This is a genomic window from Pseudomonas sp. 8209, assembly GCF_028682105.1.
Classification (GTDB): Bacteria; Pseudomonadota; Gammaproteobacteria; order Pseudomonadales; family Pseudomonadaceae; genus Aquipseudomonas; species Aquipseudomonas palmensis.
The window spans coordinates 1-176621 of record NZ_JANIAH010000013.1 but is presented as its reverse complement, the minus strand read 5'-3'; the positions used below and the strand labels follow the sequence as shown (position 1 = coordinate 176621).

Annotated in this window: 150 protein-coding genes, 1 tRNA gene and 2 pseudogenes; 72 read left to right on the top strand and 81 right to left on the bottom strand. The window is 64.3% G+C overall.

All coding sequences use genetic code 11. From position 1 onward, the window contains the following. Positions 1–129: 129 nt before the first annotated feature. A complete protein-coding gene (gene tyrS, locus NP552_RS24565; protein ID WP_054915947.1) occupies positions 130–1329 on the bottom strand; it encodes a tyrosine--tRNA ligase in 1200 nt (399 codons plus the stop codon). 210 nt (positions 1330–1539) lie between these two features. Between tyrS and NP552_RS24560 the strand changes: the two genes are divergently transcribed. Further along, positions 1540–2952, top strand: coding sequence for a peptidoglycan DD-metalloendopeptidase family protein (locus NP552_RS24560; RefSeq protein WP_043859836.1), 1413 nt, complete (start codon positions 1540–1542; stop codon positions 2950–2952). 3 nt (positions 2953–2955) lie between these two features. Further along, complete coding sequence (locus tag NP552_RS24555; RefSeq protein WP_274097241.1) at positions 2956–4047, top strand: anhydro-N-acetylmuramic acid kinase; 1092 nt, start codon at positions 2956–2958, stop codon at positions 4045–4047. Positions 4048–4102: 55 nt separating this feature from the next. Here the strand turns inward: NP552_RS24555 and erpA are convergent, their stop codons facing one another. Beyond that, positions 4103–4453, bottom strand: coding sequence for an iron-sulfur cluster insertion protein ErpA (erpA, locus tag NP552_RS24550; RefSeq protein WP_043859834.1), 351 nt, complete (start codon positions 4451–4453; stop codon positions 4103–4105). A gap of 156 nt (positions 4454–4609) precedes the next feature. Then, on the bottom strand, positions 4610–5644 hold the full coding sequence (gene argC, locus NP552_RS24545; protein WP_043859833.1) for an N-acetyl-gamma-glutamyl-phosphate reductase: 1035 nt from the start codon (positions 5642–5644) through the stop codon (positions 4610–4612). Positions 5645–5783: 139 nt separating this feature from the next. Between argC and hemJ the strand changes: the two genes are divergently transcribed. From hemJ to NP552_RS24505, 8 genes are all read left to right on the top strand, one after another. Further along, a complete protein-coding gene (gene hemJ, locus NP552_RS24540) occupies positions 5784–6209 on the top strand; it encodes a protoporphyrinogen oxidase HemJ (RefSeq protein WP_043859832.1) in 426 nt (141 codons plus the stop codon). Positions 6210–6231: 22 nt separating this feature from the next. Continuing rightward, entirely contained in the window at positions 6232–7188 is a 957-nt protein-coding gene (locus NP552_RS24535) for an NAD(P)H-dependent flavin oxidoreductase (protein WP_054915948.1), read from the top strand. A 27-nt stretch (positions 7189–7215) separates the two neighbouring features. Continuing rightward, positions 7216–7677 carry a DUF805 domain-containing protein gene (locus NP552_RS24530; protein ID WP_052504188.1) on the top strand — a complete coding sequence of 154 codons (462 nt, stop codon included), beginning with the start codon at positions 7216–7218 and terminating at the stop codon, positions 7675–7677. A 72-nt stretch (positions 7678–7749) separates the two neighbouring features. Then, positions 7750–8523, top strand: coding sequence for an SDR family NAD(P)-dependent oxidoreductase (locus NP552_RS24525; protein ID WP_043859830.1), 774 nt, complete (start codon positions 7750–7752; stop codon positions 8521–8523). 73 nt (positions 8524–8596) lie between these two features. After that, on the top strand, positions 8597–8935 hold the full coding sequence (locus NP552_RS24520; RefSeq protein WP_058541844.1) for a histidine triad nucleotide-binding protein: 339 nt from the start codon (positions 8597–8599) through the stop codon (positions 8933–8935). A 65-nt stretch (positions 8936–9000) separates the two neighbouring features. Beyond that, on the top strand, positions 9001–9648 hold the full coding sequence (gene coq7, locus NP552_RS24515) for a 2-polyprenyl-3-methyl-6-methoxy-1,4-benzoquinone monooxygenase (protein WP_054915949.1): 648 nt from the start codon (positions 9001–9003) through the stop codon (positions 9646–9648). Further along, positions 9645–10685: a DUF2157 domain-containing protein gene (locus NP552_RS24510; RefSeq protein ID WP_078480909.1), complete on the top strand. Its 1041-nt coding sequence runs from the start codon at positions 9645–9647 to the stop codon at positions 10683–10685. Before coq7 ends, NP552_RS24510 begins: the two co-directional genes overlap by 4 nt. Next, positions 10682–11137, top strand: a complete 456-nt coding sequence (locus NP552_RS24505) for a hypothetical protein (RefSeq protein WP_088514308.1) — start codon at positions 10682–10684, stop codon at positions 11135–11137. Before NP552_RS24510 ends, NP552_RS24505 begins: the two co-directional genes overlap by 4 nt. Positions 11138–11171: 34 nt before the next feature. Here NP552_RS24505 and NP552_RS24500 read toward each other — a convergent pair whose 3' ends face one another. Next, complete coding sequence (locus tag NP552_RS24500) at positions 11172–11594, bottom strand: OsmC family protein (protein WP_043859826.1); 423 nt, start codon at positions 11592–11594, stop codon at positions 11172–11174. Between the two features lie 190 nt (positions 11595–11784). Here NP552_RS24500 and crp point away from each other — a divergent pair, with 190 nt between their 5' ends. Further along, the gene (crp, locus tag NP552_RS24495; RefSeq protein ID WP_043859825.1) at positions 11785–12429 is read left to right on the top strand and encodes a cAMP-activated global transcriptional regulator CRP; all 645 of its coding nucleotides are present in this window, start codon (positions 11785–11787) and stop codon (positions 12427–12429) included. Here the strand turns inward: crp and NP552_RS24490 are convergent. From NP552_RS24490 to NP552_RS24430, 13 genes are all read right to left on the bottom strand, one after another. Further along, positions 12426–13130 (bottom strand): lipoate--protein ligase family protein, encoded by a 705-nt coding sequence (locus tag NP552_RS24490; RefSeq protein ID WP_058541841.1) that lies wholly within the window; start codon positions 13128–13130, stop codon positions 12426–12428. The genes crp and NP552_RS24490 overlap by 4 nt on opposite strands. Positions 13131–13182: 52 nt before the next feature. Continuing rightward, entirely contained in the window at positions 13183–14019 is an 837-nt protein-coding gene (trpC, locus tag NP552_RS24485; RefSeq protein WP_054915953.1) for an indole-3-glycerol phosphate synthase TrpC, read from the bottom strand. Beyond that, complete coding sequence (gene trpD / locus NP552_RS24480) at positions 14016–15065, bottom strand: anthranilate phosphoribosyltransferase (protein ID WP_043863772.1); 1050 nt, start codon at positions 15063–15065, stop codon at positions 14016–14018. Before trpD ends, trpC begins: the two co-directional genes overlap by 4 nt. Positions 15066–15077: 12 nt before the next feature. Beyond that, positions 15078–15671: an aminodeoxychorismate/anthranilate synthase component II gene (locus tag NP552_RS24475; RefSeq protein ID WP_043863771.1), complete on the bottom strand. Its 594-nt coding sequence runs from the start codon at positions 15669–15671 to the stop codon at positions 15078–15080. A 62-nt stretch (positions 15672–15733) separates the two neighbouring features. After that, positions 15734–17215 carry an anthranilate synthase component I gene (trpE, locus tag NP552_RS24470; RefSeq protein WP_043863770.1) on the bottom strand — a complete coding sequence of 494 codons (1482 nt, stop codon included), beginning with the start codon at positions 17213–17215 and terminating at the stop codon, positions 15734–15736. A 70-nt stretch (positions 17216–17285) separates the two neighbouring features. Next, positions 17286–18101 carry a phosphoglycolate phosphatase gene (locus tag NP552_RS24465; protein ID WP_043863769.1) on the bottom strand — a complete coding sequence of 272 codons (816 nt, stop codon included), beginning with the start codon at positions 18099–18101 and terminating at the stop codon, positions 17286–17288. Beyond that, complete coding sequence (rpe, locus tag NP552_RS24460) at positions 18098–18772, bottom strand: ribulose-phosphate 3-epimerase (protein WP_043863783.1); 675 nt, start codon at positions 18770–18772, stop codon at positions 18098–18100. Before rpe ends, NP552_RS24465 begins: the two co-directional genes overlap by 4 nt. A 160-nt stretch (positions 18773–18932) precedes the next feature. Next, positions 18933–19760 carry an ABC transporter permease gene (locus NP552_RS24455; protein WP_043863768.1) on the bottom strand — a complete coding sequence of 276 codons (828 nt, stop codon included), beginning with the start codon at positions 19758–19760 and terminating at the stop codon, positions 18933–18935. An 11-nt stretch (positions 19761–19771) separates the two neighbouring features. Next, positions 19772–21019, bottom strand: coding sequence for an ABC transporter permease (locus NP552_RS24450; protein WP_043863767.1), 1248 nt, complete (start codon positions 21017–21019; stop codon positions 19772–19774). A gap of 65 nt (positions 21020–21084) precedes the next feature. Further along, positions 21085–22116 (bottom strand): ABC transporter substrate-binding protein, encoded by a 1032-nt coding sequence (locus NP552_RS24445; RefSeq protein WP_054915954.1) that lies wholly within the window; start codon positions 22114–22116, stop codon positions 21085–21087. 40 nt (positions 22117–22156) lie between these two features. Beyond that, positions 22157–23281 (bottom strand): ABC transporter ATP-binding protein, encoded by a 1125-nt coding sequence (locus NP552_RS24440; protein ID WP_043863765.1) that lies wholly within the window; start codon positions 23279–23281, stop codon positions 22157–22159. 270 nt (positions 23282–23551) lie between these two features. Beyond that, positions 23552–24181, bottom strand: coding sequence for a response regulator (locus tag NP552_RS24435; RefSeq protein WP_043863764.1), 630 nt, complete (start codon positions 24179–24181; stop codon positions 23552–23554). Between the two features lie 2 nt (positions 24182–24183). Further along, positions 24184–26586: a PAS domain-containing sensor histidine kinase gene (locus NP552_RS24430; protein ID WP_210014435.1), complete on the bottom strand. Its 2403-nt coding sequence runs from the start codon at positions 26584–26586 to the stop codon at positions 24184–24186. Positions 26587–26680: 94 nt separating this feature from the next. On the opposite strand from NP552_RS24430, the gene NP552_RS24425 reads away from it, so the two are divergent. Beyond that, a complete protein-coding gene (locus tag NP552_RS24425; protein WP_058541837.1) occupies positions 26681–27685 on the top strand; it encodes an alpha/beta hydrolase family protein in 1005 nt (334 codons plus the stop codon). On the opposite strand, the gene NP552_RS24420 is transcribed toward NP552_RS24425, so the two are convergent. The 3 genes from NP552_RS24420 to NP552_RS24410 are packed head-to-tail and all read right to left on the bottom strand — an operon-like array spanning position 27682 to position 30141. Further along, positions 27682–28446, bottom strand: a complete 765-nt coding sequence (locus NP552_RS24420) for a TerB family tellurite resistance protein (RefSeq protein WP_043863761.1) — start codon at positions 28444–28446, stop codon at positions 27682–27684. The genes NP552_RS24425 and NP552_RS24420 overlap by 4 nt on opposite strands. Position 28447: 1 nt before the next feature. Then, complete coding sequence (gene murU / locus NP552_RS24415) at positions 28448–29119, bottom strand: N-acetylmuramate alpha-1-phosphate uridylyltransferase MurU (protein ID WP_274097240.1); 672 nt, start codon at positions 29117–29119, stop codon at positions 28448–28450. After that, positions 29116–30141, bottom strand: coding sequence for an aminoglycoside phosphotransferase family protein (locus NP552_RS24410; RefSeq protein ID WP_274097239.1), 1026 nt, complete (start codon positions 30139–30141; stop codon positions 29116–29118). The genes murU and NP552_RS24410 overlap by 4 nt, the downstream gene beginning before the upstream one ends. Positions 30142–30271: 130 nt before the next feature. Between NP552_RS24410 and NP552_RS24405 the strand changes: the two genes are divergently transcribed. The 11 genes from NP552_RS24405 to NP552_RS24355 all read left to right on the top strand — a co-directional run bounded on the left by NP552_RS24405 (position 30272) and on the right by NP552_RS24355 (position 44279). Beyond that, positions 30272–33052 carry an LPS-assembly protein LptD gene (locus NP552_RS24405; protein WP_258660239.1) on the top strand — a complete coding sequence of 927 codons (2781 nt, stop codon included), beginning with the start codon at positions 30272–30274 and terminating at the stop codon, positions 33050–33052. Next, positions 33033–34349, top strand: a complete 1317-nt coding sequence (locus NP552_RS24400; protein ID WP_043863757.1) for a peptidylprolyl isomerase — start codon at positions 33033–33035, stop codon at positions 34347–34349. The genes NP552_RS24405 and NP552_RS24400 overlap by 20 nt, the downstream gene beginning before the upstream one ends. Then, the gene (gene pdxA / locus NP552_RS24395) at positions 34346–35335 is read left to right on the top strand and encodes a 4-hydroxythreonine-4-phosphate dehydrogenase PdxA (RefSeq protein WP_274097238.1); all 990 of its coding nucleotides are present in this window, start codon (positions 34346–34348) and stop codon (positions 35333–35335) included. The genes NP552_RS24400 and pdxA overlap by 4 nt, the downstream gene beginning before the upstream one ends. After that, positions 35332–36132 carry a 16S rRNA (adenine(1518)-N(6)/adenine(1519)-N(6))-dimethyltransferase RsmA gene (gene rsmA, locus NP552_RS24390; protein WP_253086206.1) on the top strand — a complete coding sequence of 267 codons (801 nt, stop codon included), beginning with the start codon at positions 35332–35334 and terminating at the stop codon, positions 36130–36132. Before pdxA ends, rsmA begins: the two co-directional genes overlap by 4 nt. A gap of 105 nt (positions 36133–36237) precedes the next feature. Further along, positions 36238–36618 carry a Co2+/Mg2+ efflux protein ApaG gene (gene apaG / locus NP552_RS24385; RefSeq protein ID WP_043863754.1) on the top strand — a complete coding sequence of 127 codons (381 nt, stop codon included), beginning with the start codon at positions 36238–36240 and terminating at the stop codon, positions 36616–36618. Then, a complete protein-coding gene (locus tag NP552_RS24380) occupies positions 36618–37493 on the top strand; it encodes a symmetrical bis(5'-nucleosyl)-tetraphosphatase (RefSeq protein WP_054915960.1) in 876 nt (291 codons plus the stop codon). Before apaG ends, NP552_RS24380 begins: the two co-directional genes overlap by 1 nt. Before the next feature lie 11 nt (positions 37494–37504). After that, positions 37505–37834, top strand: a complete 330-nt coding sequence (glpE, locus tag NP552_RS24375; protein ID WP_043863752.1) for a thiosulfate sulfurtransferase GlpE — start codon at positions 37505–37507, stop codon at positions 37832–37834. Between the two features lie 281 nt (positions 37835–38115). Continuing rightward, positions 38116–40038 (top strand): PrkA family serine protein kinase, encoded by a 1923-nt coding sequence (locus tag NP552_RS24370; RefSeq protein ID WP_043863751.1) that lies wholly within the window; start codon positions 38116–38118, stop codon positions 40036–40038. Between the two features lie 116 nt (positions 40039–40154). Then, the gene (locus tag NP552_RS24365; protein WP_043863750.1) at positions 40155–41426 is read left to right on the top strand and encodes a YeaH/YhbH family protein; all 1272 of its coding nucleotides are present in this window, start codon (positions 40155–40157) and stop codon (positions 41424–41426) included. Next, complete coding sequence (locus NP552_RS24360; protein WP_043863749.1) at positions 41423–42985, top strand: SpoVR family protein; 1563 nt, start codon at positions 41423–41425, stop codon at positions 42983–42985. The genes NP552_RS24365 and NP552_RS24360 overlap by 4 nt, the downstream gene beginning before the upstream one ends. A 64-nt stretch (positions 42986–43049) precedes the next feature. Continuing rightward, a complete protein-coding gene (locus tag NP552_RS24355; protein ID WP_236177190.1) occupies positions 43050–44279 on the top strand; it encodes a multifunctional CCA addition/repair protein in 1230 nt (409 codons plus the stop codon). Between the two features lie 48 nt (positions 44280–44327). Here the strand turns inward: NP552_RS24355 and folK are convergent, their stop codons facing one another. Together folK and folB are read right to left on the bottom strand one after the other, a co-directional pair. Next, positions 44328–44837, bottom strand: coding sequence for a 2-amino-4-hydroxy-6-hydroxymethyldihydropteridine diphosphokinase (folK, locus tag NP552_RS24350; protein ID WP_274097237.1), 510 nt, complete (start codon positions 44835–44837; stop codon positions 44328–44330). Further along, positions 44828–45181, bottom strand: coding sequence for a dihydroneopterin aldolase (gene folB / locus NP552_RS24345; protein WP_043863746.1), 354 nt, complete (start codon positions 45179–45181; stop codon positions 44828–44830). Before folB ends, folK begins: the two co-directional genes overlap by 10 nt. Positions 45182–45255: 74 nt before the next feature. Between folB and plsY the strand changes: the two genes are divergently transcribed. After that, positions 45256–45825 (top strand): glycerol-3-phosphate 1-O-acyltransferase PlsY, encoded by a 570-nt coding sequence (plsY, locus tag NP552_RS24340; protein WP_043863745.1) that lies wholly within the window; start codon positions 45256–45258, stop codon positions 45823–45825. Positions 45826–45851: 26 nt separating this feature from the next. Here plsY and tsaD read toward each other — a convergent pair whose 3' ends face one another. Then, a complete protein-coding gene (gene tsaD, locus NP552_RS24335; RefSeq protein ID WP_274097236.1) occupies positions 45852–46877 on the bottom strand; it encodes a tRNA (adenosine(37)-N6)-threonylcarbamoyltransferase complex transferase subunit TsaD in 1026 nt (341 codons plus the stop codon). A gap of 202 nt (positions 46878–47079) precedes the next feature. Between tsaD and rpsU the strand changes: the two genes are divergently transcribed. The 6 genes from rpsU to NP552_RS24305 all read left to right on the top strand — a co-directional run bounded on the left by rpsU (position 47080) and on the right by NP552_RS24305 (position 57925). Continuing rightward, complete coding sequence (gene rpsU, locus NP552_RS24330) at positions 47080–47295, top strand: 30S ribosomal protein S21 (RefSeq protein ID WP_002551877.1); 216 nt, start codon at positions 47080–47082, stop codon at positions 47293–47295. 320 nt (positions 47296–47615) lie between these two features. Beyond that, positions 47616–49595 (top strand): DNA primase, encoded by a 1980-nt coding sequence (gene dnaG, locus NP552_RS24325; RefSeq protein ID WP_043863743.1) that lies wholly within the window; start codon positions 47616–47618, stop codon positions 49593–49595. A gap of 67 nt (positions 49596–49662) precedes the next feature. Then, on the top strand, positions 49663–51516 hold the full coding sequence (rpoD, locus tag NP552_RS24320) for an RNA polymerase sigma factor RpoD (RefSeq protein ID WP_043863742.1): 1854 nt from the start codon (positions 49663–49665) through the stop codon (positions 51514–51516). A gap of 127 nt (positions 51517–51643) precedes the next feature. Beyond that, positions 51644–55384: a bifunctional diguanylate cyclase/phosphodiesterase gene (locus NP552_RS24315; protein ID WP_078480887.1), complete on the top strand. Its 3741-nt coding sequence runs from the start codon at positions 51644–51646 to the stop codon at positions 55382–55384. Positions 55385–55874: 490 nt separating this feature from the next. Further along, positions 55875–55950 (top strand) — tRNA-Ile (locus NP552_RS24310). Between the two features lie 124 nt (positions 55951–56074). Beyond that, positions 56075–57925: a reverse transcriptase/maturase family protein gene (locus NP552_RS24305; protein ID WP_274097235.1), complete on the top strand. Its 1851-nt coding sequence runs from the start codon at positions 56075–56077 to the stop codon at positions 57923–57925. Between the two features lie 341 nt (positions 57926–58266). On the opposite strand, the gene prfH is transcribed toward NP552_RS24305, so the two are convergent. The 3 genes from prfH to NP552_RS24290 form a co-directional block, all read right to left on the bottom strand. Further along, the gene (gene prfH, locus NP552_RS24300; RefSeq protein ID WP_123753467.1) at positions 58267–58887 is read right to left on the bottom strand and encodes a peptide chain release factor H; all 621 of its coding nucleotides are present in this window, start codon (positions 58885–58887) and stop codon (positions 58267–58269) included. Next, positions 58887–60023 carry an RNA ligase RtcB family protein gene (locus NP552_RS24295; RefSeq protein WP_274097234.1) on the bottom strand — a complete coding sequence of 379 codons (1137 nt, stop codon included), beginning with the start codon at positions 60021–60023 and terminating at the stop codon, positions 58887–58889. The genes prfH and NP552_RS24295 overlap by 1 nt, the downstream gene beginning before the upstream one ends. 399 nt (positions 60024–60422) lie before the next feature. Continuing rightward, a complete protein-coding gene (locus NP552_RS24290; RefSeq protein ID WP_088514296.1) occupies positions 60423–61214 on the bottom strand; it encodes an AraC family transcriptional regulator in 792 nt (263 codons plus the stop codon). Between the two features lie 87 nt (positions 61215–61301). Between NP552_RS24290 and panB the strand changes: the two genes are divergently transcribed. The 11 genes from panB to NP552_RS24235 all read left to right on the top strand — a co-directional run bounded on the left by panB (position 61302) and on the right by NP552_RS24235 (position 72921). Continuing rightward, positions 61302–62123, top strand: a complete 822-nt coding sequence (panB, locus tag NP552_RS24285) for a 3-methyl-2-oxobutanoate hydroxymethyltransferase (protein ID WP_043863699.1) — start codon at positions 61302–61304, stop codon at positions 62121–62123. 77 nt (positions 62124–62200) lie between these two features. Next, entirely contained in the window at positions 62201–62659 is a 459-nt protein-coding gene (locus NP552_RS24280; protein ID WP_054915967.1) for an Lrp/AsnC family transcriptional regulator, read from the top strand. A 247-nt stretch (positions 62660–62906) separates the two neighbouring features. Beyond that, the gene (locus NP552_RS24275) at positions 62907–64589 is read left to right on the top strand and encodes a flavin monoamine oxidase family protein (RefSeq protein WP_043863697.1); all 1683 of its coding nucleotides are present in this window, start codon (positions 62907–62909) and stop codon (positions 64587–64589) included. A 12-nt stretch (positions 64590–64601) separates the two neighbouring features. After that, complete coding sequence (locus NP552_RS24270) at positions 64602–65402, top strand: carbon-nitrogen hydrolase family protein (RefSeq protein ID WP_274097233.1); 801 nt, start codon at positions 64602–64604, stop codon at positions 65400–65402. Between the two features lie 42 nt (positions 65403–65444). Further along, positions 65445–67781 carry a pyrroloquinoline quinone biosynthesis protein PqqF gene (gene pqqF, locus NP552_RS24265; RefSeq protein WP_274097232.1) on the top strand — a complete coding sequence of 779 codons (2337 nt, stop codon included), beginning with the start codon at positions 65445–65447 and terminating at the stop codon, positions 67779–67781. 120 nt (positions 67782–67901) lie between these two features. Continuing rightward, complete coding sequence (gene pqqA / locus NP552_RS24260) at positions 67902–67973, top strand: pyrroloquinoline quinone precursor peptide PqqA (protein ID WP_008365141.1); 72 nt, start codon at positions 67902–67904, stop codon at positions 67971–67973. Between the two features lie 67 nt (positions 67974–68040). Beyond that, a complete protein-coding gene (gene pqqB, locus NP552_RS24255) occupies positions 68041–68952 on the top strand; it encodes a pyrroloquinoline quinone biosynthesis protein PqqB (protein ID WP_054915970.1) in 912 nt (303 codons plus the stop codon). A gap of 8 nt (positions 68953–68960) precedes the next feature. Then, a complete protein-coding gene (gene pqqC / locus NP552_RS24250; RefSeq protein ID WP_054915971.1) occupies positions 68961–69716 on the top strand; it encodes a pyrroloquinoline-quinone synthase PqqC in 756 nt (251 codons plus the stop codon). Beyond that, positions 69713–69988, top strand: a complete 276-nt coding sequence (gene pqqD, locus NP552_RS24245; RefSeq protein WP_043863692.1) for a pyrroloquinoline quinone biosynthesis peptide chaperone PqqD — start codon at positions 69713–69715, stop codon at positions 69986–69988. Before pqqC ends, pqqD begins: the two co-directional genes overlap by 4 nt. Continuing rightward, positions 69960–71120: a pyrroloquinoline quinone biosynthesis protein PqqE gene (pqqE, locus tag NP552_RS24240; RefSeq protein ID WP_274097231.1), complete on the top strand. Its 1161-nt coding sequence runs from the start codon at positions 69960–69962 to the stop codon at positions 71118–71120. The genes pqqD and pqqE overlap by 29 nt, the downstream gene beginning before the upstream one ends. Next, complete coding sequence (locus NP552_RS24235) at positions 71086–72921, top strand: S9 family peptidase (RefSeq protein WP_274097230.1); 1836 nt, start codon at positions 71086–71088, stop codon at positions 72919–72921. The genes pqqE and NP552_RS24235 overlap by 35 nt, the downstream gene beginning before the upstream one ends. Positions 72922–73018: 97 nt before the next feature. On the opposite strand, the gene NP552_RS24230 is transcribed toward NP552_RS24235, so the two are convergent. The 3 genes from NP552_RS24230 to NP552_RS24220 form a co-directional block, all read right to left on the bottom strand. Further along, positions 73019–73177 (bottom strand): YqaE/Pmp3 family membrane protein, encoded by a 159-nt coding sequence (locus NP552_RS24230; protein ID WP_011063854.1) that lies wholly within the window; start codon positions 73175–73177, stop codon positions 73019–73021. Between the two features lie 163 nt (positions 73178–73340). Continuing rightward, positions 73341–74612 (bottom strand): aspartate aminotransferase family protein, encoded by a 1272-nt coding sequence (locus NP552_RS24225; protein ID WP_043863689.1) that lies wholly within the window; start codon positions 74610–74612, stop codon positions 73341–73343. Further along, positions 74609–75307 carry an MOSC domain-containing protein gene (locus NP552_RS24220; RefSeq protein WP_058541823.1) on the bottom strand — a complete coding sequence of 233 codons (699 nt, stop codon included), beginning with the start codon at positions 75305–75307 and terminating at the stop codon, positions 74609–74611. The genes NP552_RS24225 and NP552_RS24220 overlap by 4 nt, the downstream gene beginning before the upstream one ends. Before the next feature lie 102 nt (positions 75308–75409). Between NP552_RS24220 and NP552_RS24215 the strand changes: the two genes are divergently transcribed. Beyond that, positions 75410–76330: a LysR family transcriptional regulator gene (locus NP552_RS24215; RefSeq protein WP_043863687.1), complete on the top strand. Its 921-nt coding sequence runs from the start codon at positions 75410–75412 to the stop codon at positions 76328–76330. 229 nt (positions 76331–76559) lie between these two features. Here NP552_RS24215 and NP552_RS24210 read toward each other — a convergent pair whose 3' ends face one another. The 9 genes from NP552_RS24210 to bioB form a co-directional block, all read right to left on the bottom strand. Next, entirely contained in the window at positions 76560–78338 is a 1779-nt protein-coding gene (locus NP552_RS24210) for an acyl-CoA dehydrogenase C-terminal domain-containing protein (protein ID WP_054915975.1), read from the bottom strand. A gap of 122 nt (positions 78339–78460) precedes the next feature. Beyond that, complete coding sequence (locus NP552_RS24205) at positions 78461–79744, bottom strand: GGDEF domain-containing protein (RefSeq protein ID WP_043863685.1); 1284 nt, start codon at positions 79742–79744, stop codon at positions 78461–78463. Between the two features lie 198 nt (positions 79745–79942). Then, on the bottom strand, positions 79943–81748 hold the full coding sequence (locus NP552_RS24200; RefSeq protein ID WP_043863684.1) for a phenylacyl-CoA dehydrogenase: 1806 nt from the start codon (positions 81746–81748) through the stop codon (positions 79943–79945). Positions 81749–82016: 268 nt separating this feature from the next. Next, entirely contained in the window at positions 82017–82313 is a 297-nt protein-coding gene (locus tag NP552_RS24195) for a hypothetical protein (protein WP_043863683.1), read from the bottom strand. A gap of 119 nt (positions 82314–82432) precedes the next feature. After that, on the bottom strand, positions 82433–83113 hold the full coding sequence (gene bioD / locus NP552_RS24190; protein WP_043863682.1) for a dethiobiotin synthase: 681 nt from the start codon (positions 83111–83113) through the stop codon (positions 82433–82435). A gap of 1 nt (position 83114) precedes the next feature. Continuing rightward, a complete protein-coding gene (gene bioC, locus NP552_RS24185) occupies positions 83115–83939 on the bottom strand; it encodes a malonyl-ACP O-methyltransferase BioC (RefSeq protein ID WP_274097229.1) in 825 nt (274 codons plus the stop codon). After that, the gene (locus NP552_RS24180; protein WP_196931977.1) at positions 83932–84663 is read right to left on the bottom strand and encodes an alpha/beta fold hydrolase; all 732 of its coding nucleotides are present in this window, start codon (positions 84661–84663) and stop codon (positions 83932–83934) included. Before NP552_RS24180 ends, bioC begins: the two co-directional genes overlap by 8 nt. Further along, entirely contained in the window at positions 84656–85828 is a 1173-nt protein-coding gene (gene bioF, locus NP552_RS24175; protein WP_274097228.1) for an 8-amino-7-oxononanoate synthase, read from the bottom strand. The genes NP552_RS24180 and bioF overlap by 8 nt, the downstream gene beginning before the upstream one ends. A gap of 7 nt (positions 85829–85835) precedes the next feature. Beyond that, positions 85836–86894, bottom strand: a complete 1059-nt coding sequence (gene bioB / locus NP552_RS24170; protein ID WP_043863678.1) for a biotin synthase BioB — start codon at positions 86892–86894, stop codon at positions 85836–85838. 89 nt (positions 86895–86983) lie between these two features. Here bioB and NP552_RS24165 point away from each other — a divergent pair, with 89 nt between their 5' ends. From NP552_RS24165 to rarD, 4 genes are all read left to right on the top strand, one after another. Further along, entirely contained in the window at positions 86984–87721 is a 738-nt protein-coding gene (locus NP552_RS24165) for a ComF family protein (RefSeq protein ID WP_274097227.1), read from the top strand. Positions 87722–87780: 59 nt separating this feature from the next. Continuing rightward, the gene (locus NP552_RS24160; RefSeq protein ID WP_274097226.1) at positions 87781–88536 is read left to right on the top strand and encodes a TOBE domain-containing protein; all 756 of its coding nucleotides are present in this window, start codon (positions 87781–87783) and stop codon (positions 88534–88536) included. A 166-nt stretch (positions 88537–88702) separates the two neighbouring features. Further along, complete coding sequence (locus NP552_RS24155; protein WP_274097225.1) at positions 88703–89677, top strand: serine/threonine protein kinase; 975 nt, start codon at positions 88703–88705, stop codon at positions 89675–89677. A gap of 63 nt (positions 89678–89740) precedes the next feature. After that, positions 89741–90628, top strand: coding sequence for an EamA family transporter RarD (rarD, locus tag NP552_RS24150; RefSeq protein ID WP_054915981.1), 888 nt, complete (start codon positions 89741–89743; stop codon positions 90626–90628). Between the two features lie 15 nt (positions 90629–90643). Here rarD and NP552_RS24145 read toward each other — a convergent pair whose 3' ends face one another. Further along, positions 90644–91168, bottom strand: a complete 525-nt coding sequence (locus NP552_RS24145; RefSeq protein ID WP_058541817.1) for a glycine cleavage system protein R — start codon at positions 91166–91168, stop codon at positions 90644–90646. A 302-nt stretch (positions 91169–91470) separates the two neighbouring features. Here NP552_RS24145 and NP552_RS24140 point away from each other — a divergent pair, with 302 nt between their 5' ends. Further along, positions 91471–93648 (top strand): malate synthase G, encoded by a 2178-nt coding sequence (locus NP552_RS24140; RefSeq protein WP_274097224.1) that lies wholly within the window; start codon positions 91471–91473, stop codon positions 93646–93648. 54 nt (positions 93649–93702) lie between these two features. On the opposite strand, the gene NP552_RS24135 is transcribed toward NP552_RS24140, so the two are convergent. Then, positions 93703–94155: a response regulator gene (locus tag NP552_RS24135; protein ID WP_274097223.1), complete on the bottom strand. Its 453-nt coding sequence runs from the start codon at positions 94153–94155 to the stop codon at positions 93703–93705. A 202-nt stretch (positions 94156–94357) separates the two neighbouring features. Here NP552_RS24135 and NP552_RS24130 point away from each other — a divergent pair, with 202 nt between their 5' ends. The 7 genes from NP552_RS24130 to NP552_RS24100 all read left to right on the top strand — a co-directional run bounded on the left by NP552_RS24130 (position 94358) and on the right by NP552_RS24100 (position 102465). Continuing rightward, positions 94358–96292 carry a DUF294 nucleotidyltransferase-like domain-containing protein gene (locus NP552_RS24130; protein ID WP_274097222.1) on the top strand — a complete coding sequence of 645 codons (1935 nt, stop codon included), beginning with the start codon at positions 94358–94360 and terminating at the stop codon, positions 96290–96292. Between the two features lie 10 nt (positions 96293–96302). Continuing rightward, on the top strand, positions 96303–97013 hold the full coding sequence (locus NP552_RS24125; protein WP_043863669.1) for a 3'-5' exonuclease: 711 nt from the start codon (positions 96303–96305) through the stop codon (positions 97011–97013). Between the two features lie 107 nt (positions 97014–97120). Next, the gene (locus tag NP552_RS24120) at positions 97121–97639 is read left to right on the top strand and encodes an RNA polymerase sigma factor (protein ID WP_043863668.1); all 519 of its coding nucleotides are present in this window, start codon (positions 97121–97123) and stop codon (positions 97637–97639) included. Beyond that, on the top strand, positions 97636–98604 hold the full coding sequence (locus tag NP552_RS24115) for a FecR domain-containing protein (RefSeq protein ID WP_274097221.1): 969 nt from the start codon (positions 97636–97638) through the stop codon (positions 98602–98604). Before NP552_RS24120 ends, NP552_RS24115 begins: the two co-directional genes overlap by 4 nt. A 144-nt stretch (positions 98605–98748) precedes the next feature. Continuing rightward, entirely contained in the window at positions 98749–101184 is a 2436-nt protein-coding gene (locus NP552_RS24110) for a TonB-dependent siderophore receptor (protein WP_274097220.1), read from the top strand. Positions 101185–101192: 8 nt separating this feature from the next. Continuing rightward, a complete protein-coding gene (locus NP552_RS24105) occupies positions 101193–102296 on the top strand; it encodes a PepSY-associated TM helix domain-containing protein (protein ID WP_274097219.1) in 1104 nt (367 codons plus the stop codon). Beyond that, on the top strand, positions 102286–102465 hold the full coding sequence (locus tag NP552_RS24100) for a hypothetical protein (RefSeq protein ID WP_043863664.1): 180 nt from the start codon (positions 102286–102288) through the stop codon (positions 102463–102465). Before NP552_RS24105 ends, NP552_RS24100 begins: the two co-directional genes overlap by 11 nt. A 75-nt stretch (positions 102466–102540) precedes the next feature. On the opposite strand, the gene NP552_RS24095 is transcribed toward NP552_RS24100, so the two are convergent. The 8 genes from NP552_RS24095 to glnE form a co-directional block, all read right to left on the bottom strand. After that, positions 102541–103983: a lipopolysaccharide kinase InaA family protein gene (locus NP552_RS24095; RefSeq protein WP_100634795.1), complete on the bottom strand. Its 1443-nt coding sequence runs from the start codon at positions 103981–103983 to the stop codon at positions 102541–102543. Continuing rightward, positions 103983–104735 (bottom strand): lipopolysaccharide kinase InaA family protein, encoded by a 753-nt coding sequence (locus NP552_RS24090; protein ID WP_054915989.1) that lies wholly within the window; start codon positions 104733–104735, stop codon positions 103983–103985. The genes NP552_RS24095 and NP552_RS24090 overlap by 1 nt, the downstream gene beginning before the upstream one ends. Further along, positions 104732–105466, bottom strand: a complete 735-nt coding sequence (locus tag NP552_RS24085) for a lipopolysaccharide kinase InaA family protein (protein WP_043863661.1) — start codon at positions 105464–105466, stop codon at positions 104732–104734. Before NP552_RS24085 ends, NP552_RS24090 begins: the two co-directional genes overlap by 4 nt. Beyond that, positions 105466–106272, bottom strand: coding sequence for a lipopolysaccharide core heptose(I) kinase RfaP (gene rfaP / locus NP552_RS24080; RefSeq protein ID WP_058541815.1), 807 nt, complete (start codon positions 106270–106272; stop codon positions 105466–105468). The genes NP552_RS24085 and rfaP overlap by 1 nt, the downstream gene beginning before the upstream one ends. Next, a complete protein-coding gene (locus tag NP552_RS24075; protein WP_058541814.1) occupies positions 106269–107393 on the bottom strand; it encodes a glycosyltransferase family 4 protein in 1125 nt (374 codons plus the stop codon). Before NP552_RS24075 ends, rfaP begins: the two co-directional genes overlap by 4 nt. Next, complete coding sequence (waaC, locus tag NP552_RS24070) at positions 107393–108451, bottom strand: lipopolysaccharide heptosyltransferase I (RefSeq protein WP_054915991.1); 1059 nt, start codon at positions 108449–108451, stop codon at positions 107393–107395. Before waaC ends, NP552_RS24075 begins: the two co-directional genes overlap by 1 nt. 1 nt (position 108452) lies before the next feature. Beyond that, on the bottom strand, positions 108453–109502 hold the full coding sequence (waaF, locus tag NP552_RS24065) for a lipopolysaccharide heptosyltransferase II (RefSeq protein WP_043863657.1): 1050 nt from the start codon (positions 109500–109502) through the stop codon (positions 108453–108455). Between the two features lie 163 nt (positions 109503–109665). Then, entirely contained in the window at positions 109666–112602 is a 2937-nt protein-coding gene (glnE, locus tag NP552_RS24060) for a bifunctional [glutamate--ammonia ligase]-adenylyl-L-tyrosine phosphorylase/[glutamate--ammonia-ligase] adenylyltransferase (protein ID WP_088514276.1), read from the bottom strand. A 382-nt stretch (positions 112603–112984) separates the two neighbouring features. On the opposite strand from glnE, the gene aceE reads away from it, so the two are divergent. From aceE to NP552_RS24035, 5 genes are all read left to right on the top strand, one after another. Next, positions 112985–115630, top strand: coding sequence for a pyruvate dehydrogenase (acetyl-transferring), homodimeric type (aceE, locus tag NP552_RS24055; protein WP_043863655.1), 2646 nt, complete (start codon positions 112985–112987; stop codon positions 115628–115630). 13 nt (positions 115631–115643) lie between these two features. Next, entirely contained in the window at positions 115644–117281 is a 1638-nt protein-coding gene (gene aceF / locus NP552_RS24050) for a dihydrolipoyllysine-residue acetyltransferase (protein WP_213606437.1), read from the top strand. Positions 117282–117598: 317 nt separating this feature from the next. After that, on the top strand, positions 117599–120292 hold the full coding sequence (locus tag NP552_RS24045; RefSeq protein WP_043863653.1) for a sensor domain-containing phosphodiesterase: 2694 nt from the start codon (positions 117599–117601) through the stop codon (positions 120290–120292). Positions 120293–120361: 69 nt separating this feature from the next. Further along, positions 120362–121027, top strand: a complete 666-nt coding sequence (msrA, locus tag NP552_RS24040; RefSeq protein ID WP_043863652.1) for a peptide-methionine (S)-S-oxide reductase MsrA — start codon at positions 120362–120364, stop codon at positions 121025–121027. A gap of 9 nt (positions 121028–121036) precedes the next feature. After that, complete coding sequence (locus NP552_RS24035; RefSeq protein WP_054915994.1) at positions 121037–121669, top strand: glutathione S-transferase; 633 nt, start codon at positions 121037–121039, stop codon at positions 121667–121669. A 179-nt stretch (positions 121670–121848) separates the two neighbouring features. On the opposite strand, the gene creD is transcribed toward NP552_RS24035, so the two are convergent. The 4 genes from creD to rloA2 form a co-directional block, all read right to left on the bottom strand. After that, positions 121849–123183: a cell envelope integrity protein CreD gene (gene creD, locus NP552_RS24030; protein ID WP_054915995.1), complete on the bottom strand. Its 1335-nt coding sequence runs from the start codon at positions 123181–123183 to the stop codon at positions 121849–121851. 94 nt (positions 123184–123277) lie between these two features. Beyond that, complete coding sequence (creC, locus tag NP552_RS24025; protein ID WP_043863649.1) at positions 123278–124711, bottom strand: two-component system sensor histidine kinase CreC; 1434 nt, start codon at positions 124709–124711, stop codon at positions 123278–123280. Then, the gene (gene creB, locus NP552_RS24020; RefSeq protein WP_229588950.1) at positions 124711–125391 is read right to left on the bottom strand and encodes a two-component system response regulator CreB; all 681 of its coding nucleotides are present in this window, start codon (positions 125389–125391) and stop codon (positions 124711–124713) included. The genes creC and creB overlap by 1 nt, the downstream gene beginning before the upstream one ends. Before the next feature lie 141 nt (positions 125392–125532). Next, the gene (rloA2, locus tag NP552_RS24015; RefSeq protein ID WP_043863647.1) at positions 125533–126033 is read right to left on the bottom strand and encodes a retropepsin-like aspartic peptidase RloA2; all 501 of its coding nucleotides are present in this window, start codon (positions 126031–126033) and stop codon (positions 125533–125535) included. Positions 126034–126213: 180 nt separating this feature from the next. On the opposite strand from rloA2, the gene NP552_RS24010 reads away from it, so the two are divergent. Continuing rightward, the gene (locus NP552_RS24010) at positions 126214–127104 is read left to right on the top strand and encodes an acyltransferase (RefSeq protein WP_043863646.1); all 891 of its coding nucleotides are present in this window, start codon (positions 126214–126216) and stop codon (positions 127102–127104) included. On the opposite strand, the gene NP552_RS24005 is transcribed toward NP552_RS24010, so the two are convergent. From NP552_RS24005 to glyA, 12 genes are all read right to left on the bottom strand, one after another. Continuing rightward, on the bottom strand, positions 127101–128258 hold the full coding sequence (locus NP552_RS24005; RefSeq protein ID WP_043863645.1) for a glutathionylspermidine synthase family protein: 1158 nt from the start codon (positions 128256–128258) through the stop codon (positions 127101–127103). The genes NP552_RS24010 and NP552_RS24005 overlap by 4 nt on opposite strands. A gap of 9 nt (positions 128259–128267) precedes the next feature. Next, a complete protein-coding gene (locus tag NP552_RS24000) occupies positions 128268–128963 on the bottom strand; it encodes a DUF1190 domain-containing protein (protein WP_058541810.1) in 696 nt (231 codons plus the stop codon). 15 nt (positions 128964–128978) lie between these two features. Continuing rightward, positions 128979–129407: a DUF350 domain-containing protein gene (locus NP552_RS23995; protein ID WP_043863643.1), complete on the bottom strand. Its 429-nt coding sequence runs from the start codon at positions 129405–129407 to the stop codon at positions 128979–128981. 71 nt (positions 129408–129478) lie between these two features. Beyond that, positions 129479–130045: a DUF2780 domain-containing protein gene (locus tag NP552_RS23990; protein WP_043863642.1), complete on the bottom strand. Its 567-nt coding sequence runs from the start codon at positions 130043–130045 to the stop codon at positions 129479–129481. A 172-nt stretch (positions 130046–130217) separates the two neighbouring features. Next, a complete protein-coding gene (locus NP552_RS23985) occupies positions 130218–132572 on the bottom strand; it encodes a glucose/quinate/shikimate family membrane-bound PQQ-dependent dehydrogenase (RefSeq protein WP_058541809.1) in 2355 nt (784 codons plus the stop codon). Between the two features lie 195 nt (positions 132573–132767). Continuing rightward, a complete protein-coding gene (gene fdhA / locus NP552_RS23980; RefSeq protein WP_043863640.1) occupies positions 132768–133967 on the bottom strand; it encodes a formaldehyde dehydrogenase, glutathione-independent in 1200 nt (399 codons plus the stop codon). Positions 133968–134091: 124 nt separating this feature from the next. Next, positions 134092–134949 (bottom strand): formyltetrahydrofolate deformylase, encoded by an 858-nt coding sequence (gene purU / locus NP552_RS23975; protein ID WP_043863639.1) that lies wholly within the window; start codon positions 134947–134949, stop codon positions 134092–134094. Further along, positions 134946–135578 carry a sarcosine oxidase subunit gamma gene (locus NP552_RS23970; protein WP_043863638.1) on the bottom strand — a complete coding sequence of 211 codons (633 nt, stop codon included), beginning with the start codon at positions 135576–135578 and terminating at the stop codon, positions 134946–134948. The genes purU and NP552_RS23970 overlap by 4 nt, the downstream gene beginning before the upstream one ends. Before the next feature lie 130 nt (positions 135579–135708). Then, complete coding sequence (locus NP552_RS23965; RefSeq protein ID WP_274097218.1) at positions 135709–138726, bottom strand: sarcosine oxidase subunit alpha; 3018 nt, start codon at positions 138724–138726, stop codon at positions 135709–135711. After that, positions 138723–139052 (bottom strand): sarcosine oxidase subunit delta, encoded by a 330-nt coding sequence (locus NP552_RS23960; protein ID WP_043863636.1) that lies wholly within the window; start codon positions 139050–139052, stop codon positions 138723–138725. The genes NP552_RS23965 and NP552_RS23960 overlap by 4 nt, the downstream gene beginning before the upstream one ends. A 13-nt stretch (positions 139053–139065) precedes the next feature. Further along, entirely contained in the window at positions 139066–140316 is a 1251-nt protein-coding gene (locus tag NP552_RS23955) for a sarcosine oxidase subunit beta family protein (RefSeq protein WP_043863635.1), read from the bottom strand. A 15-nt stretch (positions 140317–140331) separates the two neighbouring features. Further along, positions 140332–141585 (bottom strand): serine hydroxymethyltransferase, encoded by a 1254-nt coding sequence (gene glyA, locus NP552_RS23950; protein ID WP_054916001.1) that lies wholly within the window; start codon positions 141583–141585, stop codon positions 140332–140334. Between the two features lie 177 nt (positions 141586–141762). Here glyA and NP552_RS23945 point away from each other — a divergent pair, with 177 nt between their 5' ends. After that, positions 141763–142806 (top strand): threonine aldolase family protein, encoded by a 1044-nt coding sequence (locus NP552_RS23945; protein WP_213606444.1) that lies wholly within the window; start codon positions 141763–141765, stop codon positions 142804–142806. Between the two features lie 84 nt (positions 142807–142890). On the opposite strand, the gene NP552_RS26195 is transcribed toward NP552_RS23945, so the two are convergent. The 4 genes and pseudogenes from NP552_RS26195 to NP552_RS23930 form a co-directional block, all read right to left on the bottom strand. Beyond that, positions 142891–143619: a methyl-accepting chemotaxis protein gene (locus NP552_RS26195; protein ID WP_371917280.1), complete on the bottom strand. Its 729-nt coding sequence runs from the start codon at positions 143617–143619 to the stop codon at positions 142891–142893. A gap of 132 nt (positions 143620–143751) precedes the next feature. After that, a pseudogene (locus NP552_RS26190) lies at positions 143752–144783 on the bottom strand (HAMP domain-containing protein); the annotation flags it as partial. A gap of 204 nt (positions 144784–144987) precedes the next feature. Then, a complete protein-coding gene (locus tag NP552_RS23935) occupies positions 144988–145290 on the bottom strand; it encodes a cell division protein ZapA (RefSeq protein ID WP_043863631.1) in 303 nt (100 codons plus the stop codon). Further along, on the bottom strand, positions 145287–145517 hold the full coding sequence (locus NP552_RS23930) for a hypothetical protein (RefSeq protein WP_043863630.1): 231 nt from the start codon (positions 145515–145517) through the stop codon (positions 145287–145289). Before NP552_RS23930 ends, NP552_RS23935 begins: the two co-directional genes overlap by 4 nt. 239 nt (positions 145518–145756) lie before the next feature. Here NP552_RS23930 and NP552_RS26185 point away from each other — a divergent pair. The 4 genes and pseudogenes from NP552_RS26185 to NP552_RS23915 all read left to right on the top strand — a co-directional run. Then, a pseudogene (locus tag NP552_RS26185) lies at positions 145757–146566 on the top strand (MCP four helix bundle domain-containing protein); the annotation flags it as partial. Next, positions 146549–147421, top strand: a complete 873-nt coding sequence (locus tag NP552_RS26180; protein WP_404940729.1) for a methyl-accepting chemotaxis protein — start codon at positions 146549–146551, stop codon at positions 147419–147421. The pseudogene NP552_RS26185 and the gene NP552_RS26180, both read left to right, overlap by 18 nt. Before the next feature lie 382 nt (positions 147422–147803). Then, positions 147804–149225, top strand: coding sequence for a purine-cytosine permease family protein (locus NP552_RS23920; protein WP_274097217.1), 1422 nt, complete (start codon positions 147804–147806; stop codon positions 149223–149225). Further along, the gene (locus NP552_RS23915; protein WP_274097216.1) at positions 149222–150067 is read left to right on the top strand and encodes a nitrilase-related carbon-nitrogen hydrolase; all 846 of its coding nucleotides are present in this window, start codon (positions 149222–149224) and stop codon (positions 150065–150067) included. Before NP552_RS23920 ends, NP552_RS23915 begins: the two co-directional genes overlap by 4 nt. Here the strand turns inward: NP552_RS23915 and gbcB are convergent. Beyond that, the gene (gene gbcB, locus NP552_RS23910) at positions 150064–151164 is read right to left on the bottom strand and encodes a glycine-betaine demethylase subunit GbcB (protein WP_043863626.1); all 1101 of its coding nucleotides are present in this window, start codon (positions 151162–151164) and stop codon (positions 150064–150066) included. The genes NP552_RS23915 and gbcB overlap by 4 nt on opposite strands. A 282-nt stretch (positions 151165–151446) precedes the next feature. Between gbcB and gbcA the strand changes: the two genes are divergently transcribed. Continuing rightward, on the top strand, positions 151447–152739 hold the full coding sequence (gbcA, locus tag NP552_RS23905; RefSeq protein ID WP_043863625.1) for a glycine-betaine demethylase subunit GbcA: 1293 nt from the start codon (positions 151447–151449) through the stop codon (positions 152737–152739). Between the two features lie 712 nt (positions 152740–153451). Here the strand turns inward: gbcA and etfB are convergent. The 6 genes from etfB to NP552_RS23875 form a co-directional block, all read right to left on the bottom strand. Next, entirely contained in the window at positions 153452–154222 is a 771-nt protein-coding gene (etfB, locus tag NP552_RS23900) for an electron transfer flavoprotein subunit beta (RefSeq protein WP_043860354.1), read from the bottom strand. 10 nt (positions 154223–154232) lie between these two features. Then, complete coding sequence (gene etfA / locus NP552_RS23895; protein ID WP_043860355.1) at positions 154233–155453, bottom strand: electron transfer flavoprotein subunit alpha; 1221 nt, start codon at positions 155451–155453, stop codon at positions 154233–154235. Then, entirely contained in the window at positions 155450–157399 is a 1950-nt protein-coding gene (gene dgcB / locus NP552_RS23890) for a dimethylglycine demethylation protein DgcB (RefSeq protein ID WP_043860356.1), read from the bottom strand. The genes etfA and dgcB overlap by 4 nt, the downstream gene beginning before the upstream one ends. Positions 157400–157557: 158 nt before the next feature. Further along, positions 157558–159618 (bottom strand): dimethylglycine demethylation protein DgcA, encoded by a 2061-nt coding sequence (gene dgcA / locus NP552_RS23885; RefSeq protein WP_274097215.1) that lies wholly within the window; start codon positions 159616–159618, stop codon positions 157558–157560. Positions 159619–159633: 15 nt separating this feature from the next. Then, the gene (locus tag NP552_RS23880; protein ID WP_054916693.1) at positions 159634–160164 is read right to left on the bottom strand and encodes a 4-vinyl reductase; all 531 of its coding nucleotides are present in this window, start codon (positions 160162–160164) and stop codon (positions 159634–159636) included. 51 nt (positions 160165–160215) lie between these two features. Next, positions 160216–161193, bottom strand: coding sequence for a dipeptidase (locus NP552_RS23875; protein WP_274097214.1), 978 nt, complete (start codon positions 161191–161193; stop codon positions 160216–160218). A gap of 266 nt (positions 161194–161459) precedes the next feature. Between NP552_RS23875 and NP552_RS23870 the strand changes: the two genes are divergently transcribed. The 3 genes from NP552_RS23870 to NP552_RS23860 all read left to right on the top strand — a co-directional run bounded on the left by NP552_RS23870 (position 161460) and on the right by NP552_RS23860 (position 162689). Further along, a complete protein-coding gene (locus NP552_RS23870) occupies positions 161460–161870 on the top strand; it encodes a lysozyme inhibitor LprI family protein (RefSeq protein WP_043860359.1) in 411 nt (136 codons plus the stop codon). Positions 161871–161878: 8 nt separating this feature from the next. Next, the gene (locus NP552_RS23865) at positions 161879–162298 is read left to right on the top strand and encodes a DUF3010 family protein (RefSeq protein WP_043860360.1); all 420 of its coding nucleotides are present in this window, start codon (positions 161879–161881) and stop codon (positions 162296–162298) included. A gap of 130 nt (positions 162299–162428) precedes the next feature. Beyond that, positions 162429–162689 carry a hypothetical protein gene (locus NP552_RS23860; RefSeq protein ID WP_043860361.1) on the top strand — a complete coding sequence of 87 codons (261 nt, stop codon included), beginning with the start codon at positions 162429–162431 and terminating at the stop codon, positions 162687–162689. A 102-nt stretch (positions 162690–162791) separates the two neighbouring features. Here NP552_RS23860 and NP552_RS23855 read toward each other — a convergent pair whose 3' ends face one another. Further along, positions 162792–163895, bottom strand: a complete 1104-nt coding sequence (locus tag NP552_RS23855) for a GlxA family transcriptional regulator (protein ID WP_043860362.1) — start codon at positions 163893–163895, stop codon at positions 162792–162794. 393 nt (positions 163896–164288) lie between these two features. Further along, complete coding sequence (locus tag NP552_RS23850; protein ID WP_054916697.1) at positions 164289–165665, bottom strand: L-serine ammonia-lyase; 1377 nt, start codon at positions 165663–165665, stop codon at positions 164289–164291. A 350-nt stretch (positions 165666–166015) separates the two neighbouring features. Here NP552_RS23850 and NP552_RS23845 point away from each other — a divergent pair, with 350 nt between their 5' ends. The 3 genes from NP552_RS23845 to choV all read left to right on the top strand — a co-directional run bounded on the left by NP552_RS23845 (position 166016) and on the right by choV (position 169057). Next, entirely contained in the window at positions 166016–166963 is a 948-nt protein-coding gene (locus NP552_RS23845) for a choline ABC transporter substrate-binding protein (RefSeq protein ID WP_043860364.1), read from the top strand. A gap of 70 nt (positions 166964–167033) precedes the next feature. Continuing rightward, positions 167034–167882 (top strand): choline ABC transporter permease subunit, encoded by an 849-nt coding sequence (choW, locus tag NP552_RS23840; RefSeq protein ID WP_173925098.1) that lies wholly within the window; start codon positions 167034–167036, stop codon positions 167880–167882. Continuing rightward, positions 167879–169057 carry a choline ABC transporter ATP-binding protein gene (choV, locus tag NP552_RS23835; RefSeq protein WP_043860366.1) on the top strand — a complete coding sequence of 393 codons (1179 nt, stop codon included), beginning with the start codon at positions 167879–167881 and terminating at the stop codon, positions 169055–169057. Before choW ends, choV begins: the two co-directional genes overlap by 4 nt. Positions 169058–169756: 699 nt before the next feature. Here the strand turns inward: choV and NP552_RS23830 are convergent. The 4 genes from NP552_RS23830 to NP552_RS23815 form a co-directional block, all read right to left on the bottom strand. Further along, entirely contained in the window at positions 169757–170347 is a 591-nt protein-coding gene (locus NP552_RS23830; RefSeq protein ID WP_156326268.1) for a hypothetical protein, read from the bottom strand. A gap of 275 nt (positions 170348–170622) precedes the next feature. Beyond that, positions 170623–171243, bottom strand: coding sequence for a hypothetical protein (locus tag NP552_RS23825; protein WP_274097213.1), 621 nt, complete (start codon positions 171241–171243; stop codon positions 170623–170625). After that, positions 171240–175916, bottom strand: coding sequence for an RHS repeat-associated core domain-containing protein (locus tag NP552_RS23820; protein WP_274097212.1), 4677 nt, complete (start codon positions 175914–175916; stop codon positions 171240–171242). Before NP552_RS23820 ends, NP552_RS23825 begins: the two co-directional genes overlap by 4 nt. Then, a partial coding sequence (locus NP552_RS23815; RefSeq protein ID WP_274097211.1) for a DUF2345 domain-containing protein occupies positions 175913–176621 on the bottom strand: 709 nt, incomplete at its 5' end. The genes NP552_RS23815 and NP552_RS23820, both read right to left, overlap by 4 nt.

The window sequence follows — 176621 nt, the reverse complement described above, 5'->3', positions numbered from 1 at the left end:
TGCTACGCTGGAAGTGGGGCGAATTATAGAGAGATTAAATCGTGCGTCAAGGGCTAATTTGAAACTTTCGCAAAACAAAGCAAACCAGACCTTCTCTATATAGGAAGGGCGGCTTACGCCGCCCTCTCTTTATTCAGCCTTCAGACTGATACGTGCAAACGCCTTCTTGCCCGCCTGACACACATGGGTGGAGCCCAGCTCGAAGACGAAGCCACGATCAACGACCTCACCATCGACCTTCACGCTTCCTGCCGCCAGCAGATCACGGGCTGCCGCCGAGTTCTTGACCAGGCCCGCCTTGTTCAGCACAGCAGAAATCGGCATGGCCTCGGCAGCCAGCACGTCGATCTGCGGCAGGTCCTCCGGCAGCTCGCCATCCTTCATGCGATTACCCGCTGCGCGGTGGGCATTGGCCGCAGCCTCCTCACCATGGAAGCGTGCCACGATCTCTTCAGCCAGCTTGATCTTGATATCCCGCGGGTTGGCACCAGCAGCCACTTCAGCACGGAACCCATCGATCTCTTCCATGGAGCGAAAGCTCAGCAGCTCGAAGTAACGCCACATCAACGTATCAGGGATCGACACCAGCTTGCTGTACATCACCCCTGGTGCTTCCTGGATACCTACATAGTTACCCAGCGACTTGGACATCTTCTTCACGCCATCCAGCCCTTCGAGCAATGGCATGGTGACGATGTTCTGCGCCTCCTGGCCGTAGCCACGCTGCAGCTCGCGCCCCATCAGCAGGTTGAACTTCTGGTCGGTACCGCCCAGCTCGACATCGGCCTTCAGCGCCACCGAGTCATAGCCCTGCACAAGCGGATAGAGGAACTCGTGAATCGCGATCGGCTGGTTGCTGGTATAGCGCTTGTCGAAGTCGTCGCGCTCGAGCATGCGCGCCACGGTGTACTGTGAAGCCAGGCGAATGAAGTCGGCCGGGGTCAGCGCGTCCATCCAGGTAGAGTTGAACGCGACCTCGGTCTTGGCCGGATCAAGAATCTTGAACACCTGCTGCTTGTAGGTCTCGGCGTTCTCCAGCACCTGCTCGCGGGTCAGCGGCGGGCGTGTGGCGCTCTTGCCGCTCGGGTCACCGATCATGCCTGTGAAGTCGCCGATCAGGAAGATCACCTGATGCCCCAGTTCCTGGAACTGGCGCAGCTTGTTAATAAGGACGGTGTGCCCCAGGTGCAGATCCGGCGCAGTCGGGTCGAAACCCGCCTTGATCCGCAGCGGTTGCCCGCGCTTGAGCTTCTCGACCAGTTCGGCCTCGACCAGTACCTCTTCCGCACCACGCTTGATCAGCGCTAGCTGCTCTTCAACCGACTTCATAACAGACCCGCAAGGCTCAGATTCAAAGGGCCCCAACCATACAAGATCAGCCATCAAATACAAGTTTTTGCCCCGGATGTGACCGCACACCCGACTGATGACGTCTGCGCGCTTGCGCTGAAGGGGATTTGGTTATATTTTATACAGTTATTTCATCTTCATCATGTCATTCATCTTTTCCAATCCATCTTTTTCAAAGTCAATCTACCTATGACCAACGAACCGACTAAAGCGCCTCCGCTTTATCCGAAGAGCCACCTGTTGGCCGCCAGCGGTATCGCCGCCCTGCTCAGCCTGGCCTTGCTGGTGTTCCCCTCCAGCGAGGTCGAAGCCAAGAAAACCACCCTTAACCTCGAGCTGGAATCCCCTGCCGAGCAGCTGAAGCAACAGGAAACCACCCAGGCCGACGTCCGCGAAGAAACCACCGCCTCGCCGTTCGCCCAGATTGACACTGCCCCCGCGCCCACCGAAGAAACCGCCAAGACCGAACCCACCCCAACTGCCGAACCCGCCAAGGATCCAAGCCACCGCGAAGTCACCGTGGCCCGTGGCGACACCCTGTCGACACTGTTCGCCAAGGTCGGCCTGCCGGCCAATGTGGTGCACGAGGTGCTTGCCAGCAACAAGCAGGCCAAGCAATTCAGCCAGCTCAAGCATGGCCAGGTACTGGAAATCGAACTGGACAAGGACGGCCAACTGGCCAGCCTGCACAGCAAGGTCAGCGATCTCGAGACCATCCGCCTGACCAAGGGCGACAAGGGCTATGCCTTCAACCGTGAAATCACCAAGCCTGTGGTTCGCTCGGCCTACGTGCACGGCGTCATCAAGAGTTCGCTGTCGGCTTCCGCGCAGCGTGCCGGCCTGAACCATTCGCTGACCATGGACATGGCCCGCATCTTCGGCTACGACATCGACTTCGCCCAGGACATCCGCCAGGGTGACGAATTCGACGTGATCTACGAACAGAAAGTGGTCAATGGCAAGGTGGTCGGCAACGGCAACATCCTGTCGGCACGCTTCACCAACCGCGGCAAGAGCTTCACTGCGGTGCGCTATACCAACAAGCAGGGCAACACCAGCTACTACACCGCCGACGGCAATAGCATGCGCAAGGCGTTCATTCGTACCCCGGTGGACTTCGCCCGCATCAGCTCGCGCTTCTCGGCAGGTCGCAAGCACCCTATCCTGAACAAGATCCGCGCCCACAAGGGCGTCGACTATGCAGCGCCGCGCGGCACGCCGATCAAGGCCGCCGGTGACGGCAAGGTACTGCTGGCCGGTCGTCGTGGAGGCTACGGCAACACCGTGATCATCAAGCACGGCAATACCTACCAGACCCTGTACGGGCACATGCAGGGCTTCGCCAAGGGCATCAAGACCGGCGGCACGGTCAAGCAGGGCCAGGTGATCGGCTACATCGGCACCACGGGGCTGTCCACCGGGCCGCACCTGCACTACGAGTTCCAGGTCAATGGCGTGCACGTCGACCCGCTCGGACAGAAGCTGCCAATGGCCGATCCGATCGCCAAGGCTGAACGCCAGCGCTTCCTGCAGCAAAGCCAGCCGCTGATGGCGCGCATGGAACAAGAGAAGGCCACCATGCTGGCCTCGGCCAAGCGCTAAGCCATGGCCCTGTATCTGGGAGTGATGTCCGGCACCAGCCTCGATGGCCTGGACATCGCCTTGATCAGACAGGAGCAGCGTCTCACGCTGCTCGCTACCCATTACATTCCGATGCCCCAGGCGCTGCGCGACGACTTGCTCGCGCTGTGCGCCAGCGGCCCCGACGAAATTGCCCGCGCCGCCCTGGCCGAGGCTGTCTGGGTGAGACTGGCCGCCGAAGGCATTCAGCAATTGCTGGCCGAACAGCACCTGCAGCCTGCAGATATCCGCGCTATTGGCAGCCACGGACAGACCATTCGCCACGAGCCTGCCCAGGGCTTCACCGTTCAGATCGGCAACCCGGCGCTGCTGGCAGAGCTGACCGGGATTACAGTGGTCAGCGATTTTCGCCGCCGCGACGTGGCTGCCGGCGGCCAGGGGGCCCCCTTGGTGCCGGCCTTTCATGAAGCGCTGTTCGACAATCAGGGCGAGCGCCTGGCAGTACTCAACGTCGGCGGCTTCAGCAACCTGAGCCTGATCGAGACCGGCAAGCCGGTCAGCGGCTTCGACTGTGGCCCGGGCAACGTACTGCTGGATGCCTGGATCAACGAGAAACAAGGTCACGGCTATGATGCCGACGGCGCCTGGGCGGCCACAGGCCACGTCATCCCCGGGCTGCTCGCCAGCCTGCTCAGCGATCCGTTCTTTGCCGGCACCGGTCCCAAGAGTACCGGCCGCGAGGTGTTCAACCTGACATGGCTGCGCAAGCACCTGGCCGGCCAGCCCCCCGGCAGCGATGCCGACGTGCAGGCCACCCTGCTCGAACTTACCGCCCATAGCATCGTCAGCTCGCTGCAGGCGGCGCAGACAGCCACCCAGGCGCTGCTGGTCTGTGGCGGCGGCGCCCACAACGGCACACTGATGAAGCGTCTGGCCTGCCTGCTGCCCAACGCCCGGGTCAGCAGCACTGCCATCAACGGCGTCGATCCAGACTGGGTGGAAGCCATGGCCTTCGCCTGGCTGGCACACTGCTGCCTGGAGGGCATCGCCGCCAACCGCCCCAGTGTTACTGGCGCCAAGGGCCTGCGCGTTCTGGGCGCGATCTACCCCGCCTGAACGCACACAGCAAAACGCCGCGCAGAGGCGCGGCGTCAGCAGTACTGCCTGTAACTCAGATCGAGAACGAAGAGCCGCAACCGCAGGTGGTGGTGGCGTTCGGGTTCTTGATGACGAAACGCGAACCTTCCAGACCTTCCTGGTAGTCCACTTCCGCGCCCGCCAGGTACTGGAAGCTCATCGGGTCGACCACCAGGGCAACACCCTCGCGCTCGACGATGGTGTCGTCTTCAGCCACATCTTCGTCGAAGGTGAAGCCGTACTGGAAGCCCGAGCAACCGCCACCGGTCACGAACACGCGCAATTTGAGGCGATCATTGCCCTCTTCATCGACCAGGGTCTTCACCTTGTGCGCGGCACCCTGCGTGAATTGCAAAATCGTGGGGGTGAAGGATTCGACGCTCATGCTGACTTTCTCCCGGCGCTGTTGCCGCCTTAATGCGTGATGACGCGCATTATCCGCTTCTCCGAGAAAATCGGTCAACAATAGAAGCAGCGGCAGGCCGCAAGCGACAAGCGGCAAATGCCGCCCTATGTCCGCTTGCAGCCTGCCGGTTGCGCCTTAAGGCAGCAGCCCGGCGTGGGACAGGCCCATACGCTCGTCCAGACCGAACAGAATGTTCAGGTTCTGTACCGCCTGGCCCGAGGCCCCCTTCACGAGGTTGTCGATTACCGACAACACCACCACCAGATCACCCCCTTGCGGGCGATGCACGGCAATGCGGCATACGTTGGCCCCGCGCACGCTGCGGGTTTCCGGGTGGCTGCCGGCTGGCATCACGTCGACGAACGGCTCATTGGCGTAGCGTTTTTCGAACAGCGCCTGCAGGTCGACCGAGGTGTCGGCGACGGTGGCATACAACGTCGAATGAATACCGCGGATCATCGGCGTCAGGTGAGGCACGAACGTCAGGCCGACATCACCACCGGCTGCCCGGCGCAGGCCCTGACGGATCTCGGGCAGATGACGGTGGCCTTTCACCGCGTAGGCCTTCATGCTTTCACCGGCTTCACAGAACAGCGAGCCAACGCTGGCACCGCGGCCTGCACCACTGACCCCAGACTTGCAGTCGGCAATCAGGCGCGAGGCATCAGCAATGCCCGCTTCCAGCAACGGCAGGAACCCCAGCTGGGTCGCGGTGGGGTAGCAACCCGGCACGGCGATCAGGCGGGCGCTGCGGATCTGCTCGCGGTTCACTTCCGGCAGGCCATACACCGCATCCTTGAGCAGCTCTGGCGCGCCGTGGGGCTGGCCGTACCACTGCGCCCACTCATCGGCGTCCTGCAGTCGGAAGTCGGCCGACAGGTCGATGACCTTGGTGCCGGCTGCCAGCAACTCGCCGGCCAGGGCATGGGCCACGCCGTGCGGGGTGGCGAAGAACACCACGTCACAGGCCGCCAGGGTCTTGGTGTCCGGCACGCTGAAAGCCAGGTTGTCGTAGTGGCCACGCAGGTTCGGGTACATTTCGGCCACCGGCAGGCCCGCTTCGGAACGCGAGGTGATGACTGCCACTTCAGCCTGTGGATGCTGTGCCAACAGACGCAGCAGCTCGACACCGGTGTAACCCGTGCCGCCGACGATACCGACCTTGACCATATACCTGCCCCTTTCAACGAACCGACTGGAAAACCACGGATAATATGGGCCCACAGCCTTGGTAACAACCGTTCGGGTGACGCCTGCACACACAAGCCACTACTATCTGACGACCGTGAACCTGAAGGACTACCTAAAAATGCTGTTTCTCTGGATCAAAGCCCTGCACATCGTCAGTGTCGTCTGCTGGTTTGCCGGCCTGTTCTACCTCCCTCGCCTGTTCGTCTATCACGCCCAGAGCCAGGACACCATCAGCCAGGAACGCTTCGTCACCATGGAGCGCAAGCTGTACCGCGGCATCATGGGCCCGGCAATGATCGCGACTTTCGTGTTCGGCATCTGGCTGCTCAGCCTCAACCCCGACTTCCTCAAGCAGGGCTGGATGCACGCCAAGCTGACCCTGATCATTCTGCTGACCGGCTACCATCACATGTGCGGCGCCAACGTGAAGCGCTTCGCGCGCGGCGAAAACACCCGCAGCCATGTGTACTTCCGCTGGTTCAATGAAGTGCCTGTGGTCATCCTGTTGCTCATCGTCATCCTGGTCGTGGTCAAACCGTTCTGATCCTCCACTCCGAGAGCCCGCCATGTCATTGCCCGCCCTGCTTGAACAACGCCTGCGCCTGCCCGTGGTGGTAGCGCCGATGTTCCTGATTTCCAATCCACAGCTGGTCCTGGCCTGCTGCAGCAATGGCGTGGTGGGCAGCTTCCCGGCGCTCAACCAGCGTGACAGTGCCGGCTTCAGGGCCTGGCTGGAGCAGATAGAGGCGGGCCTGGCCGGGCTCGACAACCCCGCGCCCTATGCGGTGAACCTCATCGTGCACCCCAGCAACCCGCGCCTGCAGGCCGATCTTGCGATCTGTATCGAGCACCGCGTGCCCATCGTCATCACCAGCCTGGGTGCGGCAAAGGAAGTGGTCGATGCCGTCCACGGCTATGGCGGCCTGGTGTTCCATGACGTGACCACCCGGCGCCATGCCGAGAAAGCCGCCGAGGCCGGCGTGGACGGCCTGATCGCCGTGGCGGCGGGCGCCGGTGGTCACGCCGGTACGTGGAGCCCTTTTGCCCTGATTGCCGAAATTCGCCAGTTCTTCGACAAGACGCTGCTGCTGGCAGGCTGCCTGAACCGCGGCCACGAAGTTCTGGCCGCGCAACTGCTGGGCGCGGATCTCGCGTACATGGGCACCCACTTCATTGGCAGTACCGAAAGCCAGGCGCCTGACGCCTACAAACAAATGCTGCTGGATGCCAAGGCAGCCGATATCATCCACACCGCCGCAGTGTCCGGGGTGCCGGCCAGCTTCATGCGTCAGAGCCTGGAAAACGCCGGGTTCGACCTCAACGCTCTGGGCAAGTCGGGCGAAAGCCGGCTCAAGCCACTGGATGACGAGGCCAAGGCCTGGAAGACCGTATGGTCCGCCGGCCAGGGCGTCGGCGCCATCGACAGCCTGGGCACGGTTGATCAACTGATCGCTCGACTCGACCACGAATACCGCCAGGCCCAGGCCGCGGCGATCCAGCTGGGCCAGCACCGGCCTGGCTGAACCACTCTCAACGGCAAAGGAAGCCCGATGCGCGACACCTACATCAACCCCCTTCAACTGAACAACGAAAAGCTCAGGGTCATGAGCGTGCGCGGCCGCATTGGCAGGGTGCGGCTACTGGCCTGGAGCCTGGTGCTGATTGGCGCAGTGTTCGGGACGGTGCTACTGGTCGCACTGATGTCCTCGCTCTCCAAAGACCTGGCCGCCGCCATCGTGCCGATGTTGCTGGCCGCCAAGATCTTCAGCCTGGTGTTCATCGCCCGGCGCATGAACGACCTGGGCTTCAATGGCTGGTACAGCCTGTTGACCCTGATCCCCTACTACATCGGCAACCTGGTTTTCCTGGCCCTGCTGTTGATTCCCGGCAACCCCGCCAGTAATCGTTACGGGCCGCCACCGCCCCCCAACACCAAGGCGGTTATCGTGGTGGCCTCGCTGTGGATACCGTTCATGGCGTGGGGTATCTACATGACTGCCCTCAACGGCTGACCGCAGCCTTTACCTGCTCCAGTCTGTAAACTAGGCGCCAGCCGCACCGCCCCCTGCCGATTGGAGAACTGCATGACCCGTTACGCCATGATCACCGGCGCCTCCAGTGGCCTGGGCCTGGCATTGGCCGAGGCCCTCGCGCGCCGGGGGCGCAACCTGATACTGGTGGCCCGGCAGCGCGACCTGCTGGAAAGCATCGCCCTGGAACTGACCCAGCGCTTCGGCGTGGAAGTGCTGCTGCGCGCCTGCGACCTGGGCGAGCCATTGCGCCTGTCCGGCTTTCTGCTGGAGCTCGAGGAAGGCGATAGACAGATCGACCTGCTGGTCAACTGCGCCGGCATCCGCACCTACGGGCACTTCCTGGCCCAGGAATGGGGCGACGAGCAGGACATCATCGAGGTCAACATCCTCGCCCTCACCCGCCTGTGCCATGCGCTGGGCAACGCGATGGCGGTGCAGGGTGGCGGGCAGATCCTCAATGTCGCGTCGCTGGCCGCCTTCGCCCCCGGCCCCTGGATGACCACCTATGCGGCGAGCAAGGCTTATGTGCTGCATTTTTCCGAAGGCCTGCGCGAGGAACTCAAGCAGACCGGCATCAAGGTTTCGGTGTTATGCCCCGGCCCGGTTCGATCGCCGCTGCGGCGCATCCCCCGGCTGGACAACGGCAACCGCTGCATGAGCCCCGAGGAAGTGGCCCTGTACACCGTGCGCGCACTGGAAAAGAACCGCGCACTGATCATCCCCGGTCGGCGCAACCGCTGGCTGGCCGCCAGCCCGCGTTGGCTGTCGCGCTGGCTTGCGCGCAAGCTGGCCGGCGCAATCAACCGGGCCTACTGCCCACGCTGAAGCGAATCGGCACTGGGCGAGCAAGCGGCGCCTGAGTACACTCAAGCCCGAACCCCACCATGGAGCAAGCGTTGTGGAAACTCTGTTCACCAAGATCATCAACCGGGAGATTCCGGCCAGGATCATCTACGAGGACGACCAGGTTCTGGCCTTCCACGATATCGCCCCCCAGGCGCCGGTGCACTTTCTGGTCATCCCGAAAAAGCCGATCCGCACCCTCAACGACCTCACCGAAGAAGACAAGGGTCTGGCCGGTCATATCCTGTTCACCGCCCAGCGACTGGCCAAGGAACTGGGTTGCGAGGAAGGTTTCCGCGTGGTGATGAACTGCAACGAGCAGGGTGGACAGACCGTCTACCACATCCACATGCACGTGCTCGGCCAGCGCCAGATGACCTGGCCGCCGGGCTGATCCAACGCAAGCCCTGTCATCTGGATTGGGTTAGACTGTCGGGCACATTCTTGCGGAGGTGCCCGATGGCTACCGAACGTCACTATTCGCCGCTCGACCGCTTGTTGCTGCAGGCCGATACCGCCATGCGCACCTTGCTCCCCTTCAGCGGCCAACCGTCCCGCCCGTCGCCTGCGATCATCCAGCCAGACGCCGACCTGAGCGACGACCAGACCCGCCACGTCGCCGGCCTGATGCGCATCAACCACACCGGTGAAGTCTGTGCCCAGGCGCTGTACCAGGGCCAGGCCCTGACTGCCAAGCTGCCGCAGGTACGCAAGGCGATGGAACATGCCGCCGAGGAAGAAATCGACCACCTGGCCTGGTGCGAGCAACGCATCCGCCAACTGGGCAGCCACCCGAGCGTTCTCAACCCGCTGTTCTATGGCATGTCGTTCGGCATCGGCGCTGTCGCCGGCCTGATCAGCGACAAGGTCAGCCTCGGTTTCGTCGCGGCCACCGAGCACCAGGTGTGCAAGCACCTGGACGAGCACCTGGAACAGATCCCGGCCGAGGACGAAAAGTCCCGCGCAATCCTCGAACAGATGCGCGTTGATGAAGAGCAGCACGCCGAGTCGGCACTGGATGCCGGCGGCTTTCGCTTCCCCGCACCGGTCAAGTTCGGCATGAGTCTGATGGCCAAGGTCATGACCAAGAGCACCTATCGAATCTGATGGAACACTTCGATGCCAGGGATCTGGCCCGCGCCGTCGATGCCGGCGTACTGAACCCGGGCCAGGACAAGGCCCTGCTTGAATTCCTCAAGCGCCAGCCCGCACAACGGCCCAGCTTCCAGCTGGCCCATGTCGCGTTCTACTTCGGCGCCCTGCTGATCATGGGGGCCATGGGCTGGCTGCTGAGCGAGGCCTGGATGCGCATCGGCGACAGCGCACTGCTGCTGATCGCGCTGGCCTACATGGCTGTGTTGACCGGCGGTGGCCTGGCACTTCAGCGACGCGGCCAGCGTATTCCTGCCGGTCTGCTGGCAGCGGTGGCGGTCAGCATCGTACCGCTGGCGGTGTTCGCCCTCGAGCGCCTTACCGGCTTCTGGCCCCTGGACGATACCCAGACTCACTACCACAGCTACTACACCTACGTGCAGGGCGGCTGGCTGCTGATGGAAGCGGCCACCGTGATCGCCGGCCTGCTGATGCTGCGCCTGATCCCCTTCCCGTTCATCGTGATGCCGATCGCCGTGGCGCTGTGGTTCATGTCGATGGACCTGACCGAGTGGATCTACGGCGAGCCGTTCAACTGGGCGCAACGCCAGAAGGTTTCGCTTTGGTTCGGCCTCGGTCTGCTGCTGGTGTTCCTCGGCATCGATGGCCGAACCCGCGAGGACTATGCGTTCTGGGGTTATCTGGCCGGGCTGCTGGCCTTCTGGGGCGGGCTGACCTCGATGGACAGTGACAGCGAGTTCGGCAAGGCGCTGTACTGCCTGATCAACCTGGGGCTGATGGCGGTCGCCGTGCTGCTGCGCCGGCCATTGTTCATGGTGTTCGGGGCCATGGGCGTTTCGGCCTACCTTGGCTACCTGTCGTATGACGTATTCGCCGACTCGCTGCTGTTCCCGGTAGTGCTGAGCATGATCGGCCTGGGGGTCATCGGCCTTGGCCTGCTCTACCAGAAGCATCGCGAACGCCTGAGTACAAACCTTCGCGCACTGCTGCCGAACGGCCTGCTCGACCTGTTGCCGGGGCTTCGTCGATGAGGGTGCGCCTGCTGCTGATTCGAGCGCTGCAAAGCATGGGGTTGGTGCTGGTGGGCTACCTGTTCATCTTGGCGATGACCGCAAGCCTGCGCGAAACGCCCTTCAGCATGTCGCTGCCCTATCTGGGCGATTCCGACAACAGCGCGCTGGATCTGGCGCTGTTCTGTGTACCCGGAATGCTGCTGTTCGTGTTGCTGGGCAGCATCATCCGCCGGCGCCGCGTATTGGGCGGCGTGTTTGCTGCCATTGCGGCCGTCAGTGCCTGGCTGCTGTGCGAGCTGTTCTCCACCGCGTTCGGCAATACCTGGAGCACAAGCGAAGTACTCGGGCTGCTGGTGCTGAACCTGCACTGGTGGTTGCTGGCGCTGGTACCGGGGCTGATGCTGCTGTTTGCGCTGGAGCGCTTCGCCAGCAAGGCTGGCTCCTACAAGGGAAGCGGCATCCGCCTGTAGGAGCCGGCGTTACCGGCGAATGGCCACGCAACGATCAACCCAGCTCGACAATCTCGTAGGCGTGGGTGATCTCGACCCCGGCGCGCCCCAGCATGATCGATGCCGAGCAGTACTTCTCGGCCGACAACTCCACCGCGCGCTTGACCTGGGCCTCCTTCAGGCCGCGGCCCTTGACCACAAAGCGCAGATGAATCTTTGTGAACACCTTGGGGTCCTCGTCGGCCCGCTCGGCCTCGAGAAACGCCTCGCAGCTCTCTACCGCCTGGCGCGATTTCTTCAGAATGCTCACCACGTCGAAATTGCTGCAGCCACCCAGGCCCAGCAGGAGCATCTCCATCGGCCGCACGCCCAGGTTGCGCCCACCACTCTCGGGTGGACCATCCATGACCACTACATGGCCACTGCCCGATTCGCCAAGAAACATGGCTTCGCCTGCCCACTGGATACGCGCCTTCATCACCCGGATTCCCTTGCTTTGAAAAAAGGCTGTCAGCTTAGACCTTGCGCGCACGTGCGAAAAGGCTAAGCGTTCGAGTAAATATGCCGATACACCTACAGGCGTCTGATAAGCTGGCGCCAAACTGCTGGCACCCGCGCCCAGCGGTCGACAAGAATGCCCACGCGTCGCGTCTTTCCAGGATTCAGCCATGGTTGCAACAACCCTTCCAGCCAAGATCAAGAACATCGACAAGTTGCTCGCCCACTGCCAGCGTCGCCGCTTTGCAGCCAAGAACAACATCATCTGCGCTGGTGATCGGGCCGATACCCTGTCGTTCATCGTCAAGGGCTCGGTGACCATCCTGATCGAGGACGAGGAAGGCCGCGAGATGATCATCGCCTACCTCAACAGTGGCGATTTTTTCGGTGAGCTGGGCCTGTTCGAACCCATCGGCAAGGAACACCAGCGCAGCGCCTGGGTACGCGCCAAGACCGAATGCGAAGTGGCTGAAATCAGCTACGAGAAATTCCGTGAACTGGCCCGCCAGGACCAGGACATCCTTTACGCCCTGGGCAGCCAGATGGCCCAGCGCCTGCGCAACACCACGCAGAAGGTGGGCGACCTGGCGTTTTTCGACGTGACCGGTCGGGTGGCCCGCTGCCTGCTGGAGCTGTGCAAGCAGCCCGATGCCATGACCCACCCCGACGGCATGCAGATCAAGATCACCCGCCAGGAAATCGGCCGCATCGTCGGCTGCTCGCGAGAGATGGTCGGCCGCGTGCTCAAGGACCTCGAAGAACGTAACCTGGTGCATGTCAAAGGCAAGACCATGGTGGTCTTCGGCACCCGTTAATCGCGCTCGATCGCCGCGATCACCTGCGAGTAGGCCTGCTCCAGGCGCGCCAGCAGCGGTGCCTGGGGCACCACTTCATGCAGGGCGATATGACTGTCGGCGCGGCAGCGCTGCTCAAGCTCGCAGCATTCATTGAAGCGATTGACTGCCGCCACCATCGACTCGCGCTCGTTGTCCAGCAGCAAGGCGCCATGCACCAGCACCACCGGGCGCTTGCCGCCCAGGCCCTGACGCCAGCGCTGCGCCGTGCCGACCAGCTTGCGACCATTGAGGTTGACGTTGTAGCGCCCATCGCAGAACGCCCCCTCGATCTCCCCCACCGACGCCAGCCCGCCCCATTCGCGCAACACCTCGCATAGCGGCAGGCACAGGCGCTCGTAGGCCTTCTCGATACGACCGTGATCACCCTCGCTGCGCGGCGCCACATACACCAACGCGATATTGATTGTCGCAGCCGACTGCGGCACTGGCTCACCGCCGGTCTCGCGCAGCAGCACCGGCCAGCCGGCAACGGCCAATTCGGTGCAGGCGGCCTCGAAACCTTCCAGCCGGCTCATGCGCCGCGGCATCACCAGCGCGCGGTCCGTCGGCTGCCAGAACAGCAGGCCATGTTGCTTTTCGCCCTTGCACACAGCCGCCAGCAGGTCCTGCTCGGCCTGCAAGCCCGCCTCCACCGTCACCGCAACAGCTTGTTCAGTCATCACACCCACCTTGTCGATACAAAAAAGCCGGCAACGCCGGCTTCAGTGTGGATCAGTCCAGGCCTTGCGCCGGGTTGTGCACCACGCGCTCGGGGAAGAACAGGCGCTGCAGTTCCAACCCCGGGTGCTCGGCACGCATGAACGCTTCGCCCACCAGGAACGAGTAGACCTCGTTGATCTCCATCAGCTCGACGTCTGCCCGATTGAAAATGCCACTTTCGGTGATTGCCAGGCGATCACGCGGGATGCGCGGCAGCAGGTCGAGGGTGGTTTCCAGGCTCACCTCGAAGGTGTGCAGGTTGCGGTTGTTCACGCCCACCAGCGGTGTATCCAGGGTTTTCAGCGCACGCTCCAGCTCGTCGCCGTCGTGCACTTCGACCAATACATCCAGCCCTACGCTCTTCGCCGTGGCCGCCAGCTCGGCCATCTTCACGTCATCCAGCGCCGAGACGATCAGCAGCACGCAATCGGCACCCAGCGCACGGGCCTCGACGATCTGATAAGGATCGATCATGAAGTCCTTGCGGATCACCGGCAACGTGCACGCGGCGCGCGCCTGCTGCAGGTATGCATCGGCGCCCTGGAAGTAATCGATATCGGTAAGCACCGACAGGCAGGTGGCCCCGCCCTTTTCATAACTGACGGCAATGTCGGCCGGCACGAAGTCTTCGCGAATCACGCCCTTGCTCGGCGATGCCTTCTTGATCTCGGCGATCACTGCCGGCTGCTTGCGCTTTGCCTGCTCGATCAGCGCATTGGCGAACCCGCGCGGCGCATCGGCGACGGCCGCCAGGCGCTCGAGTTCAGCCAGGCTGACGCGGGCACTGCGCTCGGCCACTTCCTGAACCTTGCGCGCCAGGATGTTTTCCAGAACCGTCGGTACGCTCACTCTTCATTCTCCTGCTTGAATACCGCGGTAAAGGCGCCCAGCTCTTCGAGCTTTTCTCGCGCCAGCCCGGTGTGCAGTGCATCATGGGCCAGCTCGACGCCTTGCTTGAGGCTCATGGCATGGTCGGCGGCATACAGCGCAGCGCCGGCATTGAGCACGATCATTTCTGCCGCCTTCTGACCGTTTTCGGTCTTGCGGCGCCCCAGGGCATCGCGAATCAACTCCAGCGACGCGGCCGGGCTGTCTACCGCCAGGCCGTGCAGGCTCTGGCTCTTCATGCCCAGGTCTTCGGGCTCTACCCAGTACTCGGTGATTTCGCCGTTCTTCAGTTCCGCAACGAAGGTCGGCGCGGCCAGGCTGAATTCGTCCAGGCCGTCCTTGGAGTGCACCACCAGCACATGCTTGCTGCCCAGGCGTTGCAGCACCTCGGCCAGCGGCCGACACAATGCCTGGGTGAACACGCCGACCACCTGGTGCCTGACCCCGGCCGGATTCGTAAGCGGGCCGAGCATGTTGAACAGCGTGCGCAGCCCCAGGTCACGACGCGGGGCGGCGGCATATTTCATCGCCTTGTGGTGGGTCTGGGCGAACATGAAGCCGATACCGACGCTGTCGATGCAACGCGCGACCTGCACTGGCGTCAGGTTCAGGTAGATACCGGCGGCCTCGAGCAGGTCGGCGCTGCCGCTCTTGCCCGATACCGCACGGTTGCCGTGCTTGGCCACGGTGCAGCCGGCAGCGGCCACGACAAATGCCGAGGCGGTGGAAACGTTGAAGATATTGGCGCCGTCGCCACCGGTACCTACCACATCGACCACCTGGTCCAGGGTCTGCAGTTGTACCTGGTCGGCGAGCTCGCGCATCACCGATACCGCACCGACGATCTCGTCGATGCTTTCGCTCTTCATGCGCATGCCCATCATGAAGGCGCCGATCTGTGCCTCGCTGCACTGGCCGGTCATGATCTCGCGCATCACATCGCGCATTTCCTCGGTGCTCAGGTCCAGGTGACCGACGATGCGGCCCAGCGCGCTCTTGATATCCATGGTGTCAAATCCTTAGCGGCGGCCGCCGGTCTGCTTGAGGAAGTTGGCGAACAGCTCGTGGCCCTGCTCGGTGAGGATCGACTCGGGGTGGAACTGCACCCCTTCGATGTTCAGTGTCTTGTGACGCAGGCCCATGATCTCGTCGACCGAGCCGTCGTCCAGAGTGGTCCAGGCAGTCACTTCCAGGCACTCGGGCAGCGTTTCGCGCTTGACCACCAGGGAATGGTAGCGGGTCACCGTCAACGGGTTGTTCAAGCCTGCGAACACACCCTGGTCGATGTGCGACACGGGGCTGGTCTTGCCGTGCATCACCTGGCGCGCGCGTACCACATCACCGCCAAAGGCCTGGCCGATGGACTGGTGGCCCAGGCACACGCCCAGGATCGGCAGCTTGCCGGCAAAGTGCAGGATGGCTTGGAGCGATACACCGGCCTCGGTCGGGGTGCACGGGCCAGGGGACACCACAATGCGCTCGGGCTGCAGTGCCTCGATCTGGGCGATGGTCAGTTCGTCATTGCGAATGACCTTGACCTCTGCACCCAGCTCGCCGAAGTACTGCACGACGTTGTAGGTGAAGGAGTCGTAGTTGTCGATCATCAGTAACATCTGGGTCAACCTCTTGAGTCTGGCGACTCTGAATTCTGTGTTGCGCCGCAGCGGCGCCCTTCTCAGCTGAGCGGTGTCTGTTCAGCCAAGGCTACCGCGCGGAACATCGCCCGACGCTTGTTGATGGTTTCTTCCCACTCCAGCGCCGGCACCGAGTCGGCGACGATGCCGCCACCGGCCTGCACATGCAGCTCACCGTCCTTGATCACGGCGGTGCGGATGGCAATGGCGGTATCCATGTTGCCGTTCCAGGCCAGGTAGCCGACGGCGCCGCCGTACACGCCACGCTTGACCGGCTCCAGCTCGTCGATGATTTCCATGGCGCGGATCTTCGGCGCCCCCGACAGGGTACCGGCGGGCAGAATGGCGCGCAGCGCGTCCATCGCGCTCAGGCCCTGCTTGAGCTGGCCGGTGACGTTGGACACGATGTGCATCACGTTGGAGTAACGCTCGATCACCATCTTCTCGGTGACCTTGACCGAGCCGGTTTCGGAAACGCGACCGGTGTCGTTGCGGCCCAGGTCGATCAGCATCAGGTGCTCGGCGATCTCCTTGGCGTCCGACAGCAGGTCCTGCTCCAGCGCTCGGTCGGCCTCCTCGTTGGCACCACGCGGCCGGGTGCCGGCAATCGGGCGCACGGTGACCAGGTTGTCTTCGACCCGCACCAGCACTTCCGGCGAGCTGCCCACCACATGGAAGTCGCCGAAGTTGAAGAAGTACATGTACGGCGTGGGGTTGAAGCAGCGCAACGCGCGGTACAGGTCGATGGGCGCGGCCTTGAAGTCGATGGACATGCGCTGCGAGGGCACCACCTGCATGCAGTCGCCGGCCAGGATGTACTCCTTGACGGTATCGACGGCGCGTTCGTAGTCGGCCTGGGTGAAGCTTGAGCGAAACTCCGGCTCAGCAGCCAGAGGGCCGCCCAGGGCCAGGCCGCGACGCGGGGCGATCGGCTGGCGCAGTTGTTCGAGCAGTTCTTCAAGACGCGCCAGGCCATTTTCGTAGGCGTTGTCCTGAGCGGGGTCGGCCAGCACGATGGCGTGCATCTTGCCGGCCAGGTTGTCGAACACCACCACGGCGTCCGACACCATCAGCAGGATGTCCGGCACGCCCAGCGGATCGGGATTCGGGCACTTGCCCAGGCGCTTCTCTACATAGCGCACGCAGTCGTAGCCGAAATACCCCACCAGGCCACCGTTGAAGCGCGGCAGGCCGTCGATGGTCGGTACGTTGTAGCGTTCCTTGAACGTCTCGACGAAGGCCAGCGGGTCTTCGACTTCATGCTGTTCGATCTCGACACCGTCATGGGTGATGCGCACCTGATGGTCATGTACGCGCAACACGGTGCGACATGGCAGGCCGATGATCGAATAACGCCCCCACTTCTCGCCGCCCTGCACCGATTCGAGCAGGTAGGAGTTGGGCTGGTCGGCCAGTTTCAGGTAGATCGACAGCGGCGTGTCGAAGTCGGCCAGGGTTTCGCAGGCCAGGGGAATGCGGTTGTAGCCGGCAGCGGCCAGGCGCAGGAATTCTTCGCGGGTCATGATAGCCTCGTGGCAATGGGGCAATAGGTCGTACAGGCAAACGCGCCGGATCAGGCCGGCCAGAAAAAAGTCAGGCGCGCCAACGCCAACGGGCCAGGGCCTTGATGACTTTCATCCAGAGTTTGCCGGGTGCCACCACGATGGAATCTCTATCAGGGGGGGATTGATCGTCCGACATTAGCTCAGTGGCCGAATCTAAGCAACCAGGCAGCAGCGCGCGCAGGTCATCGATCACCAGCGCGGGCGACTCCTCGCTGATCGGGCGGCCATGGTTGTAGCCGTAGCTGAGCGCCACGCATTGCACCCCTGCCGCCCGGGACGCCAGCACATCACTGCGCGAGTCGCCCACGAACAGCGCCTGGGCCGGCGCCACGTTGGCCATCTGCATCACGAACAGCAATGCGGCGGGGTCGGGTTTCTTCTGCGGCAGGGTGTCGCCGCCGATGATCCAGCGAAAGTATCGCCCGATCTTCATCTGGTCCAGCAAGGGAGCGACGAAGCGCTCCGGCTTGTTGGTGATCAGGGCCATTTCCACGCCCTGCTTGTGCAGCCACTTGAGGGTGTCACGCACGCCGGGGTAGACCACCGTCAATTCATGGTTGTCGGCATAGGCCTGCATGAACAGCTCGAGCCCGCGCGCGGCCTCATCGTCGTCCACCCCGGCATGCTCGATGCTGCCGGCCAGGGCGCGGCGCACCAGCACCTGCACGCCATTACCGACCCATTCGCGCACGGCGGCGACACCGGCGGGCTGGCGCCCCATTTCGAGCAGCATGTGATCCACGGCGGCCGCCAGGTCCGGCACCGAATCGATCAGGGTGCCATCCAGGTCGAACATCACCAGCTTGGGCAGGCCCCCGGGGAACAGCTGCTCGAAGCCGCTCATGGGCGGGCCAGGGCCAGTTCGGCGTGCATCCTGGCGATCACCTCTTTGTAGTCCGGGGCATTGAAGATCGCCGAGCCGGCCACGAAGGTGTCGGCGCCAGCAGCGGCGATTTCACGGATATTGTTGACGTTGACCCCACCGTCGATCTCCAGGCGGATATCACGCCCGCTGGCATCGATCAGCGCGCGGGCTTCGCGCAGCTTGTCGAGGGTGGCCGGAATGAACTTCTGGCCGCCAAAGCCCGGGTTGACGCTCATGAGCAGGATCATGTCGACCTTGTCCATCACGTACTTGAGCGCATCCAGCGAGGCAGCCGGGTTGAACACAAGGCCCGCCTTGCAGCCGCCGTCACGGATCAGCTGCAGCGAGCGATCGACGTGCAGGGTGGCGTCGGGGTGGAAGGTGATGTAGGTGGCGCCGGCTTCGATGAAGTCGCCGATGATGCGGTCCACCGGGGTGACCATCAGGTGTGCGTCGATCGGCGCGGTCACGCCGTACTTGCGCAGGGCGCTGCACACCATCGGACCGATGGTCAGGTTGGGAACGTAGTGGTTGTCCATCACGTCGAAGTGGACGATGTCGGCGCCGGCTTCGAGCACCTTGTCGACTTCTTCGCCCAGGCGGGCAAAGTCGGCTGAGAGGATGGAGGGGGCAATAGCGTAGGGCTGCATGGCGCACCTGTTGGGCAGAATCACGGTGGCGCGCATTGTACCTCAGGCAAACCGTCAGGGGCTGACTGGCATCAAGCCTGGATCAGGATCGGTGGTGCCCACCTCGCCGGCAAGGCCGGCTCCTACAGGAGCCAGCCCTGCCGGCGAAGGGTCGTCTGTTTCAGCCCGGCTGTTGGGTACGCAGCTTCTCGCCACGCCCGCGCAGCCATTCCAGGGTCAGCAACAGCACCACCGAGAACGCGATCAGCAAGGTCGCCGCTGCAGCAATGGTCGGGCTCAGGTTCTCGCGGATACCGCTGAACATCTGGCGTGGCAGCGTGGCCTGCTCCGGCCCGGCGAGGAACAGCGTCACCACCACCTCGTCGAACGATGTCGCGAAGGCGAACAGGGCCCCCGAGATCACACCCGGGGCGATCAGCGGCAGGGTCACCCGGCGGAACGTGGTGACCGGCGAGGCGCCCAGGCTGGCCGCAGCCCGTACCAGGTTGTGGTTGAAGCCTTGCAGGGTGGCCGACACCGTGATGATCACGAACGGTACACCCAGCACCGCATGCACCAGAATCAGCGAGGTGAAGCTGTTGCCCAGGCCCAGCGGGGCGAAGAACAGGTAGCTGGCCACACCGATGATCACCACCGGTACTACCATCGGCGAGATCACCAGCGCCATCACCAGCGATTTGCCGGGAAAGTCGCCACGGGTCAGGCCGATCGAGGCCAGGGTGCCGAACACCATCGCCAGCAGCGTCGCCGCCGGGGCCACGATGATGCTGTTCTTGAGGGCGCGCATCCACTCGGCCGAACCGAAGAAGTCTTGGTACCACTGCAGCGAGAAGCCTTGCAGCGGATACACCAGGAAGCTCCCCGAGTTGAACGACAACGGGATGATCACCAGTACCGGCAACACCAGGAACAGCAGCACCAGCCCGCAAAGGATGCGCAAACTGTAGTACCAGACCCGTTCGACGGGCGACATGTAAGGGCTCAGCATGACAACGCTCCTCAGCTCAGACGCAGGCGGCTTGCGCCAACCAGCCAGCTATAGATCAGGTACAACAGCACGGTGGCCAGCAACAGCAACCCGCCCAGCGCGGTGGCCATGCCCCAGTTGATGCTGGTGTTGGTGTAGAAGGCAACAAAGTAGCTGACCATCTGGTCGTTCGGGCTGCCCAGCAGTGCCGGGGTGATGTAATAGCCGATCGCCAGGATGAACACCAGCAGGCACCCTGCGCCGACGCCGGCATAGGTCTGCGGCAGGTACACCCGCCAGAAGCTGGCGAACGGATGGCAACCCAGGGAGATCGCCGCACGCATGTAGGTCGGGGAAATGCCCTTCATCACGCTGTAGATCGGCAAAATCATGAACGGCAGCAGAATGTGGACCATCGAGATGTACACGCCGGTACGGTTGAACACCAGTTCCATCGGCTTGTCGATCAGCCCCAGCGCCATCAGGCCGCTGTTGATCAGCCCCCCGGACTGGAGCAGCACGATCCACGCCGCCACCCGCACCAGGATCGAGGTCCAGAACGGCAGCAACACCAGGATCATCAGCAGGTTGCTCTGCCGGGTCGGCAGGTTGGCCAGCAGGTAGGCCAGCGGGTACGCCAACGCCAGGCAGATGACGGTGATCACCAGGCCCATCCACAGGGTGCGGGCAAAGATGTCGAGGTAGATGGCCTGGTCCGGGGTGGTCGGCGCCAGCTCGCCCAGATCATCGATACGGTGGTCCACCGAGGCCAGCAGGTAGAACGGCGTCACGCTGCTGGTGTTGCGGCGGATCGCCTGCCAGTAGGCCGGGTCGCCCCAACGCTCGTCCAGCTCCTGCAACGCATCCTTGTAGGATTGCGGCTCGGTCTTGAACGGCAGGGCCCTGGCAGTCTTGGCCAGCAGGCTGCGGTAGCCGGCCAGCTCCATGTTCAGACGCTTGGAAACATCGCCCAGGGTCTGGTTCTTGCGCGATTCGGCGAGGTCTTCGCTGAGGGCCTTGTACACGTCCTCGCCAGGCAGGCTCTTGCCGTCCCATTCAGCCACCGCGGCGACGGTGCGCGGCAAGCCGCCAACCACCTCGGGGTTGCCGACGCTCTTGTACAGCAGCGCGGCGATCGGCACGATGAAAACCAGCAGCAGAAACACTGCCAGCGGTGCGATCAATGCTTTTGCCTTCCAGCGGTTGACGCGTTCAGCACGCGCCAGGCGCTTCTTGAGGTTGGAACCTGCGCCTTCGTTCAGGGGCACTGCGATGGCCATAGCGAACTCCGAAAATCTTGGAAACAAGAGGCGTCAGCACGATGCCGACGCCCCATTGGCACGGCTTACTTGGCCGCCCAGGCGTTGAAGCGTTGTTCCAGCTGCTCGCTGTTGTCAGCCCAGAACACCACGTCGATCTGCACCTGATTGGCGATGTTCTCCGGCGTGGTCGGCATGTCCTTCTTGACCTCGTCCGTCAGCAACGCCACGGCCTTGCTGTTGGCCGGACCGTAGGCGATGTTCGAGGAGAACACCTTCTGCTGCTCGGGCTGGATCGAGAAGGCGATGAACTTCTTGGCGTCCTCGAGGTTTTTCGCGCCCTTCGGAATGGCCCAGGCATCGAAGTCGTAGATACCGCCGTTCCATACCACCTTCAGGTTGCTTTCCTTCTGCACCGCAGCGATGCGACCGTTGTAGGCCGAGCTCATCACCACGTCGCCCGAGGCCAGGTACTGCGGCGGCTGTGCACCTGCTTCCCACCACTGGATGTTTGGCTTGAGGGCGTCGAGCTTCTTGAAGGCGCGGTCCTGGCCTTCCTTGGTGCCCAGCACCTTGTAGACGTCTTTAGGTGCCACACCGTCGGCCATCAGCGCGAATTCCAGGGTGTACTTGGCACCCTTGCGCAGGCCGCGCTTGCCCGGGAATTTCTGGGTATCCCAGAAATCCGCCCAGCTGGTGGGCGCAGTCTTGAGTTTGTCGGCGTTGTAGGCCATGACGGTCGACCACACGAAGAAGCCCACGCCACACGGCTGGATGGCGCCGGCCACATAGTCGGACTCATCGCCGAACAGGGCCGGGTCGAGCTGCTCGAACATGCCTTCGTCACAACCGCGAGCCAGTTCCGGCGACTCCACTTCCACCAGGTTCCAGCTCACGCTCTTGGTGTCGACCATGGCCTTGACCTTGGCCATTTCACCGTTGTAGTCGGCGGGGATGATCTTGCCGTTGCCGGCCTTTTCCCACGGCTCGTAGAACGCCTTGACCTGGGCGGCCTTGTTGGCCCCCCCGAATGCGACCACGGTCAGGTCGGCGGCGATGGCCTGGCTTGCTGCGAACAGGCCCAGGGTCAGAGCGGTCAGCTTCAAGTGTTTGTTCATTATTGTTCTCTCCGCGTTGCTGGGATGGGTGAGGCGATCCTCACTGGGCTTCCAGAATAGGATCGAGTGCGCGACCGTGCTCGACCTCCCAGCCCAGTGGCACCACATCGCCCACGGCCAGAGCCGGGTCGAGTTCGGCGATAGGTTGCTTCACGAAGAAGTCCGCCTTGCCGCACACTTCCAGACGCACCCGCACGTGGTCGCCCAGGTAGATGAATTCGGCCACCCGCCCAGAGAAGCGGTTGACGCAGCTTTCGCTGTGACCGTTCAGACGCACGCGCTCCGGACGGATCGACAGGGTGACCGGCTCGCCCGGCTGGCCGACGTTGACGGCCAGTGCCTCGACCTTCTCGCCACGGGGCAGCGCCACCAGGCAGCGATCGCCGGTCTGGCTGAGCAGACGCCCGTTGATACGGTTGTTCTCGCCGATGAAGTTGGCCACGAAGGTATTCTTCGGCTCTTCATACAGGGTGCGCGGGTCGGCAATCTGCTGGATCTCGCCCTGGTGGAACACGGCCACACGGTCGGACATGGTCAGCGCTTCGCCCTGGTCGTGGGTCACGTAGACCACGGTCACGCCCAGACGCTGGTGCAGGTGCTTGATTTCCATCTGCATGTGTTCGCGCAGCTGCTTGTCGAGGGCGCCGAGGGGTTCGTCCATCAGTACCAGTTGCGGTTCGAACACCAGGGCGCGAGCCAGCGCAACACGCTGCTGCTGGCCGCCGGAAAGCTGGCCGGGGTAGCGCTGGGCGAAGGTTTCGAGCTGCACCATGTTCAGCACGCGCTTGACCCGCTCGCTGATGTCGGTCTTGCTCAGGTTGCGCACGCTCAGCGGGAAGGCCAGGTTCTCGGCCACGGTCATGTGCGGGAACAACGCATAGTTCTGGAACACCATGCCGATGTCGCGCTTGTGCGGCGGCACGTTGTTGATCGAACGCCCGTCCAGCAGGATCTCGCCGGCGGTAGGGGTTTCGAACCCTGCCAGCATCATCAGGCTGGTGGTCTTGCCCGAGCCCGAGGGGCCGAGCAGGGTCAGGAACTCGCCTTTGCGAATATCCAGATTCAGGTCTTTGACGATCAGCGACTCGCCGTCGTAGCTCTTCTGCACACCACGGAAGCTGACCAGCACTTCGCCGGTTGCAGCGTTCGAATTCACCTCACTCATACCTGCACCTTCTTGTTGGATGACTGCTGTGACCCAAGACTAGAGAAGGCAGAAGGTGGCGCAAATCGGGGGTGCTGAGAGAATGCCATCAGCCGGATGGAAACTTGCGGGTAGGGATTGCCCTACAAGGGTGGCGTTTTCAGACACGTTGATAGCCGTGCTGCCCCCTTCGCTGGCAAGCCAGCCCCCACAAGGTTTGTCGGTACACGCCGAACCTGTGGCGGCTGGCTTGCCAGCGAAGGGATCAACCCGATGTCGTTTTTGGAACACTCACACCAGCTTGTGCTCCATCGCATACTTCACCAGCTCGGCCAGCGAAGTCACATTCAGCTTCTGCATCAGGCGCGCCTTGTGGGTGCTGATGGTCTTGTTGCTCAGCGCCAGCTGCTGGGCAATGTCGTTGACATTCGCCCCCTGGGCCAACCGTTCGAACACCGAGAACTCGCGCTCCGACAGCATCGAGTGCAGGGGGCGCGAATCCGTCAGCCCCACCTCGAACACCATGCGGTCGGCCAGGTCCGGATCGATGTAGCGCCCGCCCCCCGCCACCCGGCGAATCGCGGTCAGCAGCAGCGCCGGATCACTGTCCTTGGTCGCGTACCCCGCCGCGCCGATCTTCAGCGCCCGCGCCGCCATCTGCGCTTCGTCATGCATCGACAGCACCAGGATCGCCGGCGGCGCGCTCAACGCGCGAATTCGCGGTATCGCCTCCAGCCCGTTCACCCCCGGCATCGAGATATCCAGCAACACCACCTCGCATTCGGTGTGGCGCAAGGCTTCGAGCAACTGCTCGCCATTGCCGGCCTCGCCCACCACCTGCATGTCCTTGGCCAGGCCGATCAACTGCTTGATGCCCTCGCGCACGATGGTGTGGTCTTCGGCAACCAATACTCGAATCACTGTCAGCTCCTGTCGTTGTTCAGGGGGATGCGTACGCTCAACGTGGTGCCCTCGCCCGGTTCGCTGTCCAGGCGCATGCTGCCGCCCAGCATCAGCACGCGCTCGCGCATGCCCACCAGGCCGAACGAGGTCGGGCGCTGGTCACTCTGCACGAAACCCACGCCGTCGTCGCTGATGGTCAGGCACAGCATCGCACCGTCCAGGCCCAGGTTGATCTGCACAGTATGCGCGTGGGCGTGGCGCATGACGTTGGTCAGGGCCTCCTGCAGAATGCGGAACAGGCTGGTGGCCTTGGCGTCGCTGAGCGGCGGCAGGTTGTCCGGTACCTCGACCAGGCACGGGATCTGCGTGCGGGCCTCGAAACGTCGGGCCTGCCACTCGATGGCCGAGGCAATGCCGGCATCCAGAATCGGCGGGCGCAAGGCCGTGGCGACGTCGCGCACCAGCTGGAACAGCTGCGCGATCAGGCGCTTCATGCTGCCCAGGCGCTCGTTCAGGCCCGGGTCCAGCCCGGCATAGGCCAGCTCGCACATCGAGGTTTCCAGCTTGAGCACGGTCAGCATCTGCCCGAGCTCATCATGCACCTCGCGGGCGATCCGCGCTTTCTCTTCCTCGCGTACGCTCTCCAGGTGCGCCGACAGTTCGCGCAGCTGCTCCTGGGAGCGCGCCAGTTCCAGCTCGGCGCGCTTGCTCTGGCTGATGTCCCATACCACCCCGTCCCACACCACGCGGCCGTCGCGCAGATTGCGGGTACTGGCCTTGATGTCGGCCCAGCGCTGCTCACCCTGGCGCGTGACGATGCGGCCCTGCCACGACCAGTCCTGGTCGGTGGCCAGCGCCTGGTCCTGCACGCGGTGATAGTCGGCGCGGTCTTCGCTGTGCACCAGGTTGCGCAAGCCCATGTCCGGGTGCTGCAGTTCGATGGGCGAGTAGCCGACCAGGGCCTCGCTGCCTTCGCTGATATAGGGGAACTCCAGGTCGCCGATCGCCGGGTTGCGCTCCAGCCGGAACACCAGCCCCGGCACGTTGCCGGCAATGCCCTTGAGCCGCGCCTCGCTCTCGCGCAGCGCCGCCAGGGCACGGCGGCGCTCGGTGACGTCATTGATGAACACCACCAGGTATTCGGCATCGCGAAAGCGCAAGAAGCTCAACGACACATCCACCGGTACCAGGCTGCCATCGGCGCGCAGGCACTGGGTCTCGAAGCGCTGCGCCGCCTCGTCGCTGGCCCGTGCGCGCTTCCACAGGTCCAGCCAGCGGTCCATGTGCAGGTTGGGCTCGATATCGATCAGCGGGCGATCGTTCAGCGCCCCCGAGGTATAGCCGAGCATGCTTTCGACCGCGCGGTTGGCGTAGCGCACATGGCTGTCCCAATGCACCCACAGGATGCCCACGGTGCTCTGGTCGAGGGAGAACTGGCTCAGGCGCAGCGCCTCTTCGCGGGCCAGGCGCTTGGCGATGTTTTCCCGCGCAGCCAGCAGATTAAGTTCCAACTGCTGTTGCTGGCGCCGCTGCCAGATCACGATGAAGACGCAACTGAAGAACAGCGCCGCGAACAGCAACGCCAGGTTCTGCCAGAACCCCGGTGACTCGCTCAGGCGCGGGTAGCGGGGTTGCAGCCAGCGGTTGTGCAACTGCTCCAGGTCCTTGGCCGGGATGGCCTGCAGGCCGACCTCGATGATGTCGGCCAGTATCGGCCAGTCACGCCGCGAGCCCACCCGCAGCAACTGCGGCAAACCGATGTCGCCCACCACCACCAGATCGCTGAATTCGTTCTCGCGCGACAACCGGCTCAACTGCGCTTCATCCAGCACCGCGTAGCGCACCTGCTCGCTGAGCAACAGCTGCAAGGCCTGGCGCTCGGCCGGCACGCCTTGAAGATTCAGGTTGGAATAGGTCGCGCGCAGATAGTCGGCCAGCGAACTGGGCATGCGCACCGCCACTCGCTCGTTTTCGGCGAGCCGCTCCAGGTCCACTGCCATCGAGCCGTTGCGCGGGCCCACGATCAACTGCGGTACGCGCATGTAGGGGTCGCTGAACAACCAGCGACGCAGGCTGGCCGGGGTCTGGGTCAGCCCTGGCGCCAGGTCGATCTCGCCGCCGGCCAGGGCATGCTCGAGCGCGGCCTGGTCGGGGAAGTTGCGCCACGTCAGGTCCAGGTCCAATGCCCTGCCCAGCCAGTTCATCAGCTCGACGTTGACACCTGACAGCTGCTGCAGGCGCCGGTCGAACTGCGCGAACGGAGCCTGCAACACCAGGCCCACCCGCAAGCTGCGATGCTGGTCGAGCCATTGCTGTTGCGCCGGGTCCAGGCGTACCGCAGCCGGTACGGATGCCTGCTCCGCGTTCGCCATAAAGGGCCAGCACAAGCAGCCGATAAACAACAGGCAGCGCAAACGCATCATCTTGAATCTCGTCAATGAAGGGACCGCCATCGAACATGGCCGTCGTCGACAAATACCATTAGGCTGCCGGTATCACTCTGGCCTGGATCGATCAATGTTCGTACTCAAACGCACGGCGCTTTCGGCGCTATGCCTGTCCTTGATACTACCTTGTACCGCACAAGTTCTGGCGCAGGAAACGCCGGCCGCCGACGCCGATGCCGCGCCGGCCACGCGCCAGGCGCTGCCCGAGCGCAGCCAGGAAGACGCCCAGGCCCTGGAGCGGCAAGTGCCCAAGGACGAGCAGCAAACCCTGCAGGCCGGCAGCGACAGCTTCCTGGCCCTGTGGAAACCTGCCAACACCCCGGCACCCGAAGGCGTGGTGATCATCGTCCCGGGTGCCGGCGAGAGCGCCGACTGGCCACGCACCGTCGGCCCCCTGCGGCGCAAGTTCCCCGATGCAAAGTGGGCCAGTCTGAGCCTGAGCCTGCCGGATCTGCTGGCCGAGAGCCCGGTGGCCCGCAAGGAAACCCCGGCACCGCCCCCGCAACCGGACAAGGACGTGAAGGGCGCACCGGCCAAGGCCACGCCGGCCGATGCCAATGCCAACATCGCCCAGGCCACCGCAGCAGAAACCGAAAACAGCGAAAGCGCCGAAGCGCCCGCCAGTACCGATCCGGCGGCCAGTGAAAAGGCCGACGCCGAGCGCATCTTCGCCCGCCTGGATGCCGCCGTCGCCTACGCACAGCAGCAGAACGCACGCAGCGTGGTGCTGCTGGGCAGCGGCAGCGGTGCCTACTGGTCAGCCCGTTACATCAGCGAACGGCAACCGCCGCAGGTGCAAAAGCTGGTGATGGTCGCTGCGCAGAACCCGGCCCGCGTCGAACACAGCCTCGACAGCCTGGCCGCCACGCTCAAGCTGCCGACCGCCGACTTCTACTATGCCAACCAGGCCGGCGCCAGGCAGGCGGCCGTGAACCGCCTGCAGGCCAGCAAGCGACTCAAGGACAGCAGCTACCACCAGGTCGCCCTGACGGCCATGCCCGGCAACCAGGCTGCCGAGCAGGAGCAACTGTTCCGCCGCATTCGCGGCTGGCTGAGCCCGCAAGCGGTCGACTAGAAGCCGCGCCGCTTGCGTACCACCGCGTAGGCCTGATGCAGGTCCCGGGTACGCTCGGTGGCGTCGCGCACCTGCGCCGGACTCGCGCCGCTACCCACCAGCTTGTCCGGATGATGCCGGCTGAGCAGGCGCCGGTAGGCCTGCTTGACCTGTACAGGCTCGGTCTCGGGTAACACCCCCAGCAAGCGCAGGGCCTCGGGATAGCTGATGCCCTGATTGCCCAGGGCCGCCCGGTGCGGCTCGTAGTCGCTGGCCAATGCCTGCACCCGGGTCGTCGACCAGCCCAGCTGCTGCCCCCACTGCATCAGCAGTTCGCGCTCGTGACGCCCTACCCGGCCATCGGCCCAGACCATGCGCCAGCAGGCACGCAGCAAGCCTTCGGCAGCATGGGGTTGCTGCTTGAGGCGACGCAGGTGCGGATGCAGGCGCTCGCTGCCGCTCTTGCCCCGGTTGAATGCGGCAATCGCGCGCAGACGTGCCGGTTCGCTCATCTCCAGGCGCTGCATTTCCTGACGCGCCTGCTGGATATGTCCGTCGACCACCCGCCCTTCACTCTTGGCCAGGCGCCCAAGCAGCACGAACAGCACTTCGTCGTCGCGCAGCACCGCGCGCCCGCCCAGACGCTCGCGCAGGTGCGCCCAACTGTGCAGTTGCAGACGGCGGTCCATCGCCTGACCGAGCAATGCCCCCAGCAACGCCCCTGGAATGCTGGCGATGGCAAAACCCGCTCCGGCACCAATCACTGTGCTCGGCCACAACATGTCAGCGGCGCTCGGCGAGCAGGCGCTCGACTTCGGCAAGGCGTTCAAGGGTACCGACATCCAACCACTGGCCAGTGAAATGCTCCCCACTGACCAGGCCCTTGGCCATCGCCTGGCGAAACAGCGGTGCCAGCTTGAAGGCGCCGGCCTGGCAACCGTCGAACAGTTCCGGGTGCAGCACGGCGATCCCGCTGTAGGTCAAGGTCGGCGAAACCGCGTCGGCATCCTTGACCTGCCCGGCCTGCAGGCGGAAATCACCTTTGCCGTGATGGCCCGGGTTGTCCACCAGCACCAGGTGCGCCAGCCCGGACAGCGACGCAGGCAGGCGGCTGAAGTCGTACTCGGTCCAGATGTCGCCGTTGATCAGCGCAAAAGGCGCGTCGCCAAGCAGCGGCAGCGCCTTGTAGATCCCGCCACCGGTTTCCAGTGGTTCGCCTTCGGCGGAATAGCGGATGCTCAGGCCCAGTTGCGCGCCATCGCCCAGGTGCTCTTCGATCTGCTGCCCCAGCCAGGCATGATTGATCACCACCTCGGTGAAGCCCGCCCTCGCCAGGGCGCGCAGGTGATACTCGATCAACGGCACGCCGGCCACCGGCACCAGTGGCTTGGGTGTATGCAGGGTCAGCGGGCGCATGCGCTCGCCCTTGCCTGCGGCCAGAATCATCGCCTTCATGCGCGCGCCCCGCCTGCGGCCTGCAGGCTGTCGATCAGTTCATCCAGCTCGGCCAGCTCAGGGCGGCGGGCGATCACTTCATCTATATAAGCAAAGAACCGCGGCACATCGGCCAGGTAGCGCGGCTTGCCGTCACGGTGGCAGATGCGCGCGAAGATGCCGATCACCTTGAGGTGGCGCTGCACGCCCATCAGGTCGCTGGCACGCTGGAAGTCCTCGAAATCGGCCTGCACCGGTACGCCCAGAGCCTGCGCCCGCTGCCAGTAGTCCTTGAGCCAGCCCTCTACCCGTGCCTGCGGCCAACTGAGGAAGGCGTCCTTGAACAGACAGGTGATGTCGTAGGTCACCGGGCCGTACACCGCATCCTGGAAATCCAGCAAGCCCGGGTTGGGCACACTCTGCATCAGGTTGCGCGGCATGTAGTCACGGTGCACCAGCACCTTGGGCTGGGCCAGGGCGCTGTCGATCAGCAGGCTGCTGATGCGTTGCCAGGCCGCCTGCTGCTCATTATTCATCTGCAGGCCCAGTTCACGGCCCACGTACCACTCTGGGAACAGCTCCAGCTCGCGGCGCAGCAGGGCCACGCCATAACTGGGCAACGGCGCCTGCATCGGCAGTTGCTGGAAGGCCAGCAGCGCCTGGATGGCATCGTCGAACAGGCCATCGGCGTTGTCGCTGGTGATCACATCGAGGTAGGTGTGGTTGCCCAGATCACTCAGCAGCAGGAAGCCGCGCTCGAGATCCTGAGCGTGAATTTGCGGCACATTGACCTCGGCGCTGGCCAATAAATGAGCAATTTCCACAAAAGGCCGGCAGTTTTCCTGCGGCGGCGGGGCATCCATCACAATAAAACTGCGTCCTTCGGCGGCCCAGCGGAAGTAGCGGCGAAAGCTCGCGTCGCTGCTGGCAGCGGTCAGGCAGCCCGCTGGAACCGGACCCCAGCCCTGTTTATGGAAAAGATTTGCCAGCTGTTCGGCCAGCCATACATTCAGGTGTTGCAGGCGTACATCATGTTCGGGCATTACATGGGTCTCCGACGGCCCTAGCCGTCAAGCGGGTCATGCTTTATTATCCAGCATCTTTTTCAGACCATCGAGAGGCGTGCGGCCCCACACGCGGGCAGATGGCACGCAGGAAGCCCGGACTAATAAGATGGCATTGAAATCCCCCGCGTTTCGTAAAAAATTCCCGTTGCTCGTCACCGGCGGTCTGCTGGCGATGCAACCCCTGGCCACGTCGTACGTGGTGGCTGCCGAGCAGTTCGACTGCCAAGTTTCCGCTGCCGGAGGTTGGGACTGCAAGCCCAAGACCAGCACCGCGAACCTGCCACCACGCCCTGTGCATGACGGTGCGGCGGTCAGCTCGACCGGCGAAACGCCTGCCCAGAGCGCCGACGGCAGTGCCGAAGCGGCGGGCAAGGGCCCAGCACTCGTCACCGAAACCAAGGGGCGCGGCCTGAAGGCACGCAGCGCCGACTACAGCCATCTGGACTGGGTACCACGCGATCAGCTGACCCCTGCCCAGCTCGCCGAAGCCGGCCCGTATTGCTCCGGTGCCTACATCGAGCCAACCCGTCCGGGCATGGATGACACCACGCCCAAGGACGAGGCGCCGACCTTCATCGGTGCCAAGGTATCGCGCTACCAGCAGGAGCAGCAGATCGCCACCCTCGCCGGTGACGTGGTGATGCGCCAGGGCAGCATGCAGGTCGAGGCCGACGAGGCCAATCTGTATCAGGCCGAGAACCGTGGCGAACTGAGCGGCAACGTGAAGATCCGCGACAATGGTTCGCTGGTGGTTGGCGATCACGCCGACATCCAGCTCGACACCGGTGAAGCCAAGGTCGACAACGCCGAGTACGTGATGCACAAGTCGCGTATCCGCGGTAACGCGCTGTACGCCAAGCGTGCCGAAAACGCGATCATTCGCCTCAAGGACGGTACCTACACCACCTGCGAGCCGAACAGCAACGCCTGGCAGCTCAAGGGCAACAACATCACACTGAACCCGGCCACCGGCTTCGGTACCGCGACCAACGTCACCCTGCGGGTCAAGGATGTACCGGTGTTCTACACCCCGTACATCTACTTCCCGATCGATGACCGTCGCCAGTCCGGCTTCCTGCCGCCATCGTTCAGTACCAGCAGCGACACCGGCTTCATGCTGGTCACGCCGTACTACTTCAACCTGGCACCGAACTACGACGCCACCTTGTATCCACGCTACATGGCCAAGCGCGGCCTGTTGATGGAAGGCGAGTTCCGCTACCTGACCAAGTCCAGCGAAGGGCAGTTCGGTGGTGCGTGGCTGAATGACGAGGAGGACGAGCGCAAGCGCCAGTCCGACTACAAAGAAAAGCGCTGGATGATCAACTGGCAGCACAAGGGTGGCCTGGACGAGCGCCTGATGACCGAGGTCGATTACACCAACATCAGCGATCCCTACTACTTCCAGGACCTGGAAACGGATCAGCTCGGCGTAGAAAGTACCGACTATATCAACCAGCAGGGTGCGTTGACATATCGGGGAGACAGTTATACTGCGCGGCTGAATATGCAGGACTACAAACTGGCGACTATCAGCCAGATCACTCCGTATGGCCGTCTGCCCCAGGTTACTTTTGGCGGCAGGCTACCCTACCATCCCGGGGGCTTGGACTTTGCCTACAGTACCGAGTTCGTACGTTTCGATCGCGACTTGCGCGAGGGTAACTTCGTAGACAAGGACGACCGCTCCACGCCGTGGTATGACACTCGAGTATCCGGTCTGGCGCGTGCCAACGGTGACCGGATCAATCTCGCTCCCAACATGAGCTTGCCGCTGAACGCCTCTTATGGCTACGTCAGACCTTCGCTGACATATGTCTACACCAATTACCAGCTGGATCTGGACCAACGCGGCAAACAGACACTCGCAGCAGATGAACAATTCAATAGTTCGCAAGACCGAAGCGTGCCCATTTTCAGCGTCGACAGCGGTCTGTACTTCGACCGCGACACGCAGTGGTTCGGCAAGGACTACCGCCAGACACTGGAACCGCGCCTGTTCTATCTGTACGTCCCATACAAGGACCAGACGGACATTCCGGTTTTCGATACCGGCGAATCGACTTTCAGCTATGCATCATTGTTCCGCGAAAACCGCTTCAGTGGGACAGACCGTATCGGCGACGAAAACAAGCTGTCGTTGGGTTTGACAAACCGCTGGATCGAAGACAACGGTTTCGAACGTCAACGTTTGAGCGTTGGCCAAGCGCTGTACTTCAAGGATCGCAAGGTTCAGCTGCCGCGTATCGATTACCGCACACGCAACGACTCGCAATCCGACGTCTCGCCCTACGCGCTGGAATACCAGTTCCGCTTCAACCGCGACTGGCGCGTGAATTCCGACTTCAACTGGGACCCGGATACCCGCAGTACGCGTTCCGGCAGCGCCATGTTCCACTACCAACCGGAAGACAACGTCAACAAGATCGTCAACCTGGGTTATCGCTATCGCAACGACGGGGTTCGCTACGATCAAAGCACCGGTCGCTGGCAGGTGGGTGGTGGCGACTACGGCACCCCGGGACAACCTGGCTATGTGAAGGACTACTACAAGATCCAGCAACATGACTTCTCCGTCATGTGGCCAATCGTTCCGCAGTGGACTGCAATCGCCCGCTGGCAGCACGACTACAACCGCAACCGCACCCTGGAAGCCATGGGCGGTTTCGAGTACGACAACTGCTGCTGGAAGCTGCGTCTGATCAACCGCTACTGGATCGATTACGACGAATACAGCCAGGACGCACCCTCCAACGAAAAAGGCGACCATGGGATCTTCCTGCAGATCGTGCTGAAAGGCCTCGGTGGTGTAGTAGGTAAAAAGGTCGAAACTTTCCTCGATCAAGGCATTCAAGGTTACCGTGCACGTGAAGACCAAGCTTATTGATTGTCTGCGCCCGCTGATGCTGGGCGCTGTACTACTGAGCAGCACCGCGCACGCCGCGGTGCAGACCCTGGACAAGGTGGTGGCCATCGTCGACAACGACGTGGTCATGCAAAGCCAGCTGGACCAGCGCGTGCGCGAGGTCGAACAGACCATCGCCAAGCGCGGCGGCGCCACACCTCCGCCCGGCGTGCTCGACCAGCAGGTGCTGGAGCGCCTGATCGTGGAAAACCTGCAACTGCAGATTGGCGATCGTTCCGGCATCCGCATCACCGACGAAGAACTCAATCAGGCCATGGACACCATTGCCCAGCGCAACGGCATGAACATGAGCCAGTTCCGTGCGGCCCTGGCCCATGACGGCCTGTCGTTCGATGACGCCCGCGAGCAGGTCCGTCGCGAGATGATCATCAGCCGCGTGCGCCAGCGCCGGGTAGCCGAACGCATCCAGGTTTCGGAACAGGAAGTGAAGAACTTCCTCGCCTCGGACCTGGGCAAGATGCAGTTGTCCGAAGAGTTCCGCCTGGCCAACATCCTGATCCCGACCCCGGAAAGCGCCAACTCGGCGGCTATCCAGGCGGCTGGCCAGCAAGCGGCCGCGATCTACCAGCAGCTCAAGCAAGGCGCCGACTTCGCCCAGCTGGCGACTGCCCGTTCGGCCAGCGAGAACGCACTGGAAGGTGGCGAGATGGGCTGGCGCAAGGCCGCCCAGTTGCCACCTCCTTTCGATCGCCTGCTCAGCACCATGGCTGTGGGTGACGTCACCGAGCCTGTACGCACACCGGGTGGCTTCATCATCCTGAAGCTGCAGGAAAAGCGCGGCGGCCAGACACAGCTGCGCGACGAAGTGCATGTTCGCCACATCCTGATCAAGCCAAGCGAAGTGCGCAGCGAAGCCGCCACCCAGCAACTGGCGGAAAAGCTCTATGAACGCATCAGCGCCGGCGAAGATTTCGCCGAGCTGGCGAAGAGCTTCTCCGAAGATCCGGGTTCGGCACTCAATGGCGGCGACCTCAACTGGGTCGATCCGAACGCACTGGTACCCGAGTTCCGCGAAGTCATGGCCAGCACCCCTCAGGGTCAGCTGTCCAAGCCGTTCCAGACCCAGTACGGCTGGCACGTACTGGAAGTCCTGGGTCGTCGCTCCACCGACAGCACCGAACAGGCACGCGAACAGCAAGCCATGAACGTGCTGCGCAACCGCAAGTACGACGAAGAGCTGCAAAGCTGGCTGCGTCAGATCCGCGACGAAGCCTATGTTGAAATCAAGCTTCCTGGCGCCGACCAGGCAGCCCAGTGAAACACCAGCGCTTCGCCCTGACACCCGGCGAGCCGGCCGGCATAGGACCTGACCTGTGCCTGCTGCTCGCCGAGCACGCCCAGCCCCACCCCCTGATCGCCATTACCAGTCGTGACCTGCTCGTCGAGCGGGCCGCGCAACTGGGCGTGGCCGTCACGCTGCTGCCTGTCAGCCCCGACGCCTTCCCGGATGCGCCTGCCCCTGCGGGCAGCCTGTACGTGTGGGACACGCCGCTGGCAAGCCGGGTAGTCGCCGGGCAGCTGGACAAACGCAACGCCGCCTTCGTACTGCAAACCCTGACCCGTGCGGGCCAGGGCTGCCTTGACGGGCACTTTGCCGGGATGATCACCGCGCCCGTGCACAAGGGCGTGATCAACGAAAGCGGCATTGCGTTTTCCGGGCATACCGAATTCCTCGCCGAGCTGACCCACACCACGCAAGTGGTGATGATGCTTGCCACCCGCGGGCTGCGCGTGGCCCTGGTGACCACGCACCTGCCGCTGCGCGCAGTGGCCGACGCCATCACCGCCGAACGCCTGGAGCGGGTCACGCGGATCCTGCATGCCGACCTGCAGAGCAAGTTCGGCATCACCCAGCCACGCATCCTGGTGTGCGGGCTCAACCCGCATGCGGGTGAAGGCGGCCACCTGGGCAGCGAAGAAATAGACATCATCGAACCGACATTGGCGCGCCTGCGCAGCGAAGGCATGGACCTGCGCGGCCCGTTGCCTGCCGACACCCTGTTTACCCCCAAATATCTGGAGCACTGCGACGCAGTGCTGGCGATGTACCACGACCAGGGCCTGCCGGTGCTCAAGTACAAGGGCTTCGGCGCCGCCTTGAACGTTACCCTGGGCCTGCCGATCATTCGCACATCGGTGGACCACGGCACTGCCCTGGACCTTGCCGGCACCGGCAGGATCGACACCGGCAGCCTGCAGGTAGCACTGGAAACCGCCTACCAGATGGCCGAGACCCATTTATGACCGAGCAATACCAACACAAGGCGCGCAAGCGCTTCGGCCAGAACTTTCTGCACGACGCCGGCGTCATCGACCGCATCCTGCGCTCGATCAGCGCCAAGGCAGGTGAGCGCCTGCTGGAAATCGGTCCGGGCCAGGGCGCCCTGACCCAGGGCCTGCTCAACAGCGGCGGCCAGCTGGATGTGGTGGAACTGGACAAGGACCTGGTACCGATCCTCAACCAGCAGTTCGCCGGCCGTGACAACTTCCGCCTGCACCAGGGCGATGCGCTCAAGTTCGACTTCACCAGCCTGGGCGCCGCGCCGCGCAGCCTGCGGGTGGTCGGCAACCTGCCGTACAACATCTCCACCCCACTGATCTTTCACCTGCTGGCCAACGCTGGGCTGATCCGCGACATGCACTTCATGCTGCAGAAGGAAGTGGTCGAGCGCCTGGCCGCCGGCCCGGGCGGTGGCGACTGGGGCCGCCTGTCGATCATGGTGCAGTACCACTGCCGCGTGGAACACCTGTTCAACGTCGGCCCGGGGGCGTTCAACCCACCGCCCAAGGTCGATTCGGCCATCGTGCGCCTGGTACCCCACACCACCCTGCCGCACCCGGCAAAGGATCATCGCCTGCTCGAGCGCATCGTGCGCGAAGCGTTCAACCAGCGCCGCAAGACACTGCGCAACACCTTGAAGGCCCTGCTCAGCAGCGACGAGATCGCCGCCGCCGGTGTCGATGGCAGCCTGCGCCCCGAGCAACTGGACCTGGCCGCCTTCGTGCGCCTGGCCGACAAGCTGGCCGAACAGCCGCAGTAACACCTGATAACGGCCGGTCATGCCCGCATGACTGGCCGGCAACCCCGCCGATAGCCTAGACTGATGCCATTGCCGTATTCGCGTCTGTTGCCAAGGCCCTCTTGAATGTCCGATCCCCGCTATCAGGTCGACGTCGACGTCGTCACCCGCTTCCTCAAAGAACATTCCGATCCCGAAAACGACCGCTTTGCCTTTGCCTACACCATTACCGTGCACAACAACGGTTCGGTGGCGGCCAAGCTGATGTCGCGTCACTGGCTCATCACCAATGGCGATGGCCAGGTGGAAGAGGTCAAGGGCGCCGGGGTGATCGGTCAGCAGCCGCTGATCGAGCCTGGCCAGAGCCACACCTACAGCAGTGGTGCCGTGCTCAGCACCCAGGTGGGCACCATGGAAGGCAGCTATCAGATGTTCGCCGAGGATGGCATCCGTTTCGAGGCCCCGATCAAGGCGTTCCGCCTGGCCGTACCCGGGTCGCTGCACTGATGGCGGTGTATGCCGTCGGCGATCTCCAGGGCTGCCTGCAACCGCTCAAATGCCTGCTCGAGCGGGTCAACTTCAACCCGTCGGTCGACCGCCTGTGGCTGGTCGGCGACCTGGTCAACCGCGGCCCCGAGTCGCTGGAAACCCTGCGCTATCTGTACGCCATGCGCGACTCGCTGGTGTGCGTGCTGGGCAACCACGACCTGCACCTGCTGGCCGCCTGGCACAACATCGAGCGCCTGAAGAAAAGCGACACCCTGCGCGAGATTCTCGACGCCCCGGATGCCGACGAACTGCTCGACTGGCTGCGCCGGCAAAAGCTGCTGCATTACGACGAGCAGCGCGGCGTGGCGATGGTGCATGCCGGCATTCCACCGCAGTGGACCCTGGGCAAGGCGCTGGAGCTGGCTGGCGAGGTCGAAGAAGTGCTACGCGATGACAATCGGCTCAAGCTCTATCTGGACGGCATGTACGGCAACGAGCCGAACAAGTGGAGCAAGAACCTGGGCGGGGTCGAACGCCTGCGGGTCATCACCAATTATTTCACCCGCATGCGCTTCTGCACCGCCGAGGGCAAACTGGACCTCAAGGGCAAGGAAGGCGCCGACACCGCCCCACCCGGCTACAAACCGTGGTTCGCCCACAAGGGCCGTCGCTCGCGTCACGTGAAGATCATCTTTGGACACTGGGCAGCGCTCGAGGGCCGCTGCACCGAGCCAGGCGTGTACGCACTGGATACCGGCTGCGTGTGGGGCGGTGCGATGACCCTGTTCAATGTCGATACCGGCCAGTACCACCGCTGCGAGTGCACCGAAGAAGGCACCGTACGCCCGCTGGCCAGCCCCGTGCAACCGGCTAGAATAGCCGATCAATCCTGAAGGACCCGCCCATGAGCGAATTCAAACGTATCCCTCCAGAGCAGGCTCAGGCGCTGCGTGCGCAAGGCGCCGTGGTGGTCGATATCCGCGACCAGCCCACCTTTGCCAACGGCCACATCACCGGCGCCCGCCACCTGGACAACCAGTCGGTCGCCGATTTCATCCGCGGCGCCGACCTCGACGCCCCTACCGTGGTGGTCTGCTACCACGGCAACTCCAGCCAGAGCGCGGCCGCGTATCTGGTCAGCCAGGGTTTTTCCGACGTCTACAGCCTCGACGGCGGCTTCGAGCTGTGGCGCGCCACCTTCCCGGCAGAAACCGCCCAGGGCTCCGCCGAATAATTTTTTTGTTGGCCTGCAGCCCGCGCCCTGCGCGGGCTCGCGCCAGACCAGACGAACGGTCGTGGCGAACTAATCGCCCAACCGCCCTTGACCTCGCCGATTACCAACTATCCTTAAGCCCAGGCCATCCAAAAAGGGGAGAGCCGGTACACCGGCGTGCGGGTCATCGGTAAGGTTCCAAGGGTGTTCTGGGGGGTATACAGCAGGCGGCAGTGCCGTCTGCATGCCAGCATCAACTGATCGATCCGACGTCGGCTCCACGTATCGAGCGAGGTGACGTCATGAGTATTTTTAGCCACTTCCAACAACGTTTCGAGTCCACCCGTCAGGAAGAGCTCTCGCTGCAGGAGTATCTTGAGCTCTGCAAGCAGGACCGTAGTGCCTATGCGTCGGCGGCCGAACGCCTGTTGATGGCTATTGGTGAGCCGGAACTGGTCGACACGTCGAACAACTCGCGGCTGTCGCGGATCTTCTCCAACAAGGTGATCCGGCGCTACCCCGCCTTCGAAGACTTCCATGGGATGGAAGAATGCATCGACCAGATCGTTTCCTACTTCCGCCATGCCGCACAGGGCCTGGAGGAAAAGAAACAGATCCTCTACCTGCTCGGCCCGGTGGGTGGCGGCAAGTCGTCCCTGGCTGAAAAACTCAAGCAACTGATGGAAAAGGTGCCCTTCTACGCCATCAAGGGCTCGCCGGTGTTCGAGTCCCCGCTGGGGCTGTTCAACGCCACCGAGGACGGCGCCATCCTCGAAGAGGACTTCGGCATCCCGCGCCGCTACCTGAACACCATCATGTCGCCCTGGGCGACCAAGCGCCTGGCCGAGTTCGGCGGCGACATCAGCCAGTTCAAGGTGGTCAAGCTCTACCCCTCGATCCTCAACCAGATCGCCGTGGCCAAGACCGAGCCGGGCGACGAGAACAACCAGGACATCTCGGCGCTGGTGGGCAAGGTCGATATCCGCAAGCTCGAGGAATTCCCGCAGAACGACGCCGACGCCTACAGCTATTCGGGCGCACTGTGCCGGGCCAACCAGGGCCTGATGGAATTCGTCGAGATGTTCAAGGCACCGATCAAGGTCCTGCACCCGCTGCTCACCGCCACCCAGGAGGGCAACTACAACAGCACCGAGGGCCTCGGCGCCATCCCCTACTCCGGGATTCTGCTGGCCCACTCCAACGAATCGGAATGGCACAGCTTTCGCAACAACAAGAACAACGAGGCGTTCATCGACCGGATCTACATCGTCAAGGTGCCGTACTGCCTGCGCGTGAGCGACGAGATCAAGATCTACGACAAGCTGCTGTTCAACAGCTCCCTGGCCAAGGCCCACTGCGCACCCGACACCCTGAAGATGCTGGCCCAGTTCACGGTGCTGTCGCGCCTCAAGGAGCCGGAGAACTCGAACATCTACTCCAAGATGCGCGTGTATGACGGCGAGAACCTCAAGGACACCGATCCGAAGGCCAAGTCGATCCAGGAGTACCGCGACTCGGCCGGTGTCGACGAAGGCATGAACGGTCTGTCAACCCGCTTCGCCTTCAAGATCCTGTCCAAGGTGTTCAACTTCGACCCCCATGAAATCGCGGCCAACCCGGTGCACCTGCTGTACGTGCTGGAGCAGCAGATCGAACAGGAACAGTTCCCGGCCGAGGTGCGCGAGCGCTACCTGCGCTACCTCAAGGAATACCTGGCACCGCGCTACATCGAGTTCATCGGCAAGGAAATCCAGACCGCCTACCTGGAGTCCTACAGCGAATACGGGCAGAACATCTTCGACCGTTATGTGCTGTACGCCGACTTCTGGATTCAGGACCAGGAGTACCGCGACCCCGAAACCGGCGAGATCCTCAACCGCATCGCCCTCAACGAGGAGCTGGAGAAGATCGAGAAACCGGCTGGCATCAGCAATCCGAAGGATTTCCGCAACGAGATCGTCAACTTCGTGCTGCGCGCCCGGGCCAACAACAACGGCAAGAACCCGACCTGGCTGAGCTACGAAAAACTGCGGGTGGTGATCGAGAAGAAAATGTTCTCCAACACCGAAGACCTGCTGCCGGTCATCAGCTTCAACGCCAAGGCGAGCAAGGAGGACCAGCAGAAGCACAATGACTTCGTTACGCGAATGGTCGAACGCGGCTACACGGACAAACAGGTCCGGCTGCTCTCGGAATGGTACCTGCGGGTCAGGAAATCGCAATAAGCGGCAAGCGTCAGGCTGTCAGCGGCAAGCCCGGAGTACGCGCCGGGCCTGCAGCGACAGCGCTGCCCATCTTGAAGCTAGAAGCTTGCAGCTACTGCCTACTCCCGGAGGGGCCTATGAGCTATGTGATCGACCGACGCCTGAACGGCAAGAACAAGAGCACGGTCAACCGCCAGCGCTTTCTGCGGCGTTACCGTGACCACATCAAGAAGGCCGTCGAAGAGGCCGTGAGCCGTCGCTCCATCACCGACATGGAGCATGGCGAGCAGATCAGCATTCCTGGCCGGGATATCGACGAACCGGTACTGCACCATGGACGCGGCGGCAAGCAGACCGTCGTACACCCGGGCAACAAGGAGTTCACCGCCGGCGAGCATATCGCGCGCCCGCAGGGCGGCGGTGGAGGCGGCGGCAAGGGCAAGGCCGGTAATTCCGGCGAAGGCATGGACGAGTTCGTCTTCCAGATCACCCAGGAAGAATTCCTCGAGTTCATGTTCGAAGACCTCGAGCTGCCCAACCTGGTCAAGCGTCACCTGACCGGCACCGACACCTTCAAGACCGTGCGCGCGGGCATCAGCAACGAAGGCAACCCGTCGCGCATCAATATCATCCGCACCCTGCGCTCAGCCCATGCGCGGCGCATTGCGCTGTCGGGCAGCAGCCGCGCCAAACTGCGCGCGGCCCAGGAAGAGCTGGCACGCCTGAAGCGCGAAGAGCCGGACAACTTCGGCGATATCCAGGAAATCGAAGGGGAAATAGAACGTCTGAGTGCACGTATCCACCGCGTACCCTTTCTCGACACCTTCGACCTCAAGTACAACCTGCTGGTCAAGCAGCCCAACCCCAGTTCCAAGGCCGTGATGTTCTGTCTGATGGACGTGTCCGGCTCCATGACCCAGGCCACGAAGGACATCGCCAAGCGCTTCTTCATACTGCTGTACCTGTTCCTGAAGCGAAACTACGACAAGATCGAGGTGGTGTTCATCCGCCATCACACCAGCGCGCGCGAAGTGGATGAGGAAGAGTTCTTCTATTCCCGCGAGACGGGCGGCACCATCGTCTCCAGCGCCCTGAAACTGATGCAGGAAATCATGGCCGAGCGCTATCAGGCCAGCGAATGGAACATCTACGCGGCCCAGGCTTCGGACGGTGACAACTGGAACGACGACTCGCCCATCTGCCGCGAGATCCTCACCAAGCAGATCATGCCGTTCGTGCAGTACTACACTTATGTCGAGATCACCCCTCGCGAGCACCAGGCCTTGTGGTTCGAATACGAACGCATCGGCGAAGCCTTCGCCGATACCTTCGCCCAGCAGCAGCTGGTGTCGGCCGGCGATATCTACCCGGTCTTCCGTGAACTCTTCCAGCGCAGGTTAGCCACATGACCGCCAGAGAGCAGAAGCGCCAACCCCTTTCCACCGGGTCCGAGTGGACGTTCGAGCTGATCCAGGCCTACGACCGCGAAATCAGTCGCCTGGCCGAGCGCTACGCCCTGGACACCTACCCCAACCAGATCGAGGTGATTACCGCCGAGCAGATGATGGACGCCTATGCGTCGGTCGGCATGCCGCTGGGCTATCACCACTGGTCATACGGCAAGCATTTCCTGAGCACAGAAAAATCGTACAGTCGCGGCCAGATGGGCCTGGCCTACGAAATCGTGATCAATTCCGACCCCTGCATCGCCTACCTGATGGAGGAGAACACCATCTGCATGCAGGCGCTGGTGGTAGCGCACGCGTGCTACGGGCACAACAGCTTCTTCAAGGGCAACTACCTGTTCCGCACCTGGACCGACGCCAGCTCGATCATCGACTACCTGGTGTTCGCCAAGCAGTACATCACCCAGTGCGAGGAGCGCCACGGCATCGACGCGGTGGAAGACCTGCTGGACTCCTGCCATGCCCTGATGAACTACGGCGTCGACCGCTACAAGCGGCCCTACCCGATCTCCGCCGAAGAAGAGCGTCGCCGCCAGAAGGACCGCGAAGAACACCTGCAAAAGCAGATCAACGACCTGTGGCGCACCATTCCCAAGGGCACCGACAAGTACAACGAGAAAGACAACGCGCGCTTCCCGGCCGAACCGCAGGAAAACATCCTGTACTTCATCGAGAAGCACGCCCCGCTGCTCGAACCCTGGCAACGCGAGATCGTGCGCATCGTGCGCAAGATCGCACAGTACTTCTACCCGCAACGCCAGACCCAGGTGATGAACGAAGGCTGGGCGACCTTCTGGCACTACACCCTGATGAACGACCTGTACGACGAGGGCCTCGTGACCGAGGGCTTCATGATGGAGTTTCTGCAGTCGCACACCAGCGTGGTGTTCCAGCCAGGCTTCGACAGCCCCTATTACAGCGGCATCAACCCCTATGCCCTGGGTTTTGCCATGTACCGCGACATCCGGCGCATGTGCGAGCACCCCACAGAGGAAGACCGCCGGTGGTTCCCCGAGATTGCCGGCAGCGACTGGCTGTCGACCATCAAGTTCGCCATGAGCAGCTTCAAGGACGAGAGCTTCATCCTGCAGTACCTGTCGCCCACGGTGATTCGCGACCTCAAGCTGTTCAGCATCCTGGACGACGACCAGAAGGACGACCTGCTGGTACCGGCCATCCACGACGAAGCAGGCTACCGCACCATCCGCGAGATCCTGGCCGCGCAATACAACCTGGGCAACCGCGAACCCAACGTGCAGATCTGGAGCATAGACCGGCGTGGCGACCGCTCGCTGACGCTGCGTCACCAGCAACATGACCGCAAACCGCTGGGCGACTCCACCGACGAGGTGCTCAAGCACCTGCACCGCCTGTGGGGCTTCGACATCCATCTGGAGACCCTGCAAGGCGACCAGGTGATGAAGACCCACCACGTCCCCCCAAAGGGCGAACACGGCGAAGGTGACTACGGACGGCTGGACCTGGCTGTCGTCCACCTGTAGCCGCCCGCGCCAACCTCCGTTGTGGCCAGACAGGGTATCCTGTGGCCTCAACGGAGGTTTTTTCATGCAGATCTATAAAGTCGGTGGTGCCGTGCGCGACCGCCTGCTAGGCAGGCCGGTCACCGATATCGACTGGGTGGTGGTGGGTGCGACGGTCGAGCAGATGCAGGCCCAGGGCTACCGTCCGGTGGGGGCCGACTTCCCCGTCTTCCTTCACCCTCACAGCGGTGAAGAATATGCACTGGCGCGTACGGAGCGCAAAAGCGGGCGCGGCTATGGCGGCTTCACCTTCCATGCCAGCCCCGAGGTCACACTGGAAGAAGACCTGGTGCGGCGCGACCTGACCATCAATGCAATGGCCGAGGACGAACAGGGCCGGATCACCGACCCGTACAAGGGCCAGCAGGATCTCCAAGACCGGATTTTACGCCACGTTTCCCCCGCGTTCGCCGAAGATCCCCTGCGTGTGCTGCGCGTAGCGCGTTTCGCCGCGCGCTATGCCGGGCTGGGTTTCCAGGTAGCCCCCGAAACCCTCGCACTGATGCGCGAGCTGAGCGAGTCGGGTGAACTGCAGGCCCTTACCGCCGAGCGCAGCTGGAAGGAAATCGCCCGCGCCCTGATGGAAGAGCAACCCCAGGTGTTCATTCAGGTGCTGCGTGATTGCGGGGCGCTGAAGCAGTTGATGCCCGAACTCGACGTGCTGTTCGGCGTTCCGCAACCTGCGGCGCATCATCCTGAAATCGACACCGGCGTGCATACCCTGTCGGTGCTGGAGCAGGCGGCCCGTCACAACCAGCCGCTGACGGTACGCTGGGCCTGCCTGCTGCATGACCTGGGCAAAGGCCTGACCCCCGAAGAGGAGTGGCCGCGGCATATCGCCCATGAGCACCGCGGGCTGAAGGCGATCAAGGCGGTCAACCAGCGCTTCAAGGTACCGCGCGACTGCCAGGAACTGGCCTTGCTGGTGGGCGAGTACCATACCCATGGCCACCGGGCCCTGGAGCTGAAGGCATCGACCTTGCTGGAGTTGCTGCAGCGCTTCGACGTGTACCGGCGCCCGCAACGCTTTGAAGAGTTCATCGCCGCGTGCGAGATGGACGCGCGCGGGCGACTGGGGTTGGAGGAACGTGATTATCCACAGGCCACCTACCTGCGTGGCGCAGCAGACGCCGCGCGGGCAGTGGCGGTGCAGCCACTGGTAGAGAAGGGCTTTGCCGGCCAGGGCCTGGGCGAGGCGATCAAGCGCGAGCGGCTGAATGCGCTCAAGGCCTACAAGGAAAGCGCCAAACCCTGAATCGTTAGGCCGGCAAGGGCGGCGATTCCTGATTGCCGCCCCTGACCGTCAGTCCAGCGGCAGCGCCTTGCCATTCCAGGTGAATGGCACCGGTTCGAGCACCTGGTCGATCTGCGCCTGCTGCCACAACTGGGCCATGCTCTTGCCTGCTCCAGGGTGCACCAGTTCCGGCGCGATCAACGACAATGGCCACAAGACGAACGCATTCTTGAGAATTTCGGCCCTTGGCAACAGCAGGCCGTCGAAACTGCCGTGCAGGTCACCATACATCAGCACGTCGATATCCAGCGGCAGCCCCTTGCGATCCGGAGCATAACGGCCGTTGTCGGCCTCGATGAACTTCAGGCGACGGTCCAGTTCAAGCAATGGCAGGTCGGTCAGGCCGGTGACCACCAGATTGAAAAACGGCCCGCTCTTGATGCCCACCGCCTGGCTTTCGAACACCGTCGAGCAGCGCATGTCCCTGAGCATCGCAGCCAGCGCATCGAGCCCGGCGCCGAGGTGCCGCTCGCGCTCGATGTTGCTGCCAAGGCCTAGGTATACCGGGGTCAGAGACATCCGCGCTCGATCTCCACGCCCACCCCGCTTGCCGCCGCGATGGCGCCAGGCTTGGTCAGCTTCAGTTGCAGCCAGGGAATCTGGAACTCGTCCATCAGCACCTTGGCCAGGCGTTCGGCGAACGTCTCGACCAGCTCATAGCTGGCCTGTTCGGCAAATGCCTGGATACGTGCCGTGACGCTGGCATAGTCCAGGGCCAGGCTCAGGTCGTCGCCGGCCGCCGCCGGGCGATTGTCCCAGGCGAACCGCAGGTCCAGGCGCAGGCACTGGCGAATACCGCGTTCCCAGTCATAGGCGCCGATCACGGTGTCGACTTCCAGCCCTTCGATGAACACTCTGTCCAAGCACTTCTCTCCACAGCACGACAAGGGCGCCTTGCGCCGCTAGAATCAGGGCGTCCTCGCCCGGAATAGTTAGCATGTTTTGGTTACTGGCGTCGCTCGCCTACCTGCTCGGCTCGCTGTCCTTCGCCATCGTTCTCAGCCGCCTGAGCGGCAGCCCCGACCCGCGTGCCTGCGGCTCAGGCAATGCCGGCGCCACCAACATGCTGCGTCTGGCAGGCCGCAAGCTGGCGATCCTGACCCTGCTTGGCGACCTGTGCAAGGGCCTGTTGCCCGTGCTGATCGCCAGCCTGGTCGGCCTCAACGAGCAGCAGCAGGCCTGGATAGGCCTGTGCGCGGTGGTCGGCCACCTGTTTCCGCTGTACTTCCGCTTTCGCGGCGGCAAGGGCGTGGCCACTGCCGCCGGCGTGCTGCTGGGGCTCTACCCCCCGGCCGCCCTGCTGGCCATCAGCGCATGGCTGCTGACCTTCTACCTGACCCGCACCAGCTCGCTGGCCGCCCTGATCGCAACGCCCCTGGCCCTGCCCCTGCTGGCCTGGCGCGAGCCCGAGGCGTTGCTGCCGATGAGCGTGCTGACCGTGCTCATCGTATGGCGCCATCGCGGCAATCTACGCGACCTTTTTGCCGGGCGCGAACGGCATTTCTGAGGCGTTCACATGAGCGGCGCTCATGCTCACAGCCCCTGCAACTGCTCCATCGGCCAGCGTGCCTGCACGCTGATCGCCAGGGTTTCCCGCTGCCCGGCCGCCAGACGCTGGCACCCGGCATAGGCGATCATCGCGCCGTTGTCGGTGCAGAACTCGGGTCGCGCGTAGTACACATTGCCCTTGAGCCCGGTCAGCATCTCCTCCAGCGAGGCACGCAGGGCCTTGTTGGCACTCACCCCACCTGCGATCACCAGGCGCTTGAGCCCGGCCTGCTTGAGGGCGCGCTTGCACTTGATGGTCAAAGTCTCCACCACCGCCTGCTGGAACGCCAGAGCGATGTCGCAACGGGTCTGCTCGGTGTCGTCCCCGGTACGCTGGCACTGCTGCCAGGTGTTCAGGGCAAAGGTCTTCAGGCCGCTGAAGCTGAAATCCAGGCCCGGACGATCGGTCATCGGCCGCGGGAACACGAACCGACCCGGCACGCCCTGCAGCGCCAGGCGCGCGATCTCCGGGCCACCGGGATAGTTCAGGCCCATCATCTTGGCCGTCTTGTCAAACGCTTCGCCGGCCGCATCGTCGAGGGACTCGCCAAGCAGTTCGTACTGGCCGATGCCATCCACACGTACCAACTGTGTATGGCCGCCCGACACCAGCAAGGCGACGAACGGAAACTCCGGCGGTTGTGCCTCGAGCATCGGTGCCAGCAGGTGGCCCTCCATGTGGTGCACGCCCAGGGCCGGGATGCCCCAGGCAAAGGCCAGCGCCTGGGCGCACGAAGCCCCCACCAGCAGCGCCCCGACCAGGCCAGGGCCTGCCGTGTAGGCGATGGCGTCGATCTCGGTGGCCACGCAGTCGGCCTCGGCCAGCACCTGGCGGATCAACGGCAGCATGCGCTTGACGTGATCACGCGAGGCCAGCTCCGGCACAACCCCGCCATACGCGCGGTGCAGGTCGATCTGACTGAACAGTGCATCGGCCAGCAGGCCGCGTTCGCTGTCGTATAATGCGACACCAGTTTCGTCGCAGGATGTTTCCAATCCCAGTACTAGCATGGGTTTGCGCCTTGTTGGGGCTGAATTCGAAGGCGCGCATGATAGTCCTCGCTCCCGGTGCCGACCAGCGGTTTTCGATCAGAGGCTTTGCATTCAGGCCAGCTAAGGGTTAACATCCGCAACCCTTAAAAACCGACGTTCTCCAGTGCACATATTTGCCACGAGTTCGTTGACCCCCGGTAATGAATGAAGGTAGCTCTGGATGCCAGCCGTCAAAGTTAAAGAGAACGAACCCTTCGACGTAGCTCTGCGTCGTTTCAAGCGCTCCTGCGAAAAAGCCGGTGTACTGGCTGAAGTTCGTAGCCGCGAATTTTACGAGAAGCCAACTTCCGAGCGTAAGCGCAAGGCAGCAGCCGCTGTCAAACGCCACGCCAAGAAAGTTCAGCGCGAACAGCGCCGCGCCGTTCGTCTGTACTGATACAGACGTTCGTCGCCAGCTTCTGCCATGCCCGGTGCAAGCCGGGCTGTCGGCAGTTGATGCTGTTTCCTCTGGCCTGGACCTTCGGGTCGAGCGCCTGAGATGCCCAAACTGCTATGCAGCAAGGGCAAGCCTGCCTCACACGTCAGACCTGGCCTAACCGCCAGCAGTGCACGTCACCCCTGACGAGCCTTCACCGGCTGCAGACGAGCACACCCCTTTCCTTTTTTGTGTCACGTCATTCGAGCTTGCATCGAATGCGTCGCTGTTCCCGCAGCATTAGCGATTACACTTGATTGTCGCCTGATGACGAGAGTGCCATGGCCGGGCTGATTCCCCAGAGTTTTATTGACGACCTCCTCAACCGCACCGACATCGTCGACGTGGTGAGTTCGCGTGTAAACCTGAAAAAGTCCGGCAAGAACCACACGGCCTGCTGCCCGTTCCACAAGGAGAAGACCCCCTCCTTCAGCGTCAGCCCCGACAAGCAGTTCTACTACTGCTTCGGTTGCGGCGCCGGCGGCAACGCCCTGGGCTTCATCATGGACCACGACAACCTGGACTTCCCCCAGGCTGTCGAAGAGCTGGCCAAGGCCGCCGGCATGGAAGTGCCGCGCGAAGAGAGCAGCCGCGGGCAAAAGCCCCGCCAGCCCACCGATTCGCCGCTGTACCCGCTGCTCGAAGCCGCTGCCGAGTTCTATCGCCAGGCCCTGAAGAACCACCCGACACGCCGCTCGGCCGTCGAATACCTCAAGGGCCGCGGCCTGTCCGGCGAAATCGCCCGCGACTTCGGCCTGGGCTTCGCGCCGCCGGGCTGGGACAACCTGTTCAAGCACCTGAGCAGCGACGCCCTGCAGCAAAAGGCCATGGTCGACGCCGGCCTGCTGATCGAGAATGCCGAGACCGGCAAGCGCTATGACCGCTTCCGCGACCGCGTGATGTTCCCCATCCGCGACAGCCGTGGCCGGGTCATCGCCTTCGGCGGGCGGGTGCTGGGCGACGACAAGCCCAAGTACCTGAACTCCCCCGAAACCCCTGTGTTCCACAAGGGCCAGGAGCTCTACGGGCTGTACGAGGCACGCAAGTTCAACCGCAACCTCGACGAGATCATCGTGGTCGAGGGCTACATGGACGTCATCGCCCTGGCCCAGCAAGGTTTGCGCAATGCCGTGGCCACCCTTGGCACCGCCACCAGCGAAGACCACCTCAAGCGCCTGTTCCGCGTGGTGCCCAGCGTGCTGTTCTGCTTCGACGGCGACCAGGCCGGCCGCAATGCCGCCTGGCGTGCCCTGGAAGCCACGCTGTCGAGCCTGCAGGACGGGCGCAAGGCGCGCTTTCTGTTCCTGCCAGAAGGCGAAGACCCGGACACCCTGGTGCGTGCCGAGGGCACCGACGCCTTCCGTGCGCGCATCAACCAGCATGCTCAGCCGCTGGCCGATTACTTCTTCCAGCAACTGACCGAAGAAGCCGACCCGCGGTCGCTCGAAGGCAAGGCGCACATGGTGACCCTGGCCGCGCCCTTGATCGACAAAGTGCCCGGTGCCAACCTCAAGGCCCTGATGCGCAACCGCCTGCGCGAAATAACCGGCCTGGACCTGCACCAGGTCGAACAGCTGGCCCACAGCGCCCCCAGCGAGGCGCCACCGGCGTACGACCCGGGCATCGACTACGATGCGATTCCCGACTACAGCCCGGATTACAGCGACTTCCACCAGCCCGAGCATTTCCAGCCGCAGCAGCAACAATGGACACCAAGCCAGGGCGGACAGAAGAAGAAGTGGGAAGGCAAGCCGTGGGACAAGAAGGGCAAGCCGTGGGACAAGAACGGCAAACGCGACTTCCAGCCACCGCCGCGGGTGCCGACGTCGGTGGAACCGCCGACCTTGAGCGCCCTGCGCACCCTCATGCACCATCCGCAACTGGCCAAGAAGGTCGAGGATGCCAGCCATTTCGCCGCTGAAGAGCATGTGTATGCCCAGTTGCTGGTGGCGTTGCTCGAAGCCTTGCAAAAGAATCCTGAGCTACGCTCCTTACAGCTGATCGCGCGTTGGCACGGCACCGAACAGGGCCGATTGTTGCGCGCATTGGCAGAAAAGGAATGGCTGATCGATGCCGACAACCTTGAACAACAGTTTTTCGACACCATAACTAGCTTGTCCGCTCGCCAACGCGAGCGCAGCCTGGAACATCTGCTCAGGAAAGCACGTCAAAGTGAGTTGAGCGCAGACGAGAAAAATCAGCTGCGTGACCTGTTAAGCCGGAATGTTCCCGCACAAACCCCGACCTCAACTGGCGCGTGAGGTCCTAGCTCGGGTATAATCCTCGGCTTGTTTTTTGCCCGCCAAGACCTTCAGTGGATAGGGTGTTATGTCCGGAAAAGCGCAACAGCAGTCTCGCATCAAAGAGTTGATCACCCGCGGTCGTGAGCAGGGCTACCTGACTTACGCGGAGGTCAACGACCACCTGCCAGAGGATATTTCAGATCCGGAGCAGGTGGAAGACATCATCCGCATGATCAACGACATGGGGATCAACGTATTCGAGAGTGCTCCGGATGCGGATGCCCTTTTGTTGGCCGAGGCCGATACCGACGAAGCCGCCGCCGAAGAAGCTGCCGCAGCGTTGGCGGCCGTGGAGACCGATATCGGTCGCACGACAGACCCGGTGCGCATGTACATGCGTGAAATGGGTACCGTCGAGCTTCTGACCCGCGAAGGCGAAATCGAAATCGCCAAGCGTATCGAAGAAGGTATCCGTGAAGTGATGGGCGCCATTGCGCACTTCCCGGGCACCGTCGACTACATCCTCGGCGAATACGACCGCGTCACCACCGAAGGTGGCCGTCTGTCCGACGTGCTCAGTGGCTACATCGACCCGGATGACGGCATCGCGCCGCCGGCCGAAGTACCGCCGCCCGTCGATCCGAAAGCCCCGGCCAAGGCCGATGCGGACGACGACGAGGAAGAAGAGAAGGAAGGCGCCAGCGATGAAGAGGACGAGGTCGAAAGCGGCCCCGATCCGGTCGTCGCCCAGCAGCGTTTCGGCGCTGTCGCCGACCAGCTGGAAGCAACCGCCAAGGTCCTGAAGAAGCACGGTCGCCACAGCAAGCAAGGCATTGCCGAGCTGCTGCAACTGGCCGAGCTGTTCATGCCGATCAAGCTGGTACCCAAGCAGTTCGAAGTACTGGTGGAGCGCGTGCGCAGCGCCCTGGAGCGCCTGCGCGCCCAGGAACGCGCCATCATGCAACTGTGTGTGCGTGATGCCCGCATGCCACGTGCCGACTTCCTGCGTCTGTTCCCGAGCAACGAAGTGGACACCACCTGGAGCGGCGATCTGTCCAAGCGCAGCGCCAAGTGGGCCGAAGCACTGGGCCGCCTGGACGCCGATATCGTGCGTTGCCAGCAAAAGCTGATCGACCTGCAGGAAGAGACCGGCCTGACGATCGCCGAGATCAAGGACATCAACCGTCGCATGTCGATCGGTGAGGCCAAGGCCCGCCGCGCGAAGAAAGAGATGGTCGAAGCCAACTTGCGTCTGGTGATCTCCATCGCCAAGAAGTACACCAACCGTGGCCTGCAATTCCTCGACCTGATCCAGGAAGGCAACATCGGCTTGATGAAAGCGGTGGACAAGTTCGAATACCGTCGTGGCTACAAGTTCTCGACCTATGCCACCTGGTGGATCCGTCAGGCGATCACTCGCTCGATCGCCGACCAGGCCCGCACCATCCGTATTCCGGTGCACATGATCGAGACGATCAACAAGCTCAACCGCATTTCCCGGCAGATGCTGCAGGAAATGGGTCGCGAACCGACCCCGGAAGAGCTGGGTGAGCGCATGGAGATGCCTGAGGACAAGATCCGCAAGGTACTCAAGATCGCCAAAGAGCCGATCTCCATGGAAACCCCGATCGGTGACGACGAAGATTCGCACCTGGGTGACTTCATCGAGGACTCGACCATGCAGTCGCCAATCGATGTGGCCACGGTCGAAAGCCTGAAGGAAGCGACCCGGGACGTGCTCTCCGGCCTGACCGCACGTGAAGCCAAGGTGCTGCGCATGCGTTTCGGTATCGACATGAACACCGACCACACCCTCGAAGAGGTAGGCAAGCAGTTTGACGTGACCCGCGAGCGGATCCGTCAGATCGAGGCCAAGGCGTTGCGCAAGCTACGCCACCCGACGCGAAGCGAGCATCTGCGCTCCTTCCTCGACGAGTAATGACGAACCCCGGCAAATGCCGGGGTTTTTCTTTTTCAGGCCCTGACGTTTTAACCCCTGCGTTCTTCGCCCTTCGGCCAAACCCCCGTCTACACTCGAATCTATCCACTTGAGTGACGAGGCCGCTATGCCCAGACTGCCGGCCCTCGTGCTGCCCCTCCTGCTGATGTGGAGTGCAGCGGCCGGCGCCTTGACCCTGAACGACGAAGAGAAAGCCTGGCTCAGTGCGCATCCGCAGCTGCGCCTGGGCGTCGACGCATCCTGGCCACCCTTCGAATACCGTGACCAGGACGGCAAGTACCAGGGATTGGCCGCCGACTACATTGCGTTGATCCAGGAGCGCCTGGGTGTTGTGTTCACGCCGATCGAGCCGAGCAGTTGGTCGGCCGTGCTCCAACAGGCCCGGCAGGGCCAGCTGGACCTGCTGCCCGGCATCATGTCCACCCCCGAACGCCAGGGCTACCTGGCCTTCACCCGCCCTTACCTCGACTTCCCCATCGTGATCCTGGCCCACGAAGGCGGGCCCAGGCCACGTGACCTCAAGGAGCTGTACGGCCTGAAAGTCGCCGTGGTGGAGAACTACGCCCCACACGAACTGCTGCGTACCCACCACCCTGACCTCAACCTGGTGGCGCTGCCCAATGTCAGCTCGGCGCTTCAGGCCCTGGCCACCGACGAAGTCGATGCCGTGGTCGGCGACCTCGCCTCCAGCGTCTGGAGCCTGCGCCAGCTAAAGCTCGAAGGGCTCTACGTCAGCGGCGAAACCCCTTACCGCTACCAGCTGGCCATGGCGGCCCCGCGCCAACAGAAGATGCTGATCGGCATCCTCGACAAGGTGATTGCCGACATGAGCCCGGCCGAGCTCAGTCATATCCAGGAGCGCTGGGTCGGCAAAGTGCTGGAAAACAGCAACCGCTGGCGCGACCTGCTGCTCTACGGCCTGCCCGGCATCCTGCTGCTGGTGGCGATACTGGCGGCGGTGATGCGCGTCAACCGCCGGCTAAGCTCGGAAATTTCCCGGCGCATAGCCCTGGAACAGGAGCTGCGCAGCAGCGAGTACCACTACCGCGGCCTGGTCGAGAGCCTCTCGGCGATTGCCTGGGAAGCCGATGCCAACAACTTCACCTACAGCTATGTCTCGCCCCACGCCGAAGACCTGCTCGGCTACCCGATCAGCCAATGGCTCAAGCCCGGCTTCTGGCGCGACATCCTGCACCCGGACGACGCCCTCTGGGCCCAGGCCTACTGCGACAGCGAAACCGCCGCCGGCCGCGACCACAGCCTGGACTACCGGGTGATCCGCGCCGATGGCAGGGTGCTGTGGGTACGCGACATCGTCAGCCTGATCGAGCATGGGCACACCCCGGTGATGCGCGGGCTGATGATCGACATCAGCGAAACCAAGAACACCGAGCAGGCCCTGCGTCTGTCGGAGCAGAAATTCGCCTCGGTGTTCCAGCAATGCCCCGACATCCTGCTGATCGCCCGGGTCAGCGATGGCTGCCTGCTGGAGGTCAACGAAGCCTTCGAGGACCAGATCGGTCTGAGCCAGGACCAGGTGATCGGCCGCACCGCCGCCGAGCTCAACCTGTGGGGCATCGAAGACCAGGGGCCAGCCCCGCTGCAGCGCCTGCAGGGCGGCAACATCCGCAACCTCGAAATGCCTTTTCGGCGCAGCAACGGCCAGCTGTTCACCGGGCTCACCTCGGCGGAGATCTTCGACCTGGACAGCACCCCGGCGCTGGTGGTGGCGGTGCGCGACATCAGCCAGCTCAAACAGACCCAGGAGCAACTGCAGACCTCCGAAGAAAAGTTCGCCAAGGCCTTCCACGCCTCGCCTGACGGCCTGCTGCTGTCGCGCCAGAGCGACGGGCTGCTGATCGAGGTCAACGACGGGTTCTGCCGCATCACCGGCTTCGATAGCCAGGTACTGGACCACAGCACCCTGGAGCTGGGCATCTGGGTAGACCTCAACGAGCGCCGGCAACTGCTCGAGCTGCTGAACCGAAACGGCTTCGTACGCGACTTCAGCTGCCACATCCGCCGCGCCGACGGGCAGATCCGCCTGTGCGAAGTCTCGGCGCGGCCGCTGCCGATTGCCGGCGTGGACTGCATGCTGACCATCGCCCGCGACATCACCGAGCGCCATCTGATGCAGGAAAAACTGCAACTGGCGGCCACTGTGTTTGAAAACACGGCCGAAGGCGTACTGATCACCGACATCGACCAGCACATCAGTGCGGTCAACCGCGCGTTCAGCGAAATCACCGGCTACAGCGAGTTCGAAGCGCTGGGCCAGACCCCGCGCCTGCTCGCCTCGGGCCAGCACGACAGCGCCTTCTACGCCGCCCTGTGGCATCAACTGACCGCCGAGGGCCACTGGCAGGGCGAAATCCAGAACCGGCGCAAGAGCGGCGAGCTCTACCCTGCGTGGCTGACAATCAGCGCCGTGCGCAATCACGAGCGTGAGATCACCCACTTCGTCGCCGTGTTCGCCGACATCTCCAGCCTCAAGCATGCCCAGGCCGAGCTCGACTACCAGGCCCACCATGACCCCCTCACCGGCCTGCCCAACCGCACCCTGTTCGAAAGCCGGCTGCAGGCCGCCCTCAGCAGCCCGCAGCCTTCGGGTCGCCAGGGCGCGGTACTGTTCCTCGACCTGGACCGCTTCAAGCACATCAACGACAGCCTCGGCCACCCGGTCGGCGACCTGCTGCTCAAGGCAATCGCGCAGCGCCTGAAAGAACAGGTGCGCGACAACGACACCGTGGCACGCCTGGGCGGGGACGAATTCATCATCCTGCTGCCCGGCCTGCACCAGCCAAGCGATGCCGAGCATATCGCCAACAAGCTACTGGCCTGCTTTGGCGCACCGTTCCAGGCCGGCGAACACGAGTTCTTCACCAGTGCCAGTATCGGCACCAGCCTGTACCCCCAGGACGGCACCGACGTGGCCTCGTTGATCCGCAACGCCGATGCGGCCATGTACCGCTCCAAGGCCAAGGGGCGCAACCGGGTCGAGAGCTACACCCGCGACCTGACCGCCCAGGCCGCCGAGCGCATCGCGCTGGAGCACGAACTGCGCCGCGCCATCGAGCGCAAGGAACTGAGCCTGAGCTACCAGCCCAAGTTCAGCCTCAAGACCCAGAGCCTGGTGGGCGCCGAGGCACTGATTCGCTGGCGCCACCCGACCTTCGGCGACGTACCGCCGGAGCACTTCATCTCGCTGGCTGAAGAAAATGGCATGATTCTGCAGCTGGGCGACTGGGTGTTGGAGCAGGCGTGCCGGCAGATGCAAGCGTGGAAGCACAGCTACCTTGCGTTCGGGCCGCTGTCGGTCAACCTGGCGGGCGCGCAGTTGCGTCAGCCGTTGCTGGTACAGCGCATCGAGCAATTGCTGCGCACTCACCAGCTCAAGGCGGGTGACCTGCAGCTGGAGATCACCGAGAACTTCATCATGAGCCAGGCCGAGGAGGCGCTGGCCATCCTGCACCAGCTCAAGCGCATCGGTGTACAACTGGCCATCGACGACTTCGGCACCGGCTACTCCTCGCTCAGTTACCTCAAACGCCTGCCTCTGGACATCCTCAAGATCGACCAGTCGTTCATCCGCGGCCTGCCGGATGACCCGCACGATGCGGCGATTGCGCGGGCGATCATTGCGCTGGGGCGCAGCATGCAGCTGACCATCATCGCCGAGGGCGTGGAGAACCAGGCGCAGCAGCAATTTCTGGCGGCCGAGGGTTGCGAACAGATCCAGGGCTACATCGTCAGCCTGCCGCTGGCGGCGCCTGAATTCGCCGCGACCTTTCTACGCCGGGCAGTTTCGGATCTTTCGGATAGCACAGCCTCGAAACCCTCGCTATAATCCGCGACCACTGGGGCCTATAGCTCAGTTGGTTAGAGCAGAGGACTCATAAGTGCGCCGTAAGATGGCGCAAAAACGTTGTGGTTAATAGCCATCCCCTTGTGACATTAGGGGTAAAGCAGCGGCTTACCGGAAGGGGAAACCCTGCAAGGGACAAGAGCATGCCGTTAAAAGGCTCCCTGCGGAGGATCTCAACTCCAATAGGGGGAGTCAGCTAGGGCAGGTCATGGTTAAGGCTGGATTGCTTGAAGCCAAGGTGAAGCGTGGGTAGTCGTAACTGGGGTGGCACTGAGATTGACGCCACTCCCTTCGGTTGCGGGAGGACGGTTATGAGTCTCCTGCACGTCACACCGGAGGCGCTAGCACAAGTAGTGCGAAAGACAACCGAAATGGCAACCTAAAATCTGAGCACGTTTTTGCGTTAACTACGGGATCACCTAACGGGAGTAATCCCCATGGTGACGGAAGGCTCGTAGTACCTGTTTGTATTGGGCCGGTAGCATAACGGTTAATGCAGCGGCCTCATAAGCCGTTGAGTGCGGGTTCAAATCCCGCCCGGCCCACCATCTTCAAGGTGAGGGGACGTGTCCATTCACCAGCTACCGACCACCACGAATACGACCGGTTAACACCCGGTGAAAGGGAAGGGGCCTAGGATATTCAGTCTCTAGGATCGTGGGGGTATGCGTGATGCAGTACAAAAGCCTCACGAGAATCGAGGCAATCAGGAAAGCGAACGCCGACCCGACCTACGCCAATGACCGCCTCTACCGCCTCATGTTCAAGGAAGACTTGTACATCGTGGCCTACGAGAAGATCAAGAGCAAACCGGGCAACATGACGCCGGGTATGGATAAGACGACGCTCGACCAGTTCTCGACCACCACGGTCAGAAATATGATCGAGAAAATGAAGAACGAGAGTTTTTCATTCAGGGGTGCCAGACGGGTTCTCATCCCCAAGGCCAACGGCAAGACAAGAGCACTAGCTGTCGCGCCACCCACCGACAAAGTCGTTCAAGAGGTCATGAGAATGATCTTGGAGGCCATATTCGAACCAACGTTCAGCAACAACAGCCACGGTTTTCGGGCGGGAAGGAGCTGCCATACTGCTCTGAGGCAAATCCGCGACACGTGGTCAGGGGTGACCTGGGTAATCGAGGGAGACATCAAAGGCTGCTTCGATAATATCCAGCACGAGCTCTTGATCAACACGCTGCGGACGCGCATCAAAGACGAAAGATTCATCACCCTGATAAGGAAAGCGCTAAACGCGGGTTACTTCGACAACGGGGCCTTTTTCTCTGGATCCCTTGGGACGCCCCAGGGAAGCATCATCTCCCCTATTCTGGCTAACGTGTTTCTGCACCAGCTCGACCTGAAAGCGGAAGAACTGATAAAGGAACATAACGCCGGGGAAGAAGATAGTAAGGCAAGAAACCCGGTGTACCGAAAACTCGTCGCGAAGCGGGAACACCTTCAGAAGAAAGCGGACACAGTCCAAGGGGACGAGCGCAACTCGCTGATCGAACAAATACGTGAGATCAAAAAGGCCACGCTCAAACTCCCTCCAACTCTCGTGTCACGCAATGGATTCATAAGGGTGAAGTACGTCCGGTACGCCGACGACTGGGTCGTAGGTATCAACGGGCCAAGGGAATTAGCGGATCGACTACGCACGGAGATAGGGGATCACCTTCGAAATCTGGGACTCGAACTCAGCATGGAGAAGACCCACATTCGACACGCGAAGACGGAGCCAGCAAAATTCCTGGGAACCTCCTTTAGGGTAGGCTCCACCAGCCCGAAGATCATGCGAATCAAACGACACGGCAAATGGTTCACCAAACGGGTGGCTGGTTGGACACCACTGATGTACGCCCCTGTGACGGATATCGTGGCAAAACTCTGCTCGAAAGGCTTCTGTAGCCCTCAAGGCGAGCCCACCACCATCAATAGATGGATCCATCTGGACGACTATCAAATAGTCGAGCAAGTAGGAAGTGTCTGGAGAGGTATCTGCAACTACTATTCCTTCGTGGATAGTTTCAGCAATCTCAACAGAATCCAATACATCCTACAGCACGCAGCAGCCAAAACCCTGGCGACCAAACACAGGTCTACCAGGAGCAAGATTTTCACGAAGCACGGGACGAAGCTCCGAGTAAGAGTGAGGAACGAGGCTGGCAAGGAAATTAAGCAGGTAGCAATGCCTCTCGTGAAAAGCTGGGCGTCGAAACCGAACCGATTCATGATCGGGGAAGTAGACACAGATTTCCTGGAGAGAAACCTGCGACTGCGAACACGATCCAAACTAGGATCTCCTTGCGTTATCTGCGATAGCGATGACAGAGTAGCAATGCACCATGTGAAGCATATTCGGAAGCTGGGAAGCAAGGTAGTTGGGTTCACGAGGATCATGGCCATCCTTAACCGGAAGCAGATCCCCGTATGCCACGAGTGCCACCACAAGATTCACCGTGGTGAATACGACGGCATATCCCTATCCAGCTTCGCACACCTTCACGTGGCGGCAGCCTGAGGAACATCTGGAGAGCGCAGTGCTTGGAAACCTGCACGCTGCGTTCGGAGGAAGCCAGTTGGCGTCCAAGGGCTTTGGTGACCTCAACGCCATAGCTCAGGGATCCGGCTGGCCATCCTACTCCTTTGGTCCACGGTTCAAGTCCGTGTGGGCCCACCATACTCAAAGCCGCGCATTGCGCGGCTTTTGCGTTTTTGGCGGGATCGCCTCAGATACGCAGTGCTCATTTGCAACTCGTAAACCCGAGTGCGAGCCGGGTCCTTTCCTCATCCGTTTTTGTGGGGCCGGCATAGCCTACGCCGCCCGGCCTGACTTTTGCTCGACGACTATTCGCACACAATCTACTCGTCAGCCGGCTTGAAGCGCTCGCCGCGAAACACCCGACGTGGATTGCCACGCTCGATGCGGTGATGGAACAACCGCCGCTCCGCGCGCAGTTCGCTGTCGACCTGCTCTGCCTGTTGCGCCAGGCGTTGCCCGATGAGCAGCAGCGCCAAGCGTTTGTTGGCGTGCTGGCTACGCTCGCTCTGTACCTTGACGCTGACGCCGCTGGCCAGGTGCGTGGCGCGCACTGCCGAGTCGGTGGTGTTGACATGCTGACCACCCGGCCCGGACGAACGCAAGGTCTCGAAGTGGATCTCGCTCGCCAATTCCGGTGCCGGTGGCGCAAACCGTGCACCCCCAAAGAACCAGTTCTTGCGCGCATGCCCCGGCCGGTACGGACTGCTGCACGTCCATTGCAGCGAGCCCGTCCAGTGATCCGCCAGGCGCTCGGCCTGCTCGCCATCCAGTGCCAGCAACACCGAGCGCAAGGTACCGCGCCGCGGCCCCGGCTCTTCTTCGAGTATCCGTACCGCCACGGCCTGGGCATCCGCTTCGGCCTGCAGCCTGAGCAATGCCTTGGCCACTGCAAGGGCACATTCTTCCGGCCCCTGAGCCGCCGAGAGTTGCAGCAGGATCATCAGCAGCACCCTCCGCGCGTCTTGTAGGTCAGCACCGGTTTCAGTCGTGCCAGCACGCGAACCAACCCCGCTTCACGCAAGGCACCCACCACCGAGCCGATAGCCTTGTAGGCCTCCGGCGCTTCCTCGTAGATCAGCGCCCGGTCGGCGCAGATCACGCGGCTGCCTAGTGCCGTACGACTCAGTTGCTCGACGCTGTAGCGCGAGGCGAGGCGGTCCTTGCACTCGCTGCGCATCCATTTGCGTCCGGCGCCATGGGCCAGGGACAACAGGCTGCGCTCGTCGGCGATCGGCTGTACCAAGTAGCTGTAGTCGCCGCGCGAACCAGGGATCACCACCGCCCCCTGATCCGACGGTGTGGCGCCTTTGCGATGCAGCCAACCATCGAGCCCGTCGACCTGCGCTGGCGACACCAGGTTGTGGTTGATGTCGAGCAGTACATCGCCATCGGCACGCAAGCGGTCGAGCATGCGCCGGGCAATCAACTGACGGTTGGCTTCGGCAAAACGCAGCGCGCCGTCGTGCCGGCCCAGGTAATGAGTGCTGGCCTCGCTGCCCGCCTCCAGTCCGTGATGACCGAACAGGTCGACCTGCTCACGCAAGATCGCCTCGCCCAAACCACGCGAGCCGCTGTGCACCAGCAACAGCAGGTGTTTGCGCTCGATGCCCAAGGCTGCCAGGGCCGCATCGTCGTAGCTTTCATCAAGTTGCTGCAGCTCGGCGAAGTGGTTACCACCACCAATGGTGCCTAGAGAACGCTCGTGCCCCGTGGCAGGCAAACCGAAGCTGGCAACGGCCTCCTGCCACGTCTCGTCGAGCGGCAGGTCGAGGTTGCCAAGGCGTTTCTCCAGCTTGTCCAGATGCAGCTTGGCGGTCGGGATGTCCGTGCGCCACAGCGCCATGCCACAGCCGATGTCATTGCCGACCAGCGCCGGGTACAAACGCCCCACGCAAAAGAATGCCGCGCCGACCGGATAGCCACGCCCCGGATGCAGGTCCGGCATGCCGGCCACCCGATGCATGCCCCCTAGGCGAGCGGTGGTTTCGAGTTGTTGGATCGCTTTTCCTTCGATCCAGGTGTCGTCCGCGGCGACCAATACGGCGCCGTCGGACAAATTGCGAATGCAAGTGCCCATAGTCCAATCCTGATGGGTTGAAACAAAAAGATGTTCGGATTGGCAGGCCAGAGGCCGGGCGTTGCGGTACCGCTAACGAGTAGCGGCGAATGCGTTCAAGCCAGGCGCGACCTGCAAAGGATGATCAACTGTTGCATGATGTACCTCCTTTGCTGTCGGGTGAGAGAAGGCGGGCATCTTAGGTGTGTAATGGCCACCCTGCAACAACCTTGATCACATTTTTACCAGGAGAACAACGTCATGGCCGAAAAACCTGACCGCTCCGCGGTACAAAAAACATACCCTGGCGGTACAGTGCCCAGCTTCCAACCATTTCGCCAATTACGCTAAACACTAGTCCGTGTGGGCCCACCATACTCAAAGCCGCGCATTGCGTTTCCGGCCCTCAGAACTTCACAATCACATCCCCAAACTGGCCGCATACACCCCCGGCGTCTTCCCATAGTGGCGCTGAAACAACCCGATGAACGCCGACACCGAGTCATACCCCAGTTCATTCGCCAGCCGAGTCACGCTCATGCCCTGCGCCAGCAACGGCAATGCGGCCAGCAAGCGCAGGCGCTGGCGCCATTCACGGAATGAAAGCTGGGTCTGCGCCTGAAACAGGCGCACCAGGGTGCGCCGCGATGCCCCCACCTGCTGCGCCCATTGCTCGATGGTGCGGTTGTCCCCAGGCTCGGCCTGCAGTGCATCGGTGATCCGGCGCAGGCGCGGGTCGCTGGGCAGCGGCAGGCTGAACGGTGCTTCGGCCAGCCCCTGCAACTCGTCCACCAGCACCTGCAGCAGGCGCGCCTGCGGCCCGTCGTCAGGGTAGTCGGCGGGAAAGTGGCTGACCCGTTCGATCAGCTCGCGCACCAGCGGCGTCACCTGCAGTACCGCGCAGTCACGGCGAGCGCCCGGCAGCACCGCGGCATCCAGGTACAGCCCGCGAAACGCCAGCGCCTGCTCACTGAACGCCGTGTGCTGCACCCCTGGCGGAATCCACAACGCGCACTGCGGCGGCAGCAGATAGCTGTGGCGCTCGGTCAGCACCTGCATGATCCCGGCGCTGGCATAGGTGAACTGCACCCAGTCATGGCTGTGCATCTGCACTTCATAACCTGCCGGTATGCCGAACATGCGCCGCTGCACCGGGCGCGAAAGCGCCAGCGGTACGGGCGGCACCTGCGGTATCTGTCCCGCTTGCGGCATCAGCTGTCCCCTTTGCTCAAGTGAGCCAAAAGTGCCGATGGTAGCCTGCGCCGCGACCCGTTGCACAACCTGATCGGAGACTTGTCGATGAGCACCCATGTACGTCAAAACCGCCTGACCATTCCCGCCATCCAGCAGCGCAAGGGCGCCGGCAGCCTGGTGGTGCTGACCGCCTACAGCCTGCCCATGGCCCGCTGGGTGGATGCCCATGCCGACCTGATCATCGTCGGCGATTCGGTGGGCATGGTGCTGTACGGCATGCCCAGCACCCTGGGCGTGACCCTGGACATGATGATTGCCCATGGCCAGGCGGTGATGCGCGGGGCAGAGCGCGCCTGCGTGGTGGTCGACCTGCCGTTCGGCTGCTATCAGGCCTCGCCGGAGCAGGCATTTGTCAGCGCCGCCCGGGTGCTGCGCGAAACCGGTGCACAGGGCATCAAGCTCGAAGGTGGCGCCGAAATGGCCCACACCGTCGAATTTCTGGTGCGCCGTGGCATTCCGGTGATGGCGCACGTGGGCCTGATGCCGCAGCAGGTCAACAGCATGGGCGGCTTCAAGGCCCAGGGGCGGGATGAACAAAGCGCAACCAAGGTGCGCGACGATGCCTTGGCCATGCAGGCGGCGGGGGCGTTCTCGGTGGTGCTCGAGGGCATCGCCGAGCCGCTGGCCCGCAGCCTGAGCGAAGCGTTGCACATCCCCACCATCGGCATTGGCGCATCCCCTGCGTGCGATGGGCAGGTGCTGGTGACCGAGGACCTGCTGGGCCTGTTCGGCGAGTACCAGCCGCGCTTCGTCAAACGCTATGCCGAGCTGCAACCGCAGATCGAACAGGCACTGGAGCACTACGCCCGCGAGGTGCGCAGCGGGGAGTTCCCGGGGCTGGAGCACTGCTTCAAGGCCGCGCCCTGATAGCACCGGCGTGGACAGTGGGTCGATTAGCTGCCTTAATCGGCCCACTTCCCAAGCGAAAGAAACGATCCCTGTCCATGCCCACCCGCCCTGTCGCCCTCGATGAAATCGACCGTCAACTGATCGCCGCCCTGCAGATCAATGCCCGCGAAAGCGTGGCCATGCTTGCCCGGCAACTGGGCATTGCCCGCACCACCGTGACCTCGCGCCTGGCGCGCCTGGAGAAAACCAACGTCATCAGCGGTTACGGCGTGCGCCTTGGCCAACGTGTGATCGACGGCGGCCTGCAGGCCTATGTGGGCATCACCGTGCGCCCCCGCTCGGGCAAGGAGGTGGTACGCCGCCTGAGCGCCATGGGGCAGATCCAGCAGTTGTGTGCGGTCAGTGGCGAGTTCGACTATGTGGCGTGGCTGCGCAGCGATTCGCCCGAACAACTGGACCAGTTGCTCGACCAGATTGGCAGTGTCGAGGGCGTGGAGAAAACCACCACCTCGATCATCCTCAGCAGCAAGGTGGACCGCGGCCAACCGGTTTGACATGGATTAGCGGGGAACAGATAGGGCCCTTCGCTGGCAAGCATGCTAACGGTGCTCGCAAACCTGTAGGAGCCGGCCTTGCCGGCGAAGGCATCACTCTGCTCAAGCATCCCGTCACAATGACAAAAATACCCACAAAACGACGACACTCTGCATCTTAATAACCAACACCCTCCCCTCGTAGAATGACCGCCAGCATTTCCTATACTCAAGCTCCGCTCCCCGCGCAGCCCTGGCAAGGTCTCCCATGAACAAGAACAATCGCCACCCCGCCGACGGCAAAAAACCGGTCACCATCTTCGGCCCGGACTTCCCCTTCGCCTTCGACGACTGGATCGAGCACCCGGCCGGCCTGGGCAGCATTCCCGCCGAGCGCCACGGTGAGGAGGTGGCCATCGTCGGTGCCGGCATCGCCGGCCTGGTGGCCGCCTACGAGCTGATGAAGCTGGGCCTCAAGCCGGTGGTGTACGAGGCGTCGAAAATGGGCGGGCGCCTGCGCTCGCAGACCTTCTCCGGCGCCGAAGGCATCGTCGCCGAGCTGGGTGGCATGCGCTTCCCGGTGTCTTCCACGGCCTTCTATCACTACGTCGACAAGCTGGGCCTGGAGACCAGACCCTTCCCCAACCCGCTGACCCCCGCCTCCGGCAGCACGGTGATCGACCTCGAGGGCCAGACCCACTACGCCGAAAAACTCAGCGACCTGCCGGCACTGTTCCAGGAAGTGGCCGATGCCTGGGCCGATGCGCTGGAGGATGGCGCACGCTTCGGCGACATCCAGCAGGCAATCCGCGATCGCGACGTGCCGCGCCTGAAGGCGCTGTGGAACACCCTGGTGCCGCTGTGGGACGACCGCACCTTCTACGACTTCGTCGCCACCTCCAAGGCCTTCGCCAAGCTCAGCTTCCTGCACCGCGAAGTGTTCGGCCAGGTCGGCTTTGGCACCGGCGGCTGGGACTCCGACTTCCCCAACTCGATGCTCGAGATCTTCCGCGTGGTGATGACCAACTGCGACGATCACCAGCACCTGGTGGTGGGCGGTGTCGAGCAGGTGCCCCTGGGCATCTGGCGGCATGTGCCGCAACGCTGCGCCCACTGGCCGCAAGGCACCAGCCTCAGCTCGTTGCACCGTGGCACGCCACATTCAGGGGTGAAAAGCATCGCGCGCGCCGACGATGGGCGCCTGGCCGTTACCGACACCTGGGGCGTCACCCGCCATTACGCCGCGGTGCTCACCACCTGTCAGAGCTGGCTGCTGACCACCCAGATCGAGTGCGAGGAGTCGCTGTTCTCGCAGAAGATGTGGATGGCCCTGGACCGCACCCGCTACATGCAGTCGTCCAAGACCTTCGTGATGGTCGACCGCCCGTTCTGGAAGGACAAGGACCCGCAGACCGGCCGCGACCTGATGAGCATGACCCTCACCGACCGCCTCACCCGCGGCACCTACCTGTTCGACAACGGCGACGACAGGCCGGGGGTGATCTGCCTGTCGTACTCGTGGATGAGCGATGCGCTCAAGATGCTGCCGCACCCGGTGGAAAAACGCGTGAAACTGGCGCTGGACGCCCTGAAGAAGATCTACCCCAAGGTCGATATCGCCGGGCACATCATCGGCGACCCGATCACTGTGTCGTGGGAAGCCGACCCGCATTTCCTGGGGGCGTTCAAGGGCGCCCTGCCCGGTCATTATCGTTACAATCAGCGCATGTACGCGCACTTCATGCAGCAGGACCTGCCTGCCGAGCAGCGCGGCATCTTTATCGCAGGCGACGACGTCTCCTGGACCCCGGCCTGGGTCGAAGGCGCGGTGCAGACCTCGCTCAACGCGGTATGGGGCATCATGAACCACTTCGGTGGCCGCACCCACGCCGACAACCCCGGCCCTGGCGATGTATTCAACGAGATCGGCCCGATCGCCCTGGCCGACTGAAAGGAGAGACCCATGCGCATAGCCCTGTACCAGGGCCAGCCCCACCCGATGGACGTGGCCGGCAACCTCGAGCGCCTGCACCAGCAGGCGCAGCTGGCGGCGGCACGCGGCGCCGAACTGCTGGTGTGCCCCGAGATGTTCCTCAGCGGCTACAACATCGGCAGCGAAGCGGTCGCACGCCTGGCCGAGCCGCAGGACGGCGCATCGGCCATGGCCGTGGTGGAAATTGCCCAGGCCAACCGCATCGCCATCGTCTACGGCTACCCCGAGCTTGGCGAGGACGGCCAGGTGTACAACAGCGTGCAGTTGATCGACGCCCACGGCAGCAGCCTGGCCAACTACCGCAAGACCCACCTGTTCGGCGGGCTGGACCGCGCCATGTTCAGCCCCGGCCCCGACCATTTCCCGGTGGTCACGCTCAATGGCTGGCAGCTGGGCCTGTTGATCTGCTACGACATCGAGTTCCCGGAAAACGCCCGCCGCCTGGCCCTGGCCGGGGCCGAGCTGATCGTGGTGCCGACAGCCAACATGCGGCCCTACGATTTCATCTGCCAGTTCACCGTGCGCGTACGCGCCCAGGAGAACCAGTGCTACCTGGTGTATGCCAACTACTGCGGCGCCGAGGAGCAGATCCACTATTGCGGCCAAAGCAGCATCATCGGCCCGGACGGCAGCCTGCTGGCCATGGCCGGGCATGAGCCCACGCTGCTGGTGGCCGACCTCGAGGTGCAACGGGTGCACGAAGGCCGCGCCAGCACACCGTACCTGCACGACCTGCGTGTGGAACTCCACGGCGGCCCGCGCAAGCACTGATTTATCCGCTAGCATGACGGTTCGCACGTTACCGGAGCCGTCATGTCCTGCGCCCACCTCACCCTGCCCAACGGCCTGCACGTCACCCTGCGCCATGCACCGCGGCTCAAGCGCTGTGCAGCGGCAGTGCGGGTTCGCGCCGGCAGCCACGATGCTCCCAACGCCTGGCCGGGGCTGGCGCACTTTCTCGAACACCTGTTCTTTCTCGGCAACCCGCGCTTTGCCATCGACGACGCCCTGATGCGCTACGTGCAGCGCCAGGGCGGCCAGGTCAATGCCAGCACGCGGGAGCGCACCACCGACTTCTTCTTCGAAGTGCCGGCTGCCGCCTTCGAGGGGGGCATCGAGCGCTTGTGTGAAATGCTCGCCACCCCCCAGGCCGACCGTGCGCAACAGCTGCGCGAGCGCGAAGTGATCCATGCCGAGTTCATTGCCTGGGCGCGCAACCCCGAAGCGCAGCGTCAGCACGCACTGCTGCAGAGCGTGTCGGCGCAGCATCCGCTGAGCGGTTTTCACGCTGGCAACCGCTACAGCCTGCCGGTACCCGACGCGGCCTTCCAGAGCGCCCTGCAAGCCTTTCACCAACGCTACTACCAGGCCGGGCAGATGACCTTGAGCCTGGTCGGCCCACAGCCGCTGGCCACCCTTGAAGCCCTGGCCATGCAGTACGGCGCCGTCTTCGCACCCGGGCAGGCCATCGAACAAGGCCCGGCACCGGCGCTGCAGCTTCGCGCTGCGCGGGTTGAACAGCTGCCCGGGCAACGGGATGTGCTGCTCGGCTATGAACGGCTGCCCGCCGGCGCTGCCCAGGCGATCGCCTTTCTCGACACCTGGCTTTCGGACACCCGCCCGGGCGGGCTGCTGGCCGCTTTGCGCGAACGGCGCTGGCTGGAGGATTTCAGTTTTTCGGCATTGCATCAGTTCGCCGCACAGGCACTGCTGCACGCGCGCTTCAAGCTCAATGACGCGGCACCTGCCGACCAGGTCGAAGACCTGTTCCGGGACTGGCTGAGCTTCTTGCGCGATGCCGACCTGACGGCGCTGAACAGCGAATATGCACGTATCCAGCAGTCACGCGCGCTGGCCGCCGGCGCCCTGGAACTGGCGCGCCGCGACAGCAGCGGCCAGCCATTCAGTGCACTCGACGCCCAGGGCCTGGCGGCACTGCAAGGCCTGCTCGAACCCTTCACCGAGCAAGCCCGCCAGCCCTGGCGACTGCCACCTGCCGAGCCCTTGCTGGCCGTCGGTTTCAGCGATGCACCCGCTACGCCGACACCCGCCGGGGTTATCCACAGCCCGGCGCTGCCGGCCGTGCGGCAGTACGGCGTGATCTACCTGCGCTGGCAGGTGCGCTCGGCGTTGCGCGCGCGGCTGTGGCGCGTACTCGAAGGTGCCCTGCGCCCACTGGTCGAGCGCGCCACCCGCGCCTCGGTGGAGCTGCAATGGAGCGAGTGCGAGCACCTCTGGCAACTGCGCTGCGCCGGGTCACCGCCCGCCGTGGTCGCAGTCGTCGAGCAGGCATTGGCGCTGCTGCGCCTGCCTGCCGCCCAGGACTGGAGCGCAGGCCCAGGCACCGAGCCGGCGCTGATCCCGATCCGCCTGCTGCTAAAGCAGTTGCCGAGCTACATCGTCGGGCGTGACCCGGGGCCATTGCCGGCCTGCCTGATCGCCCAGCCCGAGCTGGACGCGCTCTGGCAGCATGCCCGCTGGCAGGGCATGACCTGCGGCTTCACCGAAGCGGTGCAGCCGGCGCTGAATGCGCTGCTGGCCCAGGTACCGGGACAGCCGGGCATGGCCGAGCCGATAACCGGCGATGCCACAGGGCCCTGGCAGCATGTGCCGCTGCCCGAAGGCGAGCACGCACTGCTGGTGTTCTGCCCCGCCCCGCCCGGCAGCGAGGCGGTGTACCGGCTGCTGGCACATCGACTGCAAGGGCCCTTCTACCAGCGCCTGCGGGTGGAGCTGCAACTGGGCTATGCAGTGTTCAGCGCATTGCGCCAGGTGCAGGGCCATACCGGCCTGCTGCTGGGCGTGCAGTCGCCCAAGGCCGACCCGGCACAGATTCTCGAGCACATGCGCTGCGTGGTCGCAGGCTTCACCCATGACCTGACCGATGATGCCGAGGCGCGTCAGGCCCTGGCGGCGCAGTTCCACGAACCGGACATGGGCAATGCCGACGTCGCCGAATGGGCCTGGCAGGCGCGGCTGGCCGGCAGCGACACCCCCAGCCTGGACACGCTGCGACAGCAGCTGCTGGCCGTCACCGCACAGCAGCTCGAACACGCCGCCCGGCACCTGTTCGACAACGCCCTGTACCTGGCCAGCGCCGCACAGGGCGGATTGTTACCGGCAACGCAACAGCCTTTCTCGCAGGTTTAACCAAACTGTCCATTAATTTTAGTAAGATGGCGCTACCCGGGCCGTTGTAACCCCTTGTTTCAAAGGGGGGCCTAAATATGTAGCCACCCGCCCCCAGACCTATCCGGAAGGAGTACTCCCATGTGGACCAAACCTGCTTACACTGACCTGCGTATTGGCTTTGAAGTGACCATGTATTTCGCAAGTCGCTGAGTCTGCTTGCGGTACAACGCCTCGGTCAGCCGGGGCGTTTTCATTTTTGGACGCAGCAGGAGTGGCCATGTACATCCAGATTCTAGGTTCCGCCGCCGGCGGCGGTTTCCCGCAGTGGAACTGCAACTGCGACAACTGCAAGGGCTTTCGCGACGGCACCTTGCGCGCCAGCGCACGCACCCAGTCCTCGATCGCGCTGTCCGACGACGGGGTGCACTGGGTGCTGTGCAACGCCTCGCCGGACATCCGCGCGCAGCTGCAAGGCTTCGCCCCCATGCAGCCCGCCCGCGCCCTGCGCGACACCGGGATCAACGCGATCATCCTGCTCGACAGCCAGATCGACCACACCACCGGCCTGCTCAGCCTGCGCGAAGGTTGCCCGCACCAGGTGTGGTGCACCGACATGGTCCACCAGGACCTGAGCACCGGCTTCCCTCTGTTCACCATGCTCAGCCACTGGAACGGTGGCCTGCAGTGGAACCGCATAGAGCTCGAAGGCAGCTTCGTGATCGAGGCGTGCCCGAACCTGCGCTTTACCCCGTTCCCGCTGCGCAGCGCCGCGCCGCCCTACTCCCCGCACCGCTTCGACCCGCACCCGGGCGACAACCTGGGGCTGATGGTCGAAGACCTGCGCACCGGCGGCAAGCTGTTCTACGCCCCGGGCCTTGGCCAGTTCGACGACAAGCTGCTGCAACTGATGCACGACGCCGATTGCCTGCTGGTCGACGGCACGCTGTGGGAGGATGATGAGATGCAGCGCCGCGGTGTCGGTACCCGTACGGGCCGCGAGATGGGTCACCTGGCACAGAATGGCCCCGGCGGCATGCTCGAGGTACTCGAAGGCTTCCCCGACCAGCGCAAGGTACTTATCCACATCAACAACACCAACCCGATTCTCGATGAAGACTCCGCCGAGCGCGCCGAACTGGCCCGCCGCAACGTCGAAGTGGCCTTCGACGGCATGAGCATCGAGCTGTAGGAGCCCCCATGAGCGAAGCCGTACCGCTTTCCCCCGCCGCGTTCGAGCAGGCCTTGCGCGCCAAGGGCGCCTACTACCACATCCATCACCCCTACCACGTGGCCATGTATGAAGGCCGCGCCAGCCGCGAGCAGATCCAGGGCTGGGTCGCCAACCGCTTCTACTACCAGGTCAACATCCCGATGAAGGATGCGGCGATCCTGGCCAACTGCCCGGACCGCGAGATCCGCCGTGAGTGGATCCAGCGCCTGCTCGACCACGACGGCGCCCCCGGCGAAGACGGCGGCATCGAAGCCTGGCTGCGCCTGGGCCAGGCCGTGGGCCTGGACCCCGACCAGCTACGCTCGCAGGAGCTGGTGCTGCCCGGCGTGCGCTTCGCGGTCGACGCCTACGTCAACTTCGCCCGCCGTGCCAGCTGGCAGGAAGCGGCCAGCAGCTCGCTGACCGAACTGTTCGCCCCGCAGATCCACCAGTCACGCCTGGACAGCTGGCCACAGCACTATCCCTGGATCGACCCGGCCGGCTACGAGTACTTCCGCACCCGCCTGGGCCAGGCCCGGCGCGATGTGGAGCATGGCCTGAGCATCACCCTGCAGCACTACACCACGGTGCAGGGTCAACAACGCATGCTGGAGATTCTTCAGTTCAAGCTCGATATTCTGTGGAGCATGCTCGACGCCATGAGCATGGCCTATGAACTGAACCGCCCGCCCTACCACAGCGTCACCAGCGAGCGGGTGTGGCACAAGGGGATCACCTTATGAGTTTCGACCGTTCGAAGACGCCGCACTGGCGCCCCGGCTACCGCTTCCAGTACGAACCGGCGCAGAAGGGCCATGTGCTGCTCTACCCCGAAGGCATGATCAAGCTCAACGAAAGCGCCGCGCTGATCGGCGGGCTGATCGACGGCAAGCGCGATGTGGCCGCGATCATTGCCGAGCTGGACGTTCAATTCCCCGGTGTACCCGAACTCGGTGACGACATCGAGCAATTCATGGAGGTCGCCCGTGAGCAACACTGGATCGTCCTTGAGTGAGGTACCGGCCAAGCCCGCAGCCGGCCTGCCGCTGTGGCTGCTGGCCGAGCTGACCTACCGCTGCCCGCTGCAATGCCCGTACTGCTCCAACCCGCTGGACTTCGCCGAGCAGGGCAAGGAGTTGAGCACCGAGCAGTGGTTCAAGGTGATGGCCGAGGCGCGTGAAATGGGCGCCGCGCAGCTGGGCTTTTCCGGCGGCGAGCCACTGGTGCGCCAGGACCTGGCCGAGCTGATCGGCGAGGGGCGCCGCCTGGGCTACTACACCAACCTGATCACCTCCGGCATCGGCCTGACCGAACAGAAGATCGCCGACTTCAAGCGCGCCGGGCTGGACCACATCCAGATCAGCTTCCAGGCCAGCGACGAACAGGTCAACAACCTGCTGGCCGGCTCGAAGAAAGCCTTCGCGCAGAAGCTGGAGATGGCGCGCGCGGTCAAGGCCCACGGCTACCCGATGGTGCTGAACTTCGTCACCCACCGGCACAACATCGACAAGATCGACCGCATCATCGAGCTGTGCATCGCCCTGGAAGCCGACTTCGTCGAGCTCGCCACGTGCCAGTTCTACGGCTGGGCCAAGCTCAACCGCGCCGGCCTGCTGCCCACCCGCGCGCAGCTGGAGCGCGCCGAACGCATCACCAACGAATACCGCGAGAAACTGCAGGCTGCGGGCAACCCGTGCAAGCTGATCTTCGTCACCCCCGACTACTATGAAGAGCGGCCCAAGGGCTGCATGAACGGCTGGGGCAGCATCTTCCTCACCGTCACCCCGGACGGCACCGCACTGCCGTGCCATGGCGCACGCCAGTTGCCGGTACAATTCCCCAACGTGCGCGAACACAGCATGCAGCACATATGGTATGACTCGTTCGGCTTCAATCGTTTTCGCGGTTACGACTGGATGCCCGAGCCGTGCCGCTCCTGCGACGAGAAAGAAAAGGACTTCGGCGGCTGCCGCTGCCAGGCCTTCATGCTGACCGGCGACGCCAGCAATGCCGACCCGGTTTGCGCCAAATCGGCGGACCACGGGATCATCCTCGCTGCTCGGGAGGAGGCCGAAACCGCCACCCAGACCATCGACCAGATGACCTTCCGCAATGATCGAAACTCTCGTCTCATCGCCCGCGGCTGAGCGTTTCAGCGCACAACAGGCGGTTGCCGCCGGCACCGACTACGCCGAACTCAAGCGCAGCCCGCTGGGGCTGTTCTGGAACGAGTTTCGCCCCCAGGACGGTGGTTGCCGCATCTGGCAGTGGCGTGACGGCCAGGCCCGCTGCCTGACTCCCGATGGCTTCAGCGTGCGCAGCCGCGTCTACGAGTATGGCGGCGGCGGTTTCTGCCTGAGCGACGACGGGCTGGTGTTCGTCAACGAAGCCGACCAGCAGCTCTACAGCCAGGGGCTCGGCGGCGGGCAGCCGCAGCCGCTGACCCACGGCCCGTGCCGCTACGGTGACCTGCGCTGGGGCGCCGGCCAGGTGCTGGCGGTTGAAGAAGACGCCGATGTGCACCGGCTGGTATCGATCGCCGCCGGCACCCGCACGGTACTGGCCGAAGGCGCCGACTTCTATGCCGCTCCCACCCTCAGCGCCGACGGCCAGCGCCTGGCCTGGATCGAATGGAGCCGCCCGCACCAACCCTGGACTGCCACCCGCCTGCTGTGCGCCGAACGCCGCGATGCACACACCTGGGAAGCGCCGCGCTGCATCGCCGGCAGCGAGGCGCAACCGGAATCGCTGCAGCAGCCGCGCTTCGATGCCGACGGTCGCCTGTACTGCCTGTCGGATCGTGACGGCTACTGGCAACCCTGGGGCGAAACCCCGCAGGGCTGGGCAGCACTGCCGGCCGAGCGCGCCGACCATGCTGGCGCACCGTGGCAACTGGGCGCCAGCACCTGGCTGCCCCTGGACGGCGGCGGGTATCTGGCGAGCTGGTTCGAGGGCGGCTTCAGCCGCCTGGGCGTGCATCATGCCGATGGCACCCTGGAAGACTTCAGTGACGTCTACACCCGCTTTCGCTGCCTGGAGATCGACGACCGGTACCTGTATGCCATCGCCGCCTCTGCCATCAGCACGCCCGCCGTCATCGCCATCGACCGCCGCAGCCATGCCGTTCAGGTGCTGGCCGGCGGTGCGATGCCCTTGCCCAGCGAACAGGTCAGCCAACCGCGCAGCATCACCTACCCCAGCGGCGATGCCCAGGCGCACGCCTTCTTCTACCCGGCCATGAATGGTGTCGAGGCGCCGCCGCTGGTGGTGTTCGTGCATGGCGGACCGACCTCGGCGTGCTTCCCGGTGCTCGACCCGCGCATCCAGTACTGGACCCAGCGCGGCTTTGCCGTGGCCGACCTCAACTACCGTGGCAGCAGCGGCTATGGCCGCGCCTATCGCCAGGCCCTGCACCTGCGCTGGGGCGAAGTGGACGTGCAGGATGCCTGCGCGGTGGTCGACTTCCTGGCAGGGCAAGGGTTGATCGACCCGACGCAGGCGTTCATCCGCGGGGGCAGCGCCGGGGGCTACACCACGCTGTGTGCGCTGGCGTTCCAGAATGTGTTCCGTGGCGGGGCGAGCCTGTACGGGGTCAGCGACCCGCTGGCGCTGACGCGCGCCACGCACAAGTTCGAAGGCGATTACCTGGACTGGCTGATCGGCGACCCGCAGCAGGATGTGCAGCGTTATCAGGCGCGCACGCCACTGCTGCATGCCGCGCAGATCAAGGTGCCGGTGATTTTCTTCCAGGGCGAACTGGATGCGGTGGTGGTACCGGAGCAGACCCGTTCGATGCTGGCGGCGCTGAAGGCCAATGGGGTGCGTGCCGAAGGGCATTTCTACCCGACCGAGCGGCACGGGTTCCGGACGGCAGCGAACCTGGCGCATGCGCTGGAAGAAGAGTGGAAGTTCTACCGGGAGGTTCTGTCACGGCCATTGCCATTGTAGGAGCCAGCCTTGCTGGCGAATGTCCCAGCGCGGTCTGAACCGTACAGGCCCATTCGCCGGCAACGCCGGCTCCTACAGGCGATGGCCGCGACGCGGTCTAGCGCTTGGCGATGATGTACACCGCGTGCACGATCCCCGGAATGTAACCGCACAAGGTGAGCAGGATGTTCAGCCAGAAGGCGCCACCAAAACCCACCTGCAGGAACACGCCCAGCGGCGGCAACAGAATGGCGAAGATAATTCGGATCAGGTCCATCGGGCAGCTCCTTGTCTAAAGTCCTAACTACAGACTGCAAGCACCCCCCACTGGTTCAAATAGCCATCCCCCATAAAAAAACGCCCCAGGCCAAAAGGATCAGGCCCGGGGCGATGCGCAGGAACGCGAGACGGTTCGTTGAATTTGGTACGGCGCTACCGGGTCAGGCACGCCGCTGGTTGAGTTGCGCCGTGTGCACACGGGCAAAGGCACGCGCCAGGCGCAGCAGCATTTCGTCGATGTTGCCCCGGCTGACGGTCAGCGCCGGCGAAAAGCGCAGCACATTGGCCTGCGCCGCATTGAGCAGCAGCCCTTCCTGCAGCGCCGCCTTGACCAGGGCCGCGGCCGAGTCGTCGCTCAGCTCCAGGCCCCACAGCAAGCCCTGGCCGCGCACCTCGCCCTGGCCATAACGCCCCGCCAGGTGGCTCAGGCCATCACGCAGGTGCCGCCCCGACGCCTGCACCTGCTCCATGAAGCCCGGTTCCAGCACGGCATCGAGAATCGCCAGGCCCGCCGCACTCATCAGTGCATTGCCATGGTGACTGCCTTCCAGCTCGCCGGCCTCGGCGCAGCAGGCCGTACCCCGCGCCAGCAGGGCGGCCAGCGGCACACCGCCGCCCAGGCCCTTGCCCAGGGTGATGATGTCGGCGCGCACGCCGTAGGTCTGCTCGGCCAGCAGCGCGCCGCAACGGCCCACGCCGGTCTGCACCTCATCCAGGATCAGCAGGATGCCCAGTTCGCGGCACAGGCGCTCGACACCCTTGAGGTACTGCTGGGTGGCCGGGATCACCCCGGCCTCGCCCTGGATCGGCTCGAGCATGATCGCCACGGTACGCGAGTCCACTGCTGCATGCAGCGCGGCCAGATCGTTGAACGGCACCTTGCTGAAACCCGGCAGGCCCGGCTCGCAGCGGTTGCACGCCGACGGGTCGGAGGCCGACAGCGCCCCCAGGCTGCGCCCGTGGCAGCTCTGGCGCGCAGTGATGATGTGGTAGGCGCCATTGCGATGCAGCTGGCCCCACTTGCGCGCCAGCTTGATCGCACCTTCGCAGGCTTCGGCACCACTGTTGAGCAGGTAGGCCTGATCACTGCCGGTGCTCTGGCACAGGCGGTTGACCAGGCTCAACAGGCCACGGTTATGAAAGCCGGCGCCGGGGTTGATCAATGCCTGGGCCTGGCTGCTCAGTGCCTGCACCAGCGCCTTGGGGCTGTGCCCGAGGCTGTTCACCGCGCAACCCTGGGTGAAATCCAGATAGGCGCGGCCTTCGTTGTCCCACAGCCATGAACCCTGGCCGCGCACGAACACCTGTGGCGCACGCTCGGTGGCCGGCATCAGGCATTCCCGCGACAGCTGCTCGGCCTGGGCCAGTGCCACCGGCGCCGGTGCCTGCTCGGCAGCGCGCGCCGCCTGGCGACGCAGATTGAACAGGTTCATGCGCGCAGCCCTTCCAGCGGCAGGCCAAGCAGGCGCGCGGCCCAGTCCTCGACCTGGCCGCTGCGCAGGCGCTTGATCGCGATGTCGCGCCAGCGTGACGAGAGGGCCGGACAATCCACCAGCTTTTTCAAACCCGCATGCTCCAGAGGTTCACGGTAAAAAGTATGCAGTGCCCAGGCCACGGTCAGGCCCGGATAGCTGCGTTGTATCAGTTCGAACGGCTCGTCGGCGCTGACGAAGCCAGGCTTGAGCACCCGGTAGAACCAGCCGCAGCGCAGCGCGTCCTGCGCCTGTTGCGGCAGGTTCGGCAAGCCCCAGCGATGGCTCAGGCGGTAGCACGGCGAGCGCGGCTGGCTGACCTGCAGCAGCGCCCCGCCCCAGCGGAACATGTCGCCCAGGCAGACGTGCTCTTCGGTAAGGCCGCGGGTCGAGAGGTTTTCGCCAAAACCCGGCGCGCACCAGTCGATCTGTGGATAACGTCGCCGCCACCAGGCGTAGTGCTCGGCCGGATAGTGGTGCAAGGCCCGCTCGGGGCCGGTATGGAAGCGCGGGTCGCCGTGTTCGTCGCTGCCCAGCCCCTGTGGCCATAACCACAGCCTTCTTGCAACCTGTTCCTTATCGATATCGGTGAGTAACCCATAACCGACATTTTTTGCCTTGCCTATGTAAACGCCATCCACATACACGGTATTCATCGCGCCTTCTGGCCCTGTAAACCTTGTGAATACGGGATAGACTAGGCTTCTCGCGGGCCTTCGGCCATTTCGTTTTTCGAGCTTTTTTGATAAGTATTGCTTATGGATTTTCGCCAACTGCGTTATTTCGTCGCGGTGTATGAAGAAGGCCATGTGGGCCGGGCCGCCGAACGCCTTTCACTGTCGCAGCCAGCGCTGTCGCAGCAGATCCGCCAGCTCGAGCACAGCCTCGATGTGAGCCTGTTCGAACGGGGCAACAAGCGCCTGTTGCCAACCCTGGCCGCACACACACTGTACAACCACGCCCTGCCCCTGCTCGACGGCCTGCAACGCGCCCGCGAGGCGTTGCGCAACTTCCGCGGGCAGGCCTTGCGGACCCTGGCCATCGGCGTGCTGCAGACGGTACGGCCGAGCCTGGTGCCGCAACTGCTCGACCGCCTGCGCAAGGCGCAACCACACCTGGTGGTGCAGATCTACGAACTGTCGGGGCTGGAGATCGAACGGCGCCTGCTCAACGGCACCCTGGACATCGGCATCAGCTACCTGCCGCCGCGCCAGCCGGGCCTTCACGGCCTGCTGCTGTACGAAGACGAGCTGCAACTGGTGATCCCGCACACGCACCCGCTGCGCGAATTCAAGAAGGTCTCGCTCAAGCAGGCCGCCGAACTGCCCATGCTGATGCTGGGCGAAGAGTTCCAGGTACGCCAGATCTGGCAGGCGCAACTGGCCAACCTCGGGCGCCGCCCGCAGGTGCAGGCCGAGATGAACAACATGGGCGGGATTCTCGACAGCCTGGCGCATACCTCGCTGGCAACCGTGTTGCCGGGGCGTGCGCGCGACGCCACGGACGATCCAGAGCTGCTCTGGAAGCCGCTGAGCGAGCCGCGGGTGCCACTGAAGGTAGGCCTGGTGTTTCGCGATGCGCAGCGCCAGCAGGCGTCGGTGGAGTTGCTGCGCAATCTGCTGGAGGAAGAGATCGACCCTCGCCAGATCGGCGGTTCACCTCTGGATGTGCTCGGCTAGAAAAAACCCGGGCAAAAGAAAACCCCGCCGAAGCGGGGTTTTGCAGACTGTTTCCCTGACATCCTTTTCGTCCCGCCGTCCTGGCAGGAAATCCTTCCGTGTCCCTGTTATGTACTGTGCGCATCCTGCGCGACGTCCATGAGGTGAAGATTAGCTGTGGATCCAATCTTACGGAAGAGGCCAAACGTCACCACGTCATGTAAGCAAATGCTTACATGACGCCGTCAGATCAAAACTGTTCCGCGTCGAGCAGGTACAACGACTCGCTGCCCGCCTTCACCGAAGCGCTGAGCGAGTGAATACGCGGCAGCAGGCGAGCGAAGTAGAAGCGTGCGGTGCCCAGTTTGCTGGCGTAGAAGTCGTCCTCACCCTGTTTGGCCAGGGCCGTGCGGGCCATCAGTGCCCACATGTAGGCATAGGCGGTGTAGCCGAAGGCGTGCAGGTACTCCACCGACGCCGCGCCGATTTCGTTGGGGTTCGCCTTGGCGCGGTCGAGCACCCAGGCGGTCAGGTCGTCGAGGCTGTCCAGCGCCGTCTCCAGCGGTTTGACGAACTCGCCCAGCGCCGTGTCGGCGGTGGCGATGAAATGGCGGATCTCGTCGGCGAACAGCTTGTAGAACGCCCCGCCGCTGCCCACCACCTTGCGGCCCATCAGGTCCAGGGCCTGGATGCCGTTGGTGCCTTCGTAGATCTGGGTGATGCGCACGTCGCGCACCAGTTGCTCCTGGCCCCACTCGCGAATGTAGCCATGGCCGCCAAACACCTGCTGGCCATGCACGGTCACTTCCAGGCCCAGGTCGGTGAGAAACGCCTTGGACACCGGCGTCAGCAGCGCCACCAGGTCTTCGGCGCGCTTGCGGGCCTCGCGGTCTTCGCTGAACTTGGCGGTATCGAGCTGCATCGCAACATAGGTGGAGAAAGCCCGGCCGCCTTCGTTCAGTGCCTTCATGGTCAGCAGCATGCGCCGCACGTCGGGGTGCACGATGATCGGGTCGGCAGTCTTGTCCTTGGCCTGGGGCCCGGTAGGTGCACGGCTCTGCAGGCGGTCGCGGGCGTATTCGATGGCGTTCTGGTAGGAACGCTCGGCCGATGCCAGGCCCTGGATGCCGACCCCCAGACGCTCGTAGTTCATCATGGTGAACATCGCTGCCAGGCCCTTGTTCGGCTCGCCGACCAGGTAGCCCACGGCGCTGTCGAAGTTCATCACGCAGGTGGCCGAGGCCTGGATGCCCATCTTGTGCTCGATGGAGCCACAGGTGGCCGGGTTGCGCTCGCCCAGGCTGCCATCGGGGTTGACCAGGAACTTGGGCACCAGGAACAGCGAGATGCCCTTGGGCCCGGCCGGGGCGTCAGGCAGCTTGGCCAGCACCAGATGGATGATGTTCTCGGTCAGGTCGTGTTCGCCGCCGGTGATGAAGATCTTGGTGCCGGTGACCTTGTAGCTGCCGTCGGCCTGCGGCTCGGCGCGGGTACGGATGATGCCAAGGTCGGTACCGGCGTGGGGCTCGGTCAGGCACATGGAGCCGGCCCAGACCCCGGCGTACATGTTGGGCAGGTACCGCGTCTTGAGCTCTTCGCTGGCATGGGCGTTGATCGACAGGCAGGCACCGGCGGTCAGCATCGGGTACAGGCCGAAGGCCAGGCTCGAGGAGTTGACCATCTCTTCGACCTGGGCAGAGATCACCTTGGGCATGCCCATGCCGCCATAGGCAGGGTCGCCGCCCACGCCCACCCAGCCGCCATCGGCGTAGGTGCGGTAGGCATCGATGAAGCCGGCCGGGGTGCGCACGGCGCCGTTGTCCCAATGGCAGCCCTCTTCGTCGGCGCTGCGGCTCAGCGGAGCGATGCGCTGGCTGGTGACCTTGCCGGCTTCCTCGAGCACCGCCAGTGCGGTTTCTTCGTCGACCGCCTCGGCCAGCCCGGGCAGTTGTGCCCACAGCCGGGATACTTCGAAGACTTCGTTGAGGACGAAGCGCATATCGCGCAGGGGCGCTTTATAGTCAGCCATGGCAACCTCTCACACCTTGAGTCGGGACGGCCCCGCAGGGCCGCTACACAGTTGCGAGCCAGTGTAACCTAACAACTTTTGTGACACATAGGGTCATCTGGCGACCATATGGTCACTTCTGGTCACGCCGTGCGCACCGCTCCACGCTTGCTCTGGTGGCCGTAGGTCATGGTGCAGTTACGCCCCGCTCCCTTGGCACTGTACAGCGCCTGGTCGGCCGACTTGAGCACCTCATCGGGGCTGCGGTGCTCGGGCAGGCGCTCGGCGGCACCGATGCTGATGGTCACCGACACGCTGCTGGCCCCGGCCGCCCCACGGCGTTGTCGCCCCTGCTGGTCGTCCTGGGGGCGGCTGTCCTGGTTGCGCAGCTGGATATTGTAGTTGGCGATCACCTCGCGCACCGCCTCCAGGTGCGGCAGGCATTCCTCGATGGTCTTGGCCGCGAACACCAGGGCGAATTCCTCGCCGCCATAGCGGTAGGCGCGGCCCCCGCCGGTGACCTTGGACAGTTTGCTGGCCACCAGGCGCAGCACCTGGTCGCCCACGTCGTGCCCGTGGGTATCGTTGAATTTCTTGAAGTGGTCGACGTCGGTCATCGCCAGCACATAGTTGCGCCCCAGACGCTGCATGCGCTCGTTGAGCGCGCGGCGCCCCGGCAGGCCGGTGAGCTCGTCGCGAAACGCCATCTGGTAGGCCTCGTGGGAGACCGCGGCGGCGATCATCAGCATCACCTGGCTGCACATGATGTTCAGGGTGAAGGGCAGGATGAAGGTCTGCGGCAGCATCCAGAAGATCCCCATCAGACCGATCACCTGCGCCGCATGCAGCGGGCGCGGTTCGCGCAGGTACTGCACCACCAGCAGGATGAAGGCGAGCAGAAACACCGGGTAGGCCAGCTGGATCAGGCTCATCCACTGACCGTGCAGCGCCGGCCAGCGGATTTCCGCGAGCCAGTTGAGCAGCGCCTGCGGGTAGCTCTGCTCCAGCCCCAGCGCCGTGCTGCCGACCGCCAGCAGCACGGCAAAGCGCGCCACCATGTCCTGGAACAGGTGCGTGCGCTCCTGCCAGGCGCCGTACAGCGCAAACAGGATGGGTAGCAACAGGCACACCAGGTGGAACACCACGGCGGCGTCCTGGCGTACCACGCCATTGTCGCGGTAGTAGTCGGTCTGGGTGTCGAGCAGGAAGTAGGCGATATACACCGTGACCATCAGGAACAGTTCACGCTGACGGCGGTAGACCGTGCAGTAGGCCCCGCCCAGCAGCAGCACCAGGGTTGGCAGCACGTTGAACAGCGAGGTGAAGAAGACGTTGAGGTCTCTGACATAAGCAGCGGCGAGCCCAGACACCAGCAGGAACAGTGACGGCAGAAAATGGCTCAGTCGTACAGCGGATAAACGAAACAAGGGAATCTCCGACCCGGCAGATCAAGTAATGGCATTGTGCCTTTAATGTGTCGGCAGCGCACATGAATAGATGAATATGCCGGCAGCACTTGTAACGGCAGGGTAGGAGCAGGGCTTAGCACGTATTCGTTTCAGGTTCTGACTAGCGCATAAAAAAACCCGCCGGTAAGGGCGGGCTTTCTTGCTTCAGGCGATGACTCAGTACGAGAGGCCGAAGTGCTCTTCGTTCATGTCCATCAGGTTGCTCGCGCCCGACAGCATGGTTTCCACATGCGTGCGGGTCCGCGGCAGGATGCGCTGGAAGTAGAAGCGAGCGGTCTGCAGCTTGGCGGTGTAGAACGCCTCTTCGCTGGTGCCGGCAGCCAGTTTCTCGGCGGCCAGGCGCGCCATGTCGGCCCAGAAGTAGGCCAGGCAGGCGTAACCGGAGTACATCAGGTAGTCCACCGAGGCGGCACCGACTTCTTCGCGGTCCTTCATAGCGGCCATGCCGACCTTCATGGTCAGTTCGCCCCACTCCTTGTTCAACTTGGCCAATGGCGCGACGAACTCGCTGATGGCCTCGTTGCCTTCGTTGTTCTGGACGAACTTGTGCACGATCTTGGTGAAGCCCTTGAGCGCCTCGCCCTGGGTCATCAGCACCTTGCGGCCCAGCAGGTCCAGCGCCTGGATGCCGGTGGTGCCTTCGTACAGCATCGAGATGCGGCTGTCGCGAACGTTCTGCTCCATGCCCCACTCGGCGATGAAGCCGTGGCCGCCGTAGATCTGCACGCCGTGGTTGGCCGACTCGAAGCCGACTTCGGTCATGAACGCCTTGGCGATCGGGGTCATGAAGGCCAGCAGTGCGTCGGCCTTCTTCTTCTCTTCTTCGTCCTGGCTGTACTTGACGATGTCGACCTGCTTGGCGGTGAAGTACACCATCGCGCGGTTGCCTTCGGCGAAGGCTTTCATGGTCAGCAGCATGCGACGCACGTCCGGGTGGACGATGATCGGGTCAGCCGCCTTGTCCGGCGCCTTGGGGCCGGTCAGCGAACGCATCTGCAGGCGGTCGCGGGCATACTTCAGGCCACCCTGGAACGCCACTTCGGCGTGGGCCAGGCCTTGCAGCGCGGTACCCAGGCGAGCGGTGTTCATGAAGGTGAACATGCAGTTCAGGCCCTTGTTGGCCGGGCCGATCAGGTAGCCGGTGGCGGCGTCGAAGTTCATCACGCAGGTGGCGTTGCCGTGGATGCCCATCTTGTGTTCGATGGAGCCACAGGAAACGGCGTTGCGCTCGCCCACACCGCCTTCGGCGGTCGGCAGGAACTTGGGCACGATGAACAGCGAGATGCCTTTGGTGCCGGCCGGTGCATCGGGCAGGCGCGCCAGCACGATGTGCACGATGTTGTCGGCCATGTCGTGTTCACCGGCCGAGATGAAGATCTTGGTGCCGGTGACCTTGTAGGAACCGTCGGCCTGAGGTTCGGCCTTGGTGCGCAGCATGCCCAGGTCGGTACCGCAGTGCGGTTCGGTCAGGCACATGGTGCCGGTCCATTCGCCGGATACCAGCTTGGTCAGGTAGGTGTTCTGCTGCTCGGCGGTGCCGTGCTCGGAGATGGTGTTCATCGCGCCGTGCGACAGGCCCGGGTACATGCCCCACGACCAGTTCGACTCGCCGACCATTTCGCTGACCGCCAGGCCCAGCGACTCGGGCAGACCCTGGCCGCCGTGATCGACGTCATGGGCCAGGCTCGGCCAGCCGCCTTCGACGAACTGCTTGTAGGCTTCCTTGAAGCCGGTGGGGGTCTTAACGCCCGACTCGCTCCAGGTGCAGCCTTCCAGGTCGCCCACACGGTTCAGCGGGGCCAATACCTGTTCACAAAACTTGGCGCCTTCCTCGAGGATCGCATCGACCATGTCGGGGGTGGCGTCCTGGCAAGCCGGCAGGCTCTGATAGTGCGCTTCGTAGCCCAGCAGTTCATCGCGAACGAAACGAATATCACGCAAGGGGGCTTTGTAATCAGGCATAGCGATGAACCTCTGCTGATGGATCCTTGAATAGGGAGACCGCGACATACACCGACCAGCTCTAGGCGGCTTTCGGTCAAACAGTTGTTTGAAACATACGTTTACGCCGAAACCTTGTCAAGCACCCCCATGAGGGCATTTCTGCCATGGCAGGCTACGCTCCGGCCCCGCTCGCCAGAACGCAGGCACGACAAGGCGCCCGGCCTTGGGCCAGGGCGTCGAGTCAGGATGTAGGGGTAAAACCGGGAAGATGCGAGGGCCGGCTGGCTCAGGCGTAGGTATCGATCAGCGTGCCGAGCATTTCGTCGGAGGCCTTGGCCACTTTGACACCCAGCTCGACCTGATGCTTGCCCAGGGCAAGTTCGACGGTGCTGGTAGCCAGGTCCATCTGCTGGCTGCGGTCGACCGAGCGCAGGCGTTCGGCCTGGTAGTCGCTGGACTGGCTGGTGGCAGCACGTTCGACAGTGGTGTTGGCGATCTGGCTGGCGGCCTGATCGACGCGGTTCTGGCCGCTCTGAATGGCGCCCAGGCCGGCATAGAATGCGGAACTGCCCGAGATTTCCATTTCAAACTCTCCAGGTGACGGAAGGCACAGATGACATCAATGGCCCCTATTGAAGCAGACAACCCGGCAAAAGGCCCGTCAAAAACACTAATGGCACAGTGCCCTTCAATAGACTCAGCCTAGTCGAGCAAATCCAGCTGCAGGTATGCGGCCACCGCCTCGGCGCTGGCCACCTTGAGTTTTGGCACCCGGCCCAGGCAGGGGGCTGGCAGGCGTTCGGCAAGCGAAGCCAGGTTCTCCTCCAGGCGCGAGGTGCGCGGCTCGATGATGTTCGCCACCCAGCCGGCCAGTTGCAGGCCATCGCGGGCAATCGCCTCGGCACTGAGCAGCGCATGGTTGATGCAACCCAGGCGCACGCCTACCACCAGGATCACCGGCAGCTTGAGGGCAATCGCCAGGTCCGACAGATTGGCCTGATCGGACAACGGCACCCGCCAGCCACCCGCCCCTTCGATCAGGGTGAAATCGGCGTTGTGCGCCAGCACCGTGCGCATCGGCGCCAGCAACGCCTGCACGCTCAGCGCAACACCTGCCTCGCGGGCCGCCAGGTGCGGGGCGATGGCGGGCTCGAAGGCAAAAGGGTTGAGCTGCGCATAGGGCAGCGTGAGGCTGCTTTGTGCGATCAGGGCCAGTGCATCGGCGTTGCGCAGGCCCTTGGGGGTCACCTCGCAGCCCGACGCTACCGGCTTGGCCCCAAGGGTACTCAGGCCGGCCAGACGTGCCGCATGCAGCAGGCCGGCGGCAATGGTGGTCTTGCCCACATCGGTATCGGTGCCGGCGATGAAATAGGCAGCATGCATCTCAATCCCCCTGGTGCTGCGGCTTGTGCAGTACCGCATAGACTACCTGATAGGTGGCGGGCAGTCCCTGCGGCTGGCGAAAGCGCTCGTAGGCCTGCAGCAGGCCCTGCATGCGTGCCCTGCCGGTCAGGCCGGCGGGGCGACCGGGGTTGAGGTTGTGTGCGCCCAGCGCCTTGAGCTCATGGGTCAGGCTGCGCACATCGGGGTAATGCAGTACATGGGGCCGGGCCTCCAGCCCGAGCACCTGCAGCCCGCTGTCGGCACACAGACGCTGGTAGTGCGCCAGAGGGCGGAAGCGATTGACGTGCACCAGACCGTCCACCGCCTGCCAGCTTTCACGCAGCTCGAACAGCGTGCCCACGCACAGGCTGGCGAACGCCAGCACGCCCCCAGGCTGTAGAACCCGCTGCGCTTCACGCAGTACCGCAGCCAGGTCGGCGCACCACTGCACCGCCAGGCTGGAGAAGATCAGCCCGGCGCTGCCATCACGCAGTGGCAGACGCTCGGCATCGCCCGCCACATGGTAATGCGCGCCCCCCAGCTCACGGGCATGCAGCAGCATGCCTTCGGCGATATCCACCGCCACACCCAGCCCTTGTGGATAACGTTGCTGCAAGTGCCGGCTGAAATGCCCGGTGCCACTGCCCAGATCGATCCAGCAACGCGGTTGCAAATCGGCGGGCAGCTGCGCCAGCAGATGAGCGCCCACAGCCCGCTGCAACGCGGCGACACTGTCGTAGCTGGCCGCAGCACGGGAAAACGAGGCCGCCACCTGGCGCTTGTCGGGCAAGGCGCCGGGCAGCCTGGGCAGGGAAAGATCAGTCATCGCCACTCTCGTGCAGGAAGGTCTTGATAAAGGTCGCCAACGCCTGGGCGTGCTCCAGCAGGAAGGCGTGGGCGCTGTCCTCGACAATGCCCACCTCGACGTCCTGCAGCAGCTCGAACAGCGCCTTGGCCGCCTCGACCGGCACCAGCGCGTCGCTGCCTGCGAACAGGTGCAACTGCGGGCCGCCGAAGTTGCTCAGCGCAGCCCGGGTATCGAGTTGCCGCAATACCTCCAGGCCCGTGGCCAGGTACAGCGGGTCGGTTGCCGGCACCCCCACCTCCAGCAACCGCGCCAGGCTGCGCGGCGCCTGGGCGCCCTGGCTGCACAGCGACTTGAAGCGCTTGAGCGTCACTTGCGTATGGCTACGGCAACCGTCGAGAAAGGTATTGAAGGTGTCGGTCGGCATGCCATGGGGCCAGTCCGCACGGGCCACGAAGCTGGCGTTGCTGCCCAGCGTCACCAGCCCGCAGCAGTGATCGCCGCGTCGCGCCGCCAGCTCGGCGGCGAGCATGCCGCCCAGCGACCAGCCTCCCAGCCAGGTGTCGGTAGGCAGCGTGCGGTCCAGGTGATCCAGCCATACAGGCACGTCACTGCCATCCAGCTCCGGCAGAGGCATCAGCTCCACGTGCAGCTTGGCATCCAGGGCGCGCAAGCTCGCGGCCAGCGGCTCCAGTGCAGCGGTACCCAGGCCCCAGCCCGGCAACAGAATCAGTCGATCACGCATCAGCAGGCTCCAGCAGCGAATGACACTCGGCCAATGCATTCAACAATAGCTGTACCTGCGCGGCGCTGTGGGCGGCGGTCAGGGTCACGCGCAGCCGGGCACTGCCGGCCGGCACCGTCGGTGGACGGATCGCCGTGACCATCAGCCCGCGCTCGCGCAACATCGCCGACAGCCGCATGGCCCTTGCGGCATCGCCGATCAGAATCGGCTGGATCGGCGTGAAACTGTCCATCAGGTGCAGGCCGATCTGCTCGGCGCCCTGACGGAACTGGCGGATCAGCGCCGCCAGGTGCTCCCGGCGCCAGTGCTCGTCACGCAGCAGTTGCAGGCTCCTGAGCGTGGCGCAGGCCAGGGCCGGTGGCTGGCTGGTGGTATAGATGTACGGGCGGGCGAACTGGATCAGGCACTCGATCAGTTCCTCACTGCCGGCGACGAACGCACCGGCGGTACCGAAGGCCTTGCCCAGGGTGCCGACCAGCACCGGTACCTGCCCCATGTCCAGGCCGAAATGCTCCACCACGCCACCGCCGTGGCGGCCCAGGGTGCCGAAGCCATGGGCATCGTCGACCATCAGCCAGGCGCCCCTGGCCCGCGCCTGGGCAGCCAGTGCCGGCAGGTCGGCGATGTCGCCGTCCATGCTGAACACGCCATCGGTGACCACCAGCGCATTGCCGGTGGCCTTGTCCAGGCGCTTGCCGAGGCTGTCGGCATCGTTGTGCAGGTAGCGGCTGAAGCGCGCACCACTGAGCAACCCGCCATCCAGCAGCGAAGCATGGTTGAGGCGATCCTGCAGCACGCTGTCGCCCTGCCCCACCAGCGCGGTCAACGCACCCAGGTTGGCCAGGTAGCCGGTGGTGAACAGCAGCGCGCGCGGGCGACCGGTAAACTCGGCCAGGGCCAGTTCCAGTTCATGGTGCGGCGAGCTGTGGCCGATCACCAGGTGCGACGCCCCGCCGCCCACGCCCCAACGCTCAGCGCCGGCACGCCAGGCGTCGATCACCTCGGGGTGGTTGGCCAGGCCCAGGTAGTCGTTGCTGCAAAACGCCAGCAACGGCGTGCCGTCCACCATCACCTGCGGCCCCTGCGGGCTCTGCAGCAGGGGGCGCTGGCGATACAGCGCCGCAGCGCGCCGTTGTTCCAGGCGCGCACTCAGATCAAAGCTCATGGCGACCTCAGGCGGAGGCGGCGTCGTAGAACAGCTCGCTGCTCTTCTGCTCGATCAGCGCCTGCTCGATGGCCGCCTGGTGCACCTCGTCGGCGTGCTCTTCGCGCGCTTCGGGCTGGATGCCCAGGCGCGCGAACAGTTGCATGTCCTTGTCGGCCTGCGGGTTGGCGGTGGTCAGCAGCTTCTCGCCGTAGAAGATCGAGTTGGCCCCGGCGAAGAAGGCCAGTGCCTGCATCTGTTCGTTCATCGCCTCGCGCCCGGCCGACAGGCGCACATGGGACTGCGGCATGAGGATGCGCGCCACTGCCAGCATGCGGATGAAGTCGAACGGGTCGACGTCTTCGGCATTCTCGAGCGGCGTGCCCGCCACCTTCACCAGCATGTTGATCGGCACCGATTCGGGGTGCTCCGGGAGGTTGGCCAGCTGGATCAGCAGCCCGGCGCGGTCGTCCAGCGATTCGCCCATGCCCAGGATCCCCCCCGAACAGATCTTCATCCCGGCATCGCGCACATAAGCCAGGGTCTGCAGGCGCTCGCCGTAGGTGCGGGTGGTGATGATGCTGCCGTAGAACTCCGGCGAGGTGTCCAGGTTGTGGTTGTAGTAGTCCAGGCCGGCCTGGGCCAGGGCCACGGTCTGCTCCTGGTCGAGCTTGCCCAGGGTCATGCAGGTTTCCAGGCCCAGGGCCTTGACCCCTTTGACCATCTGCAGCACGTAGGGCATGTCCTTGGCCGACGGGTGCTTCCACGCCGCGCCCATGCAGAAGCGCGTGGAGCCGATGGCCTTGGCCCGGGCGGCCTCCTCCAGCACCTTCTGCACCTCCATCAGCTTCTGTTTTTCCAGGCCGGTGTTGTAGTGGCCGGACTGCGGACAATATTTGCAATCTTCCGGGCAGGCGCCGGTCTTGATCGACAGCAGGGTCGAGACCTGAACGCGGTTGGCGTCGAAATGCGCGCGGTGAACGGTCTGCGCCTGAAACAGCAGGTCGTTGAACGGTAGCTGGAACAGTGCTTTGACTTCGGCCAGGGACCAGTCGTGACGAAGCGTTGCAGTTGTGCTGGCGCTCATGGGTGTTTCCTTGTTTAGGCTTGTACTGGCGCCGGGACAGGAAAGCCCGCCAGCGCATCACGGATAGCTCGCATAGTTAAGGAAGCGCCATGCACTGTCAACCACACCTTAAACAACTGGTTTACAACTGGCTAAATATCAACCAAGCATGTTTGCTGTGCGATGAACCTGCCCAGCAGTCACACCCCATTTGCGTGGCCTGCGAAGCCGAACTGCCCTGGCTGGAAGAATGCTGTCGAACCTGCGCGCTGCCCTTGCCGATGCGGGGCCTGACCTGCGGCCAGTGCAGCCGCCGCCCACCCGCCTTCACCCGGGTCGAGGCGCCCTGGCACTACGGCTTCCCGGTGGATGCACTGATCACCCGCTTCAAGCACCAGCGCCAGTGGCCGCTGGGCCGATTGCTGGCGCAACTGCTGGGCAACTGGCTTGCCTACCGCTTTGCCGAAGACCTGCCGCGGCCCGGCCTGCTGTTGCCGGTACCGCTGGCGCGCCGGCGCCTGCGCGAACGCGGCTTCAACCAGGCTGCGATGCTTGCCCAGTGGTTGGCCGGGCAGTTGGAGATCGCCTGCGAGCCACGTCTGCTCCAACGCCCGCAAGAAACGGCGGCCCAGCAGGGGCTGACGGCCAAGGCGCGCAAGCGCAACCTGCGCCACGCCTTTGCCCTGGCCGATTCGGCGGCGATCAGGGGGCAGCATGTGGCGATCGTCGACGATGTGCTCACCACCGGCGCCACTGCGCAGGCATTGGCCAGCCTGTTGCGGGCGGCGGGTGCCCCGCGGGTGGACGTATACTGCCTGGCACGCACGCCCAAGCCCGGCGGCGCTTGACTTGCGCCGGGGCGGCGGGCACTTTCTGGGCCATCCCTGCCCCGACTGCGTGCCCGCCCATGTCCCTGCCTGCCCTGTTGACCCAACATATCGTCCGTCGCCCGCAACGCATCGCCCTGCTTGCCCACATCGCCGAGCAGGGGTCGATCACCCGGGCGGCCAAGAGCGCCGGCATCAGCTACAAGGCCGCGTGGGATGCCATCGACGAGCTCAACAACCTGGCCGCCAGCCCGCTGGTAGAACGCAGCGTGGGCGGGCGCGGGGGCGGTGGGGCGAAACTGTCGCTGGAGGGGCAGCGGGTGTTGCGCCTGTACCAGAAGCTGCAACTGTTGCAGGCGCAGGTGCTGGAAGCGGCCGAAGACTCCGACGATCTCGACCTGCTCGGGCGCCTGATGCTGCGCACCAGTGCGCGCAATCAGTTGCATGGGCGGGTCAGCGCCATTCGCGCGCAGGGCCGCATCGACACCGTGGAGCTGACCCTGGCCGGGGGGCTGCGCATCGAGGCGCAGATCACCCATGACAGCACCTTGCGCCTGGAGCTGGAACCGGGCACGCCAGTGGTGGCGCTGATCAAGGCCGGCTGGCTGGAGGTGGCGATGCCCGGGCCGGCGCAGGTCAACCAGTTGAGCGCCGTGGTACAGGAACTGATCGATGACCCGCAAGGGACTACCGAGGTGCGCCTGAGCCTGAGCAACGGCCAGACGCTGTGCGCATTTGCCGAGCCGCAGTGGCTGCTGGACAACCGGGTGGTGGTAGGCAGTGAAGTGGCAGTGCGGTTTTCGCCGGCGTATGTGCTGCTGGGTACGCCGCTCTAGATTATTGGGGCTGCTGCACAGCCCATCGCGGGTCAAGCCCGCTCCCACAGGTTCAGCGATTTCCTTGTGGGAGCGGGCTTGACCCGCGATGGGGCATGCAGCGTCCCCGGGGTGCTGTACCATGGCTCTCATACGCCCGGCCACCCGTCGCGCTGCAGGAGCTCCCATGTCACACCCCTTCGATACCCTTACCCCCGACCTGGTCCTGGACGCTGTCGAAAGCATCGGCTTTCTCAGCGACGCTCGTGTTCTGGCACTCAACAGCTACGAGAACCGTGTCTACCAGGTGGGCATCGAAGACGCCGAACCGCTGATCGTCAAATTCTATCGCCCCGGCCGCTGGAGCAACGCGGCGATTCTCGAGGAGCACGCCTTCACCGCCGAACTGGCCGACTGCGAAGTCCCCGTGGTCGCCCCGCTGGTGCACAACGACCAGAGCCTGTTCGAGCATGCAGGCTTTCGCTTCACACTGTTCCCGCGCCGTGGCGGCCGCGCGCCGGAGCCGGGCAACCTCGACCAGCTGTACCGCCTCGGCCAGTTGCTCGGTCGCCTGCACGCGGTCGGCGCCACGCGCCCGTTCGAACACCGTGAAGCGCTGGGCGTGGCCAACTTCGGTCACGCCTCCCTCGCCACCCTGCTCGAAGGCAACTTCGTGCCGCGCAGCCTGCTGCCGGCCTACGAGTCGGTGGCCCGCGACCTGCTCAAGCGCGTGGAGGACGCCTACGCCCGCACCCCGTACAAGAGCATCCGCCTGCACGGCGACTGCCACCCCGGCAACATGATGTGCCGCGATGAGGTGTTCCACATCGTCGACCTGGACGACTGCCGCATGGGCCCCGCCGTGCAGGACCTGTGGATGATGCTCGCCGGCGATCGTCACGAGCGCCTGGGCCAGCTGGCCGAACTGATGGATGGCTACAACGAGTTCCATGATTTCGACCCCCGCGAACTGGCCCTGATCGAACCGCTGCGCGCCCTGCGCCAGCTGCACTACAGCGCCTGGCTGGCGCGCCGCTGGGACGACCCGGCGTTCCCGCGCAGCTTCCCGTGGTTTGGCAGCGAACGCTACTGGGGCGACCAGGTCCTGGCCCTGCGTGAGCAGACCGCCGCACTGGCCGAAGAGCCGCTGAAATTGTTCTAGAACCTGCTGCCAGTCTGTCTACAATAGCCGGGTTTTAGATAGCTGCCTAAGCAAGGAATCAGCATGCAAGCCGCCAACCCGCGCCGCGGGTACATACTGGGCCTGACCGCCTACATCATCTGGGGCTTGTTCCCCATCTATTTCAAAGCCCTGCAGAACGTGCCCGCCGTGGAAATCATCGTGCATCGGGTGCTGTGGTCGGCCCTGTTCGGCTCGATCCTGCTGCTGTTCTGGAAGCACCCGGGCTGGTGGCGCGAACTGCGCGACAACCCGCGGCGCCTGGCCATCCTGGCCCTGAGCGGATCGCTGATCGCGGGCAACTGGCTGACCTATGTGTGGTCGGTGAACAACGGGCGCATGCTAGAGGCGAGCCTGGGTTACTACATCAACCCGCTGGTCAACGTGCTGCTGGGCATGTTGCTGCTGGGCGAGCGTCTGCGCCGCCTGCAGTGGGTGGCGGTAGGCCTGGCGGCAGTGGGGGTGGCGCAGCAGGTGTGGCAGGTGGGCAGCCTGCCATGGGTGTCGCTGGTACTGGCGCTGAGCTTCGGCTTCTACGGGCTGATCCGCAAGCAGGCGCCGGTGGCGGCGTTGCCGGGGCTGGTGGTGGAAACCTGGATGCTGGTACCGCTGGCCATCGGCTGGCTGCTGCTCAACCCCATGGCCCACAGCGCCCAGGCCAGCTTCTACAGCACCAGCGACGCGCTGTGGCTGGCCGCCGCCGGGCCCGTCACGCTGATACCGCTGGTGTGCTTCAACGCCGCCGCGCGGCATCTGCCTTACACCACTCTGGGCTTTCTGCAGTACCTGGCGCCGACCCTGGTGCTGCTGCAGGCGGTGCTGCTGTTCGACGAACATCTGTCGAGCAGCACCCTGGTGGCGTTCATGTTCATCTGGGCCGGCCTGGCACTGTACAGCGTGGATGCCTGGCTGAGCATTCGCCGGCGCACCTGAGCGCTACGCCACCCCCTACGCCGACTCTTCGGGGCGCAGCTTGAGCTCCACCATCAGGTCGTCGGCCAGGGCCTCCAGGCGCTTTTGCAGGTCATCCAGCGACAGCGTCAGCGGCAGGGCCAGCAGCGCATCGGCGTGAAACAGCGGCTCGCTGCTCATCGGCGCGGGCCGCACGTCGGTACTGAAGCGCTCCAGGTTCACCCCCTGTTCGGCCAGCAGCCGGGTGATGTCGCGCACGATGCCGGGGCGATCGTTGCCCACCAGCTCCATCGCGATCGGCTTCCAGGTGCACGACGGCTCGATGCCGCTTTCGGCGATCAGCACGCGAATCCCGTGCTTGCCCAGCGCCTGCAACGCCTCCACCAGTTCGTCATAGGATTCGGCCGGTACCGCGACGCGCAGGATGCCGGCGAATTGCCCTGCCATGCGCGACATGCGACTCTCCAGCCAGTTGCCGTTATGCTCGGCGATGCATTCGGCCACCCGCTCCACCTGGCCGGCGCGGTCAGGGGCAATCACGGTCAAGACAAGATGATCCACGCGCCAGTCCTCTCTCCAGCCCCCGAATACCGGGGGCGCCGATCAAGTATAGGCAAGGCGCGGCAACCTGCCGCAGCGGGCTCGAACAACAAATCGTGTACTGTTTTTAGATTTATCTGGAACAATTCACTCGATTTTTGAGAACATGCCCGCTCCCAGAACGACGTTTTGCGACCAAATGGTCGCAAAACGGCGTATTTAGTCTGATTTTCCCAAGCGCAGCGCTTCATGTAGTATGCCGCGACGCGCACTACAAAAATGTTGAAACAAGAGCTGAATAGCTGAGCAGAGTGAGGCAAGCAATGACTGAACACGTTCAAGTCGGTGGCCTTCAGGTCGCCAAAGTCCTGTTCGACTTCGTGAACAACGAAGCCATTCCCGGAACCGGCGTCAACGCCGAGCAGTTCTGGATCGGGGCAGAGAAGATCATCAACGACCTCGCTCCAAAGAACAAAGCCCTGCTGGCCAAGCGTGACACCCTGCAGGCGCAGATCGACGCCTGGCACCAGGCGCGCAAGGGCCAGGCCCACGATGCTCCGGCTTACAAGGCCTTCCTCCAGGAGATCGGCTACCTGCTGCCAGAAGCGGCGGACTTCCAGGCCTCCACCCAGAATGTCGATGACGAGATCGCTCGCATGGCCGGCCCGCAGCTGGTAGTGCCGGTGATGAACGCACGCTTCGCCCTCAACGCCTCCAACGCCCGCTGGGGCTCGCTGTACGACGCGCTGTACGGCACCGACGCCATCAGCGAAGCCGGTGGCGCCGAGAAGGGCAAGGGCTACAACAAGGTACGCGGCGACAAGGTCATCGCCTTCGCCCGCGCCTTCCTCGACGAGTCTGCGCCACTGGCGGCCGGCTCCCACGTCGATGCCACCCGCTACAGCATTGCCGATGGCAAGCTGGTGGTCACCCTAAAGGGTGGCAGCAACAGCGGCCTGCGCGACGACACGCAACTGGTCGGCTACCAGGGCGATGCCACCGCCCCTGTCGCCGTGCTGCTGAAAAACAACGGCCTGCACTTCGAGATCCAGATCGATGCCAGCACCCCGGTCGGCCAGACCGACGCCGCCGGGGTCAAGGACGTGCTGATGGAAGCCGCCCTGACCACCATCATGGACTGCGAAGACTCCGTGGCCGCGGTGGATGCCGACGACAAGGTGGTGATCTACCGCAACTGGCTGGGCCTGATGAAGGGCGACCTGGCCGAAAGCGTGAGCAAGGCCGGCCAGACCTTCACCCGCACCATGAACCCGGACCGCGAGTACACCGCGCCCAATGGCGGCTCGCTGAGCCTGCATGGCCGTTCGCTGCTGTTCGTGCGCAACGTCGGTCACCTGATGACCATCGACGCGATCCTCGACAAGGATGGCAACGAAGTGCCCGAAGGCATCCTCGATGCGCTGGTCACCAACCTGGCTGCGGTGCACAACCTCAACGGCAACACCACCCGCAAGAACAGCCGTACCGGCTCGGTGTACATCGTCAAGCCGAAGATGCACGGCCCTGAAGAAGCCGCCTTCACCAACGAGCTGTTCGGTCGCGTCGAAGACGTGCTGGGCCTCAAGCGCAACACCCTGAAGGTCGGCATCATGGACGAGGAGCGCCGTACCACGGTCAACCTCAAGGCTTGCATCCAGGCCGCCAGCGAGCGCGTGGTGTTCATCAACACCGGCTTCCTCGACCGTACCGGCGACGAGATCCACACCTCCATGGAAGCGGGCGCCGTGGTGCGCAAGGGCGCCATGAAAACCCAGAAGTGGATCGGTGCCTACGAGAACAACAACGTCGACGTGGGCCTTGCCACCGGCCTGCAGGGCCGCGCGCAGATCGGCAAGGGCATGTGGGCCATGCCTGATCTGATGGCCGACATGCTCGAGCAGAAGATCGCCCACCCACTGGCCGGTGCCAACACCGCCTGGGTGCCGTCGCCGACCGCCGCCGCGCTGCACGCGCTGCACTATCACAAGGTCGACGTGTTCGCCCGCCAGGCGGAACTTGCCAAGCGTGCGCCGGCCTCGGTCGACGATATCCTGACCATTCCGCTGGCCACCGACACCAACTGGTCGGACGAAGAGATCCGCAACGAACTGGACAACAATGCCCAGGGCATTCTTGGCTATGTAGTGCGCTGGATCGACCAGGGCGTGGGTTGCTCGAAAGTGCCGGACATCAACGATGTGGGCCTGATGGAAGACCGCGCCACCCTGCGGATTTCCGCGCAGTTGCTGGCCAACTGGCTGCGTCACGGCATCATCAGCGAGGCGCAGGTGATCGAAGGCCTCAAGCGCATGGCGCCGGTGGTCGACAAGCAGAACGCCAACGACCCGCTGTACCGCCCGATGGCACCGGACTTCGACAGCAACATCGCCTTCCAGGCGGCGGTCGAGCTGGTGATCGAGGGTGCGAAGCAGCCGAACGGTTATACCGAGCCGGTACTGCATCGCCGTCGTCGCGAGTTCAAGGCGCGCAACGGGCTGTAAGCTCGTTACAGCGCTGCCTGACGCACCCCTTCGCTGGCAAGCCAGCGAAGGGGTTCAGCCGATGCCCAGCTCATGCTTCACCAGCTTCACCAGCTTTTCCAGCTTCTCCTGGTCGAGCGGCTTGAGCAGAAAGTCGACCACGCTCAGGTGCATTGCCGCAATCGCGTCCTGCACCTTGGCATCGCCCGACACGATGATGATCGGCAACGCGGCCTGGTCCGACTCACGAATCTGCTCGATGAACTCGATGCCCCCCACCGGCTGCATGCGCAGGTCGGTAATCAGCAGCCCGATTCTGGGTTCGCGCTTGAGGTAGTCGAACGCCACCGTGGTGTTTTCTGCGGCAAGGCAACGAATGCCATGGGCCTTCAAGTAACTCGCCAGCGCTTCGCGCGACCCTTTGTCGTCTTCGACGATCAGCACCTTGGGCAGCGCGGTCCCGCGCGCAGTCACGCTCGCCAGCGCCTTGCGCTCGGCTTCGCTCAGTATGTCGTCGGCTTCGGGCATGGCTGTTCCATCGTAAAAATATCCGTTGAATCAAGTTCAGACCGCAAACGCATGTGCCGCAACCCGCCTTTCGTCGGATAATTGACGCTTACCCGCTTTAGACAAACGTCCAATGGGCACTGCGCACCCCGCGGCCGACCATGCAGCACGATAAAAACAAATGCTCGGCCCTCGGCGCCGACGCACAGATGCGGTAAAGCTCATGAGCAAGATGGACGCCTTCGACCAGGCCGGCAAAACCGCAGTACTGCAGAATATTCACGGCACCATGCAGTTCCTGCAACGCTTTCCTCCGTTCAACCAGATGGAAAACGCCCACCTGGCGTACCTGGTGGAACAATGCCAGCTGCGCTTCTACGCCAGCGGTGAGAGCATCATCAAGCCTGCCGACGGACCCGTCGAGCACTTCTACATCGTCAAGCAGGGACGCGTGGTGGGCGAGCGCAACCATGCCGCCACCGGCACCGAGACCACCTTCGAGATCACCGGAGGCGAGTGCTTCCCGCTGGCCGCCCTGCTGGGCGAGCGCGCCACCCGTACCGAACACCTGGCCGCCGAAGACACCTTCTGCCTGCAACTGAACAAGGCGGCGTTCATCCGTCTGTTCGCACTCTCAGAAGTGTTTCGGGATTTTGCCCTGCGGGGTGTCAGCAGCCTGCTCGACCAGGTCAACCAGCAGGTCCAGCGCCGCGCAGTTGAAACCCTCGGCAACCAGTATTCGCTCAATACCCGCCTGGGCGAGCTGGCCATGCGTCATCCGGTCACCTGCGCCCCAGATACGCCCGTACGCGAGGCCGTACGCCTGATGCACGAGCAGCAGGTGGGCAGCATCGTGATCGTCGACGAGCAGCGCGCACCGGTCGGCATCTTCACCCTGCGCGACCTGCGCCAGGTGGTGGCCGATGCCAGTGCCGACTTCGCCGCGCCGATCGCCGCGCACATGACCGCCGCGCCTTTCTACCTCAGCCCCCAGGCCAGCGCCTTCGACGCCGCCATCGCGATGACCGAGCGCCATATCGCCCATGTGTGCCTGGTGCAGGACCAGCGCCTGTGCGGGGTGGTCTCCGAGCGCGACCTGTTCTCGCTGCAGCGGGTCGACCTGGTGCACCTGGCGCGCACCATCCGTCACGCCGCGCGGGTCGAGAACCTGGTGTCGCTGCGCGGCGAGATCGGCCAGCTGGTCGAGCGCATGCTCGCCCATGGCGCCTCGTCCACCCAGATCACCCACATCATCACCCTGCTCAACGACCACACCGTGTGCCGGGTGATCGAACTGGCGATCCAGGACAAGGGCGACCCCGGCGTGCCGTTCAGCTGGCTGTGCTTCGGCAGCGAAGGCCGCCGCGAACAGACCCTGCACACCGACCAGGACAACGGCATCCTGTTCGAGGCACGCGACGCGGCCCAGGCTGCCGAAATTCGCGCCCGCCTGCTGCCGCTGGCGCAGCACATCAACCAGGGCCTGGCGCAGTGCGGCTTCGCCCTGTGCAAGGGCAACATCATGGCCGGCAACCCCGAGCTGTGTCTGTCGAGGGCCGAGTGGGCACGGCGCTTTGCCGCGTTCATCCGCGAAGCCACCCCCGAGAACCTGCTGGCCTCGAGCATCTATTTCGACCTGCGCGTGGTGTGGGGCGACGAACAGGCGTGCGAACAACTGCGCCAGGGCATCCTCGACCAGGTCGCCGACAACCGCCTGTTCCAGCGCATGATGGCCGCCAACGCACTGCGCCAGCGCCCGCCCGTGGGGCGCTTTCGCGAGTTCGTGCTGACCCGCAGCGGCAACGACAAGGCCGCCACCCTCGACCTCAAGGTGCAGGGCCTCACGCCCTTCGTCGACGGCGCGCGCCTGCTGGCGCTGGCCAATGGCGTGCACGCCAACAACACCCTGGAGCGCCTGCGCCAGCTGGTAGGCAAGGAAGTGATCGACCCGCTCGATGGCGGCGCCTATGAAGAGGCCTACCACTTCATCCAGCAGACCCGCATGCAGCAGCACCAGTTGCAGACCCGCCAGAACCTGCCCTACTCCAACCGCGTCGACCCCGACAGCCTCAACGACCTGGACCGGCGCATCCTGCGCGAATCGCTGCGCCAGGCCCAGCGTCTGCAAAGCAGCCTGGCCCTGCGCTACCAACTATGAGCTACCTGTCATGAGCCTGTTCGCCTGGCTGCGCCCCAGCCAACCCGCACTGGACGCCGCCCAGCAGCAGCGTCTGGCCCAACTGCCCGGCCCCGCCCCGCTGCAGGACCACACCCTGCGCGCCCAGCGCTGGGTGGTGCTGGACCTGGAAACCACAGGCCTGAACCTGAACCGCGACCAGGTGCTGTCGATTGGCGCGGTGGTGATCGAGGACGGCGCCATCGACTTCAGCCAGCAGTTCGAGCGCACCCTGCACCGGCATGACCACAAGCCGGGCCCCAGCGTGCTGATCCATGGCCTGGGGCCCAGTGCGATTGCCGCCGGCTGCGTGCCGGCCGATGCACTGCTCGACCTCATGGCGTTCATCGGCGACAGCCCGCTGCTGGCGTTCCACGCCGGCTTCGACCAGCGCATGCTCAGCCGAGCCCTGAAGGACAGCCTGGGCTACCGCCTGCAGCACCCGTTCATCGACGTGGCCGAGCTGGCCCCGCTGCTCAACCCCGACGTGGTGTTGCGCGACGCCGGGCTCGACGACTGGACCGCGCACTTCGGCCTGCAGGCCGGTGAACGCCACCACGCCAGCGCCGATGCACAGGTCACTGCCGAACTGGCACTGATCCTGTTCAGCCAGGCGCGACGCCAGCACATCGACAGCCCGCTGCTGCTGGAGCATCGCCTGCAAGGCTGGCGCCGGCGACGGCAACACAGCCACGGCTTCTGACCAGCCCCGGATACGTCATCCGATGAGCGTTAATTGCACAGTGCCAGCGGCTCTGACACAATCGCGAATAATTCTCGTTAGTTAACGCATCTATTCCGGGGAACACCTTGTCGTCAGTGCAAAGCCCACACGGTGAGCTGGTTGGTGCGCTGTACCGTGACCATCGCGGCTGGCTGCTGGGCTGGCTGCGGCGCAACGTCGCCTGTGCCGAGCGCGCCGAAGACCTGAGCCAGGACACCTTCGTGCGCCTGCTCGGGCGCGAGCAGCTGCCCGCACCACGCGAGCCGCGGGCGTTCCTGGCCGCGGTGGCGCGCGGCCTGCTGTTCGACCACTTTCGCCGGGCGGCACTGGAGCAGGCGTACCTCGCCGAACTGATGCTGATCCCCGAAGCCGAGCAGCCGTCACCGGAAGAACAGCACCTGATCCTCGAAGACCTCAAGGCCATCGACCGCCTGCTGGGCAAGCTGTCGAGCAAGGCGCGCGCCGCGTTCCTGTACAACCGCCTCGACGGCATGGGCCATGCCGAGATCGCCGAGCGCCTGGGCGTGTCGGTGTCGCGGGTGCGTCAGTACCTGGCCCAGGGCATGCGCCAGTGCTATGTGGCGCTGTACGGCGAGCCGACATGAACGGCTTCAGTAGCAGGCCGGTATCGGCCAAGGTGCTTGATGCCGCCATCGCCTGGCAGCTGTGCCTGGATGCGGGCAGCGCCGAGGAGCGTGCCGATTTCGAGCGCTGGCACGCGGCAGACGAAGAACATGCGCGGGCCTGGATGCAGCTGGGCATGCTCAACCAGCGCTTCGCCGCGGCGGCCGGCCCGGCGCGCAAGGCCCTGGGCGAAACCCGGGCCGGCCTGCGCCAGCGCGTGCGCAAGCTGGGCAGCGGGCTGGCCAGCATCGTGCTGGTGGGCGGCCTGCTCGGCTGGCTGAGTACCCACCAGAGCCTGGACTACTGGCTGGCCGACCAGCGCACGGCCACCGGCGAGCAGCGCAGCCTGCGCCTGGAGGACGGCACCCTGCTCAGCCTCAACACCCATTCGGCGGTGGATGTTCGCTTCGATGGCCAGCAGCGCCTGATCGTGCTGCGCGAGGGCGAGATTTCCATCGAGACCGGGCACAAGGATGACCGTCCGTTCATCGTCGCCACGGCCGACGGGCGCCTGCGTGCACTGGGCACACGCTTCCTGGTGCGCCTGGAAGACCAGGGCACGCGCCTGAGCGTGTTGCAGTCGGCGGTGGCGGCCAAGCCGCAGGACAGCGGCGACGAGCAGATCGTGCGCGAAGGCCAGCAGGTGATGATGAGCCACGACCAGCTGGGCAGCATCGATCCGCTGGCCCTGGGCGCCGACGCCTGGACCCACGGCATGCTGGTGGTCGACAACGTGCGCCTGGATGCGCTGGTGCAGGAGCTGGGGCGTTATTGCAGCGGCTACCTGGGGGTGTCGCCGGAGGTGGCCGGGTTGCGCATTACCGGCAGCTTCCCGCTGCACGACACCGACCTTGCGCTGCAGTCGCTGCTGCCGACCTTGCCGGTGCAGGTGCAAAAGCGCACGCCATGGTGGGTGACGATCGTGGCCAAGGGCGAGACCCCGTAAAACGCCTTCGCCTGCAACGCCCTCCTGCAGGAGCGGTCGTTGCCGGCGAAGGCCTCAACATTATTTTTTACCCACCCCCTGACACTTTTCCCTTTTCACTCGGCATGGAAGCTAGTTAGCACTATTGCGCCGAGGAACCGCTGCATGTCCCGTCCCCTTGAAAAGCTGTTGCGTCATTGCCTGCTGACCCTGGCCCTGACCAGCACCGCCGCCATCGCCGCCGAATCGAGCGCCGCGCGCAGCTACAGCCTGCCCGCCGGGCCGTTGTCGACCACCCTCAACCTGATCGCCAGCCAGGCCGGCATCGCCCTGACCCTGGACCCGAGCCTGGCCAGCGGACGCACCTCGGCGCCGGTCAGCGGCCAGTACGACGGCCTCGGCGCCCTGCAGGCCGCCCTGCGCGGCACCGGCCTGCAACTGCAGCAGAGCAGCGCCGGCACCTACAGCCTGATCGCCGCCCCCGAAGGCAGCCTGGCCCTGCCGGAAACCAGCATCAACGCCGCCGGCGACTACGAGAGCGCCTGGGGCCCGACCACCGGCTACGTCGCCACCCGCACCGCCGCCGGCACCAAGACCGACACTCCGATCGTCGAGGCGCCACGCTCGATGTCGGTGATCACCCGCGAACAGCTCGACCAGCGCCAGGTGCTCAACCTCAACGACGCGCTGCGTTACACCGCGGGCGTGCAAAGCAGCGGCTACGGCTCGGACTCGCGCGCCGACTGGCTGCGCGTGCGCGGCTTCGACCCCACCCAGTTTCTCGACGGCCTGCCGCTGCCCAAGGGTTCGTTCGCCAACCCCAAGGTCGAACCCTGGAACCTGGAACGCATCACCGTACTGCGCGGCCCGGCCTCTTCGGTGTATGGCCAGACCCCGCCCGGCGGCATGCTCGACATGCTCAGCCGACGCCCGCAGGCCGAAAGCGTGCACCAGATCGAAGCCCAGGTCGGCAGCAACGAACACCGGCAGATCAACTTCGACAGCACCGGCAAGATCGACGACGCCGGCCAGTTTCTGTACCGCGTCAGCGGCGTGGTACGCGACAGCAACGCACCGGTCGACCATATTCCCGACAAGCGCTACAACCTCGCCCCCAGCCTGACCTGGAACGTCGACGACGACACCAGCCTGACCTTCATCTCGCAGTTCACCCGCGACGATACCGGCATCACCGGGCAGTTCCTGCCCTTGCAGGGCACCCGGCTGGCCTCGCCTGCCGGGGCAAAGATTTCCCACCACAAGAACCTCGGTGAGCCGGACTGGGATTTCTACGACCGCACCTACTACGCCCTGGGCTACGCTTTCGAGCACCGCCTCGACGACGTATGGCAGCTGCGCCAGAACCTGCGCTACACCAAGAGCGACCTGTCGTTCCGCGCGGTCAACGTGGCCACCTTCAATACCGTAGAACCCGACGGTACGGTCAACCGCGAGGCCGGGATCGTCAACGAAGACATCAGCCAGTTCGCTGTCGACAACAACCTGCAGGCCAACTTCAGCACCGGCGCGCTGGAGCACACCCTGCTGCTGGGCCTGGACCACCAGCGCTCCAACACCAACTACCAGTGGCTGTATGGCGGCTCGTACAACTACGACGCCAACGGCAACATCAGCGGCATCAACGTGCCGCCAATCAGCGTGATCCGGCCGGTGTATGGCGCCGACATGTCCAACGTGAACTACTTCGCACTGCAGGACTACGGCCAGAAAACCCGCCAGACCGGCGTCTACGTGCAGGACCAGATCGCCCTGGACAACTGGCGCCTGACCCTGGGCGGGCGTGAGGACTGGATTCACACCGGCACCACCTTCCACAACAAGGGCGACGCCACCAGCACCCAGCGCGACAAGGCCTTCACCGGCAACGTGGGCCTGAGCTACGTGTTCGACAACGGCCTCACCCCGTACCTGTCCTACACCGAGTCGTTCCAGCCGACCACCGGCGCCAACGTGGATGCAGCGCAGTCGTTCAAGCCCACCGAAGGCCGCCAGTACGAAATGGGCGTCAAGTTCCAGCCGGTGGGCAGCAACACCCTGCTGACCGCAGCCGCCTACGACCTGCGCCAGAGCAACGTGAAGGTCACCGAAGGCAGCATCTCTCGCAGTGTCGGTGAATTGCAGGTGCGCGGCATCGAGCTGGAAGCCACCAGCGCCGTCACCGACAACCTCAAACTGGTCGGCTCCTACACCTACACCGATACCGAGATCCGCAAGGGCGTGCCTGGCGAAGTCGGCAACCGCATGGCGCTGATCCCGCGCAACCAGGCCACCCTGTGGGCCGACTACACCTGGCACGCCGGCCCGCTGGACGGCTTCGGCATGGGCGCCGGGGTTCGCTATGTCGGCGATACCTACGGCAACACCGCCAACACCGAGGTGGCGCATGTAGGCTCCTACACCGTGTACGACGCTGCCGTGCACTACGACCTGGGTCGCCTGGACAGCAGCATGAAGGGGCTGAGCGTGGCGGTGGAAGCCAAGAACCTGTTCAACAAGGACTACCTGGCCAACTGCGACGGGTTCTGGTGCTACTACGGCGACCAGCGCAACGTGGTCGCCAGCGTGAACTACGCGTTCTAGGGCCACCGATGAAGAGCCAAACCATACGTCGCTGGTCGTGGGTGCATACCTGGAGCAGCCTGGTGTGCACGCTGTTTCTGCTGTTGCTGGCGCTGACCGGGCTGCCGCTGATCTTCCACCACGAGATCGACCACCTGCTGGGCGATGCGCCCGAGCTCAAGGTAATGCCCGCCGACACACCCAGACTCGACCTGCAGGCCCTGGTGCTCAAGGCCCAGGCCCATCGCCCGGGCGAGGTGATGCAGTACTTCGGCTGGGACGAGGACGACAGCAACGGCGTGATCGCGATCATGGCCGCCACCGCCGGTACCGAGCCCAACTCGTCGCACACCTTCATGCTCGACGGGCGTACTGGCGAGGTGGTGGAGATGCCCTCGGCCAACGGCGGCTTCATGCTGACCATGCTGCGCCTGCATGTGGACATGTTCGCCGGCTTGCCGGGCAAGCTGCTGCTGGCCTTCATGGGCCTGCTGTTCGTGGTGGCGATCATCTCCGGGGTGGTGCTGTACGCGCCATTCATGCGCAGGCTGAAGTTCGCCACGGTACGCCACGACAAATCGCGGCGCCTGCGCTGGCTCGACCTGCACAACCTGATCGGCATCGTGACCCTGACCTGGGCGCTGGTGGTGGGCGTGACCGGGGTGATCAGCGCGCTGTCCGACCTGGTCATCGCCGCCTGGCGCAACGACAGCCTCAGCGCGATGATCGCACCGTACCGCGATGCACCGCCGCTGACCGCACTGGCCCCGGCCAGCGGTCTGCTGGACATTGCCGCCGAGGCGGCGCCGGGCATGCAGCCGGACTTCATCGCCTTCCCCGGCACGCGCTTTTCCAGCGAGCACCACTATGCGGTGTTCATGAAGGGCAGCACCCACCTGACCGCTCACCTGCTGAACCCGGTACTGATCGATGCCAGCACCCTGCAGGTGACGGCGATTGGCGAGCGGCCGTGGTACATGGACGCGATGGGCCTGTCGCAGCCGCTGCACTTTGGCGACTACGGCGGCCGGCCGATGCAGATTCTATGGGCGCTGCTGGATGTGCTGACGATCATCGTGCTCGGCAGCGGCGTGTATTTGTGGTGGGTGCGCAGGCGACGTGATGAAGCGTGAATCGAGGTTCTGGAAGGTGTTCGGCATGCCGGGCCTGATTGCCCTGCTGGGCGCAGTGGGGCTGTTCGCGGCGCTGCTGGGGGATGGCCCGTGGGATGTGCTGGCGTGGGTGGGGCTGGCCCTGCCGGTGGGGTACAGCCTGCGAGGTTTTTGGCCGGCCGCGCGATAGTCTTGGTCGGCAAGGCCGGCGCCTGCAAGGTTTCACGTCGTCTGCAGGAGCCGGCCTTGTCGGCAAAGGCGCAGGTCAGTCAGCCAGTTTCGGCAGGCACTCATCCAGCCGCTGGTGCAACGCACTGTCCGCCGGCCAGTTGCGCAACAACCGCGCCCGGTCGCGGGCGAAGGCCTTGGCGAAACTGAGCTGGGTGGCGTGCTGGCACATCGCATCAAGGTCGATCAGCGACCATTGACCGTCCTGCCAGAACAGGTTGTGGCCCTTCAGGTCGCCGTGGCTGATGCGTTCGCCCATCAGCTGCTGCAACAGGGTCTGCAGCGCTTGCAGTTGCTCCTCTGGCACCTCGGCGCTGTCGACGTAGGGCGCAAAGCTCTCGATCAGGTCCGGCCCGTCGGCATACTCGGTCACCAGGTACGCACGGCTGCGCAGCCCCAGCACGCGCTGCTCCAGCACCGCCAGCGGCCTGGGCGTGGCGATGCCGAGGAACTCCAGGCGATGCCCTTCGATCCACGAATGCCAGGCCCGGCTGGGGCGCCAGAAGCGCTTGAACCAGTGGGCGGTGTTCTTGATGTTGTAGCGCTTGAGCACCAGGCTGCGACCGCACGCCTCGACCCGTGCCACGCTCGCCGCGCCGCCAGTCTTGTACAGGTGGCCCTGGTCGATCAGCGCGTCGGCCTGCTCCAGCACCGGCAGCATGGCCGCCACCTCCGATCGACGGATCGCGCGCAGGCCCGAGGCCCCGCGCTGCACGCTGAACAGCGTGCACTCGCGACCGGCCTTGTCCAGGTAGTCCTTCAGACGCCAGCTGCGCACCTTGTCGATCTGCTTCTGCAAGGCTTCCAGCGGCAGCGCATGCTCGCCGTTGACCAGCACGTAGTGCACCAGCAGTTCCTCGACGAAGGGCTCCAGGCGCTTGGGCAACTGCGCAAAGAACACCCCCAGGTTCTGCAGCACCTGCTGACGCGACAGCGGCTGGCCCGGGGTTTCGGCCTTCACCCCCGCGCCATCGATCAGGTACAGCTCCCCGCCATGGCGCAGCAGGTTGTCCAGGTGCAGGTCGGCCTGCCACAGGCCCTTGGCATGCATCTGCGCCACGGCGCGCAGGGCTTCGCCCAGCACTTCCTGCTGGGCATCGGCGAGCACCGGCAGGCCCTCGACCGCCGCCCAGGCATCCGCCAGGCTGTGGGCGTGCTCAAGAAATTCGAACAGCAGCCAGCCGCCCTCGCCTTCACGCAGGCCGTCGGCCAGCAGCAACGGCGTGGTCAGCCCCTGGCTGGCCAGCAGGCGCGCACCGTCCAGTTCGCGCTGGAAGTGGCGGGCGGCGCTGCTGCCCACCAGCAGCTTGGCCAGCACCGGCTTGCCACGCCAGATCCCGGCACCGACATACCGCTGCCCCGGCAGCACCCGCAGCAGGCTGAGCAGTTGCAGCTCGGCCGGCCCGGCGGCGTCGGCCAGGGCAATGCTCAATGGCAGTTGCGGGCTGCGCCCGGCGTCCTTGAGTTCAGACAAACGCATCAGCGGGCCTCTTTTTCACGACGGCGATGCAGCAGGCGCTGCAGCCAGGTATCCACCAGCGTACTGTCGGCCGGTTGCTCCAGGTAGGCGGCCAGCATCAGCCGTACATCGCTCTCGCTCCATGCGCCAGCACGACGCAGCAGCGGCTCCAGGTCCTTGAGGCGATCACGCTGGCCCAGCAGCAGCGGCCGGGTTTTCTCCAGGTCGATCAACTGCGCCTGCCAGCCTTCGCTGCGCTCGCGCAAAAAGATGTGCTTGGGGTAGAAGCAGCCATGCACCTGCCCCGCCGCGTGCACCGTGCGGGCCAGTTCGCCACAGGCGCGCAGGATGCCCTGGCGTTGCTCCAGGGCCAGTTGCGGCCACTGCCCGAGCAGGTGGTCAAGATCGCTCCAGTCATCCAGCGCACGGGTCATCAGGATCGCGCGGCGCTCGCCGTCGACCCGGCGCTCGGCGTAGAACACCGCCTGCAAGGCCGGGATCTGCAGCTTCTGGTAGCGCTTGATGTTGCGAAACTCGCGGGCGAAGGTCGGCTCGCCGAAGGGGCTGTGCAGGGTGCGCGTGAGGTAGTCGCTCTGGCGCTTGAGGTAGAACCCCTTGCCCTCCAGCTCCAGGCGGTACACGCGGCTCCAGCCGCCGCGCCCGGTGTTGGGCTCGTCCACGGCGTCCAACTGCAGCGCCCACAGCGCCTCGAAGCTGTTCAGGCCGTGGCGTTCAAGCAGTGCAGCTTCGGCACTGGCCAGGAAATCACTCATTCGCGCCCCTCGAAAAACGTCACGACGTGCCGCACGCGGCGCTTGTCCGACGCGTTCAGGCGATCGCGACGGCGATATTGCAGGTAGAACCGCAGGCGCTGGGTGGCCGACAGGTGATACTTGGCCACCTTGTCCAGGCAGGCCAGGTCCTTGGTGATGCGATAGCGCAGCATGAAGCCGACCCAGAACGCACCGGTCGGGCAGTCGATGAAGAACAGCATGCCCTTGTCATCGACCAGCAGGTTGCGCCACTTGAGGTCGTTGTGGGTGAAGTGATGGTCGTGCATCACCCGCGTATGGCGGGCCAGCTGTCGGCTGACATGGTCGACCCAGCCGGCATCTGCCAGGCGCGGGTCGTTGCGCTTGGCCAGCGCCGAGAGGTCCTCGGTGCGCGGCAGCTCACGGGTGATCATGGCGCCCCGGTGGAAGGCGAAGCCTCGCCGTTCCAGGCCGCAGGCCACCACCTCGGCGGTGGGGATGTCCCACTTGGCGAACTGCTTGAGGTTCTGCCACTCGGCCTTGATCCGCGGGCGCCCCAGGTAGCGGCGCAGGCCCTTGCCGGCGCCGGTGTAACGCTTGACGTAGTAGTTCACCCCGCCGCGCTCGACGCGAATCACTTCGCTGAGCGGGTCGTGGGTGAGGCGTTCGCCCTTGAGCGCGAACACCGCGTCGATGCTGCCGAAATCCTGTGCCAGGGCCGCGTAGGCCGGCTCCAGTGTCCAACCCGCCATCAGAGCGCGTCCCCATACCGTTGTTTACGCTCGTAGAGCTTGTTTGCCTTGCCCTCCAGCCAGCGCAGCAAGGTGGCGTGCTCGGCCAGGATCTGGCGCAGCGGCTGCTGGAAGTAGCCGCGCAGAAAGCGCAGCTTGTCGCGTCGGGTCAGGCCGATGTCCAGCGCCGAGAAGTACAGCGCGGCCAGGTCCTTGTCGCGCCAGCGTCGGGAAATGCTGGCGCGGGTCTGGGCCCGGTGCAGGTCGATCACCGACAGCCTGAAGTCGTCCGGGGTTACCGGGCGGTCGGTGTGCAGCAGAAAGTGGCAGATGTAGCAGTCGCGGTGGTTGACCCCGGCGCGGTGCATCATGCCGGTCATGCGCGCCACCTCGGCGATCAGCGCGCGCTTGAGACGCGGCGCCGGCGGCGTCCTGACCCAGTCGAGGCTGAAGTCCTCGAGGCTGACGGTGGGCGCCAGCTCCTCGGTGACGATGAACGAATGCTGGGTCGCCGGGTTGCTGCCGCGTTCGCCGTAGGCCACCGCGGTCATGGTCGGCACCCCGACTTCGTGCAGGCGCTGGATGGCCTGCCATTCCTGGCCGGCACCGAGCACCGGCAGCTTGGCGGTGAACAGGTTCTTGAAGATCTCGCCCCAGCCGATGCCGCGGTGGATCTTGACGAAATAACCGTTGCCCTCGACCTCGGTGCGCAGCGTGCGCCGGCCTTCCAGCTCGCGGTACACCTCGCCTTGCAGGGCCTCGACGGCGTCGAAGGCATCGCGCCCGGCCCACAGGCGCTTGAAGGGTTCAGCCAGTATCAGTTTCATGCGCGCTCCTGCGCCAGGATCACGTCGGCCGCATGCTGCGGCATGCTGTACAGGTCGGCGGTGTCGGCGAATGCCAGGCCGTTGCGGCCCCAGTCGGCACGCGCCGCATCGTCTTCGAGCATACGTTGCAGGTAGCGGTTGAGTTGCTCCTGCTCGAACGGCTCGTCGAGCACCAGGCCGGCATCGGCCTCAGCGATGTAATGGGCATAGCCGCACACTGCCGAAACCAGTACCGGCAACCCGGCCACCACGGCTTCGAGCAGCACGGTGCCGGTGTTCTCGTTGTAGGCCGGGTGGATCAGTGCGTCGGCCCCGAGCAGAAAGCGCGGGATATCGCTGCGGCCCTTGAGGAACTGCACCTGCTCGGTCAGCCCCAGGGTCGCGCTCTGCAGCTGGAACACCTTGGGGTCGTCCTGGCCGATGACCATCAGCCGGGTGCGCTTGCGCAGGCTGTTGGGCAAGGCGGCCAGCGCCTTGAGGCTGCGGTCCACGCCCTTGGTCTTGAAGCCCGAGCCGATCTGCACCAGCAGGCGCTCGTCGTCCGCCAGGTTGAACTCGCGGCGAAACTCGGCGCGGATCTCGGCGGCATTGGCCGGCGCCCGGCGGTCCTGGCTGATGCCCGGAGGCAGCAGGTGGAAGCGCTCGGCGGGGGTGCCGTAGTGCTTGACGAACAGCGGCTGCTGGACCTCGGAGATCATCAGGATCTGGGTCTTGGCGTCCTTGCCGAACACCGCACGCTCGTACTCGGCAAAGTGGCGGTAGCGGCCCCAGCGGCGGTACAGCGAGTGGCGCAGGTTCTGCGCCTTGTCCTCGAAGCAGCCGTCGGCGGCGTAGTACACGTCCAGCCCCGGCATCTTGTTGAAGCCGATCAGGCGGTCGACCGGGCGCCTGGCCAGGTCGGCCTGCATCCAGTCGGTGAGCTTCTCGTTGCGCCGATGGTTGAACAGCGCCTTGACCGGCGCCACCAGCACTTCGAAGCCCTCGGGCACGTCGCCCTCCCAGATCAGGGTATACACCCGGATCTGGTGGCCACGGCGCTGGCACTCCAGGGCGATGCGCATGAAGTCACGCTGCAGGCCGCCGAAGGGGAAATACTTGTAGAGCACAAAGGCCAGTTGCATCAACGCACATCCTCTGCCCGCAGCAACGCGCTCAACTGGCTCGCCACACGCTCGGGGTTCAGGCGAGTGAAGCACAGCGGCCACTCGCGTTTGAGATCGAACCGGCGCCGGTCGTCGGCGCTCGGCTTGTAGGTGCACTTCTTCTGCAGGCACGGGGCGCAGGGGAAGTCACTGCCCAGGTGCACCTGGGCCTTGCCGTAGGCCCCGGTCAGGCCCGGGTTGGTAGGGCCGAACAGCGACAGGGTAGGCACATCGAGTGCCGCCGCCAGGTGCCCAAGGCCGGTGTCGACGGCCACGCAGGCCTTGGCGGCAGCCAGCACCCGGGCGACCCCGGCCAGGTTCAGCCTGGGCAGCACCTGGGCGTTCTTCAGGCCCTGGGCGATGCGCTCGGCGCGGGCCTTTTCGGCCGGGTTGCCCCATGGCAGGCAGATATGCAGGCCGGCACGCCCCAGGCGTTCGGCCAACTGGCGCCAGTACAGTTCGGGCCAGTGCTTGGTGTCCCAGGTGGTGCCATGCAGGAACACCACGTAGGGCTTGGTGGGTATCTCTTCCAGGCGCGAGCGATCCAGGCCGTAGTCACCCAGCCCCGAGGGCAGGTCGTAGCCCAGCGCCAGGGCGAACAGCTGGCGCACCCGCTCCACCGCATGCTGCCCGCGGGCCACCGACAGGCGCCGGTCGTAGAAGCGGCTGGCCAGCCCCTCGCGTGCCGAGTAGCGGTCCAGCCCGGCCACCGGCGCCTTGACGTAGCGGGTCAGCCAGGCGCTTTTCACCAGGCCCTGGGCGTCGATCACCAGGTCGTACTTGCGCTCGCGCAGGCGCTTCTTGAACTGGCGCCATTCGCCGTTCTTCAAGGTTTGCCAGAGGTTCTTGCGCCAGCGACGGATGGCCACCGGGATCACGTGATCGACCGCAGGGTGCCAGGTGGGGATTTCGGCGAAGCCTTCCTCGACCACCCAGTCGAAGCGGATGCCGGGAATGGCGTGCGCCGCGTCGGTCAGTGCCGGCAGCGCGTGGATGACATCCCCCAGCGAGGAGGTCTTGATCAGCAGTACCCGCAACTTAATCGACCTCGACCGTGACGTCGACCAGCGACGGACCGTTGAGCCGCTGCAACGCCGAGGCCACCGCCTCCGGTTCCAGCAGACGCAGGCAATTGTAGTGGCCGAAGCGGCAGGTGCGGTCGAAGCACGGGCTGCATTCCAGCCCCAGGCGCACCACCTCGACCTGGTCGGCCAACGGTGGGGTGAAGCCCGGCGAGGTCGACCCGTACACCGCCACCAGCGGGCGATTGAGCGCTGCAGCCACGTGCATCAGCCCCGAATCGTTGGACACCACCGCATCGCTGCACGACAGCAGGTCGATCGCCTCGGCGAGCGAGGTCTCGCCGCTGAGGTTCACCGACTCTTCACGCAGGCCCGGGATCAGCCACTCGCGGATCGATTCACCCACCGCATGGTCGTTTTTGGAGCCGAACAGCCACACCTGCCAGCCTTCGCGAATCTTGATTTCCGCGACCTTGGCGTAATGCTCCGAGGGCCAGCGCTTGGCCTCGCCGAACTCGGCGCCGGGGCACAGCGCCAGCACCGGGCGGTCCAGGCTCAGGCCGAACTTGGCCAGCGCCGCATCGCGGCTGGCGGTCTCGATCTGCAGGCTGGGGCGCGGGTAGGGTTTGGGCAGCTCGGCACCGGCGGGGTAGCCCAGGGCCATGAAGCGCTCGATCATCAGCGGGTAGCGCGCCTTGTCGAGGGTGCGCACATCGTTGAGCAGGCCGTAGCGCAGCTCGCCACGCCAGCCGGTGCGCTGCGCGATACCGGCAAAGAACGGCACCAGCGCGGACTTGAGCGAATTGGGCAGCAGGATCGCCTGGTCGTACTGACCGGCCAGCGACTTGCCGATGCGCCGGCGCGTGGCCAGTTCCAGCGCGCCGTGGCCGAGCGGGAAGCTCAAGGCCTGGCGCACTTCGGGCATGCGCTCGAGGATCGGGCGGCTCCATTCGGGTGCCAGCACATCGATCACGCACGCAGGGTGACGCTGCTTCAGCACATGGAACAGCGTCTGCGCCATTACCATGTCGCCCACCCAACTGGGCCCAATGATCAAAATTCTCATGCTTTATCCAGAAACGATCAGGGAGGCTACAGCCTGTTTTCCAACAGCCTGGCCTCCCCTCTTTATAATCAGGCGTGGTGCGACCAGTGTACGCCACTCAGTGTAGGACGTGGTCGCCGCCGCTTCATTGCGCCGTATCGCCTGGTGGCTGTTCAGCCCGCGTTCAGGTCAACCCCAGCTCGCCCCAGATGCGCCGTACCTGCCGGCGCTCGTCGACGAACTGCCCGGCATCGATCACCCCGGCCTGCTTCTGCAGGGCCTGGCGGTGCGCGGCGGAGCGGAAGGCCTTGTACACTTCACGCAACAAAATTGCATCGCTGGCCGGCATCAGCCCGACCTCCTCCAGCCCTTCGAGAATGCGGATGTTGTCGGTGTAGCGCAGCAGTGCCGGGTGCGTGTGGGACCAGGCCAGGGCCGCGTATTGCACCATAAATTCAATATCGACGATACCACCGGCATCCTGCTTGATATCGAAGGCAACCCCGCTGTCGAAGGCGTTGGGCCCAAGCCCGGCCTGGGTCGCCCGGGTGCCGAGGTTGTCGCGCATCTTGGCGCGCATGTCGCTGACTTCGGCACGCAGCTTGTCCAGGTCGCGGGCCTGTCCCAGCACCTGCGCCCGCACCCCCTCGAAGGCTGCACCCACCTGCGGGCAGCCCACCAGCACCCGCGCACGCACCAGTGCCTGGTGTTCCCAGGTCCAGGCCTCGTTGCGCTGGTAGCGCTCGAAGGCGCCCAGCGAACTCACCAGCAAACCCGAAGCGCCGGACGGGCGCAGGCGCATGTCCACGTCATACAGCTGGCCGGAGTTGGTCTGGGTGGTCAGCAGGTGAATGATGCGCTGACCCAGGCGGGTGAAGAACTGCGCACTGTCGATGGGCTTGGCGCCATCGGTCTCGGCCTGGGGGTCACCGTCGTGGATGAACACCAGGTCCAGGTCCGAGCCGTGGCCCAGCTCGATGCCGCCGACCTTGCCGTAGCCGACGATGATGAAGCCGGGGTCGCACAGGCTGCCATCGCTGCGCCTTGGCTGGCCATGACGCGCCACGGTCTGGCGCCAGGCCAGGGCCAGCACCTGGTTGAGAATGGCTTCGGCCAGCCAGGTCAGGTAGTCGCTGACCTTCATCAGCGGCAGGTTGCCGGCGATTTCCGAGGCTGCCACGCGCAGGCTGTGGGCCAGCTTGAAGTGACGCAGCGCTTCCATCTGCTGTTCAAGGTCATCCTCGGGGATGCGCGTGAGACGCTCGCGCAGCTCGGCGGCCAGCTCCGGTGCTTGGGGCGGGCTGAACAGGCGGCCTTCGTTGAGCAGTTCATCGAGCAGCAGCGGGAAGCGCGTGATCTGCTCGGCGATCCACGGGCTGGCGGCGCACAGGGTCAGCAGGCGGCGCAACGCACCGGGGTTTTCGGTCAGCAGCACCAGGTAGGCCGAGCGCCGCGCCACGGCCTCCACCAGCGGCAGCACGCGTTCGAGCACCAGGTCCGGGTCGGCGTGCTCCACCGCCTGCGCCAGCAGGCGCGGTATAAAGGCATCGAGGCGTTCGCGGCCCAGGCGCTGCATGGCACGCAACTGCGGGCTGGCGCGCAGACTGGCCAGCTGCTTGAGCGCCCTGGCCGCATCGGCGAAGCCGGCGTCGGTCAACTGGCGGCAGGCGGCCTCTTCGTCCTGGGCTTCTTCCCACAGCGGCAGCCACTCGCCACCGACCACCACTTCGCCCTCTTCGCCTTCCTCTTCATCGGGGTCGGCGATCACCTGGCGGAAGTGCCAGTCGATGCGCCCGCGCCAGTGCATCAGTTGCGCGTGGAAGCTCGCCCAGTCGGCAAAACCGAGCATGAAGGCGATACGTGCGCGGTCCAGTTCGTCGTCGGGCAGCATCTGGGTCTGGCGGTCGGCGATGGCCTGGATGGCGTGTTCGGTATAACGCAGGAACTCATAGCCCTCGCGCAGCTCGCTCACCACCGCCGGCGGCAGGTAGCCCTGGCCTTCGAGCGTCGCCAGCACCTTGAGCAGCGGTCGCTGCTGCAGGCTCAGGTCGCGCCCGCCGTGGATCAGCTGGAACGCCTGGGCGATGAACTCCACCTCGCGGATGCCACCGGCGCCCAGCTTGATGTTCTCGGCCATGCCCTTGCGCCGCACCTCCTGCTGGATCAGCTGCTTCATGGTGCGCAGCGCCTCGATCGCCGAGAAGTCCAGGTAGCGCCGGTACACGAACGGGCGCAGCAGGTCCTGCAGCTGCGCGCCGGCCTGCTGGTCGCCGGCCACCACACGGGCCTTGATCATGGCGTAGCGTTCCCAGTCGCGGCCCTGGTCCTGGTAGTACTGCTCCAGTGCATTGAAGCTGAGCACCAGCGCGCCGGACGAGCCGTAGGGGCGCAGGCGCATGTCGACGCGGAACACGAAGCCGTCGACGGTGATCGGGTCCAGCGCCTTGATCAGGCGCTGGCCCAGCCGGGTGAAGAACTCCTGGTTGTCCAGCGGGCGCTTCACGCCCACGGTTTCGCCGCCCTCGGGGTAGGCGAAGATCAGGTCGATGTCCGACGACAGGTTCAGTTCCACCGCCCCCAGCTTGCCCATGCCCAGCACCACCATCTGCTGGGGCAGGCCGCTGCGATTGCCGGTGGGGGTCCCGAACTGCGCGCACAGGCGCGGGTACAGCCATTGATACGCCTGGTCGATGGCGGCATCGGCCAGGTCGGACAGGTCGCGGCAGGTCTGCACCAGGTCGGCCTGGCGGGTCAGGTCGCGCCAGATGATGCGCACCTGCTGGCGGGTGCGCTGGCGGCGCAGGTTGCGCGCCAGTTCGTCTTCGCTGCCGGCGGCCTGCGCCGCACCGGCCACCTGGGCACACAACTCGCCGGCGGCGAAGGCGCGGTCGAGCTCGCCGCTGGCGGCCAGGGCCAGCAGCATCGCCGGGTCGCGCACGCTCTGTTCAAGCACGAAATCGCTGGCTGCCGCCACGCGGGCGAACTCGGCCCAGCGCTGCTCGTTCCAGTCGTCCAGGCTCAGCCCGTCGACGGCCGCGACGGCGTTGCGCAAAGAGGTGGCATTACGGCTGACCAGCGGTTGCAGGGCAGCGGGCAGTTCGGCCAGCAGGGGCAGGCTCATGGTCTATCCTTGATCGGCGAAAAGGGTTGGTGGCACTTGGGCAAGGGAACTCGGCGTACGGTTCGACTGTCGTACAAAGGTCATAAATAGCTGAAAAACGTAATTCTTTGATAGAAATCATCGCAAACAACCGCATGCCGACCAGTTTTTAACCACCGGTATCGTTTTATCCCACAACCCGAACAGGGGCTACGAGCCTTATCCGTGTAGTTTTACTACTGCTTTTTTACTGTCAACGCATGTAATGAGGATCGATTTGTAGTAAAACTACACGCCGCCGGTACAACGCCCGGTAATCCAAGAATTTCATGTCGTCTGCCCAAAAGGCCAGTCGCAAACTCAGGCAACCGATTCTGGAAGCCTTTCCGCCCTGGAGCAAGCCATGCAAGACCTCGATCCCGTCGAAACCCAGGAATGGCTGGACGCCCTGGAGTCGGTTCTCGACAAAGAAGGCGAAGACCGCGCTCACTATCTGATGACCCGTATGGGCGAGCTGGCCACCCGTAGTGGCTCCCAGCTGCCGTATGCCATCACCACGCCATACCGCAACACGATTCCCGTCACCCACGAAGCACGCATGCCTGGCGACCTGTTCATGGAACGCCGCATTCGCTCGTTGGTCCGCTGGAACGCGCTGGCCATGGTAATGCGCACCAACCTGAAAGACTCGGACCTGGGCGGCCACATCTCCAGCTTCGCCTCCAGCGCCACGCTGTACGACATCGGCTTCAACTACTTCTTCCAGGCCCCGACCGACGAGCACGGCGGCGACCTGATCTACTTCCAGGGCCATGCCTCGCCGGGCGTCTACGCCCGTGCCTTCATGGAAGGCCGCATCAGCGAAGACCAGATGAACAACTTCCGTCAGGAAGTCGATGGTCAAGGCCTGTCGTCCTACCCGCACCCGTGGCTGATGCCTGACTTCTGGCAGTTCCCGACCGTGTCGATGGGTCTGGGCCCGATCCAGGCGATCTACCAGGCACGTTTCATGAAGTACATGGAAAGCCGCGGCTACATCCCTGCCGGCAAGCAGAAGATCTGGTGCTTCATGGGCGACGGCGAGTGCGACGAGCCGGAATCCCTGGGTGCGATCTCCCTGGCAGGCCGCGAGAAGCTGGACAACCTGATCTTCGTCATCAACTGCAACCTGCAGCGCCTCGACGGCCCGGTTCGCGGCAACGGCAAGATCATCCAGGAACTCGAAGGCGTGTTCCGTGGCGGTGGCTGGAACGTCAACAAGGTGGTCTGGGGCCGTTTCTGGGACCCACTGCTGGCCAAGGACGTCGACGGCATCCTGCAGCGGCGCATGGACGAAGTCATCGACGGCGAGTACCAGAACTACAAGGCCAAGGACGGCGCGTTCGTCCGTGAGCACTTCTTCAACACCCCGGAACTCAAGGCCATGGTCGCCGACCTGTCCGACGACGAGATCTGGAAGCTCAACCGTGGTGGCCACGACCCGTACAAGGTCTATGCAGCCTACCACCAGGCGGTCAACCACAAGGACCAGCCTACGGTCATCCTGGCCAAGACCATCAAGGGTTACGGCACCGGTGCTGGCGAAGCCAAGAACACCGCGCACAACACCAAGAAGGTCGACGTCGACAGCCTGCGTCACTTCCGCGATCGTTTCGACATCCCGGTCAAGGACGAAGACCTGGAGAACCTGCCGTTCTTCAAGCCTGAAGAAGGCAGCGCCGAAGCCCGTTACCTGAGCGAGCGCCGTTCTGCCCTGGGCGGTTTCGTGCCACAGCGCCGGGCCAAGAGCTTCAGCATCCCGACCCCGCCACTGGAAACCCTCAAGGCGATCCTGGACGGCTCGGGCGACCGTGAAATCTCCACCACCATGGCCTTCGTGCGCATCCTCGCGCAGCTGGTCAAGGACAAGGAAATCGGCCAGCGCATCGTCCCGATCATCCCGGACGAAGCGCGTACCTTCGGTATGGAAGGCATGTTCCGCCAGCTGGGCATCTACTCGTCCGTCGGTCAGCTCTACGAGCCCGTCGACAAGGACCAGGTGATGTTCTACCGCGAGGACAAGAAGGGCCAGATCCTCGAGGAAGGCATCAACGAAGCCGGCGCCATGTCGTCGTTCATCGCCGCCGGTACCTCGTACTCGAACCACAACCAGCCGATGCTGCCGTTCTACATCTTCTACTCGATGTTCGGCTTCCAGCGTATCGGCGACCTGGCATGGGCCGCTGGCGACAGCCGCACCCGTGGCTTCCTGATCGGCGGTACTGCCGGGCGTACCACCCTCAACGGTGAAGGCCTGCAGCACGAAGACGGTCACAGCCACATGCTGGCCGCGACCATCCCGAACTGCCGCACCTATGATCCGACCTACGGCTACGAGCTGGCGGTGATCATCCAGGACGGCATGAAGAAGATGACCGAAGAGCAACAGGACGTCTTCTACTACATCACCGTGATGAACGAGTCCTACCAGCAGCCTGCCATTCCGGCCGGTGTCGAGGAAGGCATCATCAAGGGCATGTACCTGCTCGAGGAAGATACCAAGGACGCAGCGCACCACGTCCAGCTGATGGGCTCCGGCACCATCCTGCGCGAAGTGCGTGAAGCGGCGAAGATCCTGCGTGAAGAGTTCAACGTCGGTGCCGACGTGTGGAGCGTCACCAGCTTCAACGAACTGCGTCGCGACGGCCTGGCCGTGGAGCGCAGCAACCGCCTGCACCCTGGCCAGAAGCCCAAGCAGACCTACATCGAGGAGTGCCTGGGCGGCCGCAAGGGCCCGGTCATCGCCTCTACCGACTACATGAAGCTGTTCGCCGAGCAGATTCGTCAGTGGGTACCGAGCAAGGAATTCAAGGTCCTGGGTACCGATGGCTTCGGTCGCAGCGACAGCCGCAAGAAGCTGCGTCACTTCTTCGAAGTCGACCGTCACTTCGTGGTGCTGGCTGCCCTGGAAGCCCTGGCTGACCGTGGCGAGATCGAACCGAAGGTCGTGGCCGATGCCATCACCAAGTTCGGCATCGACCCGGACAAGCGCAACCCACTGGACTGCTGAGGAGTATTTTTAAGTGAGCGAACTCATTCGCGTACCTGACATCGGCAGCGGTGAAGGTGAAATCATCGAGCTGTTCGTCAAAGTCGGCGACCGTATCGAAGCCGACCAGAGCCTGCTGACCCTGGAGTCGGACAAGGCCTCCATGGAGATCCCGGCCCCCAAGGCCGGTGTGATCAAGGCCCTGAAGGTCAAGCTGGGCGACCGCCTGAAAGAAGGCGACGAACTGCTGGAACTGGAAGTCGAGGGCGCCGCTGCGGCGCCCGAGGCACCGGCTGACGCTGCGCCTGCCGCCGAACAAAAGCCTGCTGCCGCCCCGGCTGCAGAGGCTGCCCCGGCACCGGCCGCTGCACCTGCGGCTGCCACTGTGCAGGACATCCACGTGCCGGACATCGGCTCGTCGGGCAAGGCCAAGATCATCGAGCTGCTGGTCAAGGTCGGCGACAGCGTCGAAGCCGACCAGTCGCTGATTACCCTGGAGTCCGACAAGGCCTCGATGGAAATCCCGTCGCCGGCTGCCGGCGTGGTGGAAAGCATCGGCGTCAAGCTCGAAGACGAAGTCGGCACTGGCGACTTCATCCTCAAGCTCAAGGTCCAGGGCGCCGCCGCGCCAGCAGCGCCTGGCGCTGCTGCACCGGCTGCCAAGGCTGAAGCGGCCCCGGCTGCTGCGCCTGCCGCCGCACCGGCTGCCAAGGCCGAAGCCGCACCGGCCCCGGCCGCTGCGCCAGCGCCAAGCGGTGCCAAGGTTCACGCCGGCCCTGCCGTGCGTCAGCTGGCCCGCGAGTTCGGCGTCGAGCTGAGCGCCGTGGCTGCCAGCGGCCCGCACGGCCGCGTGCTCAAGGAAGACGTGCAGGTGTACGTCAAGGCCATGATGCAGAAGGCCAAGGAAGCACCGGCTGCCGGCGCGACCGGTGGTGCGGGCATCCCGCCGATCCCGGCAGTCGACTTCAGCCGCTTCGGTGAAACAGAAGAAGTGCCGATGACCCGCCTGATGCAGGCTGGCGCCACCAACCTGCACCGCAGCTGGCTGAACGTGCCGCACGTGACCCAGTTCGACAGCGCCGACATCACCGAGCTGGAAGCCTTCCGCGTTGCGCAGAAGGCCGTGGCCGAGAAAGCCGGCGTCAAGCTGACCGTGCTGCCCTTGCTGCTCAAGGCCTGTGCGCACCTGCTCAAGGAACTGCCGGACTTCAACGCGTCGCTGGCCCCTAGCGGCAAGGCGATCATTCGCAAGAAGTACGTCAACGTCGGTTTCGCCGTGGATACGCCAGACGGCCTGCTGGTCCCCGTGATCAAGAACGTCGACCAGAAGAGCCTGCTGCAGCTGGCTGCAGAAGCGGCGGCCCTGGCTGAAAAGGCCCGCACCAAGAAGCTTTCTGCCGACGACATGCAGGGCGCCTGCTTCACCATCTCCAGCCTCGGTCACATTGGCGGCACCGGCTTCACGCCGATCGTCAACGCGCCGGAAGTGGCGATCCTGGGTGTGTCCAAGGCCACCATCCAGCCGGTGTGGGATGGCAAGGCGTTCCAGCCAAAGCTGATGCTGCCGCTGTCGCTGTCGTACGATCACCGCGTGATCAACGGTGCCGCTGCCGCGCGCTTCACCAAGCGCCTGGGCGAGCTGCTGACCGACATCCGCACCATGCTGCTGTAACTGCTGCCCGCCGTGCTCCCCTGCCGGGGAGCACGGACACTGTTTTCGAGCTGCCACGCTCGTACCTCAACCCCGCCATCTGGCGGGGCTTTTTTTGCCTGCGATTCATGCCGTGCCGCTCAACGTCCCACCTTGAGCGGCACCGCCAGACGCAATCCGTCGCGGCATTACTGAAGAATTTGTACCTGTCAGCCGATACAGATCAAGCCAGGCCACTCTATTGCTTGTCAGCCTCAAGCACATGATGCAACCTTGCTCAAACGCGTAGCAGCACTTCGCCCAGCCCGCGCCAACAGCCTTCTTGAAGCGAGCTTCCCATGAAAAGCCAACCTGATGCCGCCAGCCGTACGGTGGCCGAGGTAGTGACGCAGTTGCCGGTGCCTTCGCGGCTCGGCATGCTGCGTTTCGAGCGGCTGAATGAGGCCAGCTGGGCCATGCTGTTCCTCGACCCGGGCTGCGAGCGTCAGTTCGGCCAGGCGGCCGTCGACCTGTGTGCGCTGATCGGCTCGCCCTATGCCAGCCTGATGGAGCCCGAGGCACGCTACAAGCTGCACGACACCATCGAGCTGCAACTGGCGCAGCGTCCGTACTACCTGGTGCGTTATACCCTGCACACCAGCCTGGGCCCGCTCAATATGCTGGAGCTGGGCGAAGCCTACCGGCAGCACAACCGCCAGTTGCTGCGCGGCTATCTGCTGGTGCTCGATGCCCAGCCCAACGACACACCCGACCTTTCGGCGGCAGAACTCGAAACCCGCAACAACCGCCTGCAGATCGCCCTGCAGCTCAACCAGCAGGCGCAGCAGGAACAGCTCGAGCACCTGGAGCGTGTACGCGCCCAGCAAGACCTGATCCTGCGCCTGGCGCGCCAGCGCTACAGCGCCGACAACTCGCTGCAGGAAGCCGCCGAGCTGATCACCCGCAGTGCCTGCGAAATCTACAGCATCGACTGCGCCAGCATCTGGTACCTGGAAGGCCAGCAACTGGAACCGATCTCGGCGTTCTACCGCGCCACCCAGGAGTACCGCCTGCCCGAGGCGATCGATGCCGGGCGATTTCCCGACTACCTCGAGGCGCTGCACACCAGCCGCGCCATCGATGCGCACAACGCGGCGCGCGACCCACGCACCCGCGAAATCTCCGAGAGCCTGCGCCAGCGCGGTATCCACGCCATGCTCGATGCCAGCATCCGCATCGACGGCCAGGTGGTCGGCGTGCTCTGCCTGGAACACAGCGGCTCGACCCGGGCCTGGCAATCGGATGAAATCGCCTTTGCCGGCGAGCTGGCCGACCAGTTCGCCCAGGTCATCAACAACCACAACCGGCGCACCGCCACCAGCGCCCTGCACCTGTTCCAGCGCGCGGTGGAACAAAGCGCCAACGCCTTTCTGCTGGTCAACCGCGATGGCGTGGTGGAATACGTCAACCCCAGCTTCACCGAGATCACCCAGTACACACCCGAAGAGGTGCATGGCCACCGCCTGTCCGAGCTCACCGCACTGGAGAACCTCAGCGAGCTGCTGTTCGACTCGCCATCGAGCCTGGCCATGGGCAACAGCTGGCAGGGCGAATTCAAGAGCCGGCGCAAGAACCTCGAGCCCTACTGGGGCCAACTGTCGATCTCCAAGGTGTATGGCGACAACCGCGAGTTGACCCACTACATCGGCATCTACGAAGACATCACCCAGAGCAAGCTGGCCCAGCAGCGCATCGAACGCCTGGCCTACACCGACAACCTCACCAGCCTGGGCAACCGCCCGGCGTTCATCCGCAGCCTCGACGAGCGCTTCGAGCGCGACAGCGACAGCCCCATCTGCCTGCTGCTGGTGGACATCGACAACTTCAAGCGCATCAACGACAGCCTCGGGCACCAGACCGGCGACAAGCTGCTGATCAGCCTGGCCCGGCGCCTGCGCAACAGCCTGAGCCCCGGTGGCAGCCTGGCGCGTTTTGCCAGCAACGAGTTCGCCGTGCTGCTGGAGGACAGCAGCCTGGATGCCGGCCAGCAGGTGGCCCAGCAGTTGCTCAACACCCTCGACAAGCCGATGTTCGTCGACAACCAGCTGATCAGCGTGACCGGCTCGGTGGGCCTGGCGTGTGCGCCGCTGCACGGGCGCGACCCGCAGACCCTGATGAAGAACGCCGGCCTGGCCCTGCACAAGGCCAAGGCCAACGGCAAGCACCAGGTGCAGGTGTTCACCGAGGCGCTCAACGCCGAGGCCAGCTACAAGCTGTTCGTGGAAAACAACCTGCGCCGCGCCCTGACCCAGAACGAACTGGACGTGTTCTACCAGCCCAAGCTGTGCCTGCGCAGCGGCCGCCTGCTCGGCCTGGAGGCCTTGCTACGCTGGAACCACCCGGAGCGGGGCATGATCCGCCCCGACCAGTTCATCAGCGTGGCCGAGGAAACCGGGCTGATCATCCCCATCGGCAAGTGGATCGCGCGCCAGGCCTGCCGCATGAGCCAGCTGCTGAGCACCGAGGGCATGGGCAACCTGCAGGTGGCGATCAACCTGTCGCCCAAGCAGTTCTCCGACCCGGAGCTGGTCAGCTCGATCGCCAACATCCTCAAGGAAGAAGCCCTGCCGCCACACCTGCTGGAACTGGAACTGACCGAGGGCCTGCTGCTCGAAGCCACCGAGGATACCCACCGCCAGCTCGACGAGCTCAAGCAACTGGGCCTGACCCTGGCCATGGACGACTTCGGCACCGGCTACTCCTCGCTCAGCTACCTGAAGAAATTCCCGATCGACATCATCAAGATCGACCGCAGCTTCATCCACGAGATCCCGGACAACCAAGACGATATGGAAATCACCTCGGCAGTGGTGGCCATGGCTCACAACCTCAAGCTCAAAGTGGTGGCCGAAGGCATCGAGACCGCCGAACAGCTGGCGTTCCTGCGCCGCCACCGCTGCGACGTCGGCCAGGGCTACCTGTTCGACCGGCCGATCCCCGGCAGCGAGCTGATCGAAAAACTCAAGCGCTATCCGCGTGGCCCAATCGCCTGACAGCGGCGAAACACTCGGGCACACTACGGGTCTACCCCCTACACATCCTGCCTTGAAGAGGAACCGCCCATGGTCCTGCGCTCGGAGATTCTGGTGAACAAAAACGTACTGCCTGCCGCCGAACAGGCGCTGCCGGGTCGCGAGACCCCGATGACGCTGCCCGAGAAGCATTTCGTGTTCGAAGACACCCCGCTGCTGGGCCCGTTCTTCGAAGACGTCGATTTCGCGATCTTCGGCCTGGGCTGCTTCTGGGGTGCCGAGCGGCGCTTCTGGCAGCGTGAAGGTGTGGTCAGCACCGTGGTCGGCTACGCCGGCGGTTTCACCCCCAACCCCACCTACGAAGAAGTCTGCTCGGGCCTGACCGGCCACACCGAAGTGGTGCTGGTGGTGTTCGACAAGGCCAAGGTCAGCTACCAGGACCTGCTGACCATGTTCTGGGAGCTGCACAACCCCACCCAGGGCATGCGCCAGGGCAACGACGTCGGCACCCAGTACCGTTCGGCCATCTACTGCACCAGCCCCGAACAGCTGGAACTGGCCGAGGCCAGCAGGCAGGCCTACCAGGCCGAGCTGAACAAGGCCGGTTTCGGCCAGATCACCACCGAGATCGCCCAGGCACCGACCGTGTACTTCGCCGAGGCCTATCACCAGCAGTACCTGGCCAAGAACCCGAATGGCTACTGCGGCATCGGCGGCACTGGCGTGTGCCTGCCACCCAGCCTGCAAGGCAACTGAGGCCACGCCATGAGCACACCGAGCATGACCCTGTTCCATGCCGCCGCCTCGCCGTTCGTGCGCAAGGTTCGCGTGCTGCTGCACGAAACCGGGCAGGCCGAGCGGGTAGCCCTGCATCCCGTCGACCTGAGCCCGATCAAGACCGATGCCGAGCTGAACCTGGGCAACCCGGCGGGCAAGATCCCGGCGTTGCGCCTGGAGGACGGCACGGTGCTGCATGACAGCCGCGTGATCGTCGAGTTTCTCGACCATCAGCATGTGGGCAACCCGCTGATCCCGCGCGAGGGCCCGGCGCGCTGGCGGCGCCTGACCCTGGCGTCGCTGGCCGATGCGATCATGGACGCGGCGGTGGTGGCGCGCTACGAGACCTTCCTGCGCCCTGAGGACAAGCGCTGGACGCCGTGGGTCGACGCCCAGCAGGACAAGATCCGGCGCGCGCTGGCGCACCTGGAAGACGAGCACCTGGCCGAACTGGCCTCGGTGTTCGACGTAGCGGCAATCGGGGTGGCCTGCGCGCTAGGCTACATCGACCTGCGCCTGCCGGACCTTGGCTGGCGCGAGCGCCAGCCGAACCTGGCAGCCTGGTATGCCGAGGTGAGTCAGCGCGAATCGATGCTAAAGACCGCCCCTTCTGTGGCCTGATCGGGCCTCATCACGGGTCAAGCTCACCCCCACAGATCTGCTGCTGCCCTTGAGGCTTGTACCGGACCTGTGGGAGCGGGCTTGACCCGCGATGAAGTCGACGCTGATCTCGGCAGCCCAGATCAACCTGATTTCCCCCACCATCACAGCCCCCAGCGTGCGTTCCTCTCTCAATCCGCTCATTTCAAGATCCCCTGCCCAACCTGATACCAGTCCAGGCGGCGTGTCAGCACCATGAACACCCCAAGCAGGCCGAACAGCAGCAACGAGCCCATCAGCAGCGCGTAGTCCTCGGCGCCCAGCAGCCCGTAGAGCATCGCGTACAGCACCAGCAAGCCCGCCGCAAACCCCAGCCCGCGCGCCAGGCTGCGCAGCACGTGGCACAGGTAGAAGCCGATCAGCAGCACGCAGCCGCCCGCCGACAGCGCATACGCCAACCCGAACCCCAGGTGCTCCGACAACGACAGCAACAGCAGGTAGAAGAACGCCAGGGCCACACCCACCAGCGCGTACTGGATCGGGTGCACGCTGAGGTTCTTGAGAATCTCGAACAGGAAGAACCCGGCAAAGGTCAGCGCAATGAACAGCAGCGCATACTTGATCGCCCGCTCGCTCTTGAGGTACTGGTCCACCGGGTCGACGAAGCTCACGCCGAAACTGCGCCCGTGAAAGTCGTCGCAGGCGTTGTTGACCACGCACTGGGTCAGCGCATCCTCCAGGTTGGTGGAGAAGAACGAGGTCTGCCAGCGTGCGCTGAAGCCGTGGGCGTCGATCTCGCGGCTGATGGGCAGGTAGTTGCCGATGAAGCTTGGATGCGGCCAGTTCGCCGCCATGTTCACCGTGGTGCTGCGCCCTACCGGCAGCACATGCAGGCGCCCGGTGCCCTGCAGGCTCAGGTCGAAGGCGTAGTCCAGGCGGGTCTCGGCGCGGCCGTCGAGGTCGGGCAGCGCCACGTGCACACCGCCGCCCAGCCAGCCCAGCCCCGTGCCCGCGGCGAAGGCCAGCGACTGGCCATTCACGTTCAGTTCCAGGCTCTTCTCGATACCGCGGATATCGCTGATGCCCACGGCCAGAAACGCCGGGTCGAAGCGGTAATCGTCGAAGTCTTCGGTGATGCCCCACTGCGCCGGCACCTTGAATTGCCCGCTGATGCGGTTGTCGGCGTGGAACAGGCGCGCCTGGTAGATGCCCCGCGAACGCAACTCGGTGTCGACCTTGGCGTCGACCTCCAGGGTTTCGGGCAGAAAGTACAGATGCCCGGCCACCGTGCTGGTCTGCTGCTGGGTGCTGCCATCCACGGTTTTCCAGGTGCGCTGGATCTTGCGGTACGGCACCACCAGCAGCGGCCCGCTGATCTGCTGGCTGTAGCTGGAGCTCTGGGCGATGTCCTCGACCACACTGTCGCGCTGCTGCTGGCGGTCCTGGATCAGGCCGCCGATCATCAGCAGGGGTATCAGCAGCAACACGATCAGAAAGGCGATGGCGCCCAGTTTGATGCTCAGGGTTCGGTTCATGGGCAATGGCTCCGGTTTCGATGGAGCCAGTCTGCCCGCCGTACATGGAGGGGGTTGGGCGCTTGTGTGGAGTTATGTGGAGAGTGCGTGGAGCTCAGCCCAGCCGCTCGTTGGGCAGCCACAGGCGCACCCGCACGCCGTCCTCGACGTTGGCCACCTCCAGCGAGCCGCCATGCAGCTGCATCACTTCCTCGACGAAGTTCAGCCCAAGGCCTGTGCTCTTGCGCCCCGTGCCCGGGCGCGGCAGCGAGTAGAAGCGCTCGCTGAGCCGGCCCAGGGCATAGTCCGGGATCGCCGCCCCCTGGTTGTACAGGCTCAGCGCCAGCCGTGGGCCCCGTGTCTCCAGGTCGACCACCAGCAGGCCGCCCGGCGGGGTGAAGTCCAGGGCGTTCTCCAGCAGGTTGCCGATGGCCTGGCGCAGCAGAAACGGCTCGCACAGCAGCCGCACGCTGGCCGGTACCCGCTGGCGCACCTGCAGGCCGGCGCTTTCGATGCGCGCGCTCTGGGCCAGCAGCACCTCGTCCACCAGCGCCGCCAGCGGCACCTGCTGCTGGTCTTCCAGGCCCTGGCGCTGCTCGACCTGGGCCAGGTCCAGCAGCCGCTCGATCAACTGCTGCATGCGCGCGCTCTCGCTTTCGATATTGCTGGCAAAGCGTTGGCGCTGCTCGTCGCTCATCGGCCCCTGCAGCAGCTCGCTGGCCCCGCGAATCGCCGCCAGCGGGCTTTTCAGCTCGTGGGTCAGGGTATGCACGTAGCGCTCCACATACGCCCTGCCCTCCAGCTGCGTGCGCATGCGCTCCACCGCACCGGCCAGTTGCGCCAGCTCGCCGCCGCGGTAATGCGGCAAGGCCACGCGTTCACCCTCGCTGACCGCCTGTGCATAGCGCGTCAGCCGACGTAGCGAGCGCGCCAGCCACCACGACAGCCCGGCGCCCACCAGCAGGCCCAGCACGATCAGGCCAAGCCCCAGGTTGAACAGGCGCCGCTCGGAGCGATCGATGTACGGCTGCAACGACTTGTTCGGCTTGGCCACGGTGACCACGCCGATGATCTTGCCGGCATCGATGATCGGCGCCGCCACGTGCATCACCGACGACTCCGGGTCGTCCGGATCGCTGCGGGTGGAGCGGGCGCCATACTCGCCGCGCAGGGTCAGGTACACGTCGTTCCAGCGCGAATAGTCCTGGCCCAGGGCTTCGCCGCTGGAGTCGAGCAACACCTTGCCGTTGGCGTCGGTGACGTAGATGCGGTGGTTGACCTCGTTCTTGGCCAGGCCCCAGATATCGGCCCTGGGCTGGCGCTTGCCGTAAGCCTTGAGCAGCTCGGGCAGCCGGCCCTGGCCGAGGGTGCCGGCCTTGACCTCGTCGCGCAGAATCTCGGCCAGCAGGTTGGCGGTGTCCACCAGGGTTTCCTCGGTGGACTGGCGCACACCCGGGCGCACCTGTTCGCGCACGGTGTTGAGGATGAAGTAGCCGGTCAGCCCGACGAACAGGAAGTACACCAGGAAGATGCGGATGCCCAGGCGCATCAGCTGTGCCCGGGGCTGTAGCTGTAGCCCAGGCCGCGGTGGGTCTGGATAGGTTCGGCGTCGGCCTGCACGGTGCGCAGCTTGGCGCGCAGGCTCTTGATGTGGCTGTCGACGTTGCGCTCGTAGCCGGCCTCGGCCGGCACGCCGGTGGCATCCAGCAGTTGCTCGCGGCTGAACACCCGTTCGGGTTGTTCGAGCAGGCATTGCAGCAGGCGAAATTCGTGCCGGGTGAGGGTGAGCGATTGACCGCGATAGCTGATCTGCAGGCGCTGGGAGTCGATGCTGAAGGGCGTCTCGGGGGCCTCGGGTCCGCTGCGCGGGGTCATGCGCTTGAGGATGGCGCGTACCCGCGCCGCCACTTCACGCGGGCTGAAGGGTTTGACCACATAGTCGTCGGCACCGATCTCCAGGCCCACCACGCGGTCGATCTCCCCATCGCGGGCGCTGAGGAACATCACCGGCACCTCGCTGAAGCGGCGCAGCTGGCGGCAGGTTTCGAAGCCGTTGATATCCGGCAGGCCGATATCGAGAATGATCAGGTCAGCCGGGCGCTGACGCTGCTGTTCCAGCGCGGCGCTACCCAGGGTCACCCATTCGGTGCTGTGACCGTCGCCTTGCAGGGCAAAGATCAGGGTGTCGGCGATGGCCGCTTCGTCTTCGACAATCAGTATGTGGGGCATGGGCGGTGCAGGCCTGGCAGGTTTGGGTGCACTTGTAGGGGATTATCCCTCGACTGACAAGGCCCTGTCGCGGCTCAAGCCCGCTCCCACGGGAGAACGACGGCCCTTGTGGGAGCGGGCTTGAGCCGCGATGGATTCAACTCAGCATTCAGGCTTGCCCGCCGTAAACCGGCGCGCCGGGTTCACCGCCGCGCCGAACTCGCGCAGCGCCTTGGCCCCGATCAGCAGCGGGTAGTTGAAGCTGCTGCGGTCGGTCAGGTTGACCTCCACCGTGCGCTTGACGTCGCCCAGGCACAACTCCAGCTCCACCACCGGACGCTTGGCCGGGTCGGGTGCTTCGCCGTCCTCGTCTTCATCGGCGCGGCTCTTGATCTTGCTGATGCGCGCCACCTTGTGTTCATACACCTTGCCGTCGGCATCCTTGGTCGCCAGGCGGAACCGAACCCAGTCCTCACCATCGCGCTTGAAGCGCTCGATGTCCTTGGCCGACAGCGACGCGGTCAGCGCGCCGGTGTCCATTTTGGCCTTGAACGTCTGGTCGAGGTCCGCCACGCCAATGTATTCATAACGGCCATACAGGGTCGGCTCGGCGGCCATCACCGGCAAGGCCAGCAGGGAAAGCAGTGCAAGTACGGATTTCACCGGGTCAGCTTCCTTGAGAAAAGTCTGTGTTTAGACTGCCGCAGCAGCATAGGTTCGTCGCCACAGGGTATTCAACACAATGTGAAACATTTGTCCGCGCCGTGGGCTGCCCAGAATTTGGCCTGAACCGAATCCCTGCTTATCATGGCCGACCGCCTAACCGAAAATCAGAGTTTTCTTATGCGCCGCCTGCTTACCGGCAGTCTTGTGACCCTGCTGCTCTTGCTCAACACCCTGGTGCTGATCGGCCCGTTGCTGGTCTTCGCCCTGCTCAAGCTGGTACTGCCCGGCCGCTACCGCGACTACGCCTCGTGGGCGGTGATGTGGATCGCCGAGACCTGGGCCGAGATCGACAAGCTGATCTTCGCCCTGTGCATCCCCACCCGCTGGGACGTGCGCGGCGCCGCCGACCTGCGCCTGGACACCTCCTACCTGATGGTCAGCAACCACCAGAGCTGGGTGGATATTCCCGCGCTGATCCAGGTGTTCAACCGGCGCATTCCGTTCTTCAAGTTCTTCCTGAAAAAGGAACTGATCTGGGTGCCGTTCCTGGGCCTGGCCTGGTGGGCGCTGGACTACCCGTTCATGAAGCGCTACAGCAAGGCCTTCCTCGAACGCCACCCGCACCTCAAGGGCCAGGACCTGGAGATCACCAAGGCCGCCTGCGAGCTGTTCAAGCGCCAGCCGGTGACCGTGGTCAACTACCTCGAAGGCACCCGCTTCACCCCGGCCAAGCGCGATGCCCAGGGCTCGCCGTTCCGCCACCTGCTCAAGCCCAAGGCCGGCGGCGTGGCGTTCGTGCTCGCCGCGCTGGGCGAACAGCTCGACGCCCTGCTCGACGTGACCCTGGTGTACCCCGGCGACACCGCGCCGGGGTTCTGGGACCTGGTCAGCGGTGCAGTGCCGCGGGTGATCGTGGACATCCAGGTACGCGCACTGGACCCGGCCCTGTGGCGCGGCGACTACGAGAACGACCCGCAATTCCGGCGCAGCGTACAGGACTGGGTCAACCAGCTGTGGCACGACAAGGACGCGCGCATCGAGCAACTGCGCCAGGAGCTGCGCCGCTAGCCGATGATCGCGTGGGGCACGAAGCGGCTGCTGTCCTTGGTGATCAGCGAGTTGTCCTCGCGAATGCCGATGCCTGCCGGCTGATCGCCAACCACCCAGCTGCCGATCACCGTGTGGCTGCCGGCAAACCGTGGCAAGGCATGAAACTGCTGGATCACGTGGGGGCCACTGCCATACGGCCCCTCCTCCTTCACCCGCTGCCCGTCAGGGGTATGAATCTCCACATTCGCCCCCTCCCGCGAGAAGAACGGCTTGCGCACCCACCCCGGCGCCAGCGGCCGTTCGGGCGTGGCGTCGATGAATGCGGGCAGCAGGTTCGGGTGCCCTTCGTGCTGCTCCCACAGCAGCGCCAGCATGCCCTTGTTCGACAGCAGCGCCTTCCAGGGCGGCTCGACGAACAGCGTGCCGCTGCCGGCAATCGCCGGGCCGTAGCGGTCGTGGAACATGTCTTCCCACGGGTAGAGCTTGAACAGGCTGGGGATCGGCGCCCCACTGCGGTCGATGAAACGCCCGGCCGGGTTCAGGCCGATGTCTTCCACATCGATCAGGCGTGTATCGAGCCCGGCGGCGGTGGCAATGTCGCACAGGTACTGCACCGTGCCACGATCCTCCAGCGAGTCCCTGACCGAGGCAAAGTAGAACGGCGTGGCAAAGGTGTTGGCGCCGAACACCTGGCCGAGTTTCTCTTCAAGGCTGTTGAACTGGTCGGCATCGGCCGGCAGTACACCGCGCTGCATCTGCTGCTCAAGCCACAGGTACTGGAAGAAGCCGGCCTCGTACAGCGAGGTGGGTGTGTCGTAGTTGGCTTCCAGCAGCTTGGCCGGGCCGTGGCCGTCGTAGCTCAGGTCCATGCGCCCGTAGAAATGCGGGTGCCCGTCGCGCCATGAGCGGCGGATCAGGTCGCGGTAGTCACGCGGGATGGCCAGGCGGTCGAGCAGCTCTTCGCTGTCCACCGCCCGCGCCACCAGGTCCATGCACAGCTCGTGCAACTGGCGGGTGGGTTCTTCGAGGTCGTCCTCGATCTGGCGCAGGGTGAACTGGTAGCACGCCGACTCGTCCCAGTACGGCTCGTCGCCGAAGGTGTGGAACCTGAAGCCGTAGTGTTCGGCGGTGGCTTTCCAGTCCGCGCGCGGGGTGCAGGCAATACGTTTCATCGCCCGCCCTCAGGAACCGAAACCGAAGCCGCCACGGCCTGGTACATGGGCCGCGAAGCCGGGGTGGCTGCCCACCGTCCAGGGCCGTGCCGAGGCCATGAAGCGCGCCGGCAGCACCGACGCATGGGCATCGGCACCAGCCCCGCCGTTGAAACGGCTGGACGGCGCGTGGTCCTCGACCAGCCCGGCATACTGGTTGCCGCTGTTGACCTGGTCGGTCAGCGAGCTGGCCCTGAACCCTTCGCGCCCTTCACGCTCGTGGTAGATCGCCTCCGACAGGTAGCGCGGCTCGACATTGACGTAGTCGTAGCGGCCACCGCCGCCGCCATACACGGCCGACGAGGTGGTGCTGGAGGTCTGGTTCAGCCCGTCGTCATACACCTGGCGCTCGGTGGTCAGGGCGAAGCCTTGCATGCGCGGCATGTGAAAGCTCGCGCCCTGACCTGGCTCGCACTGCTCGAAGCTGGCCAGGCAGTCTTCCAGGCGGGTGAAGCGTGGGGCGTTGGCATCGTGGTGCTGGCGGGCGACGTTCCAGGCGTTGTCGCACACCGAACGGCTTACCCCGGCCAGGGCGCAGCTGTCGACGTCCTGGTAACGCTTGACCTCGCTGACCACGCGGGTGGCGCTGCGATCACTGTCACAGGCGGCCAGCGCCAGCGGCAGGCTGCCCAGGGCAATCAGCCGAATGCTCGTGCTGCGTTTCATGGCTGTGCTCCGCTGTCAGGCCGCTGGGGTCATGCACGCGGCATTGAGCATGCCGATGCCGATGGCCACGGCGGCCAGCAAGATGGCGGCCGCGTTTTCCTGACGGCGGATACGCTCGTCCATGCCCTTGACCACCACGCTGACCACCACGAACGCGAGCAACTGCACGGCGCCGGCGATCACCGACCACAGCAGGAAGTCGAGCAGCGAGATCGAATGGGAGATGGCCCCGGACACGGGAATGGCGAAACCCAGCAGCGCACCGCCCAGGGCGATGGCGGCAGCGCTGTTGCCTTCGCGGATCAGGGCAAATTCGTTGTAGGGGGTCAGGCGGGTATAGATGAACGCATAGAGTGCGAACAGCACGGCGGCGCCGGCCATGTAGAACAGAAAACCCAGCACGGCATCGGCCGGCAGGGACATCTTCAGGGCATCCATGAACATCGGGGTCGCACTTCCTTGCTTGAACGGGGCGGGACATATACCACACCGCCCCGCCTCGGCAAACCGCCGGCTTACACCGAAGGCACGGCGGCCGGGGTGCCCCAGATGCCGCCCAGGCTCTGCAGCAGCGAACCGGCCACGCCCTGCTGGCCCAGGTACTGCAGGATCAGCGGGGCGAACTGGGCGATCATGCCGGTGTTCATGCCCAGGGCGCCGAAGGCGTTGTTCAGGTCGTCGGTGTCCTTGACGTTGCCCAGTGCGTTGCTCAGGGCCGAGGAATTGCCGCTCTTGCCGAGCAGCTCGCCCAGGCCGCTGAGGCCGCCCAGGGCATTGTCGCCGGACAGCAGGTCAAGGCCGGGCACGGCCTTGCTCAGTTGCGAGTAGTCGCTGCTGCTGAGCTGATGCCTGGCCAGGCCCAGCAGCGCGCCGGTGCCGCCAATGGCCTGTTCGGGGGTGATATCGAGTTGGTCGCCCAGGGTATTGAGCAGGTTGGCCGAGGGGGCCGGGGCTTGAACGGCAGCGTCCTGCTGTTTGTTGCCTTGCATGGCAGATACGGCGTTGGCGGCATCGTTGAGATTGAAGGCCAGGGCCGAGGTGGTGGCGAGTGCCAGCAGGGAGAGCAGTGCGAAACGTTTCATGGGGCGGACCTCGTAGGAAAGCGAGGTTTCGACCCGTATCTGCGGTGAATGTTCCGCCGTCATCGACTGTAGGAGCCGGCCTTGCCGGCGAAAACAGCACCGCGATATCAGGGGTACGCGGTGGCCGCTTTCGCCAGCAAGGCTGGCTCCTGCAACAGAATGGCAACCCGCCCTAGGGCAAGGCGTACGCAATCACGTAATCACCCCGATCCGGGGACTGACGCGCACCGCCAGCACTGATCAGGATGTATTGCTTGCCGGTCTTGGGCGACACGTAGGTCATCGGCCCCGACTGGCTGCCCACCGGCAGACGCGCCTTCCAGATCTCGTTGCCGTTGCCCGAGTCGAACGCACGCAGGTAGAAGTCCTGGGTGCCGGCAAAGAACAGCAGGCCCGACTGGGTCGACAGCGAAGCGCCCAGGGTCGGCATGCCGATCGGGATCGGCAGGTGCATGCGGATGCCCAGCGGCCCGGTGTCCTGCACGGTACCGACCGGCACCTGCCACATCAGTTTCCTGGTCTTCAGGTCGATGGCCGACATGGTGCCGAACGGCGGCTTCTGGCACGGAATACCGGCCGCGGACAGGAAGCGCTGGCGCATCGCGCCATACGGCGTACCGTCCTGCGGCACCACACCCATCTCGATGCCGCTGGCACCTTTGGGAATGTCTGCACGCGGGATCATGTAGTTGGCCAGGCCCAGACGCATGTCGTTGACGAACATGTAGTTGCTGGTCGGGTCGACCGACACGCTACCCCAGTTCATGCCACCCAGCGACCCGGGGAACTGCAACGCCGGGTCCAGCCCTGGCGGGGTGTACACACCCTCGTGGCGCATGCCCTTGAACGAGATGCGGCACAGCAGTTGGTCGAACGGGGTCGCGCCCCACATGTCCGACTCTTTCAGGGTCTGGTTGCCGATCGACGGCATCTCTACCGAGAACGGCTGGGTCGGCGAATAACGCTCGCCCGGCACGTTGCCCTGGGGCACCGGCTTCTCTTCGACCTTGGCAATCGGCACGCCGGTTTCACGGTTGATCACGAAGATCTCGCCCTGCTTGGTCACCTGGGCCAGCGCCGGTTGCACGCCACCCTTGTCATCCGGGATGTCGTACAGCAGCGGCTGGGCCGGCAGGTCGAAGTCCCACAGGTCGTGGTGGGTGGTCTGGAAGTGCCAGCGCACCTGGCCGTTCTTCACGTCCAGCGCCACGATCGAGGAGCTGTACTTGTCGTCCAGTTCGGTACGGGTGCCGGCGAAGAAGTCCGGGGTGGCGTTGCCGGTCGGCAGGTACACCAGGCCCAGCTTGGCGTCATAGGACATCGCCGACCACACGTTGGGCGTGCCACGGGTGTAGGTCTGGCCTTCGGGCGGACGCTTGGTGATGTTCGGGTTGCCCGGGTCCCAGGCCCAGGCCAGCTCGCCGGTACGCACGTCATAGGCACGCACCACGCCCGGCGGTTCGCCGGTGGAGAAGTTGTCGGCCACGCGGCCACCGACGATCACCACATCACCGGCCACCAGCGGGGTGGAGGTCTGCTGGTAATAGCCCGGCTTGATCTCGCCCATGTCGACGCTCAGGTCGACCACGCCGTTATCGCCAAAGTCGGCACATGCTTCGCCGTTTTCGGCGTTGATCGCGATCAGGCGGGCATCGCCGGTGGGCAGGAACAGGCGCTTGGCGCAGGCCTGCGGGCCGGCGTCGGCGGCCAGCGGGGTTTCGGAGTAGCCCAGGCCACGGCAACGCTGCCAGTTCGGCGCGCTGCCCTTGGGGTCGAACATCCAGCGCTGCTTGCCGGTGTCCACGTCCAGGGCGAAGACCTTGCCGTAGGCGGTGCAGGAATACAGGGTGTCGCCGATCTGCAGCGGCGTGTTCTGGTCTTCGGCACCGGCGCCGGTGCTTTGCGGCACGTCACCGGTATGGAAGGTCCAAGCCACCTGCAGCTTGTCGACGTTGCCCTTGTTGATCTGGTCCAGCGCGGCAAAGCGGTTGCCGGCGGTGGTGTTGCCCCAGTGCGCCCAGTCCTTCTGCTCGGTGCCCGGCTTGACCGGCTGCACCGCAGGCTCGCTGCTGGCGGTGACCACGTGGGTGGGTACGAACATGTAGCCCAGGGTGGCGACCACGCCAACGGCCAGCACACCGGCCACCGCGAACGCGCCACGCCCGGCCGCACGACCGTCGGCGCGTTGCAGGCTCGGGAACACCAGCGCGATGACCAGGCCGATCACGGCAAAGGTCAGTACCCGCGAGACCAGCGGCCAGAAGTCCAGGCCGGCATCCCACACCGCCCAGATCGCGGTGAGTACCAGGGCCACCGCGTACAGCCAGGCGCCCGACGGCTTGCGCCGCGCGATCAGCACACCGCTGACCAGCATCGCCAGGCCCATCAGAAGGAAGTACCAGCTACCACCGAGGCTGCTCAGGTACGCACCGCCCCCTGCCAGCACCAGGCCGATCAGGGCGATCAGGATGCCCAGACCTCCCAGCAGCCACTTTGCGGTGCCCGGAGCACCTGCCTGTTCGTTCATGTGATTACCGTCCTAAACGTAGTGAAAAACCACCGTCAACAGTTGGCCGACCCAATCCCGAGCATAGTCGGCGCATTTAGGTAGCTTGCTTGTTAACCAGTTAGTACGTTTAAGGGTAACAAAAAATTGCGGGCTACTGCGACAATTTGTCTGTCAGCCCGGCTTCAGGGGCCTGAAACCGGGTAGACATTGGTCTTACGCTGCGCTGAACAGCGTGTGCGGGTCGATCACGAATTTCTTCGGCACGCCGGCATCGAACTCGCCGTAGCCCTCGGGCGCCTGATCCAGGCTGATGACCTGCACGCCGACCACCTCGGCGATGTTGATGCGGTCCCACATGATGGCCTGCATCAGGGCGCGGTTGTACTTCATCACCGGGGTCTGCCCGGTGTGGAAGCTGTGGGACTTGGCCCAGCCCAGGCCGAAACGGATGCTCAGGCTGCCCATCTTGGCTGCGGCATCCACCGCGCCCGGGTCTTCGGTCACGTACAGGCCGGGGATGCCGATCTTGCCGGCGACCCGCACCACCCCCATCAGCGAGTTGAGCACCGTGGCCGGCGCCTCGTGCTGGGCCCCGGCATGCCCGTGGCCACGGGCCTCGAAGCCCACCGCATCGACCGCGCAGTCCACCTCCGGCTCGCCCAGCAGGTTGGCGATCTGTTCGTGCAGCGGGGTGTCCTGGGACAGGTCGGCGACCTCGAAGCCCTGGGCCTTGGCATGGGCCAGACGTACCGGGTTCACATCACCGATGATCACCACCGCCGCGCCCAGCAGCCGCGCCGAGGCGGCAGCGGCCAGGCCGACCGGGCCGGCACCGGCCACGTACACCGTGCTGCCGGGGCCGACACCTGCGGTGACCGCACCGTGGTAGCCGGTGGGCAGGATGTCGGAGAGGCAGGTCAGGTCGCGGATCTTCTCCATGGCCTTGTCGCGGTCGGGCAGCTTGAGCAGGTTGAAGTCGGCGTAGGGCACCAGCACATACTCGGCCTGCCCGCCGGTCCAGTCGCCCATGTCGACATAGCCGTAGGCGCCGCCGGCGCGGGCCGGGTTGACGCTCAGGCACACGCCGGTGTGTTGTTCCTTGCACGAGCGGCAGCGCCCGCAGGCCACGTTGAACGGCACCGAGACCAGGTCGCCCAGTTGCAGGTTCTCGACGTCACGGCCTTTCTCGATGACCTCGCCGGTGATTTCGTGCCCCAGCACCAGGCCGGTCTGGGCGGTGGTACGACCGCGCACCATGTGCTGGTCGGAGCCGCAGATATTGGTGGAGACCACCCGCAGGATCACGCCGTGTTCGATCTTGCGCCCACGTGGGTCCTGCATTTTGGGATAGGGGATTGTTTGCACCTCGACCTTGCCTGCGCCCAGGTACACCACACCACGATTGCCAGACATGCTTTCACCTCGCTCGATTGTTGTTATGTCGCGCTGAATGTTCTGTCCGTCTTTCGGGCCTCATCGCGGGTCAAGCCCGCTCCCACAGTCCCTGTGGGAGCGGGCTTGACCCGCGATGCGCCCGCTACAGCACCACCGTGCGATTGGCGTTCAAAAACACCCGCCGCTCGATGTGATACCCCACCGCCCGCGCCAACGTCAGGCATTCGATATCGCGCCCGCGGGCAATCAGGTCTTCAGGGTAGTGGCTGTGATCCACGGCTTCCACGCCCTGGGCAATGATCGGGCCCTCGTCCAGGTCGTTGTTGATGTAATGCGCCGTGGCCCCCACCAGCTTCACGCCCTTGTTGTAGGCCTGGTGATACGGCTTGGCGCCCTTGAACCCCGGCAGCAGCGAGTGATGGATGTTGATCGCCCAGCCATCCAGGCGTCGGCACAGCTCCGGCGACAGCACCTGCATGTAGCGCGCGAGGATCACCAGCTCGGCGCCGGACGCCTCGATCACCTGCAGCACCTTGCGCTCCTGCGCCGGCTTGTCCTGCGGGTCGAGGGCAAAGTGGTAATAGGGGATGCGGTGCCAGTGCGCCAGCGGCTCCAGGTCCGGGTGGTTGGAAATCACCGCCACCACGTCCATCGCCAGCTGGCCGATGCGCTGGCGGTACAGCAGGTCGTTGAGGCAATGATCGGCCTTGGACACCATGATCACCACCTTGGGCCGGTGCCTGGGCGCAGTCAGCTCGAAGGTCATGCCGAACGCTTCGCCACGGGCGGCCAGGCCTGCGCGAAAGGCCTGCTCGTCGAATGCCTCGGGCTGGCGAAACTCCACCCGTATGAAGAACCGCGCCGACAGCCGGTCATCGAACGAATGATGCTCGGTGACGTAGCACTGCTGCTCGTACAAGTAGCGCGTCACCGCGTCCACCGTACCCAGCAGGCTGGGGCAGTCGGCGGTAAGGATCCAGGTGTCCGGCGCACGGCTCATGAGGCGATGCTCAGGCCATGTTCGGCGCAGGCATCCTGCAGCCACAGCCACCAGTAGTCGCTGAAGCTGCGCCGGATCAGCAGCTCCCAGGTGTCCTCGCCGGTGCGCCGGATCACCAGCTGGGACTTGGCGAACACCGTGCCCACCGCCTTGCCCACCGGGAAGTTGTTGGGGTGCACGTCGTAGCTGGTGGACTTCATCAGCACCTCGCGCACCCTGGGCCCGCTCAGTTCGAGCAGGGTCTGTCCGCCGCTGACGTTGACCACCTGGATGTGTTGCCCGTCGAGGGCTTCGCGCAGCTTCTGCTCGGCGGCCAGCTCCTCGCCACCGGGCACGATCAGCAGCCACTCGTCGGGGCCCATCCACTGCAGCGAGGTCTCGCCGCTGGCGACCACGGTGAGTGCGACCGGCAGTTCCAGGCCCAACGCCTGTTGCACGCCGCTGACGAAAGCCGGGTCGTGGGCGTTGCCGCGCAGGGTCAGGTGGCCGAGGAACTTCTTCTCGCGCAGGGTCACGCCGGGGTTCTTGCGGCCCTTGCCGACCAGGCTGGGCAGGTCGGCGTGATGCAGGGGTGATTCGGCCCTGGCGTCAGTCTCGGGGCGTTGCGGGTAGACGTTGATTGCGCTCATTACATACCTGCCTTGAATTCAGTAGTGCTGTGATCTCTTTGTAGGAGCCGGCCTTGCCGGCGAAGCCCGCGACCCGGTTGCAACCCGGTGCGCGGTGGTCGCTTCGCCAGCAAGGCTGCTCCTGCAACCATCAGATGTTCTGCCGCTCACCCTTCGGATCAAAGAACACCGAGGCGCAGATCTCGGCCTCGATCACGCTGCCATCGGCCTGCGGCGAAAACACCCGCTCGCCCATGCGTTTGAGCCCGCCCTTGACCACCCCCATGGCAAACGAATAGCCCAGCGAGTTGCTCGCGTAGCTCGAGGTCACGTGCCCCACCATGTCCATCGGAATCGGCTGTTTGGGGTCCAGCACCAGCTGCGCGCCCTCGGGCAACCACTGGCTCGGGTCCACCGGCTTGAGCCCCACCAGCTGCTTGCGGTTCTCGCGCACGCAGTCTTCCCGGTTCATGCCGCGCCAGCCGATCCACGAGAACGGCTTGGTGCGCCCCACGCACCAACCCATGTTCAGGTCGTCCGGGGTCATCGAGCCGTCGGTGTCCTGGCCGACAATGATGAAACCCTTCTCGGCGCGCAGCACGTGCATGGTCTCGGTGCCATAGGGGGTGAGGTTGTACGGCTTGCCGGCGGCGACGATCTGCTCCAGCACGCCCATCGCGTAATTGGCCTGCACGTTCACTTCATACGACAGCTCGCCGGTGAACGAGATGCGGAACACCCGCGCCGGCACCCCGCCCACCAGGCCCTCCTTCCAGCTCATGAACGGGAAGGCGTCCCTGTCCAGGTCGATGTCAGTCACTTCAGCCAGCAGCTTGCGGCTGTTGGGCCCCGACAGGGTCAGCGTGGCCCAGTGGTCGGTGACGGAGGTGAAGTACACCTTCAGCTCTGGCCATTCGGTCTGCTGGTAGATCTCCAGCCATTGCAGCACCCGCGCCGCGCCGCCGGTGGTGGTGGTCATCAGGAAGTGGTTGTCGCCCAGGCACGCGGTCACGCCATCGTCGAAAACCATGCCGTCTTCCTTGCACATCAGGCCGTAGCGCGCCTTGCCCACGTCGAGCTTGGTCCAGGCGTTGGTGTAGATGCGGTTGAGGAACTCGCGGGCGTCCGGGCCCTGAATGTCGATCTTGCCCAGGGTCGAGGCATCCAGCAGGCCGACGCTGTCGCGCACCGCCTTGCATTCACGGGCCACCGCCGCCTGCAGGTCTTCGCCGCCGCGGGGGAAATACCACGGGCGCTTCCACTGGCCGACGTCCTCGAACTCGGCGCCGTTCTTCACATGCCAGGCATGCAGCGCGGTGAAGCGCACCGGCTCGAACAGGTGGCCGCAATGGCGCCCGGCCACCGCGCCGAAGGTCACCGGCGTGTAGTTGGGGCGAAACATGGTGGTGCCCATCTGCGCAATGCCGATGCCCAGCGAGCGTGCGGCGATCGCCAGCCCGTTGATGTTGCCCAGCTTGCCCTGGTCGGTGCCGAACCCCAGCGCGGTGTAGCGCTTGACGTGCTCCACCGACTCGAAGCCTTCGCGGGTGGCCAGTTCGATGGCGGCCGCAGTCACATCGTTCTGCTGGTCGACGAACTGCTTGGGTGCCCGCGCAGTGTTGCGGTCATGGGGCACCTGGAACAGCGCCACGGTGGGCTCCTCCGGACGCACCAGCACCTTGGGCAGGACGCCCTCCACTGCCTTGAAACCGACCTCGGTGGCCGCACGCACGCCGCCTTCGAAACCGTCGGCCAGCGCATCGCCCAGGGCGAACACGCCATTGACGCCCCCCACGCACACGCGCTTCTGCGGCGCGTCGCCGGGCACGAAGCCGAGAATGTCGTCGCGCCACAGCGGCTTGCCGCCCAGGTGCGAAGCCAGGTGCACCACCGGGCTGTAGCCGCCCGATGTCGCCACCAGGTCGCAGTCCAGCCATTCGCCGGGGCTGGTGACCTGGTGTGCGGCCACGTCGATGGCTGCCACCCGCGCTGCCGTCACATGCTTGCTGCCGCGCGCCTCGATCACCGCGCTGGAGGTGAGGATGCGAATGCCCTTGGCACGTGCCTCCTCCACCAGCGAGCCACGCGGGTTGTGCCGCGCATCGGCGACCGCGACCACCTTGAGCCCGGCGTCGTGCCAGTCCAGCGCCACGCGATAGGCGTGATCGTTGTTGGTCGACAGCACCAGCTTGCGCCCCGGCGCCACGCCATAACGGCGCACGTAGGTAGATACCGCGCCGGCGAGCATGTTGCCCGGCACATCGTTGTTGCCGTACACCAGCGGCCGCTCGTGGGCACCGGTGGCCAGCACCACACGCCCGGCGCGCACACGGTGCATGCGCTGGCGCACCTGGCCGATGGGTGCGCGGTCGCCCAGGTGATCGGTGAGGCGCTGGTGGATCGTGAGGAAGTTGTGGTCGTGGTAGCCGTTGACCGTGGCCCGCGCCAGCAAGGTGACCTCGGGCATGCCCTGCAGCTCGTCGATCACCTTGGCCACCCACTCGGCGGCGGGCTGGCCGTCGAGGGTCTCGCGGGTATCGAGCAGGCTGCCGCCGAACTCCTCCTGCTCGTCGGCCAGGATCACCCGCGCCCCGCTGCGCCCGGCTGCCAGTGCCGCAGCCAGCCCGGCGGGGCCTGCGCCCACCACCAGCACATCGCAGTGGTGGTTCATGTAGTCGTAGCTGTCCGGGTCGTTTTCCAGCGGCGAACGGCCCAGGCCCGCAGCCTTGCGGATGTACTTCTCGTAGGTCATCCAGAACGACTGCGGGTACATGAACGTCTTGTAGTAGAACCCCGGCGGCATCAGCTTGCCGCCGACCTTGCCGAGGATGCCCATCACGTCGGTGTTCACGCTGGGCCAGCCGTTGGTGCTGGTGGCCACCAGCCCGGCGTACAGCGCCTGCTGGGTAGCGCGCACGTTGGGTACCTGGGTGGCCTCGCTGGCACCGATCTGCAGGATCGCGTTGGGCTCTTCGCTGCCGGCGGCGATGATGCCGCGTGGGCGCGAGTACTTGAAGCTGCGCCCCACGATGTCGACGCCATTGGCCAGCAGCGCGGCGGCCAGGGTGTCGCCCTGGTAGCCCTGGTAGCGCTGGCCGTTGAAGGTGAAGTCGAGGACCTGGCTGCGGTCGATACGACCGCCGTTGGGCAGACGATAGCGCTGGCTCATACCTTTTCTCCCTGGCCGGTGACAGCCAGCTGCGGGACGTTTTCCTGGGCGCGCGCCTGGGGCCTGGCACCAATCGGATAGGTTTCGAGAATCTCGTAGGTCACGGTGTCGCGGGTGGCGTTGAAGTACTGGCGGCAGCCCGCGGCATGGATCCACAGCTCGTGGTGCAGGCCGCGCGGGTTGTCACGAAAGAACAGGTAGTCGCCCCACTGCTCGTCGGTGCAGGCATTCGGGTCCAGCGGGCGCGGAATGTGCGCCTGGCCGGCGGCATGGAATTCTTCCTCGGAGCGCAGTTCGCCGCAGTGGGGACAGAAGATGTGCAACATGGAGTGTCTCCTGTTAGTGGGCGACAGCGGCAGCGCCGTGCTCGTCGATCAGGGCGCCGTTATGGAAACGGTCGATGGAAAACGGCTTGGCCAGTGCATGCATCTCGCCGGTGGCCAGGCTTGCGGCGAACACGTGGCCCGAGCCCGGCGTGGCCTTGAAACCGCCGGTACCCCAGCCGCAGTTGAAGAACATGTTCGCCACCGGGGTCTTGGAGATGATCGGGCAGGCGTCCGGGGTGGTGTCGACGATGCCGCCCCACTGGCGGTTCATGCGCACCCGCGACAGGATCGGGAACATCTCGACGATGGCCTGCAGGGTATGTTCGATCACCGGGTACGAACCGCGCTGGCCGTAGCCCACCCAGCCGTCGATGCCGGCGCCGATCACCAGGTCGCCCTTGTCCGACTGGCTGATGTAGCCGTGCACCGCGTTGGACATGATCACGCTGTCGATGATCGGCTTGAGCGGCTCGGACACCAGTGCCTGCAGCGGGTGCGACTCGATGGGCAGGCGAAAGCCGGCCAGCCTGGCCATGTGCCCGGAGTTGCCGGCGGTGACCACGCCCACGCGCCGCGCACCGATGAAGCCCTTGTTGGTCTCGACGCCGACCACCGCGCCGTTTTCCTTGCGAAAGCCGATCACCTCGGTCTGCTGGATCAGGTCCACGCCCAGGGCATCGGCCGCACGCGCATAGCCCCAGGCCACGGCATCGTGACGCGCCACGCCGCCGCGCCGCTGCACGGTGGCGCCGAGAACCGGATAACGGGTGTTTCTGGAGCAGTCCAGGTGCGGAATCTCGTCGGCCACCTGCTTGCTGTTCAGCAGTTCGCCGTCCACGCCGTTGAGCCGGTTGGCGCTGACCCGGCGCTCGGAGTCGCGCATGTCCTGCAGGGTGTGGCACAGGTTGTAGACCCCGCGCTGGGAGAACATGACGTTGTAGTTGATGTCCTGGGACAACCCCTCCCAGAGCTTCATCGCGTGCTCATAGAGGTGCGCCGACTCGTCCCACAGGTAGTTGGAGCGCACGATGGTGGTGTTGCGCGCGGTGTTGCCGCCGCCCAGCCAGCCCTTCTCGACCACCGCCACATTGGTGATGCCGTGCACCTTGGCCAGGTAGTAGGCGGTGGCCAGGCCGTGCCCGCCGCCGCCGACGATGACCACGTCGTAGACCTTCTTCGGGGTGGGCGTGCGCCACATGCGCTGCCAGTTCTCGTGGTGGCTGAGCGAGTGCTTGAAAAGGCCGAAGCCCGAATAGCGTTGCATGGTCTGTTACTCCACTCAGCGGTAAACCGGAAAATCCGCACACAGTGCCGACACGCTCCTGGCCACGTCGGCCTCGACATCGGCATCGCCCAGGTGGTCGAGGATGTCGCAGATCCAGCCGGCCAGCTCCGTGCACTGGGCCACCTTGAAGCCACGGCTGGTGACGGCCGGGGTGCCGATGCGCAGGCCCGAGGTGACGAACGGCGACTGCGGGTCGTTGGGCACGGCGTTCTTGTTGACGGTGATGTGGGCGCGCCCCAGGGCGGCATCGGCGTCCTTGCCGGTCAGGCCCTGGCGGATCAGGCTGACCAGGAACAGGTGGTTGTCGGTGCCACCGGACACCACGTCGAAACCACGCTCGATGAACACCGCAGCCATCGCCCGGGCGTTGTCGATCACCTGTTGCTGGTAAGCCTTGAAGCCGGGCTCCAGGGCCTCCTTGAAGCACACCGCCTTGGCCGCGATCACATGCATCAGCGGGCCGCCCTGCCCGCCGGGGAACACCGCGGCGTTGAGTTTCTTTTCCAGCGCTTCGTTGGCCCTGGCCAGGATCAGCCCGCCACGCGGGCCACGCAGGGTCTTGTGGGTGGTGGTGGTGACCACGTCGGCATAGGGCAGCGGGTTGGGATACAGGCCCGCCGCGACCAGCCCGGCGACGTGGGCCATGTCGACGAACAGGTAGGCGCCGACCTTGTCGGCGATCTGGCGAAAGCGTGGGAAATCGAGGGTTTTGCTGTAGGCCGAAAACCCGGCAATGATCATCTTCGGCTGGTGCTCGACGGCCAGGCGCTCGACCTCGTCGTAGTCGATCAGGCCGGTGCGGGTGTCGATGCCGTATTGCACGGCGTTGTACAGCTTGCCGCTGAAACTGACCTTGGCACCGTGGGTGAGGTGGCCGCCGTGGGCCAGGCTCATGCCCAGCACGGTGTCGCCGGCCTGCAGCAGGGCCAGGTACACCGCGGCGTTGGCCTGGCTGCCGGAGTGCGGCTGGACGTTGGCATAGTCGGCGCCGAACAGCTGCCTGGCACGATCGATGGCCAGTTGCTCGACCTTGTCCACGTGCTCGCAGCCGCCGTAGTAGCGCTTGCCCGGGTAGCCTTCGGCGTACTTGTTGGTCAGGCCGCTGCCCTGGGCCTGCATCACGCGCTTGCTGGTGTAGTTTTCCGAGGCGATCAGTTCGATGTGGTCTTCCTGGCGCTGTTCCTCGGCGTTGATCGCCGCCAGCAGTGCATCGTCGTAACCCTGGATCTGGTCGTGCTTGGTGAACATCGCATCTCTCCCGGCAGTGGCATGGACAGCGCCCTTTGGCTGCGATGGTAGGGCTGGCGCGGGCCGTCCAGATGCCTGCGCACGCCACGCAAAGGTGCGTTTACGACATGGGCCTTGTAGTCGGCGATTTGATAGTTGGTTTAGAGTGCTTGCCTGCGTCGACCACAGGACAGTGCAATGACAGAAAAAAGCCAGCAATTTGCCAGCGACAACTATTCCGGCATCTGCCCCGAAGCCTGGGCGGCGATGGACAAGGCCAACCAGGGCCACGAACGCGCCTACGGCGACGACCAGTGGACCGCCAAGGCCTCCGACCACTTTCGCAAACTGTTCGAGACCGACTGCGAGGTGTTCTTCGCCTTCAACGGCACCGCCGCCAACTCCCTGGCCCTGTCGTCCCTGTGCCAGAGCTACCACAGCGTGATCTGCTCCGAGACCGCCCACGTCGAGACCGACGAATGCGGCGCGCCGGAGTTCTTCTCCAACGGCTCCAAGCTGCTCACCGCCCGCAGCGAAAACGGCAAGCTCACGCCGGAGTCCATCCGCGAAGTGGCGCTCAAGCGCCAGGACATCCACTACCCCAAGCCACGCGTGGTAACCATCACCCAGGCCACCGAAGTGGGCAGCGTGTATCGGCCCGAAGAGCTCAAGGCGATCAGCGCCACCTGCAAGGAGCTGGGCCTGAACCTGCACATGGACGGCGCGCGCTTCAGCAATGCCTGCGCGTTCCTGGGCTGCTCGCCGGCCGAACTGACCTGGAAGGCCGGCATCGACGTGCTGTGCTTTGGCGGCACCAAGAACGGCATGGCGGTGGGCGAGGCGATCCTGTTCTTCAACCGCAAGCTGGCCGAAGACTTCGACTACCGCTGCAAGCAGGCCGGGCAACTGGCGTCGAAGATGCGCTTTCTGTCGGCGCCGTGGGTAGGGTTGCTCGAAGACGGTGCGTGGCTGCGCCATGCGCAGCACGCCAACCACTGCGCGCAGTTGCTCAGCGGGCTGGTGGCGGACATCCCGGCGGTGCAGTTGATGTTCCCGGTAGAAGCCAACGGGGTGTTTCTGCAGATGCCGGAGCCGGCACTGGAAGCGCTGCGCGCCAAGGGCTGGCGGTTCTACACCTTCATCGGCAGCGGCGGCGCACGGTTCATGTGCTCGTGGGACACCGACGAGGCACGGGTGCGCGAGCTGGCGGCGGATATTCGTGCAGTAACGCTGGGTCGCTGATGGCCCCTTCGCCGGCAAGGCCGGCCCCTACAGACACCGCCAACCTGTAGGAGCCGGCCTTGCCGGCGAAGCAATCACCCTGATCTAGAGCCTGAACCCACCCATCTGCCGCGCCAGGTCATCAGCCAGCCCGCGCAACGCCTGGCAATCCACCCGACACGCCTCCACCTGCGCCACCGTCTGGCGCGCCAGGTCGGAAATCCCCTGCACGTTGCGGTTGATCTCCTCGGTCACTGCCGACTGCTCCTCGGTGGCAGTGGCCACCTGCAGGTTCATGTCGGTGATGTGCTCCACCTGCCCGGTAATGGTGGTCAACGACGCTCCGGTCTGCTGGCTCGACGCCACGCCGGTGCCGGTCGCCGCCTGCCCCGCCTGCATCGACGCCACCGCGCTGCCCGCCCCCTGCTTGAGGCGCTGGATCATCTGCTGCACCTCGTCGGTGGACACCTGGGTTCGCTGGGCCAGGGTACGTACCTCGTCGGCCACCACAGCGAAGCCACGGCCCATCTCCCCGGCCCGCGCCGCCTCGATCGCCGCGTTCAACGCCAGCAGGTTGGTCTGCTCGGAAATGCTGCGGATCACCGCCAGCACCTCGTCGATGGACGCCACCTCCTGTGCCAGTTGGCCAACCGCACTGGCCGCCACGCCGATCTCGCCCGACATGCCTTCGATGTGCGCAATCGAGCGCTGCACCACCTCGCGCGCCTGCAACGCTTCGGTGCGCGCGGTCTGCGAGGCGTGCGCGGCCTGGCCGGCATTCTGCGCGATGTCCTGCACGGTGAGGCCCATCTGGTGCACGGCAGTGGCCACCATCTCGGTCATCTCCTGCTGGCGATGGGAGCGCGCGGCGGTGTCCTCCACCACCGCGCTCACCTGCCCCACGGCGCTGCGCAGGTGCTCGGTGGTGCGCAGCACCTCGCCGATCAGGTCGCGCTGGCTGTCCAGAAAACGGTTGAAACCCCGGGCCAGGTCGCCCAGTTCATCGGCCCGCGACTCGTCCAGGCGCTGGGTCAGGTCGCCACCGCCCTGGGCAATCGCGGTCAGCGCACCGGTCACCCGGCGCAGCGGGCGCACGATGCCGCGCGCCAGCCATACCACCAGCAGCAGCGACAGCAACGCCACCGCCGCGCCGATCAGGCTGGTGAGCCACACGGCCTGGTTCACCTGGGCGTAGATCTGCGCCTCGGGCACCTCGGCCACCAGGGTCCAGTTCAGGTCGCGCAGCGGCAGGCTCAGGGCCAGGTAGGTCTCGCCATCGCGCTCGAAGCGGCTCTGCTGCAGGCCCTCGTGCGGGGTCAACGCACGCTGGGCGGCGCCTTCGCCGATCTGCTCGGCCAACTGGCGCTTGCCGCTGAACTCGGACTGCGGGTGCACCTGGATCAGTCCATCGCCGCGCACCAGGAACACCCGGCCGCGCTCACCGAAACTGAAGTCGTGGATCAGTTGGGACAACTCGGTCATGCGCAGGCCCAGCCCGGCAATGCCCACCAGCTGGCCGGCTTTTTCCACCCGAAAGTCGATGAACAGCGCCAGGTCGCCACTGCTGATGTCCGTGTCGATATTGAGCAGGCGCGGCTTGCCACTGTCGATGAACCCGAAGAACCACGAGTCCTTCGGGTTGTCGCGGCTCAAGGTGCGGTCCAGCCCGCCCTGGTTGTAGTAGTGATTGCTGCGCGTGGCGGCGAACAGCGCGGTGAACGCCTGGTTGTGCACACGCACCGACTCCAGGTACTCGACGAACGCACCGGCCTGTTCGGGGGGCTCCCCCGCTGCCAGCCAGTCGCGCAACAGGGTGTTGTTGGCAATGTCGGCCGCCGCCGTCAGAGGCCGGCCCAACATGCGCTCGATATCGTTGCGCATGGCCTCGATGCTCGCCGGCAGCGCCGTCTCCACCAGGTAGCGCTCGGTCAGTCGATTGACCGCCACGGTGTAGATACCAACCACGATCAGAATGCTCGCCACCAGGGCCGCGCCCATGCTTGCGATCAATTGCCACTGGATACTGCGCCGCCAGAACTGCATGAATTTCCCCTGAGTTAAACCAGCCGTGTACCGCGAACACCAGGCCAATTGTATACAACAGAAAATACAATGCTAGCAGTCAGCCACACTCGGGCCGCTCACTGCCCCCAGGGGTCAGTGAGCCAGCACAGTAAAGAGGGAATGCACGCGAGGGGGAAATCAGCTGTTGCCGATTGTCCGGGCAATGACGTCGACCGTGGCGCTGACTTGCTCTTGATAACGGTCGAGGGCTTCCTGATGTGCCTGTTGCAGTTCGATCTGCTGCGAGCACAGGTTCAGGGCGGCCAGCACCAGCAACTTGTCGCCGATCAGCGACGGGTACTTGCGCTTGGTATCGGCCAGGGAGGCCTTGAGCATCTGCACCGCCTGCGCCAGGGTCTGCTCCTGACCTTCAGGGGCCTTGATCGAATAGTCATTGCCCATTATCGACACGACATTGATCGACTGCGCGGTGGTCTTCATGCGGTAACGGCGCCGCCACCGGCACGTTCAACCAGCGCCTGGATACGCGCGGCGGTTGCACCTTGCTTCTCTTCCTGCTCCATCAGGCTCAGTTGCAGGCTTTCGTTCTCGTCCTTGGCCTGGGCCAGTTCGTCGCTCAGCTGCGCGTTGCGCTCGGCCAGGTCGAGGTTCTTCTGCACCAGGTCGTTGACCAGTTGCTCCAGTTGACTCAGGGATGTTTCCAGCATGATTGCGTTCTCACGGTTTTTCAGGGGGCGCACACGATAAAGAAATCTCACCGCACTCGCCAGGGATATCGGGGCCAGAGCCTCGACCGGGTGCAGATTGACCCGTCGATCGGCAACCGGTTCCAGCGCTTGGTCGGATGCCGGGGTAAAAAAAATGACCGGTGGTTCACATTTAGTTACATGCCCCCTCAAGTCTGCCCTGCTTTGACCGATAGGCAATAAGAGTTGCCCCACGACGCATGGACCGCGCGCATTCCTATTCCCTGCCGGATAAAACCATGTCATTACGTAACATGAACATCGCCCCGCGCGCACTTCTGGGGTTTTCGCTGATCGGCGCCCTGATGCTTGCATTGGGCATCTTTGCCCTCAACCAGATGGGGCAGATACGCAAGGCCGGCGAAGCCATCGAACAGATCAGCGTGCCCAGCATCACCAACCTCGACCAGCTCACCCAACTCACCCTGCGCCTGCGCACGTTGTCCTACCGCCTGCTGCTCAACCGCGAAGCCGCCACCCTGCAGGACACCGTGCAACTGCTGGCCAAGCGCAATGCCCAGATCGACGAAGCGCGCCGGGCCTACGAGCCACTGATCGAAGGCGACGAGGAACGGGGCGCGTACAACCAGTACGTGCAGCTGCTCAACCAGTACCGCCAGCTCGAAAACCGCATGGTAAGCCTGTCGCAGGCCGGTGATGTGGAAGCACTGCGCAGCCTGATCAACCACGACCTGCTCGACAACTCCGAGCAGATCAGCGCAGTCACCGATCGCCTGGTCAAGATCAACACCGATCAGACCCGTCTGACCAACCAGACCGCCGCCACGCAATACGACACGGCCTTCACCCTGGTGATCGTGCTGCTGGTGGCCGCCACCGCACTGACCCTGCTGTGCGCGCTGCTGCTCACCCGCAGCATCGTCAAGCCGATCGACGAAGCGCTGCAGGCGGCCGAGCTGATCGCCGATGGCAACCTGACCAAACCGATCAACACCACCGGTACCGACGAAGCGGCGCGCCTGCTGCACGCCATGGGCAAGATGCAGCACAAGCTGCGCGACACCCTGCAGCAGATTGCCGGCTCCGCCACCCAGCTGGCCTCGGCTGCCGAAGAGCTGAATGCAGTCACCGACGAAAGCGCGCGCGGCCTGCAGCAGCAGAACAACGAGATCCAGCAGGCCGCCACTGCCGTCACCGAGATGACCAGCGCGGTGGAAGAAGTGGCACGCAACGCGGTGAGCACATCCGAGGCGTCCAAGCAGGCCACCCGCTCGGCCGGCGACGGTCGCGACCTGGTCATGGAGACCGTCAGCGCCATCGAGCGCATGAGTGCCGACGTGCAGGGTACTGCCGAGCTGATCGGCAACCTGGCCGGCGAGTCGCGTGACATCGGCAAGGTGCTCGATGTGATCCGCGGCCTGGCCGACCAGACCAACCTGCTGGCCCTCAACGCCGCCATCGAGGCGGCGCGTGCCGGTGAAGCCGGGCGCGGCTTCGCCGTGGTCGCCGACGAAGTGCGCGCTCTGGCCCACCGGACCCAGCAGTCGACCAGCGAAATCGAGCGCATGATCGGCAGCATCCAGGGCGGTACCGAACAGGCGGTGAACTCGATGCGCCACAGCACCGAACGCGCCGAGTCGACCCTGAGCATCGCCCGCGGCGCCGGCCTGTCGCTGGAGACCATCACCACCGCGGTGGCCGAAATCAACGAACGCAACCTGGTGATCGCCAGCGCCGCCGAAGAGCAGGCCCAGGTGGCCCGCGAAGTGGACCGCAACCTGGTGAACATCAACGACCTGTCGGTGCAGTCGGCCACCGGGGCGCACCAGACCAGCGCCGCGAGTGCCGAACTGTCTCGCCTGGCGGTGGGCCTGAACGGCCTGGTCGCACGCTTCAGCGTGTAGGTCGCCACCGGGCCCCGGCGCAGTGCGCGCCGGGCGCCCGGTTTTTTTCGATCGGCCCCCGCTCGCCGTCGAAAACACTATCTCGTCAGACTTATCTAAAGTTGCTCACAAACTATTCCTAATATTAAGTAGGAATATTCACTGCACTTTAACTTCGGCATCAAAAACCTCACGCCGCACGATAACTTTTCGCAATAACCTCCCCGCATTGCAGACTGGCATAAATACCAGTTTACAAATCAGAATAGCTCTACATCGGACATTACAGACACTTTAAGGCAAGTACCTGCGCGCTCGCTGAAAGTGTGTCGTTGTTCCGTTAGTTGCAGCTTCATCTAACCTCATCAGCATTGAAACTTTCGCCCGAATGCCTGGGAACGCCATGAACAATGCGGCACCTGCACCTGAAACGTCAGGCCTGAAGATAGAAACCCGTACCATCCACCCGGTGCCCCTCGACGAGCGTCACGGCAAGGCCTGGCACCTGGGCCCCTTCTGGTTTACCGGCAACTTCGTACTCACCACCATGGTCACCGGCTTCGTCGGGCCCGCCCTGGGTCTGGCCGCCTGGCAGGCGGTGCTGGCGATCCTGCTCGGGGTGGCCCTGGGCACCCTGTGCATGGCCCTGCATGCCAACCAGGGCCCGCGCCTTGGCCTGCCACAGATGATCCAGTCCCGTGCCCAGTTCGGCCTGCGAGGCGCCGTGCTGCCGTTCATGGCGGTGGTGTGCGTGTACATCGGCTTCAACGTGTTCAACGTGATCCTGGCCACCGATGCACTGACCACTGTGCTGCCGGGCAGCGATGCCTTCTGGTACGCACTGCTGATCGCGGTGGCCGTGGTGATCGCCGTGGTCGGACACGACCTGCTGCACACCGTGCAGCGCTGGCTCACCTACCTGCTGATCGGCGTGTTCGGCCTGCTCACCCTGGCAGCGCTGCTGTTGCTGGAGGCCGACACCGTTCAGCGCCAGCTGCAATTTTCCTGGTCGGGCTTTCTCATCCAGCTGTCGACCGCCGCCGGCTACCAGATCAGCTACTCGGTGTATGTCTCGGACTACTCGCGCTACCTGCCGCCCAGCACCTCGGCGCGCAAGGTGGTGCTGTGGACCTATCTGGGCGCCGCGGGCTCTGCGGTGTGGTTGATGTCACTGGGCGCACTGGTAGCCTCGGCAGTGGTGGCGCCCGAAGCCATCAGCAGCCTGCAACACCTGGGCAACCGCTTCCTGCCCGGCTTCGGCACCTTCGCGATCCTGATGGCGGTGCCGGCGCTGGTGGGCATCATGGCCGTCAACTGCTACGGCGCGCTGCTGACCGGCATCAGCGCGATCACCGCGTTTCGCCCGCTGGCGCCGGGGCTGGCCGGGCGCGCCCTGGGCCTGGGCGGCATTGGCGCGGTGGTGTACCTCACCGCCATCGCGTTGCCCGACAGCTACCTCGACAGCTTCAACCTGTTCCTGCAACTGATGCTGTATGTACTGGTGCCCTGGAGCGCAATCAACCTCACCGACTACTACCTGTTGCGCAAAGGCAACTACGTGATCCCGGCCATGTTCGACCCGGCGGGCGAATACGGCCAGTGGGCCTGGGCCGGCATCCTGGCCTACCTGGGGGGGCTGCTGGCGATGCTGCCCTTCGTGTCGCTGGCCGGCGTGCAAGGGCCGGTGGCGGTGGCGTTGTCCGGCGCCGACCTGGCCTTCGTTCCCGGCTTCATCGTTTCGGCCCTGCTGTACTGGCTCCTGATGCGCCACCTGCCCGGCACCCCGCCGCCCCCGGTCGCCGAGCGCAAGGCGCCGCAGCCATGACCCCATCCCCGCAAACCGTGCGTGTCGGGTGCTACCAGCTGGCGCCGGCCATTGCCAATCCAAGCTACAACCTCGACCGTACCCGGGTGGCCATCGCCGAGGCCGCCGAGCGCGGCGCGCAACTGCTGGTACTGCCCGAGCTGGCGCAGAGCGGCTACGCGTTCTACGACCGCGAAGAGGCCCACGCGCTGTCCGAGCCCCGTGACGGGCCGACCCTCGAGGCCTGGGCCCGGCAGGCCGCCAAGTACCAGATCATCGTGGTGGGCGGCTTCTGCGAGCGCCTGCCCGACGGCCAGGTGGCCAACAGCTCGGTGCTGATCGAGCCCGATGGCCGACGCACCTTCTACCGCAAGGCCCACCTGTGGGACCGCGAAACGCAGATCTTCACCCCCGGCAGCGAGCCGCCGCCGGTGGTGGACACCCACCTGGGGCGCATCGGCATGATGATCTGCTACGACCTGGAGTTTCCCGAATGGGTGCGCCTGGCGGCGCTGCGCGGTGCCCAGCTGCTGTGCGCACCGGTGAACTGGCCGGACACCTCCCGGCCCGGCTTCCAGCGCCCGGCCGAGGTCATCCGGGTTCAGGCCAGCGCCTCGGTGAACCGGCTGTTCGTCATTGCCTGCGACCGCTGTGGCGAGGAGCGCGGGGTTGGCTGGGTGGGCGGTTCGACCCTCACCGATGCCGACGGCTATGTGCTCAAGGGCGGCAAGCGTGTCGGCAAGAAGCAGCTGCTGCTGGCCGACATCAGGCTGGGCCAGGCACTGGACAAGCAGATCAGCGACCACAACCACGTGCTGGCCGACCGGCGCCCTGCGCTGTACCACGAGCTGCTGTGCGACTAGAACTCGATGCGCACGTCACCACGCGGCACGCTGCAGCACGACAGGATATAGCCTTCGGCCTCGTCGTCCTCGGTGATGCCGCCGTTGTGCTCCATGTCCACCTCGCCACCCAGCTTGAGCACCTTGCAGGTGCCGCAGATACCCATGCCGCAGGCCTTGGGGATCATCAGCCCGAGCTTGGCGGCTGCCGCATGCACCGTCTCGCCCGGCGCCACGCGGATGCTCTTGCCGCTGGCGGTGAACTCCACCTGGTGCTGGTCGGCCACGTCCACCTCGGCGGCCTCGGCGGCCTGCTCGGCGTTCTCTACCGCATCGGCCTTGGCCTCGGGCGGCGTGGCGCCGAACGACTCCTCATGGTAGCGCTGCATGTCATAGCCGCTGGCTTCGAGCATGCGCTTGACCGCGTTCATGTAGGGCGTAGGCCCGCAGCAGAAGATCTCGCGTTCCAGGTAATCGGGCGCGATCAGCTCCATCAGCTTCTGGTTCAGGTAGCCGCGATAACCGGCCCATGCCTCGCCCAGGCCATGCTTCTCGCAGATGATGTGCAGGCTGAAGTTGTCGATCCGCGAGGCCATGTGCTCCAGCTCGCGGTGGTAGATGATGTCCTTGGGCGAACGCGCGCTGTGCACGAACACCATGTCGACATTGGCATTGGTGTCATAGAACCAGCGCGCCATGGACATCACCGGGGTGATGCCCACCCCGCCGCTCAGGTACAGCACCCTGGGGCTGGGGAAGTCCATCGCGTTGAACAGCCCCACCGGCCCGTGCACGGCCAGCTCCTGGCCTTCATGCAGGGTGTCGTGCAGCCAGTTTGAAACCTTGCCGCCGGGTACGCGCTTGATGGTCACCGAAAAGCTGTAGGGCACCGAGGGCGAGCTGGAGATGGTGTACGAACGCATGATCGGCTGACCGTCGATTTCCAGCTCCAGGGTCACGAACTGCCCGGGCTTGAAGAAGAACAGGATCGGCTGGTCGGCCATGAAGCAGAAGGTGCGCACATCCCAGGTTTCCTGAATGACCTTGACGCAGCGCACGGTATGCCGGCCGTTGGCCCAGGTCTGAGTGGTCACCGGGTTGAGGAAGTTGTTCGACATGCTCGTCTCCGCGGCCGATCGGGGCCTGTTATGGCGACGATGATGCGCAAGGTGCAGGCGGCGCACATTCCTGTTCGCGACATCGGCGTACTTATCGCGACCAGCCCCCGCCCACAAGGGCTCGCGCGTCGGGAACGGATCTGGCCATGTCGCCCATGGGCATGGTTGCCGGCGCGGGCGAACGCACACTCCATCGCACATCAACCTGCTGTCTGAGCCCTGCGTCGCCACACGAACGATTAGCCACTTTCGCGGCCCGCACGGGCCATGAGGACCTGAACGATGGACGTCACCGCAACCTTGAGCCTGGGCGACCCACTGGACGCTGCACGCAAGGCCACCGCCGACATGCTGCAGACCCGCGAGCGCACCTTCTCGCTGCCGCAACCCTTCTACACCGATGAGCGGCTGTTCCAGATCGACATGCAGGAGATTTTCCACAAGGAATGGCTGATTGCAGGCATGACCTGCGAGATCCCGGCCAAGGGCAACTACCTGACCCTGCAGATCGGCAAGAACCCGATCATCGTGATCCGCGGTGCCGAGGGCAAGGTGCATGCCTTCCACAACGTGTGCCGCCACCGTGGCTCGCGCCTGTGTACCAGCGACAAGGGCAAGGTGGCCAAGCTGGTGTGCCACTACCACCAGTGGACCTACGAGCTGGACGGGCGGCTGCTGTTCGCCGGCACCGAGATGGGCGACGACTTCGACATGCAGCAGTACGGTCTCAAGCCGGTGAACGTGAAGACCGCCGGTGGGTACATCTTCGTCAGCCTGGCCGACAACCCGCCGGCGATCGATGACTTCCTCGCCACCCTGGCCCATTACATGGAGCCCTACGACATGGAGAACACCAAGGTGGCGGTGCAGACCACCCTGATGGAAAAGGCCAACTGGAAGCTGGTGCTGGAGAACAATCGCGAGTGCTACCACTGCAACGCCTCGCACCCGGAGCTGCTCAAGACCCTGCTCGAATGGGACGACGTCACCGACCCGCGCGCCGACCAGGCGTTCAAGGATCACGTGGCGGCCAGCGCTGCGGCGTGGGACGCGGAGAAGATCCCCTATGCGCATGCCAGCTTCGGCCTGCGCAACCGTATCGTGCGCATGCCCCTGCTCAAGGGCACGCTGTCGATGACCCTGGACGGCAAGCTGGGCTGCCAGAAACTGATGGGGCGCATCCAGAACCCCGACCTGGGCTCGATGCGCATCCTGCACCTGCCGCATTCGTGGAACCACTGCATGGGTGATCACATCATCGTGTTCACGGTATGGCCGATCAGTGCCCAGGAGAGCATGGTCACCACCAAGTGGCTGGTGCACAAGGATGCGGTTGAGGGCGTGGACTACGACCCGGCACGCATGCGCCAGGTGTGGGACGCGACCAACGACCAGGACCGGCGCCTGGCCGAAGAGAACCAGCGCGGCATCAACTCGACGGCGTACCAGCCGGGGCCGTATTCGAAAACCTACGAGTTTGGCGTGGTGAATTTCGTGGACTGGTACAGCGAGCGGATGCTGAGCAACCTGGGCGCGGCGCCGGCGCCGTATCTCAAAGGTGTGGCGGCGCAGTAATACTGGGGCCGCTTTGCGGCCCATCGCGGGTCAAGCCCGCTCCCACAAGGGCCGCGTAGATCTTGTGGGAGCGGGCTTGGCCCGCGATGAGGCCGGTGCCAACTGTACAAATTTTGAACAACACCCGCAAACCCCAGCCCCTACTGCCCCATACCTACTCCACCAACACTTTATCCACAGCCACACCCACAGCAATTGTGAGCAACCCTTGTGGAAAACTTCCGCCCAGCGCCCTTCAATCCACAGCGTGCAATAGATCAAAAAGTGATCAAACCTCTGTAAGCCTTTGAATACGTGCCCCCCAGCACTGCACGAACACCTTATCCACAAAGCCGCCAACAGACTTTGTGTGCAAGTAGCCCTCTTTGCAAAACCCATGTGGATAAACCGCCGAAACCCCCGATTTTCGCTGCCGCGTGAGTATTTCGCGGTGGATTGACGAGGTTTTGTGCGTTTTTTGATCAAATAGCTGAACACCTTTAACCACGTGGCCTGCAGCCATGTCCGAACAGATTATCCACAGAGCCGCCAACAAGGATTGTGAGCAAAACTGCCGTCTCGCTGGACGACGGGCATGAAAAAACCGCGAAAAATTCGCGGCGCGTATTGATCACTATTTGAACAATAGGCTGCAGGCCACGTATTACGTGGCCTGCAGCCATAGGCAAACACTTTATCCACAGAACCGCCAACAGACTTTGTGCACAACCCTTCAGCGCAGCACACCCTCCTCCACCAACAGCTTCAGGATCGCCTCGGCGCCTTCGCTCGGGGTCACGCCCTTGAGTACCTGTCCACCGCCGCCACTGGCCTTCGCCGTGGCGGCTTTCATGCGGTCGGCACCGCTCTTGGCCTTGATTACCTTGAGGCGTTTGGGCCGGGGTCTGGCCGGCTGCAATACAGCATCTGTGAATAACTCGTCCTCCACCACCGCCACCTCATGGGCCGCCAACAGCCCGCGTTGCGCCGGCCCATAGGCGCTCTGGCGCGGCACCGGCGCGGCGTTATCCACAGTGGCGAGCATCGGCAGGCGCACGCTCAGGCGACGCCGCTGCCCCCGTGGCAGGGCCTGCAGCACCTGGGCCACGCCATTGTGGATGGATTCCACCTGCGCCAGCCCCACCACCAGCGGCCAACCCAGGCGCTCGGCCAGCAGAAACGGCAGCATGCCCGAGCCTTCGCCGGTTTCGGCCTGGCTGCCGCTCAGCACCAACTGCGCCCCCGCCTCGCGCAGGTAGTCGCCGAGCACGCCCAGCACATCGGCGCCTGCGGGCTGCTGCAACACGTCCAGCTGCGCCAGCCCCATGCCCAGGTACGCGCGCAGCGCAGGCTCGTGCGGGTCGCCGGCATGCAGCACCTGCAGGTTATCCCCAGCCAGTTGCAACCCCAGTTCCACAGCCCGCGCATCCTGTTCGGCGCGGCGCATGCGCCCCGAGGTGGGGTGGGCGCCGATCGAGACCAGGCTGATGACCTTGGTGTTCATGAATGCCCCCTCAGGCCGCATCGCGCCGGGCGCTGTTGCGATAGTTGTCCACAGCCTCGATCAGCGCCTGCAAAATCGCCGCGCTGTCGCCGATGACCGCCAGGTCGGCACGCTTGATCATGTCGCAGCCGGGGTCCAGGTTGATCGCCACCACCTTGTCGCAGGCACCGATGCCCTGCAGATGCTGGATCGCCCCGGAGATACCCACAGCCACATACACCCGCGCCGTGACCCAGGTACCGGTGGCCCCCACCTGGCGATTGCGCGGCATGAAGCCATCGTCCACCGCCACCCGCGAGGCCCCTTCGGTGGCCCCCAGCGCGGCGGTGGCCCTGTGGAAAAGTGCCCAGTCCTTGACCCCGTTGCCGCCCGACAGGATGAATTCGGCCTCGGCCATGGCGATGGTGGCCGGGTCCACCGGCACCGGGCCGAGGTCTTCGATACGCGCCAGGCTGCGCGCCGCGCCTGTGGACAACTCCACCGGCAGGGCTTCATGGCGGGTTTCGCTGACCGGCTCGGCACATTCGGCCGCCGCCAGGATCAGGCGCGCCAGCCCGCGTACCAGGTCCTGCTGGCCAGCCCCGGCGCGCCCGCTGCACAGTCCGTCCTTGACCTGCCACACCCGCGTGGCCGGGCGCTCGCCCAGCGCCGCGGCAAGGCGCCGGCCCAGCTCGCCGCCACCGCTGCGGCTGTCGGGCAGCAGCCAGTGGCGCGGGTTGAACTGGTTATCCACAGCCCGCAGGCCTTGCACCCGCTGCTCCGGTGCATAACCTGCGAACGCGTCACCGTCGATCTGCAGCAGGCGGTCGACGCCGAACGTGCCGAAGGCGGTTTCCTTGTGCTCGCCAAACACCACTGCCAGCACCGCGCCGTCGCTGCCGGCCAGGCCGTGGGCCAGCCCGAGCACATCCCGGTCGTGGCTGCTCAGGCGCCCGCCGACCATGTCCGGCACCACCACGATGTAGAACGCCGGCAACGGCACCTGATGCAGCGGCACCAGCACCTCGGCGGCGGCGCTGCGCTTGCTCGTAGCGCCCTGGCTGGCGCCGCTGCGATCGATGCGCTTGATCCCATTGGGGCCGATGAAGCCCACCGCATGCGGGTTCTTGCGCAGCACGCCATTGGGCCCCATCCACTGCGTCTGTTGGGCCTGCATGGCTGCGTGCAGCGGGTGCAGACGGTTGCGTGCAATCCACTCGGCACGCGGGTCACGCCGGATGATGTCGCTCATGGGTCCACCTGCGCAGGTTCTGGTTGGCTTGCTACCGGCGTGCTGGCAACCGTCGCTTCACGCAGCGCGTCGGCCACCAGCTCGGCCAGGTCCTTGATCTGCGGGCGTGGTTCGACCACGCCTTCGAGCATCGCGGTGCACTGCGGGCAGCCCACAGCCACCACCTCGGCGGCGGTCTCGCGGATGTCCTGCATGCGCATGTCGGGAATGCGCTGCTTGCCCGGAATGTCGGTGATCGGCGCACCGCCACCGCCGCCGCAGCAACGCGAGCGAAAGCCGGAGCGCGCCATCTCGCGCACCTCGATGCCCAGCGCGCGCAGCACCTGGCGCGGCGCCTCGTACTCGCCGTTGTAGCGGCCCAGGTAGCACGGGTCGTGATAGGTCACGCTGGCGCCCTTGTGCGGCGCCAGGTCGAGGCGGCCGGCGGCGATCAACTCGGCGATGAAGCTGCTGTGATGCTGCACCTGGTAGTGCCCGCCCAGCGCGCCGTATTCGTTCTTCAGTACATGGAAGCTGTGCGGGTCGCAGGTGACGATGCGCGTGAAGCGGTACTGCGCCAGGGTCCGGATATTGCGCCGGGCCAGTTGCTGGAAGGTGGCCTCGTCGCCCAGCCGGCGGGCCACGTCGCCGCTGTCGCGTTCCTCCAGGCCAAGCACGGCAAAGCCTACATTGGCCGCCCTGAGCACCTTGACGAAGGCGCGCAGGGTGCGCTGGTTGCGCATGTCGAAGGCGCCGTCACCCACCCACAACAGCACGTCGGTGCCGTGCACCTCGCCCAGCACCTCGAGGTCGAGGTCGGCGGCCCAGTTCATGCGCCCGCCCGGGGCGAAGCCGCCGGGGTTGTCGGTGGCGATCAGGTTGTCCAGCACCTCGGCGCCCTTGTTCGGCGTGGCGCCTTTTTCCAGGGTCAGGTGGCGACGCATGTCGACGATCGCATCCACGTGCTCGATCATCATCGGGCACTCTTCCACGCACGCCCGACAGGTGGTGCACGACCACAGCGTGTCGGCATCCACCAGGCCGTCGACGATCGGCTGGTGCGGGTTGCCGCCGTGTTCGCCGAGCGGTTTGCCGGGGTACGGGCTGCCGGCAAACTTCGCATCGGTGCCACCCGCCAGGCCCACCACCATGTCCTGGATGAGTTTTTTCGGGTTCAGTGGCTGGCCGGCGGCGAACGCCGGGCACGCGGCCTCGCATTTGCCGCATTGCACGCAGGCGTCGAAGCCAAGCAACTGGTTCCAGGTGAAGTCCCTGGGTTTTTCCACACCCAGCGGTGCGCTCGGGTCTTGCAGATCCAGCGGCTTGAGCCCGGTGGAGCGTCCGCCGCCGAAGCGTTCGGCGCGCCGGTGCCAGGCCAGGTGCAGGGCACCGGCGAAGGCGTGCTTCATCGGCCCGCCCCAGGTCATGCCGAAGAACAGCTCGCTCACACCCCACAGCACGCCCAGCCCGAGCAAGGCCACCAGCACCCAGCCACCGGTACCTTCGGGCAGGATGCCGGCTACCGGCAGAGTGGCGATGAAGAAGCTGGCGGAAAACACCAGCAGGCTTTTCGGCAGGCGCATCCAGGGGCCTCTGGACAGGCGCGCGGGCGGGTTCAGCCGGCGCCTGTAGACGAACAGCGCACCGCCGAACATCAAGGCGGTGGCCACCAGCAGGGCGTAGCCGAGGAGGCGGTTGTGCAGGCCGAAACCGTGCACCAGGATCGCCAGTACGGCGGCCAGCACGAAGCCGCCGGCGGTGGCGACGTGGGTGTTGGCCATGTACCTGTCGCGGGCAACCACGTGGTGCAGGTCGACCATGTACCGGCGTGGCATGGCCAGCAGGCCCTTGAGCAGCTCGACCCGCGATGGCCGGCCTTGGCGCCACATCCGCACGCGCCGCAGCGCGCCGAGCACGGCCAGGCCGAGGGCGGCAAACAGCAGCAGGGGTAGCAGGGTGTTCAACATGGGAAGCTCCCACACTCGATATGATCGGTTGCACACACTGTGGGAGCGGGCTTGACCCGCGATGGCGGCACGCCTGACACACCGCAGTGCTTGCATCGCGGGTCAAGCCCGCTCCCACAAAAAGCCCGAGCGACCGGGACAATCGGTTCACAGAGCGATCAGAAATCCTTGCACAGGCGCAAGGCGTCGTAGATCGCCGCATGGGTGTTGCGCTGCGCCACGCAATCGCCGATCCGGTACAGCAGGTACCCCTCCCCCGGCTGGCTCAATATCGGCTGCGGCTCAATCGCGAACAGCGCCTCCACATCGATCTGGCCCTTGTTGCGCGAGCCCTCCTTGAGTGCGTAGTACAGGGTCTCGTCGGGGCGCACACCGTTCTCGATCACCACCTGGTCGACCACCCGCTCCTCCCGTGCCCCGGTGTATTCGTTCTCCAGCACTGCCACCAACTTGTCGCCCTCGCGGTAGACCTTCTCCAGCATCAGGTCGCCGGTCATGATCACTTCCTTGGGGTACAGGCTGCGGTAGTAGGTGGGGAACGAGGTGCCGCCAATCGCCACTCCCGGCTTGATGTCGTCGGTGACGATCTCCACCTGGCTGCCCTTGTCGGCCAGAAAATCCGCCACCGACATGCCGGTGAATTCGCAGATGGTGTCGTACACCAGCGCGGTCTTGCCCGGCGCCACCGTGCCGTCGAGCACGTCCCAGCTGCTGACCACCAGGCCCTCGGCCGCGCCCCAGTGCTCGTTCTGCTCGATGAACGGGTGCCCGCCCACCGCCAGCACCACCACGTCGGGGCGCAGGTCCATGAGGGTGTCGACGTCCGCCGCCGTACCCAGGCGCAGGTCGACCTTCAGCCGCGCCAGCTCCAGCTGGTACCAGCGCGTGATGCCGGCGATCTGGTCGCGTTGCGGAGCCTTGGCGGCGATGCTGATCTGCCCGCCGATCGCCTCCTTCTTCTCGAACAGGGTCACGTCATGCCCACGCTCGGCCGCCACCCGCGCCGCCTCCATGCCGGCCGGGCCGGCACCGACCACCACCACCTTGCGTCTGGGGCCGGTGGATTTCTCGATGATGTGCGGCACGCCCATGTATTCCCGCGAAGTGGCGGCGTTCTGGATGCACAGCACGTCCAGGCCCTGGTACTGGCGGTCGATGCAGTAGTTGGCGCCCACGCACTGCTTGATCTGGTCGATCTGGCCCATCTTGATCTTGGCGATCAGGTGCGGGTCGGCGATGTGCGCGCGGGTCATGCCGACCATGTCCACGTAGCCGCCCTCCAGAATGCGCGTGGCCTGGTTGGGGTCCTTGATGTTCTGCGCGTGCATCACCGGCACGCTCACCACCTCCTTGATGCCCGCCGCCAGGTGCAGGAACGGCTCGGGCGGGAAGCTCATGTTGGGGATCACGTTGGCCAGGGTGTTGTGGGTGTCGCAGCCCGAGCCGATCACGCCGAAGAAGTCCAGCATGCCGGTAGCGTCGTAGTACCTGGCGATTTCCTTCATGTCCTCGTGGCTGAGGCCATCGGGGTGGAACTCGTCGCCGCAGATGCGCATGCCCACGCAGAAGTCGGGGCCGACTTCCTCGCGCACCGCCTTGAGCACTTCCAGGCCGAAGCGCATGCGGTTCTCGAAGCTGCCGCCCCATTCATCGGTGCGCTTGTTGACCCGCGGGCTCCAGAACTGGTCGATCATGTGCTGGTGCACTGCCGACAGTTCCACCCCGTCCAGCCCGCCTTCCTTTGCGCGGCGCGCGGCCTGCGCGTAGTTGCCGATCACGCGCCAGATCTCCTCCGGCTCGATGGTCTTGCAGGTGGCGCGGTGCACCGGTTCGCGGATGCCCGAGGGCGACATCAGGGTCGGCCAGTGATAGCCGTCCCAGCGCGAGCGCCGGCCCATGTGGGTAATCTGGATCATGATCTTGGCGCCGTGCTTGTGCATGGCGTCGGCCAGGTTCTGGAAGTGCGGGATGATGCGGTCGGTGGCCAGGTTGACCGAGGCCCACCACTGCTGCGGGCTGTCGATGGCCACTACCGACGAACCACCGCAGATGGCCAGGCCGATACCGCCTTTGGCCTTCTCTTCGTAGTACTTCACGTAGCGCTCGGTGGTCATGCCGCCGTCGGTGGCGTACACCTCGGCGTGTGCGGTGCTCAGTACCCGGTTGCGGATGGTCAGCTTGCCGATCTGCAGCGGCTGGAACATTGCTTCGAAAGCCATGGCGGGTTCCTCGACTTACAGGGGCTTGACGATGAACAGGCCGTCGTCGTGGCCGTGTTCCGAACCGCCGTAGACCTGCTCGGCGACCGTGCGAAGGGGGCTGCCGCGGGCCGCCAGGATCTGGTCCATGGCGCCGGCGAACCAGCCGGTGAACATGTAGTCGACCTTGCGCCCGACCTTGCCGTACACATAGACGAAGGCCGAGTGTTCGAGCCTGACGCTGGCGGTACCCCTGTCGAGGTCGATGTCCTGGATCGTGAACAGCCCCCAGCCGCGTTGCGACAGGCGCTTCATGTAGTGCTCGAACACCGCCACGCCCTGCAGGCCGTGGCATTCGGCCTCCTTCTCGCACCAGTGCCAGGCCGACTTGTAGCCGGCCTTGTACAGAATCTCGGCGTAGGCGTCGGCGCCCAACACCTCTTCAATGCCCATGTGGTTGTTGACGAAGAAATGTCGCGGCACGTACAGCATCGGCAGCGCGTCGCTGGTCCACACACCGGTTTCGCTGTCGACTTCGATGGGCAATTGCGGGGCGATCTTGGCCATGGAAACTGAACTCCATAAAAGAAAAAGGATGCGGCTGGGTGAGGCGTGGGGTTACTCGCCCCAGACGTCTTTCAGGACATTGACCCAGTTCTCGCCCATGATCTTGCGCACCATCCGCTCGGGGTGGCCGCGCTTGAGCAGGGTTTCGGTGAGGTTGGGAAATTCGCCCACGGTGCGGATGCCCAGCGGGTTGATGATCTTGCCGAAGCTGGTGAGGCGGCGCGCATAGCCCTTGTCGTGGGTCAGGTACTCGAAGAAGTCCTGGCCGTGGCCCTGGGTGAAGTCGGTGCCGATGCCGATGGCGTCTTCACCCACCAGGTTCATGGTGTATTCGATGGCCTCGGCGTAGTCGTCGATGGTCGCGTCGATACCCTTGGCCAGAAACGGCGCGAACATGGTCACGCCGACAAAGCCGCCATGGTCGGCGATGAACTTCAATTCGGCATCGGACTTGTTGCGCGGGTGCTCCTTGAGCCCGGAGGGCAGGCAGTGGGAATAGCACACCGGTTTTTTCGATTCGAGGATGACTTCCTCGCTGGTTCGGGAGCCGACGTGGGACAGGTCGCACATGACCCCCACGCGGTTCATCTCGGCGACGATTTCGCGACCGAAGCCGGACAACCCGCCGTCGCGCTCATAGCAGCCGGTACCCACCAGGTTCTGGGTGTTGTAGCACATCTGCACGATGCCCACGCCCAGCTGCTTGAAGATCTCCACGTAGCCGAGCTGGTCCTCGAAGGCATGGGCGTTCTGGAAGCCGAAGAGGATGCCGGTCTTGCCCTGCTCCTTGGCCTTGCGGATGTCGGCGGTAGTGCGTACCGGCAGTACCAGGTCGCTGTTTTCGCGAATCAGCTTCTGGCTGGCGACGATGCTGTTGATGGTGGCCTGAAAGCCCTCCCACACCGAGACAGTGCAGTTGGCGGCAGTGAGGCCGCCCTTGCGCATGTCCTCGAACAGCTCGCGGTTCCACTTGGCGATGATCAGCCCGTCGATAACGATGCTGTCTGCGTGCAATTCGGCCGGGCTCATCAGGCTGTCCCCTTGTATGACGTTGCGGCGCCGAATCGTCTGCCGGCGCTTTGGGGCCAGCATATGCCTAGGCGCCAGGTCGCCAGGATGCAAAAACGACAGGGGAATTGCCGAAAACGTCAAGGTGCGACAAAGGGCCCGGGCGGCACCCGTCGGGAAGGTGCCGAACAGTGTCGACGATTGCCCGCTCGCCATGCTGTTCTTTGCTACGGTGCTTTGCGAGAATCGCGGATCCTTTACGCGCACCCTGGTGGGAGACTCTGTAGATGAAATCGCTGGTATGGCTTGTGCTTGCGGCTGTGGCGCTGGGCGCACAGGCCGAGGAAAGTGACGCTCCCACCCCGTGCGACAACGTCGAGACGGCCCAGCAGAACTACGCCTGCGCCGCCTACAGCCGTACGGTTGCCGAACGCGAGCTGAACGCCGCCTTCGGCGACCTGCTCGAACGCATCAAGGAACAGTATGCCGGCCAGGGTGCGAAGATCACCGAACTGAGCAGCCGCCTGAACGCCGCCCAGAACCTGTGGAAGCAAGTACGCGACGCCGACTGCAAGGTCGAGACCTTCGACAGCACACCGGGCAAGGAGTACGACGCCGCACTGAACACCTGCCTGGCGCAACGCAGCGACGACCGCTCCGAATACCTGCAGTCCCTTGGCCTGCAAAACTCCGATTGAGGCAACCCATGAAAATCTGCGGCATCGAAATCAAGGGCAGCGAAGCCCTGCTGGCCGTGGCCAGCCTGGACGCCGGCCAGCCCGTGCACGTTGGCGTGGCCACCAAGAAGATCGGCCTGGAGGATGACGAGGATGCCGCCCAGGTAAAGGCATTCGCCGCACAGGTCAGAGCCTTTGTCAGCGAGCATGGCATCGGGCAACTGGCGATCAAGAAGCGCAGCAAGAAGGGCGACTTTGCCGGCGGCCCGACCACCTTCAAGATCGAGGGCGTGCTGCAGTTGCTGGACAACTGCACGGTGGAGCTGGTGTCGCCGCAGACCGTCAGCGCCCAGGCCAAGAAGCACAATCTCGAGCTGCCGGGAACGCTGAACAAGTATCAGCATGAGGCCTACAAGAGCGCCTGTGCGGCGCTGCTCAAGCGCGGCTGAGGGCGCCTGCGCACGTCACTGATCTAGCCAAAAACGACCTGTTCATAGGTATGCCGGCCATGCCCCTTGTCGCCACCGCGCAGCGCTCCCAGAATCGGGGCACCCTTCGCCTCGAACAAGGACAACCGCCATGATGCACGCCGATTTGATCGATCAGGACGACCTGCTGGGCCAACTGCGCGCCCTGGGCTTCGAGATGCCTGCCGGCGCTAGCGCCGAGCAGGCCTGCGAATGTGCGGTACGCGGCTTGAGCGCGGAACGCGCCCGGGCCCTGCGCGGCCTGGTGGAGCAGTTGTACACCGGCAGCGCGACGATACTGCCGGCGGTGCGCCAGGCGATCGACAAGCAGTTGCTGCCGGCGCTGGCGAACCACAAAAGCCTTCACGGTTGACCCCATCGCGGGTCAAGCCCGCTCCCACAGGCGCTTCACTGCCCTTCAGAGCAGCGATGTACCGGTGGGAGCGGGCTTGACCTGCGATGCGGTCGGCCTGGTCTACAGCCTCACACTGGCAAACGTCGACTCATTGCGCGCCTGACTCAGCGCCGACATCGGCCCGGCCAGCGGCGACAGCACCAGCGCCTGCGGCAGCGGCATCATCGCCACCTGCTGGGCCGTGTTCGAGCCTACCCGCTCATCACGCGGCGGTATCCCGAAGTATTCCCGGTAGCACTTGGAAAAGTGCGGCGTGGACACGAACCCGCACACCGATGCCACCTCGATGATCGACATCGGCGTCTGCTTGAGCAGCTGCCGCGCACGAATCAGCCGCAGCTTCAGGTAATAGCGCGACGGCGAACAATGCAGGTACTTCTGGAACAACCGCTCCAGCTGGCGCCGCGACACCGCCACGTACACCGCCAGTTCGTCCAGGTCGATCGGCTCTTCGAGGTTGGCCTCCATCAGCGCCACGATTTCCTGCAGCTTGGGCTGGTTGGTACCGAGCATGTGCTTGAGCGGCACGCGCTGGTGGTCCTGCTCGTTGCGGATACGCTCGTACACGAACATCTCCGAGATCGCCGCCGACAGCTCGCGGCCATGATCGCGACTGATCAGGTGCAGCATCATGTCCAGCGGCGCGGTGCCGCCCGAGCTGGTGAAGCGGTTGCGGTCCAGGGTAAACAGGCGCGTGCTCATGCTCACCCGCGGGAAGGCCTCCTGCATCGCGGCCAGGCACTCCCAGTGCACGCTGCAATCGAAGCCATCGAGCAGCCCCGCACAGGCCAGCGCCCAGCTGCCGGTACACACCGCCCCCAGTCGGCGCGACTGGCGGGCCTGGCTCTGCAGCCAGGTCACGTGTTCACGGGTCACGGTGCGCTGGATGCCGATGCCGCCACACACGATCACGGTGTCCATCGCCGGCGCCGCATGCATCGCCGAATCGGGAGTGATCTGCAGGCCGTCGCTGGCCCACACCTGACCGCCATCCACGCTCAGTGTGCTCCAGCGATACAGCTCGCGACCCGACAACTGGTTGGCCATGCGCAGCGGCTCGACCGCGGAGGCCAGGGAGATCAGCGTGAAGTTGTCCAGCAGCAGGAAACCGATGGATTGGGGGGTGCGGTTCTGGTTTGGGGTTGCGGAGTTGTACGACGTCATCGCGATCTCTCCTCACACAATGCAGGGTGTGCCTCAGGCTCGGGCTTTTTGTCATGGCCCCGGTTCGATTGCAGGGGCTTTGCCAAACCCAACGCAAATGCCATGCCCAAACTTGAATACGCATTCAACAACACCTGAAAACGACATCGCGATGTGTCTAGTTCGCCCACGCCCGCAGGGTCGCTTTTAAACGCAAAAGGCCGGGCCAAAGCCTGTCTGTAGTCCCGTTGTGAAATTGGGTAGCACTTGTGGGAAGGATGCCCAGAAACGACAACGCGCGGTGTCACCGCGCGTGCTGGAAGGGGTGGCGTGGCCAGTGAATCGCCATCGGCCGGGGTGCGTCAAAACGCAGCGCTCGCTCAAGGTAGTGGACCAAAACGGCGCAGCCACGCCTCAGCATTCGATGGCGTTCACCGCCAGGCCGCCGCGAGAGGTTTCCTTGTACTTGTCGTGCATGTCGGCGCCGGTGTCGCGCATGGTGCGGATCACCCGGTCGAGGGAGATGAAGTGCTCGCCGTCACCGCGCAAGGCCATCTGCGCGGCGTTGATCGCCTTGACCGCGGCAATCGCGTTGCGCTCGATGCATGGCACCTGCACCAGCCCGCCAACCGGATCGCAGGTCAGCCCCAGGTTGTGTTCCAGGCCGATCTCGGCGGCGTTCTCAAGTTGCGCCGGGGTGGCCCCGAGCACTTCGGCCAGGCCCGCCGCCGCCATTGCGCAGGCCGAGCCGACCTCGCCCTGGCAGCCGACTTCGGCGCCGGAGATCGACGCGTTCTTCTTGCACAGGATGCCCACCGCCGCCGCGCCCAGAAAGAAGTCCACCACGCTGGCTTCGCTGACCTCGTCGCTGAAGCGCATGTAGTAGTGCAGCACCGCCGGGATGATGCCTGCCGCGCCGTTGGTGGGGGCGGTGACCATGCGCCCGCCTGCGGCATTTTCCTCGTTGACCGCCAGCGCATACAGGTTGACCCACTCCATGGCACTGAGGGTGGAGCCGATCACGTTGGGCTTGCCCAGCTCCTGCAGGCTGCGGTGCAGGCGTGCCGCGCGGCGGCGCACATTGAGCCCGCCCGGCAGGATGCCCTCGTGGCGCAGGCCGTTTTCGACACAGGCCTGCATGGCCCGCCACAGGGTCATGAGCCCGGCACGGATTTCAGCCTCGCTGCGCCACACCTTTTCGTTCTCCAGCATCAGTTGCGACACGCGCAGGTCGTGCTGCCGGCACAAATCCAGCAGTTCCACGGCACTGTTGAAGTCGTAGGGCAGCACGGTGGTGTCGGCGTCCAGCACACCGCTGGCCGCCTGCGCCGCGTCCACCACGAAGCCGCCGCCCACCGAGTAGTAGGTATCGCGGTGCAGCTCGCCCTGCTCGCCCTCGGCGATCAGGGTCAGGGCGTTGGGGTGGTACGGCAGGTTCTCGTCCAGCAGGCGCATGTCGCGGGCCCAGACGAAGCCGACCGGCCAGCGTCCGTCCAGCAGCAGGCTGTCGGTTTCGCGCAGCGTGGCGATGCGCGGGGCGATCTGCGCCGGGTCGATGGCGTCCGGCCATTCGCCCATCAGGCCCATGATCACCGCGTTGTCACTGCCGTGACCGATGCCGGTGGCCGACAGCGAGCCGTACAGGCGCACCTCGATACGCCGCACTCGGGCCAGCAGGTTGCGCTCGCGCAGCCCCTGCACGAACAGCGCTGCGGCGCGCATCGGGCCGACGGTGTGCGAGCTTGAAGGGCCGACACCGATCTTGAACAGGTCGAACACACTGATGGCCATGCCGCGTACCTCTGGCTGCTACGCTGAAAAGGCGGCAATCCGCCGGTTTCGCGCATCATCAGGCTTTTGTCAGCGACCACGACGTCTGCAACCGACGCGCTCTTGTCCAGCAGCGCCGCCCGTTGCCAGGGCAGGACCTGCGCCGTTTTTTTGCGGTGCACATGCGCCAGAACCGCGTTTTTCGAGGCCGACGACACTGTAAGCGACCTCATTGGCACTGGATGCGACCCTGCCTGTACTGGATACGACGCACCCGGTAGGCGTTTGATTTTCGCTGTTAGATGATCGGTACCGACTCGATTGCACGGCCCCTGTCCCGTGGGACATCCGAAAAAAACCAGGAGTCCACCATGAAAGGTTCACCCCCGCTGTTGCTGGCCGCGCTGCTGAGCCTGCCGGCGCTGGCCCAGGCCGTGGAGCCCGAGCAGTGCCACACCGTCAACTTCTCCGACGTCGGCTGGACCGACATCACCGTGACCACTGCAGTCACCAGTGCGGTGCTCCAAGCGCTCGGCTACAAGACCCGCACCACCATGATCTCGGTACCGGTGACCTACAAGTCGCTGGCCGACGGCAAGAACATGGACGTGTTCCTCGGCAACTGGATGCCGACCATGGAAAACGACATCAAGCCGTACCGCGATGCCGGCACCGTCGAGACCGTGCGTGCCAACCTGGAGAATGCCAAGTACACCCTGGCCGTGCCCCAGGCGCTGTATGACAAGGGCCTGAAGAACTTCGCCGACATCGCGAAATTCAAGAAGGAGCTGGACGGCAAGATCTACGGCATCGAGCCGGGCAACGACGGCAACCGCACCATCCAGAGCATGATCGACAAGAATGCCTTCGGCTTGAAGGACGCCGGCTTCAAGGTGGTGGAGTCGAGCGAGGCCGGCATGCTCGCGCAAGTCGACCGCGCCCAGCGCCGTGGCACCGACGTGGTGTTCCTCGGCTGGGAACCGCACCCGATGAACACGCGCTTCAAGATGAAATACCTCGAAGGCGGCGACGACTTCTTCGGCCCCGACTACGGCAAGGCCACCGTGCTCACCAACACGCGCAAGGGCTACAGCCAGGAGTGCAGCAACGTCGGCCAGTTGCTCAAGAACCTCTCCTTCACCCTGGACATGGAAAGCACCCTGATGGGCAAGGTGCTCGACGACAAGGTCAAGCCCGACGCCGCCGCCAAGGCCTGGCTCAAGCAGAACCCGCAGGTGCTCGACACCTGGCTGGCCGGCGTGACCACCGTGGATGGCAAACCGGGCCTGGAGGCGGCCAAGGCCAAGCTGACGCAGTAAGCACGCCCCGCGCCGGGGGGCGATTGCCCGGCGCGGGTTGTTTCCAATCCCTTGCAGGTGGACGCTCGCTATCATGCTGATCGATCAAAAAATACCCCTGGGCCAGCACATCGCGGCCTTCGTCGAGTGGTTGACGCAACACGGCGCCAACTACTTCGACGCCTTCGCCGAGGCGCTGGAGTTCATGATTCACGGGGTGACCGGGGCGCTGACCTGGTTCAACCCATTCGTCCTGATTGCCCTGGTGGCCCTGATCGCTCACCTGATCCAGCGCAAATGGGCGCTCACCGTATTCTGCGCGCTGTCGTTCCTGCTGATTCTCAACCTCGGCTACTGGCAGGAAACCATGGAAACCCTGGCCCAGGTGCTGTTCGCCACCTTCGTGTGCGTGGCCATCGGCGTGCCGCTGGGCATCCTGGCGGCACACAAGCCGATGTTCTACACCGCCATGCGCCCGGTACTCGACCTGATGCAGACGGTGCCCACGTTCGTGTACCTGATCCCGACCCTGACCCTGTTCGGCCTGGGCGTGGTGCCGGGGCTGATCTCGACGGTGGTGTTCGCGATTGCCGCGCCCATCCGCCTGACCTACCTGGGCATCCGCGACGTGCCGCAGGAACTGCTGGATGCCGGCAAGGCGTTCGGCTGCTCGCGGCGCCAGCTGCTCTCGCGCATCGAACTGCCGCATGCCATGCCCAGCATCGCGGCGGGGGTCACCCAGTGCATCATGCTGTCGCTGTCGATGGTGGTGATCGCCGCGCTGGTGGGCGCCGATGGTCTGGGCAAACCGGTGGTCAACGCACTCAACACCGCCGATATCGCGCTGGGCTTCGAGGCGGGGCTGGCGATCGTGCTGCTGGCGATCATGCTCGACCGTATCTGCAAGCAACCGGACGCACCGGCAAGGAGTGAAGCATGAGCATCATTCGCTTCGAAGAGGTCGACGTGATCTTCTCGCGCCACCCGCGTGAGGCGCTCAGCCTGCTGGACCAGGGCCTCACGCGTGAACAGATCCTGAAGAAGACCGGTCTGGTGGTCGGCGTCGAGAAAGCCAGCCTGGACATCAACAAGGGCGAGATCTGCGTGCTGATGGGCCTGTCGGGTTCAGGCAAGTCGAGCCTGCTGCGCTGCATCAACGGCCTGAACACGGTGAGCCGCGGCAAGCTGTTCGTCGAGCATGAAGGCGCACAGATCGACATTGCCCACTGCACCCCGGCCGAGCTGAAGATGATGCGCACCCAGCGTATCGCCATGGTGTTCCAGAAGTTCGCCCTGATGCCCTGGCTGACGGTACGCGAGAACATCAGTTTCGGCCTGGAGATGCAGGGCCGGCCCGAGAAGGAGCGGCGCAAGCTGGTGGACGAGAAGCTCGAGCTGGTGGGCCTGACCCAGTGGCGCAACAAGAAGCCCGACGAGCTGTCGGGCGGCATGCAGCAGCGCGTGGGCCTGGCCCGGGCGCTGGCGATGGACGCCGACATCCTGCTGATGGACGAACCGTTCTCGGCGCTCGACCCGCTGATCCGCCAGGGCCTGCAGGACGAGCTGCTTGAGCTGCAACGCAAGCTGGCCAAGACCATCGTGTTCGTCAGCCATGACCTGGACGAGGCCCTCAAGCTCGGCAGCCGCATCGCGATCATGAAGGACGGGCGCATCATCCAGTACAGCAAGCCCGAGGAGATCGTGCTCAACCCGGCAGACGAGTATGTGCGTACCTTCGTCGCGCATACCAACCCGCTCAACGTGCTGTGCGGGCGCAGCCTGATGCGCACGCTGGACAAGTGCAAGCGCATCAACGGTTCGGTATGCCTGGACCCGGGTGGTGATTCTTGGCTGGACCTGGCCGAGGGCAACACCATCAGGGGCGCGCGCCAGGGCGTCAACGGCATGGCCTTGCAGAACTGGGCGCCCGGCGAGGCGGTGGAGGGGCTGGAGCGCAAGCCGACGCTGGTGAATGCCAATATCGGTATGCGCGAGGCGTTGCAGATTCGGTATCAGACGGGGAACAAGCTGGTGTTGCAGGAAGGGAATCAGGTGGTGGGGATATTGGGCGACAGCGAGCTGTATCACGCGTTGTTGGGCAAGAATCTGGGGTGAAGCCACGCTCGTCGTTTTCGTAAGGGGGACTGGCATACTCGCGCAACAGGTTGTCCAGCAACTTGTTGCGCCGAGGCGCATAAACGGAGCATCTTAGAAAAGCCAGCCCACCAAAAACAGCAGCAACTAAACAAATTCATTATTTCTTTGCACAAGAAAAGCCACCGACCGTAGATAAGCACCAGAAATTTTCTTTGCCCGATCCACCCTGACTAAAACTCCAAATTACTTAACGACTTTTTAAACTTACGACAACCTCAGCACGCCTTCAACAATGTCGTCAAACTGACTATCGGCTCTACATCCAGTCCGTTTCCAACGGGTTCATTCTTAAAAAATACAGCTTGACCTTTCCATTCTAATACGGGACAGGCAGGACGAATATGAACTGGCCGGTGATAATATAGATTATTATATGTATGACAAAGAGCAGCTCACGGTCTAGTTTCAAAATCAAATCAGTACCCACACCCTTGAATTCTCCCACTACAGAAATATATTCTAGCCCCTCAAAAAAACGCCTATCATCGCCATTGGAAAAAATTCGGGAATTTCAATTTTAATTTTCATATAGTTCGGGGACTTTACTTGTGTAAATATAAACTTCACCCCGGCCCATGCCCACGCTTGATACTTCCAGGAAGAGTTGGTACGAGGCCATGATCAGGAGGGTGCATCTAGGTCATTCTGCCTATGAAATCAAGAGAAGCGTAGAAAGTCAACCAACTTACAAAGTGCACCTATCCGAGCCACTTTTGAGATTGAATGCAGTTCCTCAGCAGAATAAAAATTCATTGTAGCCCGCACCATTCCCGTCGATACATCAGAGAAGCGATCAGCCGAACAAAAATCGCTTTCGAGGGCGCCAACTCTGTACCCACCCCGTTTACTCTTCCGACTAAATCTCAGTACTTTGCCACCCTGTAAAATAACAGCTCCATCCTTTAGGTCCTTATCAAAGAAATAGATCTCAAAATCATTACCCCACCTTAACCTCCTATAATACTTGAGTAGCGGCACCAGCCTTATACCAACAGCTTCGAATCCAACACCTAGCCTTTCATCGCAAAAAAAATAATTTTTTACATTAACATCAACCCATTTATTACCATAATTTACAGAATACCACCTTTCATAAAAATGAAAGTCTGAAACAGACCCTACCAGATCATAGTCGCCCATCACAACATCACTCACCCCCCATCCTTTGAGCCCAAAAACTTCGGGAGAATCATCCACCGCGTGGTTTAAAAACAAATCAAACAACTTAATCAAATTAATCTTCAACATAATAAATTCACCTTACCTAACCACCGGATTGGTACCTTGTTTATGATGTCTAGTCAAAATATCTCTAACCTGCACAAACTCGGGCGACTCGCATTCCCATGGGACGCAATGATACTAGGCCTCGACATATGACAGAGGAGGCATCTAAAATGGTGATCATAAAAGGCTATACTACGTCCATCCTGAGGGCGTAGTCTGCCGCCAAAGAACATTAAATATGTATTGCTGCCCGCCTCAATACATGGCGGGCCACGTCAGAAGCGGCAATGCTTCGCCTACCTCTTACTACATATAAAATCAACAAATCTTAAAAAAGCCACAGGAGCACCTTTAACGTTTTCTCGCCGCCCATCACAGTCAACCCTGTATAAACTCATACTTCTTTTAACTGTATCAACCACGAACCCTGGAAGTTTACCCGATTCATCAAGCCCGCTTTCGATTGCGCTAACAACATATGCGCCTTTTTTTCTCCAGCTTCCAAAAAAAACAACTATCTTATCCTCAATTATTACTGCACCATCTTCATAATCTTCCCAAAAATAGAACGCTAACGGTCCTGACTCACCTCTTGGCAAAGCACGGTAAGACCAGTACGCCTTTAAAAGCGTAGCCAATCGTACTTTAGGGCCTACTCCTATACCACTACCTACTTTCTCATCTGCAAAAAAATACAGCTTATGCAGCAAGCCCACACTACGCTTTTGGTATGGGACAAAAATTTCTTTTTCATAAGCATGAAACTCCAACTTATCACCTGACACTTCATACCCAGCGTCTTCCAAAACTTCAACGCGAAGAGCAGGTAAATGTAGCGACTCTACCCCATCAAAATTCAGCCTATCCAAAAACGTATAAAATATCTCAAAAAAAGAAGTATTAATCATGTTTTTCATTTGACCTTACCTACTACAGGATTGGTACCTGAAATTTGGTGGTTTTTCAGGATGGCCTCAACTTTTTCAAACTCTGGCACTCGATTTGATTTTGGATTTGCATCAATCCCTGCTCGTGCAGATTTACTTAACCTAGCAAGATTTTTCGAGTCATCGAGATAATCAATAACGCACTCGCAAACCTTTTTCCATTGAGAAGCGCTTAATTTGCGCATGGCGGGATCAGCAGGTTCTAAAACTATTTTAGTCCCAGTGGTATCTGGCTTTAATGCGACATGTCCATGAGAACCAGGCCTTTCGACATTTACATGAACTCCTCGATTCATGACATCAGGTCCGACTGTGCTTCCTTTAACCGGATACCCAGCCAGCCCCAGCGGATCCACCCACCCAACCGGATTCGGCGCATACACATACAGATTCAACCCACCCGCATAACTGATCGGGTCTTTACTGACAAACCGCCCCACCCCGGGATCATAGTAGCGATGCCGGTTGTAGTGCAGGCCCGTCTCATGGTCGTGGTACTGCCCTTGGAAGCGAATCGGGTTCTTCACCCCTTGCTGCTGCGCCCATTCCGAACGCTGCTCCTTCACTTCTCCCCAGGCCTTGTACTGCGCCGACCACGCCACCTGGCCGAAGTGATCGGTCAGTTCCTGAGGCGTACCCAGGTGATCACACTGGTACCACGCCAGCGCAGCGAAGGGCTTGGCCAGCGGCACAAAGGTCCAGACCGGATCGTCATCGATGTTGTACGGCTGACTAGAGGTCGGCTGGGCAATCAACCGAATCCCTTCATGCCGAACCGCCTGCGCCACCGGCACGAAGCTGCCCGGCTCGAACAGGTAGTGCACCGTGCGCCCGGTGTCACCCTCGTACTGCGCCGGGCTGCTCTCCCATGCCAACTGGTCACCATCCCAGCCGTACAGCGTGAAGCCACACCCCAGCTCGCGTTGCTTGCGCTCATGCTCGTTGCGGTTCCACTGCGAGCCGGCTTCGCGGCGCGCTTTGTAGTGCGCGCTGGAGTGCTTGAACAGGCGCCGGCCCAGTGCATCGTAGGCAAACTCCACCGCCAGTCGCGCATCCTCGAAGTGCGCCAGGCGATCGAACAGGTCCCAGCGCAGGCGACTGTGGCGGCCGTTGTGCCAGCGCTGAATCTGGTTGCCACGCTCGTCGTACGCGTAATGCGTACCGGCGTACTCACGCAGCAGGTTGTCCAGCAACTTGCTGCGTTTGGGGTCCTGGTCCAGCGGGCGGTGCGCCTGCTGCACGCTGTCGTCGCGCAGGTTGCCTGCGGGGTCGAATGCAAAGGTCTCCACACCGAGGCGGCTGGCAGCCTGCAACAGCCGCCCCACCGGATCGTAACGATAGGCCAGCGGCCCGCGCCGGGTATCGTCGATGTCGGTCAGTTGCCCGGCCGCGTCATACACATACGCACGCTTGAGCAGCGTGCTGTTGTCATCGCTACGGCCCAGCAATTGCTCCTGCAGACGCCCCACCGGATTCCAGCGCTGGGTCTGCAGCAAGTGATTGCCTTGATGACGCGCCACCTCACGGTGCAGGTCGTCACGTTCATAACTCAACAGGTCATGGTCATCCAGGCGCAAGCCGAGCAAATGACCACTGCCGTAGGTCAGCCAGCTGACGCGGTGCCCGTCCGGGCGCAACGTCGCCACACGCTGGTTGAGCACGTCGTACTCGTGCTTCCACACTGCAACCACCGGGGCCTGCAACCCGAGGTAATGCTGGTGCTCGCGCACCAGGTTGCCGGCCGGATCATGGAACCACTGCACACGGCTCTGATCGTTGCTGGCCATGATCAGCTGGCCGTTACCGTCGTAGGCGAACGTCTCTCGCTGGCTCAGGTTGCCCTGGCTGCTGAGGCTGGCGCTGCGCTCGGTAAGCCGGCCCATCGCATCGAAACGCAGGCTGATGCTGCGCTCGCCATCAAGGGTGCTGTGCAAGCGGCCGGTAGACGCCTCGTAGGTGTAGCGCGTGGCGCGCCCGTCAAACCCTCGCTCTTCCAGCAACCGGCCCATGGGGTCGTAGTGAAAGTGCGCGCGGCGTTCGTTTTCGTTCTCCAGGGCCACCAGCCGCCCCACCGGATCCCAACGGTAGTGCAGGGTCTGTTGCGCTGCATCGACCCGCTCGCTGATCAGGCCGGCGGCGTTGTAGCGCCAGGTGGTACACCGGTCCAGGGCGTCGAGGTGAGCGAGCAGACGCCCCTCGGCATCGCGCTCGAAGCGCTCCTCGGTGTTGTCCGGGTGCGTGACCAGCGACAGCTGTCCCGCCTTGTAGGCGTACTGGGTCGTGTGCCCGGCCGCGTCGGTGAACTGCACCAGGTTGCCGTAGTCGTCGTACGCCCATGCACTGAGCTTGCCCGAGCAGTCGGTGTACTTCAGCAACTGGCCGGCGGCGTTGTACTCCATGGCCTTTTCATTGCCGTTGGCATCCTTGATCGCGCTTACCAGACCGCTTGGGGTGTAGGCGTACTCGGTCTTGTTGCCCAGCGGATCGGTCGCTTCGAGCAGGTGGCCGCGCTCGTTGTAGTCGCGCAGCCACAGGCCGCCTTCGGCATCGCGGATCTTGATCAGCTGGCTCTGGTCGTCATAGGCGTAATGCACTGTCGTGTGGTCGGCACGAATGTGCTGCAGCAGGTCGCCACAATCGCTATAGGTGTAGCGATCCTGACTGCCATCGGTGTGCACGTGCCGGATGACGTTCTTGGCCTGGTCGCGAAAGAACCATTCGCTACGATCATCCGGATGGCGGATGCGGTAGGTGTAGCCCAGCAGGTCGTAGTAGTGCCAGGTCTCATGCCCCAGCGCATCGGTGACATAGGTGAGCCGGATGTTCTCATCCCACTCCAGCCGCGTGTCGGAGCTGCCGTCGTCTGCCCATTCACGTACTGCCCTGGCATCCGCGCCACTGCCTTGCCATTGCAGGTTCATGCCGCGCCCGGTGCGGTCGGTGTAGCGCGTTATCAGGTGATGCTGGTACTGGTAGTTCCAGGCCGCGCCATGTTCGTCCTGCGCATGGCACAGGTCGCCGGCCGCATCGTAGTGGTAGGCGCACAGCTGTCGCAGCACCTGCCCGTCGCGGATCTCCCACAAGCCGGTCAAACGGCCGTGCTCGTCGATCAGGGTGCCCAGGTGCAGGTGGACGTCGGTCAGTTCGTCCTGGTAGGTGATCACATCCGACAGCACCGGCAGGTCGTTGTGGCGGTGCTCATGGTGCAGCATGACGCCCGCGCCGTTGCGCAGCACCACCTGCTTGAGCACAAAGCGCTGACCGTGGCGCACATACGTTTCCTTGCGGTCGTAGCCCCGGCACAACAACAGCTGATGCTCGCCAGTACGAATCAGCGTGAAATTCTCGACCGAGTCGTAATGAAAACCACTGACCGTGGGTATCGGGTAGGCGTGGCTGCGCCCATCCGCGTCATGAAACACCAGACCGTCATCGACACAATCGAACCGCGAGGTGAACTCGGTGATCCAGCGCGCGCCCATCACATCTTCGTCATAGGCTTCCAGTGCCGAGCAGTAGGTACGGGTCCACTCCAACGCAAACGGCCCTGGCAGGCTGAAGTCGGTGTGCTGCAGCGACTCCGCGCCCGTGGCAAAGCTGATGCTCTTGCAAGTGCCGGGACAGCTGCCGTTTTTCTGCGGCTTGGGCCGACGCCGGCCGCGCATCTGGCGGCGTACCACCTCCAGTGCGCCCATCCCAGCTATCAACGTCACGGTACTGACCGCCTCGGGTTTGACGTTGCCAGCCACACTGTTGTTGTGAACCCACCATTCATCCGCCGCATCCGCCATGGCCATGCGCAGGGATTCGAGGGAGTTGGGGTCGTTCGGGTCGGCAAGTTTCTTCAGTTGCTGGCGCACCCGGGGGCCCATGTCCCGTAGCGTTCTGATGTACGGCGCTACCAGTGCCTTGGCCTTGTCGGGCACAAACTGCTTGGCGACCGCATTGGCCAGGCCTTTGGCCCCGGCCTTGTAGCTGCTCGCCACTGCGCTGAGGAAGTTGGCGGCGGTGGACTCGGGGTCGTGCCACCACGTGCTCAACTCCAACTCGGCGCTGTCCAACTCACCCTGGGCATCGAACGTGCCATTGACCATTGCGTCGAGGCCGCTGGCCAGGTCGTTGAGCATCCCTTCGCAGAACGTGCCGCAATCCTCCAACAGCGTGGGCAGCATACCCTCGGTCTGGTCGAGGAAATTGTCGATGGTGCCGACGATCGAGGCGTTCAAATGCCCGACAGCCACTGCGATCAGTGCGTCGCCCAGTGTCTTCTTGCCGTGCTGACGCGCCAGCGCCAGCATCGGGCGCAGGGTCATGCGTGCGGCTGCCATGTTGGGTGGGGCGGGAATCACGCCGATAAGGTTGATCCCAAGGCTGACCCAGACCAGCGGGTCCACCTCGACGCTTTCGCTCAAGGTGACGATGTCACTGAGCGTATCGACCAGCGCCATGATGTTGCCGATCACCGGCACACAACCGGCAAAATGCTGCAGCCGCTCAAGGGTGATCATGTCGTCGCTGATTGCGCGCAGCCAATCATCGATATGCGCCGCCGCCAGGCCCATGTCTTCAAGGGCCACCTGATCCAGTGGGACGATGGCTACCTGAGGTTCACGATGGTTTGCAGCCGTACTTTCAGTGGTCATGACAGCATCTCGCCCATCAGCAACGCCGGGGTTTCAAAAGAAGAGGTAGAGGACAACATCGCGGGCAGACCTGGCAGGTCACTCGCCCTTTTCGCGGTACCCAACAGCTCGACGGCAGAGGGTGCGGCCGCCATCAGCAACTGCGGCACGCCTTTGCTCGCGGCCTGTACGGTGGTCTGCACCTGTTGCACGGCCTGCACGCCGCCTTTCACGGCATGCATCGCCCCCATTGCAGCACTCGCCAGCGTCTTGGCTTGCGCCGCGACATTTTCGCCACGCGGCACAATGGGCTTGGCCGGTGTGGCGAAGTAGCTGCCAACACTCCAGGTGTCCGCAGGGTCACGGCCGAATCGCACACTGACGGGCCCCGACGCAGCGCCGGCCACACTCATGAAGCCCTTGGCATCAAGTGCACCCGGGAGGCGGGTGCCCATCGCGTCGACTACCTCGAAGTCGCCTTCCTTGACGCCTTCAAGGGTGGCGTACTTATTGAACAGCTCCAGGCTGCCCTTGCCCGGCTTGGGCGGCTCGGGGAAGGTCCCGGCCAGGCTCTTGGGCCCCATATGGGCGAAGTTCGCCGCGTGCGCGGTGTACGGCCCGGTGGTCACGTGGGTGATGCCGCTGGCGTTGTAGGTGGTGGCACTGCCGCCGCCCTGTACCACCAGTTCGGTCTTGGCTGTCAGCGTGATGCGGTCGGCATTGGCA

Bases quoted from the DNA above. Each gene is read 5' to 3' on its own strand.
- NP552_RS24110 (WP_274097220.1), top strand. From the start codon at position 98,749: ATGTCCCGTCCCCTTGAAAAGCTGTTGCGTCATTGCCTGCTGACCCTG.
- creB (WP_229588950.1), bottom strand. From the start codon at position 125,391: ATGCCCCACATACTGATTGTCGAAGACGAAGCGGCCATCGCCGACACC.
- NP552_RS24455 (WP_043863768.1), bottom strand. From the start codon at position 19,760: ATGCTGAGCCCTTACATGTCGCCCGTCGAACGGGTCTGGTACTACAGT.
- bioC (WP_274097229.1), bottom strand. From the start codon at position 83,939: ATGACTGATCTTTCCCTGCCCAGGCTGCCCGGCGCCTTGCCCGACAAG.
- NP552_RS24370 (WP_043863751.1), top strand. From the start codon at position 38,116: ATGAGTATTTTTAGCCACTTCCAACAACGTTTCGAGTCCACCCGTCAG.
- glpE (WP_043863752.1), top strand. From the start codon at position 37,505: ATGAGCGAATTCAAACGTATCCCTCCAGAGCAGGCTCAGGCGCTGCGT.
- NP552_RS24105 (WP_274097219.1), top strand. From the start codon at position 101,193: ATGAAGAGCCAAACCATACGTCGCTGGTCGTGGGTGCATACCTGGAGC.
- NP552_RS23830 (WP_156326268.1), bottom strand. From the start codon at position 170,347: ATGTTGAAGATTAATTTGATTAAGTTGTTTGATTTGTTTTTAAACCAC.
- rfaP (WP_058541815.1), bottom strand. From the start codon at position 106,272: ATGAAACTGATACTGGCTGAACCCTTCAAGCGCCTGTGGGCCGGGCGC.
- creC (WP_043863649.1), bottom strand. From the start codon at position 124,711: ATGCGCCTGGGCATCCGCATCTTCCTGGTGTACTTCCTGTTCGTCGGG.
- dgcA (WP_274097215.1), bottom strand. From the start codon at position 159,618: ATGGCTTTCGAAGCAATGTTCCAGCCGCTGCAGATCGGCAAGCTGACC.
- glyA (WP_054916001.1), bottom strand. From the start codon at position 141,585: ATGTTCACCAAGCACGACCAGATCCAGGGTTACGACGATGCACTGCTG.
- hemJ (WP_043859832.1), top strand. From the start codon at position 5,784: ATGCTGTTTCTCTGGATCAAAGCCCTGCACATCGTCAGTGTCGTCTGC.
- etfA (WP_043860355.1), bottom strand. From the start codon at position 155,453: ATGAGCGACATCATCCGGCGTGACCCGCGTGCCGAGTGGATTGCACGC.
- NP552_RS24235 (WP_274097230.1), top strand. From the start codon at position 71,086: ATGATCGAAACTCTCGTCTCATCGCCCGCGGCTGAGCGTTTCAGCGCA.
- NP552_RS23875 (WP_274097214.1), bottom strand. From the start codon at position 161,193: ATGAGCCCGGCCGAATTGCACGCAGACAGCATCGTTATCGACGGGCTG.
- NP552_RS24505 (WP_088514308.1), top strand. From the start codon at position 10,682: ATGAGGGTGCGCCTGCTGCTGATTCGAGCGCTGCAAAGCATGGGGTTG.
- pqqC (WP_054915971.1), top strand. From the start codon at position 68,961: ATGAGCGAAGCCGTACCGCTTTCCCCCGCCGCGTTCGAGCAGGCCTTG.
- folK (WP_274097237.1), bottom strand. From the start codon at position 44,837: ATGTCTCTGACCCCGGTATACCTAGGCCTTGGCAGCAACATCGAGCGC.
- NP552_RS24125 (WP_043863669.1), top strand. From the start codon at position 96,303: ATGAGCCTGTTCGCCTGGCTGCGCCCCAGCCAACCCGCACTGGACGCC.
- NP552_RS24365 (WP_043863750.1), top strand. From the start codon at position 40,155: ATGAGCTATGTGATCGACCGACGCCTGAACGGCAAGAACAAGAGCACG.
- NP552_RS24290 (WP_088514296.1), bottom strand. From the start codon at position 61,214: ATGCCGCAAGCGGGACAGATACCGCAGGTGCCGCCCGTACCGCTGGCG.
- NP552_RS23860 (WP_043860361.1), top strand. From the start codon at position 162,429: ATGATGCACGCCGATTTGATCGATCAGGACGACCTGCTGGGCCAACTG.
- etfB (WP_043860354.1), bottom strand. From the start codon at position 154,222: ATGAACACCAAGGTCATCAGCCTGGTCTCGATCGGCGCCCACCCCACC.
- argC (WP_043859833.1), bottom strand. From the start codon at position 5,644: ATGGTCAAGGTCGGTATCGTCGGCGGCACGGGTTACACCGGTGTCGAG.
- bioD (WP_043863682.1), bottom strand. From the start codon at position 83,113: ATGCATGCTGCCTATTTCATCGCCGGCACCGATACCGATGTGGGCAAG.
- NP552_RS23865 (WP_043860360.1), top strand. From the start codon at position 161,879: ATGAAAATCTGCGGCATCGAAATCAAGGGCAGCGAAGCCCTGCTGGCC.
- coq7 (WP_054915949.1), top strand. From the start codon at position 9,001: ATGGCTACCGAACGTCACTATTCGCCGCTCGACCGCTTGTTGCTGCAG.
- NP552_RS24095 (WP_100634795.1), bottom strand. From the start codon at position 103,983: ATGCGTTTGTCTGAACTCAAGGACGCCGGGCGCAGCCCGCAACTGCCA.
- NP552_RS23985 (WP_058541809.1), bottom strand. From the start codon at position 132,572: ATGAACGAACAGGCAGGTGCTCCGGGCACCGCAAAGTGGCTGCTGGGA.
- NP552_RS24220 (WP_058541823.1), bottom strand. From the start codon at position 75,307: ATGAATACCGTGTATGTGGATGGCGTTTACATAGGCAAGGCAAAAAAT.
- rpe (WP_043863783.1), bottom strand. From the start codon at position 18,772: ATGCAGCCCTACGCTATTGCCCCCTCCATCCTCTCAGCCGACTTTGCC.
- NP552_RS24535 (WP_054915948.1), top strand. From the start codon at position 6,232: ATGTCATTGCCCGCCCTGCTTGAACAACGCCTGCGCCTGCCCGTGGTG.
- rpsU (WP_002551877.1), top strand. From the start codon at position 47,080: ATGCCAGCCGTCAAAGTTAAAGAGAACGAACCCTTCGACGTAGCTCTG.
- choV (WP_043860366.1), top strand. From the start codon at position 167,879: ATGAGCATCATTCGCTTCGAAGAGGTCGACGTGATCTTCTCGCGCCAC.
- NP552_RS24280 (WP_054915967.1), top strand. From the start codon at position 62,201: ATGCCCACCCGCCCTGTCGCCCTCGATGAAATCGACCGTCAACTGATC.
- rsmA (WP_253086206.1), top strand. From the start codon at position 35,332: ATGACCGAGCAATACCAACACAAGGCGCGCAAGCGCTTCGGCCAGAAC.
- NP552_RS23850 (WP_054916697.1), bottom strand. From the start codon at position 165,665: ATGGCCATCAGTGTGTTCGACCTGTTCAAGATCGGTGTCGGCCCTTCA.
- glnE (WP_088514276.1), bottom strand. From the start codon at position 112,602: ATGAGCCTGCCCCTGCTGGCCGAACTGCCCGCTGCCCTGCAACCGCTG.
- NP552_RS23965 (WP_274097218.1), bottom strand. From the start codon at position 138,726: ATGAGCCAGCGCTATCGTCTGCCCAACGGCGGTCGTATCGACCGCAGC.
- gbcA (WP_043863625.1), top strand. From the start codon at position 151,447: ATGGACGTCACCGCAACCTTGAGCCTGGGCGACCCACTGGACGCTGCA.
- erpA (WP_043859834.1), bottom strand. From the start codon at position 4,453: ATGAGCGTCGAATCCTTCACCCCCACGATTTTGCAATTCACGCAGGGT.
- NP552_RS23915 (WP_274097216.1), top strand. From the start codon at position 149,222: ATGACCCCATCCCCGCAAACCGTGCGTGTCGGGTGCTACCAGCTGGCG.
- NP552_RS24270 (WP_274097233.1), top strand. From the start codon at position 64,602: ATGCGCATAGCCCTGTACCAGGGCCAGCCCCACCCGATGGACGTGGCC.
- NP552_RS24075 (WP_058541814.1), bottom strand. From the start codon at position 107,393: ATGCAACTGGCCTTTGTGCTCTACAAGTATTTCCCCTTCGGCGGCCTG.
- NP552_RS24380 (WP_054915960.1), top strand. From the start codon at position 36,618: ATGGCGGTGTATGCCGTCGGCGATCTCCAGGGCTGCCTGCAACCGCTC.
- dnaG (WP_043863743.1), top strand. From the start codon at position 47,616: ATGGCCGGGCTGATTCCCCAGAGTTTTATTGACGACCTCCTCAACCGC.
- trpD (WP_043863772.1), bottom strand. From the start codon at position 15,065: ATGGATATCAAGAGCGCGCTGGGCCGCATCGTCGGTCACCTGGACCTG.
- NP552_RS23920 (WP_274097217.1), top strand. From the start codon at position 147,804: ATGAACAATGCGGCACCTGCACCTGAAACGTCAGGCCTGAAGATAGAA.
- NP552_RS24210 (WP_054915975.1), bottom strand. From the start codon at position 78,338: ATGGCTGACTATAAAGCGCCCCTGCGCGATATGCGCTTCGTCCTCAAC.
- NP552_RS23820 (WP_274097212.1), bottom strand. From the start codon at position 175,916: ATGACCACTGAAAGTACGGCTGCAAACCATCGTGAACCTCAGGTAGCC.
- waaF (WP_043863657.1), bottom strand. From the start codon at position 109,502: ATGAGAATTTTGATCATTGGGCCCAGTTGGGTGGGCGACATGGTAATG.
- NP552_RS24355 (WP_236177190.1), top strand. From the start codon at position 43,050: ATGCAGATCTATAAAGTCGGTGGTGCCGTGCGCGACCGCCTGCTAGGC.
- NP552_RS24530 (WP_052504188.1), top strand. From the start codon at position 7,216: ATGCGCGACACCTACATCAACCCCCTTCAACTGAACAACGAAAAGCTC.
- NP552_RS24090 (WP_054915989.1), bottom strand. From the start codon at position 104,735: ATGAGTGATTTCCTGGCCAGTGCCGAAGCTGCACTGCTTGAACGCCAC.
- NP552_RS24195 (WP_043863683.1), bottom strand. From the start codon at position 82,313: ATGGAAATCTCGGGCAGTTCCGCATTCTATGCCGGCCTGGGCGCCATT.
- panB (WP_043863699.1), top strand. From the start codon at position 61,302: ATGAGCACCCATGTACGTCAAAACCGCCTGACCATTCCCGCCATCCAG.
- NP552_RS24230 (WP_011063854.1), bottom strand. From the start codon at position 73,177: ATGGACCTGATCCGAATTATCTTCGCCATTCTGTTGCCGCCGCTGGGC.
- aceE (WP_043863655.1), top strand. From the start codon at position 112,985: ATGCAAGACCTCGATCCCGTCGAAACCCAGGAATGGCTGGACGCCCTG.
- NP552_RS23870 (WP_043860359.1), top strand. From the start codon at position 161,460: ATGAAATCGCTGGTATGGCTTGTGCTTGCGGCTGTGGCGCTGGGCGCA.
- NP552_RS23960 (WP_043863636.1), bottom strand. From the start codon at position 139,052: ATGTTGCACATCTTCTGTCCCCACTGCGGCGAACTGCGCTCCGAGGAA.
- NP552_RS24140 (WP_274097224.1), top strand. From the start codon at position 91,471: ATGACTGAACACGTTCAAGTCGGTGGCCTTCAGGTCGCCAAAGTCCTG.
- NP552_RS24475 (WP_043863771.1), bottom strand. From the start codon at position 15,671: ATGTTACTGATGATCGACAACTACGACTCCTTCACCTACAACGTCGTG.
- NP552_RS23970 (WP_043863638.1), bottom strand. From the start codon at position 135,578: ATGAGCGCAATCAACGTCTACCCGCAACGCCCCGAGACTGACGCCAGG.
- NP552_RS24160 (WP_274097226.1), top strand. From the start codon at position 87,781: ATGTCCCTGCCTGCCCTGTTGACCCAACATATCGTCCGTCGCCCGCAA.
- NP552_RS26180 (WP_404940729.1), top strand. From the start codon at position 146,549: ATGGGCAAGATGCAGCACAAGCTGCGCGACACCCTGCAGCAGATTGCC.
- NP552_RS24085 (WP_043863661.1), bottom strand. From the start codon at position 105,466: ATGGCGGGTTGGACACTGGAGCCGGCCTACGCGGCCCTGGCACAGGAT.
- NP552_RS24490 (WP_058541841.1), bottom strand. From the start codon at position 13,130: ATGACTGAACAAGCTGTTGCGGTGACGGTGGAGGCGGGCTTGCAGGCC.
- NP552_RS24010 (WP_043863646.1), top strand. From the start codon at position 126,214: ATGCGCCGCCTGCTTACCGGCAGTCTTGTGACCCTGCTGCTCTTGCTC.
- tsaD (WP_274097236.1), bottom strand. From the start codon at position 46,877: ATGCTAGTACTGGGATTGGAAACATCCTGCGACGAAACTGGTGTCGCA.
- prfH (WP_123753467.1), bottom strand. From the start codon at position 58,887: ATGATCCTGCTGCAACTCTCGGCGGCTCAGGGGCCGGAAGAATGTGCC.
- NP552_RS24155 (WP_274097225.1), top strand. From the start codon at position 88,703: ATGTCACACCCCTTCGATACCCTTACCCCCGACCTGGTCCTGGACGCT.
- NP552_RS24450 (WP_043863767.1), bottom strand. From the start codon at position 21,019: ATGGCCATCGCAGTGCCCCTGAACGAAGGCGCAGGTTCCAACCTCAAG.
- NP552_RS24305 (WP_274097235.1), top strand. From the start codon at position 56,075: ATGCAGTACAAAAGCCTCACGAGAATCGAGGCAATCAGGAAAGCGAAC.
- rpoD (WP_043863742.1), top strand. From the start codon at position 49,663: ATGTCCGGAAAAGCGCAACAGCAGTCTCGCATCAAAGAGTTGATCACC.
- NP552_RS24215 (WP_043863687.1), top strand. From the start codon at position 75,410: ATGGATTTTCGCCAACTGCGTTATTTCGTCGCGGTGTATGAAGAAGGC.
- NP552_RS24005 (WP_043863645.1), bottom strand. From the start codon at position 128,258: ATGAAACGTATTGCCTGCACCCCGCGCGCGGACTGGAAAGCCACCGCC.
- NP552_RS24035 (WP_054915994.1), top strand. From the start codon at position 121,037: ATGAGCACACCGAGCATGACCCTGTTCCATGCCGCCGCCTCGCCGTTC.
- bioB (WP_043863678.1), bottom strand. From the start codon at position 86,894: ATGAGCGCCAGCACAACTGCAACGCTTCGTCACGACTGGTCCCTGGCC.
- NP552_RS24430 (WP_210014435.1), bottom strand. From the start codon at position 26,586: ATGATGCGTTTGCGCTGCCTGTTGTTTATCGGCTGCTTGTGCTGGCCC.
- NP552_RS24465 (WP_043863769.1), bottom strand. From the start codon at position 18,101: ATGAGCGGCTTCGAGCAGCTGTTCCCCGGGGGCCTGCCCAAGCTGGTG.
- NP552_RS23930 (WP_043863630.1), bottom strand. From the start codon at position 145,517: ATGCTGGAAACATCCCTGAGTCAACTGGAGCAACTGGTCAACGACCTG.
- NP552_RS24275 (WP_043863697.1), top strand. From the start codon at position 62,907: ATGAACAAGAACAATCGCCACCCCGCCGACGGCAAAAAACCGGTCACC.
- plsY (WP_043863745.1), top strand. From the start codon at position 45,256: ATGTTTTGGTTACTGGCGTCGCTCGCCTACCTGCTCGGCTCGCTGTCC.
- creD (WP_054915995.1), bottom strand. From the start codon at position 123,183: ATGAACCGAACCCTGAGCATCAAACTGGGCGCCATCGCCTTTCTGATC.
- NP552_RS23845 (WP_043860364.1), top strand. From the start codon at position 166,016: ATGAAAGGTTCACCCCCGCTGTTGCTGGCCGCGCTGCTGAGCCTGCCG.
- NP552_RS24410 (WP_274097239.1), bottom strand. From the start codon at position 30,141: ATGCCCGAACATGATGTACGCCTGCAACACCTGAATGTATGGCTGGCC.
- NP552_RS23935 (WP_043863631.1), bottom strand. From the start codon at position 145,290: ATGAAGACCACCGCGCAGTCGATCAATGTCGTGTCGATAATGGGCAAT.
- msrA (WP_043863652.1), top strand. From the start codon at position 120,362: ATGGTCCTGCGCTCGGAGATTCTGGTGAACAAAAACGTACTGCCTGCC.
- pqqD (WP_043863692.1), top strand. From the start codon at position 69,713: ATGAGTTTCGACCGTTCGAAGACGCCGCACTGGCGCCCCGGCTACCGC.
- NP552_RS24315 (WP_078480887.1), top strand. From the start codon at position 51,644: ATGCCCAGACTGCCGGCCCTCGTGCTGCCCCTCCTGCTGATGTGGAGT.
- NP552_RS23825 (WP_274097213.1), bottom strand. From the start codon at position 171,243: ATGAAAAACATGATTAATACTTCTTTTTTTGAGATATTTTATACGTTT.
- purU (WP_043863639.1), bottom strand. From the start codon at position 134,949: ATGAGCCGTGCGCCGGACACCTGGATCCTTACCGCCGACTGCCCCAGC.
- NP552_RS23880 (WP_054916693.1), bottom strand. From the start codon at position 160,164: ATGGCCAAGATCGCCCCGCAATTGCCCATCGAAGTCGACAGCGAAACC.
- NP552_RS24045 (WP_043863653.1), top strand. From the start codon at position 117,599: ATGAAAAGCCAACCTGATGCCGCCAGCCGTACGGTGGCCGAGGTAGTG.
- NP552_RS24115 (WP_274097221.1), top strand. From the start codon at position 97,636: ATGAACGGCTTCAGTAGCAGGCCGGTATCGGCCAAGGTGCTTGATGCC.
- NP552_RS24130 (WP_274097222.1), top strand. From the start codon at position 94,358: ATGAGCAAGATGGACGCCTTCGACCAGGCCGGCAAAACCGCAGTACTG.
- NP552_RS24525 (WP_043859830.1), top strand. From the start codon at position 7,750: ATGACCCGTTACGCCATGATCACCGGCGCCTCCAGTGGCCTGGGCCTG.
- NP552_RS23955 (WP_043863635.1), bottom strand. From the start codon at position 140,316: ATGCAACGCTATTCGGGCTTCGGCCTTTTCAAGCACTCGCTCAGCCAC.
- NP552_RS24500 (WP_043859826.1), bottom strand. From the start codon at position 11,594: ATGAAGGCGCGTATCCAGTGGGCAGGCGAAGCCATGTTTCTTGGCGAA.
- NP552_RS23855 (WP_043860362.1), bottom strand. From the start codon at position 163,895: ATGACGTCGTACAACTCCGCAACCCCAAACCAGAACCGCACCCCCCAA.
- pqqB (WP_054915970.1), top strand. From the start codon at position 68,041: ATGTACATCCAGATTCTAGGTTCCGCCGCCGGCGGCGGTTTCCCGCAG.
- NP552_RS24180 (WP_196931977.1), bottom strand. From the start codon at position 84,663: ATGCGTGATCGACTGATTCTGTTGCCGGGCTGGGGCCTGGGTACCGCT.
- NP552_RS24225 (WP_043863689.1), bottom strand. From the start codon at position 74,612: ATGAACCTGTTCAATCTGCGTCGCCAGGCGGCGCGCGCTGCCGAGCAG.
- bioF (WP_274097228.1), bottom strand. From the start codon at position 85,828: ATGAGCTTTGATCTGAGTGCGCGCCTGGAACAACGGCGCGCTGCGGCG.
- NP552_RS24165 (WP_274097227.1), top strand. From the start codon at position 86,984: ATGCACTGTCAACCACACCTTAAACAACTGGTTTACAACTGGCTAAAT.
- crp (WP_043859825.1), top strand. From the start codon at position 11,785: ATGGTTGCAACAACCCTTCCAGCCAAGATCAAGAACATCGACAAGTTG.
- dgcB (WP_043860356.1), bottom strand. From the start codon at position 157,399: ATGTTGAACACCCTGCTACCCCTGCTGCTGTTTGCCGCCCTCGGCCTG.
- tyrS (WP_054915947.1), bottom strand. From the start codon at position 1,329: ATGAAGTCGGTTGAAGAGCAGCTAGCGCTGATCAAGCGTGGTGCGGAA.
- NP552_RS26195 (WP_371917280.1), bottom strand. From the start codon at position 143,619: ATGGTGGCCACTGCCGTGCACCAGATGGGCCTCACCGTGCAGGACATC.
- NP552_RS24420 (WP_043863761.1), bottom strand. From the start codon at position 28,446: ATGTTGTGGCCGAGCACAGTGATTGGTGCCGGAGCGGGTTTTGCCATC.
- NP552_RS23990 (WP_043863642.1), bottom strand. From the start codon at position 130,045: ATGAAACGTTTCGCACTGCTCTCCCTGCTGGCACTCGCCACCACCTCG.
- NP552_RS23995 (WP_043863643.1), bottom strand. From the start codon at position 129,407: ATGTTCATGGATGCCCTGAAGATGTCCCTGCCGGCCGATGCCGTGCTG.
- NP552_RS24100 (WP_043863664.1), top strand. From the start codon at position 102,286: ATGAAGCGTGAATCGAGGTTCTGGAAGGTGTTCGGCATGCCGGGCCTG.
- NP552_RS24295 (WP_274097234.1), bottom strand. From the start codon at position 60,023: ATGGGCACTTGCATTCGCAATTTGTCCGACGGCGCCGTATTGGTCGCC.
- NP552_RS24405 (WP_258660239.1), top strand. From the start codon at position 30,272: ATGGCATTGAAATCCCCCGCGTTTCGTAAAAAATTCCCGTTGCTCGTC.
- gbcB (WP_043863626.1), bottom strand. From the start codon at position 151,164: ATGTCGAACAACTTCCTCAACCCGGTGACCACTCAGACCTGGGCCAAC.
- apaG (WP_043863754.1), top strand. From the start codon at position 36,238: ATGTCCGATCCCCGCTATCAGGTCGACGTCGACGTCGTCACCCGCTTC.
- NP552_RS24200 (WP_043863684.1), bottom strand. From the start codon at position 81,748: ATGCCTGATTACAAAGCCCCCTTGCGTGATATTCGTTTCGTTCGCGAT.
- NP552_RS24360 (WP_043863749.1), top strand. From the start codon at position 41,423: ATGACCGCCAGAGAGCAGAAGCGCCAACCCCTTTCCACCGGGTCCGAG.
- NP552_RS23945 (WP_213606444.1), top strand. From the start codon at position 141,763: ATGACAGAAAAAAGCCAGCAATTTGCCAGCGACAACTATTCCGGCATC.
- pqqF (WP_274097232.1), top strand. From the start codon at position 65,445: ATGTCCTGCGCCCACCTCACCCTGCCCAACGGCCTGCACGTCACCCTG.
- NP552_RS24440 (WP_043863765.1), bottom strand. From the start codon at position 23,281: ATGAGTGAGGTGAATTCGAACGCTGCAACCGGCGAAGTGCTGGTCAGC.
- NP552_RS24560 (WP_043859836.1), top strand. From the start codon at position 1,540: ATGACCAACGAACCGACTAAAGCGCCTCCGCTTTATCCGAAGAGCCAC.
- NP552_RS24555 (WP_274097241.1), top strand. From the start codon at position 2,956: ATGGCCCTGTATCTGGGAGTGATGTCCGGCACCAGCCTCGATGGCCTG.
- NP552_RS24135 (WP_274097223.1), bottom strand. From the start codon at position 94,155: ATGCCCGAAGCCGACGACATACTGAGCGAAGCCGAGCGCAAGGCGCTG.
- NP552_RS24425 (WP_058541837.1), top strand. From the start codon at position 26,681: ATGTTCGTACTCAAACGCACGGCGCTTTCGGCGCTATGCCTGTCCTTG.
- trpE (WP_043863770.1), bottom strand. From the start codon at position 17,215: ATGACCCGCGAAGAATTCCTGCGCCTGGCCGCTGCCGGCTACAACCGC.
- NP552_RS24445 (WP_054915954.1), bottom strand. From the start codon at position 22,116: ATGAACAAACACTTGAAGCTGACCGCTCTGACCCTGGGCCTGTTCGCA.
- NP552_RS24000 (WP_058541810.1), bottom strand. From the start codon at position 128,963: ATGAAACGCAGCACGAGCATTCGGCTGATTGCCCTGGGCAGCCTGCCG.
- fdhA (WP_043863640.1), bottom strand. From the start codon at position 133,967: ATGTCTGGCAATCGTGGTGTGGTGTACCTGGGCGCAGGCAAGGTCGAG.
- murU (WP_274097240.1), bottom strand. From the start codon at position 29,119: ATGAAGGCGATGATTCTGGCCGCAGGCAAGGGCGAGCGCATGCGCCCG.
- rarD (WP_054915981.1), top strand. From the start codon at position 89,741: ATGCAAGCCGCCAACCCGCGCCGCGGGTACATACTGGGCCTGACCGCC.